Raw genomic sequence first — 190,774 nt, 5'->3', positions numbered from 1 at the left:
GTAAGGGGGGGGTTGCCTCGCGGCGGGGGGAGCTGAGGCCGCGCCGGCGGCGGGGGAGAACGGCCTTAGGCGGGCAGCGGCCGCGCGGGGGAGGGATAATGAACCGGGCAGCGATCAATGTTCCGCGAGCCACCGCTCCGCTTTCTCTCTGACCAGCGCTAATACCTGCGCCGCTGGCATATAATGCTGTTGCTGCAGGTGCTGTTGAGCAATCTCGGGGTGAGAGACGATGGCATCGTAGGTGAGATCGTAGATGAGCGGTTTGATCTCTTTATTGAAATAGTTGGTTTCTCGGCTGGTTAACGATAATTTTTGGTCGGCTAAGATATTTATCTCGGCGGTTAGGCCGGGTCTGGCAAAGCTCAGTAATTTATCATCGCTTTTCTCTTCCACGATTTTTTCGTAGCCGCCCTCGAGCATCGCCGATCGCACGATCTCTGCGCGGGCGTTTTTGGGGATCTCTCGCTGCCGCTGGTGCCGCACGTCGTCGAGCACCGCATTGGCGCGTGAGCCGATATAGGAGTCAATATCCTGCGCCAGGCGGTGATTGACCGCATGGCGGGCATGAGAGATAGACGTGGCCTCCATAATCAGCCTGTTGGCTAAATCGGTGCAGATATCGCAGAGCGTCTGGACTTTATCCAGCGGCTTATTGCAGCCAAGCTTTAGCAGGTCATCGCACTGACGCATGGTGAGATCGAATGTAATGCGAGCATCATGGCTGTCTTCTGATATTTTTCTAAAGCTGGCCAGATTCACCCTGTCGGCGTGGTTGGATGCATTGTCGTTTATATCGTAACTATGGTTTTTCTGAAATAAATGCAGCAGGGCGTTAATATTCATTGCGCACACTCTTTATATGCCGAAAGTGAAAGGAGAACGTCTTTTTGCGATATGACGATAGTCTTCGTTAAATAGTCTTATGTCGCGTCGGTTATATCGATTTATATAGATGATTGTATCTGCACATTGCTTATTTGGTAGCGTGTGTCGTGATTTGTTTAATTATTGTTGATAGAGGTCGGCGCGTCCGCTTTTCCGCCTGCGGTGCGTGGCAGCGCGCTGCCGCAGCGCCTTGAGCCCGACTCCATCAATAAAAAACACGCGCGGGCGCGGCATAAATAGGGCGGTTCGATAAGCGATATCGACCTATTTCGCGTCGCAGGTCGGCGATAGGCTGCGGTTTTTAGTCATCAATGCGATATAACTCCATCGATATAGGCCATAAAATTATTCCGCAAATGAATAAATAGTACCGACGGCATTATTTATTATTGGCGGGGAAATGCATGCGCTGGCAATCCGCATTATTCACTCCTGCGCGGCGGACCGGCCTATTTTATCCGAGGCGCGGGGCATGAATAACGGCAAGGTGTGGCTCGTCGACGTCGGCAAATCCGCGCCCCCGGATCCGGTGCCCCAGGCGCACATTCACGCGCGGTTGGTCAACTACGCCGCCGCGCCGCGGGCAGAGGGCAAGGTGGGGAGGGCGCCGGCTATAGCAGGGTGACTCCGCCCGGCACCATGCTGAGCAGGTGCTGCGCGGGCCAATGGCGGGTAAGCCGCTGTTGGGTTAGCCGCCACTTAACCTCGTCGACGTCATTTTTGCCTCGATCCAGCAGCAGCCCGACGACGCTGCCGCTGTGCGCCACGTTGATGCCATATAGCCCACAGGCGTCGACCAGCGACCGCAGCGCATCAAAGCCGGGCTTGGGCAGCAGCCGCTGGCTGGCGATGGCGCTGAGGGTGGCGGCCTCGCCCATCCGATAGGGATCCTGTGTCGCGCAGGCCGCCTGTACCTTGTCCCAGGCGCGCTGGAGCGCGGGGGCACCGGCCTGTAACGCCGCCCGGCGCGCGGCGCGGTGATAGTCCGCCGTGCGCAGCGTCAGCGGGCTCTCCAGCACCAGCAGATCGAGCGCGGGCGGCGCCGCGCAGGCGATTTGCGTGGAGGCATCGTTATGATCGAACAGGGTCAACTGGCGAAACAGGGTGCTGTCGGTGGGCTCCAGGGAGACGCAAAGCGCGGCGAGCGTCCCCTCATCCAGGGTATGCCCCAGATGGTGCGCGGTGGCGACGGCGGTGGCGGCGATGTCCGCCGTGCTGCTGGCCATCCCCTTGGCCACCGGAATGGTGGAGTGGATATCGATGCGTATCTCGCGGCTCATCTGCGCCGGGTAGCGCCAGTGCTGCAATAGGCGCGTAACCATGGCGCGGGCCAGGGGGCGTTCGTCCGCCCGCGGCGCGCCGCGGCTGACTTCAACGGTGCTGTACCACCCGATGGGGCAGGAGATCAGCTTTTCACTGCCCAGGATCCAGCCCTGGATAAGCTCCCCGCAGGAGGCGGGGCACTGCGCAACGGCCACGCCTTCACCTTTGAACCGATAATTTTGCCGCATAGTGGCATGGCGACGGCAGGAAAGCCACGCTTTTCACCCTCGCCCTGCCGCGCCGGCGGGAGCGTGGGGAAAAAGCGTGCTATGGTGATAGTCTGAGAATCAGCGGCAACGCTATTTGCATGATAATAACGGGTGGAAGACGTACCCTCATGCGGTTTTTATGCTAAATTGCGCCGTCTTTACTTCTGTGATGGGCGACGAGCGCCGCGCAGGCGTGAGCATGAAGAGATCTTTGTGACGGTGAGCGAGCGTTGCTCGCTCACCATGTAATAAGCCGACAGGTTTGCCATATTAATGGTAGGGAAGGGGGTGTAACTCCCCCGCAGCCCCCGCTGCTGTGATGCTGACGACCCCGTGTACACCACTGATCGCAAGATTGGGAAGGACGGGCGAGGAGGACGCTAAGCCAGAAGACCTGCCCGTCGGTAACTACCAACAACTTCGGTGGGAAGTGGGTTGATCTGATGCATACAGTCGCAAGACTGGGTAACGGTGTATCTATACCCTCCAACCACCCTGAACAGGATCAGGGGCATGGCGGCACAGCAGTACGCGTTCGTTCTGGCGGGCACCGGCAGCGGCTGTGGCAAAACCACGGTGACGCTGGGATTGCTGAGTCTATTGAAACAGCGTGGGCTGCGCGTTCAGCCGTACAAAGTGGGGCCGGACTACCTCGATACCGGCTGGCATACGGCCGTGTGCGGCACCGCCTCCCGCAACCTCGATAGCTTTATGCTGCCCGCACCGACGCTTAACGCGCTGTTTGGCGAACGGATGCAGGGGGCCGACGTCGCGGTCATCGAGGGGGTGATGGGGCTGTATGACGGCTACGGCACCGATCCGAACTACTGCAGCAGCGCGGGGATGGCCAAGCAGCTCGGCTGCCCAGTGATCCTCCTGGTGGATGGCAAGGCGGTCTCCACCTCGATTGCCGCCACGGTGATGGGCTTTCAGCACTTTGATCCCACGTTGAATATCGCGGGCGTGATGGTGAATCGCGTCAACAGCGAGGCGCATTTCGCGCTGCTTAAAACGGCCATCGAACACTACTGCGCCATTCCCGTGCTCGGCTATATCCCGCAGATGGCGGGCGTTTCCCTGCCTGAGCGCCACCTCGGCCTGGTGACGGCCCGGGAGTCCGTCGTGCGGGCGCAGCCCTGGCAGGCGTTTGCCGCCGCGCTCGAACGCACCCTGGATATCGATCGCTTACTCTCCCTGTGCCCGATGGCGTCGCTGCCGCCCGGCGCCTGGCCTGCGCTGCCCGCCGCCGACGCCGGCCGCGGATTGACGCTGGCCATGGCCGAGGATGAGGCGTTCAACTTCTATTACCCGGACAACGTTGCGCTGCTCGAACGCACGGGCGTCGAGATCGTCCGCTTTAGCCCCCTGCATGACGCCCAGCTGCCCGACTGCCAGATGGTGTGGCTGGGCGGCGGCTACCCGGAGCTGTATGCCGAGAGGCTGGCGGCCAACGCACCGATGCTGGCGAGCCTGCGCGCGGCGCACCGGCGCGGCGCGGCGATCTACGCCGAGTGCGGCGGGCTGATGTACCTGGGCAGCTCGCTGGAGGATGCCGACGGGGCGATCCACCCGATGGCCAATATTATTCCCGGTCACAGTAAAATGGGGCAACGGCTGACCCGCTTTGGCTACTGCGAGGCGCAGGCGCGTCAGCCGACGCTGCTGGCGGATAGCGGCGAAACGCTGCGCGGACATGAGTTCCACTACTCCGACTTTTCCCCCCACCCCCCCGCGCTGCTGGCGTGTCGCAAAGTGCGCGATGGGGTGACCACCCAGGCGTGGGACGGGGGATGGCAGGTCGGCAGCGCCTTTGCCAGCTATCTACACGTTCATTTCGCCCAGCGCCCGCGGATGCTGAGCCGCTGGCTGGCGGCCGCCAGGGCGGCCCTATGACGCTCTTGGCCTGGTGCCTCGCCTGGCTCCTCGACGCCGCGATCGGCGATCCGCCGCGCTGGCCGCACCCGGTACGCTGGATGGGGCGCCTGATCACCGTCGTGCAGCGGTGCGTGCGCCGCTGCTGCCGCAGCGAGGGCGCGCTGCGCATCGGCGGCGGCGTGCTGTGGCTGACGGTGGTGGGGGTGACGTGGGGCGTGGCCTGGGGGGATTGACGCTGGCGCGGGCGATCCATCCGTGGCTGGGGTGGGCGGTCGAGGTCTGGATGATCTTTACTGCGTTGGCCGGCCGCTGTCTGGCGGACGCCGCCCGGGAGGTCGAACGGCCGCTGCGCGCCGGTGCGCTCGCCGCGAGCCGCGAAAAGCTCTCCTGGATCGTGGGGCGCGATACCTCGTCGCTGCAGCCGCCGCAGATCAACCGGGCGGTGGTGGAGACCGTCGCCGAGAATACGGTGGATGGCATCATCGCGCCGCTGTTCTTCCTGCTGCTGGGCGGCGCGCCGCTGGCGCTGGCCTACAAGGCGGTCAATACCCTCGACTCGATGGTGGGCTACAAGCATGAAAAGTACCGGGCGATCGGCATGGTCAGCGCCCGGATGGATGACGCGGCGAACTACCTGCCCGCGCGGCTGAGCTGGCTGCTGCTGAGCGCGGCGGCGTGGCTATGCCGCGAGGATGTTGCCCGCGCGCTGCGCATCGGCTGGCGCGATCGCCGCTGCCACAGCAGCCCCAACTGCGCCTGGCCGGAGGCGACCGTGGCCGGTGCGCTGGGGATCCGGCTGGGCGGGCCGAACGACTATTTTGGCCTGCGGGTGGAGAAGCCCTGGATCGGCGATGCGCGCCGCGCGGTTACCCCAGATGATATTTCCCGAACGATTCGACTGATGTGGGTCGCGTCAGCCCTGGCGCTGGCGCTGTTTATGGCGGTGCGCTGGCTGCTGGTCGGCGCGGTCTGAGGAGACGAGATCATGCAATATATCCAGCAACCCCAGGCGATTGAGGCCAAAAGTTTCGACATCATTGGCGAGATCATCCGTGAGACGCGCCCGACGTACCAGTTCGCCAGCCCGCTGCATGAGGCGATCGTCAAGCGGGTTATCCACACCACCGCCGACTTTGACTGGCTGGATATCCTCTGGTTCTCCCCGGATGCGCTGACGCAGCTGTGCGCGGCGCTGAGCCGGCCGTCCGTTATCTACACCGATACGACGATGGCCCTCTCGGGGATCAATAAACCCCTGCTGGCCACGTTTGGCGGCGAGTGTCGCTGCTATATCAGCGATGCGCAGGTGGTGGCGCAGGCGAAGGCGCAGGGGATCACCCGCTCCATGGCGGCGGTCGATCGGGCGGTGGCGGAGGGGGAGCGCCCGGTGTTTGTCTTCGGCAATGCGCCGACGGCGCTGTTTCGCCTGCTGGAGCACGATGTCGCCGTCGGCGGCGTGGTGGGGGTGCCGGTGGGGTTTGTCGGCGCGGCGGAGTCGAAAGCGGCGCTGACGCACAGCGGCTTGCCCGCCATTGCGGCGCTGGGGCGTAAGGGCGGCAGCAACGTGGCGGCGGCGATCGTTAACGCCGTGCTGTACCACCTGCGGGGGGAAAAATGAACGATCGGGCCTTCGATACGCCGGTGTGGCACCACGGAAAGGCGCTGCGCAAGGGCTATACCACCGGCTCCTGCGCCACCGCGGCCGCCAAGGTCGCCGCGCTGATGGCGCTGCGCCAGCAGCCGATCCACCAGGTCTCCATCGTCACCCCCTCCGGCGTCACGCTGAACCTGAGCGTTGAATCGCCGCATATCGAGGGGGAGCAGGCCATCGCCGCCATTCGCAAAGACGGCGGCGATGATGTCGATGCGACCCACGGTATGCTGATTTTTGCGCGGGTCACGCTCAACGACAGCGGCACGATATCGCTGTCGGGGGGCGAGGGGGTCGGCACCGTGACGCGCAAGGGAATTGGCTTGCCCATCGGCAGCGCGGCGATCAACCGCACGCCCCGCCACACCATTGAGTCGGCCGTGCGCGAGGCGATCGGCCCGACGCGCGGCGCCGCGGTCGAGATCTTTGCGCCGGAGGGCGTCGCGCGGGCGCAGAAAACCTACAACGCCCGCCTGGGTATCCTGGGCGGCATCTCGATCATCGGCACCACGGGCATCGTGACGCCGATGTCGGAGGAGAGCTGGAAGCGTTCGCTGGCGCTGACGCTGGAGATGAAGCGCGCCGCCGGGATGACGCGGGTGGTGCTGGTGCCGGGCAACCACGGCGAGCGCTTTGTGCGTGAGCAGATGGGGATCGAGGCCGATGCGGTGGTGACGATGAGCAACTTCGTCGGCTATATGATCGAAGAGGCGGTGCGCCTGGGGTTTCGCCAGATCGTGCTGGTCGGCCACCCGGGCAAACTGATCAAGGTCGCCGCCGGGATCTTCCACACCCACAGCCATATGGCCGATGCGCGCATGGAGACGCTGGTGGCGCATCTGGCGCTGCTTGGCGCGCCGCTGGCGCTGCTGACGCGGGTGCGCGACTGCGACACGACCGAGGCCGCGATGGAGCATATCGACGCCTACGGCTTTCAGTCGCTGTATGACCATCTCGCCGAACGTATCTGCCAGCGGGTCATACAGCGACTGCGCTTTACCCAGCATCTGCCGATCTGCGACGCCATTCTGTTCTCGTTTGATAACCAGACGCTGGGCAGCAACCGCCCGGTCGCCGCGATCGTGGCGGATCTGCAATGTTGACGGTCGTGGGGGTGGGGCCGGCGGGCGTCCATCTGATGACCCCCGCGGCGCGCGATGCGATCGCGCAGGCGGAGAGCCTGGTGGGCGGGGCGCGTCATTTACAGCAGTTCCCGACCTTTCGCGGCGAGACCTTCACCCTCGGCGCCAACGTCGCGGCGCTGCTGGCCTGGCTGGAGGCCCGGCGCCGGCGCCGCGTGGTGATCATGGCCTCCGGCGATCCGCTGTTTTACGGCATCGGCACGCGGATCGTGGCGCACTTTGGTATTGAGCATGTGCGCATCATCCCTGGCATCAGCGCGGTGCAGTATCTCTGCGCGCAGGCGGGCGTCGACATGAACGAGATGTGGCTCACCAGCAGCCACGGCCGCCGGGTCAATTTTGATGAGCTGGCGCGCCATAGCAAGGTCGCGATGGTCACCGACGCGCGCTGTGGACCGAAAGAGATCGCCGCGCAGCTGGTTGTGCGGGGGAAAGGGCATCGCTGGATGGTGATCGGTGAAAACCTGGCGATGGAGAGAGAGCGGATTTACTGGCTGCCCGTCAGTGAGGTCCGCGCCGACTATGAGATGAACGCGGTGGTGATCCTCGATGAACGATGAGCTTTTTCTGCGCGGCGAAACGGTGCCGATGACCAAAGAGGCGGTGCGCGCGCTGGCCCTCAGCAAACTTGCGCTGCACCGAGCCCGCCATCTGATTGATATCGGGGCGGGAACCGGCAGCGTGTCGATTGAGGCCGCGCTGCAGTTTCCCTCCCTGCGGGTGACCGCCATCGAGAAAAACCCCGCGGCGCTGCGCCTGCTGGCGGAAAATTGCCGGCGCTTTGCCTGCGACAACGTCAGCATTCTGCCCGGCACCGCGCCGATGCCGGTGGCGGCGCGGGCCGACGCCGTGTTTATGGGCGGCAGCGGCGGCCACCTGACGGCGCTGATGGACTGGTCCATGGCGCAGCTGCATCCCGGCGGGCGCCTGGTGATGACCTTTATCCTGATGGAGAACCTGCATAGCGCGCTGGCCTACCTGGCGCAGCGGGGAGCGCAGGGCGTGACGTGCCAGCAGATACAGACGGCGTCGTGGGTTCCGCTCGGCAAGGGCCACTACTTCAAACCGAATAATCCCGTTTTTGTTATCGCCTGTCAGAAGGAGGAGCATCATGTCTGAGACATTCGATCCCCGCTGCGTGTGGTTTGTCGGCGCGGGGCCCGGCGATCGTGAGCTGATTACCCTCAAGGGCTATCGGCTGCTGCAGCAGGCGCAGGTGGTCATCTATGCCGGGTCGCTGATCAACCCTGAGCTGCTGGCGTACTGCCCCCCCGGGGCCGAGTGCCACGACAGCGCGGCGCTGCATCTGGCGCAGATCCTCGATCTGATGGAGGCCGGGGTCCGGGCCGGGAAAACCGTAGTGCGTCTGCAGACGGGCGATGTCTCCCTCTACGGCTCCGTGCGTGAGCAGGGGGAGGAGCTGACCAAGCGCGGCATCGCCTGGCAGGTGGTGCCGGGGGTCAGCGCCTTTCTCGGCGCGGCGGCGGAGCTCGGCGTGGAGTATACCGTGCCCGACGTCGCGCAAAGTCTGATCATCACCCGCCTCGAAGGTCGCACGCCGGTGCCGGCGCGTGAGCAGCTGGAGTCGTTCGCCCGCCATCAGACGTCGATGGCGATTTACCTCTCCGTTCAGCGGATCCACCGGGTTGCGGAGCGGCTGATCGCGGGGGGCTATCCGGCCGCTACGCCGGTCGCGGTGATCTATAAGGCAACCTGGCCGGAGAGCCGCACCGTTCGCGGCACGCTGGCGGACATCGGCGATCGGGTGCGCGATGCGGGGATCCGTAAAACGGCGCTGATCCTTGTCGGTAGCTTCCTCGGCGATGAGTATCACTACTCAAAGCTCTATGCGGCGGACTTTAGCCATGAATACCGTAAAGCCTGAGTCCATCGCGCTATTTTGCCTGACGCCCGGCGGCGTGCGGCTGGCCAAGCGGCTGGCGGCGCGGCTGCCGCTGACCTGTTTTACCGGCGAGGCGCTGTGGGAGGCGGGGTTTATCCCGTTCGACGGCGGCCTCGCCCAGACCGTTCGCCGCGCCTTTCCCCACTATTCGGCGCTGATTTTCATCGGCGCGACGGGGATCGCCGTGCGCGTGCTGGCGCCGCTGCTCAATGACAAGTTCAGCGATCCGGCCGTGGTGGTGATCGATGAGCGCGGTCAGCACGTGATCAGCCTGCTCTCCGGACATGTGGGGGGGGCCAACGCCTTGACCCGCGCTCTGGCGGGCATGCTGGGGGCCGATCCGGTGATCACCACCGCCACGGACGTGAACGAGATGGCCGCGCTGGATACGCTTGCGCTGCAGCTTGACGCTCGGATGGCCGACTTGCGCTCGGCGGTTCGGGAGGTTAACTCGATGCTGGTCAGCCAGCGGCGGGTCGGGCTGTGGTGGGATCCGGCGCTGGCGGCAGAGGTCAGCCGCTGCGATCGGCGGGGATTTATCACCGTGAGCGACCTGCAGGCGCTGCCCGCGCTGGATGCGCTGGTGTGCATCACCCTGCGCCGCGATCTGCCGGAAATTCCGCTGCCGCACTGGAAGCTGGTGCCGCAGCGGGTGGTCGCCGGCATCGGCTGTCGGCGGAATACCCCCTTCCCGCTGTTGGACGCGCTGCTGGCGCGCCAGCTGGAGGCGCAGGGGCTCGATCCGCTGGCGCTGAAGGCGATTGGCAGCGCGGCGCTCAAGCGCGATGAGCCGGGGTTGATCCAGCTCGCCGCCCGCTGGCGCATCCCGTTTCACACCTTTACCACCGACGCGCTGCGCGCGCATGAGCAGCGCTTTCCGATCTCGCCCTTCGTGCGTCGCACGGTCGGCGTCGGGAGTGTCTCGGGACCGGCGGCCTGGCTGCTGAGTCATGGACAGCTCGTAGGCGATACCCTGCGTGAGCAGGGCGTCACGATTACCTTAGGAGTTTCATCCGGATGTTAACCGTTATTGGAATCGGCCCTGGCTCACAGGCCATGATGACGATGGAGGCCGCTGAGGCGCTGCAGGCGGCAGAGATCATCGTCGGCTACAAAACCTATACCCACCTGGTGAAAGCCTTTACCGGCGACAAGCAGGTGATCAAGACCGGCATGTGCAAAGAGATCGAACGCTGCCAGACGGCGATTGATCTGGCGCAGGCGGGGCATAACGTCGCTCTGATCAGCAGCGGCGACGCGGGGATCTATGGCATGGCGGGGCTGGTGCTGGAGCTGGTCAGCCGGCAGGGGCTGGCGGTCGAGGTTCGCCTGATCCCCGGAATGACCGCCAGCATCGCCGCCGCGTCGCTGCTCGGGGCGCCGCTGATGCATGACTTCTGTCATATCAGCCTCAGCGATCTGCTGACCCCCTGGCCGGTCATCGAAAAGCGCATCGTCGCCGCCGGCGAGGCCGACTTTGTGATCTGTTTCTACAACCCGCGCAGCCGCGGCCGCGAGGGGCACCTGGCGCGCGCCTTTGCGCTGCTGTCCGCCGTCAAAAGCGCGCAAACCCCGGTGGGGGTGGTGAAGTCCGCCGGGCGTAAAAAGCAGGAGAAGTGGCTGACCACCCTGGGGGAGATGGATTTTGCGCCGGTGGATATGACCAGCCTGGTGATCGTCGGCAATAAGACCACCTACGTGCAGGACGGCCTGATGATCACGCCGCGGGGCTACGCGCTGTGAACCCTGGCGAGGTGCTGGTGATCGGCGGCACCAGCGACGCCCGGGCGCTGTGCCAGCAGCTGGATGCGGCCCAGGTGGCCTACACCTTGTCGGTGGCGACGCCGACCGGCGAGGCCCTCGCCGGCGAGATCCGCGGGCGAGTGCGCTGTGGGCGCCTGACGCAGGCGGAGATGGTCGCCTGGCTTGAAACGCACCGGACCCGCTGGGTGATCGACGCATCGCACCCCTATGCCGAGCTGGTCAGCCGCAGCATCACGCAGGCCTGTCACACCGCGGGCGTGCTGCTCAGCCGCTATCAGCGCCCGGAGCAGCTCAGCGATCTCACCCACCCGCTGCTCCACCGCGTCGCCAGCATTGAGGCGGCCAGCGCGCTGGCGCGACGCTTTGGCGAACGGGTGTTGCTGACCACCGGCAGCAAAGATTTGGCGCGCTGGCGCGCGGCGCTGCCGGAGAAAACGCTGCTGGTGCGCGTGCTGCCGCTGGCGGAGGTGATGGCGCAGTGCGCCGAACTCGGCTTCGGCGTCGGGCAGATCTTCGCGCTGTGCGGCCCCTTTAGCGCGGCGTTTAACGCGGCGTTTTATCGCCACTGTCGGGCTGACGTGGTGATAACCAAAGCCTCCGGCGCCGAGGGCGGCTATCAGGAAAAGGTGCAGCCCTGTCTGGATGCCGGTATTCCCTGCATCGTTATTACACGTCCGGCGCCGCAGGTGACGGGCGCGGAGTTACTGGAGAGTCTGGCCGACTTTCAACGGCGCTTGGCGCGCTGGCTGGCCACGGCTTAAGGAGAATGAGATGAAAAAGGCGCTTCTGGTGGTCAGCTTTGGCACCAGCTACCGCGAGACCGGTGAGAAGAATATCGCGGCCTGCGAGCGCGATCTGGCGAGCCACTGCCCCGATCGCGATCTGTTCCGGGCATTTACCTCCGGCATGATCATCCGCAAGCTCAGGCAGCGCGACGGCATTGCGATCGACACGCCGCTGCAGGCGCTGCAGCGGCTTGCGGAGCAGGGATATCAGGATGTTGCGATTCAGTCGCTGCACATTATTAACGGCGATGAGTATGAGAAGGTGGTCCGCGAGGTGCAGAGCATGCGCCCGCTGTTTTCCCGCCTGACGCTGGGGGCACCGCTGCTGAGCAGCCATGAGGACTACGTGCAGCTGATGCGGGCGTTGCGGCAGCAGATGCCGCCGCTGGGGGCGCAGGAGAAAGTGGTGTTTATGGGACACGGCGCGACGCACCACGCCTTTGCGGCCTATGCCTGCCTCGATCACATGATGCGGGCGCAGGGTTTTCCGGCCTGCGTGGGGGCGGTAGAGAGCTATCCGCAGGTCGATATTCTGATCGAGAGCCTCGCTCGGGAGGGGGTTCGCGCGGTGCATCTGATGCCGCTGATGCTGGTGGCCGGGGATCATGCGATCAATGACATGGCCTCAGAGGAGGCGGACTCCTGGCGAACGCAGTTCAACGCCGCCGGGATCCCGGCGACGCCGTGGCTGAACGGCCTGGGCGAAAATCCGGCCGTGCGGGCGATGTTCGTGGCGCACCTGCAGCAGGCGCTGAGCGGCGCGATGGAGGCGGCGGCATGAGCGGCAAACTGTACGCCCTGAGCACGGGGCCGGGCGCCGCCGATCTGATCACCGTCCGCGCCGCGCGGATCCTCGGCTCGCTGGATATCCTCTACGCCCCGGCGGGACGCAAAGGCGGCGATAGCCTGGCGCTTTCCATCGTTGGCGACTATGTCGGCCCGCGGACGGAGGTGCGCTGCTGTCACTTTCCCATGAGCGCCGACGGCGCGGAGAAAGAGGCGGTCTGGGACGCGGTCGCGGCGGCGCTGGAGGCGGCGGTGAAGGCCGGCAAGCAGGTCGGCTTTATCACGCTCGGTGACGCCATGCTGTTCAGCACCTGGGTCTTTTTACTCCAGCGTCTCGGCAGCCCCGACTGGCTGGAGATCGTTCCGGGCGTGACCTCGTTTGCCGCGATCGCCGCGCGCGCCAGGACGCCCCTGGCGATGGAGCAGCAGTCGCTGGCGGTGATGGCGTGCACCGCGCCGGAGGCGGAGATCGCGCAGGCGCTCTCGCGCCATGACACGCTGGTGCTGATGAAGGTCTATGGCCGGTTTGCGCGCATCAAGGCGCTGCTGGCGCAGGCCGGCCTGCTGGAGTGCGCGCTGATGATGTCCGACGCCACGCTGCCCGGCGAGCGGTGCTGGCGCCACCTGAATGAGGTCGACGACGAGCAGGCGCTGCCGTATTTTTCGACCATTTTAGTCAATAAGGGGTGGGGGGGATCACGATGAACCTCGAACAGCAGCTCAAGCGGCTGTCATTCAGTGGTCTGGCGGCGGCGCTGCTGCTGCTGATGGCGCCGCAGCAGGCGTTTGCGATGCACATCATGGAGGGGTTTCTGCCGCCGACCTGGGCGCTGGCGTGGTGGCTGCTCTTTCTGCCCTGCCTGTGGTACGGCCTGGTGCGCCTGCGCAGCATCGTGCAGGAGGAGAGCCATCAGAAGGTGCTGCTGGCGCTGTGCGGCGCGTTTATTTTTGTCCTCTCGGCGCTGAAGATCCCCTCGGTGACCGGCAGCTGCTCACACCCGACGGGCGTCGGCCTGGCGGTGATCCTGTTTGGGCCCGGCGTGGTCGCCATCCTCGGGGCCATCGTCCTGCTGTTTCAGGCCCTGCTGCTGGCGCACGGCGGGTTAACCACCCTGGGCGCCAACGGCATGTCGATGGCCGTGATGGGGCCTATCGTCGGCTATTGGGTATGGACGCTGGCCTGTCGCGCCGGGATCCGCCGCGACGTCGGGGTCTTCCTGTGCGCCATGCTGGCGGATTTGATGACCTACGTTGTGACCTCGGTACAGCTGGGGCTGGCCTTCCCGGATCCGACGGCGGGGGCCGCCGCCTCTATCGTGAAGTTCATGACCATTTTCTGTCTGACGCAGGTTCCGATCGCCGTTGCCGAAGGGCTGCTCACCGTCATGATCTACGACCAGTTGACCAAACGCCGGCTGATTAGGGCATAAGGAGAGGGCGATGAAAAAGACGTTAATACTGCTGGCGATGGTGATTGCGCTGGTGATCCTGCCTTTCTTTATCGATCACGGGGGCGAGTTCGGCGGCGCGGATGGGGAGGCCGAAAGCCAGATCCTCGCGATCGCGCCGCACTATGAGCCCTGGTTCCAGCCGCTGTATCAACCCGCCAGCGGCGAGATAGAGAGCCTGCTGTTTACCCTGCAAGGCTCCCTTGGCGCGGCGGTGATATTCTACATTCTGGGATACGCCAAGGGCAGGCAGCGCCGTGATGACCGGACTTGATAGGCTGAGCTATCAGAGCCGCTGGCTCCACGTCGCGCCGGAGCGGAAGTTTCTGCTGTGGCTGCTGCTGATGATCCTGGCGTTTACCCTGCCGCCGCTGGGGCAGGGGGTGACGCTGGCGGTGACCGCCGCGCTGACCTGCTGGCTGCTGCGCATCAGCCTCTGGCGCTGGTGCCGCTGGATGGCGCTGCCGTTTGGCTTTTTGCTGATCGGCGTGCTGACGATCCTGGTCAGCGTCAGCCGCGACCCGCAGACGCTGGTGGTGGGGCTGCCGCTGGGCGATCGCTGGCTGGGGATCGCCGCCGCCGGGCTCGTCACCGCCAATGAAACCCTGTGGCGCAGCCTCGCCGCGCTGGCGGCGACGCTTTGGCTGGTGCTGAACCTGCCGTTTCCTCAGCTGCTCCTGCTGCTTAAGCGGGGGCGGGTGCCGCGGCTGCTGATCGAGCAGATCCTGCTGATCTGGCGCTTTATCTTTATTCTGCTGGACGAGGCGCTGGCCATCCATCGCGCGCAGACGCTGCGCTTTGGCTATCGGCGCCTGCCGCAGAGCTACCGCTCCCTGGCGATGCTGGTCGGGCTGCTGTTTAGCCGGGTGCTGATCCGCTATCAGCAGATGGCCACCGCGCTGGATGTCAAACTGTATCAGGGTGATTTTCACCTCTAAGGAACGCACCATGCTGGCTACCCTCGACCTCGGATTTCGCTATCAGGAGGCGCAGGTACTGAAGGGCGTGTCGCTGGATCTCGCCGCCCACGCCGTGACCGGGCTGGTGGGGGCCAACGGCTGCGGCAAATCCACGCTGTTTATGAACCTGAGCGGGCTACTGCGGCCGCAGCAGGGGGCGGTGCTGTGGCAGGGCCAACCGCTGGATTACAGTAAGCGCGGTCTGCTGGCGCTGCGTCAGCAGGTGGCGACGGTCTTTCAGGACCCCGATCAGCAGCTTTTTTATACCGATATCGACAGCGATATCGCCTTCAGCCTACGCAACCTGGGCGTGGCAGAGGCGGAGATCGCCCGGCGCGTAGAGGATGCGCTGACGCTGGTGGATGCGCACCCGTTTCGACATCAGCCGATCCAGTGCCTGAGCCATGGGCAGAAAAAGCGCGTGGCCATCGCCGGGGCGCTGGTGCTGCAGGCGAAATACCTGCTGCTGGACGAGCCGACGGCGGGCCTCGATCCCGCCGGGCGGGCGCAGATGATCGCGATCGTTCGGCGGATCGCGGCGCAGGGGAACCACGTGGTGATCTCCAGCCATGACATCGATCTGATCTACGAGGTCAGCGATGCCGTCTACGTGCTGCGCCAAGGCGAGGTGCTGGCGCAGGGGGCGCCGGGCGAGGTCTTCGCCCGCGCCGATCTGATGAGGGCGGCCGGGCTGACGCAGCCTTGGCTGGTGAAGCTGCACACGCAGCTGGGGCTGCCGCTGTGTAAGCGTGAGGATGAGTTTTTTCAACGTATGCGACACAACGCGATAAAGGAGGCCCGATGACGCAGGCGATGGCGATTATGCTGCAGGGGACCGCCTCTGACGTAGGCAAAAGCGTGCTGGTGGCGGGACTGTGCCGCATTTTTTATCAGGACGGCCTGCGTACGGCGCCCTTTAAGTCACAGAATATGGCGCTGAACTCCGGCATTACGCCGGATGGCAAAGAGATGGGGCGCGCCCAGATTTTTCAGGCGCAGGCGGCGGGCATTGCGCCGGACGTGCGGATGAACCCGGTGCTGCTCAAGCCGACCAGCGATCGCAAAGCGCAGGTGGTGCTGATGGGGGAGGTGGCGGCCGATATGGACGCCGTCAGCTACCATCAGTACAAGCCGCGTCTGCGCGAGCGCATTCTGGCGGTCTACCAGAGCCTGGCGCAGCAGTATGAGGCGCTGGTGCTGGAGGGGGCCGGCAGTCCGGCGGAGATCAACCTGCGCGATCGCGATATCGTCAACATGGGGATGGCCGAAATGGCGCGCTGCCCGGTGATCCTGGTGGCGGATATCGACAAAGGGGGCGTCTTCGCGTCGATCTATGGCACGCTGGCGCTGCTGCGCCAGGGCGAACGGGCCCGGGTGAAAGGGGTGATCATCAATAAGTTTCGCGGCGATGTGGCGCTGCTGCACTCCGGCATTGAACAGATTGAAGCGCTGACGGGGGTGCCGGTGCTGGGGGTGATGCCGTGGCTTGAGGTGGATCTCGACGACGAGGACGGCGTCGCGCTGCAGAAGGGCAAATACCGGCAAACGGCGCCGCGCGATATCGATATCGCCGTGGTGCAGATACCGCATATCTCGAACTTTACCGACGTTAACGCCCTGGCGGCGCAGCCGGATGTACGGGTGCGCTATGTCAGCCATCCGCAGGCGCTGGCCGGCGCCGATCTGGTGATTTTACCGGGCAGTAAAAATACGCTGGGCGATCTGGCCTGGCTGCGTGAAAGCGGCATGGCCGATGCGCTGCTGCAGGCCCACCGTCAGCGGGTGCCGCTGATAGGGATTTGCGGCGGCTACCAGATGCTGGGCAGCACCATTATCGACGAGGTGGAGTCGGGGCTGGGGACGCAGCCCGGCCTCGGCCTGCTGCATATCGTCACCCGCTTCGCGCCGCGTAAAACCACCGCGCTGGCCGCGGCGCAGGTGACGATGACGCCGCCGGCGTGGCTGCACGCCGCCGCCGGTGTGGCGCTGAAAGGCTACGAGATCCACATGGGAGAAACGCAGCGGGCGGCGGGGTGCCGTCCGGCGCTGTTTATCGAGAGAAACGGCGAGCGGGTGGCGGATGGCGCCATCAGCGACGATGGGCTGGTGATCGGCACCTACCTGCACGGACTGTTCGACAGCGATGCCTTTACGCACGCCCTGGTGGACAGCCTGCGTCATCGCAAGGGGCTGGCGCCGCGGCAAAGGACGCTGGACTATGCGGCCTACAAAGCCCAGCAGATCGATACTCTGGCCAGCGCAATGAGAGAGCATATTGATATTAAAGCAATTTATAAAATAATGCGCGAGCATCGGGAGGCGGAGGCATGATTTTAGTGACCGGAGGCGCGCGCAGCGGAAAGAGCGCGCACGTCGAGCGGCTGGCGGCTCAGCGCTGCGAGCGCATTCTGTATATTGCGACCGCCAGCGTCACCGATGACGAGATGGCGGCGCGCATCGCGCAGCACCGCGCGCAGCGCCCGTCGCACTGGCGCACCTGGGAGGGGTATCGCGATCTGGGCGAGGTGATTCGCCACCAGGTGCGCCCCGGCGAGGGGGTGGTGCTGGAGTGTATCACCACCATGCTGGCCAACCTGCTCTATGAGGCCAGCGGCGGCGCCTCGCCGGAGACCCTGGATTTCCCGGCGCTTGAGGCCGTGCTGCAGCGTCAGGTGGACGATCTGATCGCGGCGTGCCAGCAGTCGGCGGCGCCGGTGTTCATCGTGACCAATGAGCTGGGGATGAGCATCACCCCGGAGAACCGACTGGCGCGCCACTTTGTCGATATCGCCGGCCGGGCGAACCAACGGCTGGCGCAGGCGGCGCAGGCGGTGTGGCTGGTGGTTTCCGGGATCGGCGTGCAGATTAAAGCGGAGTAGGGCCGCAGGCGGTCGCCCCGGCGCTGCCCGCACGGCGGCGTTGGGCGGGGTTAGGGCGCTATCTGCAGCGTAAAGCGATACGGCTTCACCTCTTTGCGCCGGGCCTCCGCGCGGCTTTGCAATATCCGCAGCTCATACTTTCCGCTGGCGGGCAGGGTATAGCGCCCCTGGCTATCCAGCGCCGGAGAGTATTTCCATAAGTCGACCGCATCGTCGATCCCCGGGCCGAATAAAACCGCTGCGACCGTCTCCTTGGGCAGGGTGAGGCGCAGGCGCTGATCTTTATTGGCCCGGAAGAAATAGGCGTCGTAGTCGTACCCCTTGATGGTGCCGGAGTAGCGTGCGCTGTCATGCCCCTTGGGGAAGACGACGTCGATCTGCCTGCCGGCGGCGACGGCGGTCGCGCTGAGCGCGGACAGCAGTAGGGTGATTGACGCGATGGCCGACCATTTCATGTTGATTTATCTCCTGGTGCCGATTGATGCGCTGATTCTAGCCTAGGCTCGGCGCGGCGCTTAATCGGATTTTTCTTGCAATGCACGGCGTTGATGGCCCTGGGCGCGGTGCGCCGCACGACGCGCTTAGGGTTGAATCCGCTGTTGCCACAGCTCCCCGAAGCGCAGGTCGACGCTGGCCGGAAAGAAGCGCATCCGCCCGGCGCAGGGCGTAAAGGTGAACTCGCTGAAGTAAATATCCTCGCCGACCAAGAACCAGTCCATCCGGCAGTAATCGACGTCGGCGCTGAGCTGGCGTGAGAGGGCCAGCATCTCATCGAGCCTGGCGGGCCTGCGGATGCGCGTATCAAGGTTGTTGGGGTAGCGTCTCTCGATATAGCCTACGCACACCTCCTGGCGCCGCCACGCCGGATCATAAATATTGACGGACTCCTCGCCGCGGGCGTCGGTAAAATCCACCTCGATAAATTGAGGCTGCCCCGCAAAGCAATGTACCCGAAACAGCTCTGGCGTAATGTCGCGATCCGCGTGGGCGAATACATCCAGGTATTTTTCACAGATGATTCTCGGAACGATATTTTTATAGTGCCTCTCGCGTGTGGTGACATACATATTTCGAGATAAGTAAAAGTTTATTTTTTCGCGCGCGCTGGCGATATCAAATTTATCCTTATCGGTACAGATGATGGCGCTGGCGCTATCGTGGGAGCACTTGATAACGAATTGCTGCGGTAGCGCGTCAAGGTCGATCTGATCGAAAGAAGGATAGATCCCCAGCGTGGGCACCACATATTTCTCACCGATCCGCTGGGCGATAAATTTCCGGGCGTTGACCTTGTCCGCTAGTTCGGTAAAGCGTTGGTTTCTATCAAACAACATGCGGAATATGATCTTTTCATTGAACGTCTGCGGCGGCGAAAGTTGAATCTCACGGCCGAAGTCATATTTGAAACGTCTGGCTTTGAATCGTTTATCGCTGAGCAGCAGGGTGCGTAGTATCTTTAGCCGATACTCCACCCTTTTTAATAGCCATTTAGCCTGCATGGCGGACTTCCCCTTAAATAAAGCTAATGCCGAATGGTGTCATTTTTACTGCGCGCGCGTAATTGTGTGATTTATCTGTCAGGATAAATAATACCTAATTTTTGTCGCCAAGAATCAATGCCAGGTAAACGGGATAGATGTTAATAATAATTTTTATTTTGAATTATAACTGGGGTTATTAGCCATCGCGGTACACCCCCGGCCAGCGTATTTGGCCGGGGGCTGCGGATAGTGCGTATGGGGGAATGTCACGATGCGCGGCGCCAGGGGGTGGGTGAGCCCGCCGGCGGCCGCGGCGGCGTCGATAGCGGACCGCGCGCCGTGCGCGCGGCGAGTGGGCTAGCGCAGGGAGAGCACCAGCATCAGCAGCAGCGCGGCGCAGATGATAATGGCGATCGGTAGCACGATGAGCTGCACAAACAGGCGTCGACTCTCGGCCGCATCGTTCCCCACGCCGGCCAGCACCAACGCCCCGCCGCTGGAGAACGGCGAGTAGCCGGTAAAGGTGGCGAACGCCGCGATCACCGAGAACAGCAGGGCGGTATGTTCGGTATGGATCTTGGCGGCGATGGGGAACATGGTCGGCATCACCGCCCCCATGCTGGAGGCAAACAGCGACATGGCAGAGGAGAGGCCCCCCATGATATACACCACGCCATAGCCGCGGCTGTCCTCCCCCTGCACGTCGTTAACCCAATGGGCTATCTGGTCAACGGCGCCGCGATCGACCGCCAGGTTGATCAGCATCCCCAGGCCGCAGATCATGATAATGATCGACCAGGGAATATTCTCCATCGCCTTGCGCTCATCGGCCACCTTCAGCAGCAGGCTGGCGACGATGCCGATAAAAGAGAGAAAGGTGGGATTCAGCGCCCGGGCCGCCGCTTTGAGCGCCGTCGACGCCGGTAGCAGCGATGACAGCAGCGCCGGAAGGATGATCAGCAGGAAGACGCCGCAGACCAGCCACAGGGTGCGCTTCTGCTCGGCGGTAAACGGCGCCGGCCGCGCCATGTTTTCCACGGCCTGAATCCGGTATCCCCTGAGCAGCAGGTAGCTGACGGCAAAGATCGCCGTGTGGGCCAAAAACATGCTTAGCCCGATGGCGTAGGTATAGTGCAGCGCCAGCGGGGCGGGAATGTTCAGGTTTTCCAGCATCCCGTTGACCACCCGTCCCCCCAGGGTAAAGGGGTTGAAGCCCCCGGCGCAGGCGCCGCTGTAGACGATCACCGCCGCCAGCATCTTGCTCATGCGGATCTGGGTGGCAATCAGCATGATCAGCGGCGAGAGAAAGGCGAAGGCGGCATAGTGCCCCGGTCCGATCCCGGAAAACACCACCACGCACAGGTAGAAGATCACCGGCATCAGCCAGGGAAAGTGGCGGCTCATGTATATCGCGTGCTGGGCGCCGCGGTTGAGCGTGCCGTTGGCGATGGCAAAGCCATAAAAATAGGTGATGGAGAAGAGGATGAAAAAGAGATTTAACGGCCATAGCGCCAGCTGCTTTCCGCTGGAGAGGCCCGCCATGTTGGCCAGGATAAAGGCAAAAATAATGGCGAATATACCGATATTTATTTTGATGAAATAGCCAAGGGCGATGGAGGCGACGATGGCCAGGATGATAAGGGTATTGATATCCAGCATAGTGTGTCCTCTTTTTAATGATGACAGAGAGGAAAGCAAGAGGTGTGCCAAGCTGGAAATGGGATTTTTTTGTGATATGAATCAAATATATCCAGGGGATACGCCGCGCTGCTGCTGCCCCCGTCACACTTTATTTTCGCGGGGGTAACAGGCGCGGCGTAAAGCGTCACAACTTTGTTATGGTTCGGATGCCTCGCGCCGATCCGCCTCCGAGGATGGGTCGTGAATGTGACGGTAGATACTCATTTTGCTGATATTTAATTGGCGCGCCGCCTTCTGCTGATTCTGCTGATTGCGCGCCAGATAATATTGCACGATCTGGCGTTGGCAATGGCCGGTCATGAGCTTGAAGTCATCCAGCAGCGGGATGCGACAGGTCAAGACGTCGCCGCTCGCCGCGCCGTCGGCCGCGTCTGGCTGGCAGTAGCGCAGCAGGATCTGGGTCGGGGTCAGGGCGGGGAACACCCGGTAGAGGATGGCGAAGCGCTCGATGATGGCCCGTAGCTCGCGGACGTTGCCGTGAAACGGGTGGCGGCACAGCGCCGTCAGCAGCGCCGCCTCCTGCTCCTCGTCCAGGCGACACCCCAGGGTGTGCAGAAAGCGGCGCCCCAGCAGGCGGATATCGTCGTCGCGGCTACGCAGCGGCGGCAGCAGGATATGCAGCGTGTTCAGCCGGTAGTAGAGATCGCCGCGGAACAGCCGCTCATCGATCCGGCGTCGCAGGTCCTGGTTGGTGGCGGTGATGATGCGCACGTCGACCGGCAGCACCTCGCTACCGCCGATGCGCATGATCTCCTTTTCCTGCAGGGCGCGCAGCAGTTTGGTCTGCATGCTCAGCGGCAGCTCGCCTATCTCATCCAAAAACAGGGTGCCGCCGTGCGCCAGCTCGAACAGCCCGGCCTTGCCCCTGCGATTGGCGCCGGTGAAGGCGCCGTCCACATAGCCAAACAGCTCGCTCTCCAGCAGGTTCTCCGGGATCGCCGCGCAGTTAATCGCCACAAAGGGCTGGCTGCGCCGCGCGCTGCTGCGGTGCAGGCTCTGGGCAAACAGCTCCTTGCCCGTGCCAGACTCCCCTTGAATCAAGACGTTGGCCTGCGTGGCAGCGTAGTGACGCGCCAGGGTTTTGATATCCTGCATCGCCGGATCGGCGGTGAGGATATCGTCAAAGTCATAGCGCGCGACAAACCCCTGCCGCCGCCCCTCCTGCTGGCGCAGGCGGTGCTCGGCGTGGCGGATCAGGCGCGAAGCCGACAGGGTACAGACCACCCCGAGGCTGCGCCCCTGGCTGACGATGGGCACCCGGTTCACGATAAAGGTATCGCCGTTGACCTCCACCACCTGGCCCAGCTGGCTCCGCTGGCTCTTCAGCACATCCCGGGTGCGCGAGTCCGGGATCAGGGTACGGACCTCACGGCCGATCACCGCCGGCAGCTCGCGGCGTAGGATCGCCAGCGCCGCCGGATTAACCTGAATGATGCGATCCTGCGCGTCGGTGACGATCAGCGCCTCGGCGATGGTCGCCAGCATGGTGTCCAGCTGTGCGGCCTTATTGCGGCTCTCATCTTCCGCGTGCGCCAGCAGCATCGCCTGATGCAGCGCCCGGTAAATGGCGTCGTCGTCGGCGGTCAGCAGCCGCGCGCTCACGCCGAGCCGCTGCGCCGCCCGCACCACCAGAACGCCGCCGATGACGACATCCAGGGCGCGGATCTCATCGCTGAGCAGCAGCGCGTCGATATCGTCGTGGCCGTGGAACACATCCTGCCGGATCGTCATCGCCAGCGCCTGGGCAATCGGCGCCACCCCGGGCAGCGGCTGGCGGTAGCTGATCACGCCGACCCGGGTGACCGCTCCCCGCAGCGGCAGCAGCAGCGTTAGCAGGTCGAGGGCGCTGGTTTCGATAGAGACCACCGGCTTGAGCGTATACAGACGGATTTTCTCCGCGGTGCCGCCGCGGCTGATCACCGCCGCGATGTCGTCCGGCAGGCGCGCGATCTGGCGGGCGACGGCGTCAAAGGCACCGTCGATCACCGTCAGGCGGCAGCCCAGCGCCGCCGCCTGCTGTCGTGCCAGGGTCGCCAGCTGGGGGTAGGGGGCAATAAAGGCAAAGTGAAATTCGGCGCTCATGGAAACTCCTTGGTCAACGCGGCCAGGTGAGCGCGAGCGCAGAGGAGCCGCGTGCGCGGCCCCTCGCGGCGCACTCCGGCGTGAGGCGCTATCGCCCGTCGGACGTCGGAGCCAACAGGCTGTTGCGCAGGTAAAATTGCCCGTCCAGCAGGATCCGCGCGGTGCGGGTCACCCGCGCCTTACGCAGCCGGTATGTCTCCCCCAGCCGCTCGACCGCGCAGTCGATCACGATCACCCCGCTGGGATGGCCGATGCGCAGGCGATCGCCGGCGTGCGCCGCCGGCGCCATCCGTTGGTATACCAGGGTGCCGGGGATGCGGGCGGCGGCGCCCAGCGCGACGGTGCCCGTCACCGGGTGGGCCTTATGCACCGCCTGCATAAACACCAGGCGTGAGACAATGTCGCACTGCTCCGCCGCGATGTGCTTTCCGTTAAAGGTATCATGCGCGCGCGGTGGGCTGACAATGCTGAAAAAGGGCGCATAGGGGATCCGCTGCGCCGCCGCGCGCCAGTCATCGATCAGCCCAATCCGCTGCGCCGCTTTGGCGCGGATCTCTTCGATCAGCGCCATCCGCTGCGCATCGCCGCCGATCTCGGCCGGGGTCTCCGTGCCGCGCAGCCCCAGCGCCTCGGCGTCGATAAACACCGTGACGTTGCCCGCGTCGATGATGGAGACCTGATACGTCCGCCCGCCGGCCTCAAGGGTGTCGCAGGGCGCTCCGCTGGGCAGCAGCGCCCCGGTGCTCTCCCCGCCGCAGTCGGCCCAGTCGATCTCGATGCGGGCGCCGCTGCCCGGTACGCCGTCGATACGGCAGTCGCCCTCAACCCGCGGCATACCGTCGGCGACCGGCACATCGGCGATCAGGACCCGTCCGGTGTTCATCATATGGATACGTACCCGGGTCAACGGCGCGTCGGCGGCGATCATCCCCTTCTGGATCGCGAAGGCGCCGACCGCCGCCGAGATATTGCCGCAGTTGCCGGCGTAGTCGATGAAGGCCTCGCTAAGGCTGACCTGGCCGAAGATGTAATCCACGTCCGCGTCGGGCCGGCTGGCGGGGGCGATGATGGCCAGCTTGCTGGTCAACGGATCGGCGCCGCCCAGCCCATCGATCTGGCGCAGATCCGGGCTGCCGAAGACGGAGAGGATCACCCGATCGCGCAGGGTGGGATCGGTGGGGAGGGCATTCTTCATGATAAAGATGCCCTTGCTGGTGCCTCCGCGCACGATAGCGACGGGGAGTGCGGTCACTTCAGTTTGCATCACGACCTCCGGTTTGTCTGAGATAGTTCACGAGGCCGCCGGCGCGGATCATCGCCATGATGTGATCCGGCAGGCGGGTACAGGGGTAGATCTCTTGCTGGGTGATATTGAGGATAATGCCCTGGGCGATATCGATGGAGAGCGCATCGCCCTGGCGGATCTCGCTGGCGCGCGGCGCGCTGAGCGCGGGGATCCCCAGATTGATGCAGTTACGGTAGAAAATGCGGGCGAAGGAGCGGGCCACCACCGCCTGGATCCCCAGATACTTGAGGGTGAGCGGCGAGGTTTCGCGCGACGAGCCGGAGCCCAGGTTATTGCCGGCCACCAGAATATCCCCGGGGCGCACCTGTTCGGCGAAGTAGGGGTTGACGGCGGCCAGGCAGTAAGGGGCGGCCTCGGCGATGCTCAGCGCCATATGCTGCGGCGGTGAGATGATATCGGTGTTGATATTGTTGCCAAACGTCCAGACATTACCGTGTAGCCGCGTATCCATCGGGGACCTCACAGACGCGTTGCGGTGAAAGGATGCTGCCGGTCAGGGCAGCGGTGGCCACGGAGCGCGGAGAGGCCAGCGCATAGCGTGCGACGATGTCGATACACCTTCCTCTGCGGGAGTGCCGCCGGGTGCACAAACGCGGTCGCTTCGATCCGCGTCAGGCCGCTGGCCATCAGGCCATCGATACGCGTTCGCCTCTCCGGCGCCGGGATCCCGGCGGTGAGAGTCCTGCAGCCCGTCGCGTGGGCAGACGTCGCTCAGGCTAACCTGCGCGGGCCAGCCACACATTCGAATTTCGGTCAACGTCAGCGTCTTTGTCTCGCGCGGCTCATCGCGCACCCTGGCGAGTCAGGCGCTTTCTCCGTGAATAAACGACGCGAAGCGGCGGCGGTTACCGCCGTGCTCCTGCGTCTCAATTTTGATGACGTGCGTGGCCATATCCGCGAGCGGCATGCCGCAGAAGGGCCCGACCGGCGCGGGCCATGTCCCGTACCACTGAATCCCTAACAGTCTGATCCCGCATTGCAATGGCTCTCCCCGCGATGGCGTTAACGCAGCGTCACCATAGCCATAGCAGATTACGTGCCAGCTTTTTCCTGACGGGATATTTTTTTAATTAAATGAAAAATAAGATGATTTATTTTTCACCGCGGCAAGGGCCGCCTAGAGCGTAACAAATTTGTTGCTATGGTTTCGTTTTTGAAGAGGCGCGGGGGGCATCGCATCAACGCCGGCTGCCCGGTGAGGCGGGCGGGATGGCGCCCGCGCGTTGGCCGCCATCCTACCGTGGGGGGATTAGGAAGAGGGCATCAGCGATGAATGGTGGGTGGCTATCTTCCACGCCTGGCCGTTCCAGGCGTAGGTAAAGGTATAGCGGGCGGCGGCGCTCGACCGGTCCGCAAAGGTAAAGGTATAGGTGCCAATATCGGTGGCGGTATTGCAGTCTATTTTTATGGTGCGGCTATCGATGACGCCCACCGGCTTCTTGGCGAGAAAGTACCTGAAGTAATCCAGCCGCTCTTCCTGGGTATAGCGCGTTTTATTGGATACGGTGGGCAGTAAAACCGCGTCGGCCTGGTAGGTATCGACCACCTTCTGCGGGTCACCCGTCTTTAGCGCCGCATTCCACTGGTCAAACAGCGCGGCGATTTGCTGCGGAGTCACGCTGACGCACTGCGCTGTCGCGGCGAACGCCGGGTTAACCATCCAGGCCGATACGGCGGCGATAAGGTAGATTTTTTTCATACGGCTTCCTTTTGTCAGGGGGGCGAGATCCTTGTTATTAATAACATAAGTAAACTGTATAGCGATTGTACTATCGTCTATTGTAGCAATAGTCGGATTGTCGCCAGGCCGGGGCGGCGGGAGGGGGCGAAGACCGGCGCGGTACCCTGGGGGGCGGGATGGGGTGCGTGCGCTTGGCGCACGGGCGGCGGAGACGGCGCCAGGGCGCGCAGCGCCTGACGTCGCCCCTGTGCTACTGGAGCTGAGACTCTGCGTTGGAGTCCGGGGTAATGACCTGGATCCCGGCGGCCCGGCAGTATGAGGGGTACTCCCCGGGAAGGGCGCAGTCGCTGATCAGCACGTCAAAGGCGGAGAGCGGGGCGATATTGACCGGCGCGACCTCATCGAACAGCCCGCTGCGGGCCAGCAGGAGCCTGCGGATGCCGTGGGCGATGGCCCGGCGCTTGGTCGCCGCATCGTCCAGTTCGTGCCAGGTGACGCCATGGCGTTCGTCTACGCCGGCGGCGGAGATAAAGACCTTGCGCGGGTTCAGCGTGTCGAGCATGGAGGGGTTGGCGTTGTCGTAAAAGGTGTCGTTTTGGGGTCGATAGCTGCCGCCGCAGAGGATGGCGGCGGCCTGGGGCTTGTCGCGCAGGGCCAGAAAGACGGCGTGTGAGCAGCAGATCCCGGTGAAGCGGATATCCTCCGGGATCAGGCTGACCACCAGCGGCATTTCCGGCCCGTTGTCAAAGAAGACCACGTCGCCGTCGGCGATCAGCCCGGCGGCCAGGATTGCGATCGGCAGATCGTCCTGATGATGCCGCGGGCTGTTTTGCCTGGGGTGGGTCGTCGGCGGATGCGGCGCGTTGACCGCCACAATATAGCCGCCGAGCAGGGTGAGGGGGAGCCCCTGCGGGTGGTTATCCGGGCTCAGATCGCGGCGGATGGTCATAACAGAAACTTCCAGCATGCGTGCGGCATCCTTTAAATGGATGCGGTCGGATTTTTGCAGCAGGGCCTGCAGACGACGGATGCGTTCTTTTTGCTTGGTTTCCATGGGTTTTCTCCGCTCCCGGCGATGAAAATGTTTCTTCTATAACATTTTGCGCGTCTGGGAACATATAAAATATGTGCTTACTATACAGCCGGATAGGGAAAAAATAAAGCCTAGTCCGGCGCAATGTCAATTTATCACATTGTTATTTATTGTTTTTATATGGCGATGCGGCCTGCGACCGATGGCATGACACGCCGCGCTGCGCTTTTCTGACCTGGCTCTCACTGTATACATTCTCTTCGACTCATCGTGATTAATCGCGATCATAATCACAAATGATGCTTTAGCAACATGATAATGTTACTTCAATATCATTGTTGCATTGGCGTTACTAAGGAGTAAGGGCATGGATATTGCAGTTATCGGTTCTAATATGGTTGATCTCATTACCTATACCAATCAGATGCCCAAGGAGGGCGAGACGCTGGAGGCACCGGCATTTAAAATTGGCTGCGGCGGCAAGGGCGCCAATCAGGCGGTGGCGGCGGCAAAGCTCAATTCAAACGTGATGATGTTGACTAAGGTCGGCGATGATATTTTTGCGGACAATACGATCCGTAACCTGGAGTCCTGGGGGATCAATACCACCTACGTGGAAAAGGTCCCCTGCACCAGCAGCGGCGTCGCGCCGATTTTTGTTAACGCCAACTCCAGTAACAGCATTCTGATTATCAAGGGCGCCAATAAGTTTCTCTCTCCGGAGGATATTGATCGGGCGGCGGAGGATTTAAAGAAATGCCAGCTGATCGTATTACAGCTGGAGGTTCAGCTGGAAACCGTCTATCACGCGATTGAGTTTGGCAAAAAGCATGGGATTAAGGTGCTGCTGAATCCGGCGCCGGCGCTGCGTGAGCTGGATATGACCTATGCCTGTAAATGTGATTTCTTTGTCCCCAATGAAACCGAGCTGGAGATCTTGACCGGGCTGCCGGTTGACTCCTATGAGCATACGCGGACGGCAGCCAGAACGCTGATCGAGAAGGGACTGAATAATATCATTGTCACCATGGGAGAGAAGGGCGCGCTGTGGATGACGCGCGATCAGGAGGTGCACGTGCCTGCATTCAAGGTGTGTGCGGTGGACACCAGCGGCGCCGGCGATGCCTTTATTGGCTGCTTTGCCCACTACTATGTGCAGGACGGCGATGTGGAGGCGGCGATGAAGAAGGCATCACTGTTCGCCGCATTCAGCGTAACGGGGAAAGGAACGCAATCGTCCTATCCCAGTATCGAACAGTTCAATGAGTTTTTGGCATTGAACGCATAATAAAACCATAGCAAGGTAGCATTCATTATGAATAATAAAAGCATCATTCAGATGCCAGATGGCTATCTGAATCGAACACCTCTGTTTCAATTTATTTTATTATCCTGTCTATTTCCACTCTGGGGATGCGCAGCGGCATTGAACGATATTCTGATCACGCAATTTAAAAGCGTATTCGAGTTGAGTAACTTTGCCTCGGCATTAGTTCAAAGCGCCTTTTATGGCGGATATTTTCTGATTGCCATCCCCGCCTCTCTGGTGATTAAGAAAAGCAGCTATAAGATAGCCATTATGATGGGTCTGGCGCTGTATATCGCCGGCTGCTCGCTGTTTTTCCCCGCCTCGCATATGGCCACCTATACGATGTTCTTGGCGGCGATATTCGCCATCGCCATCGGGCTGAGCTTTCTGGAGACCGCGGCGAACACCTACAGTTCGATGCTGGGGCCAAAGGCGCAGGCTACGCTGCGTCTGAATATCAGCCAGACCTTTTACCCGATCGGCGCGGCGGCGGGGATCCTGCTGGGGAAATACCTGGTGTTTTCCGAGGGCGATAGCCTAGAGAAACAGATGGCTGGCATGAGTGCCGAGCAGATCCATGCCTTTAAGCTGGCCATGCTGGAGAATACCCTGGAGCCGTATAAGTACATGATCATGGTGCTGCTGGTGGTGATGGCGCTGTTCTTACTGACCCGCTTCCCCACCTGTAAGGTGGCGCAGACGGCCGGTCGGCCGCGCCCTTCGGCAGGGGAGACGCTGCGTTATCTGGCGGCCAACGCCCGCTTCCGCCGCGGTATCGTCGCGCAGTTCCTGTACGTCGGTATGCAGGTCGCCGTCTGGTCGTTCACCATTCGTCTGGCGCTGGAGCTGGGTGATATCAACGAGCGTGATGCCTCGACCTTTATGGTCTACAGCTTCGGCTGCTTCTTCATCGGGAAGTTTATTGCCAATATCCTGATGACCCGCTTTAACCCGCAGCGGGTGCTGGTGCTCTATTCGCTGATCGGCGCGCTGCTGTTGGCCTATGTCTCGCTGGCGCCGAGCTTCAGCGCGGTGTATGTCGCGGTTACCGTCAGCATCCTGTTTGGCCCCTGCTGGGCGACCATCTATGCCGGTACGCTGGATACCGTAGACAACGAACATACCGAGATGGCCGGCGCCGTCATCGTGATGGCGATTGTCGGGGCGGCGGTGGTGCCGGCGGTACAGGGGTATGTGGCCGACATGTTCCATTCGCTGCAGCTCTCCTTCCTGGTCTCGATGCTCTGCTTTATCTACGTCGGCCTCTATTTTTGGCGTGAGAGCCGCGAGGCGCAGGGATCACCGGCGCGCGACGCGGTGCAGGGGGAGGCATCATGAAGAGCAAAATCATGCTATGGCGGTCGCTGTTTGACGCGCAGCCGCGCACGTTGTTGAGCAATGATGATTTTCGCGTAACGGCGCAGCGCTACGACAGCGGCGTAGAGGGGCTGCGGATCGAGAACCGCCGCGGGCATCTGGTGATCCTGCCCTGGATGGGGCAGATGATCTGGGAGGCCTGCTTCGATGGGCGCGATCTGACCATGCGCAACATGTTCCGCCAGCCGAAGGCGGCGACGCAGGTGGTCGAGACCTACGGCTGTTTCGCCTTTCACTCCGGCCTGCTGGCCAACGGCTGTCCATCGCCGGAGGACAGCCACCCGCTGCACGGTGAGATGCCCTGTGCGCCGATGGATGAGGCTTGGCTGGAGCTGGACGGAGACAGCCTGAGTATCACGGGAAGCTATGAGTATGTGATGGGCTTCGGCCATCACTACCGGGCTCAGCCGACGGTGGTGCTGCGCGGGGAGAGCGCGCTGTTCGATATCGGGATGCGGGTGACCAACCTGGCGTCGGTACCCATGCCGCTGCAGTACATGTGCCACATGAACTACGCCTATGTTCCCGATGCGCTGTTTAGCCAGACGATCCCGGACGCGGCGCTGATCCTGCGCGAGTCGGTACCGGCCCACGTGGTACCGACGCCGCAGTGGCAGCGCTTCACCGAACGCCTGCGTCAGGGGGAGGCGACGCTGACGCGTCTGGATGCGCCGCAGTGCTACGATCCGGAGATCGTCTTCTTCGCCGATCGGCTGGATCGCTATGGCGAGCGGCAGGAGTTTCGGATGCAGGCGCCGGACGGGACGACCTTTGTGACCCGCTTCTCCAGCGGCGACTTTAACTACGTGACGCGCTGGATCCTGTACAACGGCGATCAGCAGGTGGCCGCCTTTGCGCTGCCGGCGACCTGCCGTCCAGAGGGCCATCTGGCGGCGCAGCGCAGCGGCACGCTGCTGCAGCTGGCGCCGCAGCAGAGCCGCAGCTTCTGGCTGACCACCGGGATCGCCTGACCCCGCCAGCCACCTAGCCAGTGCCGCTGGTGAAATATCGCTACGCGCCCCGCGGCGCCCCTCATCGGAGGGGCGCCGCGTTGCCCTGAGTGCCGCGTGGGATTTAGAAGGTATAGTCGACGCCCAGCGTGACGGAGCGCCCCGGCGCCGGCTGGCGGCCCCATGGACTGGTATCGATCCCGCGGTAATAATAGTCCTTGTTAAACAGGTTATTTACCGTGATATAGCCGGAGAGTTGGCTGTCGCGATCGTGGTACAGCGCCTGGGTCACCTGCGCGTTCCATACGGTGTAGGAGGGCAGGCGTCCTGCATCCCCCTTCGCCGTTTCGGCACGGGTGTTCTCCTTGTCAGAGAAGGCGGCGCTGTAATAGTAGCCGGAGAGTGCAAAGGTGGTGTCGCGCCACTGGTAGCGGCCATCCAGCACCAGCTGGTGACGGGAGGCGTAGGGCATCTGACGTCCGGCGTTGGCCCCGATCAGCTGCTCGCTGTCGAGATAGGCGTAGCCCGCGTGCAGCCTCATCCCCTCCAGGAAGGCGGGAGAGTAGAAGGCCTCCATTTCGATACCCTGATAGCGGGCGCGCCCCAGGTTGACGAAGCTGGCGCTGGCGTTGTCGTAGATTATTTTACTGTCCGTGTAGTCGATGCGGTAGTAGTCGGCCTGCAGGCTGAGCGCCGGCCAGGGGGTGTAGCGCACGCCGGACTCGTAGTTCCAGGCCAGCTCGGCGCCGCGCTGGTCGCCTTTGACGATTTGGGTCACCTGCGGGGCGCGCAGGCTCTTTTGCGCGTTGGCATACAGGAACCAGGCGGGGGTCGCCTGATAGCCCAGGGTCAAGCCCGGTAGCCACTGCTGATCCCGGTTCTCCACCGTTTGGCCGCTGCGGTTATCGCGATAGCGCTCGTTAACCCGCTCGAAGCGTATCCCGGGGGTGATGGTCAGGCTGTCGTCAAACAGCATCACGGCGTCGCTGAGGTAGCCGGCCACGCCCTGGTTATGGAACTTCCAGTCGCGGGTCACCTCGTCCGGGCGAGCCTGGGTCAAATAGCGGCGTTGGACCAGGTAGTCGATGTTTTCATCGATCAGCCGGGCGCCCAGGGTGAACTTCTGATTGAGGTACTCCCCGGCGTGATACAGCGTCAGGCGCGGTTCGGTGCCCCAGACCTTAAAGTCGCGCGGCGAGCTCTGCTTGATATCCGCCGGGCGATCCGGCGCCCAGACCATCCCCGCGGCTTGGCTCAGGCCGACGTCGAAGCTGCGGTGCGACAGGTGGCCGAACAGCGTCCAGTTGAGCTCGCCGGTGTCGAAGGGGCCAACCCTGTCCAGCAGGGTGTTGTAGACCGCGCTCAGGCGCTGGGTGCGCCCCTGATAGCCGTCCTGCAGCCGGGTGCTCTGGGTGCGATCCTGCTGATAGTCGGCGGCGGAGAGCGCGCCGGGGAGCTGGGCGTCGGCATCATAGTATTGATAGGTCAGATTCAGGCTGCTGTCGTCGTTGATATTCCACAGCCCTTTGATCCGGTAGTTTTGCACCCGTTGCCGACTGTGCTCACGAAACGCGCTGCCGTTGACCAGATTGCCTTCGAGCTGCAGGCCGAACTGCGCATTCAGCATGCCGCCGCTGCTGATATAGGTGTCGGACAGATTACGCCCGTGACCGGCCAGCGTGGTGCGCTGCGATATCCGGTTTTGCCAGCGATAGGGAATCGGCTTACTGATGAGGTTAATCACCCCGCCCACGTTGTTGGGGCCATACTGCACCGCCGCGCCGCCGCGCACCACGTCGATCCTGTCGAGGGTCTGAAAGGTGACCGGAAAGAGGGAAAGGCCGGTCTGGCCGTAGGGCGCCAGCGCCAGCGGTATGCCGTCGAGCAGCATCTGCACGTAGCCGCTGCGGCTGTCCTGCAGACCGCGCACGGCGACCTGCGCCAGTATCCCGGTGCCGGTTTCATCCTGTACCTTTACGTTGGGAACGCGCTGCAGGGCGTCATCGATAGAGCGGTTGGCATCCTGGGTCAGCTGCTGGTTGCTGATGACGCTACGGCTGCCGGGGTAGGTTTTTACCGCGTCGGCCCGGGCGTCGCCCAGCAGGTTGCCGCTGACGACGACGCGCTCCTCCGCATGGGCAAAACCGGCTCCGGAGAGCAACAGGGCCGCGGCGATGGGGCTGAGAGAGAGGCAGGCTGTTTTCATTATGATCCCTTATTGAGTCTGGTGATAAAAGGTGGGTGCCGTTGTGTGTCATGACGTCCAAACGCGCGCGGGACAGGCTGCGCACCGCTCGGACGGTGGTTACGGCGTCGCGTCGGCCCGCAGGAAAAACAGGCCATGCTCCTCCACGCCGGCGTACTGCCGGTATAGGGTTTGCAGATCCGCGCGCGGATCGACGTCGGCAAAGCGCGCCGGGTGCAGAAACTCGGCGATGGCCTCCAGCGCGATGACGTTGAACGGGCTGTCGTAGAACTGGTGATAGATAGCCATGACCTGGCCGTCGCGGATGGCCGGCAGGGTCGCGAAGCCGCGGCGCGTCAGCAGGCGCTGCAGGCGCGGTCGGGTGCTGGCCTCGGTCGCCTGGTAGCCCAGGGGCACCGCCAGGGAGAGGCCGCCGCGCTGGCTCCAGTCGGCGCCGCTGAGCAGATAGCGCGCGGGGCGGACGGCGATCAGTTGCTCCAGATTGACGTCGCCGCCGCCGTCGGGGACGCGGTCGGCCAGCAGATTGCGCCCGCCGGCGGCCTCGATAAACTGACCGAAGCCGCTGCGACCAAAGACGGCGCAGCAGCTATCGCCGGTCATGCCGGCGTGGTTTTCGAACACCACGCCGGGGCGCTCGGCGTCCGGAATCGTGGCCACCCGCCGCTGTACGCGCTGCTGCAGCTGCTGATAGCGGGCGATAAAGCGTTCGGCGTTGGCGGATTCGCCCAGCGCCTGTCCCAGCAGACGTAGGGAGGGGACGGTGTTGTGCAGCGGTTGGCGGCGGAAGTCGATAAACAGGGTGGCGACGCCGCTTTTTTCCAGCAGCGCCAGGGTGCCGCTCTCCCGCAGGCGCGGTAGCAGACCGAGATCGAAGATCGCCAGATCGGGGCGCAGCGGCAGCAAAAATTCCACGCTGAGGTCGCTGCGGTAGGGGTTGGCGAAGACGGGGATCTGCGTCAGGCGCGGGTAGGCCTGAGCGTAGCGGCGCGCCATGTCCGGCGCGCGTCGCCGCAGGGAGTCATCCCAGGCGACGATGCCGCGCAGCGGATCGCCGGGGTGCAGCAGGCTGAGCGCCAGCAGCAGACGGCTATCGCCCAGCACGATCCGCTGCGCAGGGGCGTTGAGGGTGACCTGACGCCCCGCCAGATCGGTCAGCGTCAGGGGGGCGGCGCGCAGCGGCGCGGCGACGCACAGCATCAACGCGAGGGAGAGGAACATAAGCTTCATAATGGATCTCATTCAAGGGGTGAATGGGGCTCGACGCCGAGCCGTTCGCATCACTCGAGCCAAACGGTGTGCGGCTCGGCGTGCATCAGAAAGTGGCGATGAGAGATGTTCCAGGCGTAGGCCCCCGCCAGCGGAAAGACCAGCCAGTCGCCCGTCGCCAGCGCGGCGATAGGCTGGCGGCGCGCCAGGACATCCTTGGGGGTGCACAGTTGGCCGACCAGCGTGACGCGCCGATCGCGGATCTCCGGCGGCGTGTCGCGGCGCACCACCTGGAACGGATGGTCATGGCCCTGCGCCGCCGGGGTGCGAAAGTGATGGGTGCCGCCGTGGCCGATGGCGAACCACTCGCCCAGATTGCGCTTGATGTCCAGCACCTCCATGACGTAATAGCCGCAGGGGGCGCTGATGTAGCGCCCGCACTCAAAGCGCAGCAGCCAGGGGTCGGCCCGACAGGCGCGGCGAACGGCGGGCAGCCGCTGGCAAAAGTCGGCCCAGTCGAAGTGGCGGGCGGGATCGCGGTAGTTAATGCCGAAGCCACCGCCGAGATTGACCATCTCTATCTGCAGGTGAAACTGCTGGCACCAGCGCTGGACCTGGGTCAGGCAGTGCTGGATCAGCGCCAGGTGGCTGTCCACGCTGAGCTGGTGGGAGAGCAGGTGAAAGTGAAAGCCGCGCAGCCGCAGCCAGCGGGCGTCGCCGATGAGCCGCAGCGCCGGCGCCAGATCGGCGGGGTCCAGGCCGAAGGGGGTCGGCTTGCCGCCCATCATCAGCGGCGTCTCCGCGCCGCCGGGCAGCGGAATGTTCATGCGCAGCAGCAGGGGCAGCGTCTGGCGCCGGCGTTCGGCCAGCGCCGCCAGGCGCCGCAGCTCGCCCAGGCTTTCGACGTGCAGAGCGTCGACGCGCAGATCGCAGGCCTGCTCCAGCTCGCGGGTCAGCTTGCCGGGGCCGCCGAACAGGAGCCGGCTGTCCAGCGACTGCTGCGCCAGCCAGGCCAGCTCGCCGCCGGAGGCCGCCTCAAAGCCATCGACCCACGGCGCCAGGGTGTGCAGGATCGGCGCTTCGGCGTTGGCCTTCGCGGCGTAAAACAGCTCACAGTGCTCGGGCAGAAGGCGCTTCATCGTCGCGATGCGTTCGCGCAGGGCGGAGAGATCGTAAAGGTAGCCGCAAAACGGGGTATGGCGCTGCTGCAGCCGCTGTATTTCACGTGTTACCAAGGGCGTCATGGGCGGCTCCTCATCGGGTGGGGCAAGGGGGTGTAGTCGGCGTGGCGATCGCGGCGCTGCAGCAGGCGCGTCCGCAGGTTGTTTTTGCTGGGCAGCGGCGCGCCCTCTAGCAGGGCGGCGATCTCCGGCTGGTGATGCCAGCGCTGCAGGTGGTGCGCCAGCCGATCCCATAGCCGCTGCTCCAGCGTGCGATCGCCGTCGGCCAGGCGGAACAGGGCCTCGGCGAGATGGTTGACGAACAGGCAGTAGGCGGTGCGCTGCCAGCCCTGGTGGCGGGTGTAGCTGATCGAGCGCCGCGCCGCGTCGGAGAGGGTGGCCAGGCGGGCGGCGTCCCAGCGGGCGCTGTCGAGCTTGGTTCCCTCCAGATCGCGCAGCCACAGGCGGCAGGGCAGATGATCCTGTAGCCCGATAAGCACATTCTGCAGATGGGGTTCAAAGACGATCCCGCGATCGAAGAAGGCCGTGAGGACGCTGGGCAGCAGCAGCGTCAGGTAGTGATCCAGCCACAGCAGCGCGGTCTCTCGGTAGTCGAGCGCGCGGGTGGCCGCCAGCTCGCGAATCAGGCGCTGCAGCGGGCTGGCGCCGTCGCGATCGAGGCCGAACAGCGTCCCCGCCAGCGCGGTCTGTCCATCCTCGCGGACGCTGAGCGGCAGGGCCTGGCGATACAGTATGCCAAAGCACTCCTGCAGATGGCGCACCGCCTCCTGCTCATCCGCCCGGGCGAGGGGGCTAAAGTCCAGCGTGGTGGCGTTGGGCTCGCGCAGAATGGTCAGGCCGGGAACGGCGTGCTCCAGCTGACGAAAGTCTTCATTGAGCAGGGCGCTCAGGGTGACCGCGCTCTCTAGCTCATACCAGGCGTTTTTGCGGATGCAGTTGGTCAGCCGCACGTGGATAGAGCACTTGAGGAACCACGGCAGCGCGGGGTGGTACAGCGTGCGCACCGAGGAGGTCGGCGCCAGCGCCGCCCCGCGCGGCCCCAGCGGGGTAATCAGCCCCTGACGCGCGGCGCGCAGATAAAGCGGGGAGCGCATGATGTGCGCCGTCTCCCAGGGATGACAGGGGTACAGGTGGGGCTCGCCGCCCAGCTCGCTCAGTACGCCGCCGATATCATCGATGCCCCGCTGGCTGAGCAGACGCGGATCGATGCGAAACCAGAACAGCGGAAAGCGGGCGCCGACCTCGGGAGAGCAGGCCAGCAGCGCCCGGGGGTCGACCCCACTGCGGCTTTTCGGGCTGGGGTGGAGCGGATGTCCCCAGATCAGCCCCTGCTCGCTGCCGATAAAGTCCGCGCCCGGGCGAAACGCATGGGCGAGAAACGCCGCCGTCACGGCGCTGCTGTTGGCGATTTGCGCTGCCAGCGCCTCGTTGTGCGCCACCTCCAGGCGCGCGGCCATCTCCGACAGCAGCAGGTCGATGGCCTGCGCCGGCGAGAGCGGGCGCCAGGAGCGGCCAAAGGATTTGACAAAGGGGACAGTGTCGAAGTCGCCGCGCCCCAGCAGGCTCCAACGCCGCGCCTGGATAGCCAACAGACAGTCGCTGGCGGGCAGCGTCAGGCGCAGGGGCTCGCCCGCCACCTGCGCGCGGGTCAGCGCCTGGGGAATATCGCCGTGGGGGCAGAGACGCACGCCGTCATCCGCCAGAGCAAACTCGCGAATATAGCAATTCAGCAGCGCGGTAAAGGTCGCGTGACAGGCGACGGCGGTGACCTCGGGATTAGGCGTCAGGGCATCGGTGGTCATGGCAGGGCTCCTTAAAGGGAAAAACGAGACAGAGTGCCAGTGCGGCAAGCGCCGCGACGGCAGACGCGATAAAGGGGGCCGACGGCGAAGCCTGCGCGCTCAGCAGCGCGGCGCACAGGCCGGCGCCGACGCCGGCCCATTTGCCGGCGGCATCCAGCTGCGCCAGGCGGTAGGCGGCGTCATGGGCGCGAAGGCGTTCGGCGATGCGTCGGTTAAGCCCGGCGTAGGCCAGCAGAATGCCCACGCCGAACAGGGTTCTGGCGGCCAGCAGCGCCGCCGCGCCCGAGAGGGCGTATTGCCACAGGGCGGCGATCGCCAGCAGCGCCAGCCCCAGCGGGAGATGATGACGGGACGCGGCCGTGCGGTGCAGCGGCGGCAGCAGCAGCAAATAGAGCAGGTGGGGCCAGCTGTAGAGCGCCCCGACCATCGCCGAACCGGCGACCCACGGCTGGGCGTAGGGCAAAAAGTAGGGAAAGGTGACGACCATGGCGAAGCTGAACAGGATCTGCTGCACCCTGAGCAGCGTATAGCCCGCCGGCGCCGCCGTTGACGCCGCCGCGCCGCGCTGGGGGCGATCCTCGCCGTTTTCCCAGGCCGGGCCGCGATCGTCCGGCAGCCAGCGTGTGAGCAGCAGCGCGAGCAGCGGCAGCAGGGCCAGCCAGAGCCACAGACGCTGCGCCTGCAGCGGCGCGAACTCCAGCGCCGCGCCGATCAGCGGCGGGGCCGTCAGCAGCGCCAGACGGGCGGAGAACTGGGTCCAGTTGAGCGCATGGGCCAGCCTCTCGCCCGGGCAGGCGCGGTAAAGATAGCCGTTGGCGGCCGCCAGCGTGCCGCCGGCCAGCCCCTGCAGCGCCAAGGCTGCGATCAGCCAGGGCAGTGAGGGGGCGACGCCTGCCCAGGCAAAGGCCAGCGCCAGCCCCAGCAGCGCCCGCTGCAGCGAGCGGCGGCGGCCGTAGCGGTCGGCGAAGCGCCCCCAGTAGGGGGTGCTCAGGGCCATCAGGACCGTCGGCAGCGTCGCGATCAGGCCGATCCAGGGGCTGTCCGGCGCCACCGAAAACCCGCGCAGCAGCGTCGGCAGAAACAGCGGTACGCCAAGGACGGTAAAGGCGGCCAAAAAGTGGCAGGCCAGCACGATGGGCAGGATCGGCGCCATATCAGCTCGTCTCGGCGCGCAGGAAGTTAGGGCCGCTGTGGCCGTAAAACTTGTTGATGTCCGCCGCGCCGGAGGCCTGCTTGCTGAGCAGGCTGCCGCTTTGCAGCAGGTATTTCACCGGCTGGTGGGGATCCTCGAACAGGCAGCGTTGGGCGAAGGCGGTATCGACGCCGCGCTGTGCCAGGGTGGCGAGGGTGTTCGCCAGCGCCTGGCGCAGTATGTGGTAGGCGGCGGCGCGGTTAAGCTCGCCGGCGGCGGCCAGGCTCTCCAGCACCGCGGCCAGGTCCAGCTGCAGGGTGATGGTGATGAACATCTGCGCCAGCGCCCGTTCGTCGTCTACGCAGATGCGCGGATCGCGCAGCTGCGCCAGCCGTGGGGCCAGATCGGGGCAGGCGGCGCAGAAGCGCGCGGGCCAGAGGCGGGCGGCGTCGTTGTCCTTCAGCACCAGCGTCAGCGGTTGGCCGGGAGCCAGGCTGAGCATGGCGTTCTGCTGGTTAGACTCCAGCGCGATGCCGTAGCGCAGCCACAGGGTCAGGTGTACCTCGGCCATCAGTGTGCAGTATGACTGCCACCATTGGTAGAGCGTGGGCATGTTGGGCTGACGCAGGACAAAGGCGAGATAGCTGCCGCCGTCGGGCATCGGGCTGCCGAGCGCGGCCACCGGCGCCAGGGTCTCGTCGGCGCGGGGGGCCGGATAGCGGCGTAGCAGGAAGGCCAGCAGCATCTCATCGCCTACGTGGCCGCCGTCGCTTTCATCGACGTGGCGCAGGCGCCCGCGCAGCAGCGGATCGCGCTGCGCCAGCCGCGGCAGAACGTCGGCGAACCACTGCCCGTCATACAGCGTAGAGGGCTTGATTAAGCGCAGATTTTTTTGCCCCAGGGTGCGCATCGCCAGGGGGACCTTAAGATGACAATCGGGGTGCTCGGCCAGCTGCAGGGTGCGAACCGACAGTGTGGGGTAGACCTCCAGATACGGGTCGGGGGCGGGCAGAAAATCGGGCGGCAGCGCGTTGAGCTGGGGCCAGGTCAGCGGATGCACCGGCAGCAGAACGTGGTCGCAGGCGATCTGCGGCGGCAGTCCGACCTGCGCGGGGCGGGGCCACCAGGCCGGCCGCGGCTGCTCGCTGCACAGGGTGACGGCATCGCGCGGCACGGCGAGCCAGCGCAGCGCGAAGGGCTGGGCGAACTCCGGGGCGTAGCGGCGCAGCTGTGCGGCGTCGAAGCCAAATTTGGCGCGCGCCGTGGGGTAGTAGGGGTGGTCGAGGAAGCTGGCCATGCGATCGGCGTGGCGCAGTCGCTCGCCCCAGCTGCAGCGCGCCAGATCGGGGGTCAGCGCGGCGGCCTGCTCGGCGAAGATAGCGCGGCAGAGCTCGCCCTGCGCGCAGGCGGCGTCGGCTTCGGCGCGGTAGGCGTGGTACAGCCGCTGCGCCTCGGGATCGTCCGGCGGCGTCAGGCGCGCCAGCCAGGCATCGTAGCCCTCGCAGTCGCGCCATTCGCCGTCGTGATACTCCTGCCAGCGCGGCGCGGTGGCCCGCCAGGACTGCATGTAGTCGTGGGGAGAGACCGCCAGGCGCAGCGGAACGGCGAAGTGCGAGGCGTATAGCCAGTGGGTGTCGCCCTCTCGGTGCAGCGTCGCGCGGCTCAGTACCCCGGCGACATCCTCGCGGAGGCAGGCATCGATAATGCGCTGCGTAATATAGCGGCGTTGGTTCATGGCGCGATCTCCCAGGTCAGTGATGGCAGGACGCGCTCCGCCAGGCTCTGCAGCCGCATCGGGTCCGCCGCCTGCAGGTAAAGCACGCCCAGGTAGTCTTTGTTGGAGTGGGTTTGCGTAATGCGCTCGCCGCGTTGGCGCAGCGCCCGGTAGCTGACGCCGGGCGGGCAGTGGGGCTGCGGCGGGCGGTGCAGGGTGCCGCTGTTTTCCGCGATCAGATAGTGGATCAGGGCGGCGGCGGCGGGTGGGGTGACGTCGGGCAGCGGCTGCCCCAGATGCAGGCGCAGAATCGGGGTAAACCAGCCGCCGGGCAGCAGTCTATCCAGCAGGAACTCGCGCCCATCGCCGATGCTGCGGTAGTTGATCTCGACCAGCCGCGGCCCCTGCGCGTCGGCGATAAACTCGCTGTGGCACACCCCCAGGCCGACGCCGAAGCGCTGCAGCTGCGCCAGGGCCTGGGCCTGCCAGCGCTGGCTTAGCGTCCCCGGCCAGCGCGCCTGGGCTTCGATAAAGTGAGGCGCGGCGCCGAGCGTGACGTCGAAGCCGCCGATCGCGATCAGCCGCTCGCCGTCGCCCAGGGTCTCCAGGGTGAACAGCGGTCCGTCGAGGTACTGCTCCAGCAGCAGCGTGCAGCCGGGGGGAAAGGCGGCGCGCGCCCGGGCCAGCTGCGCGGGATCGTCGACCCGCGTGACGTTCATCGACGCCACGCCCTGACTGGGCTTGAGCACCAGCGGCCAGGGCCAGTCGGGATCGATGGGGGTCTCCGGCAGCAGCCGCTGCGACCAGAGGGAGGGCAGGCCCAGCTGGGCTAAGCGCTGGCGCATACGCCACTTCTCCTTGGCCGCATAGCAGATGGGCCAGGGTTTTCCCGGCAGATCCAGCGCGGCGGCGGCGATGGCGCAGGCGCTCTGCAGGTGGTCGCTGTTGGTGAAGAGCGCGCGGGGCGTGACGTCCAGCGCCGTCAGCGTCTCCAGGATGGCGAGCGGATTAAAGACATCGCATTCGACCACCGTCACTGGCTCAGCGAGGCAGGCGCGGTGTTCGGCGGCGCGATCGGTCAGCAGCAGTACGGGGAGATCCAGCCGTAGGGCGGCGGGAACAAAGCCCTGGGTGGTGGCGGCATTGACCACGTGACTGACGATGACCAGAGGTGCGGAACGAGACATAGGCGGTATCCGTTTTACAGGGAAAGATCGGTGGCGCGCGGGCCACGGGAGGTCGCGGCGCGGAGGTCGTCGCGCCGCTGACGTAACGCGCGGAACAGCAGGCCGCGATCTTCGCCGCACAGCCAGGCGTCGATCCCGCGGCGCAGCCAGTCGGCCTGCTGCCGTTCGCTGCGGGGGTTGGCGCAGAAGGGGACGCCGGCGGCGCGGCAGCGGCGGGCGATGCGGCGCAGCTGGCGGGTCACCCGCGGGTGCGTCGGCTGCGCGCCCAGCCCCAGGCTGAGCGCCATGTCCAGCGCCCCCTCCAGGATCATGGCGACCCCGTCGAGCGCCAGCAGCTCATCGAGGATGGCCAGCCCGGCGGCTGACTCGATCATCGGGATCAGCATCAGTCCCTGGTTGGCCTGCTGACAATAGGCGTCCAGCGGTCGGGTGCCGAAACCGGTGACGCCGCCGCCGGTGATACCGCGTCGTCCAAGGGGCGGAAAGCGCATAGCGTCGCGCGCCGCGGTGACCTCGGCGATGGACTCGACCTGCGGCAGGACGATGCCGTGGGCACCGAGATCCAGCACGCGGCCAATGCGCTTGGCCGTGGCGTCGGGAACGCGCACCAGCGGCGCGCAGCCGTGGCTCTGGGCCAGATGAATGCAGTGCTGCAGGCGCTCCTCATCGTGGGGCAGATGCTCCATATCCAGGATGACAAAGTCATACCCGGCGCAGGCGATCATCTCCACCAGCAGGGGGTGGAGCAGCGAATTGAGGATGCCGAAAACCGGCTGTTTACCCAGCTTAGCGGGGAGCGATAATTCCAGCATAGTTATTAATGATAATGGTAATGATTTTCATTCAAATTAATCTAGCGGGGATGATCGTGGTGAGATAGTGAATAATTGTTGCAAATTATTTCAGAATGCGTCGGAGCGGGGCGGCGGCTGGCGGCGGCGGCAGTGTTATATAACAGTATGTTTATTATGGTTATTGTGATTATCCCGCGCCCTGTCGCCGCGGCGGGGAGCGACGGCGACGGGGAGGCGCGACCGGGTCAGGGCGCTGGCGGGGCGCTGAGTCCATCCACCACCAGCTGGGGGCGTCCGCGGGAGCAGGACTCGACCCGGCCGCGGACGCCATAGACGTCGGCCAGGTGGGCTGGGGTGATCACCGCCTGCGGAGGGCCATCGGCGATGCGCCGCCCCTGCGAGAGCAGCAGGGCATGATCGGCGTGGCGCAGGGCGATATTCAGATCGTGCAGTACCACAATTGTGACAATGTCACGTTTTTGCGTCTCCTCACGCAGCAGCGTCATGACGTGAAACTGGTAGTTGAGATCCAGCGCGCTGAGGGGTTCATCCAGCAGCAGCAGCGCGGGGCGGCGGATCAGCGATTGCGCCAGCCCAACCAGCTGCTTTTGCCCGCCGGACAGGGTCGTCAGGCTGTGCAGCGCCAGGTGGGCGATCCCCAGCCGGGTCAGCAGCGCCAGCACCTCGCGCTCGTTGGCGTCGCCTTCGGCGGTGGCATGGCGGGCCACCATGACCGACTCCAGTACGCTCAGGCGTACCCCCTCCGGCAGCGTTTGCGGCAGGTAGACCACCTGACGGCTACGGTGAGCCGCAGAGCACCCCACCAGCTGGCATCCGTTGAGCAGCAGGCTGCCGCGCGCCGGGTGTAGGCCGGCCATCGCCCGCAGTAGGGTCGACTTTCCGCAGCCGTTGGGCCCCAGCAGTGCGCAGACCTGGCCGCCCGCCAGCCGTTCGACGCTGAGGCCGTCAATCACGCGGCGCTCGCCGTAGCCTGCGCTCAGCGCGTTTATCTGTAGACCCGACATTATAGGAGCCCCCGCTGGCGGAAGAGGATGCTGAGGAAAAACGGCACGCCGACCAGCGCGGTGACGATACCGACGGGAATGACGACGCCGGCAAAGAGGTTCTTGGCGGCGACGGAGGCCAGCGAGAGCACCAGCGCGCCGCTAAGGGCGCTGCCGGGCAGGTAAAAACGGTGATCCTCGCCAAACAGTAGACGGGCGATATGGGGCGCGACCAGGCCGATAAAGCCGATCGGCCCGACGAACGCGACCGCCAGCGCGGACAGGATGCTGATGCGCAGCAGGGTGCTCAGGCGCAGTCGACGGACGTCGATACCGAAGCTGCTCGCCCGATCCTCGCCCAGGCGCAGGGCGGTGAGCTGCCAGGCGCTGCGCAGGGAGAGGGGCAGCAGCACGATCAGGGCGGTGCCCAGGATCCCCAGCGTCGTCCAGGAGGCGCGGGCCAGGCTGCCCATGGTCCAGAACACCAGCCCCTGCAGGGTATCCTCGCTGGCGATAAACTGCATCAGGGCGACCAGCGCGTTGAAGGTGAACACCAGCGCGATCCCAAACAGCACGACGCCGGAGGCGGCGACGCGGCTCCAGCGGGTGATGCCATACAGCAGCAGGGTGGCGAGCAGGGCGAAGAGGAGCGCATTGGCGGAGATCGCCCACTGCGCCGGGAGTCCCGGCACGCTGAGCCCCAGCACGATGGCCAGGGCGGCGCCGAAGGCGGCGGCGGAGGAGACGCCCAGGGTGAAGGGGCTGGCCAGCGGATTATTGAGGATGGTCTGCATTTCAGCGCCGGCCAACCCCAGGATCATACCGACCGTGACGGCCATAAGGGCATAGGGCAGGCGGATATCCCAGACGATGACCTGCGCCGCGGCCTCGGCGGCGGCGGGGTGCCACAGCGTTTGCCAGAGGCGTGAGGGCGACAGATCCGACGGCCCAAGGGTGAAATCGAGCAGCAGCGAGGCGGCGATGGCGGCCAGCATCGCGGCGATGAGCCACAGGCGCCGCCGCAGGATGCGGCGATAGGCGCGCTGGACGGCGATGGCGTCTACGCCTGGCCTGAGCGGCGCGTCGGCTTCGCGGGGCGCGGCGACCCCTGTGGAGTAGGGTGTTTTCATGGCTGGAATACCGTAGGAATAATAAAGTGATAACGCTAATCAATATCAATATTGATGTAAATGAAAATTATTAGCATGTGAGGCGTGGGGCAGGAACAGGCGCTGTGTGGTGCGGGGCGCCCTTGGTATCCGCCGACCAGGCGGAGGGGAGCGGCGCGATCTGGCGAGACTGGGCTAACTTGAGCTTGCGAATGCGATCCGATCTCAATTACAATAGTATTGTTATAACATAACATATGCTAGGAGCTGAGATGAAACCACCTATTTACCCGGCGTGCCGCCGGACGCCCTGTGTCACGACGGCGGCGGATGTACTCTCTCTGCGGGGCATTCGCGCCGCCGCGCTGGGCGGGGGATCGCGCCGATGAAGATCCTCTCCTCGCTGAAAACGGCCAAGCATCGCCACCCGGACTGCCGTATCGTGCGCCGCCGCGGCAGGCTGTATGTCATCTGCAAAAGCGACCCCCGCTTTAAGGCGCGCCAGCGCTGACGGTGCGAGCTTTCGCTATTCGACGTGCGGATCCGCGCCTCTGCGCCGCAGAAACGATCGATAGAAACGATCGATAGAAACGATCGATAGAAACGATCGATAGAAATAAAAGATGCCCCGCCTTAGCGGGGCATCTTTTATTGATTGCAGAGAAAACGGCTCACTTAATACCGTTATAACCATCCATATAGGTTTGTATGATGGCATCGGACATCGCCTGACGCCATTTCTGTTCCCGATGGCTATAGCTGTTGTACGCTTTTCCCGCGAAATGCTCTTTGCCATTTATTCTGGTTAGAAACGCCTGGCTTTTAAATTCGTCGATGCGCTGCTGCTGCTGAGCCTGGGTGATGGCGGCGGCGCGATCTTTTTTCCCTAGTTCCCAGAACTGCTGCAAAAAGGGGATGGAGGATTGGTATGAGTCATAGAGTTTAGTGCGGTAGTTAGGGTCGAAATTATCATCGGAGGCGTAGGTGAGGTGTTTAGCGTGGCGCGCGGCGCTGCTTTCAGGTTGGGCGCAGGCGGAGAGCAGTAGGGGGGCGGTAGATAGGATACAGAGGAAAAATAAATGTTGTTTATTTACGGTATTATCTCGTTAGGTAATACTATTTTAATGGTATTACAAATACTATCATAGTTATCTCGGTGAAGGTAAGTTGAGATTATTTTCAGCTGCCGATGGCGCCCTCTGCGAGGCGTTGGTAAGGGGGGGCGATATGCCCACTGCACTCTGGCACAGTGGGCTTAGGCGGCGCGCCCGGCGTGGGGCGAAATAGGCGCTAGCGCCGTCGGGCGGCTATATCAGGGTTCTGCCGACGCCGACCGGATTGCACCACCGTTGCTTGTATTTTCCTGACATAAAGCCGAAGGAGAAATGCAGCGGGAGCGCGAGGGCATGGGCTTTCTCGGTCGCTTTTTCCAGATTGTTCCACATCAGGATAGTACCTATCGAGTGCGCCTTTATCTCCATATCATAACCAATGTTGATAAAGTCGACGAAGAAGCCCAGCGTCGAGGTTGAGGTGATGAGTAGCTGGATCCCAACGGGATTATCATTGAGGTAGAGAACCTCGCCGATAAAGTCATCTTTAAACTTAACAAAGAAATCGATATTAATCTCTCGCTCGGGAATAATCGCGCCTCTACGCATAAAAAATAGATTTTCATATATTGAAAATAATTCTTCACCGCTAAGTTGGCTGACGTCGACAAAGTATCCACCGTCGGCGATAAATTTTTTAATTTCACGTCGTCGGGTGGAGACGGTCTTTTTGGAAAAGTCTTCCCTTACGTTTTTTGCAAAGGCCGCGGTCCGCTTAGTAAAAAGGTTAAATGACGAATTGATGATATTTTTCTTGAGCGGACTAAGGCACTTGGTTTTGAATGGCGCAATGCATTTGACGTCCGAAGAGAACGGCAGAACGATCGAAGAATTGGGAATAGGCAGACTGCTTATCGACTTATTCGGATTTTTAAAGTCATTGACCAGCCATTTCCCATCAAGGCAGGCGGCGCCCAGCAACTTCTTTTTTCTGTAGGCGACAAATCGCAGATCCGCACCATGGTGTAACATAAATTTAATATAATGAGGCGATGACTCTGAGTTGTAGCCATATTTTGAGCAGCATTCCATATACTCATCGATACCGCACTCATCCCACCCCGAAAATTTGAACAACATAGCAATGCCTTTATATTTCGTTTTTCCTTATGATACATTACAAATTGTTACAGTCATATATTTATATAGTGATTGTTGATATTTTATTAGGATTGGTTAATGTCAATGCGGAGATGTCTGTTTTTTCAGCGGCGCTGAGGCAGGTTATTTCCCCCGCCCCAGTCCAGTCTCAGCGCTCTTCCGTCGGCGCGGGCGCCTCGACGGGCCAGGGCCACTGAATATAGTCATTGTTTGCGCAGGCGCCGATCGGGCGGGCGGGAACCCCGGCGGCGACGCTGTGCGCCGGAATATCGTGGGTGACGACGGCGCCGGCGCCGATTTTGACATCGCTGCCAATGGTGACGGCGCCGACGAGGCAGGCGCTGGGGCCGACGTAGACCCGATCGCCGATGACGGCCGCCGGCGTGTGTACGGCGCCGACGGTAGAGAAGTGGGACAGGTTAACGTTATTACCGATGCTCGCCGTGGGGCTGACCACGATACAGCCCGCGTGCCCCAGATAAAGTCCGTAGCCGATCCGGGTCTGGTAGGGGATCTCCAGGAAGTACTTTCGTTTAAAGCGGAAATGCTGTAGCCGCGCCAGCGCCCGCAGCGGCCGGCAGCGGCTATGGCACAGGCGCAGCCATACGCTGAACTTGAACCCGGGGTTTTTCACGTATTCGACAATAAACGTCCTTACGCCGATCCGTTCCGGGCCGACGTAGCGGTGCAGATCGCTGCGGATGTAGCGAAGGATGGTCACGGTGCGCTCTCCTCTGCGGCTGACCGACGTCAGCGCAGCGTTAGGGTGGTCAGGCGATACCAGCCGTCGGGCTGGCGGCCGTCGTTGGCCAGGCTGATCTGTGCCTTGCCCTGGTCGTCGAGCAGGGCGGTCTCCAGAGCATAGCGCCCGGCGGGCAGGTCGGCGGGCAGCGGCAGGGCATAGTCGCTGACGCTCTCGCCCGGCTGCCAGCGGCGGATATCGTCCGGTGCGCTGCCCTGGGCAACGGTGCGCTGCTGCCTATCGCGCAGGCGATAGGCCAGGGTATAGCGCAGGTAGATGGGGGCGACGCCGTCGTTGCGCCAGCGCGCCTCCAGCCGCAGCGGTTGCCCGGCCTGCGGGGCATCCGGATAGCGCAGCTGCGCCAGGCGGAAGCGGTAGCCCAGGCGTCGCAGCGCCTGGTCGACAATGTCGCGGTACGCCGGCGGCACCGGGCGTGACTTGAGATTGATGGTGCTGGCATGGTGCGCCAGCGCCCAGTCGAAGGTCGCCTGCACCTGGGCGCGGGTGTAGTCCAGCGGCGTCTGCCACTGGGTCATATAGCCGCAGATCTCCAGGCTGACCGGGGCATGGCGCCAGGCCTCGCTGAAGCTGGGGTCGCGCTGGCGCGCGGCCTGCAGCGCCGCGGGGTAGGCGTCCTTCATATGGCTCCAGGCGCGGGAGAAGTTATGCCAGTCGCCCCAGCAGTCGGCCCGCCACCCGGCGCCGCGCTGTACGGCGTAGGGCAGCGAAGCGCCGCCGGTTATCTGCATCACTTTCGGGGTCTGGGGAAAGGCGGAGAAGTGCATGTCGACATAGCGGTTGAGCTGGGCGGTGGTGTAGCGCTGCAGCAGGGGAGGCTGGCTGGGAAAGTTGCTGTTATGCCACTCGCCCCAGGCGCCGACCAGACCAATATCGATAAAGGCGAGCGCCGGGTTGCCGTCGTAGCGCCGGCCCAGGGCGTTCATCAGACGCTGGGCATAGCGGATAAAGCGCGGATCGCTGAGATCGGGGATAAAGGTCTGGCCATTGGCGCTCCAGCTGCCGTTTATTCCCTTTTGGATCAGCCAGTTCGGCACCATGGAGCCGCTTTCCGGCGCATCCAGCGCCATTATGCGCAGCGCCACGTTCATGGCCGGTCGATGGGCGGCGGCCAGGGCAAAGACCCGATCGATCGGCGCAAAGTTGAACTGCCCCTCCTGCGGCTCAAGCTGGTTCCAGTAAAAGCGAAAGTATTCATAGCCAGTGTCGGGGTACTGCGCCAGGCCCAGGTGTTCGCCGTAGCCGTCGTGGAAGCTGGCGACGCCGATGCCGGGGTTGGTCAGGATATCGTCGATGGCCCGGGGGGTGACCGTGACCCACTCGGTGGCTCCGGCGGCGCAGAGCGGCAGGCTCAGGAGCAGCGAGAGGCCGCTCAGTAAACGGCGTAGGCGGTGCGTCATGCGGTCTCCCTCAGCGCTGCGGCGGATTGCCGTACAGCGACATAAACCAGTCCCATACGCCCAGATGATAGTCTTTAAAGATATCTATATGCAGGGCGGATTTAATCATATACAGCGCCAGCAGCACCGATGCGGTGCAAAACAGCAGGCCGATGACGATCAGCAGGGTGATCAGCGCGTCGTACCAGCGCGGGTGCTCCCGGGGCCGCCGGCGCAGGTCGCGGCCAAAGAGGAACACGAAATAGAAGCGGGCGTGGAAGAAAGGAAAGCCGTGGCGGATGTCAATGCGGTGCCGCGAGGAGAGGGTCATGGCGATCACCGCCTCTTCCAGCGCCCGCTTTTGCTCCGCGCTCAGACCCGCCGCGACGTCCGGGTCCAGGGATTGATAAAAGTAGGTGACAGCCCGCGGCTGTTTGGTCTGGGTATCCACAGTTAACCTATTGAATGATTGGCTTGATGATAGACCCGTAGCGTTTGGTCAGCGATCTGCTGCCAGTCGTAGCGGGTGAGCAGCGAACGGTAGTCCTCGCGCGGCAGCGCGGCGCGCTCCCGCAGCGCGGCCGCCAGCGCGGCGACGTTGCCCCGCGGGAAGTAGGCGTCGGGCGACAGCCCCACCTCTTGATTGGCCGGAATGTCGCTGACCAGCGCCGGCAGGGAGTAGGACATCGCCTCCAGCAGGGCGATCGGTAGCCCCTCATGGTAGGAGGGCATCACGAACAGCGCCGCCTGGGAAAAGACCGCCTGCAGCGGCTCGCCGCGCAGAAAGCCGGTAAGGACCACGTTAGGGGTCTGGTGCGCCAGCCGTTTCAGCCGGCGGCTATAGGCATCCGGATGGTCGGCATCCCCCACCAGCACCAGCGGCAGCGTGACGCCGCTGAGGCGGTAGGCGTCGATCAGATCATGCAGCCCTTTCTCTTCGACAAAGCGCCCGACCGCCACCAGGTATCTCCCGGCCTGCAGTCCGTATGTCGCCAGCGTATCCCGGGCTATCTGGGACGGCAGCGGCGCCGGGGCGCAGACCCCGTTGGGGATCAGGTGGGCATCGCCGCGGCCATAGCGTTGGCGAACCAGCGCCTCGATGCCGGCGGAGATGACGATCACCTGATTGGCGTAGCGGACGGCCAGGCGTTCCCCCAGCATCAGCATACGCCGGGCCAGCCAGCCCCATTTTTGCCGCTGGTAGTCGGCCCCGTGGTGGGTGAAGACCACCTTGAGCCCCATCAGGCGCAGCAGCGGCACCACCAGGCCGGGGCCGATGGCGTGCACATGGACCAGATCCGCGCCGTGAAGGCGACAGTAGCCGGCCGCCAGCAGCGAGTGGACAATGGCTTCGAGGGCGCGGCGTCGGGGGGCCCACAGCGCGCGGATCTGCACGCCGCGGTAGGCGCCGCGGCGGAAGCTGACGTAGGGGGCGCGCGCCAGCACGCAGATATTCAGGGCGGCCCGCTGTAGGATCGCCGGGTACAGCCGCTGGCAGTGGGTCTCTACGCCGCCCTGCACGTTGGGGATCCCGCGGGTTCCCAGTACGATTATCTTATTCTTCATGATGTTGTCCGCGCAGTAATCGTTGATAGAGCGCCAGCAGCGCCTGGGTGTGCTGATGCAGCGAGAAATGGCGGCAGAGGCGGCGGCGACCATGCTCTCCCAGACGTCGCGCCAGCGCCGGATCGTCCGCCAGGCGGCTCAGCGCCGCGCTCAGCGCCCGGGCATCGCCGGGGGGGAACAGCAGCCCCTCGACGCCGTCGCGGATTTGCTCCGGAATGCCGCCGATATGCGCCCCGATCACCGGTTTACCCTGGGCCATAGCCTCCAGCACCGCCATTGAGCAGTTTTCATAGCTTTCGGAGGGGACGACGATCGCCCGGGCGCCGCGGATCAGGGTATCCAGCGGCGCCCCCTGCTGGCAGTAGCCCAAAAAGTGCGCCGTCGGAAAGCGGGAGGCGAGCGCGTCGAACAGCGGGCCGTCCCCGGCGATATTCAGCGGCAGCGGGTGCGCCATCATCGCGTGGGCCTGCGCCAGCGTCGCGACCCCCTTGCCTGGGCTGAGCCGGCCGACGAACAGGAAATAGCCCTGATCCTGACCCGCGCTAAAGGGCTGGCTGTCATCGAGGCCGTTGGGGATCACCGTCATGGGGATCTGCGGCAGGCGGCGCTGGAGCAGATCGCGGAGAAAGCGGCTGGGCGAGACGATCATATCGAGCTTTTGGTAGTCCCGCGCCAGATCCTGCCACAGCGCCTCCAGCGTCAGCAGCAGGCTTTTTGTCGCGGAGCCCTGCTGGCAGCGGTAGCGAAAGGCGTTCCATACCGTGCCGGTCAGGCAGGCCTCGCAGGGGTGGCCGTCGCGCAGGCAGGAGTAGGCCGGACAGACGATTTTATAGTCGTGGGCGGTGAGCACCGTCTTGCAGCCGAAGCGCTGCGCCACGCCGATCAGCGCCGGGGTCAGCTGGTGGTAAATATTGTGAAAGTGGACGATATCCGGCCGCTCTCGCTGCAGGAGCGCCTGCAGCTGACGGCAGGCCTCGCCGTTGCGGATAAAGCGCCAGGCGGTTTTCAGCGCCTGCGCGACGCCTGCTTGCCGGTGGTAGTCCACGTTGGAGACAAAGTTCGCCGCATAGGCGGAGGGGGCGTTGCGCGGGTGCTGCATGGAGAAGTCGATCACCTGAACCCCGGCCCGCCGCAGCCCATCGCGCTGCTGAAAATAGACGGTTTCCGCGCCGCCTTTGATAAAGAAGAATTTATTGACCAGAACGACCTTCATAGACGTCCCTCCGCGACGCGTTCCCGGCACGCCGGCGGCTGGCGCGGATCGCGCTGTGGGCGCAGCAGGCCGCGCAGCAGGCCGGCGGCAAACAGCGTCAGGGTGACAACGCTGAGGGCACCGTCGGCCAGCGAGCGGCTTTGCAGGCTTTTACGCAGGGTAAAGGCGGCCAGCGGCAGCAGCATCAGCAGCAGAGGCCACGGGCTAAACCACAGGGCGGGCAGGGTCAGCAGCAGCGCCAGCAGGTAGAGCGTAAACAGCAGCTCGTTTCTGACGCAGCGCAGCGCGGCGCCGACGTAGGGCTTGCCCCATGCGCTGCGCAGCAGTTCGCCGGGCCCCCATAGAAAGCCGCTGCGCCAGCGGTATTTCAGCATCGCCGCGGTCGGCAGCGCGTGAGAGCGATGGCGAAAGTAGGGGATGGCCAGCCGCCGCAGGCGGTAGCCCGCGGCCCCCAGACGCATGCCCAGCTCGGCCTCCTCCAGGCCGTGCAGATTCCGGTTGGTCAGGTAGCCTATCTGCGCGATGGCGCTGCGCCGATACAGGCCGCCGCCCCCCAGGTGATCGCAGTCGCCCAGCGGGTAGATGCGCGCCAGACGCTGCCGGCGCGAGCGAAAGTCATGGTTGGCGGCGTCATCCATCTCGACCTGGCCCGCTACGCCGGCGTAGTCGGGATGGTGGGATAAAAAGTCGACCGCGGCGTCGATAAAGCCGGGGGCGAGGATCATGTCGCCGTCCAGCAGCAGCAGATACTCGCCCTGGCTAAACAGGTAGCCCATCTGGTGGCCGACGCCGCAGCAGCGATCTGCTGGGTGGGTCAGGGTGATCACCCGGGCCCCCTGCGCCAGCGCCAGCGCGACGGTAGAATCCGTCGATAGGCCGTCGGCGACGATGATCTGGTGAGGGTAGTCGGCCAGTTGGCGCCGTACGCTGTCAATCGTGGCCGCGATGCCCTGCGCCTCGTTAAAGGTCTTAATGCTCACGGTGATAAACGGGCGCTCAGTCATTGGTCGCCTCCCGGTAGTGGCGTACGCCGCGTCGGATCACCAGCAGGGCGCCCAGCGCCAGATAAAACAGACATTGCAGCATGGGGATGATCATCAGTATTTGACTGTAGGGCAGGCTGAGCAGGCAGCCAATGGCAAAGATCGTCAGCGCCGGGGCGCTGCTCAGCAGATAGCGATCCGCGTCGCTCAGGCCCGTCGGCGAGAGTAACGGGCGGGGCCAGGTCGCCGCCAGGATAGCGACGATCAGGCCGATAAACAGCAGGGTGCCGACGATACCGACCTCCCACAGCAGCATGCTTAGGGAGGTGGCGTCGAGGATCAGGTTAAACAGGGTGTGCAGATAACCGGCGGAGACGCTGCTGCCGCTGTTGGTCGCATTGAGTCCGTAGCCGAACAGCTGGCTGGAGATGCCCCATAGATCGTTGTTTTGCAGCCAGAAGAACAGGGTGGTCAGACGCCCCAGCTCGCCGGATGGCATGATGAAATGGGGATCGACGATATAGCCCATGGAGTCAAAAAAGATGGCCAGCGCGCTGCGGCCCTGCTCGCCGCCGAAGGCGGCGGTGTAGCCGGAGGCGAGGACCAGGATCGCCAGCGCCACCAGCAGCAGCGCGCCCAGCAGGATCAGCAGCAGGGATTTCAGGTTGATCCGCCCCATGCCGCGCAGGTAGCTGGGCATCACCCAGACCAGCAGCAGCAGCAGCGGCGCCAGCAGAATGACGAACTTGACCTCGCCGACCACGCACAGGGCAAAGGCCAGCACCACGTGAAGCAGCGCCGAGCGCAGGGAGATGACGCCGTGACGGTACGCCGATACCTTCAGCAGCATGATCAGCAGGCAAAATAGCCCCAGGGCCGCGGTGTTGCCGCCCCCCATCGGATCGCCGCCGAAGGTGCCGACCACCGCGTCCCACATCTCGCTCTCGCCGCGCAGGGCGATGCGTTTGGGCAGAATAAACAGGATCTGGATGATCACCAGCGGAAACTGGGCGTAGAACACCCAGTCCAGGCTGCGCAGCAGGCGGTAGACCTGCGACTCGCGACAAAAGCCGAGCAGCAGACTCATCGCGATCAGGGAGAGGGCCAGCTCGTTTTTGAACCCGACCAGGGTCACCGTCAGCCCCCCCTGCAGCAGGGTAGAGATCGTGCTCAGCGCCATAAAGGCTAGGTACAGCAGCAGGATAATCCGCTCCGGCAGCGTCAGATCCAGCCGCTCGGTGCGGTTTTGCAGCAGCATCAGCACGGGGATCGCCAGGGTCATAAAGAAGGGGATCCACAGAATGGCGCCGATGCCGCTGAAGTATTGCGCCGTACCGCAGACGATCAGGGTGATATAGAGGTACGCCTGTAAATAAGTGCCGGTATTCAGGCGCATGGCGTCACCCCTTGCTGGCGCAGCTGCTGCGCCCGTCGGTTCATGCGCCGGAAGATAAAGCCATAGCGCAGCAGCGTCAGGCTGGAGAACAGCAGCAGGCTGACGCCGTAGCCTGGTCCCAGGGCCGGCAGCGCCAGCAGCGCCAGCAGAATAATCGCCAGCTGATCGAGTTGGATCCGCAGGAAATAGGCGTGGGAGCCAAAGATCAGCTCAATGACCGTCAGGGGGCTGATGGCCAACGCGGCGAACAGATAGGGCAGCATATAGCGGGAGGTGGGGATGGAGTCGGCCCAGCCGTGGCCCAGCCCCAGGTGCATCACCGGCGGGTAGAGCGTGGCCACTCCCAGTACGGCGGCGCCCCCCAATCCCAGCAGCAGCAGGCGAATTCGCCGGTATTCTGCGGCGTTGAAGCGCCGCTGGCGGAAGTCGGCCGACCAGCGGGAAAAGATGGCGCTGCGCACCGCGTTGCCGGCGATCATCACCGGCGCCAGACAAAAGCGGCTGACGATGGCGAAGTAGCCCGCCGTCAGCGACGAGAACCAAAAGTTGATCAGGATAATGGGCAGGTTGTTGTTGGCCATGGCCAGCACCTCTGCGCTGCCGACCCGGCTCAGGTGGCGCCAGTGGGCGCGGGCGAAGGCCAGATTGGCCGCGGGGGCCAGCTGGCGGCGGGTGAGGCGTTGGTGGCGCAGGCGGCGCAGCAGGCAGATCAGCATCAGCAGCAGCATGGCCAGCGTCCAGCCCCAGTAGAACTGGGCGGGGCTGCGCGTCAGCAGCAGGGCGGCCACGACGACGCCGGACATCGCCAGGCGCTGCAGCGCCAGGGCGCGGTAGTGCCCATCGCGCAGGCACAGGTTTTCGGCGATCAGCACCAGGGCGTAGCTCCAGGTCAGCAGGTAGAGCTGGAGCGGACTGCGCTGAAAGAGCCAGGCGCACAGCAGGGCATAGGGCAGCGCCAGCAGCAGGCTCTGCAGCAGGCAGAACGCGACGTTCTGCCCCAGCGTCTCCGCCGTTTGGCGCGGGATCAGCAGCTGTGAGGCGAAGGTACTGACCTGGGCACCGATCAGCACCATGCTGTACATCAGGCCATAGGTGCCGACCTCGCTCATGCCATAGCGGTGGGAGACCAGCCACAGGGAGAGGGCGCCGATGAGCTGGGAGAGCACCGACGATCCGGCCAGGGTGGAGATGCCGCGCAGCAGGTTCATGGTTTTGTGGCCGGCAGCGTCAGGGCCATGCCCACGCTGAGCGCCCGCAGCGCCTCGCGGCTCTCCAGATTGGCGCGGGTGACCCGGTTAAGGATGACGCCGGCCTGGGGCAGTCCGTCCAGCGCCGCCAGCGCGTGGATCAGCGGCGGCGTAGGGAGGCGGCCCGCCTGAACCACCGTCACGCAGGCGTCGGCCAGCGCGGCGCCCAGCCGGCTATCCTGAGCCTGGCTCAGGGCCGGCAGGTCGATGACGATCTGCGCGTAGCGGCGGCGCAGCTCGGTCAACCGCTGCGCCAGCTGCGGCGAGGAGAGCAGCAGCAGCGCAGAGCCGTTCAGGGTACCGCGCGGCAGGAAATCCAGCTGCCCGCTCAGCGGGATGCACGGCGGCGCATCGGCGTCGCTCATCACCCACGGGGCCAGGCCGGCGTCGCTTGCCGGCGCCAGCGCGGTCGACAGGCCGTCGTCATTGAGATAGTCCATGTCGATCAGAAGGGTTCGACGATCCGCGCTGAAGGCGCGGGCCAGCAGCGCGGCGCACAGCGAGCGGCCCTCGCGGGCGTCGGCGGAGACCAGCGCCAGGACCTGTGCGGGCGATGACGCCAGCAGCAGACGGGTGCGCATGGCATACGGCGCCTCGGCCTCGGCGGGATTGCTCATGATGGCCTGCGCCAGCCGCGCGCCATCGCCCGCGTCGTCAAAGACGCGCAGCTCGCCCAGGGGCGTCAGGCGCAGTCGCCGGGCCAGCTGGCTCAGGGTGTAGATCCGGGTATCCAGCGCGGCGCGCACCACGCTAAACAGCAGGGCGATCGTCAGCGCCAGTGTGATGACCATGGCCAGCAGCAGCGTCCGGTTGGGTTTGGCGGGGTGCACCGGGGCGATCGCGGGATCGACGATCTCGGCGTTGGCCTGCTCCAGCGAGTCGGAGAGGGTCAGCTCCTGCGCCCGCTGGTAGAGGGATTTATACAGCTCTTCGGTTTTGTTCAGGGTCGTCTGCATGGAGTTGTAGCGGTCGCGCTTGGCCGTCAGCCCCTGAAAATCGACTTTTTGCTGCGTCAGCATCTGGCGATAGCGGCGCTCGTCATCCTGAGCCGCCAGGTATTGGCGGTGGATCCCCTCGACCAGCTCCGTCAACACCTGATGCAGCTGGCTCTGCACCGCAGCGACCTGGGCCTGGGCCTGGCGGATCTGCAGGTGGTCTGGCCCATAGCGTTTGCGCAGCTCGTACAGGCTGCGTTCGGTCTGGATCAGCGCAATCCGCAGATCCTGGATCTGGGCGTGGTCGGCAATCGCCGGGACGGAGAGGGCGTTCTCCAGCGAGCCGGCGACGGCCTGGCGTACCTCATCATACTGCGCCTGGGCGGCGATCCGCCGCTGGGTGGCGTCGGCCAGGCGGTTGGTGACGATGCCCAGCTCTTCGGTCTGAAAACCGTCCACGCCGCGGAAGGTCAGGATCCCCTGCTGCTTGAGGTAGGCCTCTATCTGCGCCTTTTGGGCGTCCACCTGCGCGCGAACTTCGCGCATTTGCCGCTGGTTCCAGTCGCGCGCCGCCAGGGTTTTTCGCTGCTTTTGGGCGACGTTTTCCGCCAGATAGGCCTGCGTTACCGCATTGGCTATCTGCGCCGCCTGGCTGGGCGAGGTGGACTCATAGGCGATGCTCACCAGCTGGGTGCCGCGCACGCCGCTGACGGTCAGGTTCTGTCGCAGGTGCTCCAGCGCATTCGCCTGGCGCAGGCGGAGGCTCTCCGGGCCGTCGTCGCGCAGGCCGCCGTTAAAGGCGGGATCCTGCAGCAGCCCCTGCGTGTTGATCACCCGCATCAGTACGCTGCGGGACTGCATCAGCGCATACTGGGTCTGGTAGTAGTCGCTGCGCGAGGCATCGTAGCCGGAGACCTGCGGCAGCGGGGTGATGTTATCCGGCTGGGCCTTGAGCAGCAGCGTGGCGTGCGCCGTATAGTGCTGCGGCAGCATCCGGATCAGCGGGTAGGCGAGCAGCCCGGCGACCAGCGCGACCAGAAGACACTTCCCGCCCTGGCGGCGCAGGGCGCGCACCAGCGGGGCAAAATCGATACTGCTTTCGCGCTGGCTTCCGCGCGCTACCATGGATTGTCTCATAGGCTAAAAGAAACTCATGCCGACGATGACGGTGTCGCCGGGCTGCACCCTGTGGGTCATGGCCACATTTTTCAACAGACGGTCGCTGCCGGCCTGCCGAATGCTCAAGTCGCCGTGATCGGCGCGATCGGTGAACCCGCCGGCCAGCGCCAGCGCTTTCTCTACCGTAAGCCCCGGTTGGTAGGCATAGCCATCGGGGCGCTTCACCTGGCCCAGAATAAAGAAGTCGCGGAACTGGGCGACGCTGACGGTTACCATCGGCTGGCGCAGGTAGTCGCCGCGCAGGCGCTCGGTGAGCTCAAGGGCCACCTGCTGCGGGGTTTTGCCGCAGAGCGTCAGGGTGCCGATATAGGGAAAGTTGAGGGTGCCGCTGCTGTCTAGCGTCAGGCGCATGCTCATCTCCGGCTCACCGGCGACCAGAATATTGACCGTGTCCCCGGCGCCCAGCAGGTAGCGGGGCTGCGGATCGGGCGGATCCTGCAGGGGGGGCGTTGAGCTGCAGGCCGTCAGCAGGCAGCCGACCAGCAGCAGGGCGTTCCGTTTTATCCATTTCACGTTAAATCTGCACCTTTGCCGTAAACATAATCAGATCGTTGTCATAGCCGAGGGTCCTCTCCACCGGCTGATCCTCATCGGGGCCGATATAGAAGAGGTCGCTGCGCTTAGAGGAGCGCAGCGTGTCGCGCATGTATTTGAGTTGAAAGCAGATGGATGGGCGAAAGTCATAGTCCAACGCCAGCGATAGGATCGCGTTGCGATCGCGGCGGCTATCCGCCTGCTTTTTGTAATCCTCAGTGCGATAGCGGTAGTCCAGCGTGGATGACAGCCGGTTACGCCACAGATCCTGAGTATAGGAGAGTCCGTATTCGGACACCAAAATATAGCCGCCGACCTGGGAGGGGTCCTTGATGCGCTGGGCGCTGTGCAGCACGACGCTGCGCTGCGGATGGGGCTGCCAGCGCGCCGAGACGTCCCAGTTGAGGCCGCTGAAGGGGCGGGCAGGGTCGGCGTTGAAGGTCTTATACAGCCAGGAGACGTTGGCATCGATGGCGCTGTTGCCGGTCAGCTGGCTTTTGACGCCGTACAGCAGAGAGTATTCGTTGCTGTTTTTCTGGCCATTGCTCCGGTAGTAGCGCTGGTGGGTCACCAGGCTGTAGCGGAAACGCGTCTGGGGGCTGTACTGGTCGAACAGCTCAAGGGTTTGCCCGTTCTCGTGCCACTCCTGCTCGCGGATATAGTTATAAAACGCGTCGTCGGCCTGCTGCGCCTGGCGGGTATTGCCGTAGCGCAGGCGTCGGTAGGAGAGCATCATCTCCGCCTTGCCGCGCCCCTCATCGGCGCCGTAGCTGTAGCGCAGCTGACCATCCTGCAGAGTGGTGCGCAGCGGGGTGGTGATCCCGTAGCGGATGAACTGCTGCGGCAGAAAGCCCTCGCTGATGCCGCGTCCGCGCAGCTCGTGGCCCAGGGTATCCTGCAGGGTCAGCGTGAGCCCCTGCATGGCGCCATAGCGCCAGCGGGCGAGCAGGCCGAGATCGTGATCGCGGTAGTCGTCTGCGCCCGCCTGGCGATAGCGGCGGTAGTCGCCGCGGTAGTGGAGCTGATAGCGATCCTGCCCGCGCTCGGCGAGCGCCTGTAGCTGCGGCCGGACGCCCCAAAAGGCCGCGTTGCGGGCCGGCGCTACCGCGGGCAGATAGGTCACGTTGCCCATGTAGCCGCGGTCGATGGCCAGCTGGCTCTGAAAATCGATGCCGGCGATCCCGATGTGGGACTTCGGCGTCAGATCGGCCCAGCTGACCGGGGTCAGCCCCAGCCCGGTCAGCAGTAACAGGCTAATAGGCGTTCTCATGCCTAAAGCCGTTAAAGAGAGTAAGAAAAATGATTTTCAGATCCAGCCACAGCGACCATCGCTGGATGTAGTCGATATCGTACTGGACCCGCCCCTCCATTTTGTCCAGCGTGTCGGTCTCCCCGCGGTAGCCGTTAATCTGCGCCAGTCCGGTAATACCCGGTTTAACCTTGTGGCGGATCATGTAGTTATCGACCAATCGGCGGTACTGCTCATTGTGCGCGACGGCGTGCGGGCGCGGCCCGACGATCGACATGCTGCCCTGCAATACGTTGATAAACTGGGGCAGCTCATCCAGCGAGGTGCGGCGCAGAAAGGCACCGAAGGGGGTTACCCGCGGATCGCCCTTGGTTGCCTGCATGACGTTGTCACCATTCTCCTGAACCCGCATGGTGCGAAACTTCCAGACGCTGATATGTTGACCGTTTAGCCCATAGCGCGCCTGCTTGAACAGCACCGGGCCGGGCGAGGTGAGCCGGATCACCAGCGCGATCGGCAGCATCAGCGGCGCGATGAGCAGCATGATCAGAGTGCCGAGGATCAGATCTTCGATGCGCTTGGTCAGCGCGCCCGGGCCGTCAAAGGGAGAGGCAAAGATGCTGATGGCCTGAATGTTACCGATCATCCGCAGCTGGGAGACATGGGTGCTGTAGGAGTAGAGATCGGGCACGATATAGGTGTTGGCCGTGGTGTCCGACAGCAGAGAGAGAAAGTGGCGGATACGCTCCAGCGCGACCATGGGCAGGGCGATATAGACCTCGTCGATGCGGCCCGCCTTGGCCTCGGCGATCAGGCGGCTGACGGCGCCCCGGTAGGGGCTCTTGGTCAGGTAGCTAAAGCGCCCCGCGCTGCGATCGTCATAGAAGGCCAGGTCGAGACGCATGTTGGCGTACTCTTTGAACAGCGCTTTTTCTACCGCGAGTCCGCCGGGCGTCAGGCCGAGAATGGCCACCCGCACCCGGGTGTGGCGCATGTGGATAAAGCTCAGCAGGCGCAGCAGCAGCAGGCCGGAGAGCGGGGCCAGATACCAGAACAGCGAGGTCATGACGTCGGGGCCCAGAAAGGGGTGCAGATAGTGTCTGAGCAGCAGGTAGTGGAACACCAGGTAGATGGCCTCGATAAAGGCGATGGTCAGCAGCAGGGTCGCGGCCAGGCGAGATATTTCGGTGCAGTTGATCTTTTTGATCCGGTGCAGATAGATGCCGGTATATTCACCGATAAGTAAGAACGAGAGTGAAAACAGCAGGCTAACAGTGATGGCGACGTTGAGCTGGTCACTGAGCCAGATCCAGGCGCTACCGATAAGGCAGAGGTTAATCATCAGAAAGTCGGTCACCCTGACCAAGGGGGTGGCGATGCCATAGCTGACTTTCAATCGTTTGTTTTGCATTGAATTATCGCCTAACGGGGATGATTAATTCTGTCGGTTTATTAAATATAATCACTGTCTGAACGATGGCAACCGTTCTGCGATCCGGGAAGACGCAGGGAAAGCGTAGCTTACACCGAACAGGACGGCGCCATACATCTTGCGGACTGTGACGCGCTTATCCTTGATAAAAGGCCATGCCGAGATAGTAACATGGTAAATTATGTCGGTAATAAAGTTAATATCAGACTTTTCTTTTGATGTTGCAGGGCGGGCGCCTTGATTGGCGCAGGGCCTGCGGAGGGTACCCGCCGGCCCGGGGGGCTTACAGGGTCAGTTGATAGTGGTAGAAGGCGCGGTCGCGGAGGTAGCCCTGCTCTTCATACAGCGCCTGGGCGCGGGTGTTGTCCGTGCCGGTATCCAGGCCGATAAACGCCGCGCCGCCGTCGCGGGCAAAGGCCTCCGCCCGCTGCATCAGCGCGCGCGCGACGCCGTGACGGCGCGCCTGCGGTGCGACAAACAGGTCGTACAGCAGCCAGGTCGGCTTCATCTCCAGCGAGCAAAACAGCGGGTAGAGCTGGGTAAAGCCGACGCACTCTCCCTGCGTATCGACGGCGTAAAAGATCACCGACTCGGCGTTAGTCAGGCGCTGCTGCAGATAGCGCAGGGTCTGTGCCGGGTCGGAGGGAACGTCATAGAACTGGCGATAGGCGATAAACAGCGGGTTGATGCGTTCGGCATCGGCGGGGGTCGCCGGGTAAATCGACATGGGATATCTCCTTTGGATCCGCGGCAGCAGCGCCGCTGCGACGTGCTGTGTGAGTAAAGCGTCGCCAACGCGACGCGCGGGCGACGAAGGGGCGATCGCCCCTTGACGGCGCAACCGGGCTATCGCGTTGTCGAGTGTGCCGGGGTTGCGTGCGCTAAACTGTGTCTTTGTGTAACCGGGCGCGAATTTAATTCAAGGCGCGGCTCGGTGCTTATTTCATGGGCCTCAACGTAGCGGCGCGGCGTTAATCAACGGCGGCTCATAGCATAATTTTATACTTATTGTAGAGCCTCTCCAGGCTATTTTTTATTGCGCGCGCTCTTTTTTCAAAAGTTAACTTTTGGTCTTGAATTATTACTGCGTTGTACTAGGTTTTTAATGCAGGACTTATTTCACAAGGAGATTATCATGTTTAAAAAGGCATTCGCTGTTGCTGCATTGGCCGCCGGTGTGGTTTCCTTCTCAGCGCTGGCCGCAGACACTGCGGTAGTGAAGCATGAGGATGCTGCGCAGCACCATGAGGCCGTGGTTAAACACCATAAAAAAGCCGCCAAGCTGCATGCGGAAGGTAAGCACGAAGAGGCGAAGAAAGAGTCTCACATGGCAACGGAAAAATCGAAAGCCGCGCATGAAAAAACGATGATGAGCAACGAAGCGACGCAGAAACAGTAATGGTTTAATGATGTTCGGTGGGCGGCCAAAGGGCCGCCCATTTTTTTATTTTTTTATTTATCTAAACATGCGCGCCGAATAGCGGCGCGCATTATGTGAATACTCCCGGCGGAAATCATGCGCTTTGTGCCGGGAGCATCGTCTCAGTGTGCCGGGCCGCAGACGGTGAAGTACTTGTTCTTCAGCCAGACGATGGTGTCGTCATTCAGGGCGTAGATGGCGTAAAACTTATTGTCGCGCAGCGGCGCCGTTTGCTCAGCGCAGAGGACATTCAGCCGATCGCGGTAGTCCGGCCCCCAGCCGGCGTCGATATTGCTGATGCCGTAGGAGGCGATGATGCGCCGGGCGGTCCAGTTATAGGCCGGGCTGAACATCATGTCGATCAGCGCCTGATGTTCGACGATCTTCTGGGTTACCGGCGCGGTATCGGGGTAGTTGTTGAGCAGGATCTTACCGTGGCCGGTGGCGTTAAGGGAGAGCAGGTCATAGCTCAGCCAGCCAAAGATGCGGGCCTCATAGTCGCGCTGATTGCGTACCGCGTTGCCGTACTGGAAGCTGAAGGCCAGAAAATAGAACAGCGGCAGGGTGCACAGCGGCAGCCAGGCGGGGCGCCAGCGCGCCAGTACCTGGTAGACGGCGTGGGCAAACACGAACAGGGTGGCGGAGAAGCCGCACAGGACGCGGACGTCGGTCACCCCCTCCTTCAGCAGGAACAGCGGCCCCAGCAGGGCGATAAACAGCACCAGCGGCGAACAGAGGATCAGCAGCAGCGACAGCAGCCTGCTGAGCGTCAGGGGCTGGGCGCGCCAGAACTGCGTCAGGCGCAGGGCAAAGATCCAAACGACGCAGAGCAGCGCCGGGTAGAACAGGAATTTCAGCTCCTTGCTGAGGACAAAGGTGAGCAGCTTTTTCAGCATCAGCCAGTCCTGGGTCAGCCAGAACAGCGCGTCCTGGGCGCCGATCATGTTGCCGCGGTTACCGCCGCCCAGCGCCAAGAGGTGGTCGATGATCAGAATGTACAGCGAGTTGGTGAGCAGCATGACCACCGCCGCCCAAACGGTCTCCTGCAGCGGGCTCCGCTCGACCTTGAGAAAGTTGATCATCAGGTTGGCGCCGTACAGGCCGATGAAGATATTGGCGCACGGCTGGTAGAGCGTCAGGGCGCAAAACAGCAGCAGGGTCGGCAGCAGGTAGCTGAGCAGACCGCGGTTACGCGGGCAGAAAAAGGCTAAGATCGAGAGCGCCAGCGCGACCACCATGGGAAAGCTGTCGTATTTGTAGGAGAGGTTTTGCAGGAAAAACGGGTTAAAAAATAAAAGGATATAGGGTGACAGCGCGGCGATACTGAGGGTGCCCTCGGCGCGACGCGCCGCATACACCAGCGTCCAGGCGAAGAACAGCACCCCGAGGAGCAGGGTCAGCGGTGCGGTGTCGGTCAGCTCGTACAGGTTGAAGGTAAACAGGCGCATCAGCAGATCGGCGCCTGGGCGTCCTAAGGTATACCAGGGCGCGGCCGGGTTCAGAATGCGCTCGGTGTCGTCCCGGTAATAGACGTTGGCCAGGATGAGCGGCACCACGTAGAGCAGCAGCAGCGCGATGATAAACAAAAAGGCATCTCGGTTCGAGAGCGGCCGCTTCAGCAGATGGTTCATTTTCTTCCCTTAAGCTCTTTGACAATGAAACGGGGCCGTTGCTTGGTTTCCACGTAAATTCGCCCGATATATTCGCCCAGCACCCCGATGCCGATCAGCTGGATACCGCCGAGGAACAGAATAACGGCCATAATCGAGGGATAGCCGGGGACCGGGTTGTCAAAGATCAGCGTTTTGATTATCACGTACAGCGCGTAGAACAGGGAAAACGCCGCAATCGAGGTGCCGATATAGGTCCACAGCCGCAGGGGGATGGTGCTGAAGGAGGTGATCCCCTCCAGCGCCAGGTTCCAGAGCTTCCAAAAGTTAAACTTGCTGCTGCCGGCCACCCGCTCATGGCGGGCGTAGGTGACGACGGCGGTTTTAAAGCCAACCCAGCTGAGCAACCCCTTCATGAACAGGTTGCGTTCGTGCAGCATCAGAACCGCATCGACCACCTGGCGGCTCATGAGACGGTAGTCCCCCACGTTCATTTCGATCTTGGGGTTGGCTATCTGGTTGTGCACCCGGTAGAACAGGCTGGCGGTCAGGCGCTTCATCAGCGTGTCCGAGGTGCGATCGATGCGCTTGGCCAGCACCACGTCCGCGCCGTTGCGCCAGCGGGCGATCAGCTGTGGAATGAGCTCGATAGGATCCTGCAGATCGACGTCGATAGGGATTATCGCCTCGCCGGTGGCGTACTTCAGCCCGGCGAACAGCGCGGCCTCTTTGCCGAAGTTGCGTGAAAAGTTGACCATAATCACCAGCGGATCGTCATCGATTATTCCGGAGATGACCTCTTCCGTCCGGTCGCTGCTGCCGTCGTTGACGAAGACGATTTCGATGCGGTAGGGCGCCAGATCGTCACACTGCCTTACCGCGTCGTGAAACAGGGGAATAGCGCTCTCTTCGTTGAATACCGGGACTACCAGGGATATTTTCATTACGCCGCGCTCCGGAAGACGATGTATTTGGAATAGAAGAAGCCCATGATCAGGCTGATCAGCGAAAAGGCCATGACGGTGAGCAGCGGCGCAATATGCAGCCGATCGCCGAGATAACCGGTCAGCCAGCTGAGAAATCCCATAAAACTGGTGAACAGCAGATAGCGCTTCAGGGTGGGGCGATCCTGAAAGGTGAAGCGGGCATTACAGAAAAACGAAAAGGTGACGGCGACGATAAAGGCATACAGGTTGCTGAATGACTGCGACAGGGCCGCCTGGCTGTGCAGGGTAAAAAACACCGCCCAGTGCAAGGCGGTATTCAAAATACCGATCATGACATATTTGATAAACATCGTCGGGACGTCCTGCCTTAGGCTGAGGAGTGCTTATTTGAGTATAGAGAAGATTGACGACTCTGCCTCTTCGCGGCGCGCGGCGGTGCGGTCGCTTGTCTGAATGGCACGACGCCGAGGGCTCGACGGTTAACTAAATGATGATGCTCTATTTTTTATTGAGCGAACTGGTAGAGGGTTCAAATGTTATCTATCCTTTATGATAGGGAGCGCCGCGGCGAATAATAGGCGGATAACATAATGGATAAGCAGGTTGGTATTAGCGTAGGTTTGGCATTGTTATTTTGTACTGCGCCGCTGGCGGCGCAGGCCGATCAGGGCGGTGGAACGCCGCCGCCGGTAAAGGTGTTTACCACCCCATGGGCGCGTCTGTTCTCCGGCAGTGAGGCGACGTTTTCCACGGCGCTGACCTACAGCATGCCGCTGTCGCATCAGTGGATAAATGTGCCGGTGAACGACACCCAGAGCGAGATGCGTAATATCGTCAACCAGCGCATGCTGGCCAGCTTTCAGTATTCACCGCTGAGCTACTTTTTTGCCAATATGACGGTGCGGGTCCCGCTGCAGGATCTCAACCGCTATCAGACTGACTTTGTCTACAGCTTTGGCTATGACGACTGGCATCCCGGCACCTTTAGCCTGGTATACAGTAACTATGGCGATAACAACCATTTTTACCCCCAGCAGGGGCAGCGGCGGACCTATATCGAGCAGGGAACCATCACCGCGGCCTATAAGTTTGCCCTGCCGGAGAGCTGGAATAAGCATCTGCTGCTGTTCCCCCAGGACAGCCTGTCCTGTCAGGTGGGCTACAGCTATGGCCCACGCTACTACTCCCTGCAGGACAATCAGATGAAGCGTGGGAAAAATACGCTGCTGGGCAGCTGCGGCTATACCCTGAAGCAGCACTACTTTCTGCGCGTCTCCGCGTTTTACTACCCAGACCGCGGGCAGCAGCAGCCCTGGGATTCCGACTATAGCTACAGCGTGGGCTATGTCTCCGGCTATGAGCCCGGATCGCTGTCGATTCACTATGATAACTACAGCGGCACGCGCTATGCCTGGCGCGGCGATCGCAACGCCAACTTCCGCCAGGGCACCCTCAACCTGAGCTGGACGCTGCCGTTTTGAGCCCCGCGCGTCGCTAGCGCGGGATCGGTGCCTGCACCTCGATACGGTAGCTGTTTTTCCCCAGCGGTTCCCCCTGCGCATCATACAGCGTGGCGTAGAGCCACATATCCTGCTGGTCGCGGGGGGTTACCGTCAGCTGGCGCAGCCGCTGTCCGCTGTCGGCGGGCAGGGCAAAGGTCAACGCCCCCTGATTTAACACGATACCGCCCTGACGCAGCTGCCAAACTAGGCGGCTGTTGGGGTGGGCGCGCCAGGTATCGTTAATGGCCCACAGCGCGATCTGCCCCGGCTGGCCGGGGTGCCACTGCAGGGTGATCGGCTCAATGGAGGGCAGAATCGGCTGAAAGGCGCGCTGGAGGGCGAAGTACCCCGGCTTGGGCTGGCGGGTGTAGTCCACCACCGCCCAGTTGATCGAGGGCCAGCTCTCGCTGAACATGAACTGCATCAGGGTGGTGACCGGCTGAAAGCGCTGGCGGCGATAGCTCTCGGCGGCCAGCTGGATGATGTGCGCCTGATTCTGCTGGGTACGGGTGATAAAGTCGGCCAGATCGCGGCCCCGGTGCAGCCCGGCCAGCCCAAAGGCATTGCCGGGCTGGAAGTCATGGTACATCCAGACCCGCCAGGCGGGATCGCGGCCATCCTCGCTGGCCGGCCAGCGATCCGCCGGGGGAATGATGGTCTGCAGCGTCGGCAGAGAGGGCAGGGCCTGGGCGCCAAATTCGGTGATGATGGCGCTGTAGGCGGGCTTCAGCACATCGGTGACCTTACCGAAGTACCAGCCCTGCCAAAAGTGTTCATCGACCTTCGACCAAGGGTGCAGGCCGCGGGATCTATCCTGTCCCAGCGCCTCGGCGACCCGCTGAGCCAGATTCCGGTTCAGGTCTGGCCGCCAGTCGGCGAACAGATCCTTCATCCACGGGGCGTTGAACGGCGGTTCGTTCTGTCCGGCCCAGATAATGATGGAGGGATGAGAGCCAAACTGACGCACCAGCGCGGTGGCCTGTCGGGCGGCTTCGGCGGCGAAGGCGGCGGAGTCGTCATAGCCCCACTGCAGCGGCATATCCTGCCACAGCATCATGCCCAGTTCGTCGGCCTGACGGTACAGCGCCTGTCCGGCGACGTGGGCGTGGACGCGCACGGTGTTGACGTTGGCGCGCTTCATCATCAGCAGATCGCGGCGATAGTCCGCGGCGTTGACCTGGCCGAGCCAGGGCGAGGCGATGTAGTTGGTGCCGCGCAGGAAAATCCGCTTGCCGTTGATATACCAGGCTTTGGTCTGCGCATTCTGGCTGAACTGGCGGATGCCGGTGATCTGCGATGTGCTGTCCATCACGCCCTGCGCATCGCGCAGCGCGACGCGGACGTGGTACAGCGCGGGATAGCCATAGCCGTCGGGCCACCAGCGGACGACCCGCGGCAGCGGCAGCTGGGCCTCGACCTCGCCGTCGCGCCGCAGGGTCAGCGGCAGCGTCAGGCGGTAGGTGCGCCCGACAAAATTGTAGGGCGTCATCTGCAGCGTCAGCGTGGCCGGCAGCGTCTCCTGGGCGCGATAGTCCAGACGCAGCGCCAGCGAGGCCTGCTGGCCATCGGCGGAGAAAGTCGGGGTCAGCAGCAGATTATCGATGGCGGCCCGGCGGCTGATTTTCAGGCTGACGGGTTGCCAGATGCCGCCGGAGTTCGCATCCTGCCCCTGCGCCGACCAGGCGCCGCCGGGACGCGTGTCGTGCTGGGTCAGGATACCCTTGATGCTCTGTTTGTGCAGCGGCCAGACGCGCCCCGGCGTTTCAAAGGGGCTGTCGACGCGCACCAGCAGGCGGTTGTGGCGCCGCAGCGCCGGCGCCGCGTCCAGTGCGAAGCGCTGGAAATAGCCCTGATGGGCGCCCAGGTAGCGCTGGTTGAGCCAGACGTCGGCCCGGTAGTCGACGCCGTTAAAGATCAGCGTGGCCATGCGGTCTGGCGCCAAGGGCGGCAGGGTAAACTCGCGCTGGTACCAGAGGGCACCCTGGTGATCGACCCCCTGGCTGTACCAGTTGGCGGGAACCCGCAGCGTCCGCCAGGCTTCGCCCTGCTGGCGCAGGGTCTCGGGCGTGCTGAAGGGGGGATTGGCGTCGTGGGTCTGCCAGGCGCCGTCCAGGCTCAGCGTCTGGCTGGCACCGGGGCGCGGCAGCAGACTCAGCAGCAGCGTCAGCGCGGTGATCGGCGTTCGGGTCATGTGCGCTCCTTGGCGTAGTAACGTTAACGTCCTTCCTGGGGCAGACAGCGCCGCGGCCAGTTCAGGGGCTCGCGCAGCTGGCTTTCCAGATAGCCGGGCGGCGGCAGGCGGTCGATCAGCGGGCCGTTGTTCTGCTTATACAGCAGAGACTCCAGCACCATGGCGTTGGTGCTGAGCGTCATCACCGGATTGTATTCGCCGCTGCGCTCAAAGCGGCCTTCGTACCAGCCGCGCCGATCGTCCCGCGGCCAGCGCCCTAGCTGCATCAGGGCATCGGTATAGGGGCTATCCCACAGCACCCACAGGCCGAACAGCGCCCGGGTCGCGGTCAACGCCAGCTCGGGGCGGAACTCTCCCCCCTCCGTCAGTACGTTCCAGGGATAGCCGTTGGCGAAGACGGCGTTATCGACCCGCCAGGGCGCGCGGTTGAGCGCATAGTCTGCGCGCGCCGTCAGGATACCGTCGCGCTGCCAGCGCCAGGCCTGCGCCTGGTATACCGACTGGGCGCGCGACCTGAGATCCTGCAGGGTGAGCGAAGCCTTGCCCGGCGGCGACCAGTTGAACTCCAGACCGGCCAGCAGATAGGGGGTCGAGTCGACGCTGAGGTTGCCGCCGCCCAGGCGGGGATCCCGGTCTGCCGTCGCGATGGAATTGGGGCCGATGATGGCGTGCTTATAGGGCGGCGCCGCGCTGAGCGGGGCATCAAAACCCCACAGCCCCATCGCGGCGGCGGCGTATTGGCTTTGGGCCAGATTGGCGATAGGGCGGGTTTGCCAGTGATTCTGCCGCCACTCGCCGTCCTGCAGCGCCCCCTGCGGGGTCAGCATAGGGCAGAAGTTCCACCCCATGACGATGCGATCGATAAAGCCGCCGTACTGCGGCGCCGCCAGCGTGACCAGCCGCAGCCCCAGCAGCAGGCGGGCGATGTCGCCGGCTGACCAGCCGTCGTCGGCGGGCTGGCGCGCCCCGTTCACCATGGTCAGCCGCTGGCTGTCGTAGTAGCGGTTGGGCAACCCGGCGCCGTTTAAGGGCAGGCGGGAGAGGGTGGCCAGCAGCGCGGAGAGGCGCCGGTCAAACTCCTCGGCCTCCAGCAGCCCCAGCCGCTGCGCCGCGACCAGCGCCACCAGGGTATCGCCCATCTGCGCCGGGGTGGTCAGCGGATAGTTGTCCTGGCCGTTGACCAGCCCGGTGTCGGGCTGGGTGTTGTTCTGGAAATAGCGCCAGGCGATGGTCGCCCACTGGCGCTCGTCGGGGGTAAGCTGCCCCAGTCGGCCCGCGTGGTGCCAGCCTCCCTGGCTGAGGTAGCGCCAGCCCGTCTCCAGCGCCGTCGGCGGCGCCGACAGCGACCAGGCCGTCAGCGCCAGGATAGCGATCGCGGCTGCGCCGATCAGGGTTTTAAGCATGATGCGCTGACCGGCGGCAGTTGGATGGGGGCGTCCAAGGTGCAGGCGGCGCACTGGCAGCTCGGGCAGGCCGGCGCGGCGCGCAGGGCGATCCCCTGCTGTTTACACCAGCTGTTCTGATGGGGCGTCGCCGACAGGTAGGGGCGATTATGGGTCCGGTTGCTTTCATCAAAGGCGTTCAGCAGGGTTTTATCCCACAGCGACGGAGCGGCGCCATCGCCGCCGGCGCGCGCGGGGGCGAACAGGCTACCCTGTTTTTTAAACAGCAGGGCCTCCAGCATGATGCCGTTGTTGTTGGCGGTGAATTCACGGATCGGGCCGCTGCCGTTTTCGTACAGCCCCTCGTAAAAGCCTTTGGGCGCGTCGTTGGCATTCTCAATGGTGCTGAACAGCAGATCGGTATAGGGGGACTGCCACAGCGCCCACATTCCCAGCGCCGCCTTCAGGGAGACGGCCGCATCCTCCGGCGTGTATACCCCTTTGTCGGTGATGGTGTTCCAGTCGTAGCCGTCGGAGAAGACCGTGTCATAGACGAAGTAGGGGGCGCGATCCAGCTGGTGTTCGGAGCGGGCGGTCACGATCCCGGCTATCTGGTAGCGGTTTTCCTGTGCCTGATAGACGCGGTTGGCGAAGTCATGCATCCACGGGTGGTTCTCCTTGCCATCGGCCGCGCGCGCGGCGCCGGCCTTATTCCAGCCCAGCTCGATGCCATACAGCACATAGGGCTCGGTGGTGACATAGTTGTGCTGCTGGGTCGGTCTGGGATCGCGCGCATCGTAGGGGACCAGCACGCAATAAATATCGGCCAGCTGGTAGGGCTCCGCGCGGGAGGCCTGGCAGGTGTTAAACCCCCACAGCTGGAAGCCAGCGGCGGCGTACTCCTCGTAGCCCAGGCGTCCCTCCTGCACGTAGAGCGGCTGATTTTTTCCGTCCAGCACGGCGCCATACAGGGTGCCGCAGGGATCGATGATATGGCTAAAGTCCCAGCGCAGCACCAGATTGTCGATATCGTTGGCGTATTCGGGATAGCGATTTTTGATGATTTTCAGCCAGATCAGCATGCGCCCCAGATCCAGCGCGGAGTAGCCGATTTCGCCCGGCTGGTTGATATAGTTCACCTTCTGGGCGGTTAGGGTGTTATAGGCCTTATTCGGCGCCTGTCCCTGAAACAGATCCAGGTTATTCAGGGTGGCCAGCAGCTTAATCATGCGCTGATCGAAGGTGGCTTTATCCACCAGCCCCAGCTCGCGCGCCGCCGTCAGCGCCGCTATGTACGACGCCGTATCCCACATGGTGGTCGAGGGGTAGGCGTTGGCCGCGTTAACCAGCCCGGTGGTCGGCTGATAGTTGGTGACGAAGTAGGACCAGGCCTTCTGGGCGACCGCCATCTCCTGCGGCGTCAGATCGCCGTGGCGCGGCGGGTAGCCGGCCGCCGGCAGAATGGTTTCAGCTCGCGCGGCGGCGCCGCCCAGGATCAGCAGCAGCGCCAGCCACAGCAAGCCGATCAGGCGCAGGAGGGAACGTGGGTGCGGCATGGGCAGTGACATAGGCATTCCTTATTGCATCTGTATTCCCGCAGGGGGGGCGGAGAGCGGCGGATCGTCGGGCTGGCAGTAGGCACAGCGCAGCGGTCCCTGTATTTGGTATAGCAGACTTTCCAGGATTAGGGCGTTGGTGGCGGCGCTCAGGGTTGGACTGACGCTGCCGTCCAGGCGGAGGCCATCATGCCACCCGCGGCCAGGCTGCAGCAGCGGCAGAACCTGCTGTCGCTGCCGTTCGCTCCACGGGGTGCCCAGCAGGGCGTACCAGCCGAAGGCGGCCTTGGCCGAAAACAGCAGCGGGGGCGGCGTGGTCGTGGGGCGGACGCTCAGCGCGGCGAGCGTGGGCGACTCGCGATCGTCAAAGATAAAGTTTTTGCCCGTCTGCGGGTTATAGCGGCTCTCCTGCGCCAGCACCATGCGCCAGGTGACCGCCGCATTGTCGAGGCTGAATCCATACTCCAGCGCCGCCAGGATGTAGGGCTGCACGAAGATCAGCGGGTGGTCGGTCTGGCGTAGGGTGATCAGCGCATCGTAGGGCAGCACCATGCCGTCGATATTAACGGTGGGCTGATCGCTCAGCGGTTGCTGCAGCGTAACGGCGGCGCTGGGGGTGATGCCGCCCAGCGTCGCCTGGGCGTACAGGCGGTAGCCGAGGCCGGGGCGGTCATTCAGCCCGATCAGGCGCCAGCGCGGGGTATCGCGCAGGGCGAAGGGGGCGTAGGGGCGCTGGCGAAACATCTGCGCCAGCGGCCAGTCGGCGAGCAGACGGTTGATCGCCGCGCCGTGTTCGGGATAGCGGGCGGCGCAGATCTGCAGCGCGCTGAGCAGGCGCCCGATGTCGTTGGCGGACCAGGTGACCCCGTCATCGGTCTGCGGTGACAGGGGCTGCAGGGTGGCGCTGTGGTAGTACTGCCAGGGCATTCGCTGCGCCGAGCGCGGCAGGGCGGCGAGCGCCTGCAGCGTCGCATCCAGGCGCCGATCCAGCTCGGCCTGACCGATGATCCCCAGCCGCTGGGCGGCCATCAGCGCCATCAGCTGATCGCCGCTGCTCCACAGGCTGGCGTAGGGCTGGCGATCGACGGCGTTGACCAGCCCGCTGGGCTGGGTGTTATTGATGAAGTATTGCCAGGCGATGCGCGCCCAGATGGCCTCTTGAAAGGTCAGGCCGCGCGTCGCGGGCAACTGGGGAAAGTCGCCGCCGAGGGTCTGCAGGGTCAGCGGAATGGGCGGCGGCGGCTGGTGGCGCTCGATATGCAGCACGATGGCGAGGGCCAGCAGAAAACCGCACAGCGTGGCGATATAGCTTCTGGCGCGCAGCAGGTGGGTCGATAGCCTCATATCAGCGCTCCCCGCTTTCGGCGTCTTCCGCCGGCGGCTGCCAGAGGGCGGCGCTGATCATCGGCAGCATCGCCAGGATGTTCATACCGCCCCAGAAGATATTGATGATATAGCCGGAGGGATCGCGGATGTTCCCCAGCGCCAGCTGGATCGCACCCCAGACCAGCCCCAGCAGAGTCAGGGTGACGATGGCCAGCTGTGGCTTGATCAGGCTGAGAAAGTTGCCCTGCTGCCGCTCCTTGGGCGTGACGCGAAAGCGGATCTTCTCCCCGCGCAGCACGGTATCCAGCGCCCGGAGATTCATGGAGAACAGGGCCAGATAGCTGGCTTTGCCGTTCCAGGAGGCGATCCCCCAGGTGCCGAACATAAACGCCAGCTCGCACAGCACCAGGTACGGCACAAAGTGCAGATAGAACGGGGTGGAGTAGGTGGAGAGCGGCGGGATCCCGCTGAACAGGTAAACCAGCGGCGCAATCAGGAAAATCAGATTCCAGAGGCAGGCCAGATAGGACCAGAAGGTGGCGCCGTACAGCAGCTTCTGCGCCAGCGACAGGCGGATTTGCCGGCTGTGCAGCACGCCGTCGTGCAGCAGAATATCCAGTGAACCGGCGGCGTATTTAAAGCGCTGGATCATCCAGGTCTGCAGATCCTGCGGCGAGAGCATTTTGGACTCGACCTGCGGGTGCAGCACGGATCGCCAGGGGTGCTCAAGGTCGCCGTGCAGCATGATCGAGGTATAGATATCCTCCGAGACGTGAAAACGGTAGGGCATCAGCTCCATATCATAGGCGACGTGGGGCAGCATGGCCTGCTGCAGATCCCGTCGTAGCTGCGGATCGTCCACCGCGTGGGTATGGCGATCGATCTCGTATTCGATATCCATCGCGTATTGGCGCAGGGCGGTCTGCATGATGGCCTCACGCCGGTGCAGCGAGGCCGCGCCGCAGCAGAACGAGGCATAGGCCCAGTTGCGGCGACGCTGGATCACGTCGTAAAACATCTGCGGATCGTTCATGAAGGGATCTTCGCCGACGCGCAGGGGACCGACCAGCCGCTCGATCAGTCGCCCGGTCAGCGCGCCGACGCGCCCGGCCTTGCGCGCCAGCCAGTGCGGCAGCGGCGTGCCCTGCGCCAGATCGTAAAACCACTGCGGGGTCTGTACCCAGGCGACGTTCGGATCGCAGAAATAGCCCAGCGTGTGCGTCAGCAGGGTGGGAAAGACCCGGGTGTCGGCATCGCAAATGACGATAAAGTCGCCGTCGGTCTGCTCAATGCCGTTACGCAGGTTGCCGGCCTTGAAGCCCGCGTTATTGTCGCGGGTCAGGTAGTTGACGCCCTCCTGCTCGGCCACCTGGCGCATGGCGTCGCGGCGGCCGTCGTCCAGCACGTGAATTTTATACTCCAGGGGATGCGGGTAGTCGATCCGCTTGGCATCCTGAATGGAGAGACGCACCAGCTCGGGGTCTTCGGAGTAGGTGGCGATAAACAGGTCGACCTTCAGCGGGCGCGCCGCGATCCCCTCGGGGTCGGCCAGACACTGGCGGATATCGTCGGGGGCCGGATGCGGCAGAGGGTCCCGCACCTGCCAGAGGTTGATGGTAAACAGACAGGTGCCGATATAGGCCAGGGTTTCGGCCAACGCCAGCGGCACGGAGTACCAGAGCGCGTCGTAATTGAGGGAGTCCATCCAGCGCCAGCGAATATAGTTGGCCCCCAGCAGCAGAGCCGCCACGATCAGCATTTGCCAGAGAAAGTTTATCCAGGGATGGTTGATCAGAGGGGGCGGGGGACGCCGCGCTTCAAACGGTGAAAAATAAAAGTGCATGGCAGTCTCCCCGGATCCTTCGCATGATGACAGCGCTTTACCGTATCAGTGTAGCGTAGGCTTAACAGGCGGCAAGGCGACGGGCGGGATAAATCGTTCGCGCCGATGAGGATGCTATATCCCCTATCGGCGCGGCGGAGACGGACCGGCGAATCCCGCGAGGCGGGGGGCGGTGGAAAGGGCGCCGGGCGTCTATATTATTATGCCACCCTGCTGATTAAATAGAATATTTCACAAAATGGCGCGGCGCCGGCTACTGTTTAACATCGCCGTCATCTGTGCCGCGGTGAAAATAGCGCGGAATTTGCCGTTGGGTACCTTGATATATAATCTGATGGCGGTGTTTTTACTTATTATCATACGGTTAGTTGTGTTTTCTTATCAAATATAATACATGGCTATTTATCCACGTAAGTAATTAACAGCCTAAAAAATACACCGGATAGATAAATTTATACGCTGATTCGATAAAGTCGCTTTTAACTGTATGGGGGCGCTGCCATAATAAATTTTTCGTCATCTGGAGCAGATAATTATGTCCGATAGTCATCAGCAAGACGAAGGAAAAGCAAAGCCGCTAGCCGCTAGGCGTGTTGGCGATGACGCTATTAGTCATCAGCGCGATGTTTGGCGGTGGTGTTTTTAATATCCCGCAAAATATGGCGCAGTCGGCCGCGCTGGGGGCGATATTAATCGCATGGGTTATCACCGGGGTGGGTATATTTACTCTGGCGAGAACCTTTCAAATTCTCTCTGCGATTCATCCGGAAATGACCTCCGGGATCTATATGTATTCTCGCGCCGGCTTCGGTAAGCTGACCGGGTTTCTTATCGCCTGGGGATATTGGATGTCCGCCGCGTTTGGTAACGTGGGCTATGCCGTACTATTGATGGATGCGCTGAACTTCTTTTTCCCTCCCTATTTCAAAGGCGGTAATACCTGGCAGGCGATTACGGTTGCCTCGGTCATTATCTGGGGGCTGAGCATACTGGTGATGCGGGGGGTGAAAGGTACCTCGGTGCTGAATAATATCGGTACGATCGCGAAGTTTATACCGATTCTGCTGTTTATCGCTATCCTACTTTTCTTTTCATTTCATCACCATATGCTGACCATCGACTTCTGGGGCGAGGCGTATAACCGCGCGCTGCACGATAAGCCGCTGGGCGATATCTTTGACCAGATCCGCAGCACCATGCTGGTGACGCTGTGGATGTATATCGGGATTGAGGGGGCGGTGGTGATGTCAGATAAGTCTGATGAGCGGACGGTCAGCCGCGCCACGATCCTCGGCTTTATCATTGCCACCGTTCTGTTCGTGCTGGTCAGCATCATTCCGTTCGGCGTGTTCTCCCAGGGCGAACTGGCCACGATGTCACCCCCTTCGACGGCGGCGATCCTGGCGTCGCTGGTGGGGAAATGGGGCGGCGTCTTTATCAATATTGGCGTGATTATCGCGCTGCTCTCCTCGTGGCTGGTATGGACGCTGTTGGTTGCCGAACTCCCCTGGGCCTGCGCCAAAGATGGGACCTTTCCAACGTTCTTTTCTACGCTGAATAAAAACGGCGTCGCCTCCCACTCGCTGTGGGTATCCACCCTCATCATGCAGGCGGCGATGCTGTTGGTCTTCTTCTCCAATAATGCCTGGAACGTGATGCTCTCTATTACCGGGGTGGTTATCCTGCCGGCATATATTGGCTCCGCGGCGTTTCTCTGGAAGGTGATGGCGACCGGAAAATATCCGCCCAAGGCCAGCTGTGGCCGCGCCAATGCGTTTATTACCAGCGCGATCGCAACGCTGTTTGGTATTTGGTTGGTCTACGCCGCGGGGCTGTCATTTATTCTGGTGGGCTGCGCTATTTACGCCGTTGGACTGATCGTGTTTATCGTCGCACGTAAAGAGCAGGCGCCCCATGAAGCGGTATTTACGCGCTGGGAGATTCTGTTCGCACTCTTTATTGTTATCGCCGCCGTCGTTGGGCTATGGATGTTGCTGACGGGACACTTACCGCAAGTCTACAGCATGTCATAATCCACCCATTAATAGTGAGGTTGTTATGAATAGTAACGCTAAACCCTGTAAAAAGACCTACACGGTAGGGAAATGGATGCCCTCTGATCAGCGGACGCTTCACAGCTGGATGCTAAAGATCATGAATAAGGCCGAGCAGCAAACGGGGCCGCTGCTGCCGGTTATTGCATCGTTTAAACAGTTTATTGAAAACGACCCTAAAGCATTTATGCTGTTTACGCAGATGTTTGATCAGGTATCGGAAAAAGATCACCCTCTTTCCCCGGTGGGATTACCCCAGGTGCGCGATTACCAGCATATGCTCGCGCTGATGAATGTGATTATGACCCATGCGCCAGAGTTTGATGAGAGCGGGCTGGTGGGCTTTCCGTTTAACGCCATTCTTAACTGGTCGATGGCAACGCAGGGCGGCTGGAGCGGTTTTCTGGATGCACGCATCAACCAGCATATCAAAACGATCCTTGACGCGTGGGCCGTGTTCCTTAGCTCCGCCGACAGCACCTACGTACTGAGCGAGGATCCGCGCTCCGGCTGGTTTGGCGAGGATGCGCGCAGGGCAATGCCGACCTTTGCCTCGGACTTTATCTGCGATCCCACGCTGCCGCACTATGGCTTTACCTCATGGGATAATTTCTTTACCCGTCAGTTTCGCGAGGGGGTGCGGCCTGTCGCGGAGCCGGACAATGACGACGTGATCGTCAATGCGTGCGAGTCGGCGCCCTACCGCCTGGCCCGCCGTGTCCAGCTGCGCGATCGGTTCTGGATCAAGTCACAGCCCTACGCGCTGCAGTTTATGATGGATAACGATGCGCTGGTCAGCCACTTTGTCGGCGGCACCGTCTATCAGGCCTTCCTCAGCGCGCTGAGCTACCATCGCTGGCACGCGCCGCTCTCCGGTAAGGTGGTCAAGGTGCGTGTGATCCCCGGCAGCTACTACTCCGAGACCCTCAGCGAGGGCGACGACGCCGCCGGGCCGAATGCCTCTCAGGGCTATATCACCGAGCTGGCCACCCGCGCGCTGGTCTTCATTCAGGCGGATAATCCCAAAATTGGACTGTTTTGCTTTATGGCGGTCGGAATGGCCGAGGTCTCCACCTGCGATGTGACGGTGTATGAAGGGCAGCATGTCAAGAAGGGCGAACAGATAGGGATGTTCCACTTTGGCGGCTCGACCCACTGCCTGTTCTTCGGGCCGCAGGTCAATATCGAGTTCGATCTCGGGGGCCAGACGCCGGGTCTGGAGAGCTACAATATTCCGGTCAATCATCGCTTGGCGACGATCGTCGGCTGATCGCCGGCGCAGAGTGTCGGGGCGTCTCCTGCGGCACTCCGCGCCGCCCGCGTAAGTTGGCTTTTTTTCACTCTGTTTCTACACTGCAAAGAGGGCGGCGACGCGGAGTGGATGAAGAGTGCCATGCTGATGACGGGGATACGCAGAGAAGGGGTGAGGGGGCTGGGGTATCTGCGCCGCTGGCGCTATGTGCCGGACGGCCCGCGCGATCTGCGCATCGACTTTATGCGCGGCATTGCGCTGATGCTGATGATCGTCACGCACGTTGAGATTATCTCTGTCTTTAACCTGTTTACCTCAGAGCGCTTTGGCTTTACCACCGGCGCCGAAATCTTTGTCATTCTGTCCGGCTTTGTGCTGGGGCAGACGAAGCGCCGCCAGCTGCAGCACAGCGATATGCCGACCGTCTCCTACTCCCTGCTGCGCCGGGCGGTGACGCTGTATGCGGTGAATATCGTGATCATTGTGTCGGTGTTGGCCCTCAGCCAGCTACCGTGGCTCAATAGCTTTGAGGTAACCCATTTTACCCAACGTCACGATGAGCTGATCTATTCCCTCTATCCGATTGCCGCGCAGTCGCGCGAAGCCTGGCTTAACCAGATCCTCTTTTTACAGATAGGGCCGCAGCAGACGCAGATCCTGGGGCTCTATTTTTATCTGCTGCTGGGGACGCCGCTGGTGGTGTGGATGCTGCAGCGGGGGTACGGCGGCGCGCTGTTTATCATTTCGCTGGAGCTGTACATCGCCTATCAGCTGTATCCCGTGGATATTATCGATGCGCAGTTCGAGTATGCCTTTCCCCCGCTGGCCTGGCAGTTTATCTATACGCTGGGGGTGATGTGCGGCTGGTATAAAAGCGAGCTGCAGTCGCTGGCGAAAACGCGGCCCGGCAAACGGGTGATCGGCCTGATGATGGTCATATTTCTGGTGCTGTTCTTCGTGATCCAGAATAATACCAACCCCTTTATCCCCGCCCGCTTCTTTCTGCACGTGCTGCCCGACTACCGCTTTGACTATATCAACAACGTGCTGGCGGGAAAGAATGAGCTGGGGCTGCTGCGGGTGGTGAACGACGCCTGCCTGCTGCTGGCCCTGTATCTGCTGCTGAGCTATCTGTGGCTGCCGATCAGCCGCGCCGTCGGCTGGTTTTTTATTCTGATGGGGCAGAACTCGCTGTATGTCTTTATTTTGCATCTGTACGTCGTGATGGCGATCAGTCAGTGGGTGCGCTTCGGCCTCTGGCAGCATGCCTGGCTGGAGAATACGTTGACCCACGGACTGGCGCTGGCGGTGCTGTGGCTGATGGCCCGCTTCGGTATTCTGCGGCGGCTTGTTCCTAACTGATATGGCCGCTTACGTCGGCGGCGTTGTCTTTTTCTGCGGGCGTGGAAAACGGACGTCGATTTTTATCTATTTTTACCAGAATAAGATAGTGGCACGGGGAACCGTTACGCGATTTAGCATTACGGGCTGTGATTATCTTTTGGCCTATCTAGAATAACGCTAAGGCATAGCGTAGCGCTCGATATGTGCGGCGCGCTCAGGGCGACCCGGCGCCGTAGGGGCGCTGGCGGGGCACACCGCGTCGCCGCGACGTGCAGGCCGCGTCACGCGGGGATTTCGTGTGATTATCGTCACCGGTTGGGTCGGGCGGCGCGTCGTACGGGGGCGCGCGCGAGGCGATGGCGAAACGTGACTTTATTTGTCCCCGTATCAGTAAAGGTTAATTAGTAATACAAATATATTTTTCCTATAGCCCTAACGAAAATAACTGGTTGTTATTATTTTTCCTCCGGCCAAATACTATCGATAAAGCACCAACGCCTACTGAACAATCTGATAAAACGGGAATTTATTATGTCTACAACGGTTATCGAATATGTGCTGTCACGGCTATATGAGTTGGGTATTCATGACATTTTCGGCGTTCCGGGGGATTACGCCTTCCCGATTGAGGATGCCATCTGTGCGGACAAACGCCTGCGCTGGATAGGCAACTGTAATGAGCTGAACGCCGCCTATGCGGCCGATGCCTATGCCCGCACCCAGGGCCTGGCCGCGCTGAGCACCACCTTTGGCGTGGGTGAGCTGAGCGCAATAAACGGCATCGCCGGCGCCTGCGCCGAGTCGGTCACGCTGTTTCATCTGGTCGGCATGCCGGCCAGCCACGTCCAGGCGCAGGGGGAGCGGGTGCACCATACGCTGGGCAACGGCTACTTTACGGCGTTCTATGAGGCCACGGCCTCCTTTGTCTGCGCCCGCGCCATTATGACGCCGGAAAACTGCATCGCCGAGACCGAGCGTCTGATCGCGGCGGCGCTGCGCTACCGTAAGCCGGTGTATATGGCTTTCCCCAGCGATTACGCCACGATGCCGATCGTGGCGAGCGCCGCGCCGCAGCCGGTAGCCCCCGTCAGCGATCCGCTGACCCTGAACGCGGTGATCGATGTTATCGCCGAGCGGCTGAATAACAGCGATAGCGTCTGCGCGCTGCCGGGGATTTATCTGGCCCGCCACGGCGCACAGAAGGCGGCGACGGCGCTGATCGACGCCGCTAACCTGCCGTTTGCCACCATGATGATGGATAAGTGCGTGATCGATGAGTCCCATCCGAACTACGTTGGGATGTATGTCGGTCAGCTGATGGACCAACGGGTACGCCAGTTTGTGGAGAGCAGCGATTGCGTACTGCAAATCGGCACCATCATGAGCGACTTTAACACCGGGGCGTTTACCTCGAACCTGGACGAGGCGCAGTGCATCAGCGTAGAGCCGGAGTCGGTCCGTATCGGTAAGGCGGTCTATGAAAACGTGCTGATGAAGGATGTGCTGAACGGACTGGTGGGGCGGGTGACCCGCCGGGCCCGCCGTCACGATATGCCGACGGTGCAGGGGATCCCCGCGGTGAGCGGCAGCGGCAAGCTGACCGCGGAGTATCTCTACGCACGCTGGCAGCAGATGCTGAAGCCGAACGATCGGCTGGTGGCGGAGACCGGCACCACCTCCATGGGGCTGGCGTTCGCCCAGATGCCGCAGGGCGCCGTATTTTATCAGCAGACCCTGTGGGGCTCCATCGGCTGGGCGACGCCGGCGGCATTCGGCGTAGCGATGGCGGAGCCGGAGAAGCGCACCATTCTGATCACCGGCGAAGGCTCGCACCAGATGACGGCGCAGGAGATCGGCCAGTTCTATCGCTTTGGCCTGAAGCCGCTGATCTTTGTGGTGAACAACAGCGGTTATCTGGTCGAGCGTATGCTGTGCAAGGACGGCGACATCTACTACAACGATCTGGCGCAGTGGGACTACAGTCAACTGCCGGCGGGGCTGGGCTGCCGCGATTGGTTTACCGCCCGGGTGACCACCTGCGAGGCGCTGGATGAGGCGATCCGCCATGCCGAAGCCGGTGACTGCGGCGCCTATATCGAGGTCGTCACCGATAAGTATGTCACCTCTGAGCTGCTGGAGAAGATGCACGGCGCGCTGACGTCGCTCTACTCCGCCTGAGGCGCGGGGCGGCCATCGGAGGATGGCCGCTTGTTTCATTACGGCTCCTCGCACAGGCGCTCAGTCGAGCGCCTGTGCGAGGTCTGCCTGCAGATCGGCGACATCTTCGATACCGACCGACAGGCGGATGAGCTGGGGAACGATGCCGCGCGCCAGCCGCTGCGTCAGCGGGATCGAGGCGTGGGTCATGCTGAAGGGCTGACAGACCAGGCTCTCCACGCCGCCCAGGCTCTCGGCCAGGGTAAACAGACGCAGCCGCCCGATGCGCTGAGCGACCTGTTCGGCATCGCCGCGCAGCACGCAGGAGATGATGCCGCCGGGGTGGTGCATCTGCCGCTGCGCCAGCGCGTACTGCGGGTGGCTTGGCAGGCCGGGATAGTAGACGCGCTCGACGCTCGGGTGCTGCGCCAGCCACTGCGCCAGCGCGCTCGCATTGGTGCTGTGGCGCTCCATGCGCAGGGCCAGGGTGCGGATCCCGCGCAGCGTCAGGAAGCTACTGAACGGGTCAAGTACGGCGCCGAGGGCGTTGTGCAGATAGGCCAGACGCTCGGCCAGCGGCGGGTTGTCGCCCACCACGGCGAGCCCGGCCAGTACGTCGGAGTGACCGTTGAGGTACTTGGTGGCCGAGTGCACGACGATATCAAACCCGCTCTCCAGCGGCCGCTGCAGCGCCGGAGAGGCAAAGGTATTGTCGGCGACGCAGAGCAGATCGTGGCGCTGCGCCAGCGCGGCGATGGCGCGCAGATCCGCCAGCTTCAGCAGGGGATTGGTCGGCGTCTCTACCCAGATCATCTTGGTCTGTGGCCGAATGGCGGCCTCGATTCCCGCCAGGTCGTCGGGGCTCACCCAGCTGACCTGCAGCCCGGCGCTGCGACTGCGCACGCACTCCAGCAGGCGCCAGGTGCCGCCGTAGACGTCGTCCAGCGCGATGATGTGGCTGCCGCTGTCCAGCAGCTCCAGCACCGTGGCGATAGCCGCCAGCCCAGAGGCAAAGGCATAGCCCTGTCGTCCCCCCTCCAGCTCGGCGATGGCCTGCTCCAGCGCCTGGCGCGTGGGGTTGCCGCTACGGGCGTATTCAAAGCCGCGGTGCTCGCCCGGCGCGCGCTGGGCAAAGGTTGAGGTGGCATAAATCGGCGGCATTACCGCGCCATAGGCGTCGTCATGGCTGCCGCTGTGTACGCTTTGGGTCGCAAACTGACGCATGGCGTCTCCTTAACAACGGTGGGCTAAATCAGCTGGTTTTGGCTGAGCCACTGGGGGTTAAACATCTTGGACAGATACTTGTTGCCGCTGTCGCAGGCAAAGGTCACCACGCGCTGAGCACGGGGCTGCGCCTGACAGTAGCGCAGCGCCGCGGCGAGCAGGGTGCCGGTGGAGGAGCCGGCCAGCACCCCTTCGCGGCTCAGCAGGGCGCGGGCGGTGGCAATCGCCTCCCGATCCGGGATGCGGTAGACCTGGCTGATCGCCTCCGTCTTCATCAGCGGGGGAATAAAGTCCTCGCCGATCCCTTCGACCAGCCAACTGCCCGCCGCCCGGTGGCGGCCGTGCTGCACCGCGTCGGCCAGGATCGATCCGCAGGGATCGGCGAGGATGAAGCGGGTGTGCGGCGAATAGCGGGAAAAGAAGCGGTGCAGGCCGTGGAGCGTACCGCCGGAGCCAACGCCAACCACGATGGCGTCGATCCGGCCACCGGTCTGGCGCCAGAGCTCGCGGGCGGTGGTCTCCTCGTGGGCCGCGGGGTTGGCCGGGTTAGCGAATTGGTCGATATACAGGCTGCCCGGCGTCTGCTCGGCGAGGCGGCGGGCATAGTCCTGATAGTAGTCAGGATGACCTTTGCCCACGTCGGAGCGGGTCAGCCGAACGTCGACGTCCAGCGCCCGCAGATGGGCGATCTTCTCTCCGCTCATCTTGTCCGGCACCACCAGGATCAGGCGGTAGCCCCGGTGGGCGGCAATCAGCGCCAGCCCCAGTCCGGTATTGCCCGCGCTGGCCTCGATCAGGGTTCCGCCGGGGCGCAGGGCGCCGCTGCGCTCCGCCGCGCTGATCATCGACAGGGCGACGCGATCCTTAATCGAGCCGCCGGGATTGTGATTCTCCAGCTTTAGCAGCAGCTCGCAGGGGCCGCTGTCGAAGCGCGATAGGCGCAGCAGCGGCGTATTGCCAATTAAATCCAGTAGGGAGTCCGTGATCATAAGGGGCCCGGGTGAGTGAGCGGTAGTCCGGACTATAGCGTGGCGCGGTTAGCTCGCTAAAGAATATAAAGTAAACAGTTAGAACGGAAATGAATATGACTCGGGCGCCGGGCGTGCGGCGAAAGCCCCCTTGACCTTCCCCTTAGGGGTGGGATTTCAAGCGGCGCAGCATCGTAACATACCGCGACAATTCAATAAATTAGATACTTAACTGACCCTCAAAACCCCATATTGCCTCCAGAGTGTGGACACAATGTGGACATTTCACTGAGAGGGTTATAGTTCACTGCATCAAGCAAATAGTCAGGCGCAAAGTGTGCGTAAACCATCGTCTGTGAAATATCAGCATGCCCAAGAATTCTTTGCAGTGCGATGATATTGCCGCCCTTCATCATGAAATGTGTTGCAAAGGTATGCCTTAAAGCATGCGCTGCCTGCCCGTCTGGCAGGTTAGGTTTTGCAGCTTTCATCCGCAGGCGGAACGTTTTATAACTAACGCGGAACAAACGCCCGGACTTGCGGTTTTTAACAATGTTGACCACCTCATCAGAGATCGGGACAACGCGCCGTTCACCGTTTTTTGTGAGAGTGAACATGACCCGGTTCCCGACGATATTTTCAGCCTTAAGTTGATAGGCCTCACCCCAACGAGCACCGGTAGCCAGGAGTAAAACGGCTATACGGTAGTAATCACCCGCCGTCATCCCTAGCAAGCACTCAACCTCCTCTTGTGTCAGATAGGTCATTTCGGTTTTAGGCTCTTTTAGTGCCTTGATTGCACTTACCGGGTTTTCCCCATGAAATTCGTCAATTTCTGCCATTGATTTAAATATGCCACTGAGGGCAAACAGATCATGGTTGATAGTGGACGCTTTGATCCCCTCTTCAAGTCGATAGGCCCGGTAATCAATTAGGCTTCTCGCATCAATCTGGTAAATCATTGGATCCCCCATGTCGGTGCATATGCAGTTAGCGGTACTGAGACGGCGATTTGCATAACTCTTGTTGCGTCCGATAAGCTGCCACCAAAGCGCTATAAATTCGCTTAAGCGTCGTTTATCTGCTGGTCGGTTCAGGTATTCATGATTCTGGTACTTCGCAATGATGCTCCGCTCAAAAGCATGAGCATCGGCTTTGCGTTCAAACTTCCTACGGATGCGCTTTCCGTCGCGCCCCCGAGGTCTTACATCCACTTCATAGCGACCATCTTCGAGTTTCTTAACGGACATAAGAAATCCCTCCAACAGTCAGATCACTATCCTGGTAACAAATAGTGAAAATGTAATGCTTATAGATCGTTAGCCAATCTGTTTCCCGGAGTGGTCTGATTGAGTTTCTCCAGGCCCATTGTGTGCGAGAGCCGGTGCTATCTGGCCTCGGCTTGGATCGGTGCGGTCATATAAGAACCACTCCTGGTACTTATGAAACCTGGGGTGCCCAAATATTTTGATCGCGGAATCTAAAGTCATTCGCGATTTACCGCTCTCATACCCCAAATATGTTGTGTAGTTAATTCCTACTAAATCAACAAATTGCTGCTTATTCAGCTGTTCTGAGAAACGAATCAGCCGCAACTTCTCACCTTGACTGGTTGACATAACCTTGAGATCTCCAGATAATCGCATTTATTCAAGGTTTGCTGCATAGCATCAAACCGACTCAACAAGCCTCTATAGAGGTTAATCAAGGAGTCTAACAAATGACAGAATCACGAGAAATTGAATTAATCGCGGGATCTCAACATTTGCGGCAGTTCCCGTTAGATAACGCCAGAGTGGAGCGCATCTGTAAAATGTCTCAAATGCAAGCTGACGGCATTCGAGACATGAACACCGAAGAACTGCAAGCGCAGATCTTCGTCACTCCTGCTGAGTTTGCCTACCTCACCGGCCGCACACTCAAATCAGTTCGCAACCTGATGGATCGCGCACAGCTTCCGGTTCACCGCGAAGGCATGCCAGGCTCAAAACGACCAAAGCGCTTCATCATGCTGCAAGAATATTGGGAAGCCGTTGCACACTGTCGCGCCCTGGTTACTCCGGAAGAAAAGCATTACATCGATCGCCTGATGCGCGACAAGGCCACTTATCGACGCACCACCGGGAACACGCACAATGTGTTGAAGCGTAATAGCCGCAATGCGCTTTCTCGTGGCCGAGCATAGGAAAACGCAGACATGAAAAAGCGCTACTCACAATATGGGTCATATGCCGGGAGTATTCCGGGATTGGTTCAAGTAAGCAAAATGAAAAAGTTCTACTCACAACACGGGTCATATGCTGGAAGCATTCCGGGATTGGTTCAGGTAAGCAAAAACGTTTATGTATATTCCGGCTTCACTATCCGCAAATCATCACGTAATGCTTTTAATCGAAGCAATTCGTATTCGATAAACAAGTGGGATGATAACGGCAGTATTGATAATTATTATGGCCGTGACTTTGCCTTGTCTGAAGCGATGCGAACCATTGATAGGATGATGCAAAATGGATGCTTTATCCCGATGTGATAGTGATAGCTGGCGACTTGCTTTCTGGCTATTCGCTTTTTCTCAAATATTTCTATATTCGGTACAGGCCATCATCAGGGATCACTGTCGCCGGGTTCAACTCAAAAGAAAAATTAGATTACGGAGTAAGCAATATGAAAACAGACTACGCCAAAAAAATTAACGCTTTACTAGAGTGTTTTTATTTCAATAATGAGCTTGTCGGAATGCCTTACGATAACTCGTTGGGTTTATTGCGCCATGGTGTTTCTCATTTGTACTTTCTGGCCGTGTGCTCAGGTGAGGTTGATGTTGCAACCATCGAAGAGATCCGCAAGCTCACAATCGAAATCACCGAGGGTAATGTACCACAGCCGTATGATCTGTCCGCCATACGCCATACGGAGGCTGGCAGACAGACTCGCAGCAGCTACGCATCAATAAGAAAAGATGAACTGATAGAACACTTTGCTGCACTGGATTTTGATCTTTTCAGGAATGACACCAAGCATATTATGGATATTATTGCATTCAGACTAAAAAGTTATTTAAAGCCATCATTAAGCCTGACAAATGCCAATATCTGTAGCGAGGTTGCCAGAAGCGTAGTTAAAACAGCGAGCGTGGTTTTTATGGTTAAAGAAGTATCAGAAACAAGGGGGGTGAGTATGGATGATCTTCTAACTATCAATCGCGCCATAGCCGAATTAGCTGACAAGCTACAGCGCGCCATGGTTGGTTATAAGGCAGATAGTCTTTCAAGATAATCGCTAATTAACTTTGAACGGGCGATTTCTGATTCATTAATAGCTGCGGGATTATGAGATAACGTGATTATTTTATCTGAAAGACGCTTTTTAGCTTCCTCATCAAGACACGATGTGATGAGAGTAATCATGGTTTCAGCAGCAACAAGCCGATCTTTAAGATTTAGTTTTTCCTGCTCATCAGGAGAGAAGAGATGGTCGCTTTCGCACTCGTGATGAGCATCAAACGTAACGCGAGAATGGCTAAAGTCAATCGAATTCAGCAAAGAGCACAGTGCATCATTTTTAGTTTGGGACATAACGATTCCTTGCACGTAGTGAAAGTTTACGCCTGTCATGCCTTCGAAAACGTAACAGGCGTAGACAACATAGCACGGCTTCTTCGCCGGTCGAAGCCTAAAAAACCGGCACATGATAATGAACAATATAGATAACAGTGGTGTCACGGAGACCGGTGATGAATATGCGGAAAAACAAACAGCAGTACGAGCAGTCAGGTCGCCTGATGTTCCTTGCTCAGTACGACAGGTTGAAGCAAAGTCTTTCCACTTCACGCACAAGTGATACCGCTCGTCGGTTTGACCGCCTGAGCGAAGTTCAAAAAAAAGCGATCATCCTGCTGGCAAACGAAGCCGCGCAGCGGTTTAAAAATCTGCCGCCGCTGACTCACTCCCATCTCACCATGCCTTTCGAACAGTTCAGTACTCAGGACAAAGTAAGCCTGATGTTGGGCATTAAGCGCCTTGCGGAGCTGGCTGCGGCGATGCCGTGGGAGTTCTCTGATCATGCTGCGTCGCGCCTTGAAATGCAGGCCTTACGCGAATCACCACCACCCGCACCGGATGGCGCAGTCGATTAACCACTGAATGATTAACCAGTAGTCAGGCGCATCACCGCGCCGGGCTTCCTACACCCAGGAGAAAGCAAGATGATTCGATCGCTACTCAAATGGCCCGGTGGCAAAAGCCGGGTAATGTCTGAGCTGCTCCCTCATTTACCAACGGCTGGTTGCCTCGTTGAGCCTTTTGTTGGCGGCGCTTCCGTGTTCCTCAATACCGATTATCGCCGCTATATCCTTGCGGATATCAACCCAGACCTGATCCAACTTTATCGTGAGGTGAAGGTCAACCCTGAGCTGGTGATTGATCTTGCGCGCCAGCTCTTTGTAAATGGCAACGCCAAAGAGGCGTATTTACAGAACCGCCGCATTTTTAACGATACAAAAGGTCTGCTTAATACTTACCGCTCAGCCTTATTTCTTTACCTAAACCGCCACGGCTACAACGGCGTGGTGCGTTACAACCGGAGTGGCGGTTATAACGTGCCGTTTGGTCAGCATAAAACCGCGCCTTACTTCCCGGAAGCGGAGATCCGTCAGTTTTCTGAGAAGGCTAACGACACCAAAGCTATCTTCCTGTGCTGCTCGTTTCAAAGCACCTTCAAAGTGATGGTTGGAACGGATGAAGCCATCTACTGTGATCCGCCGTACCTGCCTACCAGCGAAACAGCCAATTTCACCCAATACCACGCCGAGCCATTCACCAAAAAGGATCACCGCCAGTTGGTGGCGGAGCTGCTGGAAGTTAACCGCAAGCATGGCGCGAAGGTCGTTATTTCAAACAGCGACACCGAAACCACCCGCGAGATTTACCAACCATTCAAGCTGCACGAAATCAGTGTGCAACGTTCCGTCAGCACTGACAAAGACAACCGCCAGAAGGCCAAAGAAGTGATCGGCGTGCTACCTGTCTGTGATGGCTGCGGGCGTCATGGAGGTGGTCATTGCCCAGACTGCGGCCCATGCGCTGGGTATTCAGCCGGATGCGGAGATGAATCCGATAGCGATGTGCTCCCCGGCTATTGGGAGTCAGAAGAAAACCCGATTCCACTGTGAGACGCCCTCTATGACTGCCTATTACAACGAGATAGATCCCTTCGCCGCGCAATGGCTGCGCAACCTGATCGACGCTGGGCACATTGCCCCGGGCGTCGTAGACACACGCTCAATTGAGGAAGTAACCGCAAATGACCTTAAAGGATTCACGCAATGCCACTTCTTTGCCGGGATCGGTGTCTGGTCTTACGCCCTGCGCCGTGCCGGATGGCCCGATAATCGCCCCGTCTGGACAGGTTCTTGCCCCTGCCAGCCTTTTAGCGCCTGCGGAAAGCGCCAGGGATTTGACGATCCACGCCACCACTGGCCATCATGGGTTCACCTTATTAAGGAGTGCTCGCCTCACGTTGTCTTTGGGGAACAGGTTGCAAGCAAAGACGGCCTCGCATGGCTCGACGCTGTACAGGCTGATCTGGAAAACGCGGATTATGCCTTCGCAGGTTTCGATCTCTGCGCTGCGGGCTTCGGTGCCCCGCACATCCGCCAGCGCCTCTTCTGGGTGGCCGACGCCGATAGCCAATTCATGGAAGCATCCATCGAATGCGGGCCGGGAGGGAGGATTGAACTTGCAGACAGCGGCAGTCTTATCGGGGTGGACTACGCCAAGTGCGAGCGACGGAACGCGGGGCGGAGCGGGGATTACTCCGGGTATGTCCGGCAGCAGTCTAGCGCAATTAGTGAAGCTGGCAGGCTGGCCGACACCAACAGCGTCGGACGGGAAGGGGGGGTATCAGGGCGGGAGAGTTCGCAACGGGAAGTTATCAACGGATCGGCTGGATGTAACGGCGCAGCTTGCGGGATGGCCAACGCCGAACACCTGCAACGACAGAAACCCGCGCCCGCAGGATGCCTTGATGAATTACCGGGAGAATGGCTCCAAGATTCAGAAGCGTCTGCAGGATTTGGCGGCAATAGCGGGACCGGCACGGTTAACGGTTTCTGGGGATCTGCGGACTGGCTTTTCTGCCGCGATGGAAAGTGGAGGCCAGTTAAACCCGGCATTAGCCCTTTGGTTGATGGGGTTGCCGGACGAGTGGGCCAGCTGCGCGCCTACGGTAATGCCATCGTTGCGCCGGTCGCGGAAGCGTTCATAACTGCCTATCTGAAAAGTGCGCAATGACCACGGCAACCCGTGGCCGTCGCGCCCCTTCTCCACCTCCACCGTATCCGGGTAGTGCCCCAGACGCCACCCGGTACGATTACGAATGGCAGAGGCCAAAAGCTGCCATTTTTGTTGATAAGACTCCCGTTGTTGATCTAGTCGAGCTGGGTCAAGAACAGGAGTTTTTGGCGTGGGTGAAAGTCACTCTTGCGCCGCTACCTCGCTTTATTCGCCTGCGTCTGGCTTCCCGAATTGACAGTATTCACACCATGAAGGGCAGGCACATAGCCCGTCTGGCGCTGCGCGATATCATCCGCAGGGATCTGCCGCCTATCAACATGGTGAATGAGCAATACGCTATTGCGATGACCGATGAGGCTAAATCTCAGGCTGATACAGCATTCAAAGGGTTAAACCCGCTTTACCACACGTTTAACATTCTGCATGGATTGGTTGAGCGCTTTAACCACCTGCCGGACTTCACGCCAGAAGATGTTGAGCTATTGGCGCAGGATATTGCTATCTATATGCGGTCTGTGCTGAGTGAGGTTCACGAAACAGTAGAAACGCAGAGTGATCGCAAATATGCCGGATACCTTTACACCGAAGCGGCTATCCTCGCGCGGCTTTTCTTCCTGACGCCTCCGAGCTGGGCAAAGTATTGCCGGGGGGCGCTGTTTATTGATGAGACAACTACCGGCATTAGCAAGATGCTGGATGATCGCTACTGGCACCGTAACCTGAAAAAGTACGCCACGCGCTGGCGTGAGCACCTGCATATTGCCTTTGGTGATGTAAAGCGAGGTGCTGCGCCATATTGCAGTAAGCACCACGTTGATGAGTGGGATGCCAGACGCAAGCGCAGCCGCGCGATCATGTCCCGTCTTGAGCTGGAGGACCAGGACACCAAAGAGCGTATTTCGCTTATTGAGCAGATCGATAAGAGCATATCTAACCCGGCATTGCGCCGCGTTGAACTGATGACCCGTATCGGCGGCTTTGAGAAAGTGGCCACCGAAAGCGGCTACGCGGGCCAGTTTTTTACTCTGACAGCTCCATCCAAATATCACGCTTATACCGTATTCGGTCATCGTAATGCCAAATGGAACGGTGCTAGCCCAAGAGCAACGCAGCGCTACCTTAACCGTGTATGGCAACAGATCCGCGCCGAGTTAGCCCGAAACAAAATACCGATTTTTGGTCTGCGGGTGGCTGAGTCCCATCATGATGGTACGCCGCACTGGCACGGCCTGCTGTTTACGCTACCAGAGCATGAAGCCGATCTTCATGAAACGATGGAGCGATATGCAACCCGCGAAGATGCGGAGGAGTTGCAGGGTAAGCACGGCAATCAGCCCCGTTTTGATATGAAGCCGATCGATCAGGAAATCGGCAGCGCCACCGGCTACGTGGTGAAGTACATCAGTAAGAATATTGACGGCTACGCGCTCGACGGCGAAACGGACGACGAGAGCGGCAGGCCGCTGAAAGAAACATCAAAACACGCTACCGCCTGGGCATCGTGCTGGGGCATCCGTCAGTTTCAGTTTTTGGGCGGTGCGCCGGTATCTGTCTGGCGTGAGCTGCGCCGGCTCCGCAATCAGGAGCAGGCCGACAAGATAAACCCGCTGTTTGCTGAGTTGCACCGCGCAGCGGATGCTGGCGACTGGCAGCAATACACTCAATTGCAGGGTGGGGCACTGGTTGCCCGCCGTGATCTGCCGTTACGCATCTGGTATCAACAGAAAGACCAACCAAACGACCACGGCGAATATCAGAACCTTATCAAAGGGCTGGTGATGCCTCACACCTTCTTGCCACCGATTGAAACCCGCCTGCATACCTACCGCGTTGTGCGTAAGAAACCGGAGGTTTTAGACGACTCCGGGCAGGCCGTTGACTTTGATTTTGACCTTCGGGGCGCGTCCGCGCCCTCTAGGACTCGTGTCAATAACTGTACTGAGGTCAAAAAACGAACAAATTCACCGCCCGGATCACCGTCATTAATGACAGTGCCAGCTGAGCGGGAAGGGCCGGAACAGTTTGAGATCGGTCAGTTGACTCAGGAACAGCGAAAACAGGTGCGTGAAAGCCTTCATAACCACAAACCGAAGCGGCAGAAATCGCCTGCTGATGAGTTTGAGGAGCTGGCGCGCAGCATTACCAGCGGCGACTGTTCCGAATATGACACCCAGCGGGCAGAAAGTTACCTCAAAGCCGCCCATGCGATCAGGCAGCAAGAGCAGGTTTTATCACCGGCAATTGCTGGTTTGGCTGGGCTGGTTCAGTCATGGGCGCAGGTTAAGAAGGTACAGATCAGCAAGCCGCAGGCCATGCAACTGGCGCGCGGTAATGAAGTGACGGTACTCGATACCGTGTATCGCGCACATCCGGTTACGGGTGAGTTGATTATCGCCGGTACCGATCAGCCGTGGCGTAAATCCATATCCAAACACAAGGTTGACGAGTTGATTGACCTCTGGAAAGCAGCAGTTAAACCAGTGGATGGTAGTTGTGTTAAAAACTCAAACTGAACACAACATGTTGTGTGGTGTCTAAATAATACGAACACATACAGCAAAAACTGTTGATATGGTTCATGCTTTAATATAAATAACGTAGCAACAAGCGCCTTCAGATACACTGAAAGCGCAACAGATTCTTAGAGTTGTTCTTTGTAACTAAGTTATTTGTTTGTTTTTATTGATTTTGTATGTTGTAACGAGAAGGAGGCGGATATGTCTTTTGCATACGGGCTGTCATTATCTGGAGCTATGTTCAGTTCAAAGGAGCGACTGACTAAGGCTCTGAAAGATAACAAAAACAGCTATACCATTAGCCGTGATGGTCATGTGTCATTGAATCTCAATGATGCCGAAGTCGTGGAAGCCATTACTCGCCAGATCGAAAAACTGGGTGATATCAAGGAAGAAAACGGAAAAAAAGGTGAATGAATACAATCATCCTGGCGATTGCTTTGATAAGTGGCTATCTGTACGTAACTAGAGCTGTTTCAGCAAGATACATATTTAAGCGTTCCGAAGGTTGGGACGCTTATTTTTATGTTGCAGCATGGGGTGTTCTGTTCACTTTAGTGTCATGGATGCTTTGCTCCTTGCTTAGTGTGTTGGGGCTTTTCCGATGGGCCTATAACTTCCTTCTTTCATGCGAAATTATCGACTCAAACTCCATCACGCGGGTTTTTCCACTATCCCCCGCCGAGCAATTTAACTTTGCTGATTTCAAATTTGCTCTTTTTGGCGTTGCGTCAATGTTCATAGCATGGGGATGTGGGCATTTTATGCGCTGGTTCGTTTGTCGTAATGAAGATAGGCGAATTGAGGCTCTTGTAAAAGCGGTGCACCATGATCCACTTGAAAGCCTTCTTATCGAGGCTGCCGTAAGAAAATTCCCAGTGATAATCACTCTTAGTTCACGCAAGTTTTACGTTGGGATTGTGGACTGTCCAGAGTTCGAGCATGGGAGCGCAGATTATTTACAGTTGCTGCCGCTTCTTAGTGGCTACCGTGACAAAGATACCCTCACTATCACAGTCACGACTAACTACAAGCGCCACTACATAGACAGTGGAATTGTGGGTGGTTTAGAGAGTAGTACAATGAGCTTGGCTAATTTTCGGACGTTAGTACCGAAGCGTGAGATAGAAGGAATATCATTCTTCGATACCTATACCTACTCTCAATTCAAGGCCAAAGAAGAGGATGATCGTTCAGGCTCAACTACTCTGTTACCTACATTTATGCCTGGTGGGAATGGTTCTTCAACGTAAACCAACCATGACATTAAAAGGGCCGATAAGGCTCTTTTTTATAAGTGGGGTGCTGCACAATAGTGCGCAAATTTGCACAATTTTTTTGAGGCTATTTATACTCTTTCCGCCCTGTGGCGGCGCGGTCTGGCTCAGGATCGGCAAATGCACAAAAAACGAAGCAAATGTCGCGCGCTGGTGACGGGGGAACAGCCCCCGCAACAGGGGCGGGGATGCCCTATAGATACGCTGATTAACGCCGCAATCGCCTATTAGCGCGTCGTTTAGCTATGGGGTGTAGTGTTTTGATGGTGTGGAAAAGCGCCCGCCAGCGTGGCGCTGAGGCGCTACAGTGTGATCGATGTATTGCGAGGTGTTCAGGCGCCAGCGCGCTGCTCACTATAGGAAGAGACGGGGGTGTTGAAGGTATTTGATGATGCGTTGGACGGTTCGCCATGCGCTGGCCGGAACAGTCAGCGCTGACGGTGGTTTATGGCTGAGACGTTGCGGGTTAACTCTGATCCAGCAGTGCGTAAGGGTTAAATCGGATCACCTCTTCACCCAGCCAGTCATTGACGTGTTTCATGGCCTCCATCACCGGCATAAGCTCATTAATCGCATAGACCCGTGCAGCCTTTTCCACGTCACCGAACGATCCCTTTTCGCCTGGCATGGCTCCCATCAGCTGCGGTGGCACGCGATGGGCTGCAAGGATATCGTCGCGGGAAGAAGCCTTGACGTTCATGAATTCATCTTTCGCGGTGATCTGCTGGAATGGCAGGATTTGCACGCCATCTTTGCCTCCGCCGGGTGCATGCAGTAGGATATTTTTGAAAGCCCCCCTCCCTCTGGACTCCGACAGCGTTTTCTTTACCACCTCCACGCTCTTGTCGTTGGCCTGTGCTGAGCTGATGTAAATAATACAGCCAGCATGGGAGCCGTTATCATAGTACAGCTTGCGGAACGTATCTGCAGAGTGCGCCAGGCTGGCAGACAGCAGCCCGCCGATATACTCCGGCATACCGTAGATTTCCTGATTGATATCGGGGTTCATGATGTGGCACACATCACCACGTCGGAATGTGTACTCTTCCTTTCCTTCCTGCACGTACCAATAGGTATCGAGATCGACTCCCCTACGCGTATATTTCGCCAAGGCATGCCGCAGCTCCAGCGGCCCACCGAGCCGGTTGGTGCGCATCTCAAGATAAGTGTTGCCAAAGACAAACCAGTCAAGAGCAAACCCGGAAAATGCCTGCCGCGATAGCAGCCTGTGGGGGATGAAACACCCGAGCAGCACGTTGCGCTTAAAGTACAGCGCGGACTGATGCCATGACGTTTTGCGTGATGCTCGCGCCAGCCCGTACCAGTCAACCGGCGTTTCAAAGTACCGGCCATTATCGGCGCAATACATGTTATCCAACAGATCATAGCTTTCCGCGCGGTAGGGCCCATCAAAGCTGAAGGCACTCAGTGACGGCGCACTTTTCAGTGCATCAGACAGGTCACGCGCTGCGGCTGGCCGGCGGTTGTAATTTTTTTTACTCTTTCTCATTAGAACTCCATTGCGAATCCACCGCTGCCGTCTCTTTCCTGTCCCAGCGGTTCGTTGATAATGGCGAGCATCGTCGCCCAGGCCAGATCTCCGTGGCTGATACCGCGGGCTCGGTCGGTGTCATAGGTGATAAATCCGCCCGGCGTTTTCACCTTTCGTACGGCATTGAACGCCGTCACCAGCGCCCGCTCACTGCGATCGTACTCCCAGCGACCGGCGCGGATAATCTGGAGCATTTTCAGCACCAGGGCGCGCTTTGAGGTCAGGTTAAAGGTGTACGGAACCACCATAGGGAAGAACTTTTTTACTATCTGATAGACGGCTTCGCCGTTGCCACCCGTCACGTCAATGCCAATATGCTGAACGTTATATTTAAACGTCAGATCCTCGATCACTTTGGCCTGTTCTTCGAACTCCAGCCCTTGCACCTGGATGGTTTCAATCGTACGGAACTTGCCACCTGACACCAGGGGTGGCACTGTGACGGACACGCCGCCGCTGTCGCCGTTCCCGCTGCTACCGTTGGCGTCATAGCCTATCCAGACCGCGCGTTGCCCCATTGGCCTGCTGGCGAAAGGTTTCCAGTCGGGCCACTCGTCATAACCGTCAGCACCGCAGCTGATCAGGGCGTTAAGGTTAAAGGCCGACTCACCATCACGAACGAACTCGCACATGTACAGGTTGCGAAATTCATCATCGCTGTTCTCGTCCTGAATCTCTTCAAGGTCGGTATACTCCCAGCCGTGGTCTATCACATCCTTCAGGGTGACGATCTGACGCCAGGTTTTATCCGGGCATAGCAGGCCGCTGTTCAGCGTTTTCCACCCCACGTCAAACGCCTGCCGCTTCGCTTTGGCGCGCTTCTCGTTCCAGCGATCGCCCGTCCAGAACGGGTAAGCCTCATGGGTTTCACCGGAAGGCGTAGAAAAGTACGTTCGCGTCAGCCCTTTCAGCGTCGCCATTGCCCCCGCCACTTTGCGCAGGTTGGTGAAGTTACTGACCCAGAAGAATTCATCGAATTTCAGGTTGCCGGTATATGACTGCGCGGTTGCCGCTGATGTACCGAGAAAATGCAGCTCTGCGCCGTTGGACAACACAATCTTATCGCCACCTTTCAGTTCAACGTCCACTTCTTCTGCCACCTTCTGGATGAATCCCCTGAACTGGTGCGCCTGACGCCGGGACGCCGACAAAAAGATCTGGTTGCGCTGATACGGGTATTTCACATCATCCCGCAGCGCATCAAGCAGCGCCTCGCGGGCAAAATACCAAGTGGCGCCAATCTGGCGCGACTTCAGGATCATGCGGTTACGGTGATGACGCTGTTCATACCAGCCGCGTTGATGCCAGGACAGGGAGTCAAGAATTTTTTCCCGTAGCGCCGTTATTTGCTCATCGGTGAAATGGTTCTTCAGCTTGCGCCTGCGCGTTTTTTTTCCGCCAGCCACCTCTGCTGACTGACCATCATTCAGCTTCTTTATCTGCCTGGTCAGCAGGTCAATTTCTTTGAAGTCGCCACCGGTCTTCTCTTTCTTGTCTGTCAGTTGGATAAGTCGCGCATCCATGGACTGCGTGACGCGCTGGATAGTGGGCGTTTCGTCCCATTCGTCGCGTTTTTTCCACGAATAAACGGTGTTCTGGCTGATACCCATCAGGCGCGAGATCTCCGCCGGCGGGTAGCCCTGCCAGTAGAGTTGTTTTGCGCGTAGCCGTACAAAAGCGTCCTGAATCATCTCGTCTCCCCTTGTATGCAGGGAAGATTACCGCGCGCGCGATCCCGCTTTCGCCCTCTTTCAGTTCTGCGCTATCCCCGACAACAAAAGCACGTTGAGACAGCGAGTTACGCTCTGTCATCATGACCATAAACCAACCAGTAACAGGACAATCAGCATGGCGAGCACCGCAAAACCAGCCCGCAAAAAGTTTCGCGTCGCCGTTTCCGGCGCTACCGTTGACGGTCGCGAAATCAGCGGCGAACACCTGAAGGCCGCTGCGGAAAGTTATGATCCGAGCGTTTACGCTGCACGTGTGAACGTGGAGCACTACCTGTCGATGCTTCCGAACAGTGATTTCAGCGCAATGGGGGACGTGACCGGACTCAGCGCCGAAGATATCACCGATGGCCCGTTAAAAGGCCGCACCGCGCTCTATGCGGAAATCGAACCCTCAGTACGAATGAAGCAGCTCACCGATGAAGGCAAAAAGGTGTATTCCAGCATTGAACTGCACCCGCAGTTTGCGCTGAACGGCAACGCCTATGTTGTCGGGCTCGCCATGACGGACACCCCGGCAAGCCTTGGCACGGACCGTTTGAAGTTTGCTGCCCAGCAGCGCGCCCAGGTCATGGCGTTCAATAACCAGCAGACCGAACCGCCGATGTTTACCGAAGCGATGGAGGCGGAAGTCATTGAACTGACACAGCAGCGCAATGAAGAGGGTAAGCAGTGGTTCAGCCGCGTAATGGATCTCATTGGCAAAGGCCGTAAATCAGACGGCGAGCAGTTCAGCCAAGTGCGTGAAGCCGTGGAGAGCGTGGCGCAGTCTCACGCCGACCTCCTCGATCGTTTCAATGCACTGGAGCAGAAGAACAGCGAAGCCAGCCAGCAGGTTGAAAAACTCACCGGTGAATTGACCACCCTGCGGGAACAGTTGCAGGCCCAGGACAGCAACCCGACATCCCGCTTTGCTGCCACTGGTGGTAATGGCGCACAGCTGGTTGATTTCTGATTTAACGAAGAGAGACAGACTAATGACAATCGTACTTTCCGGGAATACCCGCGCACAGCTTGAGCTGTACATGCAGCGTCAGGCGCAACTGAGTGGCGTGACCGTCAGCAACCTGGCTAAGCGCTATTCGGTGGAACCGTCCGTGCAGCAGCGGCTGGAAAATGCCGCCAAAGACAGCACCGAGCTGACGCAAAAAATCAACGTCATCGGCGTTGACGATCAGGAAGGCGATAAAGTCCTGATTGATACCACCGGGCCGATTGCCCGCACCAACTCCAGCAGCGACGGTACGAAGCGCCGTAACCCGGCGAGCGCTCACGAGCTGGCCGCGCGTCGTTACCGCTGCGAGCAGGTGAACTACGACACCTTCATCAGTTATTCACAGCTGGATGCATGGAGTGCCCACCCAGATTTTCAGGCCAGAGTCAGTCAGCAAATCGCACGACAGATTGCGCTTGACCGCATCATGATCGGTTTTAACGGCACCTCGCATGCGCTGATCTCTGATTTCGCCACTAACCCGCTGCTTCAGGACGTGAATACCGGGTGGCTGGAGCAAGTCCGCAAACAGGCACCGGCCCGCGTTATGTCTGATGTGACCATTTCCACGCGCGATATGGATAACAGAGTCACCGCAAAGGGCCTGTATGGCAACCCTGACGCATTGGTACAGGATGCCCGCTCTTCCTTGCTGGATGAATGGCATAAAGACGCACCGGATCTGGTGGTGCTGATGGGACGCGACCTGTTCAACACCCTGCGCCTGCCGCTGATTAACGCGATGAGCACCACTAACCCCAACACGGAACTGATGGCCGGACAGCTGATTATCTCTTCACGCTTTATTGGCGGTTTGCAGGTGTTCCTTGCCCCGTTCTTCCCGAAAGACGCCATGCTGATCACCTCGTTCAGCAACCTGTCGATCTACTTCCATAAGGGGTCGCTACGCCGCCTGATGAAGGAAGAGCCGGAGTACAACCGCATCGCAACCTACCAGTCGATGAACGATGCCTACGTGGTGGAAGACTACGGCAAGAGCGCGCTGATTCAGGGCATTAAGTTTGCTGATGCTCCTGCTGAAGGTGGCGGTGCGTAACTGGCGGAACGGGCGCAATGCGCCCGTCATAACGGAGGACATAACTGATGCTGACACCGGCACAGAAACATTTTCAGAGCGTCATGGCGCAGCGTACGGGACTGAATACTGATGAAGAGACCCTGGGCGAGCGTACCGCACACGAGCAGATCCTGCATCGCCTTCGCCTCGCGCAGTCACGGTTAAGCGGGATCCAGTCCAACGCGGCAAAAGCAGAGGTTAAAAAAGAGCTTCTGCCCGATTTCGCCGGATGGATTGACGGCACGCTTGAAGGCGACAGCGGTCGCCAGGACGAAGTGATCACCACCCTGATGGTGTGGGCGGTCGACTGTGGCGATCTGGCGCTTGCCTTGCGTATCGGCGAGTACGTGATACGCCATAACCTCAGTCTGCCGGACAATTTCGGACGCGACGCCGTGACGGCGCTGACAGAAGAGATCTGCAATCCGATCCTGACGCTGGCGGGCACCGACCCGGACGCGGATTTATCCGGCTTCATCGCGCCGCTGGATACGCTGTGGGAAACCGTCACGAACCGGGATATGCCTGACGAAGTGCTTGCCAAGCTCTGCAAGGCCTGCGCCTTCGCTCGTCGCGCATCCACTGACCCGGAAACACAGGGTTCCTCGCTGAAGTTGCTTCGCCAGGCGATGCACCTTAACCCAAACGCCGGCGTTAAGCGTGATATCGCCGCGCTAACCCGCGCACTTAAAAAGGTTCAGGGTGCAGGTGACGATAGTGATATGGCCACCACCGCCGAAAATGACGCGGCTGCAGAAGAGAAAGCACCTGCACCAGCGGAGGCTAAAGCCCGCAAAGCGCCGCGGAAAGCAACTACCGGGAAGGCCAGCGCCGCCCGCAGAACCACAAAAAAATAATTAAGACTTCGACCCCCGTCGACAGGCGGCGCGACCGGCGATCTGAGCTCTCTCCGTGTTCTTTTTACCGGCCGCCCACCGCCTGGTTTTTCTGGAGAGCACCCTATGAGCATGGTGGCAAAGCCTCGTATAGCACCTGCAGAGAACGACACCACCGATATTGATGATGGTGAAGAGAAAGTCACAGCCGGAGCGTTCTGGCCTGACATTGTGCTTCGTGAGCTGCGCCTTGCCAGCCGTATTCCGGGCAGGACGACCACTTCACGGCTGATGTACGTCACCACCGAGGCCGTCGCGCATGTTACCGATGAGCTTCAGGAGTGGCAGCGGCAACAGTTGGCAGCGGGCTACACCACGCTGGCGGACGCCCCGACCATGAAACCGAATGGCGAGCCCGAAGTGCCTCCGCGAGAAATCAACGGCGAGAGCGTCAATATTCACCGCTACCGCCGTGCGGTCTACGCCGCTTCCCGCGCGCTTATTCTTGAGAACGCCCGCGACGTGGATACCACCAACAAGAGCGACCGGAAAGCGGACGCGCTGGATACCCAGGCGGAAGACCTCTGGCGCGATGTTCGCTGGGCCATTGCCGATATTCGCGGCGCTCAGCGTATCTGGGCGGAGCTTTGCTGATGAAGGTGAAAGCGCTACAGGGCGACACCGTGGATTTACTGTGCTGGCGTCATTACGGCACCACGCAGGGGATGACGGAGAAAGTGATCGCAGCCAATCCAGGGCTGAGTAAGCAGTTATTTCTGAACCCTGGTCAAGAGGTGGAGCTGCCGGATCAGGGGCAAAAGAAACTACGGGAGATGGTACAGCTATGGGGCTGAATATATTCCAGCGGATACATGACCACATCACTTTTTTTATGTCAGTGGTGGTCACCGGTATCGGCGTAATGACCATCAGCGAAAAGATCGCGATGGCGGGTCTGCTGTTGGGGGTGCTTTCACTGGCCCGCGCCTGGCTGCATCGTGGCAGGATGGAACGGGCGCAAAAGCGCCGTAACGATCTGATTGCACAGATCCTCAGTCAGTCTGAAGCCAGGAGCCTGTGCGAAGCGGAACGCCGGGCGCTTGAGCTGCTACAGCATGACGGGCATTGCGATGAATCTTCCCGTTAAGCGTTACGCCGTCGCCGTCATCGTGGCTCTGGGTATCTCGCTGGCCCCGGAAGCCCTACGCACATCCGAAGATGCACAGGTAAAAATTGCCACATGGGAAGACTGCCGCGCCACCCCCTACCGGGATATTGCTGGAGTAGCAACGGTCGGCTGTGGATCCACTGGCAATGTGCAAAACCGGCTGTACAGCGAAAGCGAAGTGGCGACACGTTGGGTTAATGGTCTGCACCATGCAGAAAACTGCATTAACCAGAATTTTAACGGCGCGAATATGCCACAGTCTGCGTTTGAGTCCATGACGGACGCGGCCTATAACCTGGGCTGTTCTGGCCTGATGTGGTTCAAAGATAGAAATGGAATACGTCAGCGTACCACTATCTGGAAACAGGCTCAGGCACATCAGTGGGCTCCCATGTGCAACCGGCTGACTGATTTCGTTAACAGCGGCGGGAGACGTGTACAGGGACTGTTCAACCGTCGCATCGATTTTAAGGCCTGGTGCCTGCGGGATGTTGAGGTGTCGGGGTGAATCAGACAATCACGCTCTGCTTGCTGCTGGCGCTGGTCACCGGGGGCTTACTCTGGCAGACAAACCAGCGCGGGAAAGATTCGGTTCGCAATGACGAACTTTCCCGTGAGCTGAAAAAGACCGGCGAAATCATGGATGAGCTGCGGGCGATAAAGGCAGACGTCACCGCGGTACTGGCACAACGACAGGCAGATGAACAGCAACGAAACGTACTAGGAGAAACCCGGCGTGAAAACATGCGTGAAGCAACGAAAAACGATGCGTGCGCTAACACTGTTGTGCCTGCTGCTGTCAGTAACAGCCTGCAAGACCGCCACGCCAGTGCCGCGGGTGCAAATGGTGTGCGAACCGGTTCCGGAAAGTCTGACGGCCGCAACGCCACGGCCGGAACTGTCAAGCCCCGTCACATGGGGCGGAATAGCCAGTTGGAGTGATCGCCTGCGCGATGCGCTGGATAGCTGTAATGCCGATAAGGCCGCGATTGGTGAGATCGACATTCGCCGCCTGAAACGATTAGCTGAGCACGCGGGAGCCGGACAGTGACGTTATTTGATTTTATTGCTGAACATCCATTTTGGACGCTTATTTATCTGCTGATTATTGCGGGCGCGATTGAGCGTTTCGCACGTTAAAAAGGTGCTGCCATGCTGAAAATTAACTCGCTGCGGGAAGCAATGGTCAACGCCAGCCGCTGGTGTAAAGCCAACCCGGAGAAATTCACGGTCTTTGTGGAAAGCGGCGGCATTGAGACGACCGGCGAAACACCCTCTTTTGCCTATCGCTATAACCTGGTGTTTTTCGCCATGGATTTTCCGGGCGATATCGACGATTTCACCTTGCCGCTGATGGCATGGCTCTGGCACAACCAGCCGGATCTGCTGCTGAACCCGGAGAAGAACAAAGATATTAAGTTTTCAGTCGCCATCAATGACGACGACAGCGCCGATATTCTCTATGAAATTCCCGTTCTGGAGCGCGTGAAGGTCAGTCGCAAGGGCGACGGAACCATTCATGCAGAACACCTGCCGGAGCCTAAACCACGCATTCCTTCAATGGGAGGGGACTGGAGTGCTGTTTTTGAAGGCGTGACGTGGGAGGCCGCGGTATGAGTGACGATCGCTTTCGTGAGCTGGATAAAGTATTTAGCGATATTCTCGCCAGTCTTTCAGCATCAGGACGGACTCGCTCTGCCCGCCTCATTGGACAGGAGGTACGCCGCAGCCAGCAGCGCCGAGTCCGGGCGCAGAAAGGCCCAGACGGGGCCGCGTACCCACAACGCAAACGCCGGATCATTCGCTCGCAGCAGGGCATTAAATTTATATGGAATGATGAGGTCAGGACGTTGAAAAACTGGCACGGCGGGCGAGGTAAATACGGACGCACTATCACCGGTTTTGATACCGATCGTAATGACATTCGAACTTTTTACCGCAGCGATATTGAACGCTATCTGGAAATTAATACGCGCGCGCTGCGCCGCGATACTGCCCGCAAAGCGCCGATGTTTGAGCGCCTGCGTACGCTGCGCTTTCTGAAGATGCACCCTGACGCACAGGGTGTAACCGTGGGTTATGACGGCGTGGCCGCACGTATTGCCCGTGTACACCAGTATGGCCAGCGTGACCAGGTTGGGCCGGGCGTGATTGCTAAATACCCTGTCCGTGAGCTGCTGGGGCTGTCTTCGGCGGATGAGGGGCTGATTTATAACACCACCATTAACAGCCTGGGAGGCGCTGCACGATGAACGCCGAACTGATGCGCCTGCTGGAAAACATCATTCGCATCGGCGTGATTTTTGCCGTTGATAAAAAAAATGGCGTGTCCGCGTGCGTAGCGGGAATCTGGAAACGGGCTGGCTACGCTGGAATGCTTCACGGGCCGGAGGGTTCAATATCTGGATCCCGCCTTCCGTGGGGGAGCAGGTATCTATTGCCTGCATCGGCGGCAACCCGGAGACCGCCATTGTTCTGGGAAGCCTGTACAGCAATGACCATCCGGCACCGGGCAGCAGCCTGAAAGAAATCGTGATAACGGCACCGGACGGTGCTGTTGTTCGCTACAACGCCGACGCCAGCGCGCTGGAAGCTACCGGCATGAGGACCGCGAAGATTGAGGTAGCGGTTAGCGTCACGCTGGATGCGCCTGTTGTGGAATGCACTAATCATCTAAAAGCCGCCACGTTTGAAGTCACAAAAGGCGGCGAGATGCACGGTGATATTGAGCACAGCGGTGGAAAAATGACCTCTAACGGCGTGCAGGTTGATAACCACGGTCACGGTGGTGTGAAGCAGGGCGGGGACTGGACGGAGGGTACTAAATGACAGCGAGCTACACGGGGATGAATCCCAACGGGACCGGCACCCTGAACGATGCCGATCAGCTGTGGCACTCAGTGAAAGACATATTGACTACACCGCTTGCCAGTCGGGTGATGCGGCGTGATTACGGCAGTCTGGTGCCAGACCTGATTGATGAGCCTCAGAATGATGCCACCCGCCTTCAGTGCATGAGCGCCGCCGTTATCGCGCTGGCACGCTGGGAAACCCGAATTGCGCTCAACACCATTGATATTCGCTGGTCAAGGGACGGACGGGCTATAGCGGAACTCACCGGCATTATCACCCGGAACATGCAACCGGCCACCGTCACGATGACACTGCGGGAGAGCAGCCATGGCGACGATTGACTTATCGCAGCTTCCACGGCCGCAGATCATTAAAGTGCTGGACTTCGAGACGATCCTTGTCGAGGTTAAGGCATTCATGGTTGAGGCATTTCCACAGGAGCAGCAGGCCGCTGTTGCTGCCGCGCTGGATCTGGAGTCTGAGCCGTTGAACGTCATCGCCCAGGTGGTGGCCTACCGGGAAATGATGCTTATGCAGCGCATCAATGACGGTGCTGCAGCGTGCATGCTGAGTCACGCCACCTTAGGCGACCTGGACAATCTGGGAGCCAACAATAATACCCAGCGCCTGGTCACTCAGGAGGCCACTGATACCACTGACGCCGTCGATGAAAGCGACGCTGCATTCCGGTTACGCATTCAGGCTGCTTTTGAAGGTCTGAGCGTCGCGGGGCCAACTGGTGCGTATGAATATTTTGCCAAAAGCGCCAGCGGTAAGGTGGCTGACGCCAAAGCAACCAGCCCATCGCCTGCCGTGGTCGTGGTTTCCGTGCTCTCCACCGAAGGAGACGGAACGCCAGGTCAAGCGTTACTGGAAACCGTTACTAAAGCGCTGTCTGCTGACGACAAAAGACCGGTTGCCGATCGCCTGATTGTTCAGGCGGCGGAGATTGTGAATTACCGCATTAACGCCGTTCTGTATCTCTATCCGGGGCCGGAGTCTGAGCCCATCCGTACCGCCGCTGAGAACGCCCTGCGGGCATGGGTAAGCCAGCAGGGCAAGATTGGCCGCGACGTTGCCCGCTCCGCCATTATGGCGGCACTGCATGTGCAGGGTGTCCAGCGCGTGGTGTTGCCGGACCCCATCAGCGATATCGTTATTAACGATACGCAGGCAGCACGGTGCGAGTCATTCACTATCACGGTCGGGGGAACGGATGAATAACAGCCTACTCCCACCTTCTGCCAGTCGCTTCATGCGGGATGTGGAGAAAGTCACGTCACGGATTGATCGTATTCCGGTTGACCTTCGCAAACTGTGGAACCTGGACGAATGCCCCGTTGATCTGCTTCCCTATCTTGCCTGGGCGCTGTCCGTTGACCGTTGGGACAAGAGCTGGTCAGAGCAGACAAAGCGACAGGTGATTAAGGCCGCATGGCTCGTTCATCGTCACAAAGGCACGATTTCAGCGCTGAAGCGTGTTGTTGAGCCTTTCGGTTTTTTACTGCGGGTGATCGAGTGGTGGCAGAGCAACGAAGAGCCGGGCACCTTCAGGCTTGAGATTGGCATTCAGGAACAGGGGATCACCGAGGAAACCTACCGCGAGCTGGAGCGCCTGATTGATGATGCAAAGCCTCGGAGCCGCCACCTGACGGGGCTCACTCTGTCATTGCAGACGCAGGGCGCAATCACCGCAGGTGCTGGATGTTACACGGGGGATACGCTAACCGTTTACCCCTATTTTCCTGAAACCATATCCGTAAGCGGTGGCGGCTACACCGGCGCGGCAGTCCATTTTACTGATACCGTGGAGGTAGCATTTGGCGACTAAATATCTAGCCCTGTTAACCAATATCGGGGCGGCAAAACTGGCAAAAGCCGCGGCGTTGGGCTCGAAGGTTGAGATCACCCAGATGGCCGTAGGCGATGGCAACGGCGTACTACCAACCCCGAATCCTGCACAGACCGCGCTGGTGCATGAAATGCGTCGCGCTCCGCTAAATATGCTGACCGTCGACCCGGCAAACGCCAGCCAAATAATCGCGGAGCAAGTCATACCAGAAGATGTGGGCGGATGGTGGATCCGCGAAATCGGTCTGTTCGACAAAGACGGCGACATGATTGCTGTTGCCAACTGCGCGGAGACTTACAAGCCGCAGCTGCAGGAGGGAAGTGGACGCGTTCAGGCCATCCGCGTGATCCTGATTGTCAGCAGCACCGAAGCGGTAACACTGAAGATTGATCCCGCCGTCGTACTGGCAACGCGCCAGTATGTCGATGATAAGGTAATTGAGGTGCGTGCGTATGTTGATAGCCAGCTGGAGGCCCATGCGCGGTCACGCAATCACCCAGACGCGACAACAGCTGCCAAGGGCTTTGTGCAGCTAAGCAGCGACGATAATAGTGCAGCTGAGGATAAGGCGGCTACGCCGGCCGCCGTTAAAAAAGTCCGGGCGCTGGCTGAGACTAAAGCACCGATCGATAGCCCCACACTCACCGGAGCGCCGACCACGCCGACCCCGCCGACGGCGGCCAGCGGTTTAGAGATTGCCAACGCGGCGTTCGTTGCGGCAAAGATCGCGTCGCTTGTCGGATCGGCTCCGGGGGTATTGGATACTCTGCAGGAGATTGCCGCTGCACTGAATAATAATCCGAATTTTGCCAACGAAATGATCAGGCAGCTGGCAGGAAAGCAACCGCTAGACAGCACGCTTACCGACATCAGCGGGAAGGACGTTGCTGGGATTCTCAAATACCTTCAATTGGGGGAAGCGGCGAAACGGGATGTCGGCACGACGTCAGGAACCGTGGCGGCTGGGGATGACGTCAGACTATCCCAACAGATCGGGATAGGTCAGACATGGAAAAACGTATTATCATCTCGATCCGTTGGGGTTAATTATGTAAATAGCGAAAAGAGGCCAATAGTTGTTTTTGTGGAGGTAAAACCCCCAATAAATGGTACATCAGGAATATCTGTTGATGATGTTATTGTTGCCACTGCCAAAAATATAAATGCAGATTACGCCTCATTTACCGCTGGATGCCTGGCCATAGTTCCACCTGGTAGCACGTATATAGTGAAGGGGTACGTTGGTTCAAATCCTATAACTACAACATGGTCGGAGCTGTCATAGTGAAATACTTTAAAGATGATAATCATTGCGTGTACGCGTACGCTTCTGACGGTTCACAAGATAAATTTATAAAACCTAGCATTATCCCCATCACTGAAAAAGAAGCGATGGATATAGCTAATCCCCCACCGACTCAGGATGAGGTAATAGCAGAGGCTGAGGCTAAAAAAATACAGCTGCGCGCCACCGCTGATGCTGAGATTGCGTGGCGGCAGGACGCTGTCGATGCGGGGATAGCGACCGCCGCAGAAACCGCGGCGTTGGCTGAGTGGAAACGCTATCGGGTACTGCTGATGCGCGTTGATACAGCGGCACCCGTCTGGACTACGGCGCCGGTGGAGCGGGCCAAAGCTGACGCCTGAAGCATGGGCACAGGCTGGTCGGCTGCTCGCAGCAGGAGAGCCGCAGCGGCGCGTGGCGATGATATTTGATGTGGGTGTTTCTACTCTATATAAACGGTTCCCAGCGTCAGGAAATCAGTAAGGCTGTCCCCATATTTGGCCGCCCCCGATGCTCTGTAACGCTACACCATCCCGGACAGCGTGCTGTTTATTGAATTATACGCCGTGTTAGCCCCATCCTTCAGGCCGGTTAACAGATCGCCAACAGATGAAGACTGAAGCCGCTCGCGTAGGTCTTCATCGCAACGCTGAAAACTTATTGAGAACTCAATTTTTTTGCCTTCCCGTAACGATCAAGCTCAGAGCGGGTGGTTTGCAGCCCGGTAATAACATACATCCCGTAAATCTGCCCTGTCCCATCGATCAACGGCCAGGGGCGCCCGGTATAGGCCTGTGTGGTCAATACCGTTAGTGAGATCTCGCCACCAGTAATTTCTGGGTAAAGCACGCCGGCAAGCGTGATCTGATCTTCACCGGCGCCAATATACTGCCAGCTTGCCGAGCGGTTAATGCGCTCGTTTTTGACGTGCCGCCAGGACTTATTTTGCTGTAGCTGCTGATGTGGCAGCGTCTTTAGCTCAAACACAAACATGCCATAAATCATCATCATGCTGTTATCTCCTTACCCTAATCACGATCTCGGAAACTGCCGCGACCTGCGCGGGTCAGCCGCTCTAATTCTGCTTTCACCATTTCTCCAACCGTCTTCGCCAGCTCACGGGGGTTCTGCGTCACTACGTTATGCAGATGAACGTGAATTTCACCGTTAAACCCGCTTGCAGCGCCGTCACTTCTGGCGGTGGCCGCCGGCGTGACCGGAGGTAACATGGCCTGTACAACTGGTGCGGCCGCTGCTGCAACGACCGGGGCAAGCGTCGGGGCGATAGTCGCGGAGGTTTGCGCAAGTCTTGACTCCTGCCATTCACCACGTACCGCCAGCGCACGGGGTAGGTTCTTGAAGACGATATCGCCGGGACCTATCCGCTTTTTCGTCTCCTGAAGCATGCCACCCGTGTTGTCAGATATTTTTTGTAGTCGCCGTTGCGTCCCGTTATCACCGCTAAGGGGTGTATTTATTACGGACGGCGTTACCGTGCTAGCATCTGTTTTTTTGGGGGTGATTTTCGCAATATCACCCTGTAAGAGCGCAACTTTGCCCTGCAATAACGCAGTGCTCTGCGCATCCTCGATCTTCTTTCTGGCCCTTTCTGCTTCATCGGGCAATACCCCTAGCTTTTCTAGTATCCAGGCCAGCGTATCAAGAAGGGCTTTAGCTGGAGTCAGCACCAGTCGCAGCGCCCCGCCGAGCACGTTACCGAAAACTTCCCCCGCGCTGGCGCACTTATCCAGCGTTTCTTTGCTGGACTCCATCGGGCTAAGGAGTTCTTTGAACCAGCTCCATACCTGGCTGATGCCATTGCTAATTGCATCAAACAGCGGGCTAAACTGTGCAAACGAGTCACGGAGCGGTGCCAGCATTTCTATAATCCCGCTGAACACACCGCCAAAAAATGCCTTGATGGGCTCCCAGTATCTCCATATCAGCAGGCCAGCCGCGACAAATGCCGCACCGACAAGACTTATGGGGCTCAACAGCAACGACAATGCACCGCCCAGCACCGATACCGCGCCGGTGACCACTCCCCATAGAGCAGGAATACCCGTAAGGCGGAGTGCTAACATCCCGATGCCACGCACCAGAGAACCCAGCGCTGCACCGGGTGAGGCAAACGCCGCCAGCAGCATTCCCCTTAGTGGTGCCAGGAAACCCGTAAGCCTGCCGGCCCCTGTCGCCATAGAGGAGAACGCTACGGGCCAGCCTTTGATACTTCCCATTGGTCCGCCCATGAGCGCGCGCAGCTGGGAGAACATCGGAATGGCCCGACCAAGCCCTTTTGTCCCGGTGAGTAGGGCAAAGCCAAGTTGCAGTTTTGCGATTGGGCCCAGAAGCAGCCCAACAACCAGAGACAATCCGCCGACGATGGCCGTAAAGGCCAACGCGCTACCGCCAATGATCAGCAATGTCTGCGTTAACCGGGGGTTTTCTTTTGCCCAGGCCGTCATTGCCCCAGCAACATCGCTGAGCGCCTGAACCAGTCCACGTAACGGCCCATCAAGCAACTCTTCAATCTGGATGCGGAATCCTTCCCAGGCGCTGTCGAGGTTTTTCAGATCCCCATCAAGGTTGTCCGCCATTTTTTTCGCAACCGCGGCGGATTCCCCTTGCGCCTTTTTCAGTTCAGCAAGCAGCTTTTGCAGCTCACCGCTGCCCGCTGACTGCACCAGTGCCTGGAAGGATTTTGCGGCTTCCTCGCCAGCAATATCTTTGAAGAATGAAAGCTTATCCACGTCGCCGTATTTGCTGACGGCTTTGTAAACATCAGCAAGGACAACTTCTGCCGGTCGCATCTTTCCGGTTGCATCGGCGACGCTGACCCCGAGTTCCTTTAGCGCATCTTTGGCTTTGCCCGTTGGTGCAGCCATGCGGGAGAAGGTGGACTGCAAACCCGTGCCGGCGATGCTGCCGCGCAACCCCACGTTGGCCATTACGCCGATCATCGCAGTGGTCTGTTCGACGCTGACGCCAAGGCCTGCCATCCCCGTACCGGCGTACTTCATCGCCTCGCCAATATTGGTCAGGTCGGTGTTGGTACGCGTAAATGCCGCCGTCAGCACATCACTGACCCTGTCCATCTCTTTGGGATCCAGCTTGAACTGAGACAGAATGTTTGATCCGATATCGGCACTTTCGCCCAGCTCCATCCCGCCGGCCAATGCCATATTGAGAACACCGGGTAGCGCAGCCTGTATGGCCTGTGGTGTGAAGCCCGCCATTGCGAGAAATGCCTGACCGCTGGCGGCGTCACGGGAGGTAAACTGCGTTTCAGCCCCCAGTTTTTTAGCCTGCTCACGCAGAGCGGTAAACGTGGCGCTGCTTTTATCAATGCGGGTCAGCGCCTGTACTCGGGACATTTCTCTATCAAAACCGACAGCAGGAGCCAGAAAGCGACCGGCGCCATAACCAGCAACGGTAGCGGCCCCCACGGCAACCGCACCACCACCGCGTAACTTACCCGCCATCTGCTGGGCATGGTCATAGCGTGCACGCGCCTGCGTCACCCGCGCCAGCATCTGCCGTTCGCGCTCCAGCGTTTGGTTGTACTGTTCGGTACGCCGTATAGCGCTTTGGATGGTTCGATCGCTACCGGAAAGCGTGATGCCATGCCTGACCATCATCGCTGTCGCTTCACGCAGCTTCTCTTTCTCTCGGGTGCGGACTTCATTCAGACGGCTAAGCTTTGCGGCAAGTTGCGCCATATGCTCGCGCTGCTTGTCTGTCATTGCATTCCCGGCCTGCTGCGCCTGCCTGAGTCCGTTTAGCTCCCGTTGTGTCGCCTGGATCTTTTCGGTGGTTTTGGTGAAGCTCTCGCGCAGGCGGACAAACGCTTTTGACTGCGTGCCAAGTGATTCAATATCGGACTGCGTTTTTTTGAGGGAATTAGAGAGACCGCCCACACTCTGGCGGGCGGTCTCAACAGGTCGGGTAAGTTTATCGATCGCGCTGAAGGCGATACGGATATCAAGTGTCTTCATCTTCACGGGCTCCGCTACGTCGCGCGGCCCGTTCGCGCCAGGTGATAACCTCACCCGGATCCATCATGTAGATATCGGTGCGCGACCAGTTAAAAACAACGGCAATATCGGCGACCAGCTCTTCAATCTGATCAAATTTCACCACCGTTACAGTGCTTCCGTCTCCGGCTCGTTCTGTGCTCCAGAGCTCGTAGGCACCAAAAAAGGCACGATCGCCTGAGATAGCGCGATAAAATCAGCGGTGGCCAGCGTTTTAATTTCACTTTCTTTAAGACGTGGTGAGGTTACGCGCGCGAACAGTGTCACCAGTGTATCCGTCTTCATGTTGAGCACGTCCGAGAGCGACAGGCCGCGTAGCGAGCCAGACTGCTTAATTGCCTCGCCAATCTCCACATAGGTGATCTTCTCTTCGCCGCGCACAATCGGCTGGGCCAGTGTCACACCACTGCTAGCCGCTACTGCTGCAGTATCATTTTTTTCATCGTTGAGTCTCCGGGCGGCACACCGATGTGCCGCCATCATGGTTAATGATCAGCCCATTCCCAGGGCAGACGTGATACGGTCAGGGTAGATATTCTTGCCGTCTTTCTTGTAAATAAAGTTCAGCAGGTCAATCTCAATAATCGGCTTATCGTCGATGGAGAATTTGTAATACGTCGATTTGAACGTGTATTTCTCGACGGTGTTTTCCCCTTGTTTGCTGTCGCCGCCGTCAAGCTCGGTAAAGCGTCCGCGCAGCTCTACTTCAACAAGCTGGCTGTCACCATCGGTGTAGTATTCACCAGCGAAGCGCAGGCGGGTGCCGTCGATATCTGCACTATATTCAAGAAAAAGCGCCTTAATCACGCCGCCGAATTCAATGGAGGAATCCAGCGCCCCAGCATCCAGCCCGAGATCCACACCAACGGATCCAATCATGCCGCCCCCTTGGTAGTCTTCCAGCTTGCGGCTGAGCTTCGGGCGGGTAAATGAAGTGACTTTCCCGATCTGGTTATCGCCGTTCACAAAGCAGGTGAACAGGCGGAGTTTGTGAGGAACAGACATTTATGCACCTCCCAAAGAAGCAAATGCAGGCCCGAAGAATTCGTCTGTGAAGGTCTGGTGCAGCGTCAGATCTTCCAGCGGCGGCACCGGCGTGTATTTATAACGGATGCGCACCCGGCCCTGACGAAGGTCAGTGGTGCTATTGTCCACTACGTCATACCAACATTCCGCACCGATAAGACGCCCGGACGTCACCAACTTATCCAGCTTCGCGCGGATACCGCTGATAACATCTTTCACGTTCGCCGGTGTCAGCGGTTCGTCAACATCTTCAAACTGCGCCTCTGCAATGCTGTCGGCCAGCACCTGGGCGGTTCGGGTGTAGACCTCAAAGATATAGTCTTTGGTATCCGGCGTGCGGTTGCCCCAAAAACGAAAACCATTACGCTTAATCAGCGTGGTGATTTCTTTGTTGTTCAGTGCGTTGGCGTCGCTATCTTCAGCCTGAAGAGACCAGAACACCTGTTTTGAAATCCCCAGCACGTTTTTGACCGGGACGTTTGACAGTGACTTGTGCCAGCCCTGGGCGTGATCGATTTGTGCGCGTAGACCGCAGGCATATGCCGAGGCCGGGAAGACTTCATTTTTGCCGGACAGCGGGTTATAGGCGATAAAGTCAGGCCAGATAAGCATCAGCTCGCGATATGCGAAGGTGGCACGGTAGGCGATGGCATCCGCCATCGTTTCGCATCCGTTGCACCCGGCATAAACAAAGGCGCGCAGCTTCTCAGCAATGACGCACAGTGAGGAGGTCACCTCTTCCGTGTCGAGATCGGGAGCCGCCAGAATACGCGGACGATATCCGATACGTTCATCCTGTTCGGCAACCAGCAGGGCATACATCCCGGTATAGGTGCCATCAGGCTCCGTACCACCAATTACCAGCTGCGACTGCGTTTTTTTGCCCTCGCCAGCCTCCGCCCCTGCAACACGCACGACGATGACTTTTGTGCTGACCTGGTCGGCTGCAGCCTTCAGGCTCTTGTACAGCGTCCCGGTCTTCCCCGTCAGGCCAAGCGCGTCGTTGACCCGGTGAAGAAGAACGGGTTTATTCAGGGGGAAGGTGTCGGCGTCAGCATCATCCGCCACGGCGACAATCCCGATCACACTGGAGTCAATGTCATCAATGGCTGTCACCAGGTCGGTATGTTCTCTGACGCGCGCACCGTGGAAACGCTCTTCAGTCATGTTTTCCACCATTATGTTGTTTGAGTTCGCAGTGATAATTACCTATGCCTGCCGCCACTTCACGTATTAAGGATTCTGACCTTCAGGCCACAATAAAAAGGGGTTATCGCTTCCCGCGCGCGCGTGAAATCATGCGGAGCAACGGAGGCGCTATGACACCGACTAACCCACTCAACCTGAAAATCAATAGCTGGCTGGACAACCTGGACGATGCGATAAAGTGTCCTGATTACAGCATCACCGCCGGAGGTAATGCACTGTCTGACCTGAATGACCGAATCATGTCGGTATCAATAACCGACAACCGGGGATTTGAGGCGGACCAAATCACCCTTAGCGTGGATGATGCGGATGGGCTGGTACAGCTGCCGCCGCGCGGTACACAGTTGGCACTGTCGATAGGATGGAAAGGCGATCCACTGATTTACAAGGGGCTTTATACAGTGGATGAAATATCCCATGAGGGCCCGCCTGATACGCTGCTGATCACCGCCAGCAGTGCCGATTTTCGGGAGGAGTTCAACGTTAAGCGGGAAGTATCCTGGCATGACGTGACGGTTGAACGCGTAGTCTCCGCGATCGCCCATCGCTACAAACTGAAGGCGCAGATCAGTGAAATGCTGATGAATATCGAAATTGACCACGCTGACCAGACTGAAGAAAGCGACCTGTCTTTTTTAACGAGGATGGCCGACATGCTGGGCGCTATTACCACCGTAAAAAATGGCTACCTGCTGTTTATCCAGCCGGGAGGTGGTATCACGGCTAACGGTAAACCGTTACCCTCTTTTGCACTGACAAGAAGCCACGGAGACCGGCACCGTTTCCGCATTGCAGACAGACAGGCCTATACCGGGGTACAGGCTTACTGGCTGGACCTGAACTTTGGCAAAAAGAAAAAAGTAAGCGTCAAACGCCGCAAGCCATCAAAGCCCCAAAAAGAAAAGAGCTGTCGCCGCGAAGGTGACTACATGGAAGGGGCCGAAGGCAACGTGTATATCCTGCGGAAAACCTACCAGAACGAAGAGGCAGCAAAGCGAGCGGCGGCAGCCAAGTGGCAACAGCTACAGCGGGGTGCTGCGGAATTCTCTATCACTCTGGCGCGTGGCCGAGCTGACCTCTACCCGGAAATGCACGGTACGGTATCGGGGTTTAAAACGGAAATCGACAACCAGGACTGGATCATTGCAAAAGCGGAGCATGTGATTGACGACAGCGGCGGATTTACCACGCAGTTGGAGCTGGAAGCCAAAATTCCCGAATGGATAGCCGAAATGGAATAAGCAGAATACAATGGCCAGGAGTTCAACTCCCGTGGGGGAGCCATTATGTTCAGATGTCCGATTTGCGGTGCATCAGCCCGCATCAGAACCAGTTCACCGATGAATGACACCAACACCGTCAGGCGCAAGTTTTATCAGTGCAACAGCCTAGAATGTGGTGTTGGATTCTCCACCCTGGAAAGCGTGGAGCGCCTGACCAGGCGACAGAAAGAAAACCCTCTGCCGGATAGCTTCATCCCTCATGATGCTTTCCCGGCTTCACATCGCGGTAAAGAGCAGTTGAATCTGGCTATATAAAAAAGGCCCCGCAAATTATGCGGGGCCTTTTTGTAAGCGGGCGCTTTTACCAAAGTGTGGTCGCTATGTGGACACTGATTTTTAAAGTCCTTTTACATCAGTAAATTAAACGCTTGACCTTCCCCTTAGGGGAGGGATTAGGATTATCTGCAGTATCCCACCGAACAGGAGCGTTGTATGAAAACGATAGCGTTAGCGAGCGCGTTATTACTGGCCGCTGCCGCGGCGCCCGCGCTGGCGGCCGATCTGCCCGCAGAGCAGGCGGCGGCGATGCACCATGAGCTGCACGGCGCCATGGGCACCATGCATGAGGATATGATGAAGGGCATGATGAGCAACGATCCCGATGTGGCCTTCGCCGCCGGGATGCTGCCGCACCATATCGGCGCCGTTGAGATGGCCAAGGTCGAGCTGAAGTACGGTAAAGATCCGCAGATGCGTCAGCTGGCGAAAAGCATCATTGCCTCTCAGGAGAAAGAGATCAACGAGATGAAGGCGTGGCTGGCCGCCCATCCGGACGCCAGCGCGCGCAGGTAATTTCTCCCTCCCCCTCGGGGCGCCGTATGCCGCGCATGAGCATACGGCGCCGCGCTCCCGCTAGCCCGTCGGGCTGCCGCCCGCGGCGGCGCATCACATGCCGATAGCCAGCCCGATCCCGTAGACGATGATAAACCCGCTGAACCCGAGCAGGGTGGTCAGCAGCGTCCAGCTTTTCAGACCGTCGGCCACCGACAGCCCAAGATAGCGGGTGACGATCCAGAACCCCGAGTCGTTGATGTGCGATGCGCCCAGTCCGCCGAAGCAGGCGGCCAGGGTGACCAGAACGCGCGGTAGCGGATCGAGTCCGGCGGCGGCCTCTGCCAGCAGGCCGGCGGTGGTCAGGATGGCGACGGTCGCCGACCCCTGCGAGGCGCGCAGCGCCAGTGAAATGATGAAGGCGGCGGGCAGCAGCGGCAGCGCCATGGCCTGTAGCGTAGCGGCCAGCGCGGCGCCGACCCCGGACGCCACGAGCACCCGTCCAAAGACGCCGCCGGCGCCGGTCACCAGGATCACGACCGCCGCCGTCGGCAGCGCGCTGCCCATGACGTCGCCGGTATGCGGCAGACTCCAGCCGCGGCGCAGCGCCAGCAGCCAAAAGGCCAGCAGCAGGGCTATCATCAGCGCCGTGGCCGGGGCGCCCAGCAGCTGCAGCGTGCCGAGCAGGGGGTGATCGGCCGGCATCAGCGTCGCCGAGACGGTGCCGATCATGATAAGCCCGATGGGAACCACGATGAGCCCGACGATCAGCGCGGCGCTCGGCGGATTGATACGATCGGACTGCGGCGGGGCGTTGCCCGCGTCGGCGGGGGTGAGCTGCATCTGTTCCAGCACCTCGATGGAGAGCGCGTAGCGGCGTCGGCTGAGCCACTTGGCCGCGTAATAGCCGATGACGCCCAGCGGAATGGACACCGCCAGACCGATAAGGGTCAGCCAGCCGACGTCTGCCGCCAGCAGCCCGGCGGCGGCGACCGGCCCGGGGTGGGGCGGCAGCGCCACGTGCACCGTCAGCATCACCGCGGCCACCGGCAGGCCGAAGGTGAGCGGCGATGTCCGGGCGACCTTGGCAAAGCCGTAGATGATGGGGGCCAGGATGATAAAGCCGACGTCAAAGAACACCGGGATCCCGAGGAAAAAGGTCGCCAGCGTCAGGGCGGCGACGGTGCGGTTCGGCCCCAGACGGCGGCTGAAGCCGTTGGCCAGCGACTCTGCGCCGCCGGAGCGCTCGACCATTTTGCCCAGCATGGCGCCGAGGCCGATGATCATGGTGACCGAGCCGAGGACGCCCCCCATGCCGGCGATCATCACCTTGGTGACCTCGCCGGGCGGGATACCGCTGGCCAGCGCGACGAGAAAGCTGACCAGCAGCAGGGCGACAAAGGGCTGTACCCGTAGACGGATGACCAGCCACAGTAACAAGATCACCCCGAGCAGGGCGATGGAGAGTAGCGCGATGGTTGACATGCTGTCGGCCTCCTGTGGTGATGCACCGCCGTGCGGCGGGCGTTGAGCGGGGTCCGATGCCCCGCGGGGCGCGGCTAGCGCAGGGCGGTCAGCCAGCCCAGCCCAGAGAGCGTCTCGGCGCGCGGGGTATATTCACAGCCGACCCAGCCCGTGTAGCCCACCTGATCCAGCAGGTTGAAAATATACGGGTAGCTGATCTCTCCCTCGTCCGGCTCGCGGCGGTCGGGCACCGAGGCGATCTGGACGTGGCCATAGCGTCCGGCAGCGTCCCGGATCAGCTGGGTGAGGTTGCCATCGACCCGCTGGGCGTGAAAGAGATCCAGCTGAATGGTGAGGTTGGGGCGATCCACCTCATCGACGATCGCCAGCGCCTGGTACTGACTGGAAAACAGATAGCCGGGTTTGATGCCGGGGCTGAGGGCCTCCACCAGGATCTGTTTGCCGTGGTCGGCAAAGCGGTCGGCGGCGTAGCGCAGATTGCGAATAAACGCCCGTCGGCAGGCGGCGGGGCGCTCGCCCGGCGGAATGACGCCCGCCATGACGTGGACCCGCTGACACCCCAGCGCCTGTGCGTAGGTCAGCGCCAGATCGATGTCGGCGCGGGCGGCGGCCTCGGCGCCCGGCAGCGCGCTCCGCCCCCACTGCCCCGCGTTGGCGTCGCCCGGCGGGGTATTGAACAGCGCCAGGGTCAGGTGGTGAGCATCCAGTCGGCGGCGGAGATCGGCCGCCGGCAGCCCGTAGGGGAACAGGAACTCCACGGCGTGAAACCCCGCCTGTGCGGCGGCGGCAAAGCGCTCCGTAAAGGGGTATTCACAGAACATCGTCGATAGGTTGGCGGCAAAACGCGGCATGATCAGCTCCTCAGCTGGGCGATGTGCTCAGCGCTCAGATAGCGGACGGGGTGACGGGCCAGAATGAAAACCAGCCTGGCCGTCGCTTCAAGCTCCTCGGCGTTGTTGACGGCCTCCTGCAGGCTGTCGCCATAGGTCACGACGCCGTGGTTGGCCAACAGAAAGGCGCGGTGGTTGGGCGCCAGCGCGGCCAGCGCATCGGCCAGCCGGGCGTCGCCGGGGCGGTGGTAAGGCACCACGGGCACATCGCCCACCCGCATGACCAGGTAAGGGGTCATGGGGCGGATGGCGCTGCGCGGATCCAGCCCCTCCAGGCAGGAGAGGGCGGTACACCAGGGGCTGTGCAGGTGGACCACGGCCTGACAGCGCGGGCTGTTTTGGTACAGGGCCAGATGGAAAGGGAGCTCCTTGGTGGGCTGGTCGCCGCCGCGCCATACGCCGTCGGCGCTCAGGTGCGACAGGCGCGGCGGTGACAGCCGCCCCAGCGAGGCGCCGGTGGGCGTCGCGAGCAGGCTGCCGTCCGCCAGGCGCAGCGACAGGTTACCGGCGGCGCCGGTGGCGTAGCCGCGCTGAAACAGCGAGGCGGCGAGCTGCACCATCTCAGTGCGCTGGGTTTGCATGGCGTCTGCGCGCTGCGTCATACGGGAAACGCCGACTGGGCATGGGTAAAGAACGCCTCGGCGCCGAAGTTGCCGGACTTCAGCGCCAGCGAAAGCGGCCGGTTCAGCGCGTTGACCCACGGCACGCCGGGGGCGATGGTGGGGCCGATGTAAAACCCGCTGACGCCGAGCGCCTGGGAGACCGCCCCGGCGGTCTCGCCCCCGCGACGATGAAGCGCACGATCCCGCCGGCGGCGAGGCGTTCGCTCAGCGCGGAGAACAGCGCCTCTACCGCCTGGCTGGCCCGTGGGCCGTGCTGGGCATGCGTCTGCGTCAGCTGCTGCACGGACACCGTGGCGCTGAGCAGCGGCGCCGGGTCGGCGGCGGGCTGCGCCAGCGCCCACTCGCTCAGCTCATCGGCGTAGCGACGGCGCGCCTCCGGCGTCAGGCAGCGGTCGACCTCGATCTGTCGCCAGGGGGCGCGGGCGGCGTAGTGCGCCACCTGGCGCTGGGTCATGGCGGAGCAGGAGCCGGAGAGCACGATGGCCCGCCCGGCGCGTGGATAGCCGGCGTCGTGTGCCGCGGCTGCGCGGTGAGCCCAGCGGCGCGCCAGCCCGATAGCCAGCCCGGATCCGCCGGTGACCAGCGCCAGATCCGCCAACGCCTCGCCCTGAATATGCAGATGGCGCTCCTCCGTGGCATCCAGCACCGCATAGCGGTAGCCCTCTTGGCGCAGCGCCTCAAGGGCCTGTCGCGTTGCGTCGGCGCCGCGCGCCAGCGTCTGTAGCGGGATCACGGCGCAGCGTCCGCTGGCCTGGGCCTCCATCAGCCGGGGAAGGTAGCTGTCACGCATCGGATTCAGGGGGTGGTGGCGCATGCTGGACTCCGCCAGTAGCCTATCCATCACAAACAGGTAGCCCTGGTAGACGGTGCGCCCGTTGATCGGCAGCGCCGGAGAGAGGACGGTAAGGGGAAGCCGCAGGGCCTGCATCAGCGCGTCGGTGACCGGGCCGATATTGCCCTGCGCGGTGCTGTCGAAGGTGGAGCAGTATTTATAGTAGAACTGATGACACCCCTGGCGCTGCAGCCACGCCAGCGCCCGTAGCGCCTGGGCGATCGCCTGGTGGGGCGGGCAGGCGCGGATCTTCAGGCTGATGACCAGCGCCCGGCAGGTCGGCGGCGCCTCCTGCGACGGTACGCCGTTAAACTGTACCGTGGCGACGCCGTTCTCCACCAGAAAGCTGGCGATATCCGTGGCGCCGGTGAAATCATCGGCGATGACGCCCAGACGGCTCATGGAGCCTCCTTAGCGTCTACGCCCGGCAGGGGAATACCGGCGAAGATCTTGATCACCGCGCTGTCGTCCTCCCGCCCGAGTCCGGCGCTGCTGGCGGCGGTAAACATGGTCAGGGCGGTCGAGGCCAGCGGCAGCGGAAAGCGCAGGGCGCTGGCCGTTTCGGCGACCAGGGTGAGATCCTTGACGAAGATATCGACCGCCGAGCGCGGCCGGTAATCGCCCGCCACGACGTGGCGCATACGGTCTTCAAACATCCAGGAGTTGCCCGCCGCGTGGGTGACGATCTGGTACATCTGCTCCAGCGGGATCCCGGCGCGCGCCGCCAGCGCCATGGCCTCGGCGGCGGCGGCAATATGGACGCCGGCCAGCAGCTGGTGGATGATCTTGACCGTGGCGCCCTGGCCGATGTCGTCGCCCAGGGGATATACCGTGGAGGCGATGGCGTCCAGCAGCGGCTGAAGGCGGGCAAAGGCCTGCTGGCTGCCGGCGGCCATCACGGTCAGCTCACCGGCCCGGGCCTTGAGCGCGCCGCCGGAGACCGGGGCATCCAGCGTCTCCAGATCGTAGGCCGCCAGAGCGGTGGCGATCTCGCGGGCGTCGGCGGCGGAGAGGGTGGTGGAGAGCATCACCGCCGTGCCGGGGCGCAGGTGACGCGCGAGGCCATTCTCCCCCAGCAGCACCCCTTTGGCCTGCGCGCCGTTGACGACCAGGATCAGCGCCGCATCCAGCTGCGCGGCAAAGTCGACGGCGCTGGCGGCGACATCGCGTCCGCCGTACTGCAGCAGCGTCTGGCGGGCGTCGGGATCGATATCGGCGCCATAGGTGATCAGTCCGGCGTCGATACAGGCGCGCGCGGCACCCATTCCCATCGCGCCGAGCCCCACTACGCCAACCCGGTAGGCTGTCGTCGTTGCCATAGTGCCCCTCCATGTTACTTAAAGTTAGTGGATGTTATTTTGTGTGAATATTAAGCGTGCTGGCGCGCGGCAACCGTGTTTATCCTCACAAATATTCACATATGCGTGAATATTTGTGAGATAGGGCGCTGCGATAGTAGCCCGGCTACACTGCGGTAAGATAAATGGCGTAAAATTGGCGAAAACAGACTAAGGAGGCACCGGTGATCCCTGCAGAGCGGCGACAGATGATCCTCACCATCGTGGCGGAGAAGGGGGTAGTAAGCATCGCGGAGTTGACCCGTCGTATGCAGGTTTCGCATATGACCGTGCGGCGGGATGTGCAGAAGCTGGAGGCGCAGGGGGCGGTGGTGGCGGTTTCCGGCGGGGTTCAGTCGCCGGCGCGCCTGGCCCAGGAGCCATCGCATCAGGCCAAGACGGCCATGGCGGAGCGGCAGAAGCAGGCCATTGGTCAGCTGGCGGCCGGCCGGGTTGCCGCGGGCAGCTGCATCTATCTGGATGCCGGTACTACGACGCTGAGCATTGCCCGGCAGCTGACGGCGGTGGCCGATCTGACGGTGGTGACCAATGACTTTGTGATCGCCGATTTTCTAATGGATCACGGCAGCTGCACAATTATTCACACCGGCGGCGCGGTGTGCCGGGAGAACCGCTCCTGCACCGGCGAGGCGGCGGCGGCAATGCTGCGTAATGTGATTATCGATCAGGCCTTTATCTCGGCCTCTTCTTGGAGCCTGCGCGGCATTACCACCCCCGATGAGGCGAAGGTGTGCGTGAAGCGCGCGGTGGCGCAGGCCAGCCGTCAGCGGGTGCTGGTGTGCGACTCGACGAAGTATGGCCAGATAGCGACCTGGCTGGCCCTGCCGCTGGCGCAGTTTGAGCTGATCATCAGCGACGATGGGCTGCCGGAGGCGGCGGTGCGGGCGATGGCCCGGGCGGAGATCCCCCTAACGCTGGCGCGCGCCGCCGACGGGGAGGCATAGGCATAGGGCATGGCGGTATCGCCATGCCCAGGCCGGATCAGTCGCGCTTGACCCGCTGTGCGCCGAAGACGCCGCCGCGCTCTACGCTGTAGTCATCGATAAATTTGACTTCGCCGGCGGCGACTTCACCCTCTTTGCCATAGAAGCCGCCGATCAGGTGGCCGTTCACCGCGTTGCGCGGCGCGTTGACATGGTGCAGTCTGGCGCCGAAGGCGCCCTCCTCGCTGACGGTGTTGCCGCCATCGTCTCGGATAACGTAGTCGATATCGCGGGCTAGGCCGCTGCCCTTGATATCGCCGGTGATCTTGTTGTCCTGATAGTGCAGGCGGATGGCGGCCTCGCGCTGGATATCGAAGTGGTTATAAAACAGCGTGCCTTCATAGTCCGCCTGGGTTTCAGGGCGGTGCCTTTCGCTGGCGTTGACCGCGTAGACCAGGCTGCTGGTTGTCTGATCCTGATCGTCTTCATCCTGCGCCGTCTCGCGGTGGGTATAGGTGTGCACATGGCCATAGTAACCCGCCAGCTTGCCATCGGCATCGCGCAGCGTCAGGACTGTCTGATCGTTAATGGTGCGGCTATCCTTTTCATGGCGCTGGGGGAGGGGCGTGACCTCGATGGCGATATCGGTCCCCTCGACTTTAACGGTGAACTCGCTGTCGGGGCTGAGTGCGTCAAAACCGTATATCTTGATGGTGTCATGGGGGCCGATCTCCCGCAGCTGTGCGCGGTATACCGCCCCTGGCTCACCGAAGGCGGCGGCAGGGAGCGCGGCGGGGGGCACCTCGGGCGCTGCCGCGATGGGCTGGGAGGCGGGAGCCACCGGCGCGATGGGCTGGGAGGCCGGAGCCATCGGCGCGATGGGCTGGGAGGGCGGGGCTACCGGCGCGATGGACTGGGAGGCCGGGGCCACCGGCGCGATGGCCTGCGCCTGCGCGGCATCGCTACCGCCGCCGCCACTGCCACCGCCGCCGCAGGCGGTCAACAGCGCAGAGGATAAGAGTAAGAAGAGTGTGCTATAGCGTGGTTTCATTGTTATCCCTATCGTTAAAAAAGCTTGCTAAAGGTCAGAAAGACCATTTTTTTATCGTATTCATAAAATGGATGATTGCTGTCACTTTTAAAATATGACAGGTTGATTTTTGGCGTGATACCAAAGTAATAAATGTCACGGTGCCAGAGCGTTATCAGGGCGCCGTACTCTTTATTTCTTTGCTGAATTCCGAAGAAGTCAGCGCTATCGTAAAACTTATTGGCGTAGTTTATCTGCATGATGCTGGATATGCCGCCCGGCCACTCATTTCCCCAGCCGCCTCGCCACTTTATTTTCTGAAAGGCTATGCTCTTACGCTCAACGTTTTCACGCTGGTAGTCACTACCCCAAAACCAAAATTGCTCGGGGCTGGGAAAATAATAGAGTGTCGCAGACAGCAGATGATTTTTGCTGTCGCGTTGGGCGTGATGTTTATTCGTAGTGTGACTTTTCTCAGCGTCAACATCGATTTTCCAGCGAGGGCTCAGACGGTATTCTGTCTCAATACGCAGCCCCGGCGATGCTCCTTCGCTAGAAAGGGAGGGCGCCTGATTATCCGATGCCCATTCGCGCTCTATAAAGGGCAAGAGCAGCAGGGAGGCGTTGATATCGCGTAGGCCCAGACCTGCGCTCAGACGGGCCGTTGCCTGATCGTAGCGATGATTGTTGGTGAAGTACTTCCCGTAGGCCAGCGTACGGACCTCGCTGAACAGCCCCTCCGGCAATGACCAGGTTTTGCTACCGCTAAGATAGTAGGAAAAGCCCTGTCCGCTTTGCCGTTTCTCAGCCTGCCACTGACCAATTTTTACGTTAGCGTCTGGCGCATTATTAATGTTACTCTCATTAATATAGTTAACGCCTACGTTGAATGACCAGCTGTCTTTCCGCTGTATTGCCCTGATATAGCCATCCACTATCTCATTGACTCTTTCGCCGTTGCTATTAGCCCGCAGCTTATTGAATTGCAGTAGCGCAGAGGCGCGGTCTTTATTCTGAAACAGCGCGATAGCCAGCTGCAGTCGGGCAATATTTAGCTGTGGTTCCTTGGCGATGACGCGGCGGTAATAACGAATGGCGTCGCGATAGTTACCGTCCTCTTTGGCTAAAATAGCCTTGCCCCATGCGGCCAGGATCGGATCGTATCCTGCCTGCGCCTGATAAAGAGGCAGCAAGATCTTGACGGCGGCGGCGTCTGATTTTATCACCGCCTGGATCATGCCTTGGAAAATAATCTGAGGGTGCGTTTTTAATGCTTCTTGAGAAAGGACAAGGGTATTTTTTACCGCTTGAGGCGCGCTAGCAGCATCTGCTGCGCTCATGGTTAATACGCTTAACAGAATAGCGGAACCTATCTGTAAAAGCGGCGGTTCTATTTTAATCAGCATCTAATGAATTGCTTATAATACACGCTTATAAAAGCGATGCTTGCGTTGGTAATAAATTATTACATACGCATTCATTTTGAAATTAAACCAACGTTAAACGGCGTGGTGGGTGTCAACGAGTTTGGCTGATTATGTGTGATGAATGAGTCTGGCTAGCGACTTGATCCTGAAAATACCATTTTGTTGGACTTTGTAGCTATTAAAAAATTTAAATTTAGTATTTATTGCTAATAAATAGCAATATGGCGATAAATTAATCTACTGAGGAGTGCGGCGTCGCGCCCGTGCGCGCCAGCCGACGGTACTGCTGCGGCGACATGCCGGTGTATTTGCTGAAGGTGCTGTAAAAGCGGCTGCTGGAGCTGAACCCCGCCGTGAGCGCGATATCGAGGACCGTTCTGTCGGTATCGCTCAGCAGCGCCCGGACATGGTGGATGCGCATGGCGGTAATGTACTGCTTCAGGGTCATCTGCATCACCCGCTGAAACAGCCCCATCGCATAGTGGGCGTTGAGGCCGACGTGCCGGGCGACCTGCTCTATCGTCAGCGCACGATCGTAGTGGGCGGCGGTGAAGGTCAGCATCTGGCCGACGTAGAACAAGGCATGGCGGGAGAGCCCCTGGCCGCTGCCCGCGCGCGGATCGTCGCCGCCGGGCTGCATGGCGTGCCAGCCGGAGAGGCTAAAGCGCTTTAGCATCAGCAGGATTTCATCGCTGGCCAGCTGCCGCATCTGCGGGCATGGGCTCTGCAGATCCTGCTGCCAACGTCCGATCTCAACGGGCGTTAGCCGCGCCGGGTGCGCAGAGGTCAACACTCTGCCGTGGGTAATGTGGCTGAGCAGCTGCGGATCCAACGGCCAGGCGAGAAACAGATGCATGGGCAGGCTGAGCAGGGCCATGCTGCGACAGCGCCCCGGATCGACGAGGCGGTGGGGGGTGCAGGCCCAGAACAGGGCGATATGTCCCTGCGGGATGCGCAGCGTCCGATCGTGAATGCGGTAGTCTATCTCGCCGTCGAAAGGGATATTGAGCTCGACCTGGGCGTGCCAGTGGCTGGCGGCCATCGCCAGCGGCGGACAGAGCGCGATCGCCAGGCGCTGATGCTCGGTATAGAGCATCAGGGGGCTGTGCGGCTGCGGATCGGTGCTGTTGCACATCAGCTCCGCGGGGGCCTCTTGGCGGCGACGCGCTTCCATGGTTTTCCTCCTGCTGATCTCCGGTGCGGCAGAGGCCTCACCGGATCACCGCGCTGTCGATAGTCTCGCCGCTATTCTGTCGCTTTTCCTCATCTTTTGACCTATTTCTCTCCCAGAAAGTTATTTTTTTGAACCTAGATCGACAAATCCGAGGAAATGGGAATGCTTTGGGCAGAAGGCGGACGCGTGGATCCGCCCGGCGTGTCACGATGCCCCCCAGCGATGACCTTTATGGGAGAGAGACGATGAACGCACCTAAAATTGCCTTTATTGGCGCCGGTTCAACCATTTTTGTGAAGAATATTCTCGGGGATGTCTTCCAGCGCCCCGCGCTGCGGGGGGCGGATATCGCGCTGATGGATATCGATGCGCAGCGTCTGGCCGAGTCGCAGATCGTCGTGGGGCGGCTGATGGCAGCGACCGGGGCCACTGGACGCATTCAGTGCCATACGACGCTGCGTCCGGCGCTGCAGGGGGCCGATTTTGTGGTGGTGGCGTTTCAGATCGGTGGCTATACGCCCTGCACGGTCACCGATTTTGAGGTCTGCGCGCGCCATGGCCTGCGCCAGACCATCGGCGATACCCTGGGCCCGGCCGGCATTATGCGCGCGCTGCGTACCTTTCCACACCTGTGGCAGCTAGGCGAGATGATGATGGCGGAGTGCCCGCAGGCGACGCTGCTGAACTATGTCAACCCGATGGCGATGAATAGCTGGGCCATGTATGCGCGTTATCCGCAGCTGCGGCAGGTCGGTCTCTGCCACTCGGTACAGGGCACGGCGGAGGAGCTGGCGCGGGATCTCGATATCGATCCGGCGCAGCTGCGCTACCGCTGCGCCGGGATTAACCATATGGCCTTCTATCTTTCGCTGGAGCAGCGCGGCGAAGACGGTCAGTATCGCGATCTCTACCCGCAGCTGCAGCAGGCCTACCGAGAGGGGCGGGCGCCGAAGCCGAACATCCACGGCAACCTGCGCTGCGAGAATATCGTGCGCTATGCGCTGCTGCAGAAGCTGGGTTACTTTGTCACGGAGTCCTCGGAGCATATGGCCGAATATACGCCGTGGTTTATCAAGCCCGGACGCGACGATCTTATCGCGCGTTATCGCATTCCGCTGGATGAGTATCCCAAGCGCTGCGTAGAGCAGATGGCGAACTGGCAGCGCGAGCTGGCGGCGTATCAGACGGCGCAGCCTATCGCGATTACGCCGTCGCAGGAGTACGCCAGCCGGATCATGAATGCGCTGTGGAGCGGGGAGCCGGAGGTGATCTATGGTAATGTGCGTAACGCGGGGCTGATCGATAATCTGCCGCAGGGCTGCTGCGTGGAGGTGCCGTGTCTGGTCGACGCCAACGGGATCCAGCCGACCCGGATCGGGGCGCTGCCCTCGCACCTGGCGGCGCTGATGCAGACCAATATCAATGTGCAAACGTTGGTGACGGAGGCGGCGCTGACGGAAAACCGCGAGCGGATATACCATGCCGCGCTGCTCGATCCGCATACGGCCGCGGCGCTGAGCATCGATGAGATCTATGCCCTGATCGACGATCTCATCGCGGCGCACGGCGAGTGGCTGCCTGCGTGGGTGCGTGGCTGAGCCGACGGCGGATGGCTCTTCTCGGCGCGGCGGAAAATCAGACGATCCCTTAATTCCCTGCGCCGGGCTATTGGGTACTATGGGCGCCCGCCGCCGGATTACGTGCGACGGGCTGTCGTGACAGCATACTTATTAGATAGGGCTACTTATGTTCAGAACGCTTTTGGTGGCATCGCTGCTGACCCTGGGGGGCTGCGCCGACGCGTCCATCATTATTAATAATATCGACAATACATCTGGGTACCGCGGCGGACAGAGCGGCGGGCGGATCTTTATCTGTATGCTCACGCCGTTCAGCAGCGTCTATGCCGACGCCGCGCGCAGCGAGCAGATTGCCCGCTATAAGGTGGGGCAGCGCTGTGAGCGGGGACAGGGCGAGGGCAGCCTGTTCTGTCGGCCCAAGGATGCTACCTGCAGCACCACGACGCTGGATGAGGGCTACAGCCAGGGCGCCGATCGCCTGATGGTCTATGAAGATTCGCGTCAGCGCGGGGCGTCGCTGAGCATCGATCGCGACATCCCCGATCTTTCCCGCTACCGCTTCGCCGATCGTATCTCCTCGTTCTCGGTGCCGCAGGGGTGGACGGTGCGTTTTTACGAAGGGACAGACTACAGCGGGGGATACTATACCCGCAGCGGCGGGGAGCAGGAGGCGACCGGGTTTAACGACCGCATCCGCTCCATCCGGATCCTGAGCCGTTAACCCCGCAGCGCAGGGCGGCGGCGTGGCCGCCCCGCTGGGCGTTAGCGCGGTTCAGCCAGGGGCGCATCGCCGCCGTGTACGGCGGGCGGGCGGTCGACGATCAGCAGCCATAGCGCCAGGGCGCCGATCAGATCGAACACCGCCAGGGCGATAAAGAAGGGACCAAAGCCGATGATGCCGACGAAGGCGCCGATAAACAGGTTGAAGATCAGCTGACCGGACCAGGCGCAGGCGCCGGCCATCCCGACCGCCGTCGCCACCTCGTTCTTCTTAAACAAATCCGCACCCAGCGTCGCGGCCACCGTCGACAGCAGCTGGTGGGCGAAGCCGCCGATGCTGATCAGCAGCACCGCGATATAGGGATTCTCCACGATACTGACCAGGCCGATGGTGGTCATCAGCAGCGCGCCCAGCGTAAAGGTGATGCGGCGCGAGTTGATCAGGGTGACGCCGCGGTCGTTGAAAAACTTGGCCACAAAGCCGCTGGCCAGACAGCCGAGATCCGCCATCAGAAAGGGCAGCCAGACAAACATGGCGATCTCTTTCAGGCTGAAGTGCAGGGTCTCCACGAAGAAGATCGGCACCCAGAAGTTAATGGTTCCCCAGGCCGGATCGGCCAAGAAGCGGGCGATGCCGATCCCCCAGAAGTTGCGCTGAGTGATGATATGGCGAACCGAGGTTTTCTCTTGGGTCGCGGACTGCAGAAACGACTCTTGCCCCGCCTCAATATAGCGGCGCTCCTCATCGGAGAGGCGCTTGGCCTCTTTGGGATCCTTATAGCAAAAATACCAGACGAAGGCGGCGACGATAGCCAGGCTACCGGAGACGATAAACGCGAATTGCCAGCTGTGGAACAGGATACACCAGGCAATCAGCGGCGGCGCCAGCATGGCGCCGAATGAGGTGCCCATGTTGAAGACCCCGGTGGCAATGCCGCGCTCTTTGGCCGGAAACCACGTCGACGCCGTTTTGACGCCGGAGGGAATGGCGGAGGCCTCGCTGAATCCCATGAGGCCACGCATAAAGGCCAGCCCCTGCCAGGTGCCCGTCAGCGCATGCCCCATGGTGGCCAGCCCCCAGACGATGGCGCAGATAAAGAAGCCGAGCTTCAGGCCGATGGTATCAATGAAAAATCCCATGATTGGTTGACCAATTGTATAGGCCAGCTGAAAGGCGCTGACCACCCAGGAGTACTGCTCTTTGGTGATCCCGGTGCTCTCCATGATCGTGGGTGCCGCGATGCCGAGCGCGGTTCTGTCGAGGTAGTTAATGATGGTAATGAAGCAGACCAGCAAGATCATATACCACCGAAAATTCTTGATCTTTTTCATAGTAATCTCTTGGTTATTCGGTTGTTGGTTTTGTTATGTTTGGGGTAGTGCCACAGCCTTGCCAATGCGTAAAACAGCGGGTCTCCACAGCGTGAAAACGATGAGGCGATAGTGCATAAAAAATAAACATTAATGTGTGATATTAATCATGAATGTAATATTGGTATGCCAAATTAATTGTTTTTAGGGTATTTGGTTAACCAATGTGAGTGCAATGCCGGGGGCGTGGGCGTGGTGAGGCGTGGTGGAGAGCGTCTGCGGAGACTGGGGGGGCCGCGGCGTAGGTCATCGGGAGATAGGGGGATAAGGGCTATCGCGTGGCGCGGCGCCGGCAGGCGCAGGGAAAAGGGTGCGCGGCGGCGCAGAGGCTCTCGCCGGGTTAAAGCTGATGCAGCAGCGCGAAGAAGCGCGCCTTGTCCAGATAGATCACCGCCAGGAACAGCAGGACGCCCAGCAGGCTGACGCCGAGGGAGAGACCGCCCAGGAGCAGCAGCGTACCCATTTTCTTCATGTTGATCTCTCCGTTTTCCGCCGACTGTACCCGGCCGTGGGAAGGCCCGCCGGGGCTCAATGTAGCACAAAGCGTGGCGAAGAATGAATCCCCCCGTCGCGCTTGGGGGCCAGGCTGGGGGCCGCCACTGTGCGTGGCGTCGACGCTTCTGGCACGCGTCCCGCGACGGAGTACGGTCTAGGCCTCCGGGTTGAACTGGGCCGCGCAGCAGCGGTTACGCCCCTGTGACTTGGCCTGGTAGAGCAGCGAGTCGGTTTGCTGCAGGAAGTCGACGCCCCGGGCGTCGCCGGTCAGCGTGACGCTGCAGACGCCGGCGCTGACGGTCAGGTAGGATGAGACCGGCGAGCGGGCGTGCTCGATGCTCAGCGCCAGAATGCTCCTGCGCATCCGCTCCGCGCAGGCGAGGGCATCGGCCAGCGGGGTGGCCGGCAGCAGACAGATAAACTCCTCGCCGCCGTAGCGGGCCACCAGATCGCCGGGGTGGTTCAGGGTTCCGCGCAGGGTGGCCGCCACCTGGCGCAGCGCATCATCGCCGCGCAGATGGCCATACAGATCGTTGTAATCCTTGAACAGATCGACGTCGAACAGGATCAGGCTCAGCGGGATCTGGTGCTGCTGGACGTTTTGCCACTCGTGGGCGAAACGGACGTCAAAATAGCGGCGGTTGTACACCCCGCACAGCCCATCCAGATAGGCCAGCTGGCGCAGCAGGTCTGACTGCATCTTCAGCAGCAGATGGGTATTCACCCGGGCCCGCACAATGTTGTGGTTTATGGGTTTACTGATAAAGTCCACCGCCCCGGCCCGCAGCCCGGTGGTCTCCATGGCTTCGTCGATATGGGCGGTAATGAAGATCACCGGAATATCCTGCGTCTGCGGCGACGCCTTGAGGCGTTGGCAGACCTCTAGCCCGTTCATTTCCGGCATCTCAATATCCAGCAGGACCAGATCGGGGTGCTGGTTCATACAGATATTGAGGGCCTGCTGCCCATTGGTGGCCATAAACACGGTGTGATCGTCGGCGAACAGCTGGTACAGGATCTGGATATTGATCGGCTCGTCGTCGACGATAAGCAGGCGCGGTCGTTCTCGACCGGGCAGGTTAAAGGCGCTGTAGGGAGTCAGTTGGTCTAACATATCAATCCATTTCCTTATCGGTTGACGATGCTTGGGCTAGCCACTGGCGGCAAATCGCCTGTGCCCGATTAAAGTCGAGCCGATTGACGGCGGCATCCAGCGTTTTCAGCGTGTCGCCCAGCGATTGCCCCTGCGGGCTGGCGGCCAGACGCCGCATCTGCTCCAGCGCCGCCATGTCGCTGCGCTCCAGCAGGGCGATCAGATCGTGTAGCTGGGTCTGCAGCGGCGGCGCGGGCGGCTGGGCCTGCGTCGTCGCCGCCGCCGTCGGCGGCAGATCGTCGGCGAGGCGCTGACAAAACGCGATCAGCGCGGGCTCCCGGCGGCGGCACAGCGTCGCGACGGCCAGCGCCGTCTCGCGCAGCTCGGCGCTCAACAGTCCCCCCGGCGCCTGGCGCAGACGGGCCTCGCCGTCGCGCGCCGCGGTGAACAGGGCATCCTGCCCCAGCTGGGCGGCCAGCCCTTTCAGGGTATGCAGCGAGCGCGTCGCGGCGGCCAGATCCTGGTCGTCCAGCTGACGGGTTAAGCTGTCGGGAAAATCGTGCAGCTCGCCGAGGAACAGGCTCAGCAGATGCTGGTAGAGCGCCAGGTCACCCTCCAGCCGCTCCAGCGCGCCGCTCAGCGAAATTCCCGCCTGGGCCGCCGCCTGCGTCAGCCCCTCTGGCAGGGCCGACGGCGGCGGGGGCGGCTCGGTTTCCGGCGCGGGCGCCGGGAGGGTGGGCAGGTGTTTTTGAATCGCATGGATGAGCTCTCGCAGGTTAAAGGGCTTGCCGATGTGGTCATTCATCCCGGCGGCCAGGCACTCCTGGCGATCGGAGGCCATGGCATTGGCGGTCATGGCGATGATCGGCAGGCTGCGCAGGCCAAGGTGGCGGCGGATATACTGGGTGGCGTTGATGCCGTCCATGACCGGCATCTGGAGATCCATCAGCACCAGGTCAAACCCCTGCGGGCTGGCCCGCAGGCGGTCGACAGCCTCTTGTCCCTGGGCGGCCAGGGTGATGCTGGCGCCCTCATCCTCCAGCAGCTCTCGGGCGATTTGCTGGTTATTCAGATTGTCCTCCACCACCAGGATACGGACGCCGCTGAGCTGTTTGCCCGTGGCGCGCGCGCGCGGGGCCGGCAGGGCGATCGCCTGCTGGCTCGACTCCTGCCGCGCATGCAGCGCGCTGAGCACCGTCTCCAGCAGGATCTGCGGCGTGACCGGCTTCACCAGAAAGCCATCCAGTACCCCCTGTTCTTCGCTGCTGCGCTGGAGCAGGCAGTCGCGATCGTTGGCGGTCACCATCACCAGCAGCGGCATCGAGGTATCCGGTATCTGCTGGTGCAGGCGCTGAATGGTCTGCCAGCCGTCCAGGCCCGGCATCAGCCAATCGACAAACATCACATCGTAGTGGGTGCCCGCGCGCTGCTGCTCGGCAATGCGCGCCAGCGCCTGCTCGCCGGAGCCTGCGGTGTCGACCTCCCAGCCCAGGGTGGTCCCCATGCGCTGCAGCAGGGTGCAGGCGGTCGGGTTGTCATCCACCATCAGGACATGCAGCCCGGCCAGGGTCAGACGCTGCGACTGATCGTCGGGGTGCGCGTCGGCCGCGGCCAGCGGAAGGGTCAGGGTGAAGTGGAACAGGCTGCCTTTGCCGGGCTCGCTCTCAACCTGCAGGGTGCCGCCCATCATGGTGACAAAGCGTTGGCTGATGGAGAGCCCAAGGCCGGTGCCGCCGAAGCGGCGGGTGATGGAGGCCTCGGCCTGAGAGAAACCGCTGAAGATGGCGCGCTGTTTTTCCGGCGCGATACCGATGCCGGTGTCGCGAACGCCGAAGTGCAGGGTGACCGTCTGCTGATCCTGGGCCAGCAGCCTGATAAAGAGGGTCACCTCGCCCCGTTCGGTAAACTTGAGCGCATTGCCGCCCAGATTAATCAGGACCTGCTGCAGTCGCAGGCTGTCGCCGACCAGCCAGTGCGGCAGGCTCGGATCGATATCGAAGAGCACCTCGACCGGCTTTTGGCGTGAGCTGCTGGAGAGAATGACGGCCAGATCCTGCAGTAGGTTGCACAGGCTGAAGGGCTCGGTCTCCAGCTCCATTTTGCCGGCCTCGATCTTGGAATAGTCGAGAATGTCGTTGAGCAGGCGCAGCAGCGCGCGCGCCGCCGCCTCGCTCTTGGTGGCGTAGTCGGCCTGACGGTGGGTCAGGCCGGATTTCAGCAGCAGGGTGAGCATGCCCAGAATGGCGTTGAGCGGGGTGCGCAGCTCATGGCTCATATTGGCCAAAAAGGCAGACTTGGCCTGATTGGCGTTTTCCGCCGCCAGCTTGGCGGCCTGCAGGGTGGCTTCGGCCTGGCGCTGGCGGGTGATGTCGCGGTTGATGCCGACCAGCATCAGGGTATCCCCGATGCCCTGCTGCTCGACGACGGCGGCGGATTCGATGATGCGCTCCTGATCGCCGACCCGGATGCGGAAGCGCTGGCGACATACGTGCCCCTGTCCGGCGCGCAGGGTCTCCTGCAGCGTGGCATCGACCTCTTCAACGTCGTCCGGGTGGATCAGCGTGTGCCAGTAGGCGTACAGCCGGTGGGGGTCCTGCATCTCCGGGGGAATGGCGTAGATGGCGTTCATGGTCTCGTCAAAGATCAGCGTACCGTCGGCCATGCTCCAGCTCCACACCCCGAGCTCGGCGACCTCGGTGGCGCGCAGCAGCTGGTTGCGCGCGATGCTCAGGTTGGTCTGCAGCGTTTTGGCCTGGGTAATATCAAACTGAATGGAGATGTATTTATCGATCTGTCCGTCGGCGTCTTTGAACGGCGCGATGGTGGTATCGACCCAGTACACCCGGCCATCTCTGGCCCGATTACACACCTCGCCGCGCCAGGGTTGCCCCGCCAACAGCAGCTCCCACGCCTGGCGCCAGAAGGCCGGGGACTGGGTACCGGAGTTGACGATAGAGGGGGGCTGCCCCAGCAGCGCCTCGCGCGGGTAGCCGGTGATTTGGCAGTAGGCGTCGTTGACCTCGATCAGCCGACGGTGGCGGTCGGTGATGGCGATGATGCCGTGCACGTTAAGCGTCGCCAGCAGCGCATCGTTGTCGCGCAGCGCCGCCTCCAGCCGGTGCTGGGTATTCTTGCGCTCGGTAATATCGGATTCGACGGCCATAAAACCGATCAGTCGGTGCTCCGCGTCGTAGCGCGGCTGGATCTCCATTTCGATCCAGTACTCCTCGCCGGCGCGGCCGCGGTTGAGCAGTTCCCCCTTAAACGCCAGGCCGCGATCCAGCGCCTGGTGCACCGCCTGTATCACCCGCGGATCGGTTTTTTCACACTGCAGCAGCGCGCCGGGCACCTTGCCGAGAACGTCGTCGTGGCGATAGCCGGTGATGCGCTCGAAGCCATCGTTTACCCAGGTGATCCGCCGCTGGGGGTCGGTGAGGATCACCGCGTTGGAGGTGTTGCGCGCCACCAGCGCCAGACGCTCCAGATCGGCGGTCATGCCCTGCGCCAGCCGTTCGGCGCGGAAGCGGCCAAGGATTTGCTGGCGCAGCAGGCTGGTGAATAGCACGCTCAGCAGTACGCCGAAGGTAAACAGTAGCCAGGGTGAGTAGTAGTTTATCGAGGCCTCAAAATGGGAGGTGCTGCTGATGCGCAGCATCATGGTACGCCCCGGCAGGGATAGCGGCAGGGTGTGGATAAAGACGCGGGCGCGCATCTCCTGGGGCGAATGGTCATCGATGATGCCGTGCTGCAGGCGCTTGCTGCCGTCGGCGTCAAAGATCAGGTTGTCGCTGTTCATCTCGCCGCGGGTGTCATACAGCTCGATATCTACCCGCCCGGAGGCGTACTCGGGAATGTTGTTGAGCAGATCGGCGATGACCAGCGGGGAGTAGATCACGCCGAGCAGCGCGGCGCGGCGCTGCTCCGGGGTCTGCAGCAGCGCCGCATCGACGGCGTAGACCGGCAGGTAGAGCAGCGCCCCGGGCTGCTGTTTGCTGTCCTGAACCAGGTGGATATGGCCGGTCAGGGTGGGAAGACCGCTGTCGATGGCCTGCTGCAGCCCGGCCCAGCGCACCGCTTCGGAGCGCAGATCCAGCCCCAGCGCGGCCTGGTTGGGCGTCAGCGGCTGGACGTATTTAACCAGGTACAGCTCGGGATCGTGCTGCGGCTGGATCTGGTGGGGGGTGAAGTCGATCTTGTCGTCGATGCGCGCCTGCTGCACAAAGCGCGATAGATCGGCGCGGGCCACGCGCTGAATAAAGCCGATGCCGCGCACCCCGGGGTACTCTCTGGGCAGATCCAGCGCGCGAACGTAGTCGCTAAACTGGTCGTAGCTGACCTGGTGATAGGTGGTGTATAGCCCGCTGACGGCGCTCAGCCCGTAGAGGGGCTGGGTAAAGCGTCTGCTGATCTCGCCGGAGACCCGTTCAACGTTGCGGGCAAAGTCGGCCTCTGTATTGCTTTTGATTTGGTTATACAGCCAACGGGCACCGGCGGCGGATAACAGGATGCCCAGCACCAGCACCGCCAGCGAGAGGCGATAGGCGGCGGTCGTGGGAGTGACTGTCTGCGTCGTATGGAGTGCCATGGGGGATCCTGGTTAGATTCATCGTGCGCTCTCTCAATAGGCTAGTTCAATTTTTCTGAGGCGGTCAAAAAGCGCCGCCGGTATTTGTTGCCACGGTGCTTGGTTTCTGTTTACACACCACCTGGTGATGGCTGACGTATCGTCAACACTGACTCATATTGCATAACATTTGCCGTCAGCGTGAAACGGGGAGATGCCAGGCGGGGCGCGGTCTGGCGAGGTGTTTTGCTCAAAAATATTTTGAATGATTAAAAAAAGTTTGGATTGCGTGTTGATTAATGCCGGGAATGCGCTAATATCTCTCTCGAAATAGAGATATAGCTCACACTTTTAAGGAGTTTAAGATGAAACAAGTTAAATCCTTTATGCACGATCTGAACTCGGTTCTGCTGCAGCTGACCTCACAGAACTACTACTAAGCATAGCGGCACGCACGCGGCCTATCGGGCTGCGTGCCCGACAGCCATCGACGTATTCCAGCCGTTCCAGCCGTTCAAGTCGTTCAAGCCGTTCAAGCCGTTCAAGCCGTTCAAACTGTTCAAACTGTTCAAACCGTTTAACTCATTCAAATCGTTTAAACTCTCTGCCTCTGCCTCTGCCTCTGCCTCTGCCTCTGCCTCTGCCTCTGCCTCTGCCTCTGCCTCTGCCTCTGCCTCTGCCTCTGCCTCTGCCTCTCGCGATGACGCGCGCGATCCCGTCGCTCGGCGAATGGGATGGGGCAGGGGGAGCATCGCCGTATTCGGCGTCATGGGGCTGTCATTGGTCTGTGTCAGGAGTCCCGCGGGGGGACATAAAGAAAGATGGCGGGAGTGTGAGCCCCATCATGCGGCGGACTGGCGCTTTATGGGCGAACGGGTAGAGTAAGACTGGGTATCCCTCCAAAGGAGTCACACATGAAGCTGTTCAGGCAAATCCTGCGTAGCTGCCATGTCAGTTATCTGGTCAGTCTCTTGGCGCTTATTGCATTCGGTCCCCGTGAACCCACGGTACGCGAGGAGCGCTAGGCGCCGCGCGCGTAGCGCAGGCGGCACGGTGTAGTTCGCGGTGGGGCGCGTCTGTCGTCCTCGACGGGCGCAGGTCGGCGGCGCGCCCCAATTTACCGCTATCCCCTCGCCGCGTCGTTAGCGCGGCTTTTCACTTTCATCGCGATAGACTTCACCGCAGAATAACACCACGTTAGGGCGACGCTGGTGCAGGCGATCTATCATCCGCTGGCACTCGACGCGGGTCGGGTAAATATCCTCTGTGACCGGCAGGGCATCACAGGCATCGTGGCCACAGGGGCTGACCAGCAGAACAAATCCGATTAACGCATCTGCCATCTATCTATCCCATTCCTCAGGGGTTATGTGGGGGGATCCCGCGTCGCGGGCGCCCGTGGCACCGTCGGTGCGCCGGCGTTTGCTCAGCGCGTCCCGGCGCCGGTGGGGCCGCCCTGGCTGAGCGTCGATGCCACCGTGCGTCGCTCGCCGCGGGACACCGACTATTCATATAGTGTATATGGTGCGTATTATGCAGAATTTCAATCTGCTATAGCCAGGAATGGTAAAATATGTGGCCTGGGTAGCACCTGGCCTGTGTTAATATCGTCGGCTCTATACGATCCATATCAGCTGTATACCATCGCAATGAACTCACCTGCTATCGAACAAAAAATAACGCAATCGGCGACCCGCGTTGCTAAGGTCGTGTTTCCTACCACCATCAACCACCACGCTACGCTGTTTGGCGGCACCGCCCTGGCCTGGATGGACGAGGTTTCCTTTATTACCGCGACCCGCTTTTGCCGTAAGCGTCTGGTGACGGTCTCCACCGAGCGGATTAACTTTCAGCATCCTATCCCCTCGGGCTCTATCGTCGAGCTGGATGGGCGAGTGACGCGCGTCGGGCGCACCAGCCTGACGGTAAGCGTGACCATCTTCCTGGAAGACATGTACCGCGAGGGCCGGGAAGAGGTGATTAACGGCCAGTTTAACTTTGTCGCGGTGGATGATGATGGCCGTCCTGTGCCATTGTTTGATTAATTATTCTCCTAATCCGCCTGCCAGTAGGGAAAAATGTTAACTGGCTCCATAAACCGGACGCCCATGCCCCTTTTTGGGTATGGCGGTGATAACATCCCATCAGGCAAGCGTAACAGGAGATTAACGATGTATAAGACGATTTTGGTTCCTGTCGATCTGGACGAGATGGCGTTGACTCAGGCCGCGCTGCAGGAGGTCAACGCGCTGGCGGCCCAGGAGGCCGTGCAGATCTGTTTGCTTTATGTCATGCAGGTGCCCGACTGTTCACTCAGTCGCCTGAATAAAGAGACCCTGCGCTTTGAGGATATTCTGGCGGAAGAGTGCATGAATAAGATGCAGGCGCTGGCGGAGACGATCGCCCTGAGCGACCCCAGCAGCGTGAGCTGCCAGATCCGGAAGGGGTCTATCTACGATGAGGTGCTGAAGGAGGCCGCGGAGATCGGCGCCGATCTGATCGTCGTTGGCTCGCGTCGCCCCAGTATGTCCACCTACCTGCTGGGCTCTAACGCCACCAAGATCGTGCGCTACGCGACCACCAGCGTCTTGGTGGTGCGCTAAACGCCTCCGGTCGGGCGTCGCCGACCTTCAGCGGCGCTCCCGGCGGCGGTATTTTTCCGGCAGCGGCGGCACCGGCCGCCGATCGTCCAACAGATGGCGCAGGGCCAGAATAGGGTGGCGCCACAGCATGCGCGGCCCGGCCCAGCGCATCACCGCCTTCATCTCCTCTCGCTTGGCCGGCTGATAGCAGTGGATTGGACAGCGTTTGCACGCGGGTTTGTCCTCGCCGAACGGGCAGCGCGCCAGGCGCTGACAGGCATACTGATACAGCTGATCGAAATGGGTTGCCTCGGAATGCAGCGCATCGGGCGCCGCGGACTGATAGAGCCGTATCATGCACTGGATCGTTAACTGTTCGCGTAGGATCCGCTTTCCCATCGTATTGTCTCCCGCTGGCCGTGCGGCCTATCTTAGCAAAAATTGCGTTGAATAAATGAAATAACCCGCCGCGCCGTTTAGGCCATGGCCAATAGGCTTTTATCTTGCGCAATATATAATTGGATTTTAATCCGCTCCCCTTATTGTGCCGCGATCCCCGATCGACCGTGATTAAAGAAAACGGCAAATGCACCGATAGAGAGTAAGAGGATTTAAGCGCCGTATATAAATAATGGCGCGGTGAGAGGGTCATCTCTCTCTGCGGGGAGCGACGCGGCTTTCCGCGCGGATTCGCGCGGGGGCAAGAAAAATCCTATTGTTTACTTGTGTACTTTTTTTACACTTAATGGTTTCATCCTCGGGGCGGATGGTTGCAGGGAGCCGCGTCCCTGAGCATCAGAGAAAATACCGGGGAGTCGCTGAGCCTGCTGCATGAATGTCACAATGTTTCATCCGCTTAAAAAATGGCTAGTGGGTATGATGGCCGTCAGTTTGCTGGCAGGAGGCGCACTTCTGCCGGCCGGTATGGCTGTCGCCGCATTACCGGCAGATAGCCTGCAGAGTATGCGGGAGCGTGATGTCGCGCGTATCGTAACCGGGATGATTAGCTTTACCCGTTGGCCGACGCCGTCTGAACCCATTCGTCTATGCATTATTCCACCGACGCATTATGCCCGGCAGCTGCTATCCATGCCGCCTACGCCGCGGCTTACCGTACAGGAGGTTGCCTTTGCACCGCAGAATATTTTACAGCGGTGCGACGTGGCCTATTACGGCGATATCAGTCCGGCGCTGCAGCAGTCTGTTATGGCGCAGCTGCAGGGAAAAGGCCTGCTGACGATCGCGGAAGGTAACCGTGAATGCGTTAAAGGCAGCGCCTTTTGTCTGCAGGTGGGGGAGCATAACGTCACTTTTGAGCTGAATCTGGATACGCTGGCACGCAGTAACATACAGGTAAACCCTAATGTGCTGCTCTTGGCAAAGAAAAAAGGGTAACAGGGTGAAACGCTTATTTTCCAAGAGAGCCAGATCACGCACGGATCGCCCGACGCTGCGCCGCATGTTTCAGCGTATTCATATCATGATCATTGCGGTGACGCTGCTGCTGGCCGGTATTCCGCTGTCGCTGCTGTCACTGTTTACGCTGCGTACCTACGCGGAGCATAACCTGCATTTGGTGGCCATGACCATCAGCTACACCAGCGAGGCGGCGGTGGTCTTTAACGATAAGCCGGCGGCGTTGGATGCCCTGAATATGATAGCCAAGCGCGAGCAGATCGCCGAGGCGACGATCACCGATGTACAGCATCAGGTCTGGGTGCGCTGGAACTCCTCTACGCCGTCCCATGAGTCGCTAAACCGCCTGCTGCGCGGCTGGCTGCTGCCCAGTTCGGTCAGCGGCCCTATCGAACACAATGGCCAGCTGATCGGCTTTGTGACCCTGAAGGCGGACGGCTCGATGCTGATGCGTTTCTTGGGCTATCTGCTGCTGGGGCTGCTGTGCTGCCTGATCCTGATCGCCCTGCTGTCGCTGTATCTGGTGCGGCGTATGCATGCCGGTATTGTGGACGAGCTGTATGCGATCGCCAAAGTGGCCCGCCAGGTGCGCGAGCAGCGCACCTATTCATTACGGGTGCCCCATTCACAGATCGCCGAGATCGAGGAGCTGAGCCGGGGCTTTAACAGCCTGCTGACGGAGGTCGAATCGCAGCATACGCTGCTGATCAATGAAAATGGGGTGCTGACCTATAAGGCGCTGCACGATCCGCTGACCGGCCTGCCTAACCGCACCTGCTTTATGAACATGCTGGAGAGTTTTAATCCGCGCCAGGAGCGGGTCTGCGTCATGTTTCTTGACGGAGACGGTTTTAAGGCGGTTAACGATACCTGGGGCCATGCGGCGGGGGATCGGGTGCTGGTGGAGGTGGCCAGCCGCCTGAGCCAGCAGATCCGCAAGACGGATATGGTGGCACGCCTTGGCGGGGATGAGTTTGCCATCCTGCTGCGCAATATTGAAGCGCCGCGAGAGGCGGAGCGGGTCGCCCGCGGCATCCTGCAGGCGGTTCCGCAGCCGATTGTTTTGAGCAACGGCGTCCGGGTCAGTATGACCTTCAGTATCGGTTTTACGCTGTCGTCTCCTCATAGCCAACCGGCCGCGCTACTGGATAAGGCCGATGCCGCCATGTATCGCAGTAAGCAGCGCGGCGGCGGTTGGAGCGTACTTTAACAGGCAAGGGAATCACACCACGATGCGAATACAACAACGAAAGGGCTGGGCTTTGGGGATAACGCTGGGCTGCGCGCTGTTAAGCGGCTGTCAGCATCAGGCGACGTTTTCGCCTCAGCAGATTGCCGTCCTGCAGCAGCAGGGCTTTACGCCGACGCCGGAGGGGTGGAGCTTTGGCATGTCGGAGAAGGTGCTGTTCGGGAATAATCAGGCGACGCTGCGTCCGGAGAGCCAGGCGCATGTGGCCGAGCTTGGGCATGCGCTGTCGCAGGTGGCTATCCTGCACGCTCGTCTCGATGGCTATACCGACAACTACGGAACGGATCAGTACAATCAGCAGCTGTCGCTGAAGCGGGCCGATAAGGTGGCGGATGCCATGGCCAGCGGTGGGATGCCGCGGGCGAACCTGACGACGCGCGGCATGGGGAAAAGCAACCCGATCGCCGACAACGCGACCCGTCAGGGCCGGGCGGAGAACCGACGCGTTGCGATCGTGATCCAGGCGCCGTAGCCGATCGCCGCGGCCGCGTTACCGCGGTCGTTAAATCCTCCGTCAACTTTACATTTCTCATACAAATATTGAACCCGTTGGGTATAGGCTTTATCTGAAATACGTTGACGAGGAGGAGCCTATGAATAGCAGAAGGTTGCAGGTCGCACGCTGCGTGGCCAAGTATGCATTGGCCTGCCATAGCGCCAGTCGCTGGAATACGGCGATGAAGATGCTAAAAGCGTCTCTGGGCGACGTCAAAACCCGTCGGCTACAGGGTTGAGCAGCGGTGGGGCAAAGGGGCTGTTCATTTGCTAGCCGGTTGAGTAAAAAGATGATTTTAGGACTGGACAAGGGGCTCGGAGCCGATTAATATCCTCAGCCATTGGAAGGATGGCTGAGTGGTTTAAGGCAGCGGTCTTGAAAACCGTCGAGTGTAACAGCTCCCAGAGTTCGAATCTCTGTCCTTCCGCCAAATTCAAACCCCGCGCATCGCGCGGGGTTTTTCGTTTCGTCCTCCCGCATCCCCTCTGCTTTTTTCTCCGTCAGCGTCCGCTGGGGCGGGGGTAACTCAGTTAAATTCGTAGTTGACGCCGACGTTATACTCCAGTGAGTTGTCATTGAAGGCGGCGCCGGCTTTGGCCGCCAACTGATGGGTAAAGCGGTAGCCCACGCCGACGGCGACGGCCTGCTGATCCTTATAGCCGCCCAGCGCGGCGCTGGCGTTGAACTTACCGATGCTATAGGGCTGGAATAGTCCGGCCAGCGCGGCATCTTTGGCGGCGATCTGCCGCATTTCATGGCGGTTGTTGTCGATCTGATGCTGCATGGCGCCAAGATGACGGCTGACGCCGCTTTGCCACGCATTGACCGCTCGCCAGTTACGCTGAATTGTCTGCGCATTGCGATGGATACGCTGGCCGTTGTCGCGGACCTCCTGCGCGTTGGCGGTGATCAGCTGACCGTTATCGTCGATTTGCTGACTGTTTCCGGCAATATTCTGCTGGTTAGCGTGAATGCTGACGCTATTGTGCAGCAGCTGCTGCTGACGCTGCTGTCCTGCCTTGGCCACGCTGTTCAGCTGCCCGAGATTCACGGCGTCGGTAGACTGTGTGCCAGCGGCGACGTGGGTGAGCTGGCGCTGATGGGCGGCGTCACCGAATGAGACGCTCTGGCTGCGCTGGTTAGTGCTGTGATCGCCGATGCTGACGGCATTGGTGGTGCCGCTGGCCACGCTGGCATGATCGCCGATGGCGACGCTGCTGCGGGCGTTGTCGCCGACGCTGGCGTCGCTGCCCAAGGCGACGGCGCCGCTGGCATTGTCGCCGACGCGGCTAAAGGTGCCAATGGCGTTAGCGCCCGCGGCCGCGCTGCCGACGCTGGCGGTGTCGCCGATGGCATTGGCGCCGGCGGCGTCGGCGTGGACATGGCTATTGATCCCGATGGCGTTACTGCCGACGTTATTGCTGTCGATCTGGCTGCCGCTGCCAATGGCGGTGGCGCCGTCGGCCTTGCCCTGGATCGCGGCTTGGCTGCCGATGGCGATGCCATCAAGGGATGACGTGATCGCGGCACCGACCCCGACGGCGACGGCGCTGTGGGCTCCGGTCGTCACATGGGCGCCGTTACCCAAGGCGATGGCGTTTTGGCTATCGGCCAGCGCGCCGCCGGCCTGGTAGCTACCGCTGAGGGCTGCGCGGGTAGGCGCAGCGTAAGCCAGTGGGGTCGTGAGGGGAAGAAGAGAGAGGAGTAAAATGAATTGACGGTTTTTCATCATTTATATGGCCAATTTTCTACGTGAGACGCTTGCCGCAAATAACGGGGTTATTCCGGCCCGATGAACAGACCCTTCGCTAAAGTTGTCTGTTGATGTAATTGGATGAGGCAGCTAAAGAAAGCGATGGCTTATTTTCTAACGTTATTAGCGCAAATGCTTTCGCTGCGGGGGAATATACGGTCGCACAGGGGGATTGGCTATATCAGACTATTCTGCTGTCCATTTTTTACGGGTTTTGCTAGAGCCGCACCATTAGCGTTGAATTTTAACATAAGCGTTATTTTTAGATTAATATTCTTTTTATTTTGTATTATTTGAGATAACAATCTAATATTGACGTACTGCTGATTCCGTTGAAAATAAAAATGCGTCCGCGGCGTTACCGTTATCTGCCATGCTAATATTTTTTCATTAATAATTGATAACACTTCTACATATTTGGTAGATAAAGTATCGCACGAGCCAAAATAAGAATTTTCTTCGTTAATAGAAATATCCTAAGTTATTTGTTGGCGCTGCTTATCTCTGCGCTAATTAAAAATTGCGGCCTGATTTTAATATGCGCCGGTGCGCTAGCGATGGGGCGACTCAGGGCAGGGAAAAGGCGTTGCGCATCATGGATACGCTACGCGGGTATGTGCTGCCCAGGCTCACTCGATGTTGGGGGGAACGCGGCATCGGGCGCGCGATGCACGCCGAGCGCGTCTGACGCTACGCCGGCAAATAGCGAACGGAGTGCTCTATCGCATCGCCCTGCGCGTCAATAATCAGGTTCCACAGGCCGCTGAAGGGGATACTGAGATAGAGCTCCCCCTGGGGCGACGGGCTGGCTGAGGACGTCGCCGCGGCCTGCTGAAGGTGTGGATTTTCATCGCTGGCCAGATGAACGGAGAAGCGATGGGCGCAGCGTACGATCAGCGTATCGCCGCCGAACAGGTTAAGACGGGTGTGAACGACCGACATGACGAACCTCCTGCACTAAGGAATCGAATAAATAAGAGATGAGTAATTTATTGTGATAGCACTCACATAAGTGAGTTTTCATAGAAGCAAAAGTTTGGCGATTAAATAATGACCAAAATCAATCTTTGTGCAGGTATCATCGACGTTACGCCGACGGCGTAAACGATAAGAAAGGCTTATCGGCCAGCGTCGCGCCGGTTTGGGAACGGTTCGGTGCGGTGGTCTGGAAACGGTTCGGTAGTCTACGGAGAGGGGACGGCTGTGCTGCTCGCGTTTCGTCATCAACCCGGGCAGGGGGAGCGGGCGTGCGGAGGGGCCCTGCGCTTGCGCCGGGAGCCCATCAGACGCGACGCGCACCCCGACAGTCAAAAGAGGGCCCCGCGCTTGCGCGGAGCCCTGCTGACGGTTAGCGGGCCAGCCAGCCCCCGTCGACGGCCAGGGTATAGCCGTTGACATAGTCGGATGCCGGAGAGGAGAGGAAGACAACCGGGCCCATCAGATCCTGCGGCAGGCCCCAGCGCGCCGCCGGAATGCGCTCCAGGATCTCCTTGTTGCGGGATTCGTCGCTGCGCAGCTGCTGAGTGTTATTGGTGGCCATATAGCCCGGTGCAATGGCGTTGACGTTGATGCCGTGCTTGGCCCACTCGTTGGCCAGCAGACGGGTCACGCCCATCACCGCGCTCTTGGATGCGGTGTAAGAGGGCACCCGGATCCCCCCTGGAAGGAGAGCATGGAGGCGATGTTGATGATCTTGCCGCCCTGTCCCTGCTCGATAAACTGACGCGCTACGGCCTGCGACAGGAAGAAGACGCTCTTAATGTTCAGGTTCATCACGTCGTCCCAGTCCTTTTCGCTGAAGTCGATGGCGTCTTGACGGCGAATGATCCCGGCGTTATTCACCAGAATATCGATATGGCCGTAGGCGGCGACGGCCTGGGCCACCAGATCCGGGATCACCGCCTGATCGCGCAGGTCGGCGGTCAGGCTGAGAAACTGACGCCCCAGCGCGCGCACTTTTTCTGCGGTTTCCGTCGGTTCAACCACGTTAACGCCGACGATATCGCAGCCGGCCTGCGCCAGACCCAGCGCCATACCCTGACCCAGACCGGTATCGCACCCGGTCACCATCGCAACTTTACCCTGCAGAGAGAATGTATCCAGAATCATGCGTCTTATCCTTTTACTAGCGCGCCGGCATTCCCGCCGGCGTGCGGATGAATGAAAAATAGCGGTTAGCGCAAATCGGTAATGGCGAGGTGGTCCATATCGTCAAAGACCTGGTTTTCACCCACCATGCCCCAGATAAAGGTGTAGGCCTGGGTACCGACGCCCGAGTGGATAGACCAGCTGGGGGAGATTACGGCCTGTTCATTGCGCATCACGATATGTCGCGTCTCCTGCGGCTGTCCCATCATGTGGAATACGCAGCTGTCCGGCGCCATATTGAAATAGAAGTAAACCTCCATGCGGCGCTCATGGGTGTGGCACGGCATGGTATTCCACAGGTTGCCCTCTTCAAGCTCCGTCAGCCCCATCGACAGCTGACAGGTCGGCAGCACCTCCGGCACCATGTACTTATTGATGGTGCGGCGATTGCTGGTCTTGGCATCGCCCAGGGTCTGCGGAGAGACATCGGCCGGGGTGATCTTGCGGTTTGGGTAGTGGGTATGGGCCGGCGCGCAGTTGTAGTAGAACTTGGCCGGATAGGTGCTATCCAGGCTGGTGAAACGCAGCGCGCGCGCGCCCTGACCGACATACAGCGCCTCACGCGGGCCGATCTCATAGCGCTCGCCGTCGACGTCAATGGCGCCGGGGCCGCCGATATTGATAACGCCCAGTTCGCGGCGCTCAAGAAAATAGCCGACGCTCAGCTGCTTTCCTACCTCGTTGCCGATAGCGACGCTTTGCGTCACGGGCATGATGCCGCCGACGATTATGCGGTCGATATGGCTGTACACCATGGTATAGCGATCGGCGTCGAAGACGGTGTCGATGAGAAACTCACGGCGCAGACCGGCGGTGTCGAGCTGCTTCGCGTGATCGCTGTGGATGCTTTGACGGACTTCCATTTTTACCTCGTTATGCTCAGTAACGCCCGACGGGCTCAGGCTCAGGCATTGGGCCGCTCCCGTGTGCTGATGAGGATCCTAACGCAATCCGTGCGGGGCTTCAATAGAAAATGAAATGCTGTTTTGATTTTTTAGAATCGTGATTGCATTTTTGTGAGATCTCCACGAGGGCTCCAGAACCCGAGGGCGCTAGGCAGTGAATCGCGCGGAGAGGGCGGGGTATTTTTAGGGGTTGTGCTGTCTATTGCTTTTTAGATAGCGGAATAGCTTGGCGGGTTACAATAATTTACGTGAATGCGCTGTTATTAGCCCGCGGAGGGGGTAAGCTCATTCGATAGGCAGTTTCCGTGCGCATGAGGGCCGCCACGGGGGGACACTCTGCGCAGTAAGACGCTGGAATCGACAAGGAGCAAAAAATGAGAAAATTGACGGTGATGGCGCTGGCGGCGTCGCTGGCGCTGGGCGTAGGGTCGGCCTGGGCACAGCCGCAGCAGAATGACGATACGCCGCCCTGCTGGCAGGACGGCGGTATGATGATGGGCTCTGGCTATCACCCTATGATGTGGCGCGACGGTCACCATGGACACTACCGCGGCGGCATGTTTGACGGGCTGAATCTCAGCGACGCGCAGCGTCAGCAGATGCGGGATATCGCGCGCCAGTATGCCGCACAGAGCGATAGCGCCGCCTGGCACGACGCCTTTAAACAGCGCCAGCAGATCATTACCGGCGACAAATTCGACGAGAATGCCGTGCGGGCGCAGCTGGATGCCTCGGGCGCCAAGCGCAATCAGCAGCTGGTGCAGCGTTTGAAGATGGAGCACCAGATGTACAGCGTGCTGACGCCGGAGCAAAAAAAGGCCTTTAACGATAACGCCGAGCGCGGCCTGCAGCGAATGCAGCAGCATCACGATCGCTGGATGCAGCAATAAAGTCAGCGAATGGGGGAGCCTCGCCGCGGCGGGGCTCCGATCCGTTCCGTCGAATTATCGGGGCAACGCTGCATTTTTGACTGGATTAATTAATCCTTTTCCTATTTAATTCTATTACTCCGCGTCGCGCTGGTTATTTTATTTATGGCGCGCCCGCGATTCCCGCCGGCGTCGTCTAGCCCACGCGGATACCTCAGCAGCGCTGAAAAACGGCGGCGCGCACGGCGGCAGGGGGATCGCGGCGCATCAATAGTCGATTTTCATCCCCACTCTTCATAATTAATCCATAATTAAGCTATTCCGCGTAATTCTGCTTTCAGTTATTTACACTGGATATAATTACTTGAACTCTTTTCAGCTAAATTTATTTCCAGGCACACGGCGAAATCACCGAACATAAATTGATACAGAGGAATTCTTAATGCGTAAAATGACGGCACTCCTTCTTGCTTCTACTCTGGCTCTGGGCGTTGGCGCGGCGAATGCGGCCGATAGCACCGCCGCACAGGCGCAGAATGGCATGGGCAATGGTGATGGTATGGGGATGATGCACCATCAAAATCAGATGATGCAGAAAAAAGGTGCCCGGCACGACGGCGGCATGCTGGCCGGGATCCAGCTGACGCCGGAGCAGCGCCAGCAGATCCGCGACATTCGTCTGCAGTTCCGCAATACGCACCCGATGCCCCATAACGTGGACCACTTTAAGCAGATGCATCAGCTCGTTGCCAGCGATAAGTTTGACGAAGCGGCCGCGCGCGCGCAGATAGAGGCCAACAACAAGACGCGCAATGACGCGGCGCTGGCCAGAATGAAGATGGAAAACCAGATCTACAATCTGCTGACCCCGGAGCAGAAGAAGCAGGTTAACCAGAATTTTGAAAAACGCGTGCAGCTGATGCTGGATCGCCAGGGGAAAATGAATCAGTCCCAGCAGTAACCCTGACGTCGCGTCGAACAACGCCCCGTACCGGGCGTCATAGGCCCACTGAAATGCGTTTTTCAGTGGGCTTTTTCATTGCAGGGGGGCACTAGCGTCCCACCCGAGTTCACCCTTGCGGGGGCGATGTGGATACCTCCTTTCAGTGGGCTTTTTCATTGCAGGGGGCACTAACGTCCCACCCGAGTTCACCCTTGCGGGGGCGATGTGGATACCTCCTTTCGCGTGGATTGGTGAGCTTGCGTCCGATAAAACATCCGCGGGGGAGATGGGCGTATGCCAGCGTTTGCTGACGGGGGCATATCCGATTATGCGTTACCGGGTGAGCCTATTTCCGCCGTCGATCATAAAATGTGCCGTCAATGTATGCCGTCGCACGTGTACTGCCTGACCTTTAGGGGGATGGGATTTTACATTGTGGAATATTGGCCGCTATGCCGCGTCATCGACATCAAACAATAAATAATATGCCGGAATTTTTGGTATTGATCTCCCGGATAACTTTATCAGAAACCGGAGCGATACGGATTTTGCCACCCTTACTAAAGGTGATACGGTGACTCACGCTCTTCGCCGCGGGCAAAACCTGAGCAGACACCGTTTATTTATTCAGGATAATGGCCATGCACTTGCCGGCGTTTCCGTTGAATAGCCAATCCTAAACACCCTGTATCGACCGTTTCTGCTAGCAGGGCGCGCTCGTCAGCAGGTAAACGCCCCTCGTCCTTGTCATTCAACCTCTGATCCCGTGAGCACACCCAATGCCCTGAATCATCGATGGGGACTCGCGATGACCCCCTTTCCGCGGCGGCGTGGCTTTTCCTCCGCTCCGGTTTAAAAAAAACAGATGCCGCCTTTTGCCGCTGCGCGCCCACTGGGCTAGGCTGCTTGCCGCGCGGAGTCTGTCTGGTATCGGCGGCGCACCGATATCTCTTCTCCCGTAAAACCCGCCCGGTGCCGGGTGAGCGCTTGGGCGATTCAGCCTGCGGCGGATATGCGATGGCGGGGATCGCCACCGCTGACACGCCCGGCCCGCGGCGGCGGCGGAAAAGGCGCCAGTTACGCCGTTCCGCTCGTCTAAGGCTTGAAAGCCGGACGCGCTCTACTCATACTGCTGACTGGGTTCCTTAATTCTCCGTCAATTCTCCGTCGCCTGCGGCCGAGGGGGGAATTAAGGGACTCGACGCGGGGTTGGGCCTCGCTTCGCCGGTACGATGGCTAAAGACGCTGAGCGCGGCGGCGCGTAAAGCGTGTTCCGGGCGCCGGAGCCGGCCCTTATCATCATTCTCCCTCTCTCTGTTTAAGGATATCTGTCATGGCTGAAGAGACCATTTTTAGCAAAATTATCCGCGGTGAAATTCCCGCCGATGTGGTGTACCAGGACGAACTGGTCACGGCGTTTCGCGATATTTCGCCGCAGGCGCCGAGCCATGTGCTTATCGTGCCGAATAGGCTGATCCCAACGGTGAACGATGTGCAGCCGCAGGATGAGGCGGCGCTGGGGCGGATGATCAGCGCGGCGGCAAAGATCGCGCGCCAGGAGGGGATTGATGAGAACGGCTATCGCCTGGTGATCAACTGCAACCGCGACGCGGGGCAAGAGGTGTTCCATATCCATATGCATCTGCTCGGCGGGCGTCCGCTGGGGCCGCTGCTCGCGCGCTAACCGCGGCCCGACGCCGGGTAAGGAGGGGGTATGGCAGGGAATCGCAGTTGGGCTATGCTGGCGCTGTTGACGCCGCTGTGGCTGGTCGGATGCGCGGCGCCGTCGCGGATCCCGATCAACGCGGAGCAGCGTCTGGTGATGGAGCCGGGGCTGCTGGCGGCGGGCGTCACGGCCACCGCACCGCAGATAACGGCGCAGGGGAGCGGACGCACCGCGCAGGCACAGGTCAGCTACGGTGACGGCGAGGGCGGCGCGACGCTGCCGCTGCACTACCGCTTCTATTGGTATGACGCCCGGGGACTGGAGATCGCGCCGGCGCCGGCGCCCGCCCGTCTAACGCTGCAGAGCGGGGAGAGGGTCAGGCTGACGTCGTTCAGCCGGGATCCGCAGGCGCGCCAGGTGCGGCTATACCTTTATTACTGATGGGTAACTAGGATTGAGCATAATGATAAAGAGAATGTCGGGGATCGCGCTGGCCGTGCTGCTGCTGAGCGGCTGTCAGGGACTGCTGCCGCGCGGTGAGACGCCCTCTCAGCCGCCGGCGCCAACGACGCCGGCGAAGCCCAGCGTGGTGCCGACGCCGACGCCACCGGTCGTCACCCCGGTCCCCCAGCCGCCCAAGATGACCAGCGTGGACTGGCAGGGCAGCTTTGCGCCGCTGATCGATCAGCTGCTGAGCGCGCCGGGGGTCGAGGCCGGCTCGATTCTGCTGGTGGACGGGGTGCAAAATAAAACCAACGGCCAGCTGAGTATGGCCAACGCCAGCGAGGTGCTGCGCAGCGCGCTGGCCGGTAACCCCCGGTTCCAGATGGTGTCGACGGCGCAGCTGGCGCAGGCGAAGCAGAGCCTGGGGCTGGCGGCCAATGACAGCCTTGGATCGCGTAGCAAGGCGATCGGCTTGGCGCGGCAGGTGAGCGCCCAGTATGTGCTGTATACCACCGTCAGCGGCAATGTGCAGGCGCCGCGTCTGGCGATGCAGCTGATGCTGGTGCAGAGCGGGGAGATCATCTGGTCGGGTAAAGGCCCGGTTGCGCTCTGATCCGCAGGCCATGCGGGCGGTGCTGCGTCGCCGCTTTCCCTCGCTGCCGGGCGCCGATTGGCAGTTTAGCCTGACGCAGGGGCTGAGCGGCGATAACTGGCGCGCGCAAAATGGTGACAGTGTCACCATTCTGCTGCGACCGATCACGCCGCCGCGGCGCCATCTGGGGATCGATCGGCGCCGCGAGGGGCGGGCGCTGCGGATGGGGCGGCGGCGGGGCTGGGGCCAACCTGCTATGGCACCGTTGATGGCTGGCTGCTGGCCGGCTGGCTGCCCGGCGAGACCCTGGCGCCGGGTGCGCTGTCGATGGCGCAGCTGGCGGCGCTCGTCGTGCGTCTGCACCGCCTGCCGCCGCGTCTGACGTCGCGCTCGCTGCGACGCTACTGCGCCGCCTACTGGGCGCAGCTGGCGCCCGAGCGGCGTGGCTTTCTGGCGCAGCGCGTGCACCAGCGCTGGCAGCGCCGCCGTGAGCCGCGTCCGCTTAAGCTGGCGCTGCTGCATATGGATATTCACGATGGCAATCTGATCGGCGCGGACGGCGCCGTGGGGCTGATCGACTGGGAGTACGCCGCCAGCGGCGATATCGCGCTGGATTTAGCGGCGCTGAGCCGAAACTATGCCCTGGACGGCGCCGGGCGGGCCGAGCTGGTCGCGGCCTACTGTCGTCAGGGGGGCTACCGTGACGCCGCGCGTCTGCTGCAGCAGCTGAATCGCTGGCTGGGCTGGGTGGACTATATGGCCTGGCTGTGGTTTGAACTGCGCTGGCAGCAGACGCAGCAACCTATTTACCGGCGGCAGGCCGATGTCCTGCTGCGCAATTTAACTCAATAATCCATGCGGCGCGCGGCGCCGCGAGAGAGGAGACGTCGTGTGGGCCCTGTAATGCTGGATGTCGCCGGCTATGCGCTGGATGCCGAGGAGCGAGAGATCCTGGACCATCCGTTGGTCGGTGGCGTGATCCTGTTTAGCCGTAATTTTGACGATCCGGGCCAGCTGCGCGAGCTGGTGCGCCAAATTCGCCAGGCGGCGCGCCACCCTTTACTGGTGACCGTCGATCAGGAGGGGGGACGGGTGCAGCGCTTCCATCAGGGGTTTACCCGCCTGCCGGCGGCGCAGTCCTATGCCGCGCTCAATACGCCGCAGGAGGCGCAGCGCCTGGCGCTGGAGGGCGGCTGGCTGATGGCCTGCGAGATGATCGCGATGGATATCGATCTGAGCTTTGCACCGGTGCTGGATTTGGGACACGGCAGCGCCGCCATCGGCGAGCGGGCGTTCCATCGGGAGGCGGAGAGCGCCATTCCGCTGGTGCAGGCGTTTATCGACGGGATGCACCAGGCGGGAATGAAGGCGACCGGCAAGCATTTTCCGGGGCACGGCAAGGTGAGCGCGGACTCCCATAAGGAGACGCCGATCGACGAGCGCCCGCTGGCGCAAATCGTTGAGCATGATATGGTTATTTTCAAGACGCTGAATGCGCGCGGCAGGCTGGATGCGGTCATGCCGGCCCACGTGATCTACTCACAGGCGGACTCCCGTCCGGCCAGCGGCTCACCCTACTGGCTGCAGCAGGTGCTGCGTCAGGCGCTGGGCTTCGATGGGGTGATCTTCTCGGACGACCTGTCGATGAACGGGGCGGCGGTGATGGGCAGCTACGCGCAGCGGGCGCAGGCGTCTCTGGACGCCGGCTGCGATATGGTGCTGGTCTGCAATAACCGCCAGGGCGCGATCAGCGTGCTGGACCACCTGTCCGCCGCGGGGTCGCCGCGCATCGAGCGTCTGCGTCACCGTGGTCAGGTCGATCGCGAGGGGCTGATGGGCAGCGCGCGCTGGAAGCAGGCGCATCAGGATTTGCAACGCTTACACCAGCGCTGGGAGGAGGCCAAACAGGCCTGAGAACCGGCGCCGGACAACCTTTTAGGCGCAGGGCCGCCGCGTGTCAAGGTGACCTGCGGCGTGGATGACACGTGCGGGAGACCGCTTAGGGAGACGTATGATTATTTATCTGCATGGCTTCGACTCCACCAGTCCGGGCAATCATGAAAAGGTACTGCAGCTGCAGTTTATCGATACGGACGTGCGGCTGATCAGCTACAGCACGCGTCACCCGCGGCACGACATGCAGTATCTGCTCAACGAGGTGAGCCGGGTCGTCCGCCAGGGCGACGATCCGGGCGCGCTGATTTGCGGCGTCGGGCTCGGGGGGTACTGGGCCGAGCGCATCGGTTTTCTCTGCGGCATCCGCCAGGTGATGGTGAACCCGAACCTGTTCCCGCAGGAGACGATGCCGGGGCTCATCGATCGGCCGGAAGAGTATGCGGATATCGCCACCAAGTGCGTGGATAATTTCCGCAGCCGTAACCGCGGCCGCAGTCTGGTGCTGCTGTCGCGTCACGATGAGGTGCTGGATAGCCAGCGCAGCGCCGGGCTGCTGGCGCCGTACTATGATGTGGTGTGGGATGAGCGGCAGGGACACAAGTTCCCCAGCCTGTCGCCGCATCTGCAGCGGATTCGCGCGTTCAAGAGCGTGGCCTGAGGGGCGAGGCAGGGGGAGAGGCTCCCCCTGCGCTGAGGGCGGTTAGCGTCCGGCCTTCAGCTTCTGGAAATCGGTTTCGTAGATTTCGCTGGCGCTGCCGACGTCATTCTGCCACTCGCCCTTGGCGATGGTTTCCGCATCCGGGTAGAGCGACTTGTCGCTGACCACCTCTTTCGGCAGCAGCTTTTGGGCCGCCAGGTTCGGGGTCGGGTAGCCGATAGTTTCCGCGACCTGCGCGGCGACGTCCGGACGCAGCAGGAAGTTAATCAGCTTCATCGCGCCTTCGGGATTTTTGGCATTGGTCGGAATGGCCAGGCTGTCCATCCAGAAAATGGCGCCCTCTTTCGGCCAGACGATCTGCACCGGCGTGCCGGCCTGGCGCGCCACATAGGCGGAGCCGTTCCAGATCATGCCCAGATTGACTTCACCCTCCATAAACGGGTTGGCCGGGTTATCGGAGTTGAAGGCCAGCACGTTGGGCATCAGCTTCACCAGCGCCTGATAGGCCGCCTGGATCTGCTTGGGATCGGTGGTATTGCCCGAGTAACCCAGCTTGCGCAGGGCGACCTGGAACACTTCGCGCGCGTCGTCCGTCAGCAGTAGGCTGCCCTTATACTCCGGCTTCCACAGGTCGGCCCAGCTGGTCACGCTGGCCGGATCGATGGCATCGCTGTTGACCCCGATCGCCGTCGCGCCCCAGATGTAGGGGATGGAATAGTCATTCTTCGGGTCAAACGACTTGTGCAGCAGATTGGGATCCAGGTTGTGGAAGTTGCTCAGCTTGTCGTGATCGATCTTTTGCAGCATCCCTTCGTTACGCATTTTGGCGACGTAGTAGGTGGAGGGTACCACCAGGTCGTAGGCGCCTTCCCGGTACGTCTTCAGCTTGGCGTACATGGTTTCATTGGATTCATAAGTCGAATAGATGACTTTGATTCCGGTTTCCTTAGTGAACTGCTCCAGCAGCCCCGGCGGGACATATTCGGTCCAGTTGTAGAAGTAGACCGTATTATTGTCGGTTTTCGGCGCATCGGCAGCATGTGCGGCATGAGCTCCCATTGCCAGCAAACCTGCGGCTACCAGAGGTGACCACTTTTTCATTCAGCGTATCCCTATAGTGAAGGTCGAAACAGAAGATGGAACTGTCCGCCGCCGTAACGCCTTGGCGCACCACAACAAACAGGCGGGCTATTATAGGAGCGGCGGCGGCGGGGGTAAAGCCTTGGCCGCCGCCGGACGCCGACGGGCTAGCGTGCCGTCCGGCAAGGGGCGCGGACGGCAGCGTGAGCGCGCTTAGCGCGGCGCCTGCCGGTTGAGGCGGGCGTAGGCCTTCTCATGAAAGCCCTGGCGGCGGGCGTAGAACATCAGGATGCTCAGGCTGATGATAAAGGTCAGCGCCAGCTTGACCGACTCCGCGCCGCTTAACGCGATAAAGCAGAACAGGCAGCCCAGGGTGGCGGCCGTCAGGCTCAGTACGTGGTGCAGGGAGGGGCCCTCCAGGCGGATCAGCGCAATGCAGGAGTAGAAGTAGGGCAGCATGGTTAACAGCACCGCGATACCGATCAAATCGCCGAAGATGTCGGAGGTTTTGGCGCCGCTGGCGGCCAAGAAGGTCATCAGTGCCATCAGGGCGGTCATCTTCAGCGCCGACAGCACGATCCCTTTACGCGGCACGCCGTGGGCGTCAACCTCGCCGTAGATCCGCGGGAAGTTACCGTCGCGGGCGGCGCGTACCCCGGCCTGGCCCACCAGCATCATCCACGATCCCAGGGCGGCCAGACAGGCGAAGGCGGTGAAGGCCGAGACCACCGGTGCGGCCCAGGGGCCGAGGATCATCGAGGCGCTGGCGGCGAAGGGGGCGCCGGTGTTGGCCATGGTCTGCGCCGGGAACATCCCGCTCATCACCTGGGTCGCCAGAATGTAGATCAGGCCAGCCAGTGCGGTTCCCAGCATGGTGGCCAGCGGCACGGTGCGCTTGGCGTTCTTCACCAGCCCGGAGCTGACCGCGGCGCTCTCTACGCCGACAAAGGCCCACAGACAGATCAGAATGCTGTGCAGTACGGCGCTGCCGCTGCTGCTCTGGGTGGTGTTCCAGTTGGCGTGGTACAGCGCCGGATCAAACCAGTGCCAGCCGGCGATGGCGGTACCGACCACCGGGATCAGCACCAGGATCAGCCCCAGGGTCGTCAGGCGGCTCACCCAGGTTCCGCCCATCATATTAATGAAGGCCATGATCCAGATGATGACGATACTGGCAATGCCCGCGGGTATCGGGTCGTTGAGCATCGGGAAGAAGACCGACAGATAGGCGACCCCGGCCAGGCAGTCGGCCAGGTTACCGATCCAGTTCGCATGATAGTAGAGCACGGCGGTCTGGAAGCCAAAGGCTGGGCCCAGACGGCCTGCGTAGGCGATAGGGCCGCCTACCTGTGGATCGCGTGTAGTCAAACGAGCGAAGACAAAGGCCAGCGACATTGCACCGACCAAGGCAATTAACCAACCAAAAATAGAGATGGAACCAATTTTGGCGAGGTTTGCCGGCAGCAGGGCGATACCGCTGCCCATCATATTGCCGGCAACGATTCCCGTGCAGGCAAAAAGCCCGATTTTTTTTGTAGAAGACGCCATTTTAGCCCCGTTTTGTCTTATGTCAGACGTGGTGACCGTACTCCCTCACGGTGCGCGCCGCTTAATTAATCAAGTCCTGGTCGTAATTATATGACTATTTGCGAATCAGATCACAGTACAAGGTATGACCAATGACCTCTTGCATTTCAATCTGAAAAGTTGGTCCGGTAATTTCCCGCAGCGCTGCGTCATTTTGAGCGGGGCGGCAGATCGGGGGTACCCGGCGGGGGGGCGGGGGGAAATTTTCACGCCAAAATGCGGCACAGTACGCATAGCAGGGGGAAGATCGTCCGATCTGAGGCGCGGGTATCTGAATATTTTAATGCAGTAGCAAAAAAAGATAATCGGCGACGCCGGGAGAGCGTCCGCGGCGCGACAGGCGGCGCAGCGGCCGCCCGTCGCGGGATTAGCTGCGGGTGCGGTCGCGCAGGATCAGCTGGCTGGCGAGCACCAGCAGCAGCGACAGCGCCAGCAGGATGGTGGCCAGGGCGTTGACCTCCGGAGAGACCCCCACCTTGACCATCGAGTAGATTTTCAGCGGCAGGATCTCATAGCCCGGCCCGGTGACAAAGGAGGAGACCACGACATCGTCCATCGACAGCGTGAAGCTCAGCAGCCAGCCCGCGGCCACCGCCGGCATGGCCAGCGGCAGCAGGATTTTGCGCAGGATAACCAGCTCGCTGGCGCCGAGATCGCGGGCGGCCTCCAGCATGCGGACGTCAAAGCCCCGTAGACGGGAGTAGACGGTGACCACCACGAAGGGCAGGCAGAAGGTAATGTGCGAAAATAGCAGGGACCAGAAGCCCAGGGAGACCCCCAGCAGCATAAACAGCACCAGCAGGGAGATGGCCATGACGATATCCGGGGACATCATGACCACAAACAGCATGCCGCTGACGAAGGGCTTGCCGCGGAAGTGGTAGCGGAACAGCGCCACGGCGGTCAGGGAGCCTATCAGGGTGGCAAAGGTGGCGGAGAGCACGGCCATGGTGATCGAGTGGCCCGCCGCCTGCAGCAGGCTATCGTTGTTCATCAGCGTGCTGTACCAGCTCAGGGTAAAGCTTTTCCAGTTGATGCCGAAGCGCGAGCTGTTAAACGAGTTCGCGATCAAAATAATGATAGGGATATATAAGTAAGCGTAGATGAGGGACATGAAGCCCCCGCGCATCAGGCGTCCGAGCATGGCAGATCCTCCCGGGCGGCGCGGCATACGCACGCGTTATACTTATGCAGATTAGACAATTTTGTTATCTTCTCCAAACCATTCGACAAAATTTTGCCAAACAAAACAAATGGATATTAAATATTGACGCCTCGGCACGGCGCGGGCGCCGCGGCGGTCCGTCAGTCTGCCAAGTCGCTGGCCTTACGGTTGAGTAGCTTACCGACCCGGTAGTAGATCAGCAGCATGACCCCCATCACCAGCGTCAGGCAGATGCTGGTGGCGGCGCCAAACGGCCAGTCGCGAATATTGAGGAACTGGCTCTTGATGACGTTGCCGATCAGCAGGTTTTTGGCGCCGCCCAGCAGGTCGGCGATGTAGAACATGCCCAGCGACGGCAGCAGCACCAGCAGGCAGCCGGCGACGATCCCCGGCATGGTCAGCGGTACGATGATGCGCATGAAGGTCTGTAGCCGATTGGCGCCCAGGTCGCGCGCTGCCTCCAGCACCGAGCGATCCAGCTTTTCAATGCTGGAGTAGAGCGGCATCACCATAAAAGGCAGCAGAATGTAAATCAGCCCCAGCACCACCGCCGTGGAGGTGTACATCAGCCGCAGCGGCTGATCGATGATGCCGATCCAGAGCAGGAATTCGTTGAGGTAGCCGCGGGTGCTGAGGAACAGCTTCAGCCCGTAGATCCGGATCAGCGAGTTGGTCCAGAACGGGACGATCAGCAAAAACAGCAGCAGCGGGCGCACCCGGTGGGGCAGGCGCGCCAGAATAAAGGCAAAGGGATAGCCGATGGCCAGGCAGCACAGGGTGGCGATCAGCGCCATGTTGAGCGAGTGCAGCAGCACCTCGGCGTACAGCGGGTCGAACAGCCGGGCGTAGTTGCTCCCGGTGAACACCATCTGTACCAGGTTGGCGTCATCGCGGGTCAGAAAGCTGGTGCCGATGATCATCAGGTTCGGCAGGAAGACGAACAGCGACAGCCAGCCCACCACCAGCGCGATCACGACATTTTGAAACAGTTTACGCGATTTCTTCATCAGGCAGCACCACCTCCCAGCTTTCGACCCAGGTTACCGCTACCTTCTGATCGAGCGAATGGTCTACGTCGGGATCGTCCTCGTTAAAAAACTCGCTGACCATCACCATCTTGCCGTTTTCCAGCTCTACGCTGGACTCCAGGGTCATCCCTTTGTAGTTGCGCTCGCGCACATAGCCGATGATGCCGTCGACCTGCTCGCTGTCGCTGATCTCCTCCACGCGCAGATCTTCCGGCCGCAGCAGCACCTTGAGGCGGTCGCCCTGGCTGACCGGCAGCGCTGGGTTGACGTAGATATCGCACTCGCGCCCCTCGACGTTGGCGCGCACCCGCTGCTCATCGATACGCTGCAGCACCTCGGCATCGAATATGTTGATCTCGCCGATAAAGCTGGCCACAAACAGGTTCTTCGGTTCTTCGTAGATCTCGCGCGGCGAGCCATCCTGTTCGATACGTCCATCGCGCATCACGATGATGCGGTCGGACATGGTCAGCGCCTCTTCCTGATCGTGGGTGACGAAGATAAAGGTGATGCCCAGCTTGCGCTGCAGCGCCTTCAGCTCGTTCTGCATCTGCTTGCGCAGCTTGTAGTCCAGCGCCGACAGCGACTCGTCCAGCAGCAGTACCCGTGGCTTATTGACCACCGCGCGGGCGATGGCCACCCGCTGCTGCTGGCCGCCGGAGAGCTGATGCGGGCGGCGCTGGGCCAGCTCGTCCAGCTGTACCATGCGCAGGGCATCCATGACGCGCGGCGCGATGTCATGGTGCGGGGTTTTCTGCATGCGCAGGCCAAAGGCCACGTTTTCAAAGACGCTCATGTGCGGAAACAGGGCGTAGCTCTGGAAGACGGTGTTGACGTGGCGCTGTTCGGCCGGCTGGTGGGTTATCTCCTCGCCGTCCAGCGCGACCTGGCCGCTGTCGACCTCTTCCAGCCCGGCGATCAGACGCAGCACCGTGGTTTTACCGCAGCCGGAGGGGCCAAGAATGGTGACAAATTCACCGTGATTAATGCTCAGGTCGAGATCGGGAATGATCGCTTTGCCGTCAAAGGATTTGCGGATGTGGGTCAGGCATACGACCGGCAGCGCCTGGGCGTCTACAGAGGAAGTCTCAGTCATTTAGTGGTTACTCTATCCCGAGAGATGTTGCAGATAGAACCGCCGCTGAAAAAGACTGCGTGAGCACACCGGGATTTCCGGCGCTCGAAACCAGCGACGTCGATCAAATTTTTAGAGCGCGCATGATAGACCCTGCGGACAATAATTGAAAGCTGAGGCGCGCAGAATTCACGGATTTCCTGCGTAAATCCCGGCATTTGCTCCGATTCGTTTACAAATCATCCACCGCCTGCGCTGAATCGGGTTGGCGGTCAGATTTTTTCTGCCAGGAGAAAAGGCAAACCCCGGTAAAAATGACCTGACGCAATATTTCGCCGGAGGTGGCTCCGCATAATGGGGTAACAAGAAGGGAGAAAATACCAAATGAATAACTTACTTGATCGTTTTCTTAACTATGTTTCTTTTGACACACAGTCCAAGCCAGGGGTACGTCAGGTCCCGAGTACCGAGGGACAGTTCAAGCTGGCCCGTGCGCTGCAGAGTGAGCTGCTGGCGCTGGGGCTGGAGCAGGTCACGCTCAGCGAACACGGCTGCGTGATGGCGACGCTGCCGGCCAACGTGGCCTGGTCGGTACCGACCATCGGTTTTATCGCCCACATGGATACGGCGCCGGACGCCAGCGGTAAAAACGTGAATCCGCAGATCGTCGAAAACTACCGCGGCGGCGATATCGCCCTGGGAATCGGCGATGAAATTCTCTCCCCGGTGATGTTTCCGGTGCTGCACCAGCTGCTGGGGCAGACCCTGATCACCACCGACGGGAAAACCCTGCTGGGGGCCGACGATAAGTCGGGGATCGCCGAAATCATGACGGCGATGGTGCGTCTCAAGCAGGGGAACACCCCCCACGGCGAGATCCGGGTGGCCTTCACCCCGGATGAAGAGGTGGGCAAGGGCGCCCAGCATTTCGACGTTGCGGCCTTTGGCGCGGAGTGGGCCTATACCGTGGACGGCGGCGGCGTGGGTGAGCTGGAGTGTGAAAACTTTAACGCGGCCTCCGTCAACATCAAGATCATCGGCAATAACGTACACCCGGGCAGCGCCAAGGGGGTGATGGTGAACGCCCTGGGGCTGGCCAACCGTATTCACGCGCTGCTGCCGGCGGCGGAGGTCCCGGAGCAGACCGACGGCTATGAGGGGTTCTACCACCTGGTGTCGATGAAGGGCAGCGTGGAGAAGGCCGAGATGCACTACATCGTGCGCGACTTTAGCCGCGAGGGGTTTGAGGCGCGCAAGAAGCACATGATGGAGATCGCCAAGCAGGTGGGCCAGGGGCTGCACCCGGAGTGCTACATTGAGGTGACGCTGGACGACAGCTACTACAATATGCGCGACGAGGTGGCGAAGCACCCGCATATCGTTGCCCTGGCGCGTCAGGCGATGCGCGATCTGGCGATTGAGCCCATCGAGCGGCCGATCCGCGGCGGCACCGACGGGGCGCAGCTGTCATTCCGCGGCCTGCCGTGCCCGAACTTGTTCACCGGCGGCTATAACTTCCACGGCAAACATGAGTTTATTACGCTGGAAGGGATGGAGAAGGCGGTATCGGTGATCATGCGTATCGCCGAGCTGACCGCCGAGCGCGCGCGCGTCGCCGAATAATCTAGAGCGGCGTACGGCGGCCGGGGCCGGTCGCCGTCTCTGGGGTGTCACGCGACGGGCGGGGCACCCCGTTTTTTTGCGTCGACCTCAGCGGACGCCGTCGGCGAACAGGCGCGTCAAGTGCTCACGATAGCGCGCCACGTTGTGCTCGACGTCTGGACGCTTGATGACGTCGGTGCACAGGAAGGTCGGCAGGGGCGCCATACCGAGGAACTGGTTAGCCTTGTGAAAGTGCAGGTAGACGCCGTCGATCCCCTGGCCGTGGAAGAACTGGGCCGGATCGTCAAAGGCCTCCTGCGGCGCGTTCCAGGTCAGGGAGAGCATATACTTTTTGCCCTGCAGCAGTCCGCCGGAGCCATATTTTTTGCTGGCGTCGGCGCGGGTACGCCCATCGTTGGTGTACAGACGGCCATGGCCGGCGGTAAAGACCTCATCAAGGTATTTTTTGACGATCCAGGGCTCCCCCATCCACCATCCCGGCATCTGATAGATGATGCAGTCCGCCCACAGGATATTCTCCACCTCCTGCGCTACCTGGTATCCCTGGTCGATCGTCGTCGTGCGCAGCTGGTGCCCCAGCTCGCCTAAGCGCTCCCGGGCGGTATCGTGCAGCGTGGTGTTCAGCTGGCCGTTAGAGTGGCCGAAGGGTTTCATGCCGTTAAGCAACAGAATATGACTCATGACTGGCTCCAGTGCGCCCGATGGGCGATGTTAGGGATTCGTAAATCAATGCGTATAAAACTATCACTGTGATTACTATATTGGAACGCGTCGCGGCGGGAGAGGGCACAAAAAGGGCCGTTGGGCGTCAGGGGATCGGGTAAAAAAATGGCCCGCACGGGGCGGGCCAGAGCATTCGGCGTCAGGCGCTGAAGGGGCTAGCGATCAGGCTGCGGGTATCGAGGCGCACCTCGCTCAGGGTCACCGGAACGGTATCGCCCTGGCGGTAGACGACGCTGCCTTTCACCTGAAGGGTGCCGTTCTCCTGGCTGCATACCATCTCGTCGCGCACGGCATGGATGAAGGAGGCCGGAATAAAGGCCACCGCGCCGTTCTCCAGCAGGCGGACGCGCATGCCGCCGCGCGAGATATCGATGATCTCGGCGTTGAACGGGGTCGGGGCGTTGACCTTGTCCTTCAGGAAGCGGGCGTACAGCCAGTCGCCGACGTCGCGCTCCGCCATCCGGTTCTGACGGCGGCGCTCGGCCAGCTGCAGCGTCATCGTCGGGTCCGGCCGCGTCGCCGGTGCTCCGGCGATCAGCGCCTTCAGCAGACGGTGGTTGACCATATCGCCATACTTACGGATCGGCGAGGTCCAGGTGGCGTAGGCCTCCAGCCCCAGGCCAAAGTGCGGCCCCGGCTCGGTGCTGATTTCGGCAAAGGTCTGGAAGCGGCGGATACGGCTATCTAAGAAGGTGCTCGGCAGCGAGTCGAGATGGCGGCGCAGGGTGCAGAAGCCGTCCAGCGTCAGCAGCGCCTCGGCGTTGGCGGCGACGTCGTTGGCGTTCAGTAGTGAGACGGCCTGCTCCACCAGCGCCGGATCAAAGCCGGTATGGACGTTGTAGATCCCAAACCCGAGGCGTTCGCGCAGCACCAGCGCCGCGCAGACGTTGGCGGTGATCATGCACTCTTCTACGATGCGGTTGGCCACCCGGCGCGGCTCCGCGACGATATCGGTAACGTCGCCGTGATCGTCGAGAACAAAGCGGTAGTCCGGGCGATCGCGGAACACCAGGGCATGCTGCTGACGCCACTGGGTGCGGGCGTTGGCCACGCGGTGCAGCAGTCGGATCTGGGCGGCGATATCGTCGCTCGGCGGCTGCCAGTCGCCGCGGCCCTCCAGCCAGTCGGAGACCCGATCGTAGACCAGCTTGGCCTTGGACTCGATCCAGCCGCTGAAGAAGCGGATGTCGTCGCGCAGGCTGCCGTCGGCGTCGAGGGTGACCTCGCAGGCCAGCACCGGACGGCGCTGCCCTTCGCGCAGCGAGCACAGGTCGTCAGAGAGATCGCGCGGCAGCATCGGGATGTTAAAGCCCGGGAGATAGGTGGTGAAGGCGCGATGGCGCGCCTCGGCGTCCAGCGGACTGTCGGCGCTGACGTAGGCCGTCGGATCGGCGATAGCGATGGTCAGGCACAGGCTGCCGTCGGCGTTCTCGCGCACGTGCAGCGCATCATCCATATCTTCGGTGCTGGCGCTGTCGATGGTGACAAACGGCAGCGCGCACAGATCTTCACGCGCCAGCCCCTCTTCCAGCAGGGTTCCCGCCTGCCACTGCGGCGCGCTGCGTGCCAGATCGTGGCGGGTCAGGGTGACCCACCAGGGGGCAAAGTGGTCGCCGCCGTCGGTAATGAAGGCGGTGATCTCGGCAAAGAAGCTGCGGTCGCCCTTCAGCGGATGGCGGCGCATTTCGGCCAGCACCCAGTCTCCCTGCCGGAAGGCGCGATCCAGCCCGCGCGCCGGACGACAGCCGATGGCGTCTTTCAACAGCGGGTGATCCGGGATGATGGACAGACGTTCGTCGTTCTCTTTTTTCTGGATACGCCCGACAAAACGGGTCAGGAAAGGCTCCAGCAGCTCTTCCGGCTCGGCGATTTCGCGCTCTTTATCAACCTGAACGGCGGCACGGACGCGGTCGCCGTGCATCACTTTCTTCATCTGCGGCGGCGGAATGAAATAGCTCTTCTGCGCGTCGACCTCTAAAAAGCCAAAGCCTTTGTCGGTTCCCTTGACCACGCCTTCCACGCGGGGAGTCTGCGAGTGAAGTTGCTGTTTTAGCTGGGCAAGCAGCGGGTTGTCCTGAAACATAGTGTGAAATAGTGATTCCGGCTGGTGAGCGATCGTGATGACCAAAAAAAGTGGCTGCCATTGTTACGCAAAGTGGCCCGCCGGGGCAAGCGCGGTAGGCCAGAGAGGCGAATTCAGCTGCGTGGACGCCCACGCTAGCGGAACGGCGGCTCATTGAAGGTGCGCAGCTTGCGGGAGTGCATGCGGTCGCCCTCGGCGCGCAGCAGATCCAGCGCATAGATGCCGATTTGCAGGTGCTCGGAGATGGCGCCCTGATAGAAGCGGTTGGCCTGGGCGGGCAGCTTGATCTCCCCGTGCAGCGGTTTGTCCGAGACGCACAGCAGAGTGCCATAGGGCACGCGAAAGCGGTAGCCCTGGGCGGCGATAGTGGCGCTCTCCATGTCGACCGCCACCGCCCGGCTGAGGTTAAAGCGGCGGGCCGAGGCGCTGTAGCGCAGCTCCCAGTTGCGGTCGTCGGTGGTCACCACCGTGCCGGTGCGCAGCCGCTGCTTGACCTGCTCGCCGGGCATGCCGCTGATCTGCTTGGTGGCGTCGTACAGCGCCCGCTGCACCTCGGCGATGCTGGGGATCGGGATGTCCGGCGGCAGCACGGCGTCCAGCACATGGTCGTCGCGCAGGTAGGCGTGGGCCAGCACATAGTCGCCGATGGTCTGGCTTTGGCGCAGGCCGCCGCAGTGGCCGATCATCAGCCAGGCGTGGGGGCGCAGCACCGCCAGATGGTCGCAGATGGTTTTGGCGTTGGACGGCCCGACGCCGATATTGACCAGGGTGATGCCGGTGCCATCGTCGCCGATCAGGTGGTAGGCGGGCATCTGGTGGTTTTTCCACGCCAGATCGCTGACCAGCTGATCGTCGTCCGCGTTGGCGGCATCGATGTAAATGCCGCCGGCGCCGGAGAGCGCCCGATAGCCGCTGTTGGGGTTGCCTATCTGGCGGCGGGCCCAGCGCACGAATTCGTCGACGTAGCGGGTGTAGTTGGTGAACAGAATATAGGGCTGCACGTGTTCGGGCGGGGTGCCGGTATAGTGGCGCAGGCGGGCCAGAGAGAAGTCGGTGCGCAGGGCGTCAAAGTGGGAGAGCGGGGCATCCTGCCGTCCCAGCAGCGCGCCGTCGGCGGTTTCATCGCCGATGCTGGCGAGATCCGGCGTCGGAAAGTGGCGGGCCAGCGCGGCGCTCAGCATACGGTCAAGCCCTAGCTCGGCGCCGTCGATAACATAGGGATAGGGGATCTCCTGAGCCGAGGGGCGAACCTCGATGCGGGCGCCATATTCGCGCACCAGCAGGGTCAACTGCTCCAGCAGATAGCCGCGGAACAGCTCTGGCCGGGTGACGGTGGTGACATAGTGGCCGGGATGGTTGAAGCGGCCGTAGGCGCGGGTGCGCTCGCCGGGTTTACCTTCGCCGTCCCAGGAGACGTGCAGCGCCGGATAGACAAAGCTCCCGGCGGCGCGCGACGCGGGGTCGGGCACCTCGCCGCGCTCGACAAAGGCGCCGATGGCGTCACGCAGGGCGCGCACGGCGCCGTCATAGTAAGCGCTCAGGCGGTTGATCGCCTGCTCCGGCGTGAGAGGGGTCGCACTGTTAGCTGGACTCATGGCTTCTCCCTTATGGATAAAAGTGACGCTGCTGACGCGCACAGCGATCGGTACTGCAAGCCTAGTCGAGAGCGGCGCCGGGGAAAAGGGGGCCGCGCGGGACTTTTTCGCCGCGGACAACACATCAGAGCACCCAATTGGGGTACAATGCGCTATCTTATGCCCTGATTTCATCCATAAAACGGATAAGAGACACTATGATTATCAAACCCAAGGTTCGCGGTTTTATCTGCACCACTACCCATCCGGTTGGCTGTGAAGCCAACGTCCGTCGTCAGATCGCCTACACCCAGGCTAAAGGACCGATTGAGAACGGCCCTAAAAAGGTGCTGGTGATCGGTGCGTCGACCGGCTATGGCCTGGCGTCGCGGATCGCCGCAGCCTTTGGCGCCGGCGCCGCCACGATCGGCGTGTTCTTTGAGAAGCCGGGTACGGAAACCAAGACCGGGAGCGCCGGCTGGTATAACGCCGCCGCGTTCGACAAGGCGGCCAAAGCGTCGGGCCTCTACGCTAAGAGCGTCAACGGCGATGCGTTCTCCAACGAATGCCGCCAGAAGGTGATCGAGCTGATTAAGCAGGACCTGGGGCAGGTGGATCTGGTGGTCTACTCGCTGGCCTCACCGGTGCGCAAGCTGCCGGATACCGGCGAGGTGGTTCGCTCGGCGCTGAAGCCTATCGGTGAGGTGTATACCACCACCGCCATCGATACCAACAAGGATCAGATCATCTCCGCCAGCGTCGAGCCGGCGACGGAAGAGGAGATCCAGAACACCATCACCGTCATGGGTGGGCAGGACTGGGAGCTGTGGATGTCCGCGCTGCGTGACGCCGGGGTCCTGGCCGACGGCGCCAAGTCCGTGGCGTACTCCTACATCGGTACCGACCTGACCTGGCCTATCTACTGGCACGGTACGCTGGGCCGCGCGAAGGAAGATCTGGACCGCGCCGCGGCGGGCATTCGCGGCGATCTCGCCGCCCACGGCGGTACGGCCCACGTCGCCGTGCTGAAGTCGGTGGTGACGCAGGCCTCCAGCGCGATTCCGGTGATGCCGCTGTACATCTCGATGTCCTTCAAGATCATGAAGGAGAAGGGCATCCACGAAGGCTGCATGGAGCAGGTTGATCGTATGATGCGCACGCGTCTGTACGGTAGCGACATGGCGCTGGACGATCACGCCCGCATCCGCATGGATGACTGGGAGCTGCGCGACGACGTACAGCAGGCCTGCCGCGATCTGTGGCCGTCCATCACCAGTGAGAACCTCAGCCAGCTGACCGACTACAGCGGCTACAAGCAGGAGTTTCTGCGCCTGTTCGGCTTCGGTCTGGACGGGGTAGACTATGACGCCGATGTGAATCCGGACGTGCAGTTCGACGTGGTTACGCTGTAACTTACCGCGAACGTCGTCGTCACATGCTAAAAAAGGCCGCAAATGCGGCCTTTTTTTGATCGCCCCGCGCGGCGTCGATCAGCAGGTGACCTCTAGCCCCTGCGCGCTGGCGGCGTCGACGGTGTAGACGATCAGGCTCTGCTTCAGCGCCAGATAGACATCGTAGTCGCGGGTATTGGCGAACAGGCTAATCAGGATCTGGATACCATCCTTGGTAATATTGTGCATATGAATAAAGGTATCCAGCTGCCCGTTGACCCGCGGGTCCTGCGCCACCTTCTCGCCGATCAGCCCCAGCAGGGCGCTGACCTGCTGCGCATCAAAGCTTTTGACGATCGCCGCCAGCTCGACCTTGCGGTAGTCGCTGCGCCCGGGGTTTTCGATCATGATCGATGAAAAGACCGCGTTGGGGATATACAGCGGCTTCTGGTCGAAGGTGACGATTTTGGTGGTGCGCAGGCTGATTTCGGTCACCACGCCCTCGGTATTCTTCTCCGGCAGCCGGATCCAGTCACCGACGTTGAAGGGGCGATCGAAGTAAAGCATCACGCCGGACAGCAGGTTGCCGAGGATATTGCGGCTGGCGATACCGATAGCGACGCCACCGACGCCGCCAAAGGTCAGCAGTCCGGACATATTCAGCCCCAGCTGCTCGCCGAACAGGGTCGCCAGCAGGAACAGGGTGACGATGTTAATGGCGCGGATCACCACCAGGGTCTTCGAGCGGTTGATCCCGTTTTTAACCTGCCGGTCGGCGATGATATTGATAGCCGATGAGATGGCCTTAAACAGGACAAAGATGATCAGGATAGTCTGGCAGAAGGAGATATATTTAATCCACGGCCACAGCCCGACCATGAGCAGGTATTTTTTGATCCCTTCGCACAGCAGCAGCACCAGCAGCAGCCACAGCAGGGTCTGCGCCACCTGAAGCAGGGCGGTGCCGCGGTTTCCCCGGCATTTGCGCAGGCCATATACCATCGCGCTGAGCAGCAGCAGGACGGCGGCCAGTATCAGATGCGCATGCAGTTTTTCGACAATCAGCGTCACAGCAGTTTACCTCAAACACATTCATGAACGCCCCGGGTCGCGGGCGTCCGTCTCCATCGCTAAGGGGGGGCCGGGCGGCGGCGCCCGGCGCGCGTTAAAAGCCGCCGCCGTCGCGGCGCCAGGCGTCGGCGGTCAGAGCCTCACCAAAGTGGCTGGTGATCAGACGCTTGGTTAGATCGTGCAGCGGAGCGGCGAGCACCTCGGCGGTGCTACCGCGCTCGACGACCTCGCCCGCCTGCATCACCAGAACCTGATCGCTGATGTGTTTCATCATGCCGAGGTGCTGAGTGACGTAGATATAGGCGATGCCGTGCGTTTGCTGCAGCTCCAGCATCAGGTTGATGATCTGCGAGCGCATGGACATGTCCAGAGCGGCCAGCGCCTCATCGGCGACGATGACCTTGGGCTGCAGGATCAGCGCGCGCGCCAGGGCGATGCGCTGCAGCTGGCCGGCGGCCAGCATATGCGGATAGTAGTAGGCGTGATCGCTGCGCAGCCCGACCTGACGCAGCGTCTGATTGATCCGCGCCTCGCGCGCCGGGGCGTCCAGATCGGTATTCAGCCGCAGCGGCACGTCCAGGATTTGGCCGATGCGCTGACGCGGGTTGAGCGAGGTGGCGGGATCCTGAAAAATCATGCGGATACACTGACTGCGGTAGCGGTAGTCGCCGTAGCGCAGCGGATGATCGTCGATGACGATCTCGCCGCCGCTCGGTTCGACCATGCCGGCGATCATCTTGGCCAGGGTCGATTTCCCCGAGCCGTTCTCACCGATGATCGCCAGCGTCTGTCCCTCTCGCAGGGTAAAGCTGAGGGGTTTGACCGCATCGACCCGCTGGCGGCGAAACCAGCCGGTGCGGTAGCGAAAGGTTTTTTCCAGGCCGTGGACCTCCAGCAGCGTTTTCATCACTGGGCCTCCTCCGTGTTCAGCGGGAAATGGCAGGCAAAACTGTGGTTTTTCACGCTGCGCAGGGTAGGGGTCTGAATACACTTTTTCTGGGCGTAGGGGCAGCGTGGCCCCAGGCGGCAGCCGATCGGCAGATGCTCCAGCGACGGTATGGCGCCGGGCAGGGTGTTCAGGCGGCTCTTGGGCGGCAGCGCCCGGCCAAAGTCGGGCATCGCGCGGATCAACGCCTGGGTATAGGGGTGGTGCGGCGCGCTGAGGATCTCTTCACAGCTGGCGCTCTCCACCGTCTGCCCGCAGTACATGACGTTAATGCGGTCGGCCCACTTACTCATCATCTGCAGATCGTGGCTGATCAGCAGAATGGTGGTGTTGTTGTTCTGGTTCATGCGCGCCAGCAGGCGGAAGATCTGCGCCTGGGTGGTCGGCTCCATGGCGTTGGTCGGCTCATCGGCGATCAGCAGACGCGGCTGGTTGGCCAGCGCGATGGCGATCATCACCTTCTGGCATTCGCCCTCGGTCAGCTCGTAGGGCAGGCTGCGCATGGCATCGCGGTGATCTTTGATGCCGACGCGGTGCAGCAGCTCAATGGCGCGGCGGCGACGCCAGCGAAAGCGCTGCCACCAGCGGCCTTTATAGGTCCAGCCGGGGATCGCCTGGATCAGCTGGCGGCCAATGCGTTCGGAGGGGTCGAGACAGGACTGCGGCTCCTGGAAGATCATCGAGACGTTATGGCCGACCAGGCGGCGTCGCTGACGCGGCGACAGGCGCAGCAGGTCGATGTCGTCAAAGCGCATACGGTCGGCGGTCACCCGCCAGTTGTCCTTGGTCACCCCACAGATGGCTTTGGCGATCAGGCTCTTACCTGAGCCAGACTCACCGACCAGGCCGCGGATTTCACCTTCGCTGAGGGTCAGGCTGACGCGGTCGACGGCCTTGACCGGGCCCTCCGGGGTCATGAACTCAATGGTCAGGTTGCGGATATCGAGTAGCGGCATTATTTTACCCCGGCGTTGACGGCGCGACGCAGCCCGTCGCCCAGCAGGTTGACCAACAGCACGCTGATCATAATGGCGCCGCCCGGCAGCATGACGCTCCAGGGGGCCACGTACAGCAGCTCCAGCGAGTCGCCTAGCATGGCGCCCCACTCCGGCGACGGCAGCTGGGCGCCGAGATCGAGAAAGCCGAGTGCGGCAATATCGATGATCGCCATGGAGAGTGCGCGGGTGAATTCAGACACCAGTACTCCGGCGATATTGGGCATCACGGCGTCCCACAGAATAAACCAGGTCGAGGCGCCGTCCAGGCGCGCGGCGACCACGTACTCCTTCTCCAGCTCCTCATGCACCGCGCTGTAGACCGCGCGTACGATGCGCGGCAGCAGCGCCAGCCACACCGCCAGCATGGCGTGCTCCAGACGCGGGCCGATAAAGGCCACCACGATGATCGCCAGCAGCAGCGAGGGAATCGCCAGCAGGGTATCGAGAATATGGTTCAGGATCGCCGAGCGTAGCCCGTGCGTGATGCCGGCCAGCACCCCGATCAGCACGCCGCACAGGCTGGCGGCGATGGTGACGGTCAGCGCGGCGCCAAAGGTCGGCGCCGCGCCGCACAGCAGGCGGCTGAGCAGATCGCGCCCGAGATCGTCGGTGCCGAGGAAGAAGGAGACGTTGCCATAGCGCGACCAGGAGGGGGGCAGCAGCTGGTAGCCGAGAAACTGCTGATCCAGCCCATAGGGCGCCAGCAGGCTGCCAAACAGGCACAGCAGCAGCAGCGCGGCGACGCCGTACAGGCCGATCATGGCCAGCGAGTCGGCGTGAAAGTGATACCAGGTCTGCCGCAGCGGGCTGGGGACCTTTTTCTCGCGGTAGACGTTATCGAAGTGCATACCACTCCTTATGTTTCAGCGGACTGGTGACGGCGCCGATGATATCGCACAGAACGTTGACCACCAGAACCAGCGTGCCGACCACCATGACACCGGCAGAGATGGCGGCGAAGTCCTGCTGGCGGATGGCGTTGATCAGCCAGCGTCCCAGCCCCGGCCAGCTGAACACCACCTCGGTGATCATCGCCAGGGTCAGCATGGTGGAGAACTGGAGGCCCAGCTGGGGAATGATCGGCGGCAGGGCGTTGTGCAGTACGTGGCGGCGGATGATGGTCAGCCGCGACAGGCCGCGGGTCGCCGCCGCCTTGATATAGTTCTGGCCGACCACGCCGTCGGTGCTGAGGCGCATCAGGCGGATGACTTCGGTCATCGGCACCAGCGCCAGCACGCTGACCGGCAGCACCAGGTGGCGCAGCACGCTGAGCAGCATCTGTCGGCGGTAGGGGGAGTCGGAGAGCCAGGCATCCACCAGGGCAAAGCCGCTGATATTGGGCACCGGGTAGAGCAGGTCATAGCGCCCGGAGACCGGCAGCCAGCCCAGGTGCAGGGCGAAAAACAGCATCAGCAGCAGCGCCAGCCAGAATACCGGCATGGAGTAGCCGAGCAGGGCCAGGGTGCTGATGGCGCCGTCCGGCCAGCGCCCGCGCATCATCCCGGCGGCAATGCCCATGGGGATCCCGCAAAACAGCGCCAGCAGAAAGCCCAGGATACACAGCTCCAGGGTCGCGGGGACCACCTCACGCAGCTGTCCGACGATGGTCTGACCGTTGATGCTGGAGACGCCGAAGTCGCCCTGCAGCAGGCTGTGCAGGTAAAAGCGATAGGCGTCGGTGAGCGACGCCCCGGAGAGCGGGGCATGGGGCGTGAAGTAGAGCAGGCTGAAGCTGACGAGGGTCAGGAAGAACAGCGTGACCAGCAGCAGCAGCAGACGCCGCAGGGTAAAAATAATCATGGTTTCTCCTTGTCCGGCGGCGCAGGCGCGGGCGCCGGGGGCGGCATTTCGCGATAGACCCCGGCGAACGAGGCGTTGCCGAACGGGCTGAGCACCAGTCCTTTGATGTCATGGCGATAGGCCTGCAGGCGCAGCGAGGAGGCCAGCGGCAGGATCGGCAGCTGCTGCTCCAGGATTTTTTGCGCCGCCTGATAGTCGTCAATCCGCTGGGAGAGCTGCTGGGACTGCAGCGCCTGGTGCAGGAGGGTATCGAACGCCGGATCGCACCAGTGGGCCAGGTTGGTCTGGGACTGAATGGCGGCGCAGCTGAGCAGCGGACGGAAGAAGCTGTCCGGATCGTTGCTGTCGGTCGCCCAGCCGGACAGGGTCATATCATGGCTCATATCGTTCAGCCGGGCCTCCTGAAAGCGCCCCTCTACCGGCACAATGGTGACCTTGATCCCGACCTGGGCCATATCGGCCTGGATCAGCTCGGCGGTTTTCAGCGGACTGGGGTTATAGGCCTGGGAGGCGGTCGGCACCCACAGCTGCAGGCGCAGGTTGCTGATCCCGGCGGCCTTGAGCATGGCGCGCGCTTTCTCCGGGTTGTAGTCGGTAACGCGCGCATCGTTGTCGTAGGCCCAGGAGGCGCGCGGCAGCAGGGAAGCCGCCGTCTCCGCCGTGCCATAGTAAATCGACTGCATCAGACGCTGGTTATTGATCGAATAGGCGATGGCGCGGCGGACGTCGACGTTGTCCAGCGGCGGCTTGCGGGTGTTAAACGCCAGATAGGCGACGTTCATCCCCGGGCGCAGGGTGAGGCGCAGGCGCGGATCGTCGCGCAGGATGCCCAGCTGGCTGGCCGCGGGGTAGGCCAGCACATCGCACTCGCCGGTCAGCAGCTTGGAGATCCGTCCGGTGCCGCCGGCGCCCAGGTCGATGACCACCTGCGCCATGCGCGGCGTTCCTTTCCAGTACTGGGGGTTACGCGCCAGGCGGATAAACTGCCCGGCGCGATACTCATCCAGCATAAAGGGGCCGGTGCCGACCGGCAGCCGGTCTATCTGCGCCTGGTGGCCGCGCTTGGCCAGCGCATCGGCGTACTGGGCCGAGAGCACCGGCGCATAGTGGGTCGCCAGGTGCCAGAGGAAAGAGGCGTCAGGCTGCTTCAGGCGGATCTCGACGCTGTAATCGTCCAGCCGGCGGATGCTCTGCACCGCATTGCTGAACTGCAGACTATCGAAGTAGGGGTAGTGACCGCCGTTGACGTCGTGATAGGGGTGCTTGGGGTCGAACATGCGCTCGAAGCTGAACAGCACATCGTCGGCGTTCATGTTGCGGGTCGGGGTAAACCAGGCGGTTTTCTGGAACGGCACATCGCGGCGCAGATGCAGAATATAGGTCGCGCCGCCGTCGAGCACCTCCCAGCTTTGCGCCAGCTCGGGGATCAGCCGATAGGTATAGGGGTCGACATCCAGCAGCCGGTCGTAGAGCTGGGCCGCCAGGGTATCCACCGTCACGCCGCTGCTGGCCATCTGTGGGTTGAACGTATTGACGATCCCGTTGACGCAATAGATAAACCCGCTCTGGCGGATATCCGGCACAGCGGGGGCGGGCTGCGGCGCCGGTTTCTCGGCCGCCGTGGCCGCTGCCGACAGGAGCAGCAGCGGAATAAACAGTGTTTTCAGAGCGCGCATAGAGGCTTCAACAGGTTGTTGGCTGTGCTGCTGAGCGGCGCCGGCAGCGCCGCCCGGCACGCTGCCGGCGTCGGATCCATGACACGACGGAACAGCGGCAGTTCATTGAACGATAGCCTAGTGTAACGTACATTGCCGGTCGGCCCAATCGCTGGCGCCGCCGACGCGGTTTATTTGCTCTGTGATTAAACAATTCGTCCCGTACGACGTCGGTTGGCCGCGGGTTTTATCGGCGGAGACAAAAAAGCTTTGCAAACGATATTGATAAACATTATCATTCAAATCGCACCTCAATGGTCTGTCTGATAGGCGCCTGCGGGGAGCACGACATTGCTCACATTGCTTACAGTTTCATTTTAATGCCAGCGCGGGTGCTGGCTTTTTTTTATTCCGCCGTCGGCCCCATTCGCGCGGCGTCATCGACCGTCTGCGGCGATATTGCCGCGATCCCCTGCTTTTTCATAATGCCGCGCAGCTGATGGTAGGTAATGCCGAGCAGGTCGGCGGCGCGACGCTGGTTATAGTGCGCCTGCCGCAGCGCGTGGCGCAGCAGGCGGCACTCCTGCTCGCTCTGCCAGGCGCGCAGATCCAGCGGCAGCGTCGGCCACTCGACGGGGCTCGCCTCGCTTGCGGCGGCGTCGGGGATGGGGAAGGGATTAAGCACGATGTTCTCCAGCGCGCCCTCGTCGTCGCCGTGGCGAAATACGGAGCGCTCCACCACGTTTTTCAGCTCGCGGATGTTGCCGGGCCAGCGGTAGTCGAGCAGCGTACGCTGTGCGCGGGCGCTGAAGCCACCGAACAGCGCTCGCCCCAGCTCCCGACACATCTGCATAGCGAAGTGCTCCGCCAGCGGCAGGATGTCCGCCCGGCGCTGGCACAGCGGCGGCAGGGCGATGACCTCAAACGCCAGACGATCCAGCAGATCGGCGCGAAACTGGCCCGCGGCGGCCAGCGCCGGCAGATCGGCGTTGGTCGCACAGACCAGACGTACGTCCACCTGCAGCGACTGGCTGCCGCCGACGCGCTCCAGATGGCCATACTCGATAACCCGCAGCAGCTTCTCCTGGATCAGCATCGGCGCGGTGGCCAGCTCGTCGAGAAACAGGGTGCCGCCGTCGGCGCGCTCAAAGCGCCCCAGATGACGGCGCTGAGCGCCGGTGAAGGCGCCGGCCTCATGGCCGAACAGCTCGGAGTCCAGCAGGCTCTCGCTGAGCGCGGCGCAGTTAAGGGAGATAAACGGCCCCTGCCAGCGCGGCGAAAGGTAGTGCAGGCGCTGAGCGATCAGCTCCTTACCGGTGCCGCGTTCGCCGAGGATCAGCAGCGGCTTGTTCAATTGAGCCAGGCGTGAGGTCTGCTCTAGCACTTCCAGAAACGCGTTGTCTTCGCCCAGCAGGGTATCGCGATCGGCCATCTCTCACCTTAATGTGGTTATTTTCACTATCTTTTAGTAAAACTCATCACTCCTGTTTCTGCAATCCTCCCGCGGGAATATAATTAACGTTTTGAATTATAATGATTATTAGCCATAACGTAGACTTGGCATGGCTCTTGTATATATCAACGTACACCGTGGCGCCCGCTGGTACAGCAAGGCGGCCGCAATACTGACTGAGCCGAGGATAACATCATGGGTATTTTTTCTCGTTTTGCCGATATCGTGAATGCCAATATCAATACGCTGCTGGACAAGGCCGAAGATCCGCAGAAGCTGGTGCGCCTGATGATCCAGGAGATGGAGGATACGCTGGTCGAGGTGCGCTCCACCTCCGCCCGGGCGCTGGCGGAGAAGAAACAGCTGCTGCGCCGCATCGAGCAGGCATCGTTACAGTGTCACGAGTGGCAGGAGAAGGCGGAGCTGGCCCTGCGTAAAGAGAAAGAGGATCTGGCGCGGGCGGCGCTGATCGAAAAACAGCGCGTCGCCGACCTGCTGCTGACGCTGCGGCACGAGGTGGAGAGCGTTGATGAGACCCTTGAGCGAATGAAGCGTGAAATCAGCGAGCTGGAGAGTAAACTGAGCGAAACCCGCGCCCGCCAGCAGGCGCTGGCGCTGCGTCAGCAGGCCGCCGCCTCCTCGCGCGATGTTCGCCGTCAGCTGGACAGCGGCAAGCTGGATGAGGCGATGGCGCGCTTCGAGCAGTTTGAGCGTCGCATCGATCAGATGGAGGCCGAGGCCGAGAGCGTGGGGCTGGGCAAAAAGAAGAGCCTGGATCAGGCGTTTTCTGAATTAAAGGCTGATGACGAAATCAGTCGTCAGCTGAATGAAATGAAGGCCCGTCTGCAGCGCGGCGAATAAGCGCGTCGCGGTTCGGCGCACTGACCATCTATCCAAGGAGCGTATATGGGCTATCTGTTTCTCGCCATTCCATTGACCCTGTTCGTGCTGTTTGTCCTGCCTATCTGGCTGTGGCTGCACTACGGCAACCGCCAGCGCAGCGACAGCGTACTGCAGGCGCAGGAGCAGCAGCGCCTGACTCAGCTGAGCGAGGAAGCGCAGCGGATGCGCCAGCGTATCGGCGCCTTGGAGGCGATTCTGGATGCGGAGCATCCCAGCTGGAGGGACGCCTGATGAGCCCGTCGTTGCCTTCGCGTCGTCTGTACCGCCTGCCTCAGCGCGGGGTGATCAAGGGCGTCTGCGCCGGGATCGCCGACTACTTTGATGTCCCGGTTGCCCTGGTGCGGGCGATGGCGGTACTGTCGATCTTCTGCGGCCTGTTTGTCATCACGCTGGCGGCGTACCTGATCCTGGCCTTTACGCTGCCGGTGGCGCAGGGCGAACGGCCGCCCGAGGCGCCGAGCGCGCGGGCGCAGCTGGCGCGCACCGCCGGGGAGCTGGCGGCGTGCGAACAGCGGCTGCGCCGCTTGGAGCGCTACGTGACCTCGCCGGCGTTTAGCCTGAACCGGTGTTTCCGTCAGCTATAGCGGTATCACCGCTGCCGTATACTCGAGGAGAGGCGTATGACCCCCTTTCGTCAGGCGCGCTGCGCCGGGCCGCTGTGTGCCGCGCTGCTGCGTCACGCTGTGCCGTTGCTGCTGTGCGCCGCACCGGCGGGCATCGCCGCCGGCGTCACTCGCTATGTCGCCTGGCGTCCGCTGCGCGTGATTCTGCGCTGGACGCTGGCGCCCGCGCTGCGACGCGGCGTACGCTATGCGACGGCGCGCCATTTTCAGCAGGGTGTCCGGCGTGACGCGTCGGCCGGACAACGGCAAGGAGAGATATGAAGAAGAGGCTACAGCACGATATCAACGCGTTGGTTAACCGCGGTCTGGATCGCCATCTGTGTCTGGCGGTCACCGGCCTGAGCCGCAGCGGCAAGACGGCGTTCATTACATCGCTGGTCAATCAGCTGCTGCATCTCCACAGCGGCGCGCGCCTGCCGCTGTTTTCCGCGGTGCGCGAGGAGCGGATCCTGGGGGTAAAGCGGGTGCCGCAGCGTGAGCTGGGGGTGGCCCGCTTCACCTATGACGAAGGCATGGCCCAGCTTTACGGGGAGCCGCCCGACTGGCCCACGCCGACCCGCGGCGTCAGCGAAATCCGTTTGGCGCTGCGCTACCGCAGTAGGGAGTCGCTGCTGCGCCACTTTAAAGAGACCTCGACGCTGTATCTGGAGATCGTGGATTACCCCGGCGAATGGCTGCTGGATCTGCCGATGCTCGATCAGCGCTATCTGGCGTGGTCGCGCCAGATGAATGGTCTGCTGCAGGGCGAGCGGCGGACGCTGGCCGAGCCGTTTCTGCGCCTGTGCGCGGCCTGCGATCCGCTGGCGGCGGCGGACGAGCGCCAGCTGGCGGCCATTGCGCAGGCCTACACCGACTATCTGCTGCAGTGCAAACAGCGCGGCCTGCACTTTATTCAGCCGGGCCGCTTTGTGCTGCCGGGGGATATGGCCGGCGCGCCGGCGCTGCAGTTTTTCCCCTGGCCGGGGCTGGATGAGGCGGGTGAAGCCCGCTTGGCCAGCGCCGATCGGCACAGCAATATCGGCATGCTGCGTCAGCGCTACGACTATTACTGCCGCGAAGTGGTGAAGGGGTTTTACCGTCGACACTTCGCGCGCTTCGACCGTCAGATTGTCCTGGTGGACTGCCTGCAGCCCCTCAACAGCGGGCCGCAGACGTTTAATGATATGCGGTTGGCCCTCAGCCAACTGATGCAGAGCTTTAACTACGGTAAGCGCACGCTGTACCGTCGCCTGTTCTCCCCCTGTATCGATCGGCTGATGTTTGCCGCCAGCAAGGCCGACCATGTGACCGCCGATCAGCATGCCAATCTGGTCTCGCTGCTGCAGCAGCTGGTGCAGGATGCCTGGCAAAACGCCGCCTTTGAGGGGATCAGCATGGACTGCGCCGGCATCGCGGCGATCCAGGCGACCCAGAGCGGGGTGGTGGATCACCAGGGGCAGGCGATCCCGGCCCTGCGCGGAGAGCGGCTGAGCGACGGCGCGGCGCTGACGGTGTATCCGGGCGAGGTGCCGGCGCGCCTGCCGCAGGCTGCATTCTGGCAGCAGCAGGGGTTTCATTTTGAACAGTTCCGGCCGCAGCGCATGGCGGTGGACACGCCGCTGCCGCATATCCGTATGGACAGCGTGATGGAATTTTTGCTGGGAGATAAATTACGGTGAACGATCCGATTAAACCGCGCATCGATTTCGATGCGTCGCTGAGCGCGGAGCCGACGCCGCCGCTGCAGCCGAGCATGGCATTCGACGCGCATCAGGCCGAGGCGTTTACGCCGTCGGTACCGTCAGAGGTCGAGGCGGAGCAGGAGGAGGGGCGGCTGGAAGGGATGGTCAGCGTGGCCCTGCGTCCGCGCCGCAGCCTGTGGCGGCGTATCGCGCTGGGCGGGGTGGCACTGTTTGGCCTCAGCGTGCTGGCGCAGGGGGCGGCCTGGCTGCATCAGGCTTGGATCAGCCAGGACTGGATCGCGCTGGGCGGCTGCGTGGCCGGAGGCATGATCGTCCTGGCCGGCGTCGGCGCCCTGGCCACCGAATGGCGTCATCTCTACCGGCTGCGCCAGCGCGCCGAAGAGCGTGAGCTGGCCGCCGATCTGCTGCACAGCCACGCCGTCGGCGGCGGGCGGGCATTCTGCGAACGCCTGCTGCGCCAGGCCGGGCTGGATGGCAGCCACCCGGCGGTGCAGCGCTGGCAGGCGGCGCTGCACGAGACCCACAGCGATCGCGAGGTGGTCTCCCTGTACGCCACGCTGGTACAGCCGGTGCTCGACAGCCAGGCGCGGCGAGAGATCAGCCGCTACGCCGCCGAGTCGACCCTGATGATCGCCGTCAGCCCGCTGGCGCTGGTGGATATGGCCTTTATCGCTTGGCGCAATCTGCGCCTGATCAATCGTATCGCCGCGCTGTACGGCATTGAGCTGGGCTACTACAGCCGCCTGCGTCTGTTCCGCCTGGTACTGCTGAACATCGCCTTTGCCGGCGCCTCGGAGCTGGTGCGCGAGGTGGGTATGGACTGGGTCTCCCAGGATCTGGCGGCCCGCCTGTCGGCGCGGGCGGCGCAGGGGATCGGCGCCGGGCTGTTGACCGCGCGGCTGGGGATCAAGGCGATGGAGCTGTGCCGCCCGCTGCCGTGGATCGGCGACGATCGCCCGCGTCTGGGGGATTTTCGCCGTGAGCTGATAGCCCAGCTGCGGCGGACGCTGCCTGCGGCAAAGGCTGAGCGCCGAACCTAGCGCCGCCGCGGGGCTGCGCTTCGGCGGAGCCCCCGGTTTACCGCGCAATGGGCAGCGAATCCTCTGCCCCCCATTCGCTCCAGGCGCCGTCGTACAGCGCCGTCTCCTCAACGCCCAGCGCCGCCAGCGCCAGCAGCAGCACCGCGGCGGTGACGCCGGAGCCACAGCTGGCGATAATCGGGCGCTGCAGATCAATACCGGCCTGCGTGAACAGCGCCTGCAACTCCTCCTGCGTCTTGAGGACGCCATCCCGCACGACGCTGTCCCACGGCAGGTTATAGCTGCCGGGAATATGGCCGCTGCGCAGGCCGGGGCGTGGCTCCGGCGCCTCTCCACGGAAGCGGGCGGCCGCCCGGGCATCAACGATTTGGGTATGGTTATCCTCCAGCGCCGTCAGCACCTGCGCGGCGCTGCGCAGGCGGCGCGTATCCAGCTGAGCCGGGAAGTGCCCCGGCGAGGCGATCGTCGGAGCCCCCTGATGCAGAGGAAGTCCCAGGCGTTGCCAGGCAGCGAGCCCCCCGGCGAGCAGCGAGACGCGCGGCGCGCCAAAGGTCCGCAGCATCCACCAGGCGCGCGGAGCGCTGAACAGCGTACCGTCATCGTAGATCACCAGATGGCGCCGGCTGTCGACGCCCAGCGCCCGCATGGCGGTGCCGAAATCGGCGGCGGACGGCATCATGTGGGGCAGCGGGCTAGCGTGGTCGGACAGCGCATCGATATCAAAGCGCAGGGCGCCGGGGAGGCGCACCGACTCGGCACGGACGGCGGGATCGGCGCGCGACCCCGGGGGGGCCAGGCGGGCGTCAAGCAGTTGGATATCCTGATCCGCCAGGTGGGCGGCCAGCCACTGCGGGGTGACAAACAGAGAGGATGACATGGTAGCTCCGGGTGCGAGGCAAAGGGGATTCCGATTGTATACCGCAACCTTGGCGCAGGGTATGGCCGCGCGCATGGATGCATGAGCTATGCCAGCCTTCCGCGATCTTCGGCTAAAATGTATGATAAATGTATGGTAAGATACTGTACGCGTTGGCTTACGCCCATGGCATCCCGAGCTCCGCGGCGCCCGCGCCGGCGATGGGGCGCTCGACGTAGGTCAACGGCGCTCATCAACCGATGAAAATCGGGGAAGATGACTGGCATATAACAGAAAAATCTGTCAACTTTGGGTGACAGGTAATAGCTTCAGCCGCTGTGCTGGTGGTTTGGGCAAACAACGGCTGTTTTTCGCGTACACACGCAGCATAAGCAGAGTAAGGTCAAAACTAATGCGTCTGGAAGTTTTTTGTGAAGATCGTATCGGTCTAACGCGTGAACTGCTGGATCTTCTCGCCGCCCGTAATATTGATCTGCGCGGCATTGAGATTGATACCATCGGGCGAATTTATCTGAACTTTAATGAGCTGGATTTTGAGGTATTCCGTCAGCTGATGGCGGAGATCCGCCGCATCAGCGGGGTAACCGACGTCCGGACCGTGCCGTTTATGCCCTCCGAGCGCGAGCACCGGGCCATGTGGGCGCTGCTGGAGTCGCTGCCGGAGCCGGTCTTCTCCATCGACATGAAGGGCAAGGTCGAGCTGGCCAACCAGGCGGCGCTGTCCCTGTTTGCCACCAGCGAGGAGAAAATCTGCCACCAGACCGCGGCGACGCTGATCGGCGGCTACAACTTTATGCGCTGGCTGGAGGACGATGACGTCGCGCCGCACAGCGAGAAGGTGGTGATCCGCGGCCAGGATTACCTGATGGATATCATGCCCATCTATCTGGACGACAGCAAACAGACGCACCGCACCCCGGTTGGCGCGGTGGTGGTGCTGAAGTCGGCGGTACGCATGGGGCGTCAGCTGCAGAATCTGGCGGTGAACGACAACAGCGAGTTCGACCATATCATCGGCGTCAGCCCCAAGATGCGTCAGCTGCTGGAGCAGGCGCGTAAGCTGGCGATGCTGGATGCGCCGCTGCTGCTGGTCGGCGAGACCGGCACCGGCAAAGATGTGCTGGCCCGCGCCTGCCATCTGCGCAGTCCGCGCGGTAAAAAGCCGTTCTTGGCCCTGAACTGCGCCGCGCTGCCCGACGAAGTGGCGGAGAGCGAACTGTTCGGCCATGCACCGGGCGCCTATCCCAATGCGCTGGAAGGCAAGAAGGGCTTCTTTGAACAGGCTAACGGCGGCACCGTGCTGCTGGATGAGATCGGCGAGATGTCGCCGCGCATGCAGGCCAAGCTGCTGCGCTTTCTTAATGATGGAACCTTCCGCCGCGTCGGCGAGGAGCACGAGGTACGCGTCGACGTGCGGGTGATCTGCGCGACCCAGAAGAACCTGATCGATCTGGTGCAGCGGGGGCTGTTCCGCGAGGATCTCTACTATCGTCTCAACGTCTTAACCCTCAATCTGCCGCCGCTGCGCGAACGCACGCAGGATATCATGCCGCTGACGGAGCTGTTTGTCGCGCGCTTTGCCGACGAGCAGGGGATGGCGCGGCCTAAGCTGGCGCCGGAGCTGAGCGCGTTTCTCAGCCAGTATGGCTGGCCGGGCAACGTGCGTCAGCTGAAGAACGCCGTGTACCGCGCCCTGACGCAGCTGCAGGGCTACGAGCTGTGCCCGCAGGATATCGTGCTACCGGAGTTTGAGGCCGAGATGGCGCTGGGTGACGAGGTGCTGGACGGTTCGCTGGATGAGATTTGCAAACGCTTTGAGCGTTCTGTGCTGACCCGCCTGTACCGTAACTACCCGAGCACCCGTAAGCTGGCTAAACGGCTGGGCGTTTCCCATACCGCCATCGCCAATAAGCTGCGTGAATACGGACTGAGTAGCCGCCGTCATCAGGATGCCGATCCCCATCACGAGGGGGAGTAAAGGCGTGTGACGCCGTAGCGCAGCCCGCGCTACGGCGCCGATTAAGACGTTACTTCAGCGCGGCCAGGGCGGCCTCGTAGTCTGGCTCGTCGGCGATCTCCGCCACCAGCTGGCTGTAAATCACCCGATTCTCACCATCCAATATCACCACTGCCCGCGCCGTCAGTCCGGCCAGCGGTCCCTCCGCAATCGCCACGCCATACGCCTGCTTGAACTCGCCGCCGCGCAGGGTGGAGAGGGTAATCACGTTATTCAACCCTTCGGCGCCGCAGAAGCGTGCCTGGGCGAAAGGCAGGTCGGCGGAGATGCACAGCACGACGGCGTTAGTGGCCTCGGCGGCCAGCTGGTTGAAGCGCCGCACCGAGGTGGCGCAGACTCCGGTGTCAATGCTGGGGAAAATATTGAGAATTTTACGCTGCTGACCGAAGCTGGCCAGGGTCAGATCTGCCAGATCTTTCGACACCAGGGAGAACGGCTGCGCCGCTTCGCCGGGGCGTGGAAAGTGACCGTCGAGCGTGACCGGTGTGCCACGGAATAAAACAGTCTGCGTCATAATGCTCCCTCTTGTTTCTGGATTGTTAATAATGGGGCAGTGTATGCCAATTGCGGCGCCGTGAATAGGTGATTTATGTTAAAGTTTTGTTTCTCGGCGTGGTGGTCCCGCCCGGCAATAATTAAAAGTGGTGATGAATGCGCGCTTCAGGCAGAGTAGGGGCATAGCGCCAACCGGGCGCCCTTGGGGCAGCGTGACCAACACAGGATAGTGAACGATGCAGCTTTTTCGTCTGGCCGCCGCGGCGGCCATTGGGGTCGTCGTCAGTAACGGCGCCCTGGCGGCGCAGGTGCCGCCGGGCACCGTTCTGGCGGAGACGCAGAGCGTGGTACGCCATCTGAAGGATGAGCCAGTATCGCTGGATCCCGTCGCCGCCGTCGGATTGACGGAGGCGCAGGTGCTGCGCGATCTGTTTGAGGGGCTGGTTAATCAGGGGCCGGACGGCAGCGTCCAGCCCGGCGTCGCCTCCGCCTGGCAAAGTAAGGATCAGCAGCGCTATGTCTTTCAGCTGCGCGATACGGCGCGCTGGTCTAACGGCGATGCCGTCACCGCCTATGACTTTGTTTATGCCTGGCGACGTTTGGTCGATCCGCAGACCCACTCCCCCTTTGCCTGGTTTGCCGAGACGGCGGGGATCGCCAACGCCGCGGAGATCGTCAGCGGTCAGCTGCCCCCCGATCGGCTGGGTGTAACGGCCCCGGATGCCCGTACGCTGGTGGTACAGTTGAATCGCCCGCTGCCCTATTTCCCACAGCTGTGCGCCCATTTCAGCCTGTTCCCGCAGCCGCAGAAGGTGGTCGAGCGCTACGGCCAGGCGTGGACGCGCCCGGGTAACCTGGTGGGCAACGGCGCTTTCCAGCTGGCGCAGCGGGTGGTCAACGAACATATCGTGCTGACGCCGAACCCCTATTACTGGGATCACGCCCAGACCCGGCTGACCAGGGTGACCTTTGTTCCGATAAACCAGGAGAGCGCGGCGACCAAACGCTATCTGGCCGGGGATCTGGATATTACCGAGTCTTTTCCAAAAAACATGTATCAGGCGCTGAAAAAGCGCATTCCCGACGAGGTGTTTACGCCGGTTCAGCTGGGCACCTACTACTATGCGTTCAATACCCGCCGGGCGCCGCTGAACGATGCGCGGGTGCGACGCGCGCTCTCCTATGCCATCGATCGCGAGATCATCGCCGGCAAGGTGGTGGGCAGCGGGGAGAAGCCAGCCTACCGGCTGACGCCGGATGTGACCGATGGCGTGGTGCCGCAGCCGCTGCCGATGCAGCGGATGAGCCAGGCGGAGCGTAACCGTCAGGCGCGGGCCTGGCTGCGCGAGGCGGGCTACGGGCCATCGCGCCCGCTCCGGCTGACGCTGCTGTACAACACGGCGGAGAATCACCAGAAAATTGCCATCGCCGTGGCATCGATGTGGAAAAAGAGCCTGGGGGTTCAGGTCAAGCTGACCAATCAGGAGTGGAAAACCTACGTCGATAGCCGTAACAGCGGCCAGTTTGACGTGGTGCGTGCGTCGTGGATTGCCGACTATAACGAGGCCTCCAGCTTTCTGGGGCTGCTGGGGAGCCGCCACAGCGGCAATCTGAGCGGCTTTAGCCAGCCGGCATACGATGCGCTGCTGCAGCAGGCCGCGCGGGAGGGCAATGGGCAGACGCGTAGCGCCATCTACCAGCAGGCAGAGCGCATGCTGGCGGAGGAGGCGCCGATCGCTCCGCTGTACCAATACACCAATGCCCGCCTGATTAAGCCCTGGGTAAAGGGGTATCCCATCAATAATCCAGAGGATGTCGCCTACAGCCACCAGCTGTATATCCTACAGCACTAGCCGGTATTATTCCGCGGGAGGGTGATATTTTCCGCGTCGGGCCGTGGCGCTAAAATAAGCGCGCCATGGCCATTCTATTATGCTTATTTAAGTAAAAAGCATATTTAACGTATTTTCCTGGAGGGTGCCGTGCAAATAGGCGCTCAGAATAAAGCAAAAAATAATGTTTTATTTCATTCTGTGTCTGCAATGGCGATAAAAATAGGCCTCATTTCCCCTCTGACGCATCATTTCATCTTAGAGGGCCAAAACTGACGCTTTGGGCTGCGCCGTGCCCTCGGCGCGCAGGTGGCAGGCGATGCGCCGGCGCATTTTCTCCCGTCGTTCGCCCAGCGCGAAGGTCCGCGAAGATGTTGCCGGCTATACTTTGGTAATCATTTGAAAACAAGTGTAAATTGCAGAATTATTTAGAGCAATGCTGGCAGAATGAATTGCCATTACGTAAGTAAATATTAATATTTGTGTTGAGCGCCTGCGGCTGTCGCCCCAGGCCGGTATCCGGCGCGGCGGCGTCGGTGGACACAGAACAGATCGGGAACCCAGCATGAAACGTGCATTGACTGCAGTAAGCCTTGTGCTGTCGCTATGGATGGCGGCAGGGAGCGGCGCCCACGCGGCGGACTATCCATTGCCGGCGCCGGACAGCCGCCTTATCGGCGAAAACTTCACCTACACCGTTCCCCGCGACGGCAAGCCGCTGGAGGCGACCGCTGCACGCTTTCAGATAGGGCTGTTGGGGATGCTGGAGGCCAATCCCGGCGTGGATCCCTTCCTGCCTCGACCGGGCAGCGAGCTGATCATCCCCGCCCAGATGCTGCTGCCGGACACGCCGCGTGAGGGGATCGTTATCAACCTTGCCGAGCTACGTCTGTTCTACTATCCGCCGGGAGAGAATCGGGTGGAGGTATATCCGATCGGCATCGGTCAGCTGGGGCGCAATACGCCGGAGATGGTGACCCGAGTCTCTCAGCATATCAAGGACCCGACCTGGACGCCGACCGCCAATATCCGCCGCCACTATCAGGCGCAGGGGATCAGCCTGCCGGCGGTGATGCCCGCCGGGCCGGATAACCCGATGGGGCGCTTTGCGCTGCGTCTGGCCGCCCAGGGCGGGGTCTACCTGATCCACGGCACCAACGCTGACTTTGGCATCGGCATGCGGGTCAGCTCCGGCTGTATCCGCCTGCGTCCGGGGGATATCGAAGCGCTGTTTCGCAGCGTACCGGGCGGCACCCGGGTGCAGATCGTCAATCAGCCGGTGAAGACGTCGGTAGAGCCGGACGGTAAGCGCTATGTCGAGGTGCACCAGCCGCTGTCGCGCACCGAGCGCGACGATCCGCAGACGATGCCGATCGCGTTAAACGGTCGGGTATCCGCCTTCGCCACCAGTCCGCTGACGGATCGCGCGGCGTTTGACGAGGCGATGGCGCGACGCTCCGGTATGCCGGTGCTGGTGAGCCATGCTGCACCGGCCAGCAGCGCAGCCTCTGCCATCGCGCCGGTCAGCGCCGCGACCCCGGCTAATGCGCCGGCCAGCAGCGCAGCCTCCGCCATCGCGCCAGTCAGCGCCGCGACCCCGGCTAATGCACCGGCCAGCAACGCAGCCTCCGCCAATGCGCCGGTCAGCGCCGCGCCCCCAGCCAATGCACCGGCCAGCAACGTAGTTCCCGTCACCGCGCCGGCGCCGATCGACGCCGCGATCCCCGAGGCGGTATTAAACGGCCGCTAAGGGGGCTAGGAGCACTCGGCGTATCTTAAGGGGAGGGGTTACCTCCCTTTTTTTCTACGTATCATAGCGCGGCGCAGAGCGCGCTGTGTGGGTGAGGGCGGCGTTGAACGGTAGCGACGTGCTAGAGGTGAGCGGTGAGAGGGCGCGATAGAAATAAAAAAGGCGCACCGAAGTGCGCCTTTTTCGCTCAGCTCAAGAAATCTTATTTCTTGTAAGCGTGAGCCATGTTGTCCAGACGCTGGTTAGCGCGAGCTGCGTCGTCTTTAGCAGCCTGAACGTCAGCGCGCATTGCGTTCACGTCAGAAGACAGCTGGTCAACTTTGGTGTTCAGAGTCTGAACGTCAGAAGACAGCTGGTCGATTTTAGCGTTGGAAGAGCAGCCAGCCAGCAGAGTAGAACCCAGGATAACAGCGCCCAGTACCAGTTTAGTACGATTCATTATAAAACCCTCTAGATTGAGTTAATCTCCATGTAGCGTTACAAGTATTACACAAACCATTTTCTAAAGAGAATAAATTTTTCATGCTAAAGCGGTTTATTTTGATCGTTCGCTCAAAGAACCACCTTGTTTTGCGGGAAGGTTAAAAAAGAGAGACAAAACAGGTCGCTTCTATTGGAATCTTCTTATTTCGCTATTCAGTTAATTCTATTAATAATATCAATTCAAGAGATAAAAATGTTGTACCAGGATAAAAAAAGCGCCGCAGAGCGGCGCTTGAATTTAATTATTTTTGTGCTATCAGAGCACGTGTACTGAGGCGGTGTTGGTGGTGCCGCTCGGTACCAGTGCGCCAGAGACCATGACGACAACGTCGCCTTTCTGCGCCAGACCACTTTCCAGGGCAGCGTCTTTACCGATGCGATAGAAATCGTCGGTAGAGGCGATCTCTTTGACCATCATCGGGATGACGCCTTTGCTCAGGATCAGCTGACGGGCGGTGACCGGGTTGGTGGTCAGGGCCAGGATCATCGCATCCGGGAAGTACTTACGGACGGCCTTGGCGGATTTGCCGCCGGCGGTGGCAACGACGATCAGCGGGGCATCCAGCTTCTCGGCGGTCTCTACCGCGCCGCGGCATACCGCTTCGGTGATGCGCAGCTTACGTGAGTCGTGCAGGGTGTCGATACGGCTCTGCATGACGCGATCGGTACGCTCACAGATGGTCGCCATGATGCCGACGGCTTCCAGCGGGTATTTACCCTTGGCGCTTTCGCCGGACAGCATGACGGCGTCGGTGCCGTCGAGGATGGCGTTGGCAACGTCACCGGCTTCCGCACGGGTCGGACGCGGGTTTTTGATCATGGAGTCCAGCATCTGGGTCGCGGTGATGACCACTTTGCGGGCGCGGTTGCATTTTTCGATCATCATCTTCTGCGCGAAGATAACTTCTTCTACCGGGATTTCCACGCCCAGATCGCCACGGGCAACCATGATGCCGTCGGAGGCTTCCAGAATTTCGTCGAAGTTGTTCAGGCCTTCCTGGTTTTCGATCTTGGAGATGATCTGGATCTGCTCGCCGCCGTGGGCCTTCAGGTGCTCACGGATTTCCAGTACGTCGGCGCGCTTACGGATGAAAGAGGCGGCGACGAAGTCAACGCCCTGCTCGCAGCCAAAGACCAGGTCGCGCTTGTCTTTTTCGGCCAGCGCCGGCAGCTGGATAGACACGCCCGGCAGGTTAACGCCTTTGTTCTCGCCCAGGTCGCCGTTGTTCAGAACCTTGCACACCACGGTGCTTTCGGTGACATCGGTCACTTCCATGCCGATCAGGCCATCGTCCACCAGCACGGTGTTGCCGATGCGCAGGTCAGCGGCGAAGCCCGGGTAGGTGACGGCGACGCGGTCGCTGTTGCCGATGACGCTCTGGTCGGTGGTGAAGGTGAAGGTCTGGCCGGCGGTCAGGGAGACGTCATTGCCGCCTTCCAGCTTCATGGTGCGGATTTCCGGGCCCTTGGTGTCCAGCAGGATAGCGGCTTTCTGGCCGGTCTTCTCCATGACAGCGCGCAGGTTTTTGATGCGCTGGCCGTGTTCTTCATAGTCACCGTGGGAGAAGTTCAGACGCATTACGTTCATGCCTGCGTTCAGCAGTTTACCCAGCATCTCTTCGGATTCGGTCTTCGGACCGATGGTGCATACGATTTTGGTCTTTTTCATGACATTCATTTCTGCAAGTTGTGATGGATTGGAAAAAGCTTACTCCCACCGCCAATGGCTGGGAGGACAGGGGGTAAAACAGGTGATGCGAAAATAGAACTACTAAGAAGAATAGGCGACAGCCGACGTGCCGGGGCAAAAAATGCGTGCCCGTGGGGAGGTGACCAGTGCAAAGGCCGCGTTGTTATGTAGTAGGCGCTGCGACGAATCAAGGGCTGAAACCATTCAACAAAATTGACGCCGGGTATTATACGTATTTAAACGCAAGAAAGACAACGAATTTGGATAGCGAGCGCGCAATGATGAAAAAAGCGTGCGCAAAGGCTGCTTTCGTTGCGCAACCACGCGCTGTTAAGTGCGTAAGGTCACACTCTGCCGCGATCGGCGCGCCCCGGATGAGGCCGCCGGGTGCGGGGCGTGGGCAGCCCCCGCTCAGCCCCCCGGTCACCGCGCGCCGGCGTGCGTTAGCCTTCGCTGAGGCAGGCGCGCATAGCGGCGATCAGCCGCAGGTTGTCTGGACGCAGGCGCACGCAAACCCGGTAATAGCGCGAGTCCAGCCCCGGGTAGTCGGCGCAGCGGCGGATCAGCAGGCCGTGGGGCAGCAGGGCCTGCTGCAGGCATATCTGCGGGCGGTCGCAGCGCAGGAACAGATAGTTGGCGCGACCCGGCCACACCTGAAGCGACGGCAGCGCCGACAGCGCCGAGTGCAGAAAAGGGCGCTCCTGCGCCAGCCAGCGGTGGGTGGCCTGCTGATAGGCGCGGTCGCGCAGCACGACCTCGCCGGCCAGCGCCGCAAAGGCATTGATGCTCCAGGGCATCTGTCGCGCCCGCAGCCGCGCGGTCAATGTCGCATCGGCGCTCAGCAGGTAGCCCAGGCGCAGTCCGGCGATGGCGTAAAACTTGGTCAGGGAGCGCAGCACGCAGAGGCAGGGGAAGCGCGCCAGCTGCGGGATCATCCCCGCCCGCTCGGTGATAAAGTCCCAAAAGGCCTCATCGACGATCAGGCGGATGCCCAGGCGCTGGCAGCGCTCCGCCAGCGCCAGCAGCAGCGTGGGATCGGGGGTGAGTCCGGTCGGGTTATTGGGCGTACAGATGAAGAGGCAGTCCAGATCGGCCGTCAGCGCCGCCAGCAGATCCTCATCCACCTGAAATCCGTTCTCGGCCTTGAGCGCGTGGGTCTGAATGGCGCAGCCCACCCGCTGCAGCGCCCGACGGTATTCGGCGAAGCCGGGCGTCAGCAGCAGGGCGCACCGCGGACGCAGGGCATCGGCCAGGGCAAAAATCAGCTCTGTCTCGCCGTTGCCGGCGACGATCCAGGCGGCGTCGACGTCGTGATGGGCGGCGAGGGCGCGGTGCAGCGCGCGGTACTCAATGTCGGGATAGGGCTGGGCCAACGCCAGGTGGTCGTGCAGGGCCTGGCGCAGGCTGTCGGGCATGCCCAGGGGATTAATATTGGCGCTAAAGTCGGTGAGGCTAAGTGCGCTGACGCCCAGGCGCTCTGCGACGCCGAGAACGTCGCCGCCGTGCTGGCTGTGTAACATTGCGGTGCTCCAAAAGGGAGGCCGGCTCAGCGCACCGTCGTCACGGCGGGCGTCTGCCCCCTCGATTAATGAGTGGCCCCTGATCGGGTGAAATCTGCGCACGGGGCGTCTTGAGTCTGTCCATCAGCCCCCGTCGATAGGGGTAAGGCTACTCTTTTGATGATTTTGCTGTAATTTATGCGCTACGGGCGCTTTTCTGCAAGCGCCCGCAGGTGCACGACGGTTTACCGACGCGATGCGTTCGGGAAGGAGGTGTGACTCCTCCGCAGCCCCCGCTGCTGTGATGCCGACGACCCCGCAGAATGCCACTGATCGCCAAGATTGGGAAGGCGCGGGCGAGAGTGAGGCTAAGCCAGAATACCGGCCGTCATGCCATAACGTAGCAATGCCCTCGGTGGGAGGGGATGGGCTGGGTCGGACGTCGCCGCAGGGCGCCGTTCGCGCTGGCGCATGACCAACCCGCTTCGGCGGGTTTTTTTATGGGGTAAACAACGATGAGAATGCGACGGTTTGGCGCCAGCGGTCACCGCGCCTTTATCGGTTGGCCGCCGCGCGTCCTGGGGGAGGGAGCATGACCCTCTCGATCATGATACAGGGCACCGCCTCGGACGCGGGGAAAAGCGTTCTGTGCGCCGGGCTGTGCCGGGTGTTCTCCCAGGATGGCTACCGGGTGGCGCCGTTTAAGTCACAGAATATGGCGCTGAACTCCGGGATCACCGCCGACGGCGGCGAGATGGGACGCGCGCAGATGATGCAGGCCGAGGCCGCCAAGATAGCCCCGGACGTGCGGATGAACCCGATCCTGCTTAAGCCCACCAGTGACTGTCATGCCCAGGTGGTGCTGATGGGACGGGTGCTGCAGGATATGGATGCCGTCCACTATCACCGCCATAAGCCTCAGCTACTCGCGCAGGTGGCGCGGGTTTACCGCGAGTTGGCCCGTCAGGTCGACATCATGGTGTTGGAGGGGGCTGGCAGTCCGGCGGAGATCAATCTGCGCGATGGCGATATCGTCAATATGGGAATGGCGGAGGCGATCGACGCGCCGGTGCTGCTGGTGGCCGATATCGATCGCGGCGGCGTATTCGCCTCTATCTATGGCACCCTGGCGCTGTTGACGCCGCCGGAGCGCGCGCGGGTCAAAGGGGTCATCATCAACAAGTTCCGCGGTGACGTGACGCTGCTGACCCCGGGCCTGCGCCAGATAGCGTCCCTTACCGGCGTACCGGTGCTGGGCGTCGTACCGTGGCTGACGCTCGATTTGGATGACGAAGACGGCGTGGCGCTGCAGCGCGGCAAATACCGGCACGCGGGGGAGAGGGCGCTGGAGATCGCGGTGCTGCAGCTCCCCTATATCGCCAATTTTACCGATTTCTCGCCGCTGAACGCCCAGCCGGACGTCACCCTGCGCTATGTCACGGAGCACGATGAGATTGGCCAGCCGGATCTGTTGATCCTGCCGGGTAGCAAAAGCACGCTGGCCGATCTGCGCTATCTGCGCGACAGCGGCCTGGCCCATCAGATCCTCTGCGCCCACCAGGCCGGTACGCCGATTCTGGGCATCTGCGGCGGCTACCAGATGCTGGGGCGGCGGATCGTCGATGGGGTTGAGTCGACGCAGGCGGCCATGAGCGGTCTGGGGCTATTGGACTGCGAAACCCGTTTTGCCCGGGAGAAAACCACCGCGCAGGTGCGGGGCGCGTCGCTGGGCGGGTTGCCCGGTCCGTGGGCGGGGTGCAGCGCGATTCCGCTGGCGGGCTATGAGATCCATATGGGGGTGACTCAGCGCGGCGCCGGATGTTCCCCGTTCTGCCGCCTGCTGTCGGTCAACGGGGCGGCGGACGATCGGGAGGAGGGCGCCATCAGCGCCGATGGTCTGGTGATGGGCACCTACCTGCACGGGCTGTTTGATACTCCGGCGCTAACGCGAGCGCTGCTCGATGCGCTGCGCGAGCGTAAGGGGCTGGCGCCGGACGGTGGTCCGCGCCTCAACTACGCTGCCTGGCGTGAGCAACAGTTTGACGGGCTGGCGGCGGCGCTGCGCGAGCATGTGGATATCGCGCGCATCTATCAGCTGATGCGCGACCACGCGCGCGGTGCCTCGTCATCATGATGACGCGAACACGCTCCACGGAGCGCATGACATTAACCTTAAGAGATACGCAACGATGACCCATTATGCACAGGCGCTGGCGGAGATCGTCGCCGCCATTCGTCCGCTGGACGACGCGGCACAGGCGCAGGCGCGCCAGCGCCAAGACAGTTTACTGAAGCCCCCCGGCAGTCTAGGACGGCTGGAGCAGCTCGCCGTTCAGCTGGCCGGGATCACTGCGCCGCGGCCGCCGACCGTGACGAAGAAACAGATCTTCGTTATCGCCGCCGATCACGGAGTATACCAGGAAGGGGTCGCCATTTCGCCGCAGGCGGTGACCGCCATCCAGGCGCACAATATGGCGCTGGGGATCACCGGCGTGTGTGTGCTGGCGCAGCAGGCCGGCGCCGCCGTCACGCTGGTGGATGCCGGCATCGACGCCGATCCCCTGCCGCAGGCGGTCAATATGCGCATGGGGCGGGGCTGTGGCAATATTGCGCACGGCCCGGCGATGAGCCGAGCGCAGGCCGAAGAGCTGCTGGTGCGCTGCGCCAGGCTGGCGATGGCGCAGGCCAAGGCGGGGGTCGATCTGATGGGGATCGGCGAACTGGGCATCGCCAATACTACGCCGGCGGCGGCGCTGGTCAGCGTGCTGACCGGCAGCGCGCCGGCGCAGACGGTGGGGCTGGGCGCCAACCTGCCGGCCGATCGTCTACGGCATAAGGTGGCGGTGGTGGAGCAGGCTATCCGTATCAACGCGCCCGACCCCCAAGACGGCGTGGCGACGCTGGCGGCGCTGGGCGGGTTCGATCTGGTCGGCATGGCCGGCGTGATGATCGGGGCCGCGGCGGCG

At 61.2% G+C, this 190,774-nt stretch carries 176 protein-coding genes, 1 tRNA gene, 7 pseudogenes and 2 riboswitches (1 of these 186 cut by a window edge); of the genes and pseudogenes, 90 read left to right on the top strand and 94 right to left on the bottom strand.

The annotated features are described in order from the left end of the window. Positions 1 to 114 precede the first annotated feature (114 nt). Positions 115 to 843: a hypothetical protein gene (locus BRD58_RS10490; RefSeq protein ID WP_012848846.1), complete on the bottom strand. Its 729-nt coding sequence runs from the start codon at positions 841 to 843 to the stop codon at positions 115 to 117. Positions 844 to 1,496: 653 nt separating this feature from the next. Then, the gene (locus BRD58_RS10480) at positions 1,497 to 2,363 is read right to left on the bottom strand and encodes a GHMP family kinase ATP-binding protein (RefSeq protein WP_069578730.1); all 867 of its coding nucleotides are present in this window, start codon (positions 2,361 to 2,363) and stop codon (positions 1,497 to 1,499) included. A 295-nt stretch (positions 2,364 to 2,658) separates the two neighbouring features. Further along, positions 2,659 to 2,833: riboswitch (cobalamin riboswitch) on the top strand. 97 nt (positions 2,834 to 2,930) lie between these two features. Here BRD58_RS10480 and BRD58_RS10475 point away from each other — a divergent pair. The 18 genes and pseudogenes from BRD58_RS10475 (at position 2,931) to cobU (ending at position 17,609) form a co-directional block, all read left to right on the top strand. Continuing rightward, positions 2,931 to 4,310, top strand: coding sequence for a cobyrinate a,c-diamide synthase (locus tag BRD58_RS10475; RefSeq protein WP_073382813.1), 1,380 nt, complete (start codon positions 2,931 to 2,933; stop codon positions 4,308 to 4,310). Next, a pseudogene (gene cbiB, locus BRD58_RS10470) lies at positions 4,307 to 5,265 on the top strand (adenosylcobinamide-phosphate synthase CbiB). Before BRD58_RS10475 ends, cbiB begins: the two are co-directional and overlap by 4 nt. A 12-nt stretch (positions 5,266 to 5,277) precedes the next feature. Further along, positions 5,278 to 5,910 (top strand): cobalt-precorrin-8 methylmutase, encoded by a 633-nt coding sequence (locus BRD58_RS10465; RefSeq protein WP_073382808.1) that lies wholly within the window; start codon positions 5,278 to 5,280, stop codon positions 5,908 to 5,910. Continuing rightward, positions 5,907 to 7,046, top strand: coding sequence for a cobalt-precorrin-5B (C(1))-methyltransferase CbiD (gene cbiD, locus BRD58_RS10460; RefSeq protein WP_012848838.1), 1,140 nt, complete (start codon positions 5,907 to 5,909; stop codon positions 7,044 to 7,046). The genes BRD58_RS10465 and cbiD overlap by 4 nt, the downstream gene beginning before the upstream one ends. Next, positions 7,040 to 7,645: a cobalt-precorrin-7 (C(5))-methyltransferase gene (locus BRD58_RS10455; RefSeq protein WP_073382805.1), complete on the top strand. Its 606-nt coding sequence runs from the start codon at positions 7,040 to 7,042 to the stop codon at positions 7,643 to 7,645. The genes cbiD and BRD58_RS10455 overlap by 7 nt, the downstream gene beginning before the upstream one ends. Next, entirely contained in the window at positions 7,635 to 8,204 is a 570-nt protein-coding gene (locus BRD58_RS10450; protein ID WP_012848836.1) for a decarboxylating cobalt-precorrin-6B (C(15))-methyltransferase, read from the top strand. The genes BRD58_RS10455 and BRD58_RS10450 overlap by 11 nt, the downstream gene beginning before the upstream one ends. Next, positions 8,197 to 8,970, top strand: a complete 774-nt coding sequence (locus BRD58_RS10445; protein ID WP_012848835.1) for a cobalt-precorrin-4 methyltransferase — start codon at positions 8,197 to 8,199, stop codon at positions 8,968 to 8,970. Before BRD58_RS10450 ends, BRD58_RS10445 begins: the two co-directional genes overlap by 8 nt. Beyond that, complete coding sequence (gene cbiG / locus BRD58_RS10440; RefSeq protein WP_012848834.1) at positions 8,951 to 10,012, top strand: cobalt-precorrin 5A hydrolase; 1,062 nt, start codon at positions 8,951 to 8,953, stop codon at positions 10,010 to 10,012. Before BRD58_RS10445 ends, cbiG begins: the two co-directional genes overlap by 20 nt. Further along, positions 10,006 to 10,731, top strand: coding sequence for a precorrin-3B C(17)-methyltransferase (locus BRD58_RS10435; protein WP_015461638.1), 726 nt, complete (start codon positions 10,006 to 10,008; stop codon positions 10,729 to 10,731). Before cbiG ends, BRD58_RS10435 begins: the two co-directional genes overlap by 7 nt. Next, positions 10,728 to 11,513 carry a cobalt-precorrin-6A reductase gene (locus BRD58_RS10430; RefSeq protein ID WP_012848832.1) on the top strand — a complete coding sequence of 262 codons (786 nt, stop codon included), beginning with the start codon at positions 10,728 to 10,730 and terminating at the stop codon, positions 11,511 to 11,513. The genes BRD58_RS10435 and BRD58_RS10430 overlap by 4 nt, the downstream gene beginning before the upstream one ends. A 10-nt stretch (positions 11,514 to 11,523) precedes the next feature. Beyond that, positions 11,524 to 12,318 carry a sirohydrochlorin cobaltochelatase gene (cbiK, locus tag BRD58_RS10425; protein WP_012848831.1) on the top strand — a complete coding sequence of 265 codons (795 nt, stop codon included), beginning with the start codon at positions 11,524 to 11,526 and terminating at the stop codon, positions 12,316 to 12,318. Then, positions 12,315 to 13,028 carry a cobalt-factor II C(20)-methyltransferase gene (locus BRD58_RS10420; RefSeq protein ID WP_012848830.1) on the top strand — a complete coding sequence of 238 codons (714 nt, stop codon included), beginning with the start codon at positions 12,315 to 12,317 and terminating at the stop codon, positions 13,026 to 13,028. The genes cbiK and BRD58_RS10420 overlap by 4 nt, the downstream gene beginning before the upstream one ends. After that, on the top strand, positions 13,025 to 13,753 hold the full coding sequence (gene cbiM, locus BRD58_RS10415) for a cobalt ECF transporter S component CbiM (RefSeq protein WP_012848829.1): 729 nt from the start codon (positions 13,025 to 13,027) through the stop codon (positions 13,751 to 13,753). Before BRD58_RS10420 ends, cbiM begins: the two co-directional genes overlap by 4 nt. Before the next feature lie 10 nt (positions 13,754 to 13,763). Beyond that, the gene (locus BRD58_RS10410) at positions 13,764 to 14,045 is read left to right on the top strand and encodes an energy-coupling factor ABC transporter substrate-binding protein (protein WP_015461634.1); all 282 of its coding nucleotides are present in this window, start codon (positions 13,764 to 13,766) and stop codon (positions 14,043 to 14,045) included. After that, positions 14,032 to 14,709, top strand: coding sequence for an energy-coupling factor ABC transporter transmembrane protein (locus tag BRD58_RS10405; RefSeq protein WP_012848827.1), 678 nt, complete (start codon positions 14,032 to 14,034; stop codon positions 14,707 to 14,709). Before BRD58_RS10410 ends, BRD58_RS10405 begins: the two co-directional genes overlap by 14 nt. A 10-nt stretch (positions 14,710 to 14,719) precedes the next feature. Next, positions 14,720 to 15,535: an energy-coupling factor ABC transporter ATP-binding protein gene (locus tag BRD58_RS10400; RefSeq protein ID WP_015461633.1), complete on the top strand. Its 816-nt coding sequence runs from the start codon at positions 14,720 to 14,722 to the stop codon at positions 15,533 to 15,535. Continuing rightward, positions 15,532 to 17,061 (top strand): cobyric acid synthase, encoded by a 1,530-nt coding sequence (locus BRD58_RS10395; protein WP_034168633.1) that lies wholly within the window; start codon positions 15,532 to 15,534, stop codon positions 17,059 to 17,061. Before BRD58_RS10400 ends, BRD58_RS10395 begins: the two co-directional genes overlap by 4 nt. After that, positions 17,058 to 17,609 carry a bifunctional adenosylcobinamide kinase/adenosylcobinamide-phosphate guanylyltransferase gene (gene cobU, locus BRD58_RS10390; protein WP_012848825.1) on the top strand — a complete coding sequence of 184 codons (552 nt, stop codon included), beginning with the start codon at positions 17,058 to 17,060 and terminating at the stop codon, positions 17,607 to 17,609. Before BRD58_RS10395 ends, cobU begins: the two co-directional genes overlap by 4 nt. A gap of 50 nt (positions 17,610 to 17,659) precedes the next feature. On the opposite strand, the gene BRD58_RS10385 is transcribed toward cobU, so the two are convergent. The 8 genes from BRD58_RS10385 to BRD58_RS10350 form a co-directional block, all read right to left on the bottom strand. Beyond that, the gene (locus BRD58_RS10385) at positions 17,660 to 18,064 is read right to left on the bottom strand and encodes a PPC domain-containing protein (protein ID WP_073382800.1); all 405 of its coding nucleotides are present in this window, start codon (positions 18,062 to 18,064) and stop codon (positions 17,660 to 17,662) included. A gap of 126 nt (positions 18,065 to 18,190) precedes the next feature. Continuing rightward, entirely contained in the window at positions 18,191 to 19,108 is a 918-nt protein-coding gene (locus tag BRD58_RS10380) for an ATP-grasp fold amidoligase family protein (RefSeq protein ID WP_073382795.1), read from the bottom strand. Between the two features lie 339 nt (positions 19,109 to 19,447). Next, positions 19,448 to 20,749 (bottom strand): SLC13 family permease, encoded by a 1,302-nt coding sequence (locus tag BRD58_RS10375; RefSeq protein ID WP_015461630.1) that lies wholly within the window; start codon positions 20,747 to 20,749, stop codon positions 19,448 to 19,450. Positions 20,750 to 20,926: 177 nt separating this feature from the next. Next, positions 20,927 to 22,873: a sigma 54-interacting transcriptional regulator gene (locus tag BRD58_RS10370; protein WP_073382790.1), complete on the bottom strand. Its 1,947-nt coding sequence runs from the start codon at positions 22,871 to 22,873 to the stop codon at positions 20,927 to 20,929. Positions 22,874 to 22,961: 88 nt separating this feature from the next. Further along, positions 22,962 to 24,137: a 2-methylaconitate cis-trans isomerase PrpF family protein gene (locus BRD58_RS10365; RefSeq protein WP_073382786.1), complete on the bottom strand. Its 1,176-nt coding sequence runs from the start codon at positions 24,135 to 24,137 to the stop codon at positions 22,962 to 22,964. Next, positions 24,127 to 24,630, bottom strand: coding sequence for a LeuD/DmdB family oxidoreductase small subunit (locus BRD58_RS10360; RefSeq protein ID WP_012848819.1), 504 nt, complete (start codon positions 24,628 to 24,630; stop codon positions 24,127 to 24,129). The genes BRD58_RS10365 and BRD58_RS10360 overlap by 11 nt, the downstream gene beginning before the upstream one ends. 798 nt (positions 24,631 to 25,428) lie before the next feature. Continuing rightward, positions 25,429 to 25,878: an SgcJ/EcaC family oxidoreductase gene (locus tag BRD58_RS10355; RefSeq protein WP_012848817.1), complete on the bottom strand. Its 450-nt coding sequence runs from the start codon at positions 25,876 to 25,878 to the stop codon at positions 25,429 to 25,431. Positions 25,879 to 26,110: 232 nt separating this feature from the next. Continuing rightward, positions 26,111 to 26,914, bottom strand: coding sequence for a DeoR family transcriptional regulator (locus tag BRD58_RS10350; RefSeq protein ID WP_073382781.1), 804 nt, complete (start codon positions 26,912 to 26,914; stop codon positions 26,111 to 26,113). Between the two features lie 346 nt (positions 26,915 to 27,260). Between BRD58_RS10350 and rbsK the strand changes: the two genes are divergently transcribed. The 3 genes from rbsK to BRD58_RS10335 are packed head-to-tail and all read left to right on the top strand — an operon-like array spanning position 27,261 to position 30,550. Next, complete coding sequence (gene rbsK, locus BRD58_RS10345) at positions 27,261 to 28,181, top strand: ribokinase (RefSeq protein ID WP_012848815.1); 921 nt, start codon at positions 27,261 to 27,263, stop codon at positions 28,179 to 28,181. Positions 28,182 to 28,208: 27 nt separating this feature from the next. Further along, on the top strand, positions 28,209 to 29,540 hold the full coding sequence (gene fucP, locus BRD58_RS10340) for an L-fucose:H+ symporter permease (protein WP_073382776.1): 1,332 nt from the start codon (positions 28,209 to 28,211) through the stop codon (positions 29,538 to 29,540). Beyond that, positions 29,537 to 30,550: an aldose 1-epimerase family protein gene (locus BRD58_RS10335; protein ID WP_012848813.1), complete on the top strand. Its 1,014-nt coding sequence runs from the start codon at positions 29,537 to 29,539 to the stop codon at positions 30,548 to 30,550. Before fucP ends, BRD58_RS10335 begins: the two co-directional genes overlap by 4 nt. 103 nt (positions 30,551 to 30,653) lie before the next feature. Here BRD58_RS10335 and BRD58_RS10330 read toward each other — a convergent pair whose 3' ends face one another. The 10 genes from BRD58_RS10330 to BRD58_RS10285 all read right to left on the bottom strand — a co-directional run bounded on the left by BRD58_RS10330 (position 30,654) and on the right by BRD58_RS10285 (position 43,885). Continuing rightward, entirely contained in the window at positions 30,654 to 32,735 is a 2,082-nt protein-coding gene (locus BRD58_RS10330; RefSeq protein ID WP_012848811.1) for a TonB-dependent receptor family protein, read from the bottom strand. 99 nt (positions 32,736 to 32,834) lie between these two features. Then, positions 32,835 to 33,962 (bottom strand): ABC transporter substrate-binding protein, encoded by a 1,128-nt coding sequence (locus tag BRD58_RS10325; protein ID WP_078057739.1) that lies wholly within the window; start codon positions 33,960 to 33,962, stop codon positions 32,835 to 32,837. 50 nt (positions 33,963 to 34,012) lie between these two features. Further along, a complete protein-coding gene (locus BRD58_RS10320) occupies positions 34,013 to 35,185 on the bottom strand; it encodes a type III PLP-dependent enzyme (protein ID WP_073382767.1) in 1,173 nt (390 codons plus the stop codon). Beyond that, positions 35,182 to 36,924, bottom strand: coding sequence for an IucA/IucC family protein (locus tag BRD58_RS10315; protein ID WP_073382762.1), 1,743 nt, complete (start codon positions 36,922 to 36,924; stop codon positions 35,182 to 35,184). Before BRD58_RS10315 ends, BRD58_RS10320 begins: the two co-directional genes overlap by 4 nt. Further along, positions 36,899 to 38,077, bottom strand: a complete 1,179-nt coding sequence (locus tag BRD58_RS10310) for an MFS transporter (RefSeq protein WP_015461619.1) — start codon at positions 38,075 to 38,077, stop codon at positions 36,899 to 36,901. The genes BRD58_RS10315 and BRD58_RS10310 overlap by 26 nt, the downstream gene beginning before the upstream one ends. Position 38,078: 1 nt before the next feature. Continuing rightward, complete coding sequence (locus BRD58_RS10305; RefSeq protein WP_073382758.1) at positions 38,079 to 39,791, bottom strand: IucA/IucC family protein; 1,713 nt, start codon at positions 39,789 to 39,791, stop codon at positions 38,079 to 38,081. After that, positions 39,788 to 40,957 carry an ATP-grasp domain-containing protein gene (locus tag BRD58_RS10300; RefSeq protein WP_073382754.1) on the bottom strand — a complete coding sequence of 390 codons (1,170 nt, stop codon included), beginning with the start codon at positions 40,955 to 40,957 and terminating at the stop codon, positions 39,788 to 39,790. The genes BRD58_RS10305 and BRD58_RS10300 overlap by 4 nt, the downstream gene beginning before the upstream one ends. A gap of 14 nt (positions 40,958 to 40,971) precedes the next feature. Continuing rightward, a complete protein-coding gene (locus BRD58_RS10295) occupies positions 40,972 to 41,769 on the bottom strand; it encodes an HpcH/HpaI aldolase family protein (protein WP_012848804.1) in 798 nt (265 codons plus the stop codon). Between the two features lie 227 nt (positions 41,770 to 41,996). Next, entirely contained in the window at positions 41,997 to 42,776 is a 780-nt protein-coding gene (locus tag BRD58_RS10290; RefSeq protein ID WP_012848803.1) for an ABC transporter ATP-binding protein, read from the bottom strand. Continuing rightward, the gene (locus BRD58_RS10285) at positions 42,776 to 43,885 is read right to left on the bottom strand and encodes a FecCD family ABC transporter permease (protein ID WP_139263897.1); all 1,110 of its coding nucleotides are present in this window, start codon (positions 43,883 to 43,885) and stop codon (positions 42,776 to 42,778) included. The genes BRD58_RS10290 and BRD58_RS10285 overlap by 1 nt, the downstream gene beginning before the upstream one ends. 364 nt (positions 43,886 to 44,249) lie before the next feature. Here BRD58_RS10285 and ykgO point away from each other — a divergent pair, with 364 nt between their 5' ends. After that, positions 44,250 to 44,375 (top strand): type B 50S ribosomal protein L36, encoded by a 126-nt coding sequence (ykgO, locus tag BRD58_RS10280; protein ID WP_012848801.1) that lies wholly within the window; start codon positions 44,250 to 44,252, stop codon positions 44,373 to 44,375. A 160-nt stretch (positions 44,376 to 44,535) separates the two neighbouring features. On the opposite strand, the gene BRD58_RS10275 is transcribed toward ykgO, so the two are convergent. From BRD58_RS10275 to BRD58_RS10205, 15 genes are all read right to left on the bottom strand, one after another. Beyond that, positions 44,536 to 44,928 carry an Exc2 family lipoprotein gene (locus tag BRD58_RS10275; RefSeq protein ID WP_073382749.1) on the bottom strand — a complete coding sequence of 131 codons (393 nt, stop codon included), beginning with the start codon at positions 44,926 to 44,928 and terminating at the stop codon, positions 44,536 to 44,538. A 243-nt stretch (positions 44,929 to 45,171) separates the two neighbouring features. Then, positions 45,172 to 46,056 carry a GNAT family protein gene (locus tag BRD58_RS10270; protein WP_012848799.1) on the bottom strand — a complete coding sequence of 295 codons (885 nt, stop codon included), beginning with the start codon at positions 46,054 to 46,056 and terminating at the stop codon, positions 45,172 to 45,174. Between the two features lie 169 nt (positions 46,057 to 46,225). Then, a complete protein-coding gene (locus BRD58_RS10265) occupies positions 46,226 to 46,798 on the bottom strand; it encodes a serine O-acetyltransferase (RefSeq protein WP_015461614.1) in 573 nt (190 codons plus the stop codon). Between the two features lie 29 nt (positions 46,799 to 46,827). Beyond that, on the bottom strand, positions 46,828 to 48,237 hold the full coding sequence (locus BRD58_RS10260) for a DUF4832 domain-containing protein (protein WP_034168253.1): 1,410 nt from the start codon (positions 48,235 to 48,237) through the stop codon (positions 46,828 to 46,830). Positions 48,238 to 48,247: 10 nt separating this feature from the next. After that, positions 48,248 to 48,667 carry a hypothetical protein gene (locus BRD58_RS10255; protein ID WP_012848795.1) on the bottom strand — a complete coding sequence of 140 codons (420 nt, stop codon included), beginning with the start codon at positions 48,665 to 48,667 and terminating at the stop codon, positions 48,248 to 48,250. Positions 48,668 to 48,669: 2 nt separating this feature from the next. After that, a complete protein-coding gene (locus BRD58_RS10250; protein ID WP_012848794.1) occupies positions 48,670 to 49,782 on the bottom strand; it encodes a glycosyltransferase family 4 protein in 1,113 nt (370 codons plus the stop codon). After that, on the bottom strand, positions 49,772 to 50,995 hold the full coding sequence (locus BRD58_RS10245; protein ID WP_073382745.1) for a glycosyltransferase family 4 protein: 1,224 nt from the start codon (positions 50,993 to 50,995) through the stop codon (positions 49,772 to 49,774). The genes BRD58_RS10250 and BRD58_RS10245 overlap by 11 nt, the downstream gene beginning before the upstream one ends. Further along, positions 50,992 to 51,999, bottom strand: a complete 1,008-nt coding sequence (locus BRD58_RS10240; RefSeq protein ID WP_073382742.1) for a glycosyltransferase family 2 protein — start codon at positions 51,997 to 51,999, stop codon at positions 50,992 to 50,994. Before BRD58_RS10240 ends, BRD58_RS10245 begins: the two co-directional genes overlap by 4 nt. Then, a complete protein-coding gene (locus tag BRD58_RS10235; protein WP_012848791.1) occupies positions 51,992 to 53,374 on the bottom strand; it encodes a hypothetical protein in 1,383 nt (460 codons plus the stop codon). Before BRD58_RS10235 ends, BRD58_RS10240 begins: the two co-directional genes overlap by 8 nt. Then, positions 53,365 to 54,582 carry a lipopolysaccharide biosynthesis protein gene (locus tag BRD58_RS10230; RefSeq protein ID WP_073382737.1) on the bottom strand — a complete coding sequence of 406 codons (1,218 nt, stop codon included), beginning with the start codon at positions 54,580 to 54,582 and terminating at the stop codon, positions 53,365 to 53,367. The genes BRD58_RS10235 and BRD58_RS10230 overlap by 10 nt, the downstream gene beginning before the upstream one ends. Then, positions 54,579 to 56,681 (bottom strand): GumC family protein, encoded by a 2,103-nt coding sequence (locus tag BRD58_RS10225; protein ID WP_078057738.1) that lies wholly within the window; start codon positions 56,679 to 56,681, stop codon positions 54,579 to 54,581. The genes BRD58_RS10230 and BRD58_RS10225 overlap by 4 nt, the downstream gene beginning before the upstream one ends. Positions 56,682 to 56,696: 15 nt before the next feature. Beyond that, positions 56,697 to 57,248 carry a polysaccharide biosynthesis/export family protein gene (locus tag BRD58_RS10220; RefSeq protein WP_015461606.1) on the bottom strand — a complete coding sequence of 184 codons (552 nt, stop codon included), beginning with the start codon at positions 57,246 to 57,248 and terminating at the stop codon, positions 56,697 to 56,699. Between the two features lies 1 nt (position 57,249). Next, positions 57,250 to 58,539 (bottom strand): outer membrane beta-barrel protein, encoded by a 1,290-nt coding sequence (locus BRD58_RS10215; protein ID WP_015461605.1) that lies wholly within the window; start codon positions 58,537 to 58,539, stop codon positions 57,250 to 57,252. Next, complete coding sequence (locus BRD58_RS10210; protein WP_034168245.1) at positions 58,523 to 59,929, bottom strand: undecaprenyl-phosphate glucose phosphotransferase; 1,407 nt, start codon at positions 59,927 to 59,929, stop codon at positions 58,523 to 58,525. The genes BRD58_RS10215 and BRD58_RS10210 overlap by 17 nt, the downstream gene beginning before the upstream one ends. A 304-nt stretch (positions 59,930 to 60,233) precedes the next feature. Next, entirely contained in the window at positions 60,234 to 60,677 is a 444-nt protein-coding gene (locus BRD58_RS10205; RefSeq protein ID WP_012848784.1) for a GNAT family N-acetyltransferase, read from the bottom strand. Between the two features lie 408 nt (positions 60,678 to 61,085). Here BRD58_RS10205 and BRD58_RS10200 point away from each other — a divergent pair, with 408 nt between their 5' ends. After that, positions 61,086 to 61,349 (top strand): hypothetical protein, encoded by a 264-nt coding sequence (locus tag BRD58_RS10200; protein WP_012848783.1) that lies wholly within the window; start codon positions 61,086 to 61,088, stop codon positions 61,347 to 61,349. Positions 61,350 to 61,492: 143 nt separating this feature from the next. On the opposite strand, the gene BRD58_RS10195 is transcribed toward BRD58_RS10200, so the two are convergent. The 3 genes from BRD58_RS10195 to BRD58_RS10185 are packed head-to-tail and all read right to left on the bottom strand — an operon-like array spanning position 61,493 to position 64,277. Continuing rightward, positions 61,493 to 63,001 (bottom strand): glucosyltransferase domain-containing protein, encoded by a 1,509-nt coding sequence (locus BRD58_RS10195; protein ID WP_012848782.1) that lies wholly within the window; start codon positions 62,999 to 63,001, stop codon positions 61,493 to 61,495. Next, on the bottom strand, positions 62,998 to 63,924 hold the full coding sequence (locus tag BRD58_RS10190; protein ID WP_012848781.1) for a glycosyltransferase family 2 protein: 927 nt from the start codon (positions 63,922 to 63,924) through the stop codon (positions 62,998 to 63,000). Before BRD58_RS10190 ends, BRD58_RS10195 begins: the two co-directional genes overlap by 4 nt. Then, positions 63,924 to 64,277 (bottom strand): GtrA family protein, encoded by a 354-nt coding sequence (locus tag BRD58_RS10185; protein ID WP_069578702.1) that lies wholly within the window; start codon positions 64,275 to 64,277, stop codon positions 63,924 to 63,926. Before BRD58_RS10185 ends, BRD58_RS10190 begins: the two co-directional genes overlap by 1 nt. A gap of 240 nt (positions 64,278 to 64,517) precedes the next feature. Between BRD58_RS10185 and BRD58_RS10180 the strand changes: the two genes are divergently transcribed. Continuing rightward, a complete protein-coding gene (locus BRD58_RS10180) occupies positions 64,518 to 65,408 on the top strand; it encodes a hypothetical protein (RefSeq protein ID WP_073382728.1) in 891 nt (296 codons plus the stop codon). Between the two features lie 13 nt (positions 65,409 to 65,421). On the opposite strand, the gene BRD58_RS10175 is transcribed toward BRD58_RS10180, so the two are convergent. The 5 genes from BRD58_RS10175 to BRD58_RS10155 are packed head-to-tail and all read right to left on the bottom strand — an operon-like array spanning position 65,422 to position 73,727. Next, on the bottom strand, positions 65,422 to 67,620 hold the full coding sequence (locus BRD58_RS10175) for a glycoside hydrolase family 2 protein (RefSeq protein ID WP_073382724.1): 2,199 nt from the start codon (positions 67,618 to 67,620) through the stop codon (positions 65,422 to 65,424). A gap of 23 nt (positions 67,621 to 67,643) precedes the next feature. Further along, on the bottom strand, positions 67,644 to 69,023 hold the full coding sequence (locus BRD58_RS10170; RefSeq protein ID WP_012848777.1) for a DUF3131 domain-containing protein: 1,380 nt from the start codon (positions 69,021 to 69,023) through the stop codon (positions 67,644 to 67,646). Next, positions 69,008 to 70,570 (bottom strand): DUF3131 domain-containing protein, encoded by a 1,563-nt coding sequence (locus tag BRD58_RS10165; protein WP_073382720.1) that lies wholly within the window; start codon positions 70,568 to 70,570, stop codon positions 69,008 to 69,010. Before BRD58_RS10165 ends, BRD58_RS10170 begins: the two co-directional genes overlap by 16 nt. 9 nt (positions 70,571 to 70,579) lie before the next feature. Further along, positions 70,580 to 71,902 carry a DUF3131 domain-containing protein gene (locus BRD58_RS10160; RefSeq protein WP_012848775.1) on the bottom strand — a complete coding sequence of 441 codons (1,323 nt, stop codon included), beginning with the start codon at positions 71,900 to 71,902 and terminating at the stop codon, positions 70,580 to 70,582. A 1-nt stretch (position 71,903) separates the two neighbouring features. Further along, complete coding sequence (locus BRD58_RS10155; RefSeq protein ID WP_073382717.1) at positions 71,904 to 73,727, bottom strand: glycosyltransferase family 2 protein; 1,824 nt, start codon at positions 73,725 to 73,727, stop codon at positions 71,904 to 71,906. A gap of 599 nt (positions 73,728 to 74,326) precedes the next feature. Between BRD58_RS10155 and BRD58_RS10150 the strand changes: the two genes are divergently transcribed. The 4 genes from BRD58_RS10150 to BRD58_RS10135 all read left to right on the top strand — a co-directional run bounded on the left by BRD58_RS10150 (position 74,327) and on the right by BRD58_RS10135 (position 80,555). Then, the gene (locus tag BRD58_RS10150) at positions 74,327 to 75,760 is read left to right on the top strand and encodes a basic amino acid/polyamine antiporter (RefSeq protein WP_015461597.1); all 1,434 of its coding nucleotides are present in this window, start codon (positions 74,327 to 74,329) and stop codon (positions 75,758 to 75,760) included. Positions 75,761 to 75,785: 25 nt separating this feature from the next. After that, a complete protein-coding gene (locus tag BRD58_RS10145; protein ID WP_069578700.1) occupies positions 75,786 to 77,051 on the top strand; it encodes a phosphatidylserine decarboxylase family protein in 1,266 nt (421 codons plus the stop codon). 123 nt (positions 77,052 to 77,174) lie between these two features. After that, the gene (opgC, locus tag BRD58_RS10140) at positions 77,175 to 78,395 is read left to right on the top strand and encodes an OpgC domain-containing protein (RefSeq protein ID WP_012848769.1); all 1,221 of its coding nucleotides are present in this window, start codon (positions 77,175 to 77,177) and stop codon (positions 78,393 to 78,395) included. A 513-nt stretch (positions 78,396 to 78,908) separates the two neighbouring features. Further along, the gene (locus BRD58_RS10135; RefSeq protein WP_015461595.1) at positions 78,909 to 80,555 is read left to right on the top strand and encodes an alpha-keto acid decarboxylase family protein; all 1,647 of its coding nucleotides are present in this window, start codon (positions 78,909 to 78,911) and stop codon (positions 80,553 to 80,555) included. A 60-nt stretch (positions 80,556 to 80,615) separates the two neighbouring features. Here the strand turns inward: BRD58_RS10135 and BRD58_RS10130 are convergent, their stop codons facing one another. From BRD58_RS10130 to BRD58_RS10115, 4 genes and pseudogenes are all read right to left on the bottom strand, one after another. Then, the gene (locus BRD58_RS10130; protein ID WP_069578694.1) at positions 80,616 to 81,758 is read right to left on the bottom strand and encodes a trans-sulfuration enzyme family protein; all 1,143 of its coding nucleotides are present in this window, start codon (positions 81,756 to 81,758) and stop codon (positions 80,616 to 80,618) included. A gap of 29 nt (positions 81,759 to 81,787) precedes the next feature. Next, positions 81,788 to 82,747 (bottom strand): annotated as a pseudogene (locus tag BRD58_RS10125) (PLP-dependent cysteine synthase family protein); the annotation flags it as partial. Positions 82,748 to 82,965: 218 nt separating this feature from the next. Beyond that, complete coding sequence (locus tag BRD58_RS10120; RefSeq protein ID WP_073382713.1) at positions 82,966 to 83,976, bottom strand: phage integrase; 1,011 nt, start codon at positions 83,974 to 83,976, stop codon at positions 82,966 to 82,968. A 69-nt stretch (positions 83,977 to 84,045) separates the two neighbouring features. Beyond that, entirely contained in the window at positions 84,046 to 84,345 is a 300-nt protein-coding gene (locus tag BRD58_RS10115; protein WP_073382709.1) for a helix-turn-helix transcriptional regulator, read from the bottom strand. Between the two features lie 101 nt (positions 84,346 to 84,446). Here BRD58_RS10115 and BRD58_RS10110 point away from each other — a divergent pair, with 101 nt between their 5' ends. The 3 genes from BRD58_RS10110 (at position 84,447) to BRD58_RS10100 (ending at position 86,002) form a co-directional block, all read left to right on the top strand. Continuing rightward, a complete protein-coding gene (locus tag BRD58_RS10110) occupies positions 84,447 to 84,911 on the top strand; it encodes a hypothetical protein (protein ID WP_236721589.1) in 465 nt (154 codons plus the stop codon). A 12-nt stretch (positions 84,912 to 84,923) separates the two neighbouring features. Further along, positions 84,924 to 85,256, top strand: a complete 333-nt coding sequence (locus BRD58_RS10105; RefSeq protein ID WP_321970051.1) for a DUF4761 family protein — start codon at positions 84,924 to 84,926, stop codon at positions 85,254 to 85,256. 134 nt (positions 85,257 to 85,390) lie between these two features. Continuing rightward, positions 85,391 to 86,002: a hypothetical protein gene (locus tag BRD58_RS10100; RefSeq protein WP_073382705.1), complete on the top strand. Its 612-nt coding sequence runs from the start codon at positions 85,391 to 85,393 to the stop codon at positions 86,000 to 86,002. Here BRD58_RS10100 and BRD58_RS17920 read toward each other — a convergent pair. Beyond that, positions 85,975 to 86,301, bottom strand: a complete 327-nt coding sequence (locus BRD58_RS17920) for a hypothetical protein (protein WP_139263896.1) — start codon at positions 86,299 to 86,301, stop codon at positions 85,975 to 85,977. The genes BRD58_RS10100 and BRD58_RS17920 overlap by 28 nt on opposite strands. Positions 86,302 to 86,459: 158 nt before the next feature. Between BRD58_RS17920 and BRD58_RS10095 the strand changes: the two genes are divergently transcribed. The 6 genes from BRD58_RS10095 (at position 86,460) to BRD58_RS10070 (ending at position 92,788) form a co-directional block, all read left to right on the top strand. Continuing rightward, positions 86,460 to 86,861, top strand: coding sequence for a hypothetical protein (locus tag BRD58_RS10095; RefSeq protein WP_236721588.1), 402 nt, complete (start codon positions 86,460 to 86,462; stop codon positions 86,859 to 86,861). A gap of 69 nt (positions 86,862 to 86,930) precedes the next feature. After that, on the top strand, positions 86,931 to 87,896 hold the full coding sequence (locus BRD58_RS10090; RefSeq protein WP_078057735.1) for a DNA adenine methylase: 966 nt from the start codon (positions 86,931 to 86,933) through the stop codon (positions 87,894 to 87,896). Positions 87,897 to 87,906: 10 nt separating this feature from the next. Further along, a complete protein-coding gene (locus tag BRD58_RS10085; RefSeq protein WP_073382701.1) occupies positions 87,907 to 89,016 on the top strand; it encodes a DNA cytosine methyltransferase in 1,110 nt (369 codons plus the stop codon). Then, positions 89,013 to 91,532: a replication endonuclease gene (locus BRD58_RS10080; protein ID WP_236721587.1), complete on the top strand. Its 2,520-nt coding sequence runs from the start codon at positions 89,013 to 89,015 to the stop codon at positions 91,530 to 91,532. The genes BRD58_RS10085 and BRD58_RS10080 overlap by 4 nt, the downstream gene beginning before the upstream one ends. Before the next feature lie 204 nt (positions 91,533 to 91,736). Then, complete coding sequence (locus BRD58_RS10075) at positions 91,737 to 91,952, top strand: BTB/POZ domain-containing protein (RefSeq protein WP_073382696.1); 216 nt, start codon at positions 91,737 to 91,739, stop codon at positions 91,950 to 91,952. Continuing rightward, positions 91,949 to 92,788, top strand: a complete 840-nt coding sequence (locus tag BRD58_RS10070) for a hypothetical protein (protein WP_073382691.1) — start codon at positions 91,949 to 91,951, stop codon at positions 92,786 to 92,788. Before BRD58_RS10075 ends, BRD58_RS10070 begins: the two co-directional genes overlap by 4 nt. Positions 92,789 to 93,278: 490 nt before the next feature. On the opposite strand, the gene BRD58_RS10060 is transcribed toward BRD58_RS10070, so the two are convergent. Continuing rightward, positions 93,279 to 94,322, bottom strand: a complete 1,044-nt coding sequence (locus tag BRD58_RS10060) for a phage portal protein (RefSeq protein WP_073382682.1) — start codon at positions 94,320 to 94,322, stop codon at positions 93,279 to 93,281. After that, positions 94,322 to 96,055 carry a terminase large subunit domain-containing protein gene (locus BRD58_RS10055; RefSeq protein WP_073382677.1) on the bottom strand — a complete coding sequence of 578 codons (1,734 nt, stop codon included), beginning with the start codon at positions 96,053 to 96,055 and terminating at the stop codon, positions 94,322 to 94,324. The genes BRD58_RS10060 and BRD58_RS10055 overlap by 1 nt, the downstream gene beginning before the upstream one ends. A gap of 157 nt (positions 96,056 to 96,212) precedes the next feature. On the opposite strand from BRD58_RS10055, the gene BRD58_RS10050 reads away from it, so the two are divergent. The 18 genes and pseudogenes from BRD58_RS10050 to BRD58_RS09965 all read left to right on the top strand — a co-directional run. Continuing rightward, on the top strand, positions 96,213 to 97,049 hold the full coding sequence (locus tag BRD58_RS10050; RefSeq protein ID WP_073382673.1) for a GPO family capsid scaffolding protein: 837 nt from the start codon (positions 96,213 to 96,215) through the stop codon (positions 97,047 to 97,049). Between the two features lie 22 nt (positions 97,050 to 97,071). Then, complete coding sequence (locus BRD58_RS10045) at positions 97,072 to 98,145, top strand: phage major capsid protein, P2 family (protein ID WP_073382668.1); 1,074 nt, start codon at positions 97,072 to 97,074, stop codon at positions 98,143 to 98,145. Between the two features lie 47 nt (positions 98,146 to 98,192). After that, positions 98,193 to 99,023, top strand: a complete 831-nt coding sequence (gene gpM / locus BRD58_RS10040; RefSeq protein WP_073382664.1) for a phage terminase small subunit — start codon at positions 98,193 to 98,195, stop codon at positions 99,021 to 99,023. A gap of 105 nt (positions 99,024 to 99,128) precedes the next feature. Next, positions 99,129 to 99,656 (top strand): head completion/stabilization protein, encoded by a 528-nt coding sequence (locus BRD58_RS10035; protein WP_073382659.1) that lies wholly within the window; start codon positions 99,129 to 99,131, stop codon positions 99,654 to 99,656. Next, complete coding sequence (locus BRD58_RS10030) at positions 99,656 to 99,856, top strand: tail protein X (RefSeq protein ID WP_073382655.1); 201 nt, start codon at positions 99,656 to 99,658, stop codon at positions 99,854 to 99,856. Before BRD58_RS10035 ends, BRD58_RS10030 begins: the two co-directional genes overlap by 1 nt. Continuing rightward, positions 99,847 to 100,149, top strand: a complete 303-nt coding sequence (locus BRD58_RS10025) for a phage tail protein (RefSeq protein WP_073382650.1) — start codon at positions 99,847 to 99,849, stop codon at positions 100,147 to 100,149. Before BRD58_RS10030 ends, BRD58_RS10025 begins: the two co-directional genes overlap by 10 nt. Further along, positions 100,133 to 100,678: a lysozyme gene (locus BRD58_RS10020; protein WP_073382646.1), complete on the top strand. Its 546-nt coding sequence runs from the start codon at positions 100,133 to 100,135 to the stop codon at positions 100,676 to 100,678. Before BRD58_RS10025 ends, BRD58_RS10020 begins: the two co-directional genes overlap by 17 nt. Next, positions 100,675 to 101,112, top strand: coding sequence for a DUF2570 domain-containing protein (locus BRD58_RS10015; protein WP_073382642.1), 438 nt, complete (start codon positions 100,675 to 100,677; stop codon positions 101,110 to 101,112). Before BRD58_RS10020 ends, BRD58_RS10015 begins: the two co-directional genes overlap by 4 nt. Next, complete coding sequence (gene lysC / locus BRD58_RS18405; protein ID WP_073382639.1) at positions 101,015 to 101,221, top strand: Rz1-like lysis system protein LysC; 207 nt, start codon at positions 101,015 to 101,017, stop codon at positions 101,219 to 101,221. The genes BRD58_RS10015 and lysC overlap by 98 nt, the downstream gene beginning before the upstream one ends. A gap of 101 nt (positions 101,222 to 101,322) precedes the next feature. After that, positions 101,323 to 101,787 carry a phage tail protein gene (locus tag BRD58_RS10005; protein WP_073382635.1) on the top strand — a complete coding sequence of 155 codons (465 nt, stop codon included), beginning with the start codon at positions 101,323 to 101,325 and terminating at the stop codon, positions 101,785 to 101,787. Continuing rightward, positions 101,784 to 102,422, top strand: a complete 639-nt coding sequence (locus BRD58_RS10000; RefSeq protein WP_073382631.1) for a phage virion morphogenesis protein — start codon at positions 101,784 to 101,786, stop codon at positions 102,420 to 102,422. Before BRD58_RS10005 ends, BRD58_RS10000 begins: the two co-directional genes overlap by 4 nt. Beyond that, positions 102,419 to 102,999: pseudogene (locus tag BRD58_RS09995) on the top strand (phage baseplate assembly protein V). Before BRD58_RS10000 ends, BRD58_RS09995 begins: the two are co-directional and overlap by 4 nt. Continuing rightward, on the top strand, positions 102,996 to 103,364 hold the full coding sequence (locus tag BRD58_RS09990; protein WP_073382627.1) for a GPW/gp25 family protein: 369 nt from the start codon (positions 102,996 to 102,998) through the stop codon (positions 103,362 to 103,364). Before BRD58_RS09995 ends, BRD58_RS09990 begins: the two are co-directional and overlap by 4 nt. Continuing rightward, entirely contained in the window at positions 103,351 to 104,247 is an 897-nt protein-coding gene (locus BRD58_RS09985) for a baseplate assembly protein (protein ID WP_073382622.1), read from the top strand. The genes BRD58_RS09990 and BRD58_RS09985 overlap by 14 nt, the downstream gene beginning before the upstream one ends. Further along, a complete protein-coding gene (locus BRD58_RS09980; protein WP_073382616.1) occupies positions 104,240 to 104,854 on the top strand; it encodes a phage tail protein I in 615 nt (204 codons plus the stop codon). The genes BRD58_RS09985 and BRD58_RS09980 overlap by 8 nt, the downstream gene beginning before the upstream one ends. Beyond that, positions 104,844 to 106,160 carry a phage tail protein gene (locus BRD58_RS09975; protein ID WP_236721586.1) on the top strand — a complete coding sequence of 439 codons (1,317 nt, stop codon included), beginning with the start codon at positions 104,844 to 104,846 and terminating at the stop codon, positions 106,158 to 106,160. The genes BRD58_RS09980 and BRD58_RS09975 overlap by 11 nt, the downstream gene beginning before the upstream one ends. Continuing rightward, entirely contained in the window at positions 106,160 to 106,522 is a 363-nt protein-coding gene (locus BRD58_RS09970) for a tail fiber assembly protein (protein ID WP_236721585.1), read from the top strand. Before BRD58_RS09975 ends, BRD58_RS09970 begins: the two co-directional genes overlap by 1 nt. Continuing rightward, positions 106,506 to 106,643 (top strand): annotated as a pseudogene (locus tag BRD58_RS09965) (helix-turn-helix domain-containing protein); the annotation flags it as partial. The gene BRD58_RS09970 and the pseudogene BRD58_RS09965, both read left to right, overlap by 17 nt. A gap of 40 nt (positions 106,644 to 106,683) precedes the next feature. Here the strand turns inward: BRD58_RS09965 and BRD58_RS09960 are convergent. The 6 genes and pseudogenes from BRD58_RS09960 to BRD58_RS09935 all read right to left on the bottom strand — a co-directional run bounded on the left by BRD58_RS09960 (position 106,684) and on the right by BRD58_RS09935 (position 112,387). After that, positions 106,684 to 107,171: pseudogene (locus tag BRD58_RS09960) on the bottom strand (phage tail protein). A gap of 17 nt (positions 107,172 to 107,188) precedes the next feature. Then, positions 107,189 to 110,155 (bottom strand): phage tail tape measure protein, encoded by a 2,967-nt coding sequence (locus tag BRD58_RS09955; RefSeq protein ID WP_073382611.1) that lies wholly within the window; start codon positions 110,153 to 110,155, stop codon positions 107,189 to 107,191. After that, entirely contained in the window at positions 110,142 to 110,297 is a 156-nt protein-coding gene (locus tag BRD58_RS09950; RefSeq protein WP_073383904.1) for a GpE family phage tail protein, read from the bottom strand. The genes BRD58_RS09955 and BRD58_RS09950 overlap by 14 nt, the downstream gene beginning before the upstream one ends. Before the next feature lie 5 nt (positions 110,298 to 110,302). Continuing rightward, a complete protein-coding gene (locus tag BRD58_RS09945) occupies positions 110,303 to 110,677 on the bottom strand; it encodes a phage tail assembly protein (protein WP_236721584.1) in 375 nt (124 codons plus the stop codon). A gap of 9 nt (positions 110,678 to 110,686) precedes the next feature. Continuing rightward, a complete protein-coding gene (locus BRD58_RS09940) occupies positions 110,687 to 111,199 on the bottom strand; it encodes a phage major tail tube protein (protein WP_073382603.1) in 513 nt (170 codons plus the stop codon). Beyond that, entirely contained in the window at positions 111,200 to 112,387 is a 1,188-nt protein-coding gene (locus tag BRD58_RS09935; protein WP_073383901.1) for a phage tail sheath subtilisin-like domain-containing protein, read from the bottom strand. A gap of 152 nt (positions 112,388 to 112,539) precedes the next feature. Here BRD58_RS09935 and BRD58_RS09930 point away from each other — a divergent pair, with 152 nt between their 5' ends. From BRD58_RS09930 to copM, 3 genes are all read left to right on the top strand, one after another. Further along, entirely contained in the window at positions 112,540 to 113,670 is a 1,131-nt protein-coding gene (locus tag BRD58_RS09930) for a phage late control D family protein (protein ID WP_073382598.1), read from the top strand. A 45-nt stretch (positions 113,671 to 113,715) separates the two neighbouring features. After that, positions 113,716 to 113,967 (top strand): ogr/Delta-like zinc finger family protein, encoded by a 252-nt coding sequence (locus BRD58_RS09925; RefSeq protein ID WP_073382594.1) that lies wholly within the window; start codon positions 113,716 to 113,718, stop codon positions 113,965 to 113,967. Between the two features lie 177 nt (positions 113,968 to 114,144). Next, positions 114,145 to 114,504, top strand: a complete 360-nt coding sequence (gene copM, locus BRD58_RS09920) for a CopM family metallochaperone (protein WP_012848764.1) — start codon at positions 114,145 to 114,147, stop codon at positions 114,502 to 114,504. A gap of 93 nt (positions 114,505 to 114,597) precedes the next feature. Here the strand turns inward: copM and BRD58_RS09915 are convergent, their stop codons facing one another. The 5 genes and pseudogenes from BRD58_RS09915 to ltnD all read right to left on the bottom strand — a co-directional run bounded on the left by BRD58_RS09915 (position 114,598) and on the right by ltnD (position 119,632). Next, positions 114,598 to 115,968, bottom strand: a complete 1,371-nt coding sequence (locus tag BRD58_RS09915) for a GntP family transporter (RefSeq protein ID WP_012848763.1) — start codon at positions 115,966 to 115,968, stop codon at positions 114,598 to 114,600. A gap of 74 nt (positions 115,969 to 116,042) precedes the next feature. Then, positions 116,043 to 116,819 carry an HPr family phosphocarrier protein gene (locus tag BRD58_RS09910; protein ID WP_069578693.1) on the bottom strand — a complete coding sequence of 259 codons (777 nt, stop codon included), beginning with the start codon at positions 116,817 to 116,819 and terminating at the stop codon, positions 116,043 to 116,045. A 2-nt stretch (positions 116,820 to 116,821) separates the two neighbouring features. Beyond that, complete coding sequence (gene otnC, locus BRD58_RS09905; RefSeq protein WP_069578692.1) at positions 116,822 to 117,460, bottom strand: 3-oxo-tetronate 4-phosphate decarboxylase; 639 nt, start codon at positions 117,458 to 117,460, stop codon at positions 116,822 to 116,824. After that, positions 117,457 to 118,715 (bottom strand): annotated as a pseudogene (gene otnK, locus BRD58_RS09900) (3-oxo-tetronate kinase). Before otnK ends, otnC begins: the two are co-directional and overlap by 4 nt. Next, complete coding sequence (gene ltnD / locus BRD58_RS09895; RefSeq protein WP_015461589.1) at positions 118,712 to 119,632, bottom strand: L-threonate dehydrogenase; 921 nt, start codon at positions 119,630 to 119,632, stop codon at positions 118,712 to 118,714. Before ltnD ends, otnK begins: the two are co-directional and overlap by 4 nt. 203 nt (positions 119,633 to 119,835) lie before the next feature. On the opposite strand from ltnD, the gene ygbI reads away from it, so the two are divergent. Next, on the top strand, positions 119,836 to 120,615 hold the full coding sequence (gene ygbI / locus BRD58_RS09890; RefSeq protein ID WP_012848758.1) for a DNA-binding transcriptional repressor YgbI: 780 nt from the start codon (positions 119,836 to 119,838) through the stop codon (positions 120,613 to 120,615). 37 nt (positions 120,616 to 120,652) lie between these two features. On the opposite strand, the gene BRD58_RS09885 is transcribed toward ygbI, so the two are convergent. The 3 genes from BRD58_RS09885 to melR all read right to left on the bottom strand — a co-directional run bounded on the left by BRD58_RS09885 (position 120,653) and on the right by melR (position 124,225). Next, on the bottom strand, positions 120,653 to 121,645 hold the full coding sequence (locus tag BRD58_RS09885) for a transferrin-binding protein-like solute binding protein (RefSeq protein ID WP_073382591.1): 993 nt from the start codon (positions 121,643 to 121,645) through the stop codon (positions 120,653 to 120,655). Between the two features lie 14 nt (positions 121,646 to 121,659). After that, entirely contained in the window at positions 121,660 to 123,030 is a 1,371-nt protein-coding gene (locus BRD58_RS09880) for a surface lipoprotein assembly modifier (protein WP_041692751.1), read from the bottom strand. Positions 123,031 to 123,283: 253 nt separating this feature from the next. Continuing rightward, positions 123,284 to 124,225, bottom strand: a complete 942-nt coding sequence (gene melR, locus BRD58_RS09875; protein WP_015461585.1) for a transcriptional regulator MelR — start codon at positions 124,223 to 124,225, stop codon at positions 123,284 to 123,286. A 245-nt stretch (positions 124,226 to 124,470) separates the two neighbouring features. Between melR and melA the strand changes: the two genes are divergently transcribed. Together melA and BRD58_RS09865 are read left to right on the top strand one after the other, a co-directional pair. Further along, the gene (gene melA / locus BRD58_RS09870; protein ID WP_012848754.1) at positions 124,471 to 125,823 is read left to right on the top strand and encodes an alpha-glucosidase/alpha-galactosidase; all 1,353 of its coding nucleotides are present in this window, start codon (positions 124,471 to 124,473) and stop codon (positions 125,821 to 125,823) included. 148 nt (positions 125,824 to 125,971) lie between these two features. Then, entirely contained in the window at positions 125,972 to 126,526 is a 555-nt protein-coding gene (locus tag BRD58_RS09865) for a beta/gamma crystallin-related protein (RefSeq protein ID WP_012848753.1), read from the top strand. Positions 126,527 to 126,567: 41 nt separating this feature from the next. On the opposite strand, the gene BRD58_RS09860 is transcribed toward BRD58_RS09865, so the two are convergent. The 5 genes from BRD58_RS09860 to BRD58_RS09840 all read right to left on the bottom strand — a co-directional run bounded on the left by BRD58_RS09860 (position 126,568) and on the right by BRD58_RS09840 (position 135,391). Continuing rightward, positions 126,568 to 127,857 carry an MFS transporter gene (locus tag BRD58_RS09860; protein ID WP_012848752.1) on the bottom strand — a complete coding sequence of 430 codons (1,290 nt, stop codon included), beginning with the start codon at positions 127,855 to 127,857 and terminating at the stop codon, positions 126,568 to 126,570. Between the two features lie 379 nt (positions 127,858 to 128,236). Next, positions 128,237 to 128,368: a hypothetical protein gene (locus tag BRD58_RS18310; RefSeq protein ID WP_012848751.1), complete on the bottom strand. Its 132-nt coding sequence runs from the start codon at positions 128,366 to 128,368 to the stop codon at positions 128,237 to 128,239. 177 nt (positions 128,369 to 128,545) lie between these two features. After that, entirely contained in the window at positions 128,546 to 129,505 is a 960-nt protein-coding gene (locus BRD58_RS09855; protein ID WP_012848750.1) for a diguanylate cyclase domain-containing protein, read from the bottom strand. Position 129,506: 1 nt separating this feature from the next. After that, the gene (locus BRD58_RS09850) at positions 129,507 to 134,069 is read right to left on the bottom strand and encodes a CHASE domain-containing protein (RefSeq protein ID WP_073382588.1); all 4,563 of its coding nucleotides are present in this window, start codon (positions 134,067 to 134,069) and stop codon (positions 129,507 to 129,509) included. Between the two features lie 1,121 nt (positions 134,070 to 135,190). Next, on the bottom strand, positions 135,191 to 135,391 hold the full coding sequence (locus BRD58_RS09840) for a hypothetical protein (protein WP_012848748.1): 201 nt from the start codon (positions 135,389 to 135,391) through the stop codon (positions 135,191 to 135,193). Positions 135,392 to 135,697: 306 nt separating this feature from the next. Here BRD58_RS09840 and BRD58_RS09835 point away from each other — a divergent pair, with 306 nt between their 5' ends. Then, a complete protein-coding gene (locus tag BRD58_RS09835; RefSeq protein WP_015461580.1) occupies positions 135,698 to 136,093 on the top strand; it encodes an acyl-CoA thioesterase in 396 nt (131 codons plus the stop codon). 126 nt (positions 136,094 to 136,219) lie between these two features. Then, a complete protein-coding gene (locus tag BRD58_RS09830) occupies positions 136,220 to 136,651 on the top strand; it encodes a universal stress protein (protein WP_073382580.1) in 432 nt (143 codons plus the stop codon). Between the two features lie 27 nt (positions 136,652 to 136,678). Here BRD58_RS09830 and BRD58_RS09825 read toward each other — a convergent pair whose 3' ends face one another. Continuing rightward, complete coding sequence (locus tag BRD58_RS09825) at positions 136,679 to 137,029, bottom strand: nitrous oxide-stimulated promoter family protein (RefSeq protein WP_015461578.1); 351 nt, start codon at positions 137,027 to 137,029, stop codon at positions 136,679 to 136,681. A 477-nt stretch (positions 137,030 to 137,506) separates the two neighbouring features. Between BRD58_RS09825 and BRD58_RS09820 the strand changes: the two genes are divergently transcribed. The 5 genes from BRD58_RS09820 (at position 137,507) to BRD58_RS09805 (ending at position 140,221) form a co-directional block, all read left to right on the top strand. After that, entirely contained in the window at positions 137,507 to 138,025 is a 519-nt protein-coding gene (locus BRD58_RS09820; RefSeq protein WP_225857125.1) for a YfiR family protein, read from the top strand. A gap of 64 nt (positions 138,026 to 138,089) precedes the next feature. Beyond that, positions 138,090 to 139,256 carry a diguanylate cyclase domain-containing protein gene (locus BRD58_RS09815; RefSeq protein WP_012848742.1) on the top strand — a complete coding sequence of 389 codons (1,167 nt, stop codon included), beginning with the start codon at positions 138,090 to 138,092 and terminating at the stop codon, positions 139,254 to 139,256. Between the two features lie 22 nt (positions 139,257 to 139,278). Next, positions 139,279 to 139,767, top strand: a complete 489-nt coding sequence (locus BRD58_RS09810) for an OmpA family protein (protein ID WP_012848741.1) — start codon at positions 139,279 to 139,281, stop codon at positions 139,765 to 139,767. A 121-nt stretch (positions 139,768 to 139,888) separates the two neighbouring features. After that, complete coding sequence (locus BRD58_RS18100) at positions 139,889 to 140,029, top strand: hypothetical protein (RefSeq protein ID WP_165362055.1); 141 nt, start codon at positions 139,889 to 139,891, stop codon at positions 140,027 to 140,029. Between the two features lie 104 nt (positions 140,030 to 140,133). Further along, positions 140,134 to 140,221: transfer RNA gene (locus tag BRD58_RS09805), tRNA-Ser, on the top strand. Between the two features lie 96 nt (positions 140,222 to 140,317). On the opposite strand, the gene BRD58_RS09800 is transcribed toward BRD58_RS09805, so the two are convergent. The 4 genes and pseudogenes from BRD58_RS09800 to kduI form a co-directional block, all read right to left on the bottom strand. Further along, positions 140,318 to 141,523, bottom strand: coding sequence for a YadA-like family protein (locus BRD58_RS09800; RefSeq protein WP_073382575.1), 1,206 nt, complete (start codon positions 141,521 to 141,523; stop codon positions 140,318 to 140,320). Positions 141,524 to 142,234: 711 nt separating this feature from the next. Continuing rightward, the gene (locus tag BRD58_RS09795) at positions 142,235 to 142,486 is read right to left on the bottom strand and encodes a hypothetical protein (protein WP_012848737.1); all 252 of its coding nucleotides are present in this window, start codon (positions 142,484 to 142,486) and stop codon (positions 142,235 to 142,237) included. Positions 142,487 to 142,892: 406 nt separating this feature from the next. Further along, positions 142,893 to 143,653: pseudogene (gene kduD / locus BRD58_RS09790) on the bottom strand (2-dehydro-3-deoxy-D-gluconate 5-dehydrogenase KduD). Between the two features lie 65 nt (positions 143,654 to 143,718). After that, a complete protein-coding gene (kduI, locus tag BRD58_RS09785; RefSeq protein WP_073382570.1) occupies positions 143,719 to 144,555 on the bottom strand; it encodes a 5-dehydro-4-deoxy-D-glucuronate isomerase in 837 nt (278 codons plus the stop codon). Between the two features lie 416 nt (positions 144,556 to 144,971). Here kduI and BRD58_RS09780 point away from each other — a divergent pair, with 416 nt between their 5' ends. From BRD58_RS09780 to ycfP, 9 genes are all read left to right on the top strand, one after another. Continuing rightward, entirely contained in the window at positions 144,972 to 145,487 is a 516-nt protein-coding gene (locus BRD58_RS09780) for a Spy/CpxP family protein refolding chaperone (protein ID WP_041692750.1), read from the top strand. A gap of 421 nt (positions 145,488 to 145,908) precedes the next feature. Beyond that, positions 145,909 to 146,427, top strand: coding sequence for a Spy/CpxP family protein refolding chaperone (locus BRD58_RS09775; protein WP_012848732.1), 519 nt, complete (start codon positions 145,909 to 145,911; stop codon positions 146,425 to 146,427). Between the two features lie 1,315 nt (positions 146,428 to 147,742). Then, the gene (gene hinT, locus BRD58_RS09760) at positions 147,743 to 148,093 is read left to right on the top strand and encodes a purine nucleoside phosphoramidase (protein ID WP_012848729.1); all 351 of its coding nucleotides are present in this window, start codon (positions 147,743 to 147,745) and stop codon (positions 148,091 to 148,093) included. A 30-nt stretch (positions 148,094 to 148,123) separates the two neighbouring features. Further along, the gene (locus BRD58_RS09755; protein WP_078057731.1) at positions 148,124 to 148,516 is read left to right on the top strand and encodes a YcfL family protein; all 393 of its coding nucleotides are present in this window, start codon (positions 148,124 to 148,126) and stop codon (positions 148,514 to 148,516) included. Between the two features lie 25 nt (positions 148,517 to 148,541). Continuing rightward, a complete protein-coding gene (lpoB, locus tag BRD58_RS09750) occupies positions 148,542 to 149,132 on the top strand; it encodes a penicillin-binding protein activator LpoB (protein WP_073383898.1) in 591 nt (196 codons plus the stop codon). Further along, entirely contained in the window at positions 149,122 to 149,493 is a 372-nt protein-coding gene (locus BRD58_RS18235; protein WP_236721583.1) for a hypothetical protein, read from the top strand. The genes lpoB and BRD58_RS18235 overlap by 11 nt, the downstream gene beginning before the upstream one ends. Further along, positions 149,388 to 149,963 carry a phosphotransferase gene (locus BRD58_RS09745; RefSeq protein ID WP_321970054.1) on the top strand — a complete coding sequence of 192 codons (576 nt, stop codon included), beginning with the start codon at positions 149,388 to 149,390 and terminating at the stop codon, positions 149,961 to 149,963. The genes BRD58_RS18235 and BRD58_RS09745 overlap by 106 nt, the downstream gene beginning before the upstream one ends. 39 nt (positions 149,964 to 150,002) lie before the next feature. Further along, positions 150,003 to 151,025, top strand: coding sequence for a beta-N-acetylhexosaminidase (nagZ, locus tag BRD58_RS09740; protein ID WP_073382562.1), 1,023 nt, complete (start codon positions 150,003 to 150,005; stop codon positions 151,023 to 151,025). A gap of 97 nt (positions 151,026 to 151,122) precedes the next feature. Beyond that, positions 151,123 to 151,665 carry an alpha/beta hydrolase YcfP gene (gene ycfP, locus BRD58_RS09735; RefSeq protein ID WP_012848724.1) on the top strand — a complete coding sequence of 181 codons (543 nt, stop codon included), beginning with the start codon at positions 151,123 to 151,125 and terminating at the stop codon, positions 151,663 to 151,665. Positions 151,666 to 151,707: 42 nt separating this feature from the next. Here ycfP and potD read toward each other — a convergent pair whose 3' ends face one another. The 5 genes from potD to potA form a co-directional block, all read right to left on the bottom strand. Further along, on the bottom strand, positions 151,708 to 152,766 hold the full coding sequence (potD, locus tag BRD58_RS09730) for a spermidine/putrescine ABC transporter substrate-binding protein PotD (protein WP_034168328.1): 1,059 nt from the start codon (positions 152,764 to 152,766) through the stop codon (positions 151,708 to 151,710). A 192-nt stretch (positions 152,767 to 152,958) separates the two neighbouring features. Beyond that, complete coding sequence (gene cadB / locus BRD58_RS09725) at positions 152,959 to 154,293, bottom strand: cadaverine/lysine antiporter (protein WP_012848721.1); 1,335 nt, start codon at positions 154,291 to 154,293, stop codon at positions 152,959 to 152,961. Positions 154,294 to 154,699: 406 nt separating this feature from the next. Beyond that, complete coding sequence (gene potC / locus BRD58_RS09720; RefSeq protein WP_012848720.1) at positions 154,700 to 155,476, bottom strand: spermidine/putrescine ABC transporter permease PotC; 777 nt, start codon at positions 155,474 to 155,476, stop codon at positions 154,700 to 154,702. Between the two features lie 161 nt (positions 155,477 to 155,637). After that, positions 155,638 to 156,504: a spermidine/putrescine ABC transporter permease PotB gene (gene potB, locus BRD58_RS09715; protein WP_034168326.1), complete on the bottom strand. Its 867-nt coding sequence runs from the start codon at positions 156,502 to 156,504 to the stop codon at positions 155,638 to 155,640. Then, the gene (potA, locus tag BRD58_RS09710; protein ID WP_015461567.1) at positions 156,488 to 157,621 is read right to left on the bottom strand and encodes a spermidine/putrescine ABC transporter ATP-binding protein PotA; all 1,134 of its coding nucleotides are present in this window, start codon (positions 157,619 to 157,621) and stop codon (positions 156,488 to 156,490) included. Before potA ends, potB begins: the two co-directional genes overlap by 17 nt. Before the next feature lie 363 nt (positions 157,622 to 157,984). Between potA and pepT the strand changes: the two genes are divergently transcribed. Then, positions 157,985 to 159,223, top strand: coding sequence for a peptidase T (gene pepT / locus BRD58_RS09705; RefSeq protein ID WP_012848717.1), 1,239 nt, complete (start codon positions 157,985 to 157,987; stop codon positions 159,221 to 159,223). 87 nt (positions 159,224 to 159,310) lie between these two features. On the opposite strand, the gene BRD58_RS09700 is transcribed toward pepT, so the two are convergent. The 3 genes from BRD58_RS09700 to BRD58_RS09690 form a co-directional block, all read right to left on the bottom strand. Next, the gene (locus tag BRD58_RS09700; RefSeq protein ID WP_012848716.1) at positions 159,311 to 159,904 is read right to left on the bottom strand and encodes an NAD(P)H-dependent oxidoreductase; all 594 of its coding nucleotides are present in this window, start codon (positions 159,902 to 159,904) and stop codon (positions 159,311 to 159,313) included. 181 nt (positions 159,905 to 160,085) lie between these two features. After that, on the bottom strand, positions 160,086 to 162,029 hold the full coding sequence (locus BRD58_RS09695) for an exoribonuclease II (RefSeq protein ID WP_073382558.1): 1,944 nt from the start codon (positions 162,027 to 162,029) through the stop codon (positions 160,086 to 160,088). 134 nt (positions 162,030 to 162,163) lie between these two features. Continuing rightward, entirely contained in the window at positions 162,164 to 163,624 is a 1,461-nt protein-coding gene (locus BRD58_RS09690) for an AMP nucleosidase (RefSeq protein ID WP_069578681.1), read from the bottom strand. A gap of 197 nt (positions 163,625 to 163,821) precedes the next feature. On the opposite strand from BRD58_RS09690, the gene fabV reads away from it, so the two are divergent. Continuing rightward, complete coding sequence (gene fabV / locus BRD58_RS09685; RefSeq protein WP_015461564.1) at positions 163,822 to 165,015, top strand: enoyl-ACP reductase FabV; 1,194 nt, start codon at positions 163,822 to 163,824, stop codon at positions 165,013 to 165,015. 78 nt (positions 165,016 to 165,093) lie between these two features. Here the strand turns inward: fabV and BRD58_RS09680 are convergent, their stop codons facing one another. From BRD58_RS09680 to pspF, 7 genes are all read right to left on the bottom strand, one after another. Continuing rightward, positions 165,094 to 166,065 (bottom strand): mechanosensitive ion channel family protein, encoded by a 972-nt coding sequence (locus tag BRD58_RS09680; protein ID WP_012848712.1) that lies wholly within the window; start codon positions 166,063 to 166,065, stop codon positions 165,094 to 165,096. A gap of 94 nt (positions 166,066 to 166,159) precedes the next feature. Beyond that, positions 166,160 to 166,975, bottom strand: coding sequence for a putrescine export ABC transporter ATP-binding protein SapF (gene sapF, locus BRD58_RS09675; RefSeq protein ID WP_109579648.1), 816 nt, complete (start codon positions 166,973 to 166,975; stop codon positions 166,160 to 166,162). After that, positions 166,972 to 167,967, bottom strand: a complete 996-nt coding sequence (gene sapD / locus BRD58_RS09670) for a putrescine export ABC transporter ATP-binding protein SapD (protein WP_015461562.1) — start codon at positions 167,965 to 167,967, stop codon at positions 166,972 to 166,974. The genes sapF and sapD overlap by 4 nt, the downstream gene beginning before the upstream one ends. Further along, on the bottom strand, positions 167,967 to 168,857 hold the full coding sequence (gene sapC, locus BRD58_RS09665) for a putrescine export ABC transporter permease SapC (RefSeq protein WP_012848709.1): 891 nt from the start codon (positions 168,855 to 168,857) through the stop codon (positions 167,967 to 167,969). Before sapC ends, sapD begins: the two co-directional genes overlap by 1 nt. Next, entirely contained in the window at positions 168,844 to 169,809 is a 966-nt protein-coding gene (sapB, locus tag BRD58_RS09660; RefSeq protein ID WP_015461561.1) for a putrescine export ABC transporter permease SapB, read from the bottom strand. Before sapB ends, sapC begins: the two co-directional genes overlap by 14 nt. Beyond that, a complete protein-coding gene (gene sapA / locus BRD58_RS09655) occupies positions 169,806 to 171,485 on the bottom strand; it encodes an ABC transporter substrate-binding protein SapA (protein ID WP_034168323.1) in 1,680 nt (559 codons plus the stop codon). The genes sapB and sapA overlap by 4 nt, the downstream gene beginning before the upstream one ends. 385 nt (positions 171,486 to 171,870) lie before the next feature. Further along, complete coding sequence (gene pspF, locus BRD58_RS09650; RefSeq protein WP_073382554.1) at positions 171,871 to 172,896, bottom strand: phage shock protein operon transcriptional activator; 1,026 nt, start codon at positions 172,894 to 172,896, stop codon at positions 171,871 to 171,873. A 216-nt stretch (positions 172,897 to 173,112) separates the two neighbouring features. Between pspF and pspA the strand changes: the two genes are divergently transcribed. The 6 genes from pspA to BRD58_RS09620 are packed head-to-tail and all read left to right on the top strand — an operon-like array spanning position 173,113 to position 177,165. After that, complete coding sequence (gene pspA / locus BRD58_RS09645; RefSeq protein ID WP_012848704.1) at positions 173,113 to 173,778, top strand: phage shock protein PspA; 666 nt, start codon at positions 173,113 to 173,115, stop codon at positions 173,776 to 173,778. Between the two features lie 45 nt (positions 173,779 to 173,823). After that, positions 173,824 to 174,051 (top strand): envelope stress response membrane protein PspB, encoded by a 228-nt coding sequence (gene pspB, locus BRD58_RS09640; protein ID WP_012848702.1) that lies wholly within the window; start codon positions 173,824 to 173,826, stop codon positions 174,049 to 174,051. Continuing rightward, positions 174,051 to 174,404: an envelope stress response membrane protein PspC gene (gene pspC, locus BRD58_RS09635; protein WP_073382549.1), complete on the top strand. Its 354-nt coding sequence runs from the start codon at positions 174,051 to 174,053 to the stop codon at positions 174,402 to 174,404. The genes pspB and pspC overlap by 1 nt, the downstream gene beginning before the upstream one ends. 36 nt (positions 174,405 to 174,440) lie before the next feature. Continuing rightward, positions 174,441 to 174,704 (top strand): hypothetical protein, encoded by a 264-nt coding sequence (locus tag BRD58_RS09630; RefSeq protein ID WP_012848701.1) that lies wholly within the window; start codon positions 174,441 to 174,443, stop codon positions 174,702 to 174,704. After that, complete coding sequence (locus BRD58_RS09625; RefSeq protein WP_015461559.1) at positions 174,701 to 176,101, top strand: YcjX family GTP-binding protein; 1,401 nt, start codon at positions 174,701 to 174,703, stop codon at positions 176,099 to 176,101. The genes BRD58_RS09630 and BRD58_RS09625 overlap by 4 nt, the downstream gene beginning before the upstream one ends. Further along, entirely contained in the window at positions 176,098 to 177,165 is a 1,068-nt protein-coding gene (locus BRD58_RS09620; protein ID WP_015461558.1) for a TIGR01620 family protein, read from the top strand. Before BRD58_RS09625 ends, BRD58_RS09620 begins: the two co-directional genes overlap by 4 nt. A gap of 37 nt (positions 177,166 to 177,202) precedes the next feature. On the opposite strand, the gene sseA is transcribed toward BRD58_RS09620, so the two are convergent. Continuing rightward, the gene (gene sseA, locus BRD58_RS09615) at positions 177,203 to 178,042 is read right to left on the bottom strand and encodes a 3-mercaptopyruvate sulfurtransferase (protein WP_073382545.1); all 840 of its coding nucleotides are present in this window, start codon (positions 178,040 to 178,042) and stop codon (positions 177,203 to 177,205) included. 391 nt (positions 178,043 to 178,433) lie between these two features. Here sseA and tyrR point away from each other — a divergent pair, with 391 nt between their 5' ends. Then, positions 178,434 to 180,020: a transcriptional regulator TyrR gene (gene tyrR, locus BRD58_RS09610; protein ID WP_073382540.1), complete on the top strand. Its 1,587-nt coding sequence runs from the start codon at positions 178,434 to 178,436 to the stop codon at positions 180,018 to 180,020. A 49-nt stretch (positions 180,021 to 180,069) separates the two neighbouring features. Here tyrR and tpx read toward each other — a convergent pair whose 3' ends face one another. Then, a complete protein-coding gene (gene tpx, locus BRD58_RS09605; RefSeq protein WP_012848696.1) occupies positions 180,070 to 180,573 on the bottom strand; it encodes a thiol peroxidase in 504 nt (167 codons plus the stop codon). A gap of 217 nt (positions 180,574 to 180,790) precedes the next feature. Between tpx and BRD58_RS09600 the strand changes: the two genes are divergently transcribed. Both BRD58_RS09600 and BRD58_RS09595 read left to right on the top strand, forming a co-directional pair. Next, complete coding sequence (locus BRD58_RS09600; protein WP_069578674.1) at positions 180,791 to 182,407, top strand: peptide ABC transporter substrate-binding protein; 1,617 nt, start codon at positions 180,791 to 180,793, stop codon at positions 182,405 to 182,407. A 544-nt stretch (positions 182,408 to 182,951) separates the two neighbouring features. Next, entirely contained in the window at positions 182,952 to 184,136 is a 1,185-nt protein-coding gene (locus BRD58_RS09595) for a L,D-transpeptidase family protein (RefSeq protein WP_073382535.1), read from the top strand. A 202-nt stretch (positions 184,137 to 184,338) separates the two neighbouring features. On the opposite strand, the gene BRD58_RS09590 is transcribed toward BRD58_RS09595, so the two are convergent. From BRD58_RS09590 to cobD, 3 genes are all read right to left on the bottom strand, one after another. After that, positions 184,339 to 184,575, bottom strand: coding sequence for a major outer membrane lipoprotein (locus tag BRD58_RS09590; protein ID WP_005285548.1), 237 nt, complete (start codon positions 184,573 to 184,575; stop codon positions 184,339 to 184,341). A 300-nt stretch (positions 184,576 to 184,875) separates the two neighbouring features. Next, a complete protein-coding gene (gene pykF, locus BRD58_RS09585; RefSeq protein ID WP_012848688.1) occupies positions 184,876 to 186,288 on the bottom strand; it encodes a pyruvate kinase PykF in 1,413 nt (470 codons plus the stop codon). Between the two features lie 464 nt (positions 186,289 to 186,752). Next, the gene (gene cobD / locus BRD58_RS09580; protein WP_073382530.1) at positions 186,753 to 187,829 is read right to left on the bottom strand and encodes a threonine-phosphate decarboxylase CobD; all 1,077 of its coding nucleotides are present in this window, start codon (positions 187,827 to 187,829) and stop codon (positions 186,753 to 186,755) included. Positions 187,830 to 188,032: 203 nt separating this feature from the next. After that, positions 188,033 to 188,212: riboswitch (cobalamin riboswitch) on the top strand. Between the two features lie 188 nt (positions 188,213 to 188,400). Here cobD and BRD58_RS09575 point away from each other — a divergent pair. Continuing rightward, positions 188,401 to 189,942, top strand: a complete 1,542-nt coding sequence (locus tag BRD58_RS09575; protein ID WP_012848686.1) for a cobyric acid synthase — start codon at positions 188,401 to 188,403, stop codon at positions 189,940 to 189,942. 55 nt (positions 189,943 to 189,997) lie between these two features. Further along, positions 189,998 to 190,774, top strand: partial view of a nicotinate-nucleotide--dimethylbenzimidazole phosphoribosyltransferase gene (cobT, locus tag BRD58_RS09570; RefSeq protein WP_069578669.1) — the 5' portion only. The gene runs 282 nt beyond the window's last position; 777 of the gene's 1,059 nt are visible here — the first part of the coding sequence; its start codon is at positions 189,998 to 190,000; the stop codon falls past the right edge of the window.

It is taken from the genome of Edwardsiella piscicida, from assembly GCF_001896205.1.
GTDB lineage: Bacteria > Pseudomonadota > Gammaproteobacteria > Enterobacterales > Enterobacteriaceae > Edwardsiella > Edwardsiella piscicida.
This window is presented reverse-complemented; position numbering and strand designations above follow the sequence as displayed.

What these genes read in the sequence shown, in the direction of transcription:
- BRD58_RS09840 (WP_012848748.1), bottom strand. Translation starts at nt 135,391, where the DNA reads ATGGCAGATGCGTTAATCGGATTTGTTCTGCTGGTCAGCCCCTGTGGC.
- BRD58_RS10370 (WP_073382790.1), bottom strand. Translation starts at nt 22,873, where the DNA reads ATGAGCGCCGAATTTCACTTTGCCTTTATTGCCCCCTACCCCCAGCTG.
- BRD58_RS10380 (WP_073382795.1), bottom strand. Translation starts at nt 19,108, where the DNA reads ATGCAGGCTAAATGGCTATTAAAAAGGGTGGAGTATCGGCTAAAGATA.
- kduI (WP_073382570.1), bottom strand. Translation starts at nt 144,555, where the DNA reads ATGGAAGTCCGTCAAAGCATCCACAGCGATCACGCGAAGCAGCTCGAC.
- BRD58_RS10455 (WP_073382805.1), top strand. Translation starts at nt 7,040, where the DNA reads ATGTTGACGGTCGTGGGGGTGGGGCCGGCGGGCGTCCATCTGATGACC.
- pepT (WP_012848717.1), top strand. Translation starts at nt 157,985, where the DNA reads ATGAATAACTTACTTGATCGTTTTCTTAACTATGTTTCTTTTGACACA.
- BRD58_RS09625 (WP_015461559.1), top strand. Translation starts at nt 174,701, where the DNA reads ATGAAGAAGAGGCTACAGCACGATATCAACGCGTTGGTTAACCGCGGT.
- BRD58_RS10030 (WP_073382655.1), top strand. Translation starts at nt 99,656, where the DNA reads ATGAAGGTGAAAGCGCTACAGGGCGACACCGTGGATTTACTGTGCTGG.
- pspF (WP_073382554.1), bottom strand. Translation starts at nt 172,896, where the DNA reads ATGGCCGATCGCGATACCCTGCTGGGCGAAGACAACGCGTTTCTGGAA.
- cobD (WP_073382530.1), bottom strand. Translation starts at nt 187,829, where the DNA reads ATGTTACACAGCCAGCACGGCGGCGACGTTCTCGGCGTCGCAGAGCGC.
- melA (WP_012848754.1), top strand. Translation starts at nt 124,471, where the DNA reads ATGAACGCACCTAAAATTGCCTTTATTGGCGCCGGTTCAACCATTTTT.
- otnC (WP_069578692.1), bottom strand. Translation starts at nt 117,460, where the DNA reads ATGACGCAGCGCGCAGACGCCATGCAAACCCAGCGCACTGAGATGGTG.
- cobU (WP_012848825.1), top strand. Translation starts at nt 17,058, where the DNA reads ATGATTTTAGTGACCGGAGGCGCGCGCAGCGGAAAGAGCGCGCACGTC.
- BRD58_RS10225 (WP_078057738.1), bottom strand. Translation starts at nt 56,681, where the DNA reads ATGGTAGCGCGCGGAAGCCAGCGCGAAAGCAGTATCGATTTTGCCCCG.
- BRD58_RS10175 (WP_073382724.1), bottom strand. Translation starts at nt 67,620, where the DNA reads ATGACCCGAACGCCGATCACCGCGCTGACGCTGCTGCTGAGTCTGCTG.
- BRD58_RS09835 (WP_015461580.1), top strand. Translation starts at nt 135,698, where the DNA reads ATGAACTCACCTGCTATCGAACAAAAAATAACGCAATCGGCGACCCGC.
- cbiG (WP_012848834.1), top strand. Translation starts at nt 8,951, where the DNA reads ATGAATACCGTAAAGCCTGAGTCCATCGCGCTATTTTGCCTGACGCCC.
- BRD58_RS17920 (WP_139263896.1), bottom strand. Translation starts at nt 86,301, where the DNA reads ATGTCCCAAACTAAAAATGATGCACTGTGCTCTTTGCTGAATTCGATT.
- cbiK (WP_012848831.1), top strand. Translation starts at nt 11,524, where the DNA reads ATGAAAAAGGCGCTTCTGGTGGTCAGCTTTGGCACCAGCTACCGCGAG.
- BRD58_RS09755 (WP_078057731.1), top strand. Translation starts at nt 148,124, where the DNA reads ATGGCAGGGAATCGCAGTTGGGCTATGCTGGCGCTGTTGACGCCGCTG.
- BRD58_RS10155 (WP_073382717.1), bottom strand. Translation starts at nt 73,727, where the DNA reads ATGCACTTTTATTTTTCACCGTTTGAAGCGCGGCGTCCCCCGCCCCCT.
- BRD58_RS10085 (WP_073382701.1), top strand. Translation starts at nt 87,907, where the DNA reads ATGACTGCCTATTACAACGAGATAGATCCCTTCGCCGCGCAATGGCTG.
- BRD58_RS10250 (WP_012848794.1), bottom strand. Translation starts at nt 49,782, where the DNA reads ATGAAGAATAAGATAATCGTACTGGGAACCCGCGGGATCCCCAACGTG.
- BRD58_RS09880 (WP_041692751.1), bottom strand. Translation starts at nt 123,030, where the DNA reads ATGCTGATTAAAATAGAACCGCCGCTTTTACAGATAGGTTCCGCTATT.
- BRD58_RS10135 (WP_015461595.1), top strand. Translation starts at nt 78,909, where the DNA reads ATGTCTACAACGGTTATCGAATATGTGCTGTCACGGCTATATGAGTTG.
- BRD58_RS10350 (WP_073382781.1), bottom strand. Translation starts at nt 26,914, where the DNA reads ATGGAAACCAAGCAAAAAGAACGCATCCGTCGTCTGCAGGCCCTGCTG.
- sapD (WP_015461562.1), bottom strand. Translation starts at nt 167,967, where the DNA reads ATGCCGCTACTCGATATCCGCAACCTGACCATTGAGTTCATGACCCCG.
- BRD58_RS10355 (WP_012848817.1), bottom strand. Translation starts at nt 25,878, where the DNA reads ATGAAAAAAATCTACCTTATCGCCGCCGTATCGGCCTGGATGGTTAAC.
- BRD58_RS09945 (WP_236721584.1), bottom strand. Translation starts at nt 110,677, where the DNA reads ATGATGGCGGCACATCGGTGTGCCGCCCGGAGACTCAACGATGAAAAA.
- BRD58_RS09820 (WP_225857125.1), top strand. Translation starts at nt 137,507, where the DNA reads ATGATGGCCGTCAGTTTGCTGGCAGGAGGCGCACTTCTGCCGGCCGGT.
- BRD58_RS09850 (WP_073382588.1), bottom strand. Translation starts at nt 134,069, where the DNA reads ATGGCACTCCATACGACGCAGACAGTCACTCCCACGACCGCCGCCTAT.
- tyrR (WP_073382540.1), top strand. Translation starts at nt 178,434, where the DNA reads ATGCGTCTGGAAGTTTTTTGTGAAGATCGTATCGGTCTAACGCGTGAA.
- BRD58_RS09700 (WP_012848716.1), bottom strand. Translation starts at nt 159,904, where the DNA reads ATGAGTCATATTCTGTTGCTTAACGGCATGAAACCCTTCGGCCACTCT.
- ltnD (WP_015461589.1), bottom strand. Translation starts at nt 119,632, where the DNA reads ATGGCAACGACGACAGCCTACCGGGTTGGCGTAGTGGGGCTCGGCGCG.
- BRD58_RS10445 (WP_012848835.1), top strand. Translation starts at nt 8,197, where the DNA reads ATGTCTGAGACATTCGATCCCCGCTGCGTGTGGTTTGTCGGCGCGGGG.
- BRD58_RS10130 (WP_069578694.1), bottom strand. Translation starts at nt 81,758, where the DNA reads ATGCGTCAGTTTGCGACCCAAAGCGTACACAGCGGCAGCCATGACGAC.
- BRD58_RS09630 (WP_012848701.1), top strand. Translation starts at nt 174,441, where the DNA reads ATGACCCCCTTTCGTCAGGCGCGCTGCGCCGGGCCGCTGTGTGCCGCG.
- BRD58_RS10330 (WP_012848811.1), bottom strand. Translation starts at nt 32,735, where the DNA reads ATGAAAACAGCCTGCCTCTCTCTCAGCCCCATCGCCGCGGCCCTGTTG.
- BRD58_RS10375 (WP_015461630.1), bottom strand. Translation starts at nt 20,749, where the DNA reads ATGCTGGATATCAATACCCTTATCATCCTGGCCATCGTCGCCTCCATC.
- BRD58_RS10335 (WP_012848813.1), top strand. Translation starts at nt 29,537, where the DNA reads ATGAAGAGCAAAATCATGCTATGGCGGTCGCTGTTTGACGCGCAGCCG.
- BRD58_RS10070 (WP_073382691.1), top strand. Translation starts at nt 91,949, where the DNA reads ATGAATACAATCATCCTGGCGATTGCTTTGATAAGTGGCTATCTGTAC.
- BRD58_RS10055 (WP_073382677.1), bottom strand. Translation starts at nt 96,055, where the DNA reads ATGATTCAGGACGCTTTTGTACGGCTACGCGCAAAACAACTCTACTGG.
- BRD58_RS10395 (WP_034168633.1), top strand. Translation starts at nt 15,532, where the DNA reads ATGACGCAGGCGATGGCGATTATGCTGCAGGGGACCGCCTCTGACGTA.
- BRD58_RS09590 (WP_005285548.1), bottom strand. Translation starts at nt 184,575, where the DNA reads ATGAATCGTACTAAACTGGTACTGGGCGCTGTTATCCTGGGTTCTACT.
- BRD58_RS10000 (WP_073382631.1), top strand. Translation starts at nt 101,784, where the DNA reads ATGAGTGACGATCGCTTTCGTGAGCTGGATAAAGTATTTAGCGATATT.
- BRD58_RS09815 (WP_012848742.1), top strand. Translation starts at nt 138,090, where the DNA reads ATGTTTCAGCGTATTCATATCATGATCATTGCGGTGACGCTGCTGCTG.
- BRD58_RS10450 (WP_012848836.1), top strand. Translation starts at nt 7,635, where the DNA reads ATGAACGATGAGCTTTTTCTGCGCGGCGAAACGGTGCCGATGACCAAA.
- fucP (WP_073382776.1), top strand. Translation starts at nt 28,209, where the DNA reads ATGAATAATAAAAGCATCATTCAGATGCCAGATGGCTATCTGAATCGA.
- BRD58_RS10045 (WP_073382668.1), top strand. Translation starts at nt 97,072, where the DNA reads ATGACAATCGTACTTTCCGGGAATACCCGCGCACAGCTTGAGCTGTAC.
- BRD58_RS10005 (WP_073382635.1), top strand. Translation starts at nt 101,323, where the DNA reads ATGCTGAAAATTAACTCGCTGCGGGAAGCAATGGTCAACGCCAGCCGC.
- BRD58_RS09595 (WP_073382535.1), top strand. Translation starts at nt 182,952, where the DNA reads ATGAAACGTGCATTGACTGCAGTAAGCCTTGTGCTGTCGCTATGGATG.
- BRD58_RS10475 (WP_073382813.1), top strand. Translation starts at nt 2,931, where the DNA reads ATGGCGGCACAGCAGTACGCGTTCGTTCTGGCGGGCACCGGCAGCGGC.
- ykgO (WP_012848801.1), top strand. Translation starts at nt 44,250, where the DNA reads ATGAAGATCCTCTCCTCGCTGAAAACGGCCAAGCATCGCCACCCGGAC.
- sapA (WP_034168323.1), bottom strand. Translation starts at nt 171,485, where the DNA reads ATGCGCGCTCTGAAAACACTGTTTATTCCGCTGCTGCTCCTGTCGGCA.
- BRD58_RS10260 (WP_034168253.1), bottom strand. Translation starts at nt 48,237, where the DNA reads ATGACGCACCGCCTACGCCGTTTACTGAGCGGCCTCTCGCTGCTCCTG.
- gpM (WP_073382664.1), top strand. Translation starts at nt 98,193, where the DNA reads ATGCTGACACCGGCACAGAAACATTTTCAGAGCGTCATGGCGCAGCGT.
- opgC (WP_012848769.1), top strand. Translation starts at nt 77,175, where the DNA reads ATGCTGATGACGGGGATACGCAGAGAAGGGGTGAGGGGGCTGGGGTAT.
- pspB (WP_012848702.1), top strand. Translation starts at nt 173,824, where the DNA reads ATGGGCTATCTGTTTCTCGCCATTCCATTGACCCTGTTCGTGCTGTTT.
- BRD58_RS10310 (WP_015461619.1), bottom strand. Translation starts at nt 38,077, where the DNA reads ATGGCGCCGATCCTGCCCATCGTGCTGGCCTGCCACTTTTTGGCCGCC.
- BRD58_RS10075 (WP_073382696.1), top strand. Translation starts at nt 91,737, where the DNA reads ATGTCTTTTGCATACGGGCTGTCATTATCTGGAGCTATGTTCAGTTCA.
- BRD58_RS09795 (WP_012848737.1), bottom strand. Translation starts at nt 142,486, where the DNA reads ATGTCGGTCGTTCACACCCGTCTTAACCTGTTCGGCGGCGATACGCTG.
- BRD58_RS10145 (WP_069578700.1), top strand. Translation starts at nt 75,786, where the DNA reads ATGAATAGTAACGCTAAACCCTGTAAAAAGACCTACACGGTAGGGAAA.
- BRD58_RS09810 (WP_012848741.1), top strand. Translation starts at nt 139,279, where the DNA reads ATGCGAATACAACAACGAAAGGGCTGGGCTTTGGGGATAACGCTGGGC.
- BRD58_RS10100 (WP_073382705.1), top strand. Translation starts at nt 85,391, where the DNA reads ATGAAAACAGACTACGCCAAAAAAATTAACGCTTTACTAGAGTGTTTT.
- fabV (WP_015461564.1), top strand. Translation starts at nt 163,822, where the DNA reads ATGATTATCAAACCCAAGGTTCGCGGTTTTATCTGCACCACTACCCAT.
- BRD58_RS10465 (WP_073382808.1), top strand. Translation starts at nt 5,278, where the DNA reads ATGCAATATATCCAGCAACCCCAGGCGATTGAGGCCAAAAGTTTCGAC.
- BRD58_RS10295 (WP_012848804.1), bottom strand. Translation starts at nt 41,769, where the DNA reads ATGCTGGAATTATCGCTCCCCGCTAAGCTGGGTAAACAGCCGGTTTTC.
- BRD58_RS10110 (WP_236721589.1), top strand. Translation starts at nt 84,447, where the DNA reads ATGACAGAATCACGAGAAATTGAATTAATCGCGGGATCTCAACATTTG.
- sapB (WP_015461561.1), bottom strand. Translation starts at nt 169,809, where the DNA reads ATGATTATTTTTACCCTGCGGCGTCTGCTGCTGCTGCTGGTCACGCTG.
- pykF (WP_012848688.1), bottom strand. Translation starts at nt 186,288, where the DNA reads ATGAAAAAGACCAAAATCGTATGCACCATCGGTCCGAAGACCGAATCC.
- potB (WP_034168326.1), bottom strand. Translation starts at nt 156,504, where the DNA reads ATGAAGAAATCGCGTAAACTGTTTCAAAATGTCGTGATCGCGCTGGTG.
- BRD58_RS10290 (WP_012848803.1), bottom strand. Translation starts at nt 42,776, where the DNA reads ATGTCGGGTCTACAGATAAACGCGCTGAGCGCAGGCTACGGCGAGCGC.
- BRD58_RS10150 (WP_015461597.1), top strand. Translation starts at nt 74,327, where the DNA reads ATGACGCTATTAGTCATCAGCGCGATGTTTGGCGGTGGTGTTTTTAAT.
- BRD58_RS09930 (WP_073382598.1), top strand. Translation starts at nt 112,540, where the DNA reads ATGACACCGACTAACCCACTCAACCTGAAAATCAATAGCTGGCTGGAC.
- BRD58_RS10490 (WP_012848846.1), bottom strand. Translation starts at nt 843, where the DNA reads ATGAATATTAACGCCCTGCTGCATTTATTTCAGAAAAACCATAGTTAC.
- BRD58_RS10325 (WP_078057739.1), bottom strand. Translation starts at nt 33,962, where the DNA reads ATGAAGCTTATGTTCCTCTCCCTCGCGTTGATGCTGTGCGTCGCCGCG.
- BRD58_RS10035 (WP_073382659.1), top strand. Translation starts at nt 99,129, where the DNA reads ATGAGCATGGTGGCAAAGCCTCGTATAGCACCTGCAGAGAACGACACC.
- BRD58_RS10080 (WP_236721587.1), top strand. Translation starts at nt 89,013, where the DNA reads ATGACCACGGCAACCCGTGGCCGTCGCGCCCCTTCTCCACCTCCACCG.
- BRD58_RS10235 (WP_012848791.1), bottom strand. Translation starts at nt 53,374, where the DNA reads ATGCGCCTGAATACCGGCACTTATTTACAGGCGTACCTCTATATCACC.
- BRD58_RS18100 (WP_165362055.1), top strand. Translation starts at nt 139,889, where the DNA reads ATGAATAGCAGAAGGTTGCAGGTCGCACGCTGCGTGGCCAAGTATGCA.
- BRD58_RS10300 (WP_073382754.1), bottom strand. Translation starts at nt 40,957, where the DNA reads ATGTCTCGTTCCGCACCTCTGGTCATCGTCAGTCACGTGGTCAATGCC.
- BRD58_RS09600 (WP_069578674.1), top strand. Translation starts at nt 180,791, where the DNA reads ATGCAGCTTTTTCGTCTGGCCGCCGCGGCGGCCATTGGGGTCGTCGTC.
- BRD58_RS18310 (WP_012848751.1), bottom strand. Translation starts at nt 128,368, where the DNA reads ATGAAGAAAATGGGTACGCTGCTGCTCCTGGGCGGTCTCTCCCTCGGC.
- BRD58_RS09855 (WP_012848750.1), bottom strand. Translation starts at nt 129,505, where the DNA reads ATGTTAGACCAACTGACTCCCTACAGCGCCTTTAACCTGCCCGGTCGA.
- copM (WP_012848764.1), top strand. Translation starts at nt 114,145, where the DNA reads ATGAAAACGATAGCGTTAGCGAGCGCGTTATTACTGGCCGCTGCCGCG.
- BRD58_RS10270 (WP_012848799.1), bottom strand. Translation starts at nt 46,056, where the DNA reads ATGTTGTTCAAATTTTCGGGGTGGGATGAGTGCGGTATCGATGAGTAT.
- BRD58_RS10025 (WP_073382650.1), top strand. Translation starts at nt 99,847, where the DNA reads ATGGGGCTGAATATATTCCAGCGGATACATGACCACATCACTTTTTTT.
- potA (WP_015461567.1), bottom strand. Translation starts at nt 157,621, where the DNA reads ATGACTGAGACTTCCTCTGTAGACGCCCAGGCGCTGCCGGTCGTATGC.
- BRD58_RS10165 (WP_073382720.1), bottom strand. Translation starts at nt 70,570, where the DNA reads ATGTCACTGCCCATGCCGCACCCACGTTCCCTCCTGCGCCTGATCGGC.
- BRD58_RS09915 (WP_012848763.1), bottom strand. Translation starts at nt 115,968, where the DNA reads ATGTCAACCATCGCGCTACTCTCCATCGCCCTGCTCGGGGTGATCTTG.
- BRD58_RS10190 (WP_012848781.1), bottom strand. Translation starts at nt 63,924, where the DNA reads ATGAAAATATCCCTGGTAGTCCCGGTATTCAACGAAGAGAGCGCTATT.
- BRD58_RS10285 (WP_139263897.1), bottom strand. Translation starts at nt 43,885, where the DNA reads ATGAAAACACCCTACTCCACAGGGGTCGCCGCGCCCCGCGAAGCCGAC.
- BRD58_RS10230 (WP_073382737.1), bottom strand. Translation starts at nt 54,582, where the DNA reads ATGAACCTGCTGCGCGGCATCTCCACCCTGGCCGGATCGTCGGTGCTC.
- BRD58_RS10420 (WP_012848830.1), top strand. Translation starts at nt 12,315, where the DNA reads ATGAGCGGCAAACTGTACGCCCTGAGCACGGGGCCGGGCGCCGCCGAT.
- BRD58_RS10060 (WP_073382682.1), bottom strand. Translation starts at nt 94,322, where the DNA reads ATGAGAAAGAGTAAAAAAAATTACAACCGCCGGCCAGCCGCAGCGCGT.
- BRD58_RS10090 (WP_078057735.1), top strand. Translation starts at nt 86,931, where the DNA reads ATGATTCGATCGCTACTCAAATGGCCCGGTGGCAAAAGCCGGGTAATG.
- BRD58_RS10050 (WP_073382673.1), top strand. Translation starts at nt 96,213, where the DNA reads ATGGCGAGCACCGCAAAACCAGCCCGCAAAAAGTTTCGCGTCGCCGTT.
- BRD58_RS10315 (WP_073382762.1), bottom strand. Translation starts at nt 36,924, where the DNA reads ATGACCACCGATGCCCTGACGCCTAATCCCGAGGTCACCGCCGTCGCC.
- cadB (WP_012848721.1), bottom strand. Translation starts at nt 154,293, where the DNA reads ATGGCGTCTTCTACAAAAAAAATCGGGCTTTTTGCCTGCACGGGAATC.
- BRD58_RS09925 (WP_073382594.1), top strand. Translation starts at nt 113,716, where the DNA reads ATGTTCAGATGTCCGATTTGCGGTGCATCAGCCCGCATCAGAACCAGT.
- rbsK (WP_012848815.1), top strand. Translation starts at nt 27,261, where the DNA reads ATGGATATTGCAGTTATCGGTTCTAATATGGTTGATCTCATTACCTAT.
- BRD58_RS10120 (WP_073382713.1), bottom strand. Translation starts at nt 83,976, where the DNA reads ATGTCCGTTAAGAAACTCGAAGATGGTCGCTATGAAGTGGATGTAAGA.
- BRD58_RS09825 (WP_015461578.1), bottom strand. Translation starts at nt 137,029, where the DNA reads ATGGGAAAGCGGATCCTACGCGAACAGTTAACGATCCAGTGCATGATA.
- BRD58_RS09865 (WP_012848753.1), top strand. Translation starts at nt 125,972, where the DNA reads ATGTTCAGAACGCTTTTGGTGGCATCGCTGCTGACCCTGGGGGGCTGC.
- ycfP (WP_012848724.1), top strand. Translation starts at nt 151,123, where the DNA reads ATGATTATTTATCTGCATGGCTTCGACTCCACCAGTCCGGGCAATCAT.
- BRD58_RS10215 (WP_015461605.1), bottom strand. Translation starts at nt 58,539, where the DNA reads ATGAGAACGCCTATTAGCCTGTTACTGCTGACCGGGCTGGGGCTGACC.
- pspA (WP_012848704.1), top strand. Translation starts at nt 173,113, where the DNA reads ATGGGTATTTTTTCTCGTTTTGCCGATATCGTGAATGCCAATATCAAT.
- BRD58_RS10405 (WP_012848827.1), top strand. Translation starts at nt 14,032, where the DNA reads ATGACCGGACTTGATAGGCTGAGCTATCAGAGCCGCTGGCTCCACGTC.
- potD (WP_034168328.1), bottom strand. Translation starts at nt 152,766, where the DNA reads ATGAAAAAGTGGTCACCTCTGGTAGCCGCAGGTTTGCTGGCAATGGGA.
- BRD58_RS09775 (WP_012848732.1), top strand. Translation starts at nt 145,909, where the DNA reads ATGCGTAAAATGACGGCACTCCTTCTTGCTTCTACTCTGGCTCTGGGC.
- BRD58_RS10105 (WP_321970051.1), top strand. Translation starts at nt 84,924, where the DNA reads ATGAAAAAGCGCTACTCACAATATGGGTCATATGCCGGGAGTATTCCG.
- BRD58_RS10245 (WP_073382745.1), bottom strand. Translation starts at nt 50,995, where the DNA reads ATGAAGGTCGTTCTGGTCAATAAATTCTTCTTTATCAAAGGCGGCGCG.
- BRD58_RS09885 (WP_073382591.1), bottom strand. Translation starts at nt 121,645, where the DNA reads ATGAAACCACGCTATAGCACACTCTTCTTACTCTTATCCTCTGCGCTG.
- sseA (WP_073382545.1), bottom strand. Translation starts at nt 178,042, where the DNA reads ATGTCATCCTCTCTGTTTGTCACCCCGCAGTGGCTGGCCGCCCACCTG.
- potC (WP_012848720.1), bottom strand. Translation starts at nt 155,476, where the DNA reads ATGCTCGGACGCCTGATGCGCGGGGGCTTCATGTCCCTCATCTACGCT.
- BRD58_RS10020 (WP_073382646.1), top strand. Translation starts at nt 100,133, where the DNA reads ATGAATCTTCCCGTTAAGCGTTACGCCGTCGCCGTCATCGTGGCTCTG.
- BRD58_RS09980 (WP_073382616.1), top strand. Translation starts at nt 104,240, where the DNA reads ATGAATAACAGCCTACTCCCACCTTCTGCCAGTCGCTTCATGCGGGAT.
- BRD58_RS09800 (WP_073382575.1), bottom strand. Translation starts at nt 141,523, where the DNA reads ATGATGAAAAACCGTCAATTCATTTTACTCCTCTCTCTTCTTCCCCTC.
- BRD58_RS10400 (WP_015461633.1), top strand. Translation starts at nt 14,720, where the DNA reads ATGCTGGCTACCCTCGACCTCGGATTTCGCTATCAGGAGGCGCAGGTA.
- hinT (WP_012848729.1), top strand. Translation starts at nt 147,743, where the DNA reads ATGGCTGAAGAGACCATTTTTAGCAAAATTATCCGCGGTGAAATTCCC.
- BRD58_RS10200 (WP_012848783.1), top strand. Translation starts at nt 61,086, where the DNA reads ATGTTTAAAAAGGCATTCGCTGTTGCTGCATTGGCCGCCGGTGTGGTT.
- BRD58_RS09690 (WP_069578681.1), bottom strand. Translation starts at nt 163,624, where the DNA reads ATGAGTCCAGCTAACAGTGCGACCCCTCTCACGCCGGAGCAGGCGATC.
- lysC (WP_073382639.1), top strand. Translation starts at nt 101,015, where the DNA reads ATGGTGTGCGAACCGGTTCCGGAAAGTCTGACGGCCGCAACGCCACGG.
- BRD58_RS09910 (WP_069578693.1), bottom strand. Translation starts at nt 116,819, where the DNA reads ATGCCGCGTTTTGCCGCCAACCTATCGACGATGTTCTGTGAATACCCC.
- sapC (WP_012848709.1), bottom strand. Translation starts at nt 168,857, where the DNA reads ATGCACTTCGATAACGTCTACCGCGAGAAAAAGGTCCCCAGCCCGCTG.
- BRD58_RS09860 (WP_012848752.1), bottom strand. Translation starts at nt 127,857, where the DNA reads ATGAAAAAGATCAAGAATTTTCGGTGGTATATGATCTTGCTGGTCTGC.
- BRD58_RS09575 (WP_012848686.1), top strand. Translation starts at nt 188,401, where the DNA reads ATGACCCTCTCGATCATGATACAGGGCACCGCCTCGGACGCGGGGAAA.
- BRD58_RS10115 (WP_073382709.1), bottom strand. Translation starts at nt 84,345, where the DNA reads ATGTCAACCAGTCAAGGTGAGAAGTTGCGGCTGATTCGTTTCTCAGAA.
- BRD58_RS09955 (WP_073382611.1), bottom strand. Translation starts at nt 110,155, where the DNA reads ATGAAGACACTTGATATCCGTATCGCCTTCAGCGCGATCGATAAACTT.
- BRD58_RS10410 (WP_015461634.1), top strand. Translation starts at nt 13,764, where the DNA reads ATGAAAAAGACGTTAATACTGCTGGCGATGGTGATTGCGCTGGTGATC.
- BRD58_RS10385 (WP_073382800.1), bottom strand. Translation starts at nt 18,064, where the DNA reads ATGAAATGGTCGGCCATCGCGTCAATCACCCTACTGCTGTCCGCGCTC.
- cbiM (WP_012848829.1), top strand. Translation starts at nt 13,025, where the DNA reads ATGAACCTCGAACAGCAGCTCAAGCGGCTGTCATTCAGTGGTCTGGCG.
- melR (WP_015461585.1), bottom strand. Translation starts at nt 124,225, where the DNA reads ATGGAAGCGCGTCGCCGCCAAGAGGCCCCCGCGGAGCTGATGTGCAAC.
- BRD58_RS09695 (WP_073382558.1), bottom strand. Translation starts at nt 162,029, where the DNA reads ATGTTTCAGGACAACCCGCTGCTTGCCCAGCTAAAACAGCAACTTCAC.
- BRD58_RS10195 (WP_012848782.1), bottom strand. Translation starts at nt 63,001, where the DNA reads ATGAACCATCTGCTGAAGCGGCCGCTCTCGAACCGAGATGCCTTTTTG.
- BRD58_RS10185 (WP_069578702.1), bottom strand. Translation starts at nt 64,277, where the DNA reads ATGTTTATCAAATATGTCATGATCGGTATTTTGAATACCGCCTTGCAC.
- BRD58_RS09780 (WP_041692750.1), top strand. Translation starts at nt 144,972, where the DNA reads ATGAGAAAATTGACGGTGATGGCGCTGGCGGCGTCGCTGGCGCTGGGC.
- BRD58_RS10305 (WP_073382758.1), bottom strand. Translation starts at nt 39,791, where the DNA reads ATGAACCAACGCCGCTATATTACGCAGCGCATTATCGATGCCTGCCTC.
- BRD58_RS10240 (WP_073382742.1), bottom strand. Translation starts at nt 51,999, where the DNA reads ATGACTGAGCGCCCGTTTATCACCGTGAGCATTAAGACCTTTAACGAG.
- BRD58_RS10205 (WP_012848784.1), bottom strand. Translation starts at nt 60,677, where the DNA reads ATGTCGATTTACCCGGCGACCCCCGCCGATGCCGAACGCATCAACCCG.
- BRD58_RS10435 (WP_015461638.1), top strand. Translation starts at nt 10,006, where the DNA reads ATGTTAACCGTTATTGGAATCGGCCCTGGCTCACAGGCCATGATGACG.
- BRD58_RS10095 (WP_236721588.1), top strand. Translation starts at nt 86,460, where the DNA reads ATGAATATGCGGAAAAACAAACAGCAGTACGAGCAGTCAGGTCGCCTG.
- pspC (WP_073382549.1), top strand. Translation starts at nt 174,051, where the DNA reads ATGAGCCCGTCGTTGCCTTCGCGTCGTCTGTACCGCCTGCCTCAGCGC.
- BRD58_RS10180 (WP_073382728.1), top strand. Translation starts at nt 64,518, where the DNA reads ATGGATAAGCAGGTTGGTATTAGCGTAGGTTTGGCATTGTTATTTTGT.
- BRD58_RS10170 (WP_012848777.1), bottom strand. Translation starts at nt 69,023, where the DNA reads ATGCTTAAAACCCTGATCGGCGCAGCCGCGATCGCTATCCTGGCGCTG.
- BRD58_RS10360 (WP_012848819.1), bottom strand. Translation starts at nt 24,630, where the DNA reads ATGGATACGCGGCTACACGGTAATGTCTGGACGTTTGGCAACAATATC.
- BRD58_RS09830 (WP_073382580.1), top strand. Translation starts at nt 136,220, where the DNA reads ATGTATAAGACGATTTTGGTTCCTGTCGATCTGGACGAGATGGCGTTG.
- BRD58_RS10160 (WP_012848775.1), bottom strand. Translation starts at nt 71,902, where the DNA reads ATGAGGCTATCGACCCACCTGCTGCGCGCCAGAAGCTATATCGCCACG.
- BRD58_RS10210 (WP_034168245.1), bottom strand. Translation starts at nt 59,929, where the DNA reads ATGCAAAACAAACGATTGAAAGTCAGCTATGGCATCGCCACCCCCTTG.
- BRD58_RS09935 (WP_073383901.1), bottom strand. Translation starts at nt 112,387, where the DNA reads ATGACTGAAGAGCGTTTCCACGGTGCGCGCGTCAGAGAACATACCGAC.
- BRD58_RS10320 (WP_073382767.1), bottom strand. Translation starts at nt 35,185, where the DNA reads ATGACGCCCTTGGTAACACGTGAAATACAGCGGCTGCAGCAGCGCCAT.
- cbiD (WP_012848838.1), top strand. Translation starts at nt 5,907, where the DNA reads ATGAACGATCGGGCCTTCGATACGCCGGTGTGGCACCACGGAAAGGCG.
- BRD58_RS10365 (WP_073382786.1), bottom strand. Translation starts at nt 24,137, where the DNA reads ATGCAAACTGAAGTGACCGCACTCCCCGTCGCTATCGTGCGCGGAGGC.
- BRD58_RS09990 (WP_073382627.1), top strand. Translation starts at nt 102,996, where the DNA reads ATGACAGCGAGCTACACGGGGATGAATCCCAACGGGACCGGCACCCTG.
- tpx (WP_012848696.1), bottom strand. Translation starts at nt 180,573, where the DNA reads ATGACGCAGACTGTTTTATTCCGTGGCACACCGGTCACGCTCGACGGT.
- BRD58_RS09940 (WP_073382603.1), bottom strand. Translation starts at nt 111,199, where the DNA reads ATGTCTGTTCCTCACAAACTCCGCCTGTTCACCTGCTTTGTGAACGGC.
- BRD58_RS09985 (WP_073382622.1), top strand. Translation starts at nt 103,351, where the DNA reads ATGGCGACGATTGACTTATCGCAGCTTCCACGGCCGCAGATCATTAAA.